This is a genomic window from Pseudomonas sp. FYR_2, from assembly GCF_043106425.1.
Taxonomy (GTDB): Bacteria; Pseudomonadota; Gammaproteobacteria; order Pseudomonadales; family Pseudomonadaceae; genus Aquipseudomonas; species Aquipseudomonas monteilii.
The window spans coordinates 113,582-313,398 of sequence record NZ_JBICMM010000020.1; the positions used below are offsets into that span (position 1 = coordinate 113,582).

Annotated in this window: 179 protein-coding genes, 1 tRNA gene and 2 pseudogenes (1 of these 182 cut by a window edge); 77 read left to right on the top strand and 105 right to left on the bottom strand. The window is 61.4% G+C overall.

From position 1 onward, the window contains the following. From ACF8R4_RS10630 to ACF8R4_RS10655, 6 genes are all read right to left on the bottom strand, one after another. On the bottom strand, window positions 1-890 hold the 5' portion of the coding sequence (locus ACF8R4_RS10630) for an amino acid permease (RefSeq protein WP_164524918.1). Its footprint begins 529 nt before the window's first position; 890 of the gene's 1,419 nt are visible here — the first part of the coding sequence; it begins with the start codon at window positions 888-890; its stop codon lies off the left edge, out of view. A 645-nt stretch (window positions 891-1,535) separates the two neighbouring features. Next, window positions 1,536-2,603: a 23S rRNA pseudouridine(2605) synthase RluB gene (gene rluB / locus ACF8R4_RS10635; RefSeq protein ID WP_104834192.1), complete on the bottom strand. Its 1,068-nt coding sequence runs from the start codon at window positions 2,601-2,603 to the stop codon at window positions 1,536-1,538. Between the two features lie 165 nt (window positions 2,604-2,768). Next, window positions 2,769-3,539, bottom strand: coding sequence for an SMC-Scp complex subunit ScpB (gene scpB, locus ACF8R4_RS10640; protein ID WP_060497455.1), 771 nt, complete (start codon window positions 3,537-3,539; stop codon window positions 2,769-2,771). After that, on the bottom strand, window positions 3,526-4,251 hold the full coding sequence (locus ACF8R4_RS10645) for a ScpA family protein (protein ID WP_164525265.1): 726 nt from the start codon (window positions 4,249-4,251) through the stop codon (window positions 3,526-3,528). The genes scpB and ACF8R4_RS10645 overlap by 14 nt, the downstream gene beginning before the upstream one ends. Window positions 4,252-4,376: 125 nt before the next feature. Next, window positions 4,377-5,006, bottom strand: a complete 630-nt coding sequence (locus ACF8R4_RS10650; RefSeq protein WP_086976460.1) for an L-threonylcarbamoyladenylate synthase — start codon at window positions 5,004-5,006, stop codon at window positions 4,377-4,379. Between the two features lie 13 nt (window positions 5,007-5,019). Then, a complete protein-coding gene (locus tag ACF8R4_RS10655; RefSeq protein WP_019099116.1) occupies window positions 5,020-5,880 on the bottom strand; it encodes a PHP domain-containing protein in 861 nt (286 codons plus the stop codon). A gap of 67 nt (window positions 5,881-5,947) precedes the next feature. Here ACF8R4_RS10655 and ACF8R4_RS10660 point away from each other — a divergent pair, with 67 nt between their 5' ends. From ACF8R4_RS10660 to ACF8R4_RS10680, 5 genes are all read left to right on the top strand, one after another. After that, entirely contained in the window at window positions 5,948-6,541 is a 594-nt protein-coding gene (locus ACF8R4_RS10660) for a septation protein A (protein ID WP_306579700.1), read from the top strand. Window position 6,542: 1 nt separating this feature from the next. Beyond that, window positions 6,543-6,842: a YciI family protein gene (locus tag ACF8R4_RS10665; RefSeq protein WP_392492336.1), complete on the top strand. Its 300-nt coding sequence runs from the start codon at window positions 6,543-6,545 to the stop codon at window positions 6,840-6,842. Between the two features lie 205 nt (window positions 6,843-7,047). Continuing rightward, window positions 7,048-7,725 (top strand): response regulator transcription factor, encoded by a 678-nt coding sequence (locus tag ACF8R4_RS10670; protein ID WP_060497458.1) that lies wholly within the window; start codon window positions 7,048-7,050, stop codon window positions 7,723-7,725. Window positions 7,726-7,913: 188 nt separating this feature from the next. Beyond that, window positions 7,914-8,330: a Spy/CpxP family protein refolding chaperone gene (locus ACF8R4_RS10675; protein ID WP_019099114.1), complete on the top strand. Its 417-nt coding sequence runs from the start codon at window positions 7,914-7,916 to the stop codon at window positions 8,328-8,330. Between the two features lie 58 nt (window positions 8,331-8,388). Continuing rightward, complete coding sequence (locus ACF8R4_RS10680; RefSeq protein WP_060497460.1) at window positions 8,389-9,729, top strand: HAMP domain-containing sensor histidine kinase; 1,341 nt, start codon at window positions 8,389-8,391, stop codon at window positions 9,727-9,729. Between the two features lie 85 nt (window positions 9,730-9,814). Here the strand turns inward: ACF8R4_RS10680 and ACF8R4_RS10685 are convergent, their stop codons facing one another. Further along, the gene (locus ACF8R4_RS10685; protein ID WP_016711869.1) at window positions 9,815-10,372 is read right to left on the bottom strand and encodes an NAD(P)H nitroreductase; all 558 of its coding nucleotides are present in this window, start codon (window positions 10,370-10,372) and stop codon (window positions 9,815-9,817) included. A 181-nt stretch (window positions 10,373-10,553) separates the two neighbouring features. On the opposite strand from ACF8R4_RS10685, the gene ACF8R4_RS10690 reads away from it, so the two are divergent. Next, window positions 10,554-12,008 (top strand): TrkH family potassium uptake protein, encoded by a 1,455-nt coding sequence (locus tag ACF8R4_RS10690; protein WP_060497461.1) that lies wholly within the window; start codon window positions 10,554-10,556, stop codon window positions 12,006-12,008. Here ACF8R4_RS10690 and ACF8R4_RS10695 read toward each other — a convergent pair. Beyond that, window positions 11,965-13,026, bottom strand: coding sequence for an AraC family transcriptional regulator (locus ACF8R4_RS10695; RefSeq protein WP_060497462.1), 1,062 nt, complete (start codon window positions 13,024-13,026; stop codon window positions 11,965-11,967). The genes ACF8R4_RS10690 and ACF8R4_RS10695 overlap by 44 nt on opposite strands. A gap of 154 nt (window positions 13,027-13,180) precedes the next feature. Here ACF8R4_RS10695 and ACF8R4_RS10700 point away from each other — a divergent pair, with 154 nt between their 5' ends. Continuing rightward, a complete protein-coding gene (locus ACF8R4_RS10700; RefSeq protein ID WP_060497463.1) occupies window positions 13,181-13,492 on the top strand; it encodes a DUF962 domain-containing protein in 312 nt (103 codons plus the stop codon). A gap of 24 nt (window positions 13,493-13,516) precedes the next feature. Here ACF8R4_RS10700 and ACF8R4_RS10705 read toward each other — a convergent pair whose 3' ends face one another. Continuing rightward, window positions 13,517-14,329: a UDP-2,3-diacylglucosamine diphosphatase gene (locus ACF8R4_RS10705; protein ID WP_392492339.1), complete on the bottom strand. Its 813-nt coding sequence runs from the start codon at window positions 14,327-14,329 to the stop codon at window positions 13,517-13,519. 405 nt (window positions 14,330-14,734) lie between these two features. On the opposite strand from ACF8R4_RS10705, the gene ACF8R4_RS10710 reads away from it, so the two are divergent. Continuing rightward, complete coding sequence (locus ACF8R4_RS10710; RefSeq protein ID WP_104834188.1) at window positions 14,735-15,622, top strand: DMT family transporter; 888 nt, start codon at window positions 14,735-14,737, stop codon at window positions 15,620-15,622. On the opposite strand, the gene ACF8R4_RS10715 is transcribed toward ACF8R4_RS10710, so the two are convergent. Beyond that, complete coding sequence (locus tag ACF8R4_RS10715) at window positions 15,623-15,904, bottom strand: SelT/SelW/SelH family protein (protein WP_392492341.1); 282 nt, start codon at window positions 15,902-15,904, stop codon at window positions 15,623-15,625. It abuts the gene before it with no gap. Window positions 15,905-15,971: 67 nt separating this feature from the next. Here ACF8R4_RS10715 and ACF8R4_RS10720 point away from each other — a divergent pair, with 67 nt between their 5' ends. Continuing rightward, window positions 15,972-18,155, top strand: coding sequence for a patatin-like phospholipase family protein (locus ACF8R4_RS10720; RefSeq protein WP_060497468.1), 2,184 nt, complete (start codon window positions 15,972-15,974; stop codon window positions 18,153-18,155). Window positions 18,156-18,248: 93 nt separating this feature from the next. On the opposite strand, the gene ACF8R4_RS10725 is transcribed toward ACF8R4_RS10720, so the two are convergent. Together ACF8R4_RS10725 and recQ are read right to left on the bottom strand one after the other, a co-directional pair. After that, the gene (locus ACF8R4_RS10725) at window positions 18,249-18,686 is read right to left on the bottom strand and encodes a MarR family transcriptional regulator (protein WP_016711876.1); all 438 of its coding nucleotides are present in this window, start codon (window positions 18,684-18,686) and stop codon (window positions 18,249-18,251) included. A gap of 150 nt (window positions 18,687-18,836) precedes the next feature. Beyond that, the gene (gene recQ / locus ACF8R4_RS10730) at window positions 18,837-20,984 is read right to left on the bottom strand and encodes a DNA helicase RecQ (protein ID WP_156867590.1); all 2,148 of its coding nucleotides are present in this window, start codon (window positions 20,982-20,984) and stop codon (window positions 18,837-18,839) included. 244 nt (window positions 20,985-21,228) lie between these two features. On the opposite strand from recQ, the gene ACF8R4_RS10735 reads away from it, so the two are divergent. The 3 genes from ACF8R4_RS10735 to ACF8R4_RS10745 all read left to right on the top strand — a co-directional run bounded on the left by ACF8R4_RS10735 (window position 21,229) and on the right by ACF8R4_RS10745 (window position 23,859). Next, on the top strand, window positions 21,229-21,816 hold the full coding sequence (locus ACF8R4_RS10735; RefSeq protein WP_060497470.1) for a YecA family protein: 588 nt from the start codon (window positions 21,229-21,231) through the stop codon (window positions 21,814-21,816). A gap of 7 nt (window positions 21,817-21,823) precedes the next feature. Next, window positions 21,824-22,189, top strand: a complete 366-nt coding sequence (locus ACF8R4_RS10740; RefSeq protein ID WP_060497471.1) for a YbaN family protein — start codon at window positions 21,824-21,826, stop codon at window positions 22,187-22,189. Between the two features lie 311 nt (window positions 22,190-22,500). After that, the gene (locus ACF8R4_RS10745; RefSeq protein WP_060497472.1) at window positions 22,501-23,859 is read left to right on the top strand and encodes a TolC family outer membrane protein; all 1,359 of its coding nucleotides are present in this window, start codon (window positions 22,501-22,503) and stop codon (window positions 23,857-23,859) included. 41 nt (window positions 23,860-23,900) lie between these two features. On the opposite strand, the gene ACF8R4_RS10750 is transcribed toward ACF8R4_RS10745, so the two are convergent. From ACF8R4_RS10750 to ACF8R4_RS10760, 3 genes are all read right to left on the bottom strand, one after another. Further along, on the bottom strand, window positions 23,901-24,500 hold the full coding sequence (locus ACF8R4_RS10750) for a tRNA-uridine aminocarboxypropyltransferase (RefSeq protein ID WP_392492344.1): 600 nt from the start codon (window positions 24,498-24,500) through the stop codon (window positions 23,901-23,903). 64 nt (window positions 24,501-24,564) lie between these two features. Continuing rightward, a complete protein-coding gene (locus ACF8R4_RS10755; protein ID WP_156867921.1) occupies window positions 24,565-26,130 on the bottom strand; it encodes a PAS domain-containing methyl-accepting chemotaxis protein in 1,566 nt (521 codons plus the stop codon). 136 nt (window positions 26,131-26,266) lie between these two features. Then, complete coding sequence (locus ACF8R4_RS10760; RefSeq protein WP_060497475.1) at window positions 26,267-27,160, bottom strand: LysR family transcriptional regulator; 894 nt, start codon at window positions 27,158-27,160, stop codon at window positions 26,267-26,269. A 226-nt stretch (window positions 27,161-27,386) separates the two neighbouring features. Here ACF8R4_RS10760 and speB point away from each other — a divergent pair, with 226 nt between their 5' ends. Then, window positions 27,387-28,337, top strand: coding sequence for an agmatinase (speB, locus tag ACF8R4_RS10765; protein WP_003254586.1), 951 nt, complete (start codon window positions 27,387-27,389; stop codon window positions 28,335-28,337). A 133-nt stretch (window positions 28,338-28,470) separates the two neighbouring features. After that, window positions 28,471-29,850, top strand: coding sequence for a sodium:solute symporter (locus ACF8R4_RS10770; RefSeq protein ID WP_060497476.1), 1,380 nt, complete (start codon window positions 28,471-28,473; stop codon window positions 29,848-29,850). Between the two features lie 65 nt (window positions 29,851-29,915). On the opposite strand, the gene ACF8R4_RS10775 is transcribed toward ACF8R4_RS10770, so the two are convergent. Together ACF8R4_RS10775 and ACF8R4_RS10780 are read right to left on the bottom strand one after the other, a co-directional pair. Next, window positions 29,916-30,044 (bottom strand): PA1414 family protein, encoded by a 129-nt coding sequence (locus tag ACF8R4_RS10775; protein ID WP_009683677.1) that lies wholly within the window; start codon window positions 30,042-30,044, stop codon window positions 29,916-29,918. Between the two features lie 124 nt (window positions 30,045-30,168). Beyond that, entirely contained in the window at window positions 30,169-31,062 is an 894-nt protein-coding gene (locus ACF8R4_RS10780; RefSeq protein ID WP_060497477.1) for a LysR family transcriptional regulator, read from the bottom strand. A 106-nt stretch (window positions 31,063-31,168) separates the two neighbouring features. On the opposite strand from ACF8R4_RS10780, the gene ACF8R4_RS10785 reads away from it, so the two are divergent. Then, a complete protein-coding gene (locus ACF8R4_RS10785) occupies window positions 31,169-32,335 on the top strand; it encodes an MFS transporter (RefSeq protein WP_392492348.1) in 1,167 nt (388 codons plus the stop codon). On the opposite strand, the gene ACF8R4_RS10790 is transcribed toward ACF8R4_RS10785, so the two are convergent. Then, entirely contained in the window at window positions 32,332-33,258 is a 927-nt protein-coding gene (locus ACF8R4_RS10790; protein WP_060497479.1) for a DMT family transporter, read from the bottom strand. The genes ACF8R4_RS10785 and ACF8R4_RS10790 overlap by 4 nt on opposite strands. A gap of 106 nt (window positions 33,259-33,364) precedes the next feature. Further along, window positions 33,365-33,760 (bottom strand): transcriptional regulator, encoded by a 396-nt coding sequence (locus tag ACF8R4_RS10795; RefSeq protein WP_104834183.1) that lies wholly within the window; start codon window positions 33,758-33,760, stop codon window positions 33,365-33,367. A 204-nt stretch (window positions 33,761-33,964) separates the two neighbouring features. Here ACF8R4_RS10795 and ACF8R4_RS10800 point away from each other — a divergent pair, with 204 nt between their 5' ends. Then, window positions 33,965-34,237 (top strand): hypothetical protein, encoded by a 273-nt coding sequence (locus ACF8R4_RS10800; protein ID WP_060497481.1) that lies wholly within the window; start codon window positions 33,965-33,967, stop codon window positions 34,235-34,237. Between the two features lie 63 nt (window positions 34,238-34,300). Here ACF8R4_RS10800 and ACF8R4_RS10805 read toward each other — a convergent pair whose 3' ends face one another. Next, window positions 34,301-35,662 carry a DEAD/DEAH box helicase gene (locus ACF8R4_RS10805; RefSeq protein ID WP_060497482.1) on the bottom strand — a complete coding sequence of 454 codons (1,362 nt, stop codon included), beginning with the start codon at window positions 35,660-35,662 and terminating at the stop codon, window positions 34,301-34,303. Between the two features lie 103 nt (window positions 35,663-35,765). Between ACF8R4_RS10805 and ACF8R4_RS10810 the strand changes: the two genes are divergently transcribed. Further along, window positions 35,766-37,067 (top strand): mechanosensitive ion channel family protein, encoded by a 1,302-nt coding sequence (locus ACF8R4_RS10810; protein ID WP_060497483.1) that lies wholly within the window; start codon window positions 35,766-35,768, stop codon window positions 37,065-37,067. A gap of 69 nt (window positions 37,068-37,136) precedes the next feature. Here the strand turns inward: ACF8R4_RS10810 and ACF8R4_RS10815 are convergent, their stop codons facing one another. The 4 genes from ACF8R4_RS10815 to ACF8R4_RS10830 form a co-directional block, all read right to left on the bottom strand. After that, complete coding sequence (locus ACF8R4_RS10815; protein WP_060497484.1) at window positions 37,137-38,072, bottom strand: AEC family transporter; 936 nt, start codon at window positions 38,070-38,072, stop codon at window positions 37,137-37,139. Window position 38,073: 1 nt separating this feature from the next. Then, the gene (locus tag ACF8R4_RS10820) at window positions 38,074-38,949 is read right to left on the bottom strand and encodes a carboxylate/amino acid/amine transporter (RefSeq protein ID WP_060497485.1); all 876 of its coding nucleotides are present in this window, start codon (window positions 38,947-38,949) and stop codon (window positions 38,074-38,076) included. Window positions 38,950-39,380: 431 nt separating this feature from the next. Next, window positions 39,381-39,980 (bottom strand): FMN-dependent NADH-azoreductase, encoded by a 600-nt coding sequence (locus ACF8R4_RS10825; protein ID WP_060497486.1) that lies wholly within the window; start codon window positions 39,978-39,980, stop codon window positions 39,381-39,383. A gap of 109 nt (window positions 39,981-40,089) precedes the next feature. Beyond that, window positions 40,090-40,404, bottom strand: coding sequence for a hypothetical protein (locus ACF8R4_RS10830; protein ID WP_028697750.1), 315 nt, complete (start codon window positions 40,402-40,404; stop codon window positions 40,090-40,092). Window positions 40,405-40,452: 48 nt separating this feature from the next. Between ACF8R4_RS10830 and ACF8R4_RS10835 the strand changes: the two genes are divergently transcribed. From ACF8R4_RS10835 to ACF8R4_RS10850, 4 genes are all read left to right on the top strand, one after another. After that, on the top strand, window positions 40,453-41,376 hold the full coding sequence (locus ACF8R4_RS10835) for a LysR family transcriptional regulator (RefSeq protein WP_060497487.1): 924 nt from the start codon (window positions 40,453-40,455) through the stop codon (window positions 41,374-41,376). Window positions 41,377-41,389: 13 nt separating this feature from the next. After that, window positions 41,390-42,202, top strand: a complete 813-nt coding sequence (locus ACF8R4_RS10840; protein ID WP_060497488.1) for an alpha/beta fold hydrolase — start codon at window positions 41,390-41,392, stop codon at window positions 42,200-42,202. Then, window positions 42,196-42,753 (top strand): peptidylprolyl isomerase, encoded by a 558-nt coding sequence (locus tag ACF8R4_RS10845; RefSeq protein WP_060497489.1) that lies wholly within the window; start codon window positions 42,196-42,198, stop codon window positions 42,751-42,753. The genes ACF8R4_RS10840 and ACF8R4_RS10845 overlap by 7 nt, the downstream gene beginning before the upstream one ends. A gap of 62 nt (window positions 42,754-42,815) precedes the next feature. Beyond that, entirely contained in the window at window positions 42,816-44,648 is a 1,833-nt protein-coding gene (locus ACF8R4_RS10850) for an ABC transporter ATP-binding protein (RefSeq protein ID WP_060497490.1), read from the top strand. Window positions 44,649-44,762: 114 nt separating this feature from the next. On the opposite strand, the gene ACF8R4_RS10855 is transcribed toward ACF8R4_RS10850, so the two are convergent. After that, window positions 44,763-44,852 (bottom strand) — tRNA-Ser (locus ACF8R4_RS10855). A 198-nt stretch (window positions 44,853-45,050) separates the two neighbouring features. Between ACF8R4_RS10855 and ACF8R4_RS10860 the strand changes: the two genes are divergently transcribed. The 3 genes from ACF8R4_RS10860 to ACF8R4_RS10870 all read left to right on the top strand — a co-directional run bounded on the left by ACF8R4_RS10860 (window position 45,051) and on the right by ACF8R4_RS10870 (window position 47,576). Further along, on the top strand, window positions 45,051-45,740 hold the full coding sequence (locus ACF8R4_RS10860; RefSeq protein ID WP_060497491.1) for a crotonase/enoyl-CoA hydratase family protein: 690 nt from the start codon (window positions 45,051-45,053) through the stop codon (window positions 45,738-45,740). An 81-nt stretch (window positions 45,741-45,821) separates the two neighbouring features. Next, window positions 45,822-46,535: a 1-acyl-sn-glycerol-3-phosphate acyltransferase gene (locus ACF8R4_RS10865; RefSeq protein ID WP_060497492.1), complete on the top strand. Its 714-nt coding sequence runs from the start codon at window positions 45,822-45,824 to the stop codon at window positions 46,533-46,535. 69 nt (window positions 46,536-46,604) lie between these two features. Then, window positions 46,605-47,576, top strand: coding sequence for a magnesium and cobalt transport protein CorA (locus ACF8R4_RS10870; RefSeq protein WP_016715080.1), 972 nt, complete (start codon window positions 46,605-46,607; stop codon window positions 47,574-47,576). Between the two features lie 33 nt (window positions 47,577-47,609). Here the strand turns inward: ACF8R4_RS10870 and ACF8R4_RS10875 are convergent, their stop codons facing one another. After that, complete coding sequence (locus tag ACF8R4_RS10875; RefSeq protein WP_019096934.1) at window positions 47,610-48,341, bottom strand: amidotransferase; 732 nt, start codon at window positions 48,339-48,341, stop codon at window positions 47,610-47,612. A 528-nt stretch (window positions 48,342-48,869) separates the two neighbouring features. Between ACF8R4_RS10875 and ACF8R4_RS10880 the strand changes: the two genes are divergently transcribed. After that, a complete protein-coding gene (locus ACF8R4_RS10880) occupies window positions 48,870-49,670 on the top strand; it encodes a cytochrome c (protein WP_104834174.1) in 801 nt (266 codons plus the stop codon). 54 nt (window positions 49,671-49,724) lie between these two features. On the opposite strand, the gene ACF8R4_RS10885 is transcribed toward ACF8R4_RS10880, so the two are convergent. The 4 genes from ACF8R4_RS10885 to ACF8R4_RS10900 all read right to left on the bottom strand — a co-directional run bounded on the left by ACF8R4_RS10885 (window position 49,725) and on the right by ACF8R4_RS10900 (window position 52,984). Then, window positions 49,725-50,057 carry a ribonuclease E inhibitor RraB gene (locus tag ACF8R4_RS10885; RefSeq protein ID WP_016715077.1) on the bottom strand — a complete coding sequence of 111 codons (333 nt, stop codon included), beginning with the start codon at window positions 50,055-50,057 and terminating at the stop codon, window positions 49,725-49,727. A gap of 179 nt (window positions 50,058-50,236) precedes the next feature. Beyond that, window positions 50,237-50,473 carry a hypothetical protein gene (locus tag ACF8R4_RS10890; RefSeq protein WP_016715076.1) on the bottom strand — a complete coding sequence of 79 codons (237 nt, stop codon included), beginning with the start codon at window positions 50,471-50,473 and terminating at the stop codon, window positions 50,237-50,239. A 120-nt stretch (window positions 50,474-50,593) separates the two neighbouring features. Continuing rightward, complete coding sequence (locus ACF8R4_RS10895; protein WP_392492355.1) at window positions 50,594-52,651, bottom strand: LTA synthase family protein; 2,058 nt, start codon at window positions 52,649-52,651, stop codon at window positions 50,594-50,596. 141 nt (window positions 52,652-52,792) lie between these two features. After that, on the bottom strand, window positions 52,793-52,984 hold the full coding sequence (locus ACF8R4_RS10900; RefSeq protein ID WP_012271091.1) for a PLDc N-terminal domain-containing protein: 192 nt from the start codon (window positions 52,982-52,984) through the stop codon (window positions 52,793-52,795). 126 nt (window positions 52,985-53,110) lie between these two features. Between ACF8R4_RS10900 and ACF8R4_RS10905 the strand changes: the two genes are divergently transcribed. Then, window positions 53,111-54,049 carry a ZIP family metal transporter gene (locus ACF8R4_RS10905; protein WP_060497494.1) on the top strand — a complete coding sequence of 313 codons (939 nt, stop codon included), beginning with the start codon at window positions 53,111-53,113 and terminating at the stop codon, window positions 54,047-54,049. Window positions 54,050-54,088: 39 nt separating this feature from the next. On the opposite strand, the gene ACF8R4_RS10910 is transcribed toward ACF8R4_RS10905, so the two are convergent. Together ACF8R4_RS10910 and ACF8R4_RS10915 are read right to left on the bottom strand one after the other, a co-directional pair. Continuing rightward, a complete protein-coding gene (locus ACF8R4_RS10910; protein WP_016715073.1) occupies window positions 54,089-54,619 on the bottom strand; it encodes a hypothetical protein in 531 nt (176 codons plus the stop codon). Between the two features lie 60 nt (window positions 54,620-54,679). Then, window positions 54,680-55,204, bottom strand: coding sequence for an ankyrin repeat domain-containing protein (locus ACF8R4_RS10915; RefSeq protein ID WP_392492357.1), 525 nt, complete (start codon window positions 55,202-55,204; stop codon window positions 54,680-54,682). A gap of 264 nt (window positions 55,205-55,468) precedes the next feature. Between ACF8R4_RS10915 and ACF8R4_RS10920 the strand changes: the two genes are divergently transcribed. Then, window positions 55,469-55,741: a DUF3509 domain-containing protein gene (locus ACF8R4_RS10920; protein ID WP_016715071.1), complete on the top strand. Its 273-nt coding sequence runs from the start codon at window positions 55,469-55,471 to the stop codon at window positions 55,739-55,741. A 61-nt stretch (window positions 55,742-55,802) separates the two neighbouring features. Here ACF8R4_RS10920 and ACF8R4_RS10925 read toward each other — a convergent pair whose 3' ends face one another. The 3 genes from ACF8R4_RS10925 to aroC form a co-directional block, all read right to left on the bottom strand. After that, window positions 55,803-56,339, bottom strand: coding sequence for an oxidase (locus ACF8R4_RS10925; RefSeq protein WP_060497496.1), 537 nt, complete (start codon window positions 56,337-56,339; stop codon window positions 55,803-55,805). Next, on the bottom strand, window positions 56,339-57,493 hold the full coding sequence (locus ACF8R4_RS10930) for an MFS transporter (RefSeq protein WP_104834171.1): 1,155 nt from the start codon (window positions 57,491-57,493) through the stop codon (window positions 56,339-56,341). Before ACF8R4_RS10930 ends, ACF8R4_RS10925 begins: the two co-directional genes overlap by 1 nt. Before the next feature lie 131 nt (window positions 57,494-57,624). After that, entirely contained in the window at window positions 57,625-58,716 is a 1,092-nt protein-coding gene (aroC, locus tag ACF8R4_RS10935; protein ID WP_016715068.1) for a chorismate synthase, read from the bottom strand. A gap of 176 nt (window positions 58,717-58,892) precedes the next feature. Between aroC and ACF8R4_RS10940 the strand changes: the two genes are divergently transcribed. Then, window positions 58,893-59,855 carry an alpha/beta hydrolase gene (locus ACF8R4_RS10940; RefSeq protein WP_392492359.1) on the top strand — a complete coding sequence of 321 codons (963 nt, stop codon included), beginning with the start codon at window positions 58,893-58,895 and terminating at the stop codon, window positions 59,853-59,855. A gap of 65 nt (window positions 59,856-59,920) precedes the next feature. After that, window positions 59,921-60,703: a hypothetical protein gene (locus ACF8R4_RS10945; protein WP_060497500.1), complete on the top strand. Its 783-nt coding sequence runs from the start codon at window positions 59,921-59,923 to the stop codon at window positions 60,701-60,703. A 296-nt stretch (window positions 60,704-60,999) separates the two neighbouring features. On the opposite strand, the gene prmB is transcribed toward ACF8R4_RS10945, so the two are convergent. Continuing rightward, a complete protein-coding gene (gene prmB / locus ACF8R4_RS10950) occupies window positions 61,000-61,908 on the bottom strand; it encodes a 50S ribosomal protein L3 N(5)-glutamine methyltransferase (protein WP_016715065.1) in 909 nt (302 codons plus the stop codon). A 180-nt stretch (window positions 61,909-62,088) separates the two neighbouring features. Between prmB and ACF8R4_RS10955 the strand changes: the two genes are divergently transcribed. The 5 genes from ACF8R4_RS10955 to ACF8R4_RS10975 all read left to right on the top strand — a co-directional run bounded on the left by ACF8R4_RS10955 (window position 62,089) and on the right by ACF8R4_RS10975 (window position 64,754). Next, a complete protein-coding gene (locus tag ACF8R4_RS10955) occupies window positions 62,089-62,679 on the top strand; it encodes a cysteine hydrolase family protein (RefSeq protein ID WP_016715064.1) in 591 nt (196 codons plus the stop codon). Window positions 62,680-62,765: 86 nt separating this feature from the next. After that, the gene (locus tag ACF8R4_RS10960) at window positions 62,766-63,086 is read left to right on the top strand and encodes a hypothetical protein (protein ID WP_016715063.1); all 321 of its coding nucleotides are present in this window, start codon (window positions 62,766-62,768) and stop codon (window positions 63,084-63,086) included. Window positions 63,087-63,146: 60 nt separating this feature from the next. Beyond that, complete coding sequence (locus ACF8R4_RS10965; RefSeq protein WP_016715062.1) at window positions 63,147-63,707, top strand: Smr/MutS family protein; 561 nt, start codon at window positions 63,147-63,149, stop codon at window positions 63,705-63,707. 70 nt (window positions 63,708-63,777) lie between these two features. Then, window positions 63,778-64,323: a GTP cyclohydrolase I FolE gene (gene folE, locus ACF8R4_RS10970; RefSeq protein ID WP_012271077.1), complete on the top strand. Its 546-nt coding sequence runs from the start codon at window positions 63,778-63,780 to the stop codon at window positions 64,321-64,323. A 59-nt stretch (window positions 64,324-64,382) separates the two neighbouring features. Next, a complete protein-coding gene (locus ACF8R4_RS10975; protein ID WP_060497503.1) occupies window positions 64,383-64,754 on the top strand; it encodes a glutaredoxin domain-containing protein in 372 nt (123 codons plus the stop codon). A gap of 69 nt (window positions 64,755-64,823) precedes the next feature. Here ACF8R4_RS10975 and ACF8R4_RS10980 read toward each other — a convergent pair whose 3' ends face one another. Next, window positions 64,824-65,426 carry a glutathione S-transferase family protein gene (locus ACF8R4_RS10980; protein ID WP_223623312.1) on the bottom strand — a complete coding sequence of 201 codons (603 nt, stop codon included), beginning with the start codon at window positions 65,424-65,426 and terminating at the stop codon, window positions 64,824-64,826. 145 nt (window positions 65,427-65,571) lie between these two features. Between ACF8R4_RS10980 and ACF8R4_RS10985 the strand changes: the two genes are divergently transcribed. Beyond that, complete coding sequence (locus ACF8R4_RS10985; RefSeq protein ID WP_392492361.1) at window positions 65,572-66,762, top strand: benzoate/H(+) symporter BenE family transporter; 1,191 nt, start codon at window positions 65,572-65,574, stop codon at window positions 66,760-66,762. A gap of 276 nt (window positions 66,763-67,038) precedes the next feature. On the opposite strand, the gene ACF8R4_RS10990 is transcribed toward ACF8R4_RS10985, so the two are convergent. The 3 genes and pseudogenes from ACF8R4_RS10990 to ACF8R4_RS11000 form a co-directional block, all read right to left on the bottom strand. Further along, window positions 67,039-67,920: a methyl-accepting chemotaxis protein gene (locus ACF8R4_RS10990; RefSeq protein WP_392492419.1), complete on the bottom strand. Its 882-nt coding sequence runs from the start codon at window positions 67,918-67,920 to the stop codon at window positions 67,039-67,041. A 27-nt stretch (window positions 67,921-67,947) separates the two neighbouring features. Further along, window positions 67,948-68,979, bottom strand: a pseudogene (locus ACF8R4_RS10995) (methyl-accepting chemotaxis protein); the annotation flags it as partial. 253 nt (window positions 68,980-69,232) lie between these two features. Then, the gene (locus ACF8R4_RS11000; RefSeq protein WP_182408463.1) at window positions 69,233-69,994 is read right to left on the bottom strand and encodes an SDR family oxidoreductase; all 762 of its coding nucleotides are present in this window, start codon (window positions 69,992-69,994) and stop codon (window positions 69,233-69,235) included. 176 nt (window positions 69,995-70,170) lie between these two features. On the opposite strand from ACF8R4_RS11000, the gene ACF8R4_RS11005 reads away from it, so the two are divergent. Next, entirely contained in the window at window positions 70,171-71,172 is a 1,002-nt protein-coding gene (locus tag ACF8R4_RS11005; protein WP_060497507.1) for an NADP-dependent oxidoreductase, read from the top strand. Here ACF8R4_RS11005 and ACF8R4_RS11010 read toward each other — a convergent pair whose 3' ends face one another. The 3 genes from ACF8R4_RS11010 to pyrF form a co-directional block, all read right to left on the bottom strand. Further along, window positions 71,173-71,811, bottom strand: coding sequence for an RES family NAD+ phosphorylase (locus ACF8R4_RS11010; protein ID WP_392492363.1), 639 nt, complete (start codon window positions 71,809-71,811; stop codon window positions 71,173-71,175). A gap of 56 nt (window positions 71,812-71,867) precedes the next feature. Further along, the gene (locus ACF8R4_RS11015) at window positions 71,868-72,269 is read right to left on the bottom strand and encodes an antitoxin Xre-like helix-turn-helix domain-containing protein (RefSeq protein WP_060497508.1); all 402 of its coding nucleotides are present in this window, start codon (window positions 72,267-72,269) and stop codon (window positions 71,868-71,870) included. A 224-nt stretch (window positions 72,270-72,493) separates the two neighbouring features. Then, window positions 72,494-73,195, bottom strand: a complete 702-nt coding sequence (gene pyrF, locus ACF8R4_RS11020; protein WP_019096946.1) for an orotidine-5'-phosphate decarboxylase — start codon at window positions 73,193-73,195, stop codon at window positions 72,494-72,496. A 180-nt stretch (window positions 73,196-73,375) separates the two neighbouring features. Here pyrF and ACF8R4_RS11025 point away from each other — a divergent pair, with 180 nt between their 5' ends. Then, window positions 73,376-73,543 carry a DUF2897 family protein gene (locus tag ACF8R4_RS11025; RefSeq protein ID WP_003252762.1) on the top strand — a complete coding sequence of 56 codons (168 nt, stop codon included), beginning with the start codon at window positions 73,376-73,378 and terminating at the stop codon, window positions 73,541-73,543. Window positions 73,544-73,765: 222 nt separating this feature from the next. On the opposite strand, the gene ACF8R4_RS11030 is transcribed toward ACF8R4_RS11025, so the two are convergent. Further along, on the bottom strand, window positions 73,766-74,101 hold the full coding sequence (locus ACF8R4_RS11030) for a ComEA family DNA-binding protein (RefSeq protein WP_016715053.1): 336 nt from the start codon (window positions 74,099-74,101) through the stop codon (window positions 73,766-73,768). A 688-nt stretch (window positions 74,102-74,789) separates the two neighbouring features. On the opposite strand from ACF8R4_RS11030, the gene wecB reads away from it, so the two are divergent. The 9 genes from wecB to ACF8R4_RS11075 all read left to right on the top strand — a co-directional run bounded on the left by wecB (window position 74,790) and on the right by ACF8R4_RS11075 (window position 91,347). After that, complete coding sequence (gene wecB / locus ACF8R4_RS11035; protein ID WP_019096947.1) at window positions 74,790-75,932, top strand: non-hydrolyzing UDP-N-acetylglucosamine 2-epimerase; 1,143 nt, start codon at window positions 74,790-74,792, stop codon at window positions 75,930-75,932. After that, entirely contained in the window at window positions 75,929-77,191 is a 1,263-nt protein-coding gene (gene wecC / locus ACF8R4_RS11040) for a UDP-N-acetyl-D-mannosamine dehydrogenase (RefSeq protein ID WP_392492366.1), read from the top strand. The genes wecB and wecC overlap by 4 nt, the downstream gene beginning before the upstream one ends. A gap of 13 nt (window positions 77,192-77,204) precedes the next feature. Then, entirely contained in the window at window positions 77,205-83,660 is a 6,456-nt protein-coding gene (locus tag ACF8R4_RS11045) for a glycosyltransferase (protein ID WP_392492368.1), read from the top strand. Window positions 83,661-83,816: 156 nt separating this feature from the next. Next, window positions 83,817-86,027 carry a heparinase II/III family protein gene (locus ACF8R4_RS11050; RefSeq protein WP_392492370.1) on the top strand — a complete coding sequence of 737 codons (2,211 nt, stop codon included), beginning with the start codon at window positions 83,817-83,819 and terminating at the stop codon, window positions 86,025-86,027. Window positions 86,028-86,043: 16 nt separating this feature from the next. Further along, entirely contained in the window at window positions 86,044-86,430 is a 387-nt protein-coding gene (locus ACF8R4_RS11055; RefSeq protein ID WP_392492372.1) for a hypothetical protein, read from the top strand. 56 nt (window positions 86,431-86,486) lie between these two features. Continuing rightward, entirely contained in the window at window positions 86,487-88,238 is a 1,752-nt protein-coding gene (locus ACF8R4_RS11060) for a hypothetical protein (RefSeq protein ID WP_392492374.1), read from the top strand. Further along, window positions 88,235-89,458 (top strand): glycosyltransferase family 4 protein, encoded by a 1,224-nt coding sequence (locus tag ACF8R4_RS11065; protein WP_392492376.1) that lies wholly within the window; start codon window positions 88,235-88,237, stop codon window positions 89,456-89,458. Before ACF8R4_RS11060 ends, ACF8R4_RS11065 begins: the two co-directional genes overlap by 4 nt. Beyond that, window positions 89,428-90,681: a glycosyltransferase family 4 protein gene (locus tag ACF8R4_RS11070; RefSeq protein WP_392492378.1), complete on the top strand. Its 1,254-nt coding sequence runs from the start codon at window positions 89,428-89,430 to the stop codon at window positions 90,679-90,681. The genes ACF8R4_RS11065 and ACF8R4_RS11070 overlap by 31 nt, the downstream gene beginning before the upstream one ends. A 207-nt stretch (window positions 90,682-90,888) precedes the next feature. Beyond that, window positions 90,889-91,347, top strand: a complete 459-nt coding sequence (locus tag ACF8R4_RS11075) for a CatB-related O-acetyltransferase (protein ID WP_392492380.1) — start codon at window positions 90,889-90,891, stop codon at window positions 91,345-91,347. A 184-nt stretch (window positions 91,348-91,531) separates the two neighbouring features. Here the strand turns inward: ACF8R4_RS11075 and ACF8R4_RS11080 are convergent, their stop codons facing one another. Continuing rightward, on the bottom strand, window positions 91,532-92,761 hold the full coding sequence (locus ACF8R4_RS11080) for a hypothetical protein (RefSeq protein WP_392492382.1): 1,230 nt from the start codon (window positions 92,759-92,761) through the stop codon (window positions 91,532-91,534). Between the two features lie 585 nt (window positions 92,762-93,346). On the opposite strand from ACF8R4_RS11080, the gene ACF8R4_RS11085 reads away from it, so the two are divergent. Further along, window positions 93,347-94,438: a DUF6270 domain-containing protein gene (locus ACF8R4_RS11085; protein ID WP_392492383.1), complete on the top strand. Its 1,092-nt coding sequence runs from the start codon at window positions 93,347-93,349 to the stop codon at window positions 94,436-94,438. A gap of 200 nt (window positions 94,439-94,638) precedes the next feature. Here ACF8R4_RS11085 and rfbA read toward each other — a convergent pair whose 3' ends face one another. From rfbA to ihfB, 20 genes and pseudogenes are all read right to left on the bottom strand, one after another. Beyond that, on the bottom strand, window positions 94,639-95,520 hold the full coding sequence (gene rfbA, locus ACF8R4_RS11090; protein ID WP_392492420.1) for a glucose-1-phosphate thymidylyltransferase RfbA: 882 nt from the start codon (window positions 95,518-95,520) through the stop codon (window positions 94,639-94,641). Window positions 95,521-95,525: 5 nt separating this feature from the next. Continuing rightward, window positions 95,526-96,422, bottom strand: a complete 897-nt coding sequence (gene rfbD, locus ACF8R4_RS11095; RefSeq protein WP_104834164.1) for a dTDP-4-dehydrorhamnose reductase — start codon at window positions 96,420-96,422, stop codon at window positions 95,526-95,528. Beyond that, window positions 96,419-97,489, bottom strand: coding sequence for a dTDP-glucose 4,6-dehydratase (gene rfbB / locus ACF8R4_RS11100; RefSeq protein WP_392492385.1), 1,071 nt, complete (start codon window positions 97,487-97,489; stop codon window positions 96,419-96,421). The genes rfbD and rfbB overlap by 4 nt, the downstream gene beginning before the upstream one ends. Before the next feature lie 102 nt (window positions 97,490-97,591). Then, window positions 97,592-99,589: a nucleoside-diphosphate sugar epimerase/dehydratase gene (locus tag ACF8R4_RS11105; protein ID WP_164524942.1), complete on the bottom strand. Its 1,998-nt coding sequence runs from the start codon at window positions 99,587-99,589 to the stop codon at window positions 97,592-97,594. A 58-nt stretch (window positions 99,590-99,647) separates the two neighbouring features. Next, entirely contained in the window at window positions 99,648-100,661 is a 1,014-nt protein-coding gene (locus ACF8R4_RS11110) for a glycosyltransferase family 4 protein (RefSeq protein ID WP_104834162.1), read from the bottom strand. After that, window positions 100,658-101,647 (bottom strand): SDR family oxidoreductase, encoded by a 990-nt coding sequence (locus tag ACF8R4_RS11115; protein ID WP_104834161.1) that lies wholly within the window; start codon window positions 101,645-101,647, stop codon window positions 100,658-100,660. Before ACF8R4_RS11115 ends, ACF8R4_RS11110 begins: the two co-directional genes overlap by 4 nt. Next, complete coding sequence (locus ACF8R4_RS11120; RefSeq protein WP_392492388.1) at window positions 101,647-102,756, bottom strand: DUF1972 domain-containing protein; 1,110 nt, start codon at window positions 102,754-102,756, stop codon at window positions 101,647-101,649. The genes ACF8R4_RS11115 and ACF8R4_RS11120 overlap by 1 nt, the downstream gene beginning before the upstream one ends. Next, entirely contained in the window at window positions 102,746-103,864 is a 1,119-nt protein-coding gene (locus ACF8R4_RS11125; RefSeq protein WP_104834159.1) for a glycosyltransferase family 4 protein, read from the bottom strand. Before ACF8R4_RS11125 ends, ACF8R4_RS11120 begins: the two co-directional genes overlap by 11 nt. Next, window positions 103,861-104,730, bottom strand: a complete 870-nt coding sequence (locus ACF8R4_RS11130; protein WP_392492390.1) for a hypothetical protein — start codon at window positions 104,728-104,730, stop codon at window positions 103,861-103,863. The genes ACF8R4_RS11125 and ACF8R4_RS11130 overlap by 4 nt, the downstream gene beginning before the upstream one ends. Further along, a complete protein-coding gene (locus ACF8R4_RS11135; protein WP_186723387.1) occupies window positions 104,669-105,934 on the bottom strand; it encodes a hypothetical protein in 1,266 nt (421 codons plus the stop codon). The genes ACF8R4_RS11130 and ACF8R4_RS11135 overlap by 62 nt, the downstream gene beginning before the upstream one ends. 2 nt (window positions 105,935-105,936) lie before the next feature. Next, window positions 105,937-107,370: a hypothetical protein gene (locus ACF8R4_RS11140; protein WP_392492392.1), complete on the bottom strand. Its 1,434-nt coding sequence runs from the start codon at window positions 107,368-107,370 to the stop codon at window positions 105,937-105,939. A gap of 3 nt (window positions 107,371-107,373) precedes the next feature. Beyond that, complete coding sequence (locus tag ACF8R4_RS11145; RefSeq protein WP_104834156.1) at window positions 107,374-108,645, bottom strand: O-antigen translocase; 1,272 nt, start codon at window positions 108,643-108,645, stop codon at window positions 107,374-107,376. Between the two features lie 9 nt (window positions 108,646-108,654). After that, on the bottom strand, window positions 108,655-109,761 hold the full coding sequence (locus tag ACF8R4_RS11150) for a DegT/DnrJ/EryC1/StrS aminotransferase family protein (protein WP_104834155.1): 1,107 nt from the start codon (window positions 109,759-109,761) through the stop codon (window positions 108,655-108,657). Next, complete coding sequence (locus ACF8R4_RS11155; protein ID WP_104834154.1) at window positions 109,754-110,224, bottom strand: acyltransferase; 471 nt, start codon at window positions 110,222-110,224, stop codon at window positions 109,754-109,756. Before ACF8R4_RS11155 ends, ACF8R4_RS11150 begins: the two co-directional genes overlap by 8 nt. Next, on the bottom strand, window positions 110,217-110,591 hold the full coding sequence (locus ACF8R4_RS11160; RefSeq protein WP_225850706.1) for an FdtA/QdtA family cupin domain-containing protein: 375 nt from the start codon (window positions 110,589-110,591) through the stop codon (window positions 110,217-110,219). The genes ACF8R4_RS11155 and ACF8R4_RS11160 overlap by 8 nt, the downstream gene beginning before the upstream one ends. 57 nt (window positions 110,592-110,648) lie before the next feature. Then, window positions 110,649-111,188, bottom strand: a pseudogene (gene rfbC / locus ACF8R4_RS11165) (dTDP-4-dehydrorhamnose 3,5-epimerase); the annotation flags it as partial. A 129-nt stretch (window positions 111,189-111,317) separates the two neighbouring features. Beyond that, the gene (locus ACF8R4_RS11170; RefSeq protein ID WP_186723386.1) at window positions 111,318-112,436 is read right to left on the bottom strand and encodes a Wzz/FepE/Etk N-terminal domain-containing protein; all 1,119 of its coding nucleotides are present in this window, start codon (window positions 112,434-112,436) and stop codon (window positions 111,318-111,320) included. A gap of 150 nt (window positions 112,437-112,586) precedes the next feature. Beyond that, window positions 112,587-114,017, bottom strand: a complete 1,431-nt coding sequence (locus ACF8R4_RS11175) for an MBL fold metallo-hydrolase (RefSeq protein WP_186723385.1) — start codon at window positions 114,015-114,017, stop codon at window positions 112,587-112,589. A 102-nt stretch (window positions 114,018-114,119) separates the two neighbouring features. Beyond that, on the bottom strand, window positions 114,120-114,383 hold the full coding sequence (locus ACF8R4_RS11180; protein ID WP_016715026.1) for a lipopolysaccharide assembly protein LapA domain-containing protein: 264 nt from the start codon (window positions 114,381-114,383) through the stop codon (window positions 114,120-114,122). A gap of 19 nt (window positions 114,384-114,402) precedes the next feature. Further along, the gene (ihfB, locus tag ACF8R4_RS11185; protein WP_016715025.1) at window positions 114,403-114,705 is read right to left on the bottom strand and encodes an integration host factor subunit beta; all 303 of its coding nucleotides are present in this window, start codon (window positions 114,703-114,705) and stop codon (window positions 114,403-114,405) included. A 519-nt stretch (window positions 114,706-115,224) separates the two neighbouring features. Here ihfB and ACF8R4_RS11190 point away from each other — a divergent pair. Continuing rightward, window positions 115,225-115,680, top strand: coding sequence for a transposase (locus tag ACF8R4_RS11190; RefSeq protein WP_060497545.1), 456 nt, complete (start codon window positions 115,225-115,227; stop codon window positions 115,678-115,680). Between the two features lie 356 nt (window positions 115,681-116,036). Here the strand turns inward: ACF8R4_RS11190 and rpsA are convergent, their stop codons facing one another. The 7 genes from rpsA to mtnA all read right to left on the bottom strand — a co-directional run bounded on the left by rpsA (window position 116,037) and on the right by mtnA (window position 127,394). Continuing rightward, complete coding sequence (gene rpsA / locus ACF8R4_RS11195; protein ID WP_003252673.1) at window positions 116,037-117,713, bottom strand: 30S ribosomal protein S1; 1,677 nt, start codon at window positions 117,711-117,713, stop codon at window positions 116,037-116,039. Window positions 117,714-117,837: 124 nt separating this feature from the next. Further along, window positions 117,838-118,524, bottom strand: coding sequence for a (d)CMP kinase (gene cmk / locus ACF8R4_RS11200; RefSeq protein WP_060497551.1), 687 nt, complete (start codon window positions 118,522-118,524; stop codon window positions 117,838-117,840). Next, window positions 118,521-120,728 (bottom strand): bifunctional prephenate dehydrogenase/3-phosphoshikimate 1-carboxyvinyltransferase, encoded by a 2,208-nt coding sequence (locus tag ACF8R4_RS11205; RefSeq protein ID WP_392492422.1) that lies wholly within the window; start codon window positions 120,726-120,728, stop codon window positions 118,521-118,523. The genes cmk and ACF8R4_RS11205 overlap by 4 nt, the downstream gene beginning before the upstream one ends. 193 nt (window positions 120,729-120,921) lie before the next feature. Further along, a complete protein-coding gene (gene pheA / locus ACF8R4_RS11210) occupies window positions 120,922-122,016 on the bottom strand; it encodes a prephenate dehydratase (protein ID WP_016715021.1) in 1,095 nt (364 codons plus the stop codon). Then, on the bottom strand, window positions 122,016-123,101 hold the full coding sequence (gene serC / locus ACF8R4_RS11215) for a 3-phosphoserine/phosphohydroxythreonine transaminase (RefSeq protein WP_028698676.1): 1,086 nt from the start codon (window positions 123,099-123,101) through the stop codon (window positions 122,016-122,018). Before serC ends, pheA begins: the two co-directional genes overlap by 1 nt. Window positions 123,102-123,305: 204 nt before the next feature. Further along, complete coding sequence (gyrA, locus tag ACF8R4_RS11220; protein WP_392492396.1) at window positions 123,306-126,071, bottom strand: DNA gyrase subunit A; 2,766 nt, start codon at window positions 126,069-126,071, stop codon at window positions 123,306-123,308. A gap of 246 nt (window positions 126,072-126,317) precedes the next feature. Then, window positions 126,318-127,394, bottom strand: coding sequence for an S-methyl-5-thioribose-1-phosphate isomerase (mtnA, locus tag ACF8R4_RS11225; RefSeq protein ID WP_104834148.1), 1,077 nt, complete (start codon window positions 127,392-127,394; stop codon window positions 126,318-126,320). A 110-nt stretch (window positions 127,395-127,504) separates the two neighbouring features. Here mtnA and ubiG point away from each other — a divergent pair, with 110 nt between their 5' ends. The 3 genes from ubiG to ACF8R4_RS11240 are packed head-to-tail and all read left to right on the top strand — an operon-like array spanning window position 127,505 to window position 129,647. Further along, window positions 127,505-128,203, top strand: a complete 699-nt coding sequence (gene ubiG / locus ACF8R4_RS11230) for a bifunctional 2-polyprenyl-6-hydroxyphenol methylase/3-demethylubiquinol 3-O-methyltransferase UbiG (protein ID WP_016715017.1) — start codon at window positions 127,505-127,507, stop codon at window positions 128,201-128,203. Between the two features lie 2 nt (window positions 128,204-128,205). Further along, window positions 128,206-128,877: an N-acetylmuramic acid 6-phosphate phosphatase MupP gene (gene mupP / locus ACF8R4_RS11235; protein ID WP_104834147.1), complete on the top strand. Its 672-nt coding sequence runs from the start codon at window positions 128,206-128,208 to the stop codon at window positions 128,875-128,877. 29 nt (window positions 128,878-128,906) lie between these two features. Beyond that, entirely contained in the window at window positions 128,907-129,647 is a 741-nt protein-coding gene (locus ACF8R4_RS11240; protein WP_020371284.1) for a YciK family oxidoreductase, read from the top strand. 122 nt (window positions 129,648-129,769) lie between these two features. On the opposite strand, the gene ACF8R4_RS11245 is transcribed toward ACF8R4_RS11240, so the two are convergent. The 7 genes from ACF8R4_RS11245 to ACF8R4_RS11275 form a co-directional block, all read right to left on the bottom strand. Beyond that, window positions 129,770-130,555, bottom strand: a complete 786-nt coding sequence (locus ACF8R4_RS11245) for a TenA family transcriptional regulator (protein ID WP_392492398.1) — start codon at window positions 130,553-130,555, stop codon at window positions 129,770-129,772. 30 nt (window positions 130,556-130,585) lie between these two features. Continuing rightward, window positions 130,586-133,042 carry an EAL domain-containing protein gene (locus tag ACF8R4_RS11250; RefSeq protein WP_060497557.1) on the bottom strand — a complete coding sequence of 819 codons (2,457 nt, stop codon included), beginning with the start codon at window positions 133,040-133,042 and terminating at the stop codon, window positions 130,586-130,588. A gap of 124 nt (window positions 133,043-133,166) precedes the next feature. Beyond that, window positions 133,167-134,999 (bottom strand): ABC transporter ATP-binding protein, encoded by a 1,833-nt coding sequence (locus ACF8R4_RS11255; RefSeq protein WP_060497558.1) that lies wholly within the window; start codon window positions 134,997-134,999, stop codon window positions 133,167-133,169. Beyond that, window positions 134,992-135,624 carry a DsbA family protein gene (locus tag ACF8R4_RS11260; RefSeq protein ID WP_104834146.1) on the bottom strand — a complete coding sequence of 211 codons (633 nt, stop codon included), beginning with the start codon at window positions 135,622-135,624 and terminating at the stop codon, window positions 134,992-134,994. Before ACF8R4_RS11260 ends, ACF8R4_RS11255 begins: the two co-directional genes overlap by 8 nt. A 3-nt stretch (window positions 135,625-135,627) precedes the next feature. Continuing rightward, window positions 135,628-136,560, bottom strand: a complete 933-nt coding sequence (locus tag ACF8R4_RS11265) for a rhodanese-related sulfurtransferase (RefSeq protein WP_060497560.1) — start codon at window positions 136,558-136,560, stop codon at window positions 135,628-135,630. A gap of 109 nt (window positions 136,561-136,669) precedes the next feature. Then, window positions 136,670-136,966, bottom strand: coding sequence for a BolA family transcriptional regulator (locus tag ACF8R4_RS11270; protein ID WP_016715010.1), 297 nt, complete (start codon window positions 136,964-136,966; stop codon window positions 136,670-136,672). A 10-nt stretch (window positions 136,967-136,976) separates the two neighbouring features. After that, window positions 136,977-137,501 carry a DUF2059 domain-containing protein gene (locus tag ACF8R4_RS11275; protein ID WP_003252642.1) on the bottom strand — a complete coding sequence of 175 codons (525 nt, stop codon included), beginning with the start codon at window positions 137,499-137,501 and terminating at the stop codon, window positions 136,977-136,979. Window positions 137,502-137,655: 154 nt separating this feature from the next. Between ACF8R4_RS11275 and ACF8R4_RS11280 the strand changes: the two genes are divergently transcribed. Further along, complete coding sequence (locus ACF8R4_RS11280; RefSeq protein ID WP_060497561.1) at window positions 137,656-139,050, top strand: class II fumarate hydratase; 1,395 nt, start codon at window positions 137,656-137,658, stop codon at window positions 139,048-139,050. Between the two features lie 74 nt (window positions 139,051-139,124). Here ACF8R4_RS11280 and pap read toward each other — a convergent pair whose 3' ends face one another. Beyond that, entirely contained in the window at window positions 139,125-140,618 is a 1,494-nt protein-coding gene (gene pap, locus ACF8R4_RS11285; RefSeq protein ID WP_060497562.1) for a polyphosphate:AMP phosphotransferase, read from the bottom strand. 113 nt (window positions 140,619-140,731) lie between these two features. On the opposite strand from pap, the gene mnmC reads away from it, so the two are divergent. The 5 genes from mnmC (at window position 140,732) to ACF8R4_RS11310 (ending at window position 148,270) form a co-directional block, all read left to right on the top strand. Further along, on the top strand, window positions 140,732-142,696 hold the full coding sequence (gene mnmC / locus ACF8R4_RS11290; RefSeq protein ID WP_392492402.1) for a bifunctional tRNA (5-methylaminomethyl-2-thiouridine)(34)-methyltransferase MnmD/FAD-dependent 5-carboxymethylaminomethyl-2-thiouridine(34) oxidoreductase MnmC: 1,965 nt from the start codon (window positions 140,732-140,734) through the stop codon (window positions 142,694-142,696). A 414-nt stretch (window positions 142,697-143,110) separates the two neighbouring features. After that, window positions 143,111-144,898: an N-acetylglutaminylglutamine amidotransferase gene (locus ACF8R4_RS11295; protein ID WP_060497564.1), complete on the top strand. Its 1,788-nt coding sequence runs from the start codon at window positions 143,111-143,113 to the stop codon at window positions 144,896-144,898. A gap of 3 nt (window positions 144,899-144,901) precedes the next feature. After that, entirely contained in the window at window positions 144,902-146,647 is a 1,746-nt protein-coding gene (gene ngg / locus ACF8R4_RS11300) for an N-acetylglutaminylglutamine synthetase (RefSeq protein ID WP_060497565.1), read from the top strand. Window positions 146,648-146,775: 128 nt separating this feature from the next. Then, a complete protein-coding gene (locus tag ACF8R4_RS11305) occupies window positions 146,776-147,960 on the top strand; it encodes an osmoprotectant NAGGN system M42 family peptidase (protein WP_104834143.1) in 1,185 nt (394 codons plus the stop codon). Window positions 147,961-148,042: 82 nt separating this feature from the next. Next, window positions 148,043-148,270: a YheU family protein gene (locus tag ACF8R4_RS11310; protein WP_060497566.1), complete on the top strand. Its 228-nt coding sequence runs from the start codon at window positions 148,043-148,045 to the stop codon at window positions 148,268-148,270. Window positions 148,271-148,302: 32 nt separating this feature from the next. On the opposite strand, the gene csrA is transcribed toward ACF8R4_RS11310, so the two are convergent. Together csrA and ACF8R4_RS11320 are read right to left on the bottom strand one after the other, a co-directional pair. Continuing rightward, window positions 148,303-148,482: a carbon storage regulator CsrA gene (gene csrA / locus ACF8R4_RS11315; RefSeq protein ID WP_060497567.1), complete on the bottom strand. Its 180-nt coding sequence runs from the start codon at window positions 148,480-148,482 to the stop codon at window positions 148,303-148,305. Window positions 148,483-148,602: 120 nt separating this feature from the next. Then, on the bottom strand, window positions 148,603-149,412 hold the full coding sequence (locus ACF8R4_RS11320; RefSeq protein ID WP_104834141.1) for an SDR family oxidoreductase: 810 nt from the start codon (window positions 149,410-149,412) through the stop codon (window positions 148,603-148,605). A 220-nt stretch (window positions 149,413-149,632) separates the two neighbouring features. On the opposite strand from ACF8R4_RS11320, the gene ACF8R4_RS11325 reads away from it, so the two are divergent. After that, window positions 149,633-149,785, top strand: a complete 153-nt coding sequence (locus ACF8R4_RS11325) for a DUF3309 family protein (protein ID WP_012271016.1) — start codon at window positions 149,633-149,635, stop codon at window positions 149,783-149,785. Here ACF8R4_RS11325 and ACF8R4_RS11330 read toward each other — a convergent pair. From ACF8R4_RS11330 to ACF8R4_RS11375, 10 genes are all read right to left on the bottom strand, one after another. Continuing rightward, window positions 149,713-152,964: a response regulator gene (locus ACF8R4_RS11330; RefSeq protein WP_392492404.1), complete on the bottom strand. Its 3,252-nt coding sequence runs from the start codon at window positions 152,962-152,964 to the stop codon at window positions 149,713-149,715. The two genes, ACF8R4_RS11325 and ACF8R4_RS11330, sit on opposite strands and share 73 nt — an antisense overlap. Further along, window positions 152,965-153,591: a response regulator transcription factor gene (locus ACF8R4_RS11335; RefSeq protein WP_060497569.1), complete on the bottom strand. Its 627-nt coding sequence runs from the start codon at window positions 153,589-153,591 to the stop codon at window positions 152,965-152,967. A 26-nt stretch (window positions 153,592-153,617) separates the two neighbouring features. Continuing rightward, window positions 153,618-154,805, bottom strand: coding sequence for a hypothetical protein (locus ACF8R4_RS11340; protein ID WP_177337075.1), 1,188 nt, complete (start codon window positions 154,803-154,805; stop codon window positions 153,618-153,620). Between the two features lie 5 nt (window positions 154,806-154,810). Next, a complete protein-coding gene (locus tag ACF8R4_RS11345; RefSeq protein ID WP_060497594.1) occupies window positions 154,811-155,509 on the bottom strand; it encodes a hypothetical protein in 699 nt (232 codons plus the stop codon). A gap of 170 nt (window positions 155,510-155,679) precedes the next feature. Next, window positions 155,680-156,867, bottom strand: coding sequence for a hypothetical protein (locus ACF8R4_RS11350; protein ID WP_392492406.1), 1,188 nt, complete (start codon window positions 156,865-156,867; stop codon window positions 155,680-155,682). Between the two features lie 26 nt (window positions 156,868-156,893). Beyond that, on the bottom strand, window positions 156,894-159,386 hold the full coding sequence (locus ACF8R4_RS11355; protein WP_104834139.1) for a TcfC E-set like domain-containing protein: 2,493 nt from the start codon (window positions 159,384-159,386) through the stop codon (window positions 156,894-156,896). A 97-nt stretch (window positions 159,387-159,483) separates the two neighbouring features. Then, the gene (locus tag ACF8R4_RS11360) at window positions 159,484-159,960 is read right to left on the bottom strand and encodes a CS1 type fimbrial major subunit (RefSeq protein ID WP_060497572.1); all 477 of its coding nucleotides are present in this window, start codon (window positions 159,958-159,960) and stop codon (window positions 159,484-159,486) included. A 218-nt stretch (window positions 159,961-160,178) separates the two neighbouring features. Further along, a complete protein-coding gene (locus ACF8R4_RS11365; RefSeq protein WP_060497573.1) occupies window positions 160,179-161,843 on the bottom strand; it encodes a cation acetate symporter in 1,665 nt (554 codons plus the stop codon). After that, complete coding sequence (locus tag ACF8R4_RS11370; protein WP_054900493.1) at window positions 161,840-162,151, bottom strand: DUF485 domain-containing protein; 312 nt, start codon at window positions 162,149-162,151, stop codon at window positions 161,840-161,842. Before ACF8R4_RS11370 ends, ACF8R4_RS11365 begins: the two co-directional genes overlap by 4 nt. A 243-nt stretch (window positions 162,152-162,394) precedes the next feature. After that, window positions 162,395-163,255: a glycine betaine ABC transporter substrate-binding protein gene (locus ACF8R4_RS11375; protein WP_060497574.1), complete on the bottom strand. Its 861-nt coding sequence runs from the start codon at window positions 163,253-163,255 to the stop codon at window positions 162,395-162,397. Window positions 163,256-163,452: 197 nt separating this feature from the next. Between ACF8R4_RS11375 and ACF8R4_RS11380 the strand changes: the two genes are divergently transcribed. Further along, the gene (locus ACF8R4_RS11380; RefSeq protein WP_104834138.1) at window positions 163,453-165,018 is read left to right on the top strand and encodes a beta (1-6) glucans synthase; all 1,566 of its coding nucleotides are present in this window, start codon (window positions 163,453-163,455) and stop codon (window positions 165,016-165,018) included. Window positions 165,019-165,308: 290 nt separating this feature from the next. Here the strand turns inward: ACF8R4_RS11380 and ACF8R4_RS11385 are convergent, their stop codons facing one another. Next, the gene (locus ACF8R4_RS11385) at window positions 165,309-165,662 is read right to left on the bottom strand and encodes a hypothetical protein (RefSeq protein WP_060497576.1); all 354 of its coding nucleotides are present in this window, start codon (window positions 165,660-165,662) and stop codon (window positions 165,309-165,311) included. Between the two features lie 190 nt (window positions 165,663-165,852). Here ACF8R4_RS11385 and ACF8R4_RS11390 point away from each other — a divergent pair, with 190 nt between their 5' ends. Both ACF8R4_RS11390 and ACF8R4_RS11395 read left to right on the top strand, forming a co-directional pair. Beyond that, complete coding sequence (locus ACF8R4_RS11390) at window positions 165,853-167,151, top strand: serine/threonine protein kinase (protein WP_060497577.1); 1,299 nt, start codon at window positions 165,853-165,855, stop codon at window positions 167,149-167,151. Continuing rightward, complete coding sequence (locus ACF8R4_RS11395; protein ID WP_082426333.1) at window positions 167,144-167,968, top strand: VacJ family lipoprotein; 825 nt, start codon at window positions 167,144-167,146, stop codon at window positions 167,966-167,968. The genes ACF8R4_RS11390 and ACF8R4_RS11395 overlap by 8 nt, the downstream gene beginning before the upstream one ends. Window positions 167,969-168,021: 53 nt before the next feature. Here ACF8R4_RS11395 and ACF8R4_RS11400 read toward each other — a convergent pair whose 3' ends face one another. Continuing rightward, on the bottom strand, window positions 168,022-169,170 hold the full coding sequence (locus ACF8R4_RS11400) for a patatin-like phospholipase family protein (protein ID WP_392492410.1): 1,149 nt from the start codon (window positions 169,168-169,170) through the stop codon (window positions 168,022-168,024). A 25-nt stretch (window positions 169,171-169,195) separates the two neighbouring features. Further along, on the bottom strand, window positions 169,196-170,131 hold the full coding sequence (locus ACF8R4_RS11405) for a lipid A biosynthesis lauroyl acyltransferase (RefSeq protein ID WP_104834137.1): 936 nt from the start codon (window positions 170,129-170,131) through the stop codon (window positions 169,196-169,198). Between the two features lie 111 nt (window positions 170,132-170,242). On the opposite strand from ACF8R4_RS11405, the gene minC reads away from it, so the two are divergent. The 7 genes from minC (at window position 170,243) to ACF8R4_RS11440 (ending at window position 176,862) form a co-directional block, all read left to right on the top strand. Further along, a complete protein-coding gene (gene minC, locus ACF8R4_RS11410; protein WP_019097103.1) occupies window positions 170,243-171,004 on the top strand; it encodes a septum site-determining protein MinC in 762 nt (253 codons plus the stop codon). Between the two features lie 109 nt (window positions 171,005-171,113). Continuing rightward, window positions 171,114-171,926 (top strand): septum site-determining protein MinD, encoded by an 813-nt coding sequence (minD, locus tag ACF8R4_RS11415; protein ID WP_016715526.1) that lies wholly within the window; start codon window positions 171,114-171,116, stop codon window positions 171,924-171,926. A 3-nt stretch (window positions 171,927-171,929) separates the two neighbouring features. Next, window positions 171,930-172,184, top strand: a complete 255-nt coding sequence (gene minE, locus ACF8R4_RS11420; RefSeq protein ID WP_003252572.1) for a cell division topological specificity factor MinE — start codon at window positions 171,930-171,932, stop codon at window positions 172,182-172,184. A 154-nt stretch (window positions 172,185-172,338) separates the two neighbouring features. Continuing rightward, window positions 172,339-172,974: an RluA family pseudouridine synthase gene (locus tag ACF8R4_RS11425; RefSeq protein WP_060497580.1), complete on the top strand. Its 636-nt coding sequence runs from the start codon at window positions 172,339-172,341 to the stop codon at window positions 172,972-172,974. Window positions 172,975-173,081: 107 nt separating this feature from the next. Beyond that, on the top strand, window positions 173,082-174,371 hold the full coding sequence (locus ACF8R4_RS11430; protein ID WP_016715525.1) for a M18 family aminopeptidase: 1,290 nt from the start codon (window positions 173,082-173,084) through the stop codon (window positions 174,369-174,371). A 125-nt stretch (window positions 174,372-174,496) separates the two neighbouring features. Next, on the top strand, window positions 174,497-174,664 hold the full coding sequence (locus ACF8R4_RS11435) for a hypothetical protein (protein ID WP_016715524.1): 168 nt from the start codon (window positions 174,497-174,499) through the stop codon (window positions 174,662-174,664). A 44-nt stretch (window positions 174,665-174,708) separates the two neighbouring features. Continuing rightward, window positions 174,709-176,862: a mechanosensitive ion channel family protein gene (locus ACF8R4_RS11440; protein WP_104835419.1), complete on the top strand. Its 2,154-nt coding sequence runs from the start codon at window positions 174,709-174,711 to the stop codon at window positions 176,860-176,862. A 3-nt stretch (window positions 176,863-176,865) separates the two neighbouring features. Here ACF8R4_RS11440 and ACF8R4_RS11445 read toward each other — a convergent pair whose 3' ends face one another. Continuing rightward, complete coding sequence (locus ACF8R4_RS11445) at window positions 176,866-177,579, bottom strand: UTRA domain-containing protein (RefSeq protein ID WP_060497581.1); 714 nt, start codon at window positions 177,577-177,579, stop codon at window positions 176,866-176,868. A gap of 328 nt (window positions 177,580-177,907) precedes the next feature. On the opposite strand from ACF8R4_RS11445, the gene ACF8R4_RS11450 reads away from it, so the two are divergent. From ACF8R4_RS11450 to ACF8R4_RS11475, 6 genes are all read left to right on the top strand, one after another. Further along, window positions 177,908-178,966, top strand: coding sequence for an ABC transporter substrate-binding protein (locus tag ACF8R4_RS11450; protein ID WP_016715521.1), 1,059 nt, complete (start codon window positions 177,908-177,910; stop codon window positions 178,964-178,966). A gap of 145 nt (window positions 178,967-179,111) precedes the next feature. Further along, window positions 179,112-179,918 (top strand): alkaline phosphatase family protein, encoded by an 807-nt coding sequence (locus ACF8R4_RS11455; protein ID WP_027609476.1) that lies wholly within the window; start codon window positions 179,112-179,114, stop codon window positions 179,916-179,918. Further along, window positions 179,915-180,745 carry an ABC transporter permease subunit gene (locus tag ACF8R4_RS11460; RefSeq protein WP_060497582.1) on the top strand — a complete coding sequence of 277 codons (831 nt, stop codon included), beginning with the start codon at window positions 179,915-179,917 and terminating at the stop codon, window positions 180,743-180,745. The genes ACF8R4_RS11455 and ACF8R4_RS11460 overlap by 4 nt, the downstream gene beginning before the upstream one ends. Further along, window positions 180,735-181,529: an ABC transporter permease gene (locus ACF8R4_RS11465; RefSeq protein WP_060497583.1), complete on the top strand. Its 795-nt coding sequence runs from the start codon at window positions 180,735-180,737 to the stop codon at window positions 181,527-181,529. The genes ACF8R4_RS11460 and ACF8R4_RS11465 overlap by 11 nt, the downstream gene beginning before the upstream one ends. A gap of 1 nt (window position 181,530) precedes the next feature. After that, complete coding sequence (locus ACF8R4_RS11470) at window positions 181,531-182,520, top strand: ABC transporter ATP-binding protein (RefSeq protein WP_060497584.1); 990 nt, start codon at window positions 181,531-181,533, stop codon at window positions 182,518-182,520. Window positions 182,521-182,534: 14 nt separating this feature from the next. Beyond that, entirely contained in the window at window positions 182,535-183,188 is a 654-nt protein-coding gene (locus ACF8R4_RS11475; protein WP_060497585.1) for an HAD family phosphatase, read from the top strand. 121 nt (window positions 183,189-183,309) lie between these two features. On the opposite strand, the gene ACF8R4_RS11480 is transcribed toward ACF8R4_RS11475, so the two are convergent. Then, the gene (locus ACF8R4_RS11480; protein ID WP_060497586.1) at window positions 183,310-184,272 is read right to left on the bottom strand and encodes an NAD(P)H-quinone oxidoreductase; all 963 of its coding nucleotides are present in this window, start codon (window positions 184,270-184,272) and stop codon (window positions 183,310-183,312) included. Between the two features lie 139 nt (window positions 184,273-184,411). Here ACF8R4_RS11480 and ACF8R4_RS11485 point away from each other — a divergent pair, with 139 nt between their 5' ends. Together ACF8R4_RS11485 and ACF8R4_RS11490 are read left to right on the top strand one after the other, a co-directional pair. Beyond that, window positions 184,412-186,493, top strand: coding sequence for a carboxy terminal-processing peptidase (locus ACF8R4_RS11485; protein ID WP_177337077.1), 2,082 nt, complete (start codon window positions 184,412-184,414; stop codon window positions 186,491-186,493). Window positions 186,494-186,611: 118 nt separating this feature from the next. Then, on the top strand, window positions 186,612-187,571 hold the full coding sequence (locus ACF8R4_RS11490) for an EAL domain-containing protein (protein WP_060497588.1): 960 nt from the start codon (window positions 186,612-186,614) through the stop codon (window positions 187,569-187,571). Between the two features lie 48 nt (window positions 187,572-187,619). Here the strand turns inward: ACF8R4_RS11490 and ACF8R4_RS11495 are convergent, their stop codons facing one another. From ACF8R4_RS11495 to ACF8R4_RS11530, 8 genes are all read right to left on the bottom strand, one after another. Next, a complete protein-coding gene (locus tag ACF8R4_RS11495) occupies window positions 187,620-187,988 on the bottom strand; it encodes a hypothetical protein (protein WP_016501064.1) in 369 nt (122 codons plus the stop codon). Further along, window positions 187,985-188,323, bottom strand: coding sequence for a helix-turn-helix transcriptional regulator (locus ACF8R4_RS11500; RefSeq protein WP_060497589.1), 339 nt, complete (start codon window positions 188,321-188,323; stop codon window positions 187,985-187,987). The genes ACF8R4_RS11495 and ACF8R4_RS11500 overlap by 4 nt, the downstream gene beginning before the upstream one ends. Window positions 188,324-188,434: 111 nt before the next feature. Beyond that, window positions 188,435-188,875 carry a YkvA family protein gene (locus tag ACF8R4_RS11505; protein ID WP_104834133.1) on the bottom strand — a complete coding sequence of 147 codons (441 nt, stop codon included), beginning with the start codon at window positions 188,873-188,875 and terminating at the stop codon, window positions 188,435-188,437. A gap of 288 nt (window positions 188,876-189,163) precedes the next feature. Next, window positions 189,164-189,928 carry an FKBP-type peptidyl-prolyl cis-trans isomerase gene (locus ACF8R4_RS11510; protein WP_016715510.1) on the bottom strand — a complete coding sequence of 255 codons (765 nt, stop codon included), beginning with the start codon at window positions 189,926-189,928 and terminating at the stop codon, window positions 189,164-189,166. Window positions 189,929-190,157: 229 nt separating this feature from the next. Then, window positions 190,158-191,090 carry a pca operon transcription factor PcaQ gene (gene pcaQ / locus ACF8R4_RS11515; protein WP_060497591.1) on the bottom strand — a complete coding sequence of 311 codons (933 nt, stop codon included), beginning with the start codon at window positions 191,088-191,090 and terminating at the stop codon, window positions 190,158-190,160. Window positions 191,091-191,423: 333 nt separating this feature from the next. After that, complete coding sequence (gene nirD / locus ACF8R4_RS11520) at window positions 191,424-191,786, bottom strand: nitrite reductase small subunit NirD (protein WP_164524959.1); 363 nt, start codon at window positions 191,784-191,786, stop codon at window positions 191,424-191,426. Beyond that, a complete protein-coding gene (gene nirB, locus ACF8R4_RS11525) occupies window positions 191,786-194,338 on the bottom strand; it encodes a nitrite reductase large subunit NirB (protein ID WP_060497599.1) in 2,553 nt (850 codons plus the stop codon). Before nirB ends, nirD begins: the two co-directional genes overlap by 1 nt. Before the next feature lie 304 nt (window positions 194,339-194,642). Then, complete coding sequence (locus ACF8R4_RS11530) at window positions 194,643-198,659, bottom strand: molybdopterin-dependent oxidoreductase (RefSeq protein WP_392492416.1); 4,017 nt, start codon at window positions 198,657-198,659, stop codon at window positions 194,643-194,645. Between the two features lie 320 nt (window positions 198,660-198,979). Here ACF8R4_RS11530 and map point away from each other — a divergent pair, with 320 nt between their 5' ends. Beyond that, window positions 198,980-199,771, top strand: coding sequence for a type I methionyl aminopeptidase (gene map / locus ACF8R4_RS11535; protein ID WP_060497601.1), 792 nt, complete (start codon window positions 198,980-198,982; stop codon window positions 199,769-199,771). Window positions 199,772-199,817: the final 46 nt, after the last annotated feature.

The following is a 199,817-nucleotide window of genomic DNA, read 5'->3' on the forward strand; positions in this document are numbered from 1 at the left end:
AGCAAGTGGGCAGCAACGTCACTGCCCAGCAGCGAAAACACTTGCACGAACGGGCTGCTGCCATAGCTGCCACCCGAGGCATCGATGCTGGCGACCAGGTTGTCCCATGGCGTCAACGACAGCAATACCACCAAGGCGCCTACGTAGAAAATCAGGATACGCCAGATGACCTGGTTGATCGCCTTAGGGATCACGGTCTTCGGCTTGTCGGCTTCGGCAGCAGTGAAACCGAGCATTTCCAGGCCACCGAACGAGAACATGATGAACGCCAGGGCCATCACCAGCCCGCTGACACCGTTCGGGAAGAAGCCGCCATGGGACCACAGGTTGGCGATGGTGGCATCCGGCCCGCCGCTGCCGCTGGTGAGCAGGTAGGCACCCAGGCCGATCATGCTGACGATGGCCACGACCTTGATGATGGCAAACCAGAATTCGGCTTCACCGAAGAACTTCACGTTCATCAGGTTGATGGCGTTGATCAACACGAAGAACGCCGCTGCCGTGACCCAGGTCGGGATTTCCGGCCACCAGTAGTGGACATACTTGCCAACTGCAGAAAGCTCCGACATGCCCACCAGGATGTACAGCACCCAGCAGTTCCAGCCCGACAGGAAGCCGGCGAAGCCGCCCCAGTAGGTGTGGGCGAAGTGGCTGAACGAGCCGGCCACCGGCTCTTCGACAATCATCTCGCCAAGCTGGCGCATGATCATGAAGGCGATGAAGCCGCAGATGGCGTAGCCAAGGATCATCGACGGGCCGGCGGATTTCATCACGCCTGCCGAGCCAAGGAACAGGCCGGTACCAATTGCACCCCCCAGGGCGATCAACTGGATATGGCGGTTCTTCAGGCCCCGCTTGAGCTCGCCTGAATGCATGTTTTGTCCACTCATGAACGAAGTCACCTGCATTGTTTTTATCTGTGACGGAATCGGACCCACCGCGCTCGTGGCGCAGCGGAATGGGCAAGGTGGTTACCTTGGGTTTCTTGACATTAGGTGCCGCCGAAGCGGGTCAACCCGGCGTGATCAAGAGTGCGCGGTACGCAAAAGGGTCACAGGTAAAACGCGGCGCACTGTATACCCCTGCAAGCGCGCAGGCGTCAACGCGTTGCGCTCTTCCATCCGGAAAAAACGCAGCGATCCTGTGGTATGGGCCTTCAAAGGCGGAGTGATCGGCGTACATGGCGCCTCCATTTGTTGTTTTGTCAGCCAGGCTCTGTGGACAGGCTCTTGCACACGGCAATGGCGGCTATAACACCGTGGGGACGGGGGTTTGGGCAAGGGAGGGCAAGGTGGAGGTGGCGGGTTTGGCACATCGGTGACGGCAAGGTTTGTTTACACGATTGGGTTAAATCTGGAATCAGGGCTGAAACCGGCCATATTTGTACAGTTTTCTTTACAGGCCGGTTCAAGAACTTGCCAGTCGTCAGAAAAATTCTTTTTGTTCAATATCTTGGGGCCGCTTTGCAGCCCCAATTTCTCACAGGCATAAAAAAACCAGCCCGAAGGCTGGTTTCTCATCACCACGCGGGCCAATCAGCCACGCGGTTTACCGCGACCACGGCCTGCCGGCTTGTCACCTTCAGGCTTGCTCGGGCGCTTGCGCATTTCGCTCGGGCGCTCGGCCACCGTGCTGCCTCGGGTGTTTTTACGCGGGGCCTCTTCACGCGGCTGACGCGCCGGCCGTTCACTGGTCGCGGCACCTTCGTGGGCCGGGCGCAGGTTGCGCACACGCTCGCCACGGCCCAGCGGGCGGGTCGATTTGCGCTGCAGGCGCTCCATCTTGTCCTTGGCCTTGAGCTTCATGGCAGGCAGCGCAACCGGCTGCAGGCCCACTTCCGCGGCCAGGATGTCGATTTCGCCCTGGGTCATTTCACGCCAGCGGCCCATCGGCAGGTCGGAGTTGAGGAACACCGGGCCGAAACGCACGCGCTTCAGGCGGCTGACCACCATGCCCTGGGATTCCCACAGGCGACGTACCTCACGGTTACGGCCTTCCATCACCACACAGTGGTACCAATGGTTGAAGCCTTCGCCACCCGGTGCCTTCTGGATGTCGGTGAACTTGGCCGGGCCGTCTTCCAGCATCACGCCGGCTTTCAGCCGTTCGATCATTTCGTCATCGACTTCACCGCGCACACGTACCGCGTACTCACGGTCCATCTCGTAGGACGGGTGCATCAGGCGGTTGGCCAGTTCACCGTCGGTGGTGAACAGCAACAGGCCAGTGGTGTTGATGTCGAGGCGGCCGATGTTGATCCAGCGGCCTTCTTTTGGCCGTGGCAGGCGGTCGAACACGGTCGGGCGGCCTTCCGGGTCGTCACGGGTGCAGATTTCGCCATCGGGCTTGTTGTACATGATCACCCGGCGAGTGGCCTCAGCGGCCTCCTCACGCTTAATCAGCTTGCCGTCTACGGCAATGGCGTCGTGCAGGTCGACGCGCTGGCCAAGGGTGGCCTCGACGCCGTTGACCTTGATGCGGCCCTGGCTGATCCAGGCTTCGACGTCACGGCGCGAACCCACGCCAATGCGTGCCAGCACTTTTTGCAGCTTTTCGCCGGATGGCGGGGTGATTTCGGTATCTTGCAGGTCTTGCTCACTCATCTGGGCACCTCCCGGTGTAGGAATGAAAACAGGTTTTTTGGCGACGAGCGCGCCAAAAGGCCGCGCATCATACGCGGTTTGGCGGGGGAACGCACTGGAGGGTAGAGGGTTTTGTGGGCTTTGGCTGGGGTTTCTGCCTAATGGTGGTGTATGGGCAACAGCAGATCAGGGCTGTAACTTGCCCTCCTCTTCCACCGAGGCCTCAGGCTCTTCCTCGCGCAAATCATCAAAGTCGGTCTTCAGCCCTTCTTCCATGGCATCCAGCTCCACCAGCAAGCTACGGAAGCTGGTTTCCTCCTTTGGCTCAACACCCTCTTCTTCCTCCCCAAGGCTGGCATCTGCCAACGCCTGCAGGTGCGCCGGCACTGGCGCATCGTCCGGGTCGAGCACCGGCTCCGGCTCCATCTCGCGCAGCTCGGCCAAGGCCGGCAGCTCATCCAGGCTCTTGAGGTTGAAGTGGTCAAGAAACGCCTTGGTGGTGGCAAACATCGCCGGCCGCCCGGGCACTTCGCGGTAGCCGACCACGCGAATCCACTCGCGCTCCATCATGGTCTTGATGATGTTGCTGTTCACCGCCACGCCCCGCACGTCCTCGATCTCGCCGCGGGTGATGGGCTGGCGGTAGGCAATCAGCGCCAGGGTTTCGAGCAGCGCACGTGAATAGCGTTGCGGGCGCTCTTCCCACAGGCGCCCGACCCAGGGCGCATAGTCCTCGCGGATTTGCAGGCGGTAGCCGCTGGCCACTTCCTTGAGCTCGAACGCTCGGCCACTGCACGAATTGCCCAGCACGTCCAGGGCCTGCTTGAACACCTTGGGTTCTGGGCGCTCGGCCTCTTCGAACAGCTCGTACAGGCGTTCCAGGGACTGCGGTTTGCCCGACGCCAGCAAGAAAGCTTCGATCAGCGACGCCAGGTCGCGAGGGTCATTCAGGTTCATCAGGTTCTTCAACAAGCGCCGGGCGGAGCCGCACGTGAATGGCGGCGAAAGGTTCATTCTGCACCAGTTCGATCAGCGATTCCTTCACCAGCTCGAGAATCGCCATGAAGGTGACCACCACGCCCAGCTTGCCCTCTTCGGCGGCAAACAACTCGACAAACGGCACGAAAGCACCGCCCTTGAGGCGCTCCAGCACCTGGCTCATGCGCTCGCGGGTAGACAGCGTTTCACGGGTGATCTGGTGGCTTTCGAACAGGTCGTTGCGGCGCATCACCTCGGCCATGGACACCAGCAACTCTTCCAGGCTGACCTGCGGCAACAGCTTGCGCACCTTGGCCTGCGGCGCCTCAAGGCGTGGCACCACCACATCGCGGCCTAGCCGTGGCAATTCATCGATGCCTTCGGCGGCGGCCTTGAAACGCTCGTACTCCTGCAGGCGGCGGATCAGTTCGGCGCGTGGGTCGCCCTCTTCTTCCTCAACATCGGCCGAACGCGGCAGCAGCATGCGCGACTTGATCTCGGCAAGCATGGCGGCCATCACCAGGTACTCGGCGGCCAGTTCAAGGCGCACGCTCTTCATCAGCTCCACATAGCCCATGTACTGGCGGGTGATTTCCGCCACCGGGATGTCGAGAATGTCGATGTTCTGCTTGCGAATCAGGTACAGCAGCAGGTCCAACGGGCCTTCGAAAGCTTCGAGGATGACTTCCAGCGCGTCCGGCGGGATGTACAGGTCCAGCGGCAGCTGGGTCAGGGCTTCGCCGTAGACCAGGGCCAACTGCAACTGCCGAGGCGCTTCGGCCAGCTCGGCCGGTGCCTCGGGCATTTCCACCGGGCTCACGCGTTGACCAGGAACGGCGTGGGGTCGCCGCAGCCTTCGCGGATCAGCTCAGGCTCATCGCCCGACAGGTCGATGATAGTAGAGGCCTTGAGGTCGCCGAAGCCGCCATCGATCACCAGGTCGACGTGATGCTCCAGGCGCTCACGGATTTCGTAAGGGTCGGTCATCGGCTCGGTGTCGCCCGGCAGGATAAGGCTCACGCTCATCAACGGCTCGCCCAGCTCGGCCAGCAAGGCCAGGGTGATGGCATGGGCCGGCACCCGTAGCCCGATGGTGCGGCGTTTATCGTGCAACAGCAGGCGCGGCACTTCACGCGTGCCGTTGAGGATGAACGTGTAAGGCCCCGGCACATGCGCCTTGAGCAGGCGGAAGGTGCCGGTGTCGACCTTGGCGTACAACCCCAGTTGCGACATGTCGCAGCACATCAGGGTGAAGTTGTGCGTCTTGTCCAGCCCGCGTAGGCGCCGCACCCGTTCGATGGCCGCCTTGTCACCCATCTGGCAACCCAGCGCATAGGCCGAGTCGGTCGGATACACCACCACGCCGCCCTTGCGGATGATCTCGACGGCCTGTTTTATCAGGCGCGCCTGTGGGTTCTCCGGATGTATCTGGAAAAATTGGCTCACGTAGTCGTCCTGTTCATAGCGCCAAAGGCTGTTCATGGCTGAATCGACGCCACAGAGGTGGCAAGTCCTCGGGCAAAGGCCGATAGGCACCGATCTCGCCCCAGGTGCCGGGGCCGTGGAAGTCACTGCCAGCGCTTGCCAGCAGGCCGAACTCACGGGTAAGGATGGACAGGGTGCCCACCTGCTCGGCCGGCATCATTCCGTTGACCACCTCAAGTGCCTGCCCGCCTGCCTGAATATAGTCGGCAATCAGCCGTCTGCGCTTGCTGCGGGTCAGATCGTAATGCATGGGGTGCGCCAGGCTCACCCACGCTTTGGACTGGCGCAGGGTGGCGACAGTTTCGTCGAGGGTCGGCCAGTGCTGCTTGACGTCGCCCAGCTTGCCGGCGCCCAGCCACTTGCGAAACGCTTCGCCACGGTCCTTGACGTGCCCGGCGCGCACCAGATACTCGGCAAAATGCGGGCGCGCCGGGGCGTTGCCGCTGTCGCCCAGCTCGTGCTGCACGGCACGGGCGCCTTCGAGGGTGCCAGGCATGCCCTTGGCGGCCAGCCGTTTGTCGATTTCTTCGGCGCGCAGCCAGCGGCCACGGTGCAGCGCTTCGATTGCCGCCAGCAAAGGCGGCGCGTCGAGCGGGAAGTCATAACCCAGCACATGGATGGTCGCACCACCCCAGGTGCACGACAGCTCGACGCCGCTAACCCAGCGCATGCCCCGCTCGATGCAGGCCTGGCGTGCTTCGGGCAGGCCTTCGATGGTGTCATGGTCGGTCAGTGCCAGCGTTTGCACCCCGTGCTCATGGGCCCGGGCAACCAGTACCGAGGGCGACAGGGCGCCGTCGGAGGCCGTGCTGTGACAGTGCAGATCAACATTCATGGAGGAGCGCTTTCGCTGGAATCGATGTTTGTTATTATGCCGTCACATCCCGATTCTGGCTGCCATTGTGAAACAATTCATCGATTTCATCCCGCTGCTGCTGTTCTTCATCGTCTACAAGCTGGACCCGCGCCCCCTGGAAGTCGCCGGCCACAGCTTCGAATTCGGCGGTATCTACAGCGCCACGGCCATGCTGATCATCAGCTCGCTGGTGGTGTATAGCGCGCTGTTCCTGCGCCAGCGCAAGCTTGAAAAGGGCCAGTGGCTGACCCTGGTGGCCTGCCTGGTGTTCGGCGGCCTGACCCTGACGTTCCACAGTGAAACCTTCCTGAAGTGGAAGGCGCCGGTGGTGAACTGGCTGTTCGCCCTGGGCTTTGCCGGCAGCCACTTCATCGGTGATCGGGTGCTGATCAAGCGCATCATGGGCCACGCGCTGACACTGCCCGATGCCATCTGGGCGCGCCTGAACGTGGCCTGGATCGCCTTCTTCCTGTTCTGCGGCGCGGCCAACCTGTTCGTCGCCTTCACCTTCCAGGACTTCTGGGTGGACTTCAAGGTGTTCGGCAGCCTGGGCATGACCGTGATCTTCCTGGTGGCGCAAGGCGTGTACCTGTCGCGCCACCTGCACGACGACCCTTCTACCTCCAAACCCAAGGATTGACATGCTCTACGCCATTATCGCCAGCGACGTCGCAAACTCCCTGGAAAAGCGCCTGGCTGCCCGCCCGGCGCATATCGAACGCCTGCAGCAGCTCAAGGCCGAAGGCCGCGTGGTACTGGCCGGCCCGCACCCGGCCATCGACAGCAACGACCCGGGCGACGCGGGCTTCAGCGGTAGCCTGATCGTTGCCGAGTTCGAAAACCTGGCGGCGGCGCAGGCTTGGGCCGATGCCGATCCGTACATTACTGCGGGTGTGTACGACAAGGTGGTGGTCAAGCCGTTCAAGCAAGTGCTGCCTTGATCTGAGACCGCGCCGCCTGCTTCGCGGGCAAGCCCGCTCCCACAGGTACGGTGCAAGCTTCGGCATCGGTGCAGTCCCTGTAGGAGCGGGCTTGCCCGCGAAGAAGGCGACGCGGTAGAGGCAGTTACACAGTTGCCATCAGTCTGCGGTATCTTTGCCACTGGCGGACCGAATAGCCGCCGTCATTGGTTGAATTGAGTGAGTCATGAGCGAGCTGTTACTGATTGATGATGACCAAGAGCTGTGCGAGCTGCTCGGCAGCTGGCTGACCCAGGAAGGGTTCACCGTACGTGCCTGCCACGATGGCCAGAGCGCACGCCAGGCCCTGGCCGAACACGCCCCGGCTGCTGTCGTGCTGGACGTGATGCTGCCCGATGGCAGCGGCCTGGAACTGCTCAAGCAGTTGCGCAGCGAACATACCGAACTGCCGGTATTGATGCTCTCCGCCCGTGGCGAGCCGCTGGACCGCATCCTTGGCCTCGAATTGGGTGCCGACGACTACCTGGCCAAACCCTGCGACCCACGTGAGCTCACCGCCCGCCTGCGCGCCGTACTGCGCCGCAGCCACCCCACCGCCACCACCAGCCAGGTGGAGCTGGGCGACCTGGTGTACAGCCCTGCCCGTGGCGTGGCCAGTATCGATGGCCGCGAAATGACCCTGACCCTGTCCGAGAGCCGCATTCTCGAAGCGCTGCTGCGCCAGCCCGGCGAGCCGCTGGACAAACAGGAACTGGCGCAAATCGGCCTGGGCCGCAAGCTGACCCTGTACGACCGCAGCCTGGACATGCATGTCAGCAACCTGCGCAAGAAGATTGGCCCCCACGCCGATGGCCGGCCACGCATCGTGGCGTTGCGCAGCCGTGGCTACTACTACTGCCTGTAAATAGCTACAAGCTACGAGCTGCAAGCTAGAAGAAAGAGCAGGATCGCAATCGGCTTCACCTGCAGCTTGAGGCTTGGAACTTGAAGCTGTTCTTTACCGAGCCTTTACCATCCCCTGACTGTGCTTGACGGTGATCTCCCTAGACTGTGCTCATCCGGTAACCACCGGCCTATGAAAGGAGAGACACCATGCGCAAGACCCTTATCGCCCTGATGTTCGCCGCCGCCCTGCCGACCGTGGCCATGGCCATGCCTGACGGCGGCCCGCGTCACGACGGCCCACATCATCGCGGTGATGCGCCTTTCCATCAGCTGGACCTGAGCCGCGACCAGCGCCAGCAGATCGGCAAGCTGATGGGCGAGCAGATGCAACAGCGCCGCGACATCACCGAGCGCTACCTGTCCAAGCTGCCGGCCGCCGACCAGAAAGCCATGAAGGACGAGCTGAAAGCCAGCCGCGACAAGACCGACAGCGCCGTGCGCAACCTGCTCAAGCCTGAGCAGCAGAAGAAGTTCGACGAACTGCAAAAGGAACGCGCCGCCAAGAAAGCCGAGTGGCAGGAGTTCCAGGCCTGGAAAGCTGAAAAAGGCACCAAGGCTCAGTAAGCTGTCTGCCCAATGCCCGGCCCGCATCACTGCGGGCCGGGCTTTTCCCGTTTAGGAGGTGCACTTGCGTTCACTGTTCTGGCGCATCCTGGCCAGTTTCTGGCTGGCCATTACCCTGGTCGCAGGCCTGTCGATCCTGTTGGGCCACATGCTCAACCAGGACGCCTGGATCCTCAGCCGTCACCCGGGCCTGAATACCTTGGCCAGCAAGTGGGCCAAGCATTACGAGCAGGAAGGCCTGGATTCGGCACAGCACTTCCTGGAACGGCGCAAAGACCGCTACAAGATCGACGTGCAAGTGCTCGACGACAGTGGCGAAGCCGTGGTGCCCGGCACCTTCCCGCGCCGTGCTGCGGCCTTCGAAGCGCGCCAGCACGATGACCAGCGGCGCCTGCCGTGGCGCAGGCTGACCGAGGAATACACCAGCCCCGACACCGGCGAAACCTACCTGCTGATCTACCGCATCCCCCACCCGGCACTGGATGCCTGGCACCGCGAAAGCCTGATGTGGCCGCTCAGTGCATTGGGCATTGCCTTGGTTGTGCTGACGTTGTTCAGCCTACTGGTGACCCTGTCCATTACCCGCCCACTCAGCCGCCTGCGCAGCGCGGTGCATGACCTGGGGCAGACCACCTACCAGCAAAACAGCCTGGCGCGGCTGGCAGCGCGGCGCGACGAGTTCGGTGTGCTGGCCAAGGACTTCAACAAGATGGGCGCGCGCCTGCAAAGCACCATCGGCAGCCAGCGCCAGTTGCTGCGCGATGTGTCCCACGAGTTGCGCTCCCCATTGGCCCGGCTGCGAATTGCCCTGGCGCTGGCCGAGCGCGCCGGGCCCGAGCAGCGGGAAACCCTGTGGCCACGCCTGACCCGCGAGTGCGACCGCCTGGAAGACCTGATCAGCGAAATTCTGGCCCTGGCCCGGGTGGATGCCGAGCAGGCTCATGCCGAACCGGTCGACCTCAACGCCCTGCTGGGCAGCGTGCGCAAGGATGCCTTGCTCAGCGCGCCCGACCAGGATGTGCGCCTTGAAGCGCAGCCTGGCTTGACCTTGCAAGGTTGGCCGACGCTGATCGAGCGGGCCGTGGACAACCTGCTGCGCAACGCCTTGCGCTTCAATCCGGTCGGGCAGCCGGTAGAAGTGAATGCAGTGCGTGAGCAGGACCGCATAGTGATAAGCGTGCGTGACCATGGACCGGGGGCGGCAGCAGAACATCTGGTGCAACTGGGGGAACCGTTCTTCCGTGCACCGGGGCAGGAGGCGCCGGGGCATGGGCTGGGACTGGCGATTGCGCGCAAGGCGGCGGAGCGCCATGGTGGCAGCCTGGTTCTGGACAATCATCCACAAGGTGGGTTTGTGGCCAGGCTGGAGTTGCCTGTGGCGGAGGCTGCTGGCAGTTGAGGTGATGTCAAGGCCACTGGCCCTTTCGCGGGCTTGCCCGCGAAAGGGCCGGATGCCCTGATACAGCAATCAAGCCAAGCCCGCGTTATTCGCCCCAGACGCTGACGAAATCAGCCGTTTCCAGGATCGGCGCGGTACGCGGCTCGGTCAGGGGCGTGCCGACATACAGGTACCCGATCAACTCCTCGTTCTCGGCCAACCCCAACCCCTTGTGCACATGGGCATCAAATGCCATGTCCCCGGTACGCCACACCGCGCCGATACCCTGCGCATGCGCGGCAATCAGGATGCCATGCGCCGCACAGCCCGCCGCCAGGCGCTGTTCAGACTTCGGCACCTTGAAGTGATCCTGCAGCTTGGCCACCACCACAATCAGCAACGGCGCCCGCAACGGCATGGCGCGGGCCTTGTCCAGCGCGGCCTGGCTGGCGTCGCCCTTGCTCTGCACGGCTTCGGCAAACAGCTCGCCCAGCTTCTCGCGGCCCTGGCCTTCAATGGTCAGAAAGCGCCATGGGCGCAGCTGGCCGTGGTCCGGGGCGCGCAACGCGGCCTGGAACAGCGCCTCGCGCTGAGCGGCATTGGGCGCCGGGTCGGTCAGGCGTGGCACGGAAACACGGTTGAGCAATGCGTCGAGAGCCTCCATCGGCTACCCTCCTGGCAGTTGAATGTGCGGCCATTCTCAAGCTGCTAGCCATAAGCTGCAAGCTTCAAGCAGAAGCAGGCCGGCGTACGTTGCTCTTTCTTGCAGCTTGAAGCTCGTAGCTTGCAGCTCACCAACCCATAGGTAGAATGGCGCCCTTCCGAATCGAGTCAGAGCAGATCACATGGCGTTGCCGACCTTAAGGATCATTGGTTTCATCATCGGCATCTTCCTGATTACCCTCGCCGTCAGCATGGCCGTGCCCATGGCGACCCTGGTAATTTTCGAACGCACCGGTGACATGCCGTCGTTCCTCTGGTCGAGCCTGATCACCTTCATCGCCGGGCTGGCCCTGGTGGTGCAGGGGCGCCCCGAACATGTGCACCTGCGCCCACGCGACATGTACCTGCTGACGGTCAGCAGCTGGCTGGTGGTGTGCGTGTTCGCCGCCCTGCCGTTCCTGCTGACCCAGCACATCAGCTACACCGACGCCTTCTTCGAAAGCATGTCGGGCATCACCGCCACCGGCGCCACCGTGCTCAGCGGGCTCGACACCATGTCACCCGGCATTCTCATGTGGCGCTCGATGCTGCACTGGCTTGGCGGTATCGGCTTCATCGCCATGGCGGTGGCGATCCTGCCGCTGCTGCGCATCGGTGGCATGCGCCTGTTCCAGACCGAATCGTCCGACCGCTCGGAAAAGGTCATGCCGCGCTCGCACATGGTCGCCAAGTCGATCGTGGGGGTGTACGTCGGTTTCTCGATCCTTGGCTCGCTGGCCTTCTGGTGGGCAGGCATGAGCCCGTTCGATGCGATCAACCACGCCATGTCGGCGATCTCTACCGGCGGTTTCTCCACCTCTGACCAGTCGCTGGCGAAATGGGACATCCCGGCCGTGCATTGGGTGGCGGTAGTGGTGATGATCATGGGCAGCCTGCCGTTTACCCTTTACGTAGCGACCCTGCGTGGCAACCGCAAGGCACTGATCCGCGACCAGCAGGTGCAGGGTTTACTGGGCATGTTGCTGGTCACCTGGCTGGTGCTGGGTACCTGGTACTGGTACAGCACCAACCTGCACTGGCTCGACGCCCTGCGCCATGTGGCGCTGAACGTGACCTCGGTGGTAACCACCACCGGCTTCGCCCTGGGCGACTACAGCCTGTGGGGCAACTTCTCGCTGATGCTGTTCTTTTACCTGGGTTTCGTGGGCGGCTGCTCCGGCTCGACGGCGGGCGGTATCAAGATTTTCCGTTTCCAGGTGGCCTACATCCTGCTCAAGGCCAGCCTTAACCAACTGATCCACCCGCGCGCGGTGATCAAGCAGAAATACAACGGCCACCGCCTCGATGAAGACATCGTGCGTTCGATCCTGACGTTCTCGTTCTTCTTCGCCATCACCATCTGCGTCATGGCCCTGCTGCTGTCGTTGCTGGGCGTGGACTGGATGACCGCACTGACCGGTGCCGCCGGTACGGTTTCGGGCGTGGGCCCGGGGCTGGGCGAAGTGATCGGCCCGTCGGGCAACTACGCCACGCTGCCGGACGCAGCCAAGTGGATTCTGGCGGCCGGCATGCTGCTCGGCCGACTGGAAATCATTACGGTGCTGGTGCTGTGTATGCCGGCGTTCTGGCGTCACTGACCGCGTCGGCCTCCGCGCCCATACGGGCACGGTACTCACTCGGCGTGGCATCGAACCATCGGCGGAATGCCCGGTAGAAGTTGCTGGGATCGGCAAAACCCAGAAGGTATGCGGCCTCCAGCAGGGTCATGCCCGGTTGGGCCAGGTACTGCTCGGCCAGCTCGCGGCGGGTGTCGTCGAGCAAGGTCTGGAAGCTGGTGCCCTCCTCCTGCAGCCGCCGCTGCAAGGTACGCTGCGACAGGTGCAGGGCCTGCGCCAGGGTCGCGCGCTTGGGCTCGCCCTGCGGCAGGATGCGGCACAGCACCTGACGCACGCGGTGGGTAACCCGGCTTTCGGAAAAACGGGCCAGGTACTCCCCGGCAAAACGGTCATGCAACACCGCCATGGCCTCATTGGCAGTGGGCAGCGGCGCCTCCATGTCGGCCCGTTCGAACACCAGTGCATCGTGCGGCGCACCGAACACCAGCGGCGAATGAAACGCCACCTTGTACGGTTCGATATTCTTCGGCTGAGGCCCCTGCACCAGCACCCGCCTCGGCTGCACCGGGCGGCCGCTGAGCCATTTGCTCAGTGCCAGCGCGCAAGCCAGCGAGGCCTCGGCGCTGTGCCGCGTGGGTGGCAGGTGGTCGCCGTGTACGGTCAGGATCAGGGAATAACCTTCAGGGCCAAGCACGAAGCTCAGGTCCGAGCTTTCGGCGATGATGCGCTGGTAACGCACCAGGCGCTCGAAGCCTTCGGCCAGCGTACGGCTGGACATCAACGCATAGCCCACCACATGGAACGACGCCGGGCGTACCACCCGCGCCATGTTCAAGCCGATGGCCTCATTACCCGACAGCTCCACCGCCAGCTGCCAGAGCCGGGTCATGGAGTCTTGTGGGAAGCGGGCGTCAGGGTCGTCGAGAGCCGCGAAGTCCAGCCCCAGCTGCTTGAACATGGCCTGGCAGTCCAGCCCTTCCAGTTCGAGTGCCTTCACAATCCCTGATGCCCAACTGGCTGACGTGGTTCTTTCGCTCATGACAGGCTTCTTTCTACCGACCGCTCCTGCGGTGAACCCCAAGGATACTCAATTGGCGCCTATTGTCACTGGTAGGCCCCGCCAATCACTCTAGACTCGAATCAGGCTCCACGCCGTGCATCTTGTCCAGAAGTATTAATCCCGGAGCACTGCCATGAACCGCACAGCGCAGTTTCGCAGTTTTGCCGAGTTCTATCCGTACTACCTGGGGGAACACAGCAACCCCACCTGCCGCCGCCTGCACTTTGTCGGCACCAGCGTGGTGATTGCCTTGCTGGCCTATACCATCGGCAGTGGCAAGTGGTTGCTGTTGCTGGCCGTGCCACTGTTCGGCTATGGCTTTGCCTGGGTCGGGCATTTCTTTTTCGAAAAGAACCGGCCGGCAACCTTTACCTATCCGCTTTACAGCCTGATAGGGGATTTCGTGATGTTCAGGGATATCCTGCTGGGAAAGATCAGCCTGTAGGCATCGGGGCTGCACAGCAGCCCTCTATGCCGGTTCTCGCATCGCCGCGGCTACCTGCGCTTCCCGTGCCTGGGCATCCGCCAGGCGGTACAGCTCGATGCTGCCATCCCAATGCTCGATCAGCGCCGTGCATGACTCCACCCAATCACCGCAATTGAGGTACTCCACCTCGCCTACCTTGCGGATTTCAGCGTGATGAATGTGCCCACACACCACACCGTGAAAACCACGACGGGTGCACGCGTGGGCAATGGCATCCTCGAAGTCGCTGATGAAGTTCACCGCGCCTTTCACCTTGTGCTTGAGGTACGCCGACAGTGACCAGTAGCCATAGCCGTACCGCGCACGCCAGTGATTGAGCCAGCGGTTAAGCACCAAGGTGAACTCGTAGGCGCGGTCACCGAGGAACGCCAGCCAGCGGTGATAACGGGTAATCACGTCGAACTGGTCGCCATGAATCACCAGCAGCCGACGACCATCAGCGGTCAGGTGCTCAGCCTCATCCACCAGCTGGATGTTGCCCAGTATCAACGTGGAGTAACGGCGCAGAAATTCATCATGATTGCCGGTGACATAGATCACCTCGGTACCGCGCTTGCTCATGGTCAGTAGCCGGCGGATCACGTTGGTGTGAGCTTGCGGCCAGTAGACGCCGCCGCGCAGCTTCCAGCCATCGATGATGTCGCCGACCAGGTACACCCGGTCGGCCTGGTAGCCCTTGAGGAACTGCGACAGGTGCTCGGCCTGGCAGTCGCGAGTGCCCAGGTGCACGTCGGAGATCCACAAAGTGCGCACACGTTGCTTGCGCGAGGGACGGGACAGTTCGGCATGGGTCATGGGCAGGCTCCGGCGCAGTTTGCTGGAGACTGGCAGGCGCGCGTGACAGCGCCGTGGCAAAACGGTGACGAGTGATGGTGTGCCGGGAATGAGGCACAATGGCTGAATATGGCGAGCGTGATCGCCTCGACATTTCGAGCGCCTGTGAGATCGAGCGCCGCCCGCGCGGCGCATCGCGAGCTGCGCTCGCTCCTACGTTTGTTTCGGGCCAATTTTTCCTGTGGGATTTGCGCGCGTACGCCTTAGCGCATGGCGCAATATTGCGTCGTACAAACCAGGCGGTCGCGCGCGCCTGTCACAGGCGTTACTGGCCCGAAACAAACGTAGGAGCGAGCGCAGCTCGCGATGCGCCGCGCGGGCGGCGCTCGATCTCAAAGCCAATAGAGACCTTGAGCAAGGACCACCATGAACCACCGCACCGCCCTGGGCGCCCTGCACATTGGCGCGCTGTTCTTCGGCCTGACCGGCGTCTTCGGCAAACTGGCTGCCAGCGCCAGCCCGGCAATCATCGTGTTCGGCCGCGCCGCCTTCGCCGTGCTTGCCCTGGCCCTGTTCGCCAGCCTCGCCGGCCCGGGCTGGCAACGCCTGAGCAGTCAGGACATCCGCCGCCTGCTGCTCGGTGGTGTGCTGCTGGCCGGCCATTGGGTCAGCTTCTTCATCGCCGTCAAAGTCGGCGGCGTGGCCATCGCCACCCTCGGCTTCGCCAGCTTCCCGGCCTTTACCGTCATCCTCGAAGGCCTGCTGTTCCGCGAACGCATCCGCCGCAACGAGACCGTGCTGGTACTGCTGGTCAGCATTGGCCTGGTCTTGGTCACACCGGCCTTCGATCTGGCCAGCGAAGCCACGGGCGGCCTGCTCTGGGCACTGCTTTCCGGGTTGCTGTTCTCGCTGCTGTCACTCACCAACCGCGCCGGCTCCGGGCGCTTGCCTGCGGTTCAGGCTGCGCTGTGGCAAAACCTAGTGGTGGGCCTGTGCCTGCTGCCCTTCGCAGCACCCGGCCTGGCAGACGTGGCAACCATGGACTGGCTGTGGATCGCCCTGCTCGGTATCTTCTGCACCGGCGTGGCGCACAGCCTGTTCGTCGCCAGCCTGGCGGTGATCAAGGCGCGCACCGCCGCGGTGGTATTCGGCATGGAGCCGGTCTACGGCATTGCCGTGGCCTGGGTCGTGTTCGCCGAAACCCCTACGCTGCGCATGCTGCTGGGCGGCGCGCTGATCATCTTCGCCATCGTGCTGTCCAGCCGCCTGGCCGCCGAGCAGCCGCCCAAGCAGCCACTGCCCGAAGGTGCGTGATCAGCGGTCGTTATGGCCAAGGTCACGCTGAGGGTCGATCTGGTCGCGTACCCGCTGCTTCAGCACCTTGGCCTCGGGGAACCCGCCGTCGGCCTTGCGCTCCCAGATCTGCACGCCATTGCAGGTGATGCGGAAGATGCCGCCGGTGCCCGGCTCCAGCGCCACCCGGCCAAGGTCGTCGGCAAAGGTGCTGAGCAGTTCCTGGACCAGCCAGGCGGCACGCAGCAGCCATTGGCACTGGGTGCAATAAGTGATGACTATTTCGGGCTTGCTGTCGGCCATGGTGACGCATCTCCAGGTAAGGGGCCGCTTATACTAGCGGTCTTTAGCCCACGGTTTGAGACTCACGATGCGCCGTTTGCTGTTCTGCTTTCTGCTCTCCCTCACCAGCCTCACGGCAATTGCCGCCGAACCGGCCAGACCCAAGGTCGGGCTGGTGTTGTCGGGTGGCGCGGCCCGTGGCCTGGCCCATATCGGCGTGCTCAAGGCCCTGGAAGAACAAGGCGTGCGCATTGACGCCATCGCCGGCACCAGCATGGGGGCTGTGGTCGGCGGGTTGTACGCCTCGGGGTACAGCGTCCAAGAGCTGGAAAAGCTCGCCACCACACTGGACTGGCAACAGGCGCTGTCCGATGCCCCACCGCGCAAGGACGTGCCGTTCCGGCGCAAGCAGGATGACCGCGATTTCCTCGTCAAACAGAAGCTCAGCTTTCGCGACGACGGCAGCCTAGGCCTGCCGCTGGGGGTCATCCAGGGCCAGAACCTCGCGCTGCTGCTGGAAAGCAAGCTGGCGCATACCGCCGACACACGCGACTTCGACAAGCTGCCCATCCCCTTTCGCGCCGTGGCCACCGACATTGCCAGTGGCGAAAAAGTGGTGTTCCGTCGCGGCCACCTGCCCCAGGTAATCCGTGCCAGCATGTCGATCCCCGCCGTGTTCGCCCCGGTCGAACTGGAGGGTCGCCTGCTGGTGGACGGCGGCATGGTCGACAACATCCCGCTGGACGTGGCCCGGGAAATGGGCGTGGACCTGGCCATCGTGGTCGACATCGGCACCCCGCTGCGTGACCGCAAGCAACTGGCCACGGTGGTCGACGTGCTCAACCAGTCGATCACCCTGATGACCCGGCGCAACTCGGAAGAGCAACTGGCCAGCCTGCACCGCGACGATATCCTCATCCAGCCTTCGCTGACTGCGTTTGGCGTAACCGACTTCGGCCGCGCCCGGGACATGATCGACGCTGGCTACCGCGCCACCCGCTTGCTCGACCCGCGCCTTGCCAGCCTGCGCCAGCCCGAAGACAGCAGCCTGGCGGTGGCCCGCTCGCCACGTCAGCGCACACCGGTGATTACCGCGATCCGGATCGAGAACGACTCCAAGGTCAGCGACGATGTCATCCGTTCCTACATTCGCCAGCCGATCGATGCCCCGCTGGAACTGGACCGCCTGCAGACCGACATGGGCACGCTGTATGGCCTGGACTACTTCGACCGGGTGCAGTACCGCGTGGCGCACAAGGGCGACGACAACACGCTGGTGATCAATGCCCGCGGCCGACGCGGCGGTACCGACTACCTGCGCCTGGGCCTGAACCTGTCGGACGACCTGCGTGGCGACAGCGCCTTCAACCTGGGTGCCAGCTACCGGGTCAACGGCATCAACAGCCTGGGTGCCGAATGGCTGACCCGTGGCCAGATCGGTGACCAGCAAGAGCTGTACAGTGAATTCTACCAGCCGCTGGACGTGGGCTCGCGCTACTTCATCGCACCGTACCTGGACTTCGGCTCGCAGAACATCGAGGCCACCCTGGACAACGACCCCATCGCCGAATACCGCCTGGAGCGCTACGGCTTTGGCCTGAACGTTGGCCGGCAGATCGGCACCAATGGCGAAGTGCGCCTGGGCGTGGGCAAGGCGTGGGGCGAGGCCGAGGTGCGCATCGGCGACCAGGACCTGCCCAAAGTCAGCTTCAACGAAGGTTTCTACGAGCTGAAGTACTCGTTCGACACCCTCGACAACGTGTACTTCCCCCACAGCGGCGAAGACATAGGCCTGACCCTGCGCAAGTACGACAAGTCGCTGGACTCGGACCAGGATTATCGGCAGTGGTTGTTCAACCTGGACAAGGCCATCAGCAGCGGGCCGAATACCTTCGTGCTGGGCGGGCGCTACGGGCGCACGCTGGATGACGCCGAAGTGGTGACGTCGAGCTTCGTGATCGGTGGCGCGCGGCAGCTGTCAGGGTTCCGCCAGGATTCGGTGTCGGGGCAGAACGTGAGCCTGATGCGCATGGTCTATTACCGCCGGCTGACGCCACGGGCCTACGTGCCGCTGGACTTCCCGCTGTACATTGGCGGGTCGCTGGAACGTGGGCGGGCGTGGAACAACGACAATGCGTTCGACAGCGGGTACATCAATGCGGCGAGTATCTTCCTGGGGCTGGAGACGCCTCTTGGGCCGCTGAACTTCAGCTATGGCACCAACAGTGCGCATGAGCAGGCGGTGTACCTGAACCTTGGGCATACCTTCTGAGCTATAAGCTGCAAGCTTCAAGTAGAAGCAGATCGAGCCGAAACAAAGATCTGTTTCTACTTGAGGCTTGCAGCTTAGGGCTTGCAGCTGTATTCAAGATTTCTCGAGGTTGGCCAGGATCTTCGCATGCACCCGCATGCACACCTGCAAGTCCGCCTCGTCCACCCCGGTAAACAGCTCCACCCGCAGTTGATTGGCAATGGTCTCGATCTGGTCGATCAGCGGCTTGGCCGGCGGGCACAGTACAATCTTCTTCGCCCGCCGGTCCTCCAGCACCGCCTGCCGACGCACCAACCCTTGTGCCTCAAGGCTGTCGAGCAAACGCGCCAGGGTCGGGCCTTCAACGCCCACGCTCTGGGCCAGCTCACGCTGGGTGGGGGCTTCTTCGAAACGGGCTAGGTGCAGCAACACCAGCCAGCGCGCCTGGGACAGGTTGAGCCCGGCCAGGCGGCGATCCAGTTCGGCACGCCAACCCCGGGACATCTGGGCCAGCTGCATGCCAAAGCGGTGTTGGTTGTCGGTCAGGGGCATAAGCAACTCATTGAATAGATCTAATTATTAGGCAGCTAACCATGGCCGGCGCCACGAGGCAAGGCTCGGGCACGCTGGTGTGTTCGATAATCGTCAAAAAGCATGACAAAGGTCAGCAGATGGCGCTTGTGCCTTCGATCCTGCCGCCGTTTACAGCTCGAACTCCGCCGCCAACGCGGCGCGCACGCAATACAGCACGCCCTCCGGCACCCGGGCGCCGAACAACGGCGCAATGGCCGACACCGCTGGCAGCTCGCCTTCGCCATCCAGGAAGGCGTCCTGCACTTCCATCAGCAGGTCTTCCGGCAGGTCGAGGGCCTGGTCCAGGCTCAGTTCCTGGCGGCCCAGTGCCTCGGCCAGCAGGCTATACACGTTCTTCTCGCTGCAGTTGAGCTGCCCGGCGATCTGCGCTGGCGTCATGCCGGCGCGCGCCAGGCTGACCAACTCGTGGCGCAGGTCGAGCACCACTTTCGGCGCCTCGTCGGTGCCGCCACTGTTGTTCAGCACTTCGAGGAATGCCTGGCCATAGCGCTCCAGCTTGCGCGCACCCACGCCGCTGACCTGGGCCATGTCGCTGAGGCTGACTGGCCGGCTGCGCAGCATTTCCAGCAACGTCGAGTCGGGGAAGATGACGTAGGGGGGCACGCTGTGCTCCTCCGCCAGCTTGCGCCGCAAGGTACGCAGCGCTTCCCACAGCTCGCGCTCTTCGGCACGCACCAGCTGGCTGGCCGGGCTGCCGCCGCTGGACGACGAAGCCTTGGCCGTGGTCTGCGGCTTGAGGTCGCGGCGCAATTGCAGGGTGACCTCGCCACGCAGCAGCGGCCGGCAGCTGTCGGACAAGCGCAGGCCACCATAGCCCTCCAGGTCGATATCAACCAGGCCGCGCGCCACCAGTTGGCGGAACAGCGAACGCCACTCGACCTCGGCCAGGCCCTTGCCGACGCCGAAAACCGACAGCTTCTCGTGGCCGAAATTGCGTACCTTCTCGGTGTCCTTGCCCAGCAACACATCGACCAGGTGGCCGACGCCATAGCGCTGGCCCGTGCGGAACACCGCCGACAGGGCCTGGCGAGCCGGCTCGGTGGCGTCCCAGGTCTGGATCTTGTCGACACAGTTGTCGCAATGCCCGCAGGGCTGTTCGAGGGTTTCGTCGAAATAGGCCAACAGAGACTGGCGGCGGCAGCGGGTTTCCTCGCAGAGCGCCAGCATGGCATCGAGCTTGTGCTGCTCGATGCGTTTGTGGCGATCGTCACCTTCGGAGTTCTGCAGCATCTGCTTGAGCATCACCATGTCCTGCAGGCCGTAGGCCATCCAGGCATCGGAGGGCAGGCCGTCACGGCCGGCACGGCCGGTTTCCTGGTAATAGGCCTCAAGCGACTTGGGCAGGTCGAGGTGGGCAACGAAGCGCACGTTGGGCTTGTCGATGCCCATGCCAAACGCAATGGTGGCGACCATGATCAGCCCTTCCTCGTTGAGGAAGCGGTGCTGGTTGGCCGCGCGCGTCTCGGCAGCCAGGCCAGCGTGGTACGGCAATGCCGGGAAGCCTTGGTCACAGAGGAAGGCGGCGGTTTCGTCGACCTTCTTGCGCGACAGGCAGTAGACGATACCTGCGTTGCCACGGCGCTCGCCCAGAAAGGCCATCAGCTGCTTGCGCGGCGCTTCCTTGGGCACGATGCGGTAGAAAATGTTGGGCCGGTCGAAGCTCGACAGGAAGCGCTCGGCGCCTTGCAGGTGCAGGCGCTGGACGATTTCCTCGCGGGTTCGCATGTCGGCGGTGGCGGTCAGCGCAATACGCGGCACATGCGGGAACAGCTCGGCCAGCTGGCCCAGTTGCAGGTACTCGGGGCGGAAGTCGTGGCCCCATTGCGAGACGCAGTGGGCTTCGTCAATGGCAAACAACGAAATGTCCAGGTCACGCAGGAAGTCGAGCATGCGCGGCTGCACCAGGCGCTCCGGCGCCAGGTACAGCATCTTCACTTCGCCACGGCGCAGGCGCCCGGCCAGGTCACGCTGCTGTTCAGGGGTCAGCGTGGAGTTCAACGCAGCCGCCGGCACGCCCAGCTCGTCAAGGGTGGCAACCTGGTCATCCATCAGCGCGATCAGCGGCGAAACCACCACCGTCAGGCCCGGGCGCAGCAGCCCCGGTACCTGGAAGCACAACGACTTGCCGCCGCCGGTGGGCATCAGCACCAGGGCATCGCCGCCATTGGCCACGCATTCGATGATTGCTGCCTGGCGCCCTCGGAAACTGTCGTAGCCGAAGATGTCCTTGAGAACGCGCTGAGCCTGTTCGAGCATGTGCAACTCCAAATCGCCGTACCATCCTGGAAACAGGCTGGACGAAAAACCCGCCCCGCACACGTCAAAAGCGTAAGCGGTTTTTGCCAGGCGACCGGTAAACCCTGCCCCTGGATGAAAAACCGTGGAGTATACCGCAGCACCGCACCGCGCAGGGCACCACGGTGATAGACGTTCCCTTTGCCCCGCTGCCGCTGCAAGGTGCTAGAATTCGTTATCGTTTATTCCCCAAGGTAGCCCTGTAATGTCCTTCGCCGAGCAACTGACCCGCCTGCAAGCCTTCCTCGACGCCGACGAGCTGCACGAAGAAGCGCTGGACTATGTCGCCGCACACGGCTACCTCACCGCCCTGTCGATCAACGCCGAGGATGTACCGGAACGCGAGTGGATCGACGCCCTGTTCGCCGAAGAGCCGCACTACAGCAGCGATGCCCAGCGCACCGAAATCGAGGCGACGCTGGTTGCCCTCAAGGCGCTCATCGCCCGCCAGCTGGCCAGCGACGACGAATTCGAACTGCCATGCGACCTGGACCTGACCGACGAGCCGGACGATTCCGACCTGCGCGGCTGGTGCATCGGCTTCATGGAAGGCGTGTTCCTGCGTGAAGAAGCCTGGTTCGAGAACGCCGAAGAAGAAGTCAGCGAGATGCTGCTGCCGATCATGGTCGGCTCGGGCCTGTTCGACGAACAGCCAGAGTTCGCCGACATCGCCAGCAACGCCAACCTGCAGGACGACATGATCGTACAGATCCCCGAAGCGCTGACCGCACTGTTCCTGCTGCTGCACGCCCCTGACGAAAAACCGGCGCTGCTCAAGCCACGCCACCACTAATCTGCCTGTGCGCTACCTGCTGCTGGCCATCGGCTGGCTCAGCGTTGCGCTGGGGGTGTTGGGGATTTTCCTGCCGGTACTGCCCACCACCCCCTTCCTGCTATTGGCGGCAGCCTGCTTTGCCCGCAGCTCGCCGCGCTTTCACCACTGGCTGGTCAACCACCCCAAGCTCGGGCCGTGGATTCGCGACTACCTCAGTGGTGAAGGCATTCCCCTCAAAGGCAAGGTCTACGCCATCGGCCTGATGTGGGCCAGCATTGGTCTGTCGTGCTATCTGGTTCCCCTCTTCTGGGCGCGCACATTCATGCTGACCAGCGCCGTGCTGGTCAGCCTGTATATCCTCAGACAGAAAACCCTGCACACGCCAAAGTGACATTTTTTTGTCGCCAAATATCACTTTCGCCTAACGGATATTTCCTTTATCCAGAATAATTCTGGAACCGCACGAAAGCCTTGCAGACACTGGCTTGGAACGCGTTACGCGTATTCGCTTTCAGCACTTATCGGTCTCTTTTTTAGAGAAAAACGATCTTATATTCAAATTTTATATGAATAAATCTTCTTATGTATCGCGTTGAATGTACTTAGCTGTGTTGTTAAAAACCTGCAACACTATACGCGATAACATTATCGTCATTTTTTTGGCGAGCAGCAGGATCAATTCCAGGATCAGGGAGATGTACCATGCGCGTTTTGAACCCCATCACCAGTGCATTACTGTTGGCCCTGGCGAGTGCCAACGTACAGGCGATGTCGATCACCGAGGCCGTCCAGAGCGCCGTGGACTACCACCCACAAGTCAGCTCCAACCGCAACAGCAAGCTGTCGGCCGATGAGGACGTGAAATTTGCGCGTGGTGGCTACTACCCTTCCGTGGATTTGGTCGCTGGCTATGGCCGCCAGCGTTCGGACAACGCCACTACCCGTGCCGAGGGTAACCACAACAAGGAAACCCTCAACTACACCCAGTCCGAGCTGCGCCTGCGGCAGATGATCTTCGACGGCTTCAACACCTCGAATGAAGTGGGCCGTACCAAGGCAGTCTCCACCTCCCGTGCCTACTACACCCAGGCCGTTGCCCAGGATGTCGCCTTGCGTGCCGTGGAGGTCTACCTGGAAGTGCTCAAGCGCCGCGAGCTGGTAACCCTGGCCAAGAACAACCTGCAAGCCCACCTGCGCGTCAACGACCAGATCGGCCTGCGTAACGAGCGCGGCGTTGGCAGCACCGCCGACCTTGACCAGTCCCGCGCACGTCGCGCCCTGGCAGAAAACAACCTGGATACCGCCGAAGTCGACCTGGCCGATGCCGAGGCCAACTTCTTCAGCGTGATCGGCCGTGCCCCGGACGAGCTGGAAAGCCCGCAGACCATCAAGGCCGAGGTGCCAGAAACCCTCGAAGGCGCCCGCGACAGCATGCGTCAGAACAACCCCTACATCAAATCTGCCCAGGCTGACGTCAACGCGGCCGAGCAGCAGTACGAGGTCGGCAAGTCGACTTTCTACCCGCGCTTCGACGCCATTCTGGCAACCGGTGCCAACAACAACACCGGCGGCGAGAAAGGCCACAACAACAACGACTGGCAGGCCGGTGTAGAGATGAACTACAACCTGTTCCGTGGCGGCAGCGACAAGGCCCGCCTGCAGTCTGACGCGCACAAGATCAACCAGGCCTTGGACATCCGCAACAACGCCCTGCGTGAGTTGACCGAAAACCTGAGCCTGGCGTGGAACGCCATGAACAACGCCAGCAAGCAGCTGCCGACTGCGCGTGAATACGCCGAGACCACCAAGCGCGTGCGTGCTGCCTACCAGGACCAGTTCGGCCTGGGCCAGCGTACCCTGCTGGACGTGCTGGACAGTGAAAACGAGCTGTACAACGCCGACCGCCGCTACACCGAAGTGCGTTATACCGAGGAGTTCTCGCGTTATCGCGTACTGGCGACCATGGGTGAGTTGCTGACCAAGCAACATATCTCGCTGCCGCCAGAGGCGCTGGCTACCACTGAGGTACGCACCGAGGCGCGCCTGCCCGAGATGCGTTGATCGGATTTGAGATTCGGGGGCCGCTTTGCGGCCCCCAACCCTCACTCGGCGCCATGGTTACGCTGAAACGTCTCCATCCCCATCGCCTTGATCTGCCCCTCGATCAACGCCTCGAAAGGCGCCAGCAGTGCATCGAAGCAGACAGGCTGCTCCAGCGTATTCAATGCCCCCACCACCGCCTCGATCGTCGACAATGCCCCCACTTCCGGCGCTTTGCGCAGCCGGTAACGTGAAGGCGTAACGGCCCCCAAGGACACTCTCGGCAACCCCTCCAGCAACGGATTCATGTACAACAGCTTGCGCGCCTTGCGCCAGGTGCCGTCGGGCACGATCAGCAGCAAGGGTTGGTCTTCGGCTTCGCTATACGCCGAGAGCACCTGGGCGTCTGCACCCGGGAATAGCAGCGCCGGGCGGTAACCGGGCGTCGCCAACAGTTCACTCAAGTCCTCGAACACCTCTCCAATCCGCAACTCGGCATTGTTCAGGCCAAGGGCAGCAAGGCGTGCGGTATTCAGGGCATGGGCGGTTTCACTGGGGTGCTGCAGCAGGATGACGCGGGTGCGGCTGTCGAGTGCGGGGATCAGTGGGCAAAGGCAATGGTCGAGCGGGCGCTGGCAGCGCTCGCAACGGGGTCTGGGCATGGGGTTCTCCTTGGCGGAGACAGTTTGCCACAGAAACGGGGCCCGCTTTGCGGGCCCAGCAACCTCAGCGGTTGAAGCGCTCCGCCAGGCTATGCAGATACTCCGCCATGCGCTCCAAGTCCTGACTGATCTGCGCCCCCTGCCTGGCCTGCCCGGCACTCTGGTCACACAACTGGGCGATCCTCACGATCTGCTGGTTGATGTCCTCAGCCACATGGCTCTGCTGCTCCGACGCCGTCGCCATCTGCTGGCTCATGCCAGTGATACGGCTGACCGCCTGGGCAATGCCGCTCAACGCCGCCTGCACGGCCTCGACACTGTGCACGCTCTCCCGCGATATCTGCTCGCCCCGGCTGGCCGTGCTCACCGCACGCTCGGCACCTGCACGCAGCGAGGCAATGATGTGGTGGATCTCATCGGTAGACGCACGGGTGCGCTGGGCCAGCGAACGTACTTCATCCGCCACCACGGCAAACCCGCGCCCCTGCTCGCCCGCGCGCGCCGCCTCGATGGCTGCGTTCAGTGCCAACAGGTTGGTCTGCTCGGCAATCGAGGTAATCACATCGACCACACTGCCGATCGACTGGGTTTGCTCGGCCAAAGCGTTGACCGCCTGGCCGATGTCATTGACCGCATCACTCATGCTGCCCATGGCCTTGAGGCTTTGCAGCGCCAACTCACTGCCCTGTTGTGCCAGCTGGTCGGCATCACCCGCCGCGTGTGCGGTGCTTTGCACGTTGTGGGTAACCTCCTGAATGGTCGCCGCCATCTGGGCAATGGCCGTCGCGGATTGGTCGGTCTCGCTGCGCTGGCGGTCGAGCATTTGAGCTTGCGCATCGGACAAATCGGACGACTGCGCCGCCCGCGACTTCACCCCGACGCCTGCATCCACCAAACGGGTCAAAGCCGTTTGCAGTCGTGCTTCCTCGCTGATGATGGCCAGGTCGAGCTGGCCCTGCAGCCCTGGGTTGTCGCTGTAGGTCAGCGCCACCAGCGGGCTGGTAAAGGCCTTGGGGTGCTCGGCCAGCGTGCGGCGGATGGCCTGGTTCTGCCGGTGCTCGACCAGGTACCAGGCCAACAGCAGGCTGGCCATCAGCACGCCAAGTGCTGCATAGGGTGGCAGCCACAGGTAGCCAGCCGCCGACAACAGGCCCGCACCAAACAGCGGCCAGCCGTGCCCCAGCCCATGCCCCAGCCGCGCCGCCCATGGCACGGCAGCCCTGCCGCTGCGCAGGCGGGCATAAAGCGCCTCGGCACGGCGGATCTGCTCGCGCGTGGGCACCGAGCGCACCGACTCGTAGCCACTGATGCGGCCCTGCTCGTAGATCGCCGTGACATAGGCGCTGACCCAGTAATAGTCCCCGTTCTTGGCCCGATTCTTGACCACGCCCATCCACGGTTTGCCCTGCTTGATGGTCTCCCACATATGCCCGAATACCGCCGGCGGCATATCCGGGTGGCGCACCAGGTTGTGGGGTTGGCCGACCAGCTCGTCGTACGTGAAGCCGCTGATCGCCACGAAGGCATCGTTGCAGTAGGTGATGCGGCTGTTCAGGTCCGTGGTGGAAATCAGGCGTTGATCGCTGGAAAAGGTTCTTTCGTGCTCAGTGACGGGCAAATTCATGCGCATCTTGGGCGATCCTTGCAGGATGAAATGAGGGAAAATCATCAGCGCAAATTGATATGTAGCAGAGCGCTATCAGGTTAGCGGCCACCCCATGCAGGAAATTAGAGCCTCCCGACGAAATACATGAACAACGTGCTCATCAACCCACATTGAGCTGGCTTTTCAGCAGGTCGCGGAAGGTCTGGATCAAGGGTTCACGGCTACGCCCGCGGCGGATGATGAGCGAAAACGGGGCCTGGTAACCAAACGTCGACGGCGACAGCACACGCAAGTCGCCCTTGTCGACCCAGGCCTGGGCGTAATGTTCGGGCAAATAGCCGATATAGGCCCCGGACAGAATCAGGATCAGCTGCGCCTCCATACTCTCCACCGTCGCCGCACTGTGCTTGAAACCATGCCGGGCTAACTCAGCCTGGCTCCAGTAGCCACGCCCGACCATGCGTTGCTGCGTCACCACCGGTTCAGGGATACGCCGCTCGGCATACAGCGGGTGACGGCTGCTGCAGTACAACCAGTGCTGCTCACGGTACAACGGCTGGTACAGCAGGCCGCTCATGCGCGAGGAGAACGCGCCAATGGCCAGGTCCAGGCGGTTGTCCTGCACACCCAGTTGCAGCTCGTAGGGGCTGGACACCGACAGGTGCAGGTGCACCGCCGGGTGCTCCTGGCTGTAGGCGCCAATGGCTTCGGCCAGCGGCAAGGCCCGGTCACCAACCGTGGAGTCGATCACCCCAAGGTTGAGGGTGCCGCGCAGTTCTCCCTTGAGGGCAGCGGCATACTGCTCGAAGCCGTCCAGCTCGGCCAACAGGCGCAGGGTTTCCTGGTGGAACAGTTCGCCTTTGCTGGTGAGGCTGAAGCCGCCCCGGCCACGGTGACACAGCACGATACCCAGGGCCCCCTCCAACTGGCTCATGTACGTACTGATGGCCGAGGTTGAAAGGTTCAGCTCGCGCTGAGCGTTGGCAAAGCCCTGGTGGCGCACCACGCTGATAAAGATGCGCAGCAGTTTCAGGTCGGGCAAGGTCGAGGCCATGGTGCAACGGTTCCGCAGGGGTATTTGCGCGCAGTCTAACCGCTCTGCCCGCCTTTAGTTCAGAAATTCCTGAACTAAGTTTTTGTCGGTAGCGATTCTTCCCCGCCACTACCTTCAGCAGACTTGGCCGAAATGTCCCTGCCCGCCGGCAAAACCACACATGAAATGGCGCGCGGCGGCACAGGTTCGAACAAACAGAACAATCGACCGACTGATGAGGCCCACCGTGGACAAGACTCTCCACCAACCACTGGGCGGCAACGAAATGCCGCGTTTCGGCGGCATCGCCACCATGCTCCGTCTCCCCCACCTGCAAAGCGCCGAAGGCCTGGATGCCGCCTTCATTGGCGTGCCGCTGGACATCGGCACCTCGCTGCGCTCCGGCACCCGCTTCGGCCCACGGCAGATTCGCGCCGAGTCGGTGATGATCCGCCCGTACAACATGGCCACCGGTGCCGCACCGTTCGACTCGCTGTCGGTGGCCGACATCGGCGACGTGGCGATCAACACCTTCAACCTGCTGGACGCCGTGCGCATCATCGAAGAAGCGTATGACGAGATCGTCGAGCACAATGTCATCCCGATGACCCTGGGTGGCGACCACACCATCACCCTGCCGATCTTGCGCGCACTGCACAAGAAGCACGGCAAGATCGGCCTGGTGCATATTGATGCCCACGCCGACGTCAACGACCACATGTTTGGCGAGAAGATCGCCCACGGCACCACCTTCCGCCGCGCCGTGGAAGAAGGCCTGCTCGATTGCGACCGCGTGGTGCAGATCGGCCTGCGCGCCCAGGGCTATACCGCCGACGACTTCAACTGGAGCCGCCGCCAGGGCTTCCGTGTGGTGCAGGCTGAAGAGTGCTGGCACAAGTCGCTGGAGCCACTGATGGCCGAAGTGCGGGAAAAAGTCGGCGGCGGCCCGGTTTACCTGTCGTTCGACATCGACGGCATCGACCCGGCCTGGGCGCCTGGCACCGGCACCCCGGAAATTGGCGGCTTGACCACCATCCAGGCGATGGAGATCATTCGCGGCTGCCACGGCCTGGACCTGATCGGCTGTGACCTTGTCGAAGTCTCCCCGCCTTACGACACCACCGGCAACACCTCGCTGCTCGGTGCCAACCTGCTGTTCGAAATGCTCTGCGTGCTACCGGGCGTAGTGCGTCGCTAATACCGCTACACCCCGGCAGGAGCCATGAGGGAGGGCCACTGAGGCCCGCCAACAACACGACAAGACCGCCGGGCGCCGTGCAACCGCCCGCGTGGTCGATCTCGCCATAATAAAGATAATCGGGAGACCCCCAATGGCCTTGGACATCATTGTTGTAATGATCTATACCGCCGGCATGCTCGGGCTTGGCTGGTATGGCATGCGGCGCGCGAAAACCCACGAAGACTACCTGGTAGCCGGGCGCAACCTCGGCCCGGTCCTGTACATGGGCACCATGGCCACGACCGTGCTGGGTGGAGCTTCTACCGTTGGCACCGTACGCCTGGGCTACGTTCACGGCATTTCCGGTTTCTGGCTGTGTGCAGCCTTGGGCCTGGGCATCATCGCCATCAACCTGTTCCTCGCCAAACCGTTGCTGCGCCTGCGCATCTTCACCGTGACTCAGGTGCTGGAGCAGCGCTACAACCCGACCGCTCGCCAGGCCAGCGCCGTGATCATGCTGGCTTACGCGCTGATGATCGGCGTGACCTCTACCCTGGCCATGGCCACCGTACTGCAAGTGCTGCTGGACCTGCCATTCTGGGCCTCGCTGATGCTCGGCGGCGGTGTAGTGGTGCTGTACTCCACCATTGGCGGCATGTGGTCGCTGACCCTGACCGACATCGTGCAGTTCGTGATCAAAACCGTCGGCCTGATGTTCATCCTGCTGCCAGTGTGCCTGTACAAGGCCGGTGGCTGGGATACCCTGGTGGCCAAGCTGCCGGCGGCCAGCTTCCAGCTGACCACCATTGGCTGGGACACCATCATCACCTACTTCCTGATCTACTTCTTCGGCATTCTCATCGGCCAGGACATCTGGCAGCGGGTGTTCACCGCCCGTGACGAGAAAGTCTGCCAGCGTGCCGGTACCACCGCCGGTGTGTACTGCGTGCTGTACGGCCTGGCCTGCGCCGCGATCGGCATGGCTGCACATGTGCTGATGCCCGACCTGGCCAACCCGAACAATGCGTTCGCCGAAATGATCAAGACCACCCTGCCCGATGGCATCCGTGGCCTGCTGATGGCGGCAGCGCTGGCAGCCATGATGTCCACCGCCAGTGCCGGTCTGCTGGCGGCCTCGACGACCGTGACCGAAGACCTGCTGCCCAAGCTGCGTGGCGGCAAGCAGTCGAGCCTTGGTGTCAGCCGCCTGTTCACCCTGCTCACCGGCCTGGTGGTACTGGGTATCGCGCTGATGGTGAACGACGTGATCAACGCACTGACCCTGGCCTACAACCTGCTGGTCGGCGGCATGCTGATCCCGCTGATCGGGGCGATCTTCTGGAAGCGTGCGACCACCGCCGGCGCCATTGCCAGCATGTCGCTGGGCTTTGCCACCGCGCTGCTGTTCATGTTCAAGGACGGGCTGGAGGCCAATACGCCGATCTACTACAGCCTGGCTGTTGGCCTGGTGAGCTTTGTGGTGGTTAGCCTGATGTCGCGTAAGTCGGTGGCAGCGGTGAAGCTGGCCTGATAGACCCTGACAGATACAACAAGGCCGCTGCATCCAACCGGATGCAGCGGCCTTTGCTTTTTTTATCAGCGACGACGCGGCTGGCGCTTGCGCTGCTCTTCATCAGTCGGGATCGGCACCGGCTGCAAGGGTGGTGGAATCAGCCCCAAGGCAACCGCCAGGTCGTGGAGCCAGTTGGACAGTGGTTTATTCATAATGCCCCCTTGACGGGTCAGCCTCACGGCAAATCAATCCTGCGATGTTTCATACAGATCATAGCCCGATGTCCTGTATTACGCATGCCTCTGCTCTTACAGATAAGGGCCATTTTGACGCGGATCAAGCCGTAACGGCGCGTTCCGACGACTGGTTAATCGTTTCGCTTTGTTGCAGGTCGATCCACGCCTGCAAATTGGCACCGCGCATACCCTGGCGCCACATCAGCCAGGTGACCGCCTGATCGAACGGTGCCTGCAGGCGGTGCACCCTTACCCGGTCGCGCCCAGGCAAGCTGTCGAGCATCGACTGGGCCATCATCGCCACGCCAGCGCCGGCAATCACGCAGGCCAACATGCTCTGGTAAGACTCGATCTCCATGACCCGGCCCATCGGGGTATGCGCATGGGCATACCAGGCCTCCAGGCGCATGCGGTACGAGCAGCCCTGGCGGAACGTGAACACTGCCTTCCCAGCCACATCCTTGGCGGTATGCACTGCCGGGTGCTCCGGGCTGGTGATCAGCACCAGATGCTCGTCACACAACGGTACGCCATCCAGCCCCGCCAGGTTCAGCGGCCCATCCACCAGGGCAGCATCCAGGCGGTGGCTGAGCAAGCCTTCTAGCAGCTCGCCGCTAGGGGCAGCGCGCACCTGCAGGTTCACCGCCGGGTAGGCCTGGTGATAGCGCGCCAGCAACGCCGGCAAATGGGTTGCCGCCGTGCTGTACATGGTCCCCAGCACAAAATCCCCGGCCGGTTGGCCGCCCCGCACGGCAGCCAGCGCCTCGTCGCGCAAGGCCGACATGCGGTGTGCGTAGTCCAGCAGCACCTTGCCCGCCGGCGACAGCTGCAGGCGCTGCCGTTCACGTAGGAACAGCTCGACCCCCAATTGCTCTTCCAGTTGGCGCAGGCGCGTCGACAGGTTTGACGGCACCCGATGCAGGCGCTCTGCGGCACGGGTGACCGAGCCTTCCTCGGCCACGGCCTGGAAGATACGCAGTTGGCTGAATTCCACGGCATTCTCCAAAACAGAACAACTTGATCATCATTATTCAATTTTATTGAAAAATAAACCGCCCTAACCTGCCGGCTATCGCTTACATCCGTGCAGGAGACTTGTCATGTCGCCACCTATCCAACTGCTGGCCAGCGCCGTGGCGCTGATGATGGCCATGGGCATCGGCCGTTTCGCCCTCACGCCACAATTGCCGCAACTGATCGCCGAAGGCCAGTTCGACCTGGCGGTTGCCGGGCTGGTCGCGGCAGCCAACTACCTGGGCTATTTCATTGGCGCGGTAGATGCCATGTTCGCCCGCTCACCCGGCCAGGTTCGCCTACGCCTACAGGGTGGGCTGTGGCTGTGCGTGCTGCTGACCCTGGCCTCGTGGGCCGCTGATGGGTTGTGGAGCCACCTGCTGCTGCGCTTTGGTACCGGTGTGGCCAGTGCCTGGGTGCTGGTGATGATCACCAGCCTCAGCCAGCGCGTGGCCAATGCACACAACCGCCAGCGCCAAGGCGCCCTGGTGTTCGCCGGGCCGGGCCTGGGCATTGCCGTGACCGGGCTGCTGGCCTTGGTGGCGCATGTGCTGGGGCTGGGCTCGGCCGCCCTGTGGCTGATCTATGCCGTGGCTGCGCTGATGATGTTGCTGGCCGTGCGGCCATGGCTGCCACGCGCCCTGCAAGTGGCGCCAGCCGCATCGCCAGTGCACCAAGGCCCTACCCGCAGCGTCGGTATTGGCCGCCTGGGGCTGGTGTATGCGCTGTACGGCGTGGGTTACATCTTGCCGGCCACCTTCCTGTCGCAAATGGCCAACCAACAGTTCCAGGGGCAGTGGCAGGCCGACCTGTTCTGGCCGGCGTTTGGCCTGGCGGCGGCCTTGGGCGTGCTGCTAGTAAGCCTGCGCCGTGGCGGCCGCACCTCAACCTGGCTGACCGCCACGCTGTGGCTGCAAGGGGTCGGCGTGCTGGCCTGCCTGTTGGGCGGGGGCATCGGGCTGGCGCTGGGCGTGGTGCTATGTGGCGGGCCGTTCCTGGCCTGCATGCAACTGGTGATGCAACGCTCGCGAGAGCTGGCACCCCATGCCACGCAACGCAATGCCGGGCTATTGACCGCATGCTTTGCCCTGGGGCAACTGAGTGGCCCATTGCTGGCAGCACTCAGCATCCAGTACAGCGGCGGGCTGCAGCCGGCACTGATGGCGGCGGCGGGCGGGTTGGTGGTGGCCGGAGGGTTGGTGCGGTTGGCACGCAGCGAGCGGGCCGGGCGCGCCTGCCCAGCAAACCTTTAACCGACATACCGCCGTAGCTGCTTCTTCACCCAAGGCTCGGCACTTACCAGAATCACCCCCAGCAGCACCATCAACGCGCCAATCACAAAGTTGACGCTCAGCGGCTCATCCAGCAGTAGTACACCAAAGGTCACCCCGAACAGCGGGGTGATGAACGAAAACACAGCGAGGTTTGATGCCAGGTATTTGCGCAGCAACCAGAACCAGGTCAGGTAGCTGACGAACGACACCACAATCCCCTGGAACAGCACACTGCCCATGGCCAATGGCGTCAGCGAGACGGCGCCGATCTGCCCGCTGAGCAAGGCAATCAGCAACAGCCCGGCAAAACCCACCGCCAGCTGATAGAACAAGGTCAAGGTCGCCGGCGCCTCCGACAGTCGTGAGCAGCGCACCACCACCGTGGTCGCGCCCCAGGCCAGGCCGGCGATGACACCGAAGGCATCACCCAGCAGCATGCGGCCATCCATCTCCTCGAACGACATGCCACCGGCAAACGCCATGGCAATGCCACTAAATGCCAGCAGAATCCCCAGCCACTGCAACAACCTCAGGCGCTCGCTGGGTAACCTGAAATGCAGGCCCAGCGCGGTAAACACCGGTGCGGTATAGAGGAACACCGACATGTGGGCCGCCGACGTCAGCTTCAGCCCCTCGGCAATGAACAGGAATTCAAGGCCAAACAACCCACCTGCCACCACTCCGGCGCGCCATGTATTGCCGACTTGCTCCCAACCACCACGCCAGCACAACATCAGGCCTACCAATATGGCTGCGATGCCATTGCGCAGGGCCGCTTGCATCACCGGGGCGATATCCACGGCGGCGGTTTTGATCAGCACCTGCTGGCAACCCCAGATCAGGCACAGCCCCAGCATCACCTGGAAAGCGAACGCGTCAGGGTTCTTGCGGACCGCGCTCATGAGCGGGCCTCTGGGGTGATCGTAGGCATGGGCAAAGGCTCGGCAGTATTCAGAAGTTACCGATTATCGGGTTTCCATGCCCACCGTTGCCAGCCTCAAAACGACCTCAAGCAATCTGCGCCTTCGCTGACACCTGTTCGAAGGTGGCTTCATCCAGCGCATCCGCCTGCTCGTCCAGCACCTGACGCGGGTGCTCGAAGCCGGGGATGCTGCTGTCGATCAGGCTCATCAGACGCAAACCGCGCTCGGTCAGCACGAAGTTTTCGCCATTGCCGCCCTCTTCTTCAGGCCGACTTTCGATGAAGCCACGCTTGAACAGCAGCTTCTCGTACTCACAGGCAAGGGTTTTAAGCAGGTCCAGGTCTCCCACCGGCTCACCCTTGGCAGCCAGCGCTGCAGCGTGCTGCTCGGCATAGGGGCGTGGGGTAAAGCTGTGACCAGCGCCGTTCTGCACCTCGTGCAACAAACGCTCGATCAGGTCCCAGTCGTAGGGGATGCTCATGGTGATGGGCTCCAGCTGTGGACGGAAGGGGTACACAGGTTGGGACCGGAAAGTGGGTGGTGACGTTCCGGAAAATGGAATAGATATGACGGCGCCCCCCCCCCCTCGCCGGCTGACTGACCGTCATTGCCATCGGTCGTAATCGCTGAACTTGCCTGGGCCTATTACCCTCCACCGCGCATAACCACCGCTGGAGGTAAAAGGATGAAACCGCTACTGCCCTTTACTTGCGCCATCGCCCTGTCCTGCGCCCTGCCCGCCTGGGCCTGCACACCGGAAGAAGCCACGCAGAAACGTGAAGAGCTGGCCGGGCTGGTTACCCAGTTGACCGAGCAGAACCCGCAGAAGGCCAAGGAGATCAATGACGAGCTTCAGGGGATGGATCTGGAGACGGCGAGCAATGACTTGCCCGACAAGTGTCAGCTGATCGACCAGCGGATCAAGGAATTGAAAACGGCGGAGCAGAAGGCTGAGTAGTTGTCGCCTGTACTGGCCTCTTCGCGGGCGTGCCCGCGAAAAAGCCAACACAACTACGTGGTGTTACTCAGCAGCCGGCTTGCGCTTTTTCAGCGGCGCCAGGCCATCAGCGCTGGCCAGCGGTGCATTGGTCTTCGGTTTGGCGGTCGGCTTGCGCTTGGCGGCAGTTTTCTTGTCGCCCGACTTCTTCTCGACCTTTTTCTTCTTGCTGCCAGCCGCCTTGCCCGAAGCCTTGACCTTCTTCGGCCCGCTGTAGGTACCCTTCACTTCCTTGATCACCCGGCGCTCGAACTGCTGCTTGAGGTAGCGCTCGATGCTCGACATCAGGTTCCAGTCGTTGTGGGTGATCAGCGAGATCGCCAGGCCTTCGCCACCGGCACGGCCGGTACGGCCCACGCGGTGCACGTACTCGTCACCACTGCGTGGCATGTCGAAGTTGATCACCAGATCCAGGCCGTCGATGTCCAGGCCACGGGCCGCCACGTCGGTAGCCACCAGCACCTTGGAGCTGCCCTGCTTGAAGCGCTCGATGGCCAGCTTGCGGTCCTTCTGGTCCTTTTCGCCGTGCAGCACGAAGGCCTTCACGTCCTTGGCTACCAGGTGGCCGTAGATGCGGTCAGCCAGGGCGCGGGTGTTGGTGAAGATGATCGCCTTGTCGAAGGTTTCGTTGGCCAACAGCCACTGCACGATTGCTTCTTTGTGCTGGTCGTGGTCGGCGGTGATGATTTGCTGGCGGGTGCCTTCGGCCAGCTGAGACACGCTGTTGAGCATCAGGTGCTCAGGGTCTTTCAGCACCTTGCCGATGATGTCGCGCAGGGCCGCGCCACCGGTGGTGGCCGAGAACAGCAGGGTTTGCTCGCGGTTCTCGCACTCCTTGCACAGGCGCTCCATGTCTTCGGCGAAGCCCATGTCGAGCATGCGGTCGGCTTCGTCGAGGATCATCACTTGCACGTGGGACAAATCGAGGTTGCCGGCATTGAGATGCTCGAGCAGGCGGCCCGGGGTGCCGATCAGCACATCCGGCACCTTGCGCAGCATGGCGGCTTGTTCCTTGAAGTCTTCACCGCCAGTGACCAGGCCCGCCTTGATGTAGGTGAACTGCGAGAACAGCTGCACTTGCTTGAGGGTCTGCTGGGCCAGCTCGCGGGTCGGCAGCAGGATCAGCGAGCGGATCTCTACCCGTCCACCTTTCAGGTCGACCAGGCGGTTGAGCAGCGGCAGCACGAAGGCAGCCGTTTTACCGCTACCGGTCTGCGCAGTCACGCGCAGGTCACGCCCTTGCAGGGCCAGGGGGATGGCCGCGGCCTGCACCGGGGTTGGCTCGACAAATTTAAGCTCGGCCACGGCTTTAAGCAGGCGTTCATGCAGGGCGAATTGGGAGAACACGGAGGTAACCTCGGGCAAGTGCGGGAAATTCAGTTGCATAGGGTAACGTTTTCTGCCGGCTTAGCCGAATTTCTTTTGGCAACTTTGCCGCCATCCGCGCTCTAATGGCACTTCGTTTCGTAACAAGACTGTACCCAAGCCCATGGATATCCAACGAATCTGGCGTGACTCCCTCGACCTGTGGGGCACCCTCGACCAACATCCCATGCTGCACGCGGCCATCGGCCTGGCGGTGCTGCTGCTGATTTCCCTGGTGATCGGCCGGCTGGCGCGCTTTCTGGTACTGCACAGCGCCCGCCTGCTCTCTCGCCAACCGGCACTGAAGTGGCTGGACGACCTGCGCCACAACAAGGTCCTTCACCGCCTGGCGCAGACCACGCCGTCGCTGGTCCTGCAGTTTGGCCTGAAACTGGTGCCGGAACTGTCCGACACGGCCCAGCACTTCCTCGGCAATGTCGCCCTGGCCTTCACCCTGCTGTTCATGACCATGGCACTGTCGTGCCTGCTGGATGCCCTGCTCGACATCTACGCCCGCACCGAGCACGCCCGCACCCGCTCGATCAAGGGCTACGTGCAGCTGGCCAAGATGATGCTGTGGATTTTCGCCGCCATCGTCATCATCGCCACCCTGATCGACCGCTCGCCGCTGTTGCTGCTGTCTGGCCTGGGTGCCATGTCGGCGGTGCTGCTGTTGGTGTACAAGGACACCCTGCTGTCGTTTGTCGCCAGCGTGCAGCTGACCAGCAACGACATGCTGCATGTGGGCGACTGGATCGAAATGCCGCAGGTGGGGGCCGACGGCGATGTGGTGGACATCACCCTTCACACCGTCAAGGTACAGAACTTCGACAAGACCATCGTCTCCATCCCCACCTGGCGCCTGATGAGCGAGTCGTTCCGCAACTACCGCGGCATGCAGCAATCCGGCGGCCGGCGGATCAAGCGCAGCCTGTTCATCGATGCGGCTGGGGTACGCTTCCTCACCCGCGAAGAGGAACAGCGCCTGAGCCAGGTGCAACTGCTGGGCGACTACCTGGCGGGCAAGCGCCAGGAGCTGCAAAACTGGAACGAGGCCCTGGGGCCCGTGGCGGAGCTGGCGGCCAATCGTCGCAAACTGACCAACATCGGCACCTTCCGCGCCTTTGCCCTGGCCTACCTGAAGAACCACCCCAACGTGCACCCGAACATGACCTGCATGGTGCGGCAGATGCAGACCACCGCCGAAGGTGTGCCGCTGGAGATCTACTGCTTTACCACCACCACGGTGTGGGCGGACTACGAGCGGATTCAGGGGGATATTTTCGACTACCTGCTGGCGGTGTTGCCGGAGTTCGGGTTGAGCCTTTATCAGCAGCCGAGTGGCAATGACATGCGGGTGGGGTTGAGCGGGCGCGTGACACATGAGCCTGCGCCGCGTCGCCTGGAAGAGATGAGCGAGGCTTGAGATTGCCGGGGCTGCTTTGCAGCCCATCGCAGGCAAGCCATGTGCAGTACTTGTGGAAGAGGCCGGCCGCTACCCCGCGTACCCCAACAGGTACAACAACCCGGTCAAGGTCACCAGCGAAGCCACGGTCGACAGCAAGATCGTCCGCGATATCAGCCCCGCCTCGCGGTTGTAGTACTCCGCCAGCATGAACGGCCCGGTCCCGGTCGGCAGCGCCGCCAGCAACACCGCCGAAGCTGCCCACATGCTCGGCAGGCTGAACACCTTGTACGCCAGCACCCAGGTCAGCGCTGGCTGCCCTACCAGCTTCAACCCCACAAGAGGCCACGGACTGGCCTGCGCCCCGGTGCGTTTTTCCGCCAGGAATGCACCCAGCGAGATCAAGGCGCAGGGGGTGGTGGCCAACGCCAGCATGTCGAGAAAATGCATCACCGGCTCGGCCAGCCCCAAGCCCGTCATGGCCCAGCCTGCCCCGGCCAATGGCGAGATCACCAACGGGTTCTTCGCCAGCGCCTTGCCCACCACCACAATGGCACGACCAACATGCCGCTCTCCCTGCAAACCGATCTCGATCAGCGTCAGTGAAATGGCAAACACCAGGCACACCACGATCAACGACGAGATCAGCGCCGGCTGCAAGCCCGCCTGACCGAACAGCAACAGGCACAACGGGATGCCAATGTAGCCGGTGTTGGCATACCCCGCACTGAGCCCATCGATGCTGGACGCCACCAGGCCATGGCCGCTGTACAGCCGCCACGCCAGCGTGATCACGAACATGGCCAGGGCACCTGCACCAAAAGCCACGATGAACCCAGGGTGCCAGATCTCGCTCCAGGTGGCGGTGGCGGTGACCTTGAACAGCAACGCCGGCAGGCACAGCCAGACCACCATCTTGTTGATTTCGGCAGCGGCCTTGTCGCCCAGCTTGTTGGTCTTGCGGCACAGGTAGCCGACCAGGATCAGCGCGAAGATCGGCGCAACAATGACGAAGATGGTGTGCATATCAGGCCTTGCCGGCCAGCGGTGCCTGGGTCCGCCCCCCCAGACGGCTCAACCACACCGACGCCAGGATGATTCCGCCGCCGATGAACAGCCGCCCCAGCGGCTCGTGCTGGTTCCAGATCAACAGGTTCAGCAGCAGCCCTACCGGTACATGCAGGTTATTCATCACCGCCAACGTACCGCCAGACACCAGGCACGCGCCCTTGTTCCACCAGTACAGGCCCAGCGCCGTCGGGCACAGGCCCAGGAACAGCAGCACCAGCCATTGCACATCGGTGCTCGGCAGGTGCTGGGCGTTGCCAAACAGAAGGAAGGCCGGCAACACCACCAGCAAGGCGCCCAGGTAGAAGTAGCCGAAGCGCGCGTAATGCGGCAGGTCGCTGGGGTGGCGTGCGACCAGGTGACGGTACAGCACCTGGCCAGCGGCATAGGTGAAGTTGGCCAGTTGCAGCAGCAGGAAGCCGATGAAGAACTCACCGCTGATGCTGTCGAAGCGGATCACCGCCGCACCGGCCACGGCAACCAGCGCGGCCAGCAGCGCCCACGGGTTGAAACGCCGGTTCATGGCGTCTTCGATCAACGTCACATGCAGCGGCGTGAGGATAGTGAACAGCAGCACCTCCGGCACGGTGAGCACGCGAAAACTCAGGTACAGGCAGACGTAGGTGATGCCGTATTGCAGCGCACCGATCAGCAGCATTGAGCGCATGAAGCGCGGCTCGACCTGGCGCCAGCGGGTCAAAGGCAGGAACACCAGGCCTGCCAGCAGCACCCGTGCGAGCACGGCGAAGTAGCTGTCGACGTGCCCGGCCAAGTACTCGCCGATCAGGCTGAAGGAAAACGCCTGGATCAGCGCGACGATTATCAGGTAGCCCATGGTTGCCTCTTGTGAATCAAGGCCGCGACCTTAGCGGGTTGCGGTAAATGAGTTCAACCATCCAGGCGCCTGTCGTGGTTTTTTTATTGGGGCGTCAATCGAGCGCCGCCCGCGCGGCGCATCGCGAGCTGCGCTCGCTCCTACGTTTGTTTCGGGCCAATTTTTCCTGTGGGATTTGCGCGCGTACGCCTTGGCGCATGGCGCAATATTGCGTCGTAAAAACCAGGCGGTCGCGCGCGCCTGTCACAGGCGTTACTGGCTTGAAACAAACGTAGGAGCGAGCGCAGCTCGCGATGCGCCGCGCGGGCGGCGCTCGATCTGACAAGCACTACAAGGCTCAAATCAATCATAAAAAAGCCCGGCGCTGATGGCCGGGCAGGTACACCCAAAGGAGCAACAAACAGGTGTCAGGGTTGGGAATTCGTTGAACCTCAGGCCACGGCCGCCAGTTTGGCCTTGGCCTGGTTGACGCCCTTCTCATGGAACTCGCCGCTCATGTTCAGGCCTTCGGCATGGATGAAGTCGACATCGTGAATGCCGATGAAGGCCATCACCTGGCGCAGATACGGTTCCTGGTGGTCGCTGCTGGCGCCGGCATGGATGCCACCACGGGCCGTCAGCACGATGGCGCGCTTGCCGGTCAGCAGGCCTTGCGGGCCAGTCGGGGTGTACTTGAAGGTGATGCCGGCACGCAGTACATGGTCCAGCCAGGCCTTGAGGGTGCTGGGGATGGTGAAGTTGTACATCGGCGCGGCCATTACCAGCACGTCCGCTGCCAGCAATTCATCAGTCAGTTCGTTGGAACGGGCCAGGGCCTCCAGTTCGGCGGCACTGCGCTGCTCTTCGGGCTTCATCCAGCCACCCAGCAGGTTGGCGTCCAGGTGCGGTACCGGGCTCACCGCCAGGTCGCGCACCGTGATCTGATCGGCCGGGTGGGCAGCCTGCCATTGCTGGATGAAATCACGGGTCAGCTGACGGGAAACGGAATCCTGCTGGCGGGCGCTGCTTTCGATGATCAGTACGCGGGACATGGGGTGCCTCCATCGGCAAAAAGGGGTGCGATTCGATGGAGGTGAGATTAAGGCTTGACCTATCGATAAAAAAGCGTAAAAAATGGGTTCAATCTATCGATTAATCAGTTTATTCGGCACTGCAGTTCAAGGCAATCCGCAGCTTGATGATCTGCCGGTTGAATTTGGCGGTGACATCGACGCTTTTACCCGCCGGTACGTTCACCCGGCGTACCCTGGGTGCTTCCGGGCCATTGCGGAAGGTCACCTTGCAGGCCGCCGGTACCTGCCCATAGTTGTTGAGGGTAATGGCACCAATGTCGTAGGCCGTGTCATAGGCGGTGTAGTCCAGCTTTACCCCGGTCAGTTCCTTCTCCACATCGATGGGGTAGGCCATGGCCCCGAGGGGCAGGCACATCAGTATTGCCGCACAATATTTCTTCATGGGCCGCTCTCCTTGAAAGAGCGCAGCTTAGGACAACAGGAGCGAAAGATGAAAGCGCCGCGCGTAACCCTTGACCAGTGGCGAACCCTGCAGGCAGTGGTCGATCACGGCGGGTTTGCCCAGGCCGCCGAGGCACTGCATCGCTCGCAGTCCTCGGTCAGCTACACCGTGGCCCGCATGCAAGAGCAACTGGGCGTGCCACTGCTGCGTATCGACGGCCGCAAGGCGGTGCTGACCGACGCCGGCAACGTGCTACTGCGCCGCTCGCGCCACCTGGTGAAGCAGGCCAGCCAGCTGGAGGACCTCGCCCACCACATGGAACAAGGCTGGGAAGCCGAGGTACGTCTGGTGGTCGATGCCGCCTACCCCAGCGCCCGCCTGGTACGTGCCCTGGCCGCGTTCATGCCGCAAAGCCGTGGCTGCCGGGTGCGCCTGCGTGAAGAAGTGCTGTCTGGCGTGGAAGAAGTCATGCATGAAGGCATCGCCGACCTGGCCATCAGCAGCTACAGCATCGGCGGCTACCTGGGCGCCGAACTGAGTGCAGTGGAGTTCGTCGCCGTCGCCCACCCTGAGCACAGCCTGCACCGCCTGGGCCGTGAACTCACCTTCCAGGACCTGGAAAGCCAGTTGCAGGTGGTGATCCGCGACTCCGGCCGCGCGCAGCCACGCGACGTCGGCTGGCTGGGTGCTGAGCAGCGCTGGACCGTCGGCAGCCTGGGCACCGCCGCCACCTTCGTCAGCAGCGGCCTGGGTTTTGCCTGGCTGCCCCGGCACATGATCGAGCGCGAGCTGCGTGAAGGCGTGCTCAAACCGCTGCAGCTGGACCAGGGTGGCAGCCGCCACCCACTGTTCTACCTTTATTCGAGCAAAGAGAAGACCCTGGGCCCGGCCACGCAGATTCTCATCGACCTGCTGCGCAATTTCGACACCGCGCCACTGGACGTGCCCTTCGCAGCCCCCCCACAAGCTTGAAAGGACCGCGCCCATGGCCTATTTCGAACACGAAGGATGCGCACTGCATTACGAGGAATATGGCCAGGGCGAACCACTGGTACTGCTGCACGGCCTGGGCTCCAGTTGCCAGGACTGGGAACTGCAGGTGCCGGCACTCAGCCACCACTACCGGGTGATCCTCATGGACATTCGCGGCCACGGCCGCTCCGACAAACCCCGCGACGGCTACCAGATCGCCACCTTCAGTGCCGACCTGCTTGCCCTGCTCGAACACCTGCACACAGGCCCCGTACACTTCGTCGGCCTGTCCATGGGCGGCATGGTCGGCTTCCAGTTTGCCGTCGATCACCCGCAATGGTTGCGCAGCCTGTGCATTGTCAACAGCGCCCCCGAGGTCAAGCGCCGCACCCGCAGTGACTGGATATGGTGGCTAAAGCGCTGGGGCCTGGCGCGGCTGCTCAGTGTCGAAACCGTCGGCAAGGGCCTGGCTGAACGCCTGTTCCCCAAACCCCATCAAGCCGAACTGCGACAGAAGATGGCCCAACGCTGGGCCCGTAACGACAAACGCGCCTACCTCAAGAGCTTCGACGCCATCGTCGACTGGGGCGTGCAGGAACGCATCGGGCAGATCCACTGTCCTACCCTGATCATTGCCGCCGACCACGATTACACCCCGATACAACTGAAACAACGCTACGTCGCGCTGATGCCCAACGCCAGGCTGGTCGTCGTCGACGATTCCCGGCACGCTACGCCCCTCGATCAACCCGAGGTCTTCAACCAGACCCTGCTGCAGTTCCTTGCAGCCGCTTCCACCTCTCAAGGATCTTTGAGCCCATGCTGAAAAAACTCCTGCTCACCGCCTGCTCGGTCGCCTTCGCCACCAGCGTCATAGCCTCCGAAAAGACCCCGCACGTTCTGCTGGACACCAGCTTCGGCCAGGTCGAAATCGAGCTGAACGCCGAGAAGGCGCCGGTCAGTACCAAGAACTTCCTGCAGTACGTTGACAGCGGCTTCTACAACAACACCATTTTCCATCGTGTGATCCCAGGTTTCATGGTCCAGGGCGGTGGCTTCACTGACCAGATGGTGCAAAAAAACACCAACGACCCAATCAAGAACGAAGCCAGCAACGGCCTGCTGAACACCCGCGGCACCCTGTCGATGGCGCGCACCTCGGACCCGAACTCGGCCACCAGTCAGTTCTTCATCAACGTGGCCGACAACGACTTCCTCAACCCCGGGCGTGACCGTGGCTATGCCGTGTTCGGCAAGGTGACCAAGGGCATGGAGGTGGTCGACCAGATCGTCAACTCGCCGACCACCATCAAGAAAGGCATGCGTGATGTACCGGCCGACCCGGTCTACATCAAGTCGGCCAAACGCATCGACTGACCGCAGGCTTCACAGGGACGTGAACCGCCTGAGGGCAGGATGGAACAGGAGTGTCGTTACCCATGCTGTACCGCCGTTTCGAACAACTGATCGATATTTTCCGCGAAGCACCCAGTGAATCGCCGCCGACCACCGTGGGGCCGTTCTACCTGTATTACCTGCGCCAGGTATGGCCCAGTTTTCTTGCCCTGCTGGTGGTCGGCCTGTTCGCCTCGCTGATCGAGGTGGCCATGTTCAGCTACCTCAGCCGCATCATCGACCTGGCTCAGGGCACGCCCAATGCCAACTTCTTCAGTGAGCACCGTGGCGAGCTGATCTGGATGCTGGTGGTGATCCTGCTGCTGCGCCCGGTGTTCTTCGGCCTGCACGACCTGCTGGTGCACCAGACCATCAACCCCGGCATGACCAGCCTGATCCGCTGGCAAAACCACACCTACGTGCTCAAGCAGAGCCTGAACTTCTTCCAGAGCGACTTTGCCGGGCGAATCGCCCAGCGCATCATGCAGACCGGCAACTCGCTGCGCGACTCTGCCGTGCAAGCGGTGGACGCGTTATGGCATGTGCTGATCTACGCCATTACCTCGCTGGTGCTGTTCGCCGAGGCCGACTGGCGCCTGATGCTGCCGCTGCTGCTGTGGATCGTCGGCTACATCGCCGCGCTCTTCTACTTCGTGCCAAGGGTGAAGGAGCGTTCGGTGATCTCTTCCGACGCCCGCTCCAAGCTGATGGGGCGGATCGTCGACGGCTACACCAACATCGCCACGCTGAAGCTGTTCGCCCACACCGACTACGAGCAGCAATACGCGCGCGAAGCGATCAGCGAACAGACCGAGAAAACCCAACTGGCGGCGCGCGTGGTCACCAGCATGGACGTGGTTATCACCAGCCTCAACGGCCTGCTGGTGGTCACCACCACGGGCCTGGCGCTGTGGCTGTGGAGCCAGTCGCTGATTACCGTCGGCGCCATCGCCCTGGCCACCGGCCTGGTGATCCGCATCGTCAACATGTCGGGCTGGATCATGTGGGTGGTGAACGGCATCTTCGAGAACATCGGCATGGTCCAGGACGGCCTGCAGACCATCGCCCAGCCCGTCACCGTCATCGACCAGCCCAATGCGCCAGCGCTGAAGGTGAGCCGTGGCGCGGTGCGGTTCGATGACGTGGACTTCCACTACGGCAAGGCTGCCAACGTGATCGAAGGGCTCGACCTGAACATCCGCCCGGGCGAAAAAATCGGTTTGATAGGCCCGTCCGGCGCGGGCAAGTCAACCCTGGTCAACCTGCTGCTGCGCCTGTACGACGTGCAGGGTGGGCGTATTCTTATCGATGGCCAGGACATTGCCGAGGTGAGCCAGGCCAGCCTGCGCGCACAAATCGGCATGATCACCCAGGACACCTCGCTGCTGCACCGCTCGATCCGCGACAACCTGCTGTATGGCCGCCCCGGCGCCAGCGAGGCGGAGTTGCTCGAAGCCGTGCGCCGCGCCCGCGCCGACGAGTTTATCCCGCAGCTGTCGGACGCCCAGGGGCGCACCGGCTTCGATGCCCACGTGGGTGAGCGCGGGGTGAAACTGTCGGGTGGCCAGCGCCAGCGCATCGCCATTGCCCGGGTACTGCTGAAGAACGCGCCAATCCTGATCATGGACGAAGCCACTTCGGCGCTGGACTCGGAGGTGGAGGCCGCCATCCAGGAGAGCCTGGAGACGCTGATGCAGGGCAAGACGGTGATCGCCATTGCCCACCGGCTGTCGACCATTGCGCGGATGGACCGGCTGGTGGTGCTGGACAAAGGACGGATTGTCGAGAGTGGCAGCCACAGTGAGCTGCTGGAGCAACAGGGGTTGTATGCCCGGCTGTGGCATCACCAGACCGGGGGATTTGTCGGGGTGGACTGATCCAGGCTACGGCGAGCTTCTGCGCTGTGTCGCGATGGGCTGCACTGCAGCCCTCGAAGGCCCGAAATGCAAAAAGCCCCCGGCTTTATCAGCGCGGGGGCTCTTCGCAGAATGTGGCGGTGAAGAAGGGATTTGAACCCTTGATACGATTTCTCGTATACACACTTTCCAGGCGTGCTCCTTCGACCACTCGGACACTTCACCGTTTCTCTTCAAGCCTTGCGGCCCGTCGAGGTGCGCTAATTTAGTGAAAGCGCTTTCCTTTGGCAAGCATTTTTTTCAGTTTTTTCATGTATTTGCATTTGAGCCCCGGTGAACGCTGACCAACCAGTCAGCCTTGCTGCTTTACCTGGCCTCTGGCGCTGGGTAACGTCGTCGCCACGCCAACAAAAGGACTCTGCCATGAGCGAGCTGATTACCTACCACGCCGAAGACGGCATCGCCACCCTGACCCTGAACAACGGCAAGGTCAACGCCATCTCGCCGGATGTCATCACCGCCTTCAATGCCGCGCTCGACCGCGCTACTGAAGAGCGTGCCGTGGTGATCATTACCGGGCAGCCAGGCATTCTGTCGGGCGGTTACGACCTCAAGGTGATGACCAGCGGCCCTCAAGCGGCCATCAGCCTGGTCACTGCTGGCTCCACCCTCGCCCGCCGCCTGCTGTCGCACCCGTTCCCGGTAGTGGTTGCCTGCCCGGGCAATGCCGTGGCCAAGGGCGCCTTCCTGCTGCTGTCGGCCGACTACCGCATTGGCGTCGAAGGGCCATACAAAGTGTGCCTGAACGAAGTGCAGATCGGCATGACCATGCACCATGCCGGCATCGAACTGGCCCGTGATCGCCTGCGTCGCTCGGCTTTCCATCGTTCGGTGATCAACGCCGAGGTGTTCGACCCGCACGCGGCGGTGGATGCAGGGTTCCTCGACAAGGTGGTGCCGGCCGAGCAACTGCAGGAAACAGCACTGGCGGCGGCGCGGGAGCTGAAGAAGCTGAACATGCTGGCACACAAGAACACCAAGCTGAAGGTGCGCAAAGGGCTGCTGGAGGCATTGGACAAGGCGATCGAGCTGGACCAGCACCACATGGGTTGACCCGACAGGCTCACACCAGGGTTTGCCGCAACCAGTGCACACCCGTACACTGCCCGGCGACTGTCTGGTGTGAGTCGTACCATGCTTTATTCGTTGCGCATGCTCCTGCTGGCGCTGCATTTTCTTGCCGTTGGCGCCGTGGGCTTGGTCATTGGCCTGTGCCGCCCCTTCAACCCCGATAACAGCCGGGTGTTTGCCCACCTGTATAGCCGGCCAGCCACCTGGCTGATGCGCATCAAGGTCAAGGCCGAGGTGGGGCCACTGTGGGACCACCCTCCCGGGTGCGTGATTGTCGCCAACCACCAGTCCAACTTCGACCTGTTCGTATTGGGCCAGGTGGTACCACAACGCACCGTGGCCATCGGCAAGAAAAGCCTGGGCTGGATCCCGCTGTTCGGCCAGCTGTTCTGGCTGGGCGGCAACGTGCTGATCGACCGCAAGAACGCCTACCAGGCGCGCAAGGCGCTGCAAAAGACCACGCGCGTGCTGCAGGACGACACCTCCATCTGGATTTTCCCTGAAGGCACGCGTAACCCCGGCGAGCAGCTGATGGCCTTCAAGAAAGGCGCGTTTCACATGGCCATCGAAGCCGGTGTGCCGATCGTGCCGGTATGCGTCAGCCGCTATGCCAGGCGCATGAGCCTGAACAGCTGGCGCCAGCGCACGGTGATCGTGCGCTCGTTGCCCCCCATCGTCACGACGGGCATGACCCAACAGGACATCCCGGCGCTGATCGAGCAGTGCCGGGGGCAGATGCAGCAGTGCATCGACCGCATGGAACACGAGCTGGCCTGAAGCGGGTTGCTCTTGGGCCGGGTACGGCCCAAGCTGTAACCCGTGTTCAACCGGAATAAGCGGGCAACCATGGGTCGTGTCGTGGCATCGGCGGTGTACAGCGCCGGCAGAAAGGTCACCAACATCAGCATCGACGAAGGCAGCGAGTGGGCGCGCAAGCCGGGGCACTTCGTGTGGATCGGCCTGGAAGAGCCCAATGCCGAGGAACTGGCCAACCTGCAGTGCCAGTTCAACCTGCACGAACTGGCCATTGAAGATGCCCTGGAGAAGCACAGCCGGCCCAAGCTGGAAACCTTCGGTGACGCGCTGTTCATCGTCACCTATTCGCCGGTGCGCCACGAAGGCAAGCTGGAGTTCATCGAAACCCATATCTTCGCTGGCAACGGCTACATCATCACCTGCCGCAACGGCCACTCCAAGTCCTACGCCATGGTGCGCCAGCGCTGCGAGGCACGGCCATTGCTGCTGGAGCACGGCGAAGACTTCGTACTGTACGCCCTGCTCGACTTCGTGACCGAAAACTACCAGCCGGTCAGCGAAGCCATCCATGGCGAGATCGAAGAGCTGGAACAAAGCGTGCTGGGGGGCTCGCTGCAGGAGGACGACATCCGCCGCCTGCACAGCCTGCGCCGCGACATCCTGCGCCTGCGCCGTTATGTGGCGCCGATGGTGGAAGTGAGCGAAGAGCTACAGCGCCTGAGCTTCCCGTTCATCGACAAGAACATGCGCCCCTACTTCCGGGATGTGCAGATTCATGTGACGCGGCAGATGGAAGACCTGGCCGGCATCCGCGACATCGCCAGCCAAACCATCGAGATCGGCATGCTGCTGGAGTCGTCACGGCAAAGCATCGTTCAGCGCAAGTTCGCGGCCTGGGCAGCGATTTTGGCGTTCCCCACGGCCATTGCCGGGGTTTACGGGATGAACTTCCAGAACATGCCGGAACTGGCTTGGCACTATGGGTATTTCGGGGTGCTGGGTGTAATCGGGCTGGGGTGTGCGGGGTTGTATGCCAGCTTCAAGAAGTCGGGCTGGCTTTGAGGTTGTGGGGGCCGGTTTGCGGCCCCCAGCTTCTTACGCCGCGTCGTGCTTGCTCACCGGCTGCTGGATAAAGCGCAACATCCACTCCCCCACCAGGTCGCCCTGGTGCTCGGTGGCCAGGCTGGCCACGGCCTTGTGGTACACCTCATCCCCCAGGAACTCCTGACGCGCATCCAGCAGTGCGCGGGAGTAGTCGTGCACGAACTCCGGGTGGCCCTGGAAGCACAGCACCTGGTCACGAATGTGGTACGCCGCATTCGGGCAGAAGTCGCTGGAAGCAATCACCGTGGCACCTTCCGGCAATTCGGTCACCTGGTCCTGGTGGCTGATCAGCAAGGTCAGCTCCGACACCTCCGGGTCCATCCACGGCGCATGGGCCGCCAGCGAGTAGCGATGGATGCCCACGCCCCAGCCCTTGTCGGCCCGCTCGGCCTTGCCACCCAGGGTCAATGCCAGTAACTGGTGGCCAAAACACACCCCCAGCAGCTTCTCGCCACGCTCGTACAATTTCAGCAGGTAAGCCTTGAGGGTCTGGATCCACGGGTCGGAACCAAACGAGTCAGCCTTGCTACCCGTCACCAGGTAGGCATCGAACACTTCACTGTCGGCGGGGTAATCGCCGTTCATCACGTTGTACACACGGAATTCGGCGGCGATCGGCTGACGCGAGAAGAGCTGCTCGAACATCCTGCCGTAGCCCTGGTACTGCGCGGTCAACTCCGGTCGCAGGACATCGGTTTCAAGGATGCAAACGCGTAACGACATAGGGGTAGTCCTGAACGACATGGGTGGGAATCTGCTGTAGAGACTGACGCGAAAGACACGTACAAGCAAGTAGGCTGCACTGACGAACGGTCACATTTCGTCGGCGTCCGCCTGGTACTTGCGCCACTGTCTAGCCAGAGCATGTCAGCCGACTGGCACATGGCTTCATAGCAAAAAGAAATCATCGACCAACACTATTAGAAGAAAGGGTTCTCAAACATGCATGCCACACACCCTACTGTTGGTTGTATATCCACGTTCAAGAGGCAGGCAGTTCAGGCGCCACGCTGCGTCGCTGCGATCGACCCGAGGTGCGACAAGGAAGCCAACGGGTATTCAGGAATAACAACAAGAAGGCGGTCCGCCATGTTTAGACAATCGAAAATTCGCCAAGCTGGGCTTATTCTCTTCGCCACCACTTTACTGCTGATTTTGCCGAACCTGACACGCTTGTTCGGCTGACAGTGGCGATGGCGCCAACGGGCAGTACACAGGTAACCTGCTGGCCTTGATGGTCGGAGATTGCCCATGCGCCACTGCCTTGCCTTGTTAGCGTTGCTCCTGAGCCTGCCGCTGTCGGCGGCGCAGCTGCACCTTGAGCTGGGCGCCAATACGCGCCAGTGGAGCAGTGCCGAACTGCTTGGCCATCCGCAGGCTCGGGATATCAGCATCGAACAAGACGTTTCCTACAAGCGCCCCATGCACTATCGGGCGGTGCCGTTGGCCACGCTGCTAAAAGGCGTCAGCGCCAGTGATCACCTGCAGGCCGTGGCGCTGGATGGCTTTGCCGCTGAAATGCCCGCTGCGCCACTGCTGCAGCAAGGGCCGGCACAGGCCTGGCTGGCGGTGGAAGACCCGGGCCAGCCGTGGCCGGCACTGGGCCAGGGCAAGCCGAGCGCGGGGCCGTTCTACCTGGTGTGGACTGCGCCGCAGGCCAGCGGCATCCGCCCGGAGCAGTGGCCGTTCCAGATTTCCACCATTCGCCAGCTCGCGCCGGTGGCGCAGCGTTTTCCCGCGCTGCTGCCCGACCCCAAGCTGCCCACCGACAGCCCGGTGCTGCAGGGTTTTGCATTGTTCCAGCAGAATTGCCTGGCGTGCCATCGGCTGAACGGTGCAGGGGATGCGCAGGTGGGGCCGGATTTGAATGTGCCGCACAACCCTACCGAGTATTTTCGGCCAGAATACCTGCGCAAGCTGATTCGAGACCCGCAAAGCCTTCGGCAATGGCCGCAAGCGAAGATGCCGGGGTTTGACGAACGTGTGTTGAGTGAACAGGAGCTGGATGCGTTGCTGGCCTATCTGGGGCATATGGCCAAGCGCAGGCCTTGACGCCCGCGTGTGCTTCTTCGCGGGCGAGCCCGCGAAAAAGGCAACACAATACACTCAGGCAATCGGCCGCTCATGCTTGACGCCCCACCCTTCCACCTCCCCCCCATAAGGTGTCACCAACTGTTCGAAGGCCTCTTCAAAGTCGCCAATCCCGCCATAGGTGGCATACATGACCTTGCTCAGTTCCAGGTGCCAGGCACCGTCGCCCAGCTCCTTCACCTGGGCATTGAGCGATTCGCCACGAAACTGCCCGGCCGCGCGGCGGGCCCCTGCTTCGTCGGGGAATACGGCATAGAACTCGATGGGGTGGATCTGGGTGAAGTCGAACCCGCCAGCTTTCATCTGGCGCAGGACGTTACTGCTGATATCGTCGTTCTGGCTGCTCATGAATCGTCCTCCTGAATAATGCTATGGATAGACTTTCCGTGCACTACGCACCTGCCGGCAGTCATTGGCCGGGCAGTTCGAGCTGATGCAAGACGCGAATTGAAGCGGTGCCAACCTGCAGAATAGGCGGCACCTTCCAGTAGCGTAGTGCCTGCAAAGGCGCCACGCAAACGTGTGGGTCAGGGTGCTTCGTGAATGCTGGTGATGGTCACGCCGCTATGCTCTTTCAGCCAGCGGGCGGTAGGGGAAATGGTGCGGTCCTGGAAGTCGTTGAGGTCCAGCTCGTCCATGACCGGGAACAGGTGCGAACGGATGGCCCGCGCGGCGTCCTCTTCGCTGGGACAGTGCTCGGCCCGCAGTGTCATGGTGGACGGTTCGCCTTTCTGATCGGCAAAAATGACTTCCCACGCTTTCATTGAACGAGCCCTCTCAATTCAAGAACATCAGTTGGTGTGATGCCTGAATAACTGACCCTGGGGCTGGGAATTTGTTCAGTCTGCCCGCAAAAGGGCCGCAATGCGGCCCTTGTTGCAGCGTTACTTCGGTGTGCCGTGCACCACGCCAGCGGTGTTATCCAGCAGGCTCTTGGTCGCGGTCTGAATGTACGCTTCGAGCTTCTTGAGCATTTCCGGCTGGTCCGGGCTTTCGATCAGCTCAGCCTTGAACTCGCTGCCCAGCTGGTAGCGGTACATACGCGGGCTCATGTCCTTGGACTCGATCAGGATGCGGTCGCCCTGTACCAGGCCAACAATCTGCTCGCTGCCCGACGGCTTGATCATGCCCACACCCTGGTCGCCTTCAGGCAGGTTGAGCAGGTCGCGGCCCCAGCACTGGTGACGGGTCTGGCCACCCAGGCGGCCCATGATGGTCGGCACGATATCGACCTGGGTACCCACGGTGTGATTCACCGCACCGAACTTCTCCTGAATGCCCGGGGCAATCAGCAGCAGCGGTACGTTGAAACGGCCCAGGTCCAGCTCGGTGACCTGCTGGTGGTTGCCAAAGCCATGGTCGCCGACGATGACGAACAGGGTTTCCTTGAAGTAAGGCTCTTTACGCGCCTTCTCGAAGAACTGGCCCAGCGCCCAGTCCGAATAGCGCATGGCGGTCAGGTGCTCATCCAGGCGGCCCTGGCCGGTGACCTTCTCGACTAGCAGGTCTCTCGGCAGCGCGTATGGCGTGTGGTTGGACAGCGTCTGCAGCAGCGCGTAGATCGGCTTTTTGCCGTCGTGCTTGGCCAGTTCCTCGTTACCGCGGTCGAACATGTCCTGGTCAGACACGCCCCAGGTCGGGTCGGAGAACACCGGGTTGACGAAGTCGTTACGGCCGATGAAGGTGGTCATGCCCTGGTTGCCGAAGAACCCGGACTGGTTGTCCCAGGCAAAGTCGCCGTTGTAGACGTACACATCGTCGTAGTCGCGAGCGCTGAGCAGGGCCGGCAGGCCAGACAGCTTGTGGCCGCCTTCCGGGGTTTGCATCAGGTACTCGAAGCCCGGCAGGTTGGGGAAGCAGGCCATGGTGGCAAACATGCCCTGATGGGTATGAGTGCCGTTGGAGAAGAAGCGGTCGAACAGCAGGCCTTCTTTGGCCAGCTTGTCGAAGTATGGGGTGATGTTGTTGGGGCTGCCCAGCGCGCCCACCGAATGGCCGGCGAAGCTCTCCATAAGGATCACCACCACGTTCTTGATCGGCAGGGTGCGGTCAGCCGGCGGCACGAAGTCGCGGCGGATGGCAGCCTCGTCGGCATCGACCAGGGTGTCGTTGGCGGTCAGCAGCTGTTCGCGCACGCTTTGCGTGGCCACATTCTGCTCCAGCACCGGCTTCCAGATGTTGGCGCGGTCTTCGCCGAAGCGGCTCTTGGCGGCGTCGATCAGGGTCAGGGTGCCGTTCAGGCCCAGCTGGTTGACGAAGTTGGAGTCGGTGGTGAAAGCATCACCCCAGCGCATCGGTGGCCCTTGGCGCAGGGTGCCACGGGCAGCGACCACGGCCACCAGCAAAATCACCATGAACACCGCCAGGCGGTTGTACCACGGTGCAACGCGCTGCACGCCCTCACCCCGGGTGGCACGGTCGATACCCTTGAACAGCAGGCTCAACAGCCAGGTGCCGAAGGCCCAGGCCAGCAGGTAGCGCACCACCGGGAAGCCGTACCAGAGCATGCTCATGACGGTTTTCGGGTCCTCCTTGATGTACTGGAACACCAGGCCGTTGAGGCGCTGGTGGAACTCGCGGTAGAAGTCCATCTCCATCAGGCCGAGGAACATCACCACGCTGGAGGTGAGGGTCAGCCAGAAGCGGAACACGCCACGCCGGGCCATGGCCCAGGGGCTGAGGATCGCCAGCAGCAGCGGGATGCTGAGGTACACCACCACCCGCAGGTCGAAGCGCAAGCCGTTGAGGAAGCCTTCGGCTACCGTGGAATACGGCGTATCGCCGACCATGTCGCTGTTGTAGACCAGCAGCGCCAGGCGCACCAGGCTGAGCATCAGCATGATCACCAGGCCACTGAGCAGCGTGTAGGCCAGGTGGGATTTCAGGGTCGGCGAAAACGACGTTCGCGCGCCCTGTTGCTTCAAGGCGTCCGTGTTAGCCATGAATGGGAAGGTCCTAGGATTGCGGTTTGCGAAGGGGCGCTGGCGCTAGACCAACGCAGCATTATGCGGGTGCGGATTCTGTTTAAACCAATGTGAAAATTTTGTCACCGGGGTGTTGCGGGTTTTGTCTGTGCCGGCCTTTCAGATGCGCACATTTCCCCGCGGCCCCGCGATGGCCCAAATCACCAGGCCCACCACCGGCAGCAAAGCAATCAGCAAGATCCACAACACTTTGATGCCCACCTCGCTGCCACTCTTGATCACATTGAGGATGGCCCAGATATCCAGCGCCAGGATGATCAGCCCCACCAGGCTGTTGAATGTCGACCCCATGCTAAAACTCCTGTTAAAAGGCTTTGCTGCACAGCATAGTCAGCTATCGCGCCAATAGAAGCGAATCCTTGGCGATGGGCGCAGGTCTCTGAGTAGACTGCCGGTATTCATTGATTCGAGGTTCGTATGCCCCCCACCCACACGCAAAGCGCCGCCCCACCCTCACTGCTGAACGCTTGGCGCCAGCAGGCCGTGAACACCCCCTGGCTCAGCGCCGGTCTCGGCCTTAGCCTGCTGGCGGTGATCGTGCTGCTGGGCGCCAGCGTGTGGAACGCGGTGAACGGCGACCACGCCGATAACCTGCACCTTGCAGTACTGGGCGGGTTGTCCGGCTTTGGCGCTACCGCCCTGGGTGCTGTGCTGGCGGTGGTGCTGCGCGATGTCAGCGCCCGCACCCAGGACGTGATGCTGGGCTTTGCCGCCGGCATGATGCTCGCCGCCAGCTCGTTTTCGCTCATTCTGCCGGGCCTGGATGCGGCCCGCGAGATTACCGGCAACGGCCCGGCTGCGGCCTTTACCGTGGTGCTGGGCATGGGGTTGGGCGTGCTGTTGATGCTGGGCCTGGACCGCTTCACCCCGCACGAGCATGAAAGCACAGGCCCCTGTGGCCCCGAAGCCGAGCGCATCAGCCGGGTGTGGCTGTTCGTGCTGGCGATCACCCTGCACAACCTGCCTGAAGGCATGGCCATCGGCGTGAGCTTCGCCAATGGCGACATGAACATCGGCCTGCCGCTGACCAGCGCTATCGCCATTCAGGACATCCCTGAAGGGCTGGCCGTGGCCCTGGCACTGCGTGCCACTGGGCTGGCGAGCCTCAAGGCTGCGCTGGTGGCGATCGGTTCGGGTTTGATGGAGCCATTGGGGGCGGTGATCGGGCTGGGGATTTCCACAGGCTTCGCCCTGGCCTACCCGATCAGCATGGGGCTGGCGGCAGGGGCGATGATCTTTGTGGTCAGCCACGAGGTGATCCCGGAAACCCACCGCAACGGGCACCAGACGGCGGCGACCCTGGGGTTGATGGGTGGGTTTGCGGTGATGATGTTTCTGGATACCGCGTTGGGCTGAGGCTACCCTGCACAGACCTGTGCAGGAGCGCGCCAGGCTTTAGATGTGGACGGCGACCTTCAGGGCTTCCAGGGCCGGCTCCACCTTGATGCCCACCTCTGCCCCCAACTCCAGCACCCGCGCCAGGTCATTCTGCCCCACCATCACCATCTGCAGCTCGTCATCCAGCAACTGGCTGAAGTTCAGCAGCACATAACCCCCCGCCTCTTTGTTCAATGCACCCATCTGCACCTGAATGCGGTTGAGCGCGGTCAGTGGCTCGGTACGGGCCAGCTGCTTGGGCTTGAGGGTGAACGGCACGCTGTTGTCGAACGAGTCGCTGATCTGCTGGAACAGGTCCTGGTAGCTGTCGGCCTGGAACACCACGGTGTCCGGCAGGCTGCCCAGCACCACCCATTCACCCAGCGGAATCGGGAACGTGTCGTCGTAGTTGATATCGGGGTTGGCGGCCAGGAAAGCAGCCGGGTCGGCATAGGCCTGGGCGGCCTCGTCGGCGATGCGCTCGATGTCGGCCTCGCGCATGCAGCCAGCGCCAATGAGGCTGATGAATTCGAGCAACTGAGTTTTCATGAAAGGGGGCCTGCGACGGGTGAAAAGTCGCCAAGGATAGCCGCAAATGCCCCCAGATGGTTAGCCGGCCAGCGCTTGCAGGCGGGCGGCGGCGTCTTCAGCCCCCATGGTTTGCGCCGCCATCAGCGCAGTGGCGCCGCGGGCATCCTGGCGCGTCGGGTCGGCGCCTTGGGCCAGCAGGTAGTCGAGTATCTCGCTGCGATTGAACATGGCCGCCAGCATCAACGCCGTGCGCCCGTCCTGCGCAGCGGCGTCCACAGGGACGCCGTGCTCAAGCAACAACCGGATCATCGCCAGGTCCCCCTTGAAGGCGGCCCCGGCGATAGGCAGCTGGCCGTTGTCGTTGGCAATCAACGGGTCGGCACCGTGGGCCAGCAGCACGCGCACTGCTTCGTGGTGGCCGTGGTAGCTGGCCAGCATCAGCAGGGTATCGCCCTTATGGTTGCGCAGGTCGGCCGGCAGGCCGCTGGCAAGCAGGCGCTCGAGCATTTCGGCATCACCCTGGCGGGCACGTTCAAATACCTGTTCGGCGAATGCGACGGTTTCGTCATCGGTCATGGTGGCGGGGGCGGTCTGGCGGGTCATCGGAACCTCCTGGCATAAATGATTGCCCAAGTGTTTGTCAGGCACGCCAGTGGGGTCAAAGGTTCAGTTTCTATGGGACCGATAGGCAATGCCTGACTCGTGCAAAATGCACTGTGCAAAATGCATGACCATGCAACCTGCACGGTGGCGCCTTCGTAGAGTCTCCGTAAAGCCTTGTATTTACTGGATTTTTTTGGAATCAACATCTGGCACGGTCGCTGCAATTATCTACTCCTGTCTGCCACACAACAGCCAGGAGTTGATATGGACCTCATCCAGCAAAAGTTCGTCTCGGTATTTTCTGCTTACCAGGTCAATACCCAGGCCCGCCCCGATGGCGGCGTGCTGCTGACCCTGCGCGCAGCCGACGGCAAGGTTACCCGCCGGGTGCTCACCTATGCGCAACTGCACAGTGCCGAGCAGCTGTCATGGGCGATCAGCGCCATTCGCCGTGACCTGGCTGAACAGGCTAGCGAATTGCCGGTGATTTCGATGCTGCAAAGTCAGCAGCGGTTTGCCCTGCCGACCTATCGCTGAGTTTGGTGTTGCTTCACCTGGCCTCTTCGCGGGCAAGCGCGCGAAGAGGCCAGAAAGGCCACTACAACTCATCAATTCCCAGAAACGCCCGCGCCGTCCCATCCCCGGTAAACCGCGCCTGCACACCGTGCTCGCTGCCATACAACCGCAGCGCCAGGCAAAACGGCGTATCTCCCAGCTCCACCCAACGCCGCGTCCCCGCCGGCACCACCAACCGGTCACCCTTCTCGCACAGCACCGAATACACCCGGTCGCCCAAACGCAGGCCAACCTGCGCACGGCCGCTGACTACGGCAAACACCTCTTCGGCATCATGCACATGTTCATCGCGCACATCGACCTGCGCCGGGTCTTCACCGTCGCGGTTCAACAGCACGAATGCCTTGCAGCCATGCGCCGTCATCAACTGGTCCAAATGCTCACGGCATGCGTCCAGCACCTCGCCTTCGGCCGTACCAGGGCGTACCCGCAAGCCATGCCCGGCATGCACAAAACGCACGCCCTGCTCGGCCAGGGTGGCGACGATATCGTCGTGGTGCGTCAGCACCTTGTTCGGCAGTTCCGGGCTGGAGGGGTGGAAAACGCTGAGAATGCTCATCAGGGGCGGGTCCTGGTCGGTTGCGAACAAAGGGCAATGATAACGGCTGCGGCCAAGGCTGCGGCACTGGCCATACCAAAGGTGAAGGTAGGGCCCAGCAGTTTCCAGCTGTAGCCCGAATACAACGCCCCCAATGCGCCCCCGGTACCCGACAGTGCCGCATACAGCGCCTGGCCCTGGCCTTGTTGGCGGGCGCCAAAGCTGGCCTGCACGAAGGCGATGCTGGCGGCATGGAAGCAGCCAAAGGTGGCCGCGTGCAGCAACTGGGCAAAGATCAGCACGGCCGGCTCACCTGCCAGGTTGCCCAGCAACAGCCAGCGTACGGCCGCCAGCAGGAAACTGGCCAACAACACCCGCTGCACGCTGAAGCGGGCAAACAGGCGGCTCATGACCATGAACATCAGCACTTCGGCCACCACCCCCAGCGCCCACAGCAAACCGATGGCTCCACGGCTATAGCCCAGGTGCTCCAGGTGAAGGGTCAGAAAGGTGTAGTAAGGCCCATGGCTGAGCTGCATCAGCGCCACGCAAGCGTAGAACGCGATCACCCCGGAGGCGCGTAACTGCTGCAAAAAGCCCCCGGCGCTGCTGCGCTCACCTTGCTCCACCGGCTGGGCATTGGGTACCCACAGGCTGGCGGCGACAATGCCGGCCATGATGGTGACCAGCGCCACCGGGTAGATGTCCAGGCTCAACCATTCGAACAGGCGGCCCAGGCCGACCACGGTCAGGATGAAGCCGATCGAGCCCCACAGGCGCACCTGGCTGTAGCGCGACGTTTGCCCGTGCAGGTGGGCCAGGGTAATGACCTCGAACTGGGGCAGTACCGCGTGCCAGAAGAACGCGTGCAGGGCCATTACCAGCGCCAGCCACGCGTAACTTTTGCCGAAGAAGATCAGGGCGAAGGTGGCCAGGGTGCACAACGCCCCCAGGCGCACGATCAGCAGGCGCTGGCCGGTGCGGTCGCCCAGCCAGCCCCACAGGTTGGGGGCAACGCAGCGCATCAGCATGGGGATGGCCACCAGCTCGCCGATGCGTGCTGGGGAGAAGCCCAGGTGGTCGAAGTACAGCGCCAGGAAAGGGGCAGTGGAGCCTAGCAGCGCGAAGTAGAAGAGATAGAAGCTGGACAGGCGCCAGTAGGGGATCGGGGGCATGGGATGGCCTTGTGTAGACCTGTTCCGGCCCTATCGCCGGCAAGCCAGCTCCCACAGGATTACCACAGGCCTGGGCATTGCGGGGTACCTGTGGGAGCTGGCTTGCCGGCGATAGGGCCGGTGCAGGCGAATCAGAGCTGGCCCAGCACCGGGGTATTCACCTTCACATCAGCATTCTGCGCACGGTGACGCAGCAGGTGGTCCATCAGCGCGATGGCCATCATCGCCTCGGCGATCGGCGTAGCGCGGATGCCCACGCACGGGTCGTGGCGACCTTTGGTGATGACGTCCACCGGGTTGCCGTCGATGTCGATCGAACGGCCCGGGGTGGTGATGCTGGAAGTCGGCTTCAATGCCAGGTGAGCAACGATCGGCTGGCCCGACGAAATGCCACCCAGGATGCCGCCGGCGTTGTTGCTGAGGAAGCCTTCCGGGGTCAGCTCGTCACGGTGTTCGGTACCACGCTGGGCAACGCTGGCGAAGCCGGCGCCGATTTCCACGCCCTTGACCGCGTTGATGCTCATCAGCGCGTGGGCCAGCTCTGCGTCCAGACGGTCGAAGATCGGTTCGCCCAAACCCGGCATCACGCCTTCGGCCACCACGGTGATTTTGGCTCCCACCGAATCCTGGTCCCGGCGCAGCTGGTCCATGTAAGCCTCGAGCTCCGGTACCTTGTCCGGGTCGGGGCTGAAGAAAGCGTTCTGCTCCACCGATTCCCAGGTCTTGAACGGGATTTCGATCGGGCCCAGCTGGCTCATGTAGCCACGCACGGTAATGCCCTGGGTGGCCAGGTACTTCTTGGCAATGGCACCGGCAGCCACGCGCATGGCGGTTTCGCGGGCCGAACTGCGGCCACCACCGCGGTAGTCGCGGATGCCGTACTTGTGATGGTAGGTGTAGTCGGCGTGGGCCGGGCGGAACAGGTCCTTGATGGCCGAGTAGTCCTTGGACTTCTGGTCAGTGTTGCGAATCAGCAGGCCGATCGAGCAGCCCGTGGTACGGCCTTCGAACACGCCAGAGAGGATTTCCACCTCGTCGGCTTCCTGACGCTGCGTGGTGTGCCGGCTGGTGCCGGGCTTGCGCCGGTCGAGGTCGTGCTGCAGGTCGGCCAGGGAAATCTCCAGGCCCGGTGGGCATCCATCGACAATGGCGACCAACGCCGGGCCATGGCTTTCGCCAGCGGTGGTGACAGTGAACAGCTTGCCGTAGGTATTGCCGGACATGGACGCTCCGCGAGTTCTGCCTGAGGTGAACGAAAGCAGGCAGTATACAGATGGATTGCCCGCCTGTGCTGGCCTCTTCGCGGGCTTGCCCGCGAAGCGGACGAACCTGCCGTGCACTGCCAGAGAACCTTCCCGAAAACATTGGGTCAAACCACCATCTCCCCATGTAGTACCGCATGATGTCGCGCCTCGTCGCCCTGCTCTTCCTGCTGTGCACCAGCCTGGCCCAGGCCGCCGCCCCCACCGTGCTGCAACGCCCCATCGACCTGGACACCGGCCAGGGCGTGCTGCACGGCAGCCTGCTGTTGCCGCAACAGGCCACGCCGCCGCCGGTGGTGCTGATCATCGCCGGCTCCGGCCCCACCGACCGCGATGGCAACAACCCGGCGTCAGGCCGGCTCGACAATCTCAAGCGCCTGGCCCTGCTGCTGGCCAACGAGCACATCGCCAGCGTGCGCTACGACAAGCGCGGGGTGGCCGCCAGCCAGCCGGCCACGCCTGACGAGCGTGACCTCAGCGTGGAGCGCTATGTCGCGGATGTGGTCGCCTGGAGCCACAAGCTGAAAGCCGACCCCCGCTTCGGCCAGCTGATCCTCGTTGGCCACAGCGAAGGCGCGCTGATCGCCAGCCTGGCCGCCGAGCAGGCAGGTGCCAGTGCGGTGATCACCCTGGCCGGCAGCGGGCGGCCGCTGGCCGAAGTCCTGCGCGAACAGCTGGCCCGTCGCCTGCCGCCAGCGCAACTGGCCGGTGGCAACGCCCTGCTCGACCGCCTGCAAGCCGGGCAGACCAGCCTGGAAGTGCCCGCGCCGCTGCGCCAGGTGTTCCGTCCCAGCGTGCAGCCGTACCTGATTTCGCTGTTTCAGCAAAACCCGGCAGCCGCCTTTGCCCGCCTGCCCATGCCCGCCTTGATCGTGCAAGGGCGCAACGATGTGCAGGTGGATGTGGCCGATGCCGAACGGCTGAAGGCAGCCAAGCCGGATGCACAACTGGTGCTGATCGACGGCATGAACCACATGCTGCGCATCAGCCCCAAAAGCATGAGCCAGCAGCGCGACAGCTACCTCAACCCAGAACTACCGCTGGCACACGAGCTGGGTGAGCGAATTGTGACGTTCATCCAGCATTTGCCTTCCGCGTAAAGTAATCGGGCTCAGGTCCTTGGCAAGCCTGCCGATACAGCAGGCATAGCCGAGGACTTGCCCTGATGACAATAGCCCCTGCCGCCGTAGAGCCGGCCGAAGAGCCCCAGCCAAGCGCCGCCCTGCCCTGGGCCGACCTTGGTGCCGAACATTTCCAGTTGCTGCGCCTGGCAGCCCTGCCCACCGACCGCAGCACCGGCGCGCGGCCGCTGCGCTTTGTGCAGTTCGGCTATGCCGAGCGCCACGACAAGGCACACAGCCTGTTGCGCATGGAGATCCAGCTGCCCGGACAGAAAGTGCACAAAGAGCAGAACCGCCTGGACATCCGCGTCGACCATGCCGAGCGCCTGGTACGTATCGGCAATGAACAGGGCCTGCAACTGGAACCGGTGAACCGTGGTATCGGCCGCTTCATGCTGGCCCAGGCCGTGCAGTGGCTGCAGCGCAAGTGGTCGCACTATCGGGTGGAGGGCATGGCGCTTCCAAGCAAGGATGCGCTGAACGAAGACTCGCGCCTACGCCGTGACCACTGCTTGCGCGGGGTGGGTATCGAGGTGGAATACGAGGACAGCCAGCATTTGAAGGGCCGTACCGTGGACATCACCGTGGGCCAGCTCAAGGCCGCCTGGAGCAGCGAGCGCCTGCAGCGGGTGGAGATTCTGGATGCCGCCAACCTGCTGCAGCAGGCCGACCAGCAGTTGCAGGAAAAGGAAGGGCAACTGCGCGAGCGTGATGAGCGGGTGGCCAAGTACCAGCGCGAGGACGGCGGGTTGCGCTTTACCATTACCTGCCTGGTGGCGTTTGCGGTGTTTCAGGCGGGGTTGTTGATCTGGATTGCCACGCGCTGAGGCATCTCTGATGTGCTCGCCGTGACATTTTCTGCGCTTGGGAGATCGAGCGCCGCCCGCGCGGCGCATCGCGAGCTGCGCTCGCTCCTACGTTTGTTTCTGGCCAGTAACGCCTGTTACAGGCGCGCACGACCGTCTTGTTGGTACGGCGCGATATAGCGTCATGCGCCAAGGCGTACGCGCGCAAATCCCACAGGAATAATTGGCCCGAAACAAACGTAGGAGCGAGCGCAGCTCGCGATGCGCCGCGCGGGCGGCGCTCGATCTCCCAGACTACGCAAATATCAAGGCGGCCCCTAGACCCGGGCTTTGAACAGCTCCTGATGCTGACGGCACTGCTCAGCGGTCAGCATGAATACCCCATGCCCGCCCCGCTCGAACTCCAGCCAGGCAAAGTCCACCTCAGGGTACAGCGCCTCGACATGCACCTGGCTGTTGCCCACCTCGACAATCAGCAAGCCCTTGTCGGTCAGATGGTCTGCCGCTTCGGCCAGCATGCGCCGCACCAGGTCCAGGCCGTCGTTGCCGCAGGCCAGGCCCAGCTCGGGCTCATGGTGGTACTCGGCCGGCATGTCGTCGAAGTCTTCGGCGTCGACATACGGCGGGTTGGACAGGATCAGGTCGAAACGCTGCCCCGGCAGGCCGCCAAAACCGTCACCCTGCACGGTGTACACACGGCCGTCGAGGCCGTGGCGTTCGATGTTCTGGTTGGCCACCTCAAGCGCCTGGAACGACAGGTCGGCCAGCACCACCTCGGCCTCGGGGAACACGTCGGCAGCTACGATGCCGATGCAGCCCGAGCCGGTGCACAGGTCGAGAATGCGCGCCGGCTCGCTGGCCAGCCACGGCTCGAAGCGTTTTTCGATCAGTTCGCCAATGGGTGAACGCGGTACCAGTACCCGTTCGTCGACGATGAACGACATGCCGCAGAACCAGGCCTCGCCCAGCAGGTAGGCGGCAGGCACGCGTTCTTCAATGCGGCGTTTGAGCAGGTGCTGCAGGCGTACCCGCTCGTCGTCCTCGAGCATGCAGTCCAGGTAGCTGTCGGCCACCTCCCATGGCAGGTGCACCGCACCCAGCACCAGCAGGCGGGCCTCGTCCCAGGCGTTGTCGGCACCGTGGCCGAAGAACAGGTCGTGCTCGTGGAAGCGGCTGACCGCCCAGCGGATGTAGTCGCGCAGCGTGCGCAGACGGGATGTGATCACGGGGTACTCCTATTTCAGACCGGACAAAAGTCTAACAGCCCCACCCGCACATTTGTTCCTTTGCCTTACCCAAAGGCTAGCCACAGGCCAGTAACCATGCCGCTTGCGTTGTCAACCATTCCCATTGGCGCCAAGGCAGGGGACAATAGGTATACAAAAGCCCTATCCAAGGAGCCCTTGATGTCCGTTCCAACCACGATGTTCCGCCTCACTGGCCGCGACTACCCGCCGGCCAAGCTGAGCCACGCCAGCCTGATCATCATCGATGCGCAAAAGGAGTACCTCAGTGGTCCCCTGCAGCTGTCGGGCATGGACGAGGCCGTGGCCAACATCGCCAGGTTGCTCGACGCCGCGCGCAAAAGCGGCCGTCCGATCATCCATGTACGCCACCTGGGCACTGTCGGTGGCCGCTTCGACCCACAGGGCCCGGCCGGCCAGTTCATTCCGGGGCTGGAGCCCCAGGAAGGCGAAATCGTCATCGAAAAGCGCATGCCTAACGCGTTCAAAAACACCAAACTGCACGAAACCCTGCAGGAGCTCGGCCACCTGGACCTGATCGTCTGCGGTTTCATGAGCCACTCCAGCGTCAGCACCACCGTGCGCCGCGCCAAGGACTATGGTTACCGGTGCACCTTGGTGGAAGACGCCTCGGCAACCCGCGACCTGGCCTTCAAGGACGGGGTAATCCCGGCCGCACAGATCCACCAGTGCGAAATGGCCGTGATGGCCGACAACTTCGCTTGCGTGGCCCCCACCGCCAGCCTGATCTAAGGGGCTGGGCACGACCGCCCGGCAGCCGGGCGGAACCCGATGGGCGGCAGCAGGTCGAATTCCGGATATCCACAGAGGAGAGCGGAATGAAGCTTAAAGGCAGTTTCGACGCCAAGCGCCTGCGCCCGCGCCAACCGCGTAACTGGGGCGCCCGCCTGGCGGCCGGCCTGTCGGCCCTGCTGGCGACCTTGGGCGTGCTGCTGGCCATGGCCGGTGTTGCCGGCCTGCTGGGTAACTACCCAGCCCTGCAAGAACTCAATGCCAACAAGCCGCTGTCCAGCATCCTCACCGGGGCTGGCTTGTTACTGCTTTGGCTGGGTGTGCGGTTTTGGCGGCGCAGCCGTATTCGCTTGCGTCGTGGGCGGGAGTTGAACCTGTCGCCGCACCTGATGAAGAAGCATGATTGATGGCTTGGTATCACCTACGCCCCACAGTCGCGTAAACTACGCCACCCACGTGGAGGCATCATGCAAGACGACGATTTTTCCCTGTTCAAGGCCGAAGTGCGCGGCGTAAAGCAAATCCGCCACGACCGTGCCGAAGTCGGCAAGCCCAAGGCCGACCGCCAGCAGCTGGCCGGCCTGCGCCAGGCAGCGACAGTGCGCAGTGACAAGGCCCTGGTCATCGACGGCATGTCCGATCAGTTCGTTATCGACGTTGGCGCCGAAGACGAACTGATGTGGCGCCGCGACGGCGTGCAGGAAGGCCAGTTGCGCAAGCTGAAACTGGGGCAAATTCCGTTCGAAGGCAGCCTCGACCTGCACGGCATGACCGTGGAAAAGGCCCGCGAAACCCTGTGGGACTTCATCGCCGAAGCCACCAAGCTGGAAGTGCGCTGCGTGCGGGTGACCCACGGCAAGGCCGCGCGCCTGGACGGCAAGCGCCCGATGATCAAGAGCCACGTCAACACTTGGCTGCGCCAGCACCCGCAGGTGCTCGGTTTTGCCTCGTGCAGTGCCCGCCACGGCGGCACCGGCGCGGTGTATGTGATGCTCAAGCGAACCATGCTCGAAGGCCGCGACGAGTAACGCCGCGCTTGCAGCGCCGCCCGCACCGCCGTACCCTTCGTTTTTGCGATTTTTTCCCACAGGTAGATCCATGTCCCTGGAACAGAACTACACCGAGATCCTCAGCCAGATTGGCGAGGACGTCTCCCGTGAGGGCCTGCTCGACACGCCCAAGCGGGCTGCAAAGGCGATGAAGTACCTTTGCCGCGGTTATGAGCAAACACTGGAAGAAGTCACCAACAACGCTTTGTTCAGCTCTGACAACAGCGAAATGGTGCTGGTCCGGGACATCGAGCTGTATTCGATGTGCGAACACCACATGCTGCCGTTCATCGGCAAGGCACACGTTGCCTACCTGCCCAAGGGCAAGGTACTGGGCCTGTCCAAGGTTGCGCGTATCGTCGACATGTACGCCCGCCGCCTGCAGATCCAGGAAAACCTCAGCCGCCAGATCGCCGAGGCCGTGCAGCAGGTAACCGGTGCCGCCGGCGTGGCCGTGGTGGTCGAAGCCAAGCACATGTGCATGATGATGCGCGGTGTAGAGAAGCAGAACTCGACCATGATCACTTCGGTGATGCTGGGTGAGTTCCGCGAGAACGCCGCCACCCGCAGCGAGTTCCTCAGCCTGATCAAGTGATTGGCTGCTGACCCCAAGCCGACCCCGCCGGGTCGGCTTTTTCATTTCAGGAGTTGCCCATGATCGTCAAAGCCCTGCGGGTTGGCCTCGGCCAGCTCATCGTGTTCGGCGACTGGATCAGCCGCCCGGCCAAGCGCAAACGCGAAGCCGCCGCCCAGGCCCGCGTCGAGCAAGCGGCCAAGGGCCTGGCGCTGTACCAGTTCCACGCCTGCCCGTTCTGCGTCAAGACCCGCCGCACCCTGCACCGGCTGAACGTGCCGGTGGCACTGCGCGATGCCAAGAACGACCCGGTGCATCGTCAGGCCCTGCAAGAGGGTGGCGGCCGGGTGAAAGTGCCGTGCCTGCGGATCGAGGAAGGTGGCAAAGTGACCTGGATGTATGAGTCCAAAGCCATCATTGCCTACCTGGATGAGCGGTTTGCTTCGGCCTGATAATTTGTAGTTTTCCTGTACTGGCCTCTTCGCGGGTTAACCCGCGATGAGGCCAGTACAGGCTAAAGATCAACCCACCATCGGCACATGCCGCGGGTGGCTGCTGACCCGCTCCAGCCAGGCCCTTACCGCCGGATAATCGGCCAGATCGAACCCGCCCTGCTGCGCCACATGGGTATAGGCATACAGCGCCACATCGGCAATCGAATACTGCTCACCTACCAGGTACGACGTCATCTGCAACTGCCGCTCCATCACCTTCAGTGCCTTGTAACCCCCCTTGTGCAGCTTGCGGTACTCCTCCAGGCGCTCGTCCGGCAGCCCCAGGTAGAACTGGATAAACCGGGCCACGGCAATGTACGGCTCATGGCTGTACTGCTCGAAGAACTGCCACTGCAGCACCTGGGTACGCAAACGCGGTTCGCTGGGCAGGAACTCGCTGCCATCGGCCAGGAAGTTGAGAATGGCATTGGACTCCCACAGGTAACTGCCATCTTCCAGCTCCAGCACCGGCACCTTGCCGTTAGGGTTCATCGCCAGAAACTCGGGCGTTTCGGTCTCGCCCTTGAGGATATCCACCGGGTGCCATTCATACGGCCGGCCCAGCAGGCTCAACATCAGCTTGACCTTGTAGCAGTTGCCCGACTGGTAGTCGCCATAGACCTTGTACATTGCCCCTCCCCTTCCAAGCAGTTTTGCATTTGCGCCCAATAGTTGGCGACTGTACGGCTAAAAGCAATGGCCGCTGTATGGCAAGGATCAACCTTGCGCGCTGTAGTCTGAAAAAACTGCTTACACCTTTACAAGGACTTTGTTCATGACCGATGCCACCTCCGCACGCCTGCGGCCCCTGGCAGACAGCTCCCCGTCGGCGGTCGTCGCCGGCTTTATCGCCATGCTCACCGGCTATACCAGTTCGCTGGTGCTGATGTTCCAGGCCGGCCAGGCAGCCGGGCTTACCACTGCACAGATTTCGTCCTGGATCTGGGCGCTTTCAATCGGCATGGCGGTGTGCAGCATCGGCCTGTCACTGCGCTACCGCACACCGATCACCATCGCCTGGTCCACCCCCGGTGCCGCCTTGCTGATCACCAGCCTGGGCGGCGTGAGCTATGGCGAAGCCATTGGCGCCTACATCACCTGCGCCGTGCTTGTGCTCATCTGCGGCCTGACCGGCAGCTTCGAGCGCCTGGTCAAACGCATCCCGGCTTCGCTGGCCTCGGCGCTGCTGGCGGGCATTCTGTTCAAGATCGGCAGCGAAATCTTCGTTGCCGCACAGCACCGCACGTTGCTGGTGCTGGGCATGTTCTTCAGCTACCTGCTGGTCAAGCGCCTGTCGCCGCGCTACTGCGTGCTGGCCGCGCTGCTGGTGGGCACTGCGTTATCCGGGGCCTTGGGCCTGCTGGACTTCAGCGGCTTCCACCTGGAAGTGGCCAAACCGGTATGGACCACGCCGAGCTTCTCGCTGGCGGCCACCATCAGCATCGGCATACCGTTGTTCGTGGTGGCCATGACCTCGCAGAACATGCCCGGCGTGGCTGTGCTGCGTGCCGACGGCTACCAGGTGCCGGCCTCGCCGCTGATTTCGGCCACCGGCTTTGCCTCGCTGCTGCTGGCACCTTTCGGTTCGCACGGGGTAAACCTGGCGGCGATCAGCGCGGCGATCTGCACCGGGCCGCACGCCCATGAAGACCCGAGCAAACGCTACACCGCCGCGGTGTGGTGCGGGATTTTCTACGGCATTGCCGGCGTGTTCGGGGCGGCCTTGGCGGCGCTGTTTGCGGCGTTGCCGAAAGAGCTGGTGCTGTCGATAGCGGCGCTGGCGCTGTTCGGCTCGATCATGAACGGGCTGACCGTGGCCATGAGCGAGGCGCGTGAGCGTGAAGCGGCAGTGATTACCTTCATGGTGACGGCTTCGGGGCTTACGTTGTTCTCGATTGGCTCGGCGTTCTGGGGGATTGTGGCGGGGGTACTGGCCTTGTTGATCCTCAACCCGCGTAGGGTATGACGGTAGATTGGCGTTGGGGTTGAGATCGAGCGCCGCCCGCGCGGCGCATCGCGAGCTGCGCTCGCTCCTACGTTTGTTTCGGGCCAATTATTCCTGTGAGATTTGCGCGCGGACGCCTTGGCGCATGGCGCGATATCGCGTCGTACAAATAGGGCGGTCGCGCGCGCCTGCCACAGGCATTACTGGCCCGAAACAAACGTAGGAGCGAGCGCAGCTCGCGATGCGCCGCGCGGGCGGCGCTCGATTTCAAAACCAACAGAAATCCCAAGGCCAACACTACAACCTGAAATGCCCCACCATCCCCTTCAGGTCGGTGCCCAACTGCGCCAGTTGCACACTCGACCGGGCATTGTCCTGCATTGCCAACGCCGCCTGGTCCGCACTGCCGCGAATCTGCGTGACACTGCGGCTGATCTCTTCCGCCACCGAGCTCTGCTGCTCGGCCGCTGCGGCGATCTGCTGGTTCATCTGCTGAATCAATGAAACCGCCGCAGCAATGCTGCCCAGCGCGCTTTCGGTCTGCAGCGCATCAGCCACTGCCAGGCGAACCAGTTCGGTGCTGCCACGGATCTGCGCCACCGACTGCTGGGCGTTGCCACGCAGGCTGGCAACCAGCACCTCGATCTGCTCGGTAGACTGCCGGGTACGCCGCGCCAACGCGCGCACCTCGTCGGCCACCACGGCAAAACCACGCCCCTGCTCGCCAGCGCGGGCCGCCTCGATGGCGGCGTTCAGCGCCAGCAGGTTGGTCTGCTCGGCCACGCTTTTGATCACTTCGAGCACGTCGCCAATGGTATGGATTTCGGCACTCAGGCTGTCGATGCCGGCGCTGGCTGTTTCCGCTGCCGCCGCCAATTGCTCGATGCGCTGCATGCTCTGGCGTACCACCTGCTGCCCCGACTCGACCTTGTCGTCCGCCGCTTGGGCCGCCTGCGCGGCTTCCTCGGCATTGCGCGCCACATCGTGCACGGTGGCAGTCATCTGCTGCATGGCGGTGGCCACCTGCTCGGTTTCCTCCTTCTGGCTGCCCACCTCACGGTTGGTCTGCTCGGTTACCGCCGACAATGCCTGGGCGTTGCCCGCCAGTTGCTCGATGCCCTGCTGCAAGCCACTGACAATGCCCGAAAGCCCCACTGCCATCTGTTGCATGGCCTGCATCAGCTGCCCCACTTCATCACGGCGCGGCGCCTGGGCGTCAAAGCCCAGTTCGCCAGCGGCAATGCGCTGGGCACGGGCGATCACATGCTTGAGCGGGCCGACCACCGCGCGGGTGATCAGCCAGGCGGCCAACACACCCACCAGCAGCGCCAAGCCGGTGGCCAGGGCAATGGCCACGGCATTACGCTGCAGCTCGCCCTGCAGGGCCTGCTCCTGCCCGAGGTAGGCTTGGTCGACCTTCCCGGTGACTTGCTCGGCACTGGCCTGCAGCTGGGCTTTGAGCCCCTGCTCGCGGGCCAGCTGGTCGGTGTATTCGTTGAGCTTTTCCGAGAAGCTGCCAATGTGCCCGGCCACCTCACCCAGTACACTCTGATAACCGGCATCACTGACCGCGCCCTGCAACTGGCCCACCAGGCTGGCGGCCTCCACCGTCTGGGCAATACGTTCCTGGCTTACGCCCTCTTCACCCTTGCGGCTTTTTTCCAGGCGTACCCGCGCTTCGTCCATGGCCTGCAACATCAGCCGTGACACCTGCGCCACCTGCGCAGCCTGCTCCAGAAACTCGCCGCCCTGCTGGCCCTGGGACTGTTTGAGGGTGTACACACCGTCATCGGCCAGGCCGGCCTGCAGCACATCGAGGTTATTGGCCACGCTGGACACCGACCAGCTGGCCATGTCCAGCGCCAGCTCCTTGGCCTGCACAGCCTCCACAAAGGCCTCGAATGCCTGGCCGTAGGTGGTCAGGTCGCTTTGCGCCGCCGCCAGCGAAGGCAGACCACGGGCGCGCTCGGCAAGGCCCTGCAGGCCGTTGCGCAAGGCCTCGGCCTGCTGGATGTCGGAGCGCAAGGCAAACGCCTGCTCGTGCTGGCGTAAGCGCAGCAGGTCGGTATTGAACTGGGCCAACTGGCGCAAACTGTCAAAACGCTGGGCAACGCTGTGCAAGGCAGCAATGCCGATGGCCGCCACTGCCAGGGTAAGCACCAGCACCAGAGCAAAGCCCAAGCCGAGTTTGCGGGCCATGCCCAGGTTGGCCAGCACACCGTGCTTGCTCGCGCCCATCGCCGACTCCCCTTCTGCGTGTAAGGTTATCCCGAGGGCCAAGGGTGGCAACGTTGCCAACCGATGAACAAGGGCCTGGCGTCAGAATAGTGTCAAATAGCTATGTGCGTGTCGTTTTCAGCTTGGCAGAGGTCGCCCTGCATGCCGGAGGAAAGCCTGAACACGGGAATCCTGCCCGTAAGCGACATTGATACGCAGCCAGGCTGCTGGCCTCGCCGTGGCAATCAACGGCGCTGCCAGGCACAGTATCGGCTCAGATCGCCGTCGCCCCACCGTCCACTGTCAGGCAATGCCCAGTGGTAAACGCCGCGCCGTCGCTGCACAGGTACAACACGGCGCTGGCAATTTCCTCGACCTTGCCGATCCGCCCCACCGGGTGCATGGCGGCGGCGAACTCGGCTTTGCGCGGGTCCGCCTCGTAGGCACGGCGGAACATGTCGGTGTCGATCACTGCCGGGCAAACGGCGTTCACACGGATGCCCTTCTTCGCGTACTCGATGGCCGCCGACTTGGTCAGGCCAATCACCGCATGTTTGCTGGCACTGTAAATGCTCATCTTCGGTGCCGCCCCCAATCCCGCCACCGAAGCGGTATTGACGATTACCCCACCGCCCTGGGCCAGCAACAAGGGCAGCTGGTATTTCATGCACAACCACACACCCTTCACGTTCACACCCATGATGGCATCGAACTCGGCCTCGCTACCCTCGGCCAGGCGGTTTTGCTCTATCTCGATGCCGGCGTTGTTGTAGGCGTAGTCCAGCCGACCGTATGCGGTAATCAGCCGCTCATGCAACTGACGCACCTCGGCGTCGCGGGTAACGTCGCAGGCAATGAACAGCGCGTGGCCGCCCGCCGCGTGGATCAGCGCCACGGTGGCTTCGCCGCCAACCGGATCGAGGTCGGCTACCACCACTTTCAGGCCCTCACGGGCAAACGCCAGGGCAGTTGCCCGGCCGATACCGGCGGCGGCGCCGGTAACCAGGGCTACCTGGCCAGAAAAGGTCATGCTCATCGCGTGCTCCTGTGAGGGTTGGCTGGGGTTCAGAGCATAGTCAGCCACCGCAGGGCCGGGCAGCATCATCACACCAGCGGTTGGGCTACCATGCTTGTCAGTGATGTTACGGACCTGGCTACATCAACAAGGTAGATTGAACGCCTGACTCTCTCCACTGCCCACAAGGACCCGCCATGACCCAGACCAACCGCCGCTTCCTGCTCGCCAAACGCCCGGTCGGCGCCGTGCGCCGTGATGACTTCAACTTTGAGACCGTACCCACCGAACAACCCGGCGAAGGCCAGGTACTGGTGCGCAACCTGTACCTGTCACTGGACCCGGCCATGCGTGGCTGGATGAACGAAGGCAAGTCCTACATCCCGCCTGTGGCCCTGGGCCAGGTGATGCGTGCACTGGGCGTGGGCGAAGTGGTCGCCTCCAACCACCCCGCCTTCAAGCCGGGCGACCATGTAAGCGGCGCCCTTGGCGTGCAGGACTACTTCACGGGCGAGCCCCAGGGCCTGCACAAGATCGACCCCAATCTGGCGCCCCTGCCCCGCTACCTGTCGGCACTGGGCATGACCGGCATGACCGCCTATTTCGCCCTGCTGGACGTCGGCCAGCCAAAGGCCGGCGACACCGTGGTCATTTCCGGCGCGGCCGGTGCGGTGGGCAGCATTGTCGGGCAGATCGCCAAGGTCAAAGGCTGCCGCGTGGTCGGTATTGCCGGCGGCGCCGAGAAGTGCCAGTACCTGAAGGACGAACTGGGCTTTGACGGGGTGATCGACTACAAAGCCGAAGACGTGCTGGCCGGCCTCAAGCGTGAATGTCCCAAAGGCGTGGACGTGTACTTCGACAACGTGGGCGGCGACATCCTCGATGCCGTGCTGACCCGCATCAACTACAAGGCCCGTATCGTGATTTGCGGCGCCATCAGCCAGTACAACAACAAAGAGGCCGTCAAAGGCCCGGCCAACTACCTGTCGCTGCTGGTGAACCGTGCGCGCATGGAAGGCTTTGTTGTGATGGATTACAGCAAGGACTACGGCAAGGCCGCACTGGAGATTGCCGGGTGGCTGGCCAGTGGGCAGGTGAAGAGCAAGGAGGATGTGGTGGAGGGACTGGAGACGTTCCCGGAGACCTTGCTCAAGCTGTTCAGCGGGGAGAATTTTGGCAAGCTGGTGTTGAAGGTCTGACTAGGTTGGGCTCGCAACCAGTTTGCTGACGCTGGTGATCTGCTTGTTCCAAACCATTTCGTAATGGCAGGACTGCACGAGTGACGCCACCGGACGTGGCGTCATCAGTGCCCAGCAGGTATTGCCCGGCGAGCGAACGGAGTGGTATCGAAGCCCTGGCGCCATGAGCTTTTTCACCGATGCACCCATAGACCGGGAAACGGTGTAATCGTCTGGCGCATAAATAGCGTGCGATACCGGCAACACCGTGGCATCCAGCACGCCGGTTTCATCGAAATGGCACACCAGGCCACGGAACACGAACCGCTCATAATTCAGCCCCGGCACATTGCGCCAGTAGGCCTGCTGATGGTGCCGAACCTCCGCCACCGCCGTTTCCATGCTGTCGGCGAGGTAAAGCACGCCAAAGGCGCCATCCGCGAACCTGGAACCCTCCGGGTTCACGTGCGTGAACGGCGCTGTTGCATACGCACACCCCGTAATTCCAAAAGGTATTTCGCTACGGGGTATCAAATTCAGATTACCCAACTCATTCTGCAGACGCGGATTGGTGAGGGCCTGGAGAGCGTAGAGGATGTCGAATTCCTCTTCACTGGCCACGTCATCGAACAAAGCGATGGGCGGAAACTTCGAGTTCACCAGGCGATATGACTTGATGATCCCGCTACCCGGCACAGGACACAGGCTGACAGGCTCTACCACTGCGCACCCCGCATTGCATCAATGCGGCGGAAGGTTTCATAGAGCTGGATGAACGAACCTAGCGCCATCACCTCCAACGGCGAACGCCCGTCGAAGAACGGGTTGTGATTGTTCATGGATGGGAAGCCATACACATTATCCGGGTTGTCGAAAATGGTGCGCAGGGTTGCGTGAATGTTAAGCACCACGCTGATCCGAGCCAGTTGATCGTCGTCCAGGCTCATCGCCCGCTCAGGGCTTTTGACCCGGGTATGGGTGCTGCGCGAAATGCGTAGCACGCGCTCGATCTGCCTGGCCGTGGCGCCCCACTTTTCCATGATGTTGACCGCTGCGCGCAACCCGATGACACCCATTTCCTTTGTCGAAGCGGATTGCTTGTTGACCGCCCGGTTCATGAGCGTGGCTCCTTGTGCATGATCTACAGATACAAAATTATACTTATAAGATCTCCAGATCAACCCACGGAGCTGCGAAGCCCGCCCTGCAGCGGCTTGAACTGCCACTACCGCATCAGGGTTTCCTGGCCATCACGACCAGCGGGTTGCACTTGGCCGCCAGGCCTGAACACACAAAAAAAAGGCCAGCACCTGCGTGCTGGCCTTTTTTGAACGCGGGCTACTTACCCACGAATCTCCGCCACCACCGCCGCCAGCGCCTGCGCAGGGTCCGCAGCCTGGCTGATCGGCCGGCCAATCACCAGGTAATCCGAACCTGCATCCAGCGCCTGGCGCGGGGTGAGAATACGGCGCTGGTCATCCTGCGCACTGCCCGCCGGGCGAATGCCTGGGGTCACAAGCTGCAGCGACGGGTGCGCCGCCTTCAGCGCCGGGGCCTCCAGCGCCGAACACACCAAACCGTCCATGCCCGCCTTCTGCGCCAGCGCAGCCAGGCGCAGCACCTGCTCTTGCGGGTCGATATCCAGGCCGATACCGGCCAGGTCTTCACGCTCCATGCTGGTCAGCACGGTCACGCCAATCAGCAACGGCTGCGGACCGCTGCGCTTGGCCAGTTCTTCACGGCAGGCGGCCATCATGCGCAGGCCACCGGAGCAATGCACGTTCACCATCCACACCCCCATCTCGGCGGCTGCCTTGACCGCCATGGCGGTGGTGTTGGGAATGTCGTGGAACTTGAGGTCAAGGAACACTTCGAAGCCTTTGTCGCACAGGGTTTCGACAATGCCCGAAGCGCTGCTGGTGAACAGCTCCTTGCCAACCTTCACCCGGCACAGCGCAGGGTCAAGCTGGTCAGCCAGCTTCAGGGCGGCCTCACGGGTAGGGAAATCCAGGGCGACGATCAGGGGCGTCTGGCAGGCGGACATGGGCAGGGTCTCTTGGCAAGTCGAAAACGGCGCGCATTGTAAACGAAGTGACGCGGGCTTTGGGACCCACGGGTCACGGAATTGGCCCGACGGCGGCTGGCTCCTATAATTGAACCAACGGAACGGGCTACTGCTCAAATTTCGTACAAGCAATGCTCCCCCCGTTTAAGGAGAACGACAATGCCCTGGTATGCCTGGCTGATCCTCATCATAGCCCTCGGCTCCATCGTCGGTGGGCTGATGATGCTGCGCGACACGGCAAAAAAACTGCCCCTGACCGAAGAACAATTGCGCAAGGTACATGAGCGCAATGCCGAAGCGGATGCAAAGGATGCGCAGGACCGTTAAAAGGTTAAAGCAACGGGTTAAAAACCAAGATGACAGGCAATTTTTTGACGCCCACAAAACCAATGGCTAAGCCATTGTTTTATTGAATTTTTATAACTATTGACCCTGCCCCTCAACCTATAAAGCCGCCCCCACATAAATCACCCATTCAACAATGAACGTGGTGACTGCAGAAGCGGCCTTGAGCCGCGATGGGCTGCAAAGCAGCCCTTGTCGTCCCCGTTACTCCACCATCACCTTATCCCGGTTGCGCTCCAGCAACGCATTCCCGATCCCCTTTATCTCCAGCAGCTCATCCACCGAAGCGAACGGCCCATTGGCCTCACGGTAGGCCACGATGGCCTCGGCCTTGGCCTTCCCGATGCCGTTCAGCTCCTTCTGCAAGGTCAGTGCATCAGCCTTGTTCAGGTCCAGCCGTGGCGCCTCCTGCGCCTGCATCTGGGCCACAACCGGCACCGGCTCCGGCACCGCCGTGGCACTGGCAGGTGCCGCGCTAAGGGAGAACGACAGGCTGGCGAACAGCGGCAGCAGCAGGTACGACAGAACGTTGTTACGCATGAGTGAACACTCCTTGGGTTGGTCATTTTCCAGCAGCCGTTTTCCTTCGACTGCGCAATCAACCCTAGCGGTTCTGCCATTTTGCAAACAGGCACTTGGCCTGGTTAATCGTTACCGAATCAAACATTAAAAAAACCAACTTCGACCACCCAAAAATGATGGCGTTCAGCCATATTTCGAGTTAACTTCATGAAAAAAAAGCGATGGCAAATCGCCGCTAGGTAAATTCCCGTTTAACCTGGCTTTCATTCAGACCAAAAGCTGTTGTTTTTCCTACAAGCCTTGCCGGACAAGGCCCCCACCCGTTCGTCGCATACGATAGTTATATTGACTTCGTTGGCATGATGTCTGTATGGCATCAAACAATCGTTTTATCCGATATATATAACCAGCATCGGATCCAATCTCTAGATACTTATGGGAAAATTCCCTCGCTCAAGGGAAAAAAACGTGCCAGACGGGATGCCATAGTGATGACAAAATGATAAATTCGCGGCCATAGGACAACCGCTTCGCTTGAAGGATCCGAGCAGAATGAATTTTTTTTCACCTCTCCCCCACTGGCCCTGCCCGATTTCTGTCGTGCCGCGCCAGCCAGGCCACCCTCGGCCGACCTTAGCAACACCCGGATCCTCGCGTTTAGCAGTCGTTCCAACCGCCTTCACTCAATACACAGAAGACCGTCGCCGTGTCCCTCAAGACCCTCATCGTATTTGGCACCCGCCCAGAAGCCATCAAAATGGCACCACTGGCCCTCAACCTTGCCCAGGACGACCGTTTCGAGTCGCGCGTCTGCGTAACCGGCCAGCATCGTCAGATGCTTGACCAAGTACTGGAGCTGTTCGAGATCACGCCCGACTACGACTTGAACATCATGAAGCCAGGCCAGGACCTGACCGACGTGACCACTGCCATCCTGCAGGGCCTGAAGCCTGTACTGGCCGAGTTCAAGCCCGACGTGGTGCTTGTGCACGGCGACACCGCGACAACGCTGGCCACCAGCCTGGCCGCCTACTACCAGCAGATTCCGATCGCCCACGTGGAAGCAGGCCTGCGCACCGGCAACCTGTACTCGCCATGGCCGGAAGAAGGCAACCGCCGCCTGACCGGCGCCCTGGCCGCCCTGCACTTCGCGCCAACCTCCACCTCGCAGGACAACCTGCTGCGTGAAGGCACTGACGCCGCGACCATCTACACCACCGGCAACACGGTGATCGACGCGCTGCTGGAAGTCGTCCGCAAGCTGGAAAGCCCGGCCCTGAAAAACCAGTTCGAAGCCCAGTTCAGCTTCCTGAACCCTGAACGCCGCATGGTGCTGGTCACGGGCCACCGCCGCGAAAACTTTGGTGGCGGCTTCGAGCGCATCTGCCAGGCGCTGGTAGACACCGCGCGTCAATTCCCTGACGTGGATATCGTCTACCCGGTGCACCTCAACCCGAACGTGCGCGAACCGGTGAACCGCCTGCTGGCCGACGTCAACAACATCCACCTGATCGAACCGCTGGACTACCTGCCGTTCGTGTACCTGATGACCCGCTCGTACCTGATCCTCACCGACTCCGGCGGCATCCAGGAAGAAGCCCCTGCCCTGGGCAAGCCGGTACTGGTCATGCGTGACACCACCGAGCGCCCGGAAGCCGTGGCTGCCGGCACCGTCAAGCTGGTGGGTACCGATGTGGAATCGATCACCGAGAACCTGGCAAAACTGCTCACCGACGATGCGACCTACCGCGAGATGAGCTTCGCCCACAACCCCTACGGCGATGGAAAAGCGTGCGCGCGAATCCTCGACGCACTTTCCGCATTCTCTAACTCCAAGGACGCAGCATGAGCTTCAACAAAATTTCCGTCGTAGGCCTGGGCTACATCGGCCTGCCAACCGCCGCCGTTTTCGCCGCCCGCAAGAAGCAGGTGATCGGTATCGATGTGAACCAACACGCGGTCGACACCATCAACCGTGGCGAAATCCACATCGTCGAGCCTGAGCTGGACATGGTGGTTCACGCTGCCGTAACCGAAGGCTACCTGCGCGCCTCCACCGTGCCAGAAGCTGCCGACGCCTTCCTGATCGCCGTGCCGACCCCGTTCATGGATGACCACCAGCCGGACCTGAGCTACATCGAGTCCGCCAGCAAGGCCATCGCGCCCGTGCTGAAAAAAGGCGACCTGGTCATCCTGGAGTCTACCTCCCCGGTCGGCGCCACCGAGCAGATGGCCTTCTGGCTGGCACAAGCCCGCCCGGACCTGAGCTTCCCGCAAACCCACGGTGAAGACTCCGACATCCGCATTGCCCACTGCCCTGAGCGCGTACTGCCAGGCCACGTGCTGCGCGAGCTGGTAGAAAACGACCGCATCATCGGCGGCATGACCAAGAAGTGCTCGGAAGCGGCTGTACGCCTGTACCGTACCTTCGTTGAAGGCGAGTGCATCGTCACCAATGCCCGCACTGCCGAAATGTGCAAGCTGACCGAAAACAGCTTCCGTGACGTGAACATTGCCTTCGCCAACGAGCTGTCGATCATCTGCGACAAGCTGGACATCGACGTGTGGGAGCTGATTCGCCTGGCCAACCACCACCCACGCGTCAACATTCTGCAGCCTGGCCCGGGTGTTGGCGGCCACTGCATCGCGGTAGACCCATGGTTCATCGTCAGCCAGACCCCAGAGCAGGCTCGCCTGATCCGCACTGCCCGTGTGGTCAACGACAGCAAACCTGAGTGGGTGATCGACAAGGTCAAGATGGCCCTGGCCAACTTCCTGATCAAAAACCCGGGCAAGTCGGCCCAGCAAGTGAAAATCGCTTGCTACGGCTTGGCCTTCAAGGCCGACATCGACGACCTGCGCGAAAGCCCGGCCCTGAGCATCGCAGAACGCCTGGGCAACGAGCTGGAAGCCACCCTGCAACTGGTCGAGCCGAACATCGAAGCCCTGCCGCAGCGCCTGGCGCGCCACGAGCATGTGGAATTCGACTTTGCCCAGGACAGTGCCGACATCCACGTGCTGCTGGTGAAGCACCGCGAATTCCGCGGCACCTTCAACGTACGCGACGCGGCCTTTGTGATCGACGCCGCTGGCGTTACCCAGGCCTGATGGACCCAACCGCATGAACAACTCCACGCTTGAGAAACCTACCGTGAACACTGAGCTGCCTTCACCTTTGGCCGATATTCATGACCGCGTGATGGAAGCCTATTACGGCAAGCTGGGGGATCAGTTCATGCGCGAGACGCAGTCCCGCATCCACTGGATCTGCGCCCAGGTCAAAGGGCGCCGGATCCTGGATGTAGGCTGCTCGCAGGGCATCGTGCCCCTGCTGCTGGCACGTGAGGGTTGCCAGGTAACCGGTGTGGACACCAGCCCGCAAGCCATCGAAGAGGCCAAGGGTTACCTGTCTGCGGAACCTGCCCACATCCAGCAAAACGTCACGTATATCAATTCAGACTTCCTCGCGCTGGATACGCTCGAGGTTGAACCGGACACCGTTGTCATCAGCGAAGTGCTCGAACACCTGGTACGTCCGGAGCTGTTCGTCGAAAAGGCCTACGACCTGCTCAAGCAGGGTGGCCGGGTGGTGATCACCGTACCGTTCGGGGTCAATGACTTCATTGACCACAAGCACACGTTCTACCTGATGGAACCGTTCCGGCTGCTGGCCGAGCATTTGCAGATCATCGAAGTGAAGATGCTGGGCAAGTGGCTGGGGATTGTGGCCGTCAAGAACGAAGCGCATAAGCCGGGGACCATCGACTCGCTTACTGTTGATCGAGTACGCGAGCTCGAAAAGGCATTTGAGTCTATTGAGCGCACACTGCGCGGAAACCTCGGCGACATCGGCAAGCGTCTGGAAGAGGCAAACAAGAAGTACCGCAGCGCCACTGAGCAGATTGCTCAACTGAGGCCTGAAGCGCAGAAAGCTGAAGCGCTCGCCAAGCAACTGCAAACGCGTGACACGGATATTGCGACGTTGCAGCAGGCCAACCGCGAAATTCTCGATGCCAAGGCAAAGCGGGTGCAAGAACTTGAGGAGATCAAGGAGCGCCTGGACGACGCCAACAGAAAGTATCGTCTGGCCACTGAACAGCTCTCCCTGCTGAAGCCTGAAGCTCAGAAGGTCGAGGCTCTGACTCGCCAGCTTCAAGATCGCGACGCGCATATCGTCTCTCTAGAGCAAACGAACCAGGAAGCTCTCGAAGCCAGCGCCCGTAGCATCCAGGAACTGAACGCAGAGCTGGATTCGCTCAAGTTCCAACTGGGTGAGGCCAATGAAAAATGCCTCGCGACTGCAGAACAGTATGCCCAGCTGCAACAACAGATCGCAGTGCTTGAAGAAGCTCAGGGACAACGGGATCAAGAACTGGACTCGCTGCAGCAGTCACTGCTTTCTCTGGAAGAGCAATTGTTGGCCACAGACCAGCAACGGGCGGCCGCAGAAGCGCTGGCAGCCAACGAGTCGACAAAGATTGAAGCATTGCAGGCTCAACACGACGCACTGGAAAGCCAGCTTCTGCAGGTGACCGAGCTTCAAGCCAAAGGCCAGGCTGACAATGCGGCACTGAACGAAACCGTATCGAGCCTTCAAAAGCAGCGTAACGAGCTGGAAAGCCAGCTTGAAGTGCTATCTGAACAGCTTGTCCAGGCTCAGCAGCTCAACGATGGTCACATAGAAACCATTACGATGCTCCGAGCGCAGCAGGCTGCCTTGCAAGCCAAACTGGAAAATCAGCGACAAGCTGCAGATGAACTGCAGTCGCAGGCCGAACAGACCAATGCAGGCCATGTAGACACCATCACTGCTCTGCGCGCGCAGCAGGCCGCGCTGCAGGCTGCCCTCGAAAACCAGCAGCAGGCTTTAGCCAGTACCCAGGCCAAAGCAGATGAGTCGAATGCAGCACATGAGAGCACTATTGCAGCCCTGCAGGCACAACAAGTAGAGCTGCAAGCCGAATTAGAACGTCGAGCTGAACTGCAGACTCACGCTGAACAGACGAACACCGGCCATATAGAAACAATCACTGCCCTGCGCGCGCACCAAGCAGCTTTGGAAGCTGAACTGGAAGGCCAGGCACAGGCAATGACTGAACTGCGCGAACAAGCCGGGCTAGCCGATACAGCCCGCCTGGAAACCATTTCGTCACTGCAATCCCGTGTCGAAGAACTGGATGCGTTGATAGGCACCGCTGTCGAGTCAAGAGACAAGACGCTCGAAGCCAACACGGATCACATCAATACCATTGCAAGCTTACGCGAACTCCAAACGGCGATGGAGACCGCGCTAGAGAATCAGAAACAGGCATTGAGCATCCTGCAAACCGAGAGCAGCCAGGATATTGCCGAGAAAGACGAATGCATCGCCACGCTACGCAAGCGCCAAGCGGAACTGGAAGCCGAACTTGAAAGCGAGTTGGAGTATATGAACGAATTGCAGGCCCAAACCCAGCGGGCCGACGCTGCGCAGGCCGAAACTATTGCCCTGTTGAAAGCACGTCAAGCTGAACTGGAAGCCGATCTGGGTAATCAGCGCCAAGCGATGAAGCAGGCTTATGCGGCCCAGGCGGAAACAGTAACTGCTCTGCAAAACCGCCAGACTGAACTGGAAAGTCAGTTGCTGGAAATGAGCGAAACACAAGCACGTAGCGAGCGCGAGCATGCTGCCCAGGCGAATACCATCAATACACTGGTGGAACTGCGCAATGGCTTTGAAGAGCAAGTGCATGCACTGACCCAGGCCAACGCGCAGGCCCAGGAAGCGCAGGCTGAACAAGCTGAAACGATCGCCTCGCTGACTCAGGCCAAGGACGCACTGGTCGAACAGTTGATGCTCGAAACCGCCAGCCGTCAGGCAGCTGAAGCGAGCTTGGCAGCCACCAATGAGCAGTGGCAAGGCCTGCGCATGCAACTGGAGAACGAGCTCAACTCCTCGAAAGCAGGCCTGGGCGCGGCCAACTTGAAGTACCGCACTGTCAGCACAGAGCAGATTCCTCAACTGAAAGCCAATCTCAACCAGTTGTTGGAGCGTAGCGCCGCGCAGCAGCGCAAGATCGACGAGCTCAATGCCAATCTGGAGCGAGCCAATACGCAGCGCCATCTTGCAGAGCAACGCCTGATCAAAACCCGCACCAGCATGACCTACCAGTTGGGCTATCAGATCAAGAACAGCGCCAACTCACTGGGCGGGCTGGTCAGACTGCCTGTGCGGCTGCTGCGCCTGTACCGCAAGGCCAACCAGCAACGCCAGCAGAATGAACAGAAACGCATCGCGAACGAGCCAATGAAGGCCCTTCTGCCCCCTGCGCCGGTCATTCAGGATGAGAACTACCTGAAATTGCCTGAAGCCCTGCCGACCAGCGAGCAGAGCCGCTCTATCCTGCTGCGCCAAGCCGACCAACCCGCAAGCCGCCTGAAAGTGGCATGTGTAATGGATGAGTTCACCTTCGGCTCCTACCGCTACGAATGTGATCTGATGCAGCTCACACCTGCCAACTGGAAAGCGGAGTTGGAAGGTTTCCGCCCTGAGCTGCTGTTCATCGAGTCAGCCTGGCGTGGCAAGGATGAGCTGTGGGGGAGCAAAGTTGGCCACAACAGCCAGGAGCTGCAGGACATCCTGAACTGGTGCCGCCAGAACAAAGTGCCAACCGTATTCTGGAACAAGGAAGACCCGGTTCACTTCGAAACCTTCCTGACCACCGCCAAGCAGTTCGACCACGTGTTCACCACTGACATCGACTGCATTCACCGCTATAAAGGTGCGCTCGGTCACGACCGTGTTTACCTGCTGCCGTTCGCTTGCCAGCCAGCGCTGCACAACCCGATCGAGCTGTACGAACGCAAAGACGCATTCTGCTTCGCCGGCGCCTACTACGCCCGCTACCCAGAGCGTACCCGCGACCTGGGCAACTTCGTAAGCGAGCTGCCGAAGTTCCGCCCGCTGGAAATTTTCGACCGCAACTTCGGCAAAAACGACGCTAACTACCAGTTCCCCGAGGAATACCAGCCGTACATCGTCGGCACCCTGCCCTTCGAAAAAATTGACACGGCTTACAAAGGCTATCGCTACGCGATCAACCTGAACTCGATCAAGCAGTCGCAATCGATGTTCGCACGTCGAGTGTTCGAGCTGCTGGGCTGCAATACCATCACCGTCAGCAACTTCTCGCGCGGCGTGCGCCTGCTGTTCGGTGACTTGGTAGTCACCACCGATAACGGCGAAGAAATGCTGCGCCGCCTGCAGCTGCTGGCCGAAGACCCACTCAACAGTGACAAGTTGAAGCTCGCCGCCCTGCGTAAAGTGATGCAAGAGCACACCTACACCCAGCGCCTGGAATACGTGCTCAGCAAAGTCACTGGCACCGTGAAGGCTCAGCGCCTGCCGGAAATCGTGGTCGTTGGCGAAGCACAAGATCGTCAGCAGTTCGACATGCTGCGTGCCCACCTGAACCGTCAGACCTACAGCCAAGTGCGCATGGTCATCATCACCGATGCTTACCAGAGCAGCATCGTGAGCGACGACCCACGCATTCTGGTGCTCAAGCCTGCCCAGCTGAAGAAAACCAGCCTTGGCGAGCTGGTCGGCAATACACCTTGGGTTGCCGGCTTTGTACCGGGAGACTACTACGGCCCTAATTACCTGCTGGACCTTGCGCTGGCTACCCGCTACAGCCAGGCGCAGGTCGTTGGTAAAGCAGCCCACTTCACCTGCAATGGGCAAAATGCGCAGCTGCAATCGAATGGGATGGCGTACCGCCCAGCTCAATCGTTGAGCGCACGTCGCTCGCTTGTGGCCACCGAGATCGTTGCCAACCAGCCACTGCGCAGCTGGTTGAAGAGCTTACCTTCGCTGCAATACACCCACGAGCAAGGCTTGGCGATCGACCCGTTCAACTACTGCGAAAACGGGGCAGCACAGCAGGAGGCTATCAGCGCCAAGGTGGACGACCTGGAGCTGAACCTTGGCATGACCATTGACCAGCTCCAAGCTCGCGCACAGGCCATCGCCCCCTTGGAAGACAAGCATGACTCTCCGGAGATCAGCGGTCGCGAGCTGGCTGAGATGTTCGGTGCCAAGCACAGCAAGTTCCTCAACCTGTCGGTCGACGTAGATAACTGGCGTGTCAGCTCTACGCTGGCAGACGGCAAGCATGAATATGTGTATGCCCTCAAAGAGGTCAGCCTGGACCAACTGAATCTCGATGACCGCCAGCTCAAGCTGTACCTCGACTGCACGCCCGGCCTGAATCTGCAATTGGTGGTGCTGTTCCTCGATGCTGAAAAGCAGCGGATCAGCCATGTGATGCAGCATGCCAACCGCAACCAAACCTCCGAGGTACCACCGGAGGCCGCCTTCGTGCGCTTTGGTCTGCGGGCCTACGCGGCTGGCAGTAGCGAGATCAAGGCACTGGTGCTTGGCCACCGCGACCTGCAACCTTCGGAGATGCTGGGCCGCTCGAAACACCTGGTCGTTACCAACCACTACCCGGCTTATGCTGACCTGTATCGCAACGGCTTTGTACACAGCCGAGTGATGGCTTATCAGGAACAGAACCTGAACGTAGACATCTTCCGCCTGCGCAAGAACGAGGCTGTCAGCTATCACGAGTTCCAGAACGTAGACGTGGTAACCGGTTGCCAGTCCACCCTGACCAAGATGCTCGAAAGTGGTCAGTACAAGAGCGTACTGGTTCACTTCCTGGACCCGGAAATGTGGGAAGTGCTGAAGCGCTTCACGCACATGGTCAAAGTAGTGGTTTGGGTACACGGTGCAGAAGTACAGCCTTGGTGGCGTCGCGAGTACAACTACTCGGATGAGAGCCAGTTGGCGGTGGCGAAAGTCGAAAGCGAAAAACGCATGGCGTTCTGGCGCGAGACGCTGAGCAACATGCCAGCCAATCTGAAGCTCGTCTTCGTATCCCGGTACTTCGCCGAAGAAGTGATGGAGGACGTGGGCTTCCGCATTCCGGAAGACCGCTACGAGATCATCCATAACCCGATTGATACGGAAACCTTCTCGTACCAGCAAAAGCCGGAACAACAGCGCATGAAGCTGCTGTCCATCCGGCCCTATGCATCGGCCAAATACGCTAACGACCTGAGTGTTCGGGCGATTGAGTTGCTGGCGGAGAAACCGTACTTCAAGGACCTTGAGTTCCGCATGATCGGTGATGGCGTGCTGTTCGAAGACACCCTCGCCCCACTGCGCAAATACAGCAACGTGACAATTGAGCGTGGCTTCCTCAAGCATCAAGAGATTGCTGCACTGCACAAACAGTACGGCCTGTTCCTCTGCCCTACACGCATGGACGCCCAAGGCGTATCTCGTGACGAGGCGATGGCTTCCGGCCTGATCGCTGTGACAAACGCTGTTACAGCGATCCCGGAGTTTGTAGATGACGAGTGTGGGATTCTTGCCGCCGGCGATGACGCCCAAGGAATGGCTGACGGAATCGCGCGAGTGATCGAGTCACCGGAACTGTTCAGCAAGATGTCCGCTGCTGCGCGTGTACGTGTTGAAAAACAGACCGCCAAGCATTCAATCATTACCCGTGAAATCGAGCTGATTCGATAAGGATGACCCTGCAGCCAAATGAACGGCTGGCACCTCTGACCGCGCGGCAGCACGCCTGCCGCTGCGGATCATTGATCATCTTTCGGCAGCTTTTTTGAGCGCTTTCAGCGCCGTTGGGGCTGAGCTTTTTTCACTTTTTAGAATATTTACGAAGACATGCTCAAGATAATCCGCGATCGCTTCTTCAACGAAGACGAAATCGAGGCCACGCCGGTACCCATGGTTGACAAGCCGGCGTTGGACTTTCTCTCAGACCGGGACATTCTCGACTACAGGTCGTTCTGCAACCACGGCAGCGAAGCCGATGAGCCACTGACCCTTCAGGGCTTCAGTGGCAACGCGCGTGCTGCAATGGAAAATGACAACCCGGTATTTACCTTCAGCGGTAATGCCAGCGTCTACCAGGTTCGCTTCAAGCTGCCACGTTCTTTCCATGGCAACGGACTGCACCTGCGCTTCCGCCTTTCGGACTGGGAAAAACTGAACTACATCGGGGTTGGTTACACGGTCGAAGGTAGCTATCGCCACGTAAAGATCGTCAATGCGGCACGTGGGCAGTGGGTTGACTTCACCATCGGCCACAATGACCTGGCATTCGGTATTCAGAATAACTGGGAAACTCCAGCGGCCTGCGAGCTGGAAGAAATCAAGCTGTACTTCAAAGGGCAACCCAAGGCAGAAGGGTCCACGCTGGAGATCGAACGGCTGACCTGCTGGCATGAAAACGAAGCACCCACTGGTTGGCTGACAGAAGACTTTGCCAAAGAGCCGCTCTCCGAAGCGCTCTGCGACTCCCTGTATGCCTACATGGAGAAGTGCTTCAAGGATGTGCCGACCCAGGCCAATGACTATCTGCAAAAAGGTGTCTGCCCGCTCTACGGGAACATCGGCCTGGCGTGGGACTGGCAACAGACGCTGCCCGATGAGCTGGACGCTGTTGGCACCTATCGCTTCTCGTGGCACTCGCTGCATCCCGCGATCATTCTGATGCTGCACGCACGGCAGGAAGGCAGCGTAGCGCCGCTGTTCCCGGCGCGGGAGTTCATCAGTAACTGGCTGGAACGCAGCTACTTCAATGCCGACGAAGACCGCAAGTTCGCCTGGTATGACCACGGTACCGCCGAGCGTCTGCTGGCGTTCCTGATGATCTGGGATATCGGTGTGCGGCAGCAGTTCGAACAGCGCTTCATGGTGCGCCTGCGTTCGGCCATCTTCAAGCACGCCCAGTTGCTGGCATCGGAGATGTTCTACGCCTCCCACCAAGCCTCACGTTACCACAACCATGCATGGTTCCAGGATATGGCTTTGCTGGCGACCAGCCTGGCCATGCCAGACTTCCCGTGCTCCGAGCGTTGGCAAGCGCTGGCATTGTCACGGCTGACCGACCAGCTTGATACCTTGATTGTTCGCGACAACGGCTATGCCGTGTTCGTTGAAAACTCCATTGGCTATCATCAGGGTGTACAGCGCCTGATCGCTTTCGCCGGTGAACTGGCCCAGCAGAGTTCGCACATCACGACCATTCCGACGGTTGCTGAAGAACTGCTAAAGTTCTCGGACTTCCTGCGCTACCCGGACAACCGCTCTCCAGCCCAAGGCGACACCTTCCGCCGCGCCAACCCAGACCTGGATACGGTACGCAACAACAAGAACTACCCGACACCGTCGGCAACGATCCTGCCGACGGCCGGCTACGCCATCATCAAGGGTAATCACGCGCAAACTGCGTACATGCTGACCATGTTTGCAACGTCGCTGTGCAAAACCCACAAGCACCAGGACAACTTGTCCTTCACGTTGTTCATGGACGGTATCGAGTGGCTCATCGACCCGAGCTTCTACTCGCACGAGTATCTCAAACCTGTCCAGAACTTCCTGAGGGGGGCCTACTCGCACAACAACCCGGTTATCGCCGATGTGCCTTACAGCATCGAACCTGGCCACGCCCAGTTGTCCGGGGAAGTCATTGAAAATGGCTTTAGCCTGAACGGCTCGCACGACGCGTTTGAAGACACACTCATCAAACGCGGCATCACCGGTTACCTCGACCGTCTGCAACTCGAGATCAGCGATGAGATCCATGCAACGCTGAAAGACAAGCCTATGTTCAGCCTGTTCCACTGCGGCGACGGCACCCAGGTAACCAAGACCGAAGAGGGCGTAGAAATTCGTCACCCTGCGTCCCGCTATCGAATCACCATCGCTTCGAACTTCCCCTGCACGATCGTCACAGGCTGGAACGATGATCAACTTGTGAAAGGCATCAGCGGCGTTGGATTCATGCAACAAATTGACACGTCGATGGTTGCATTTGAAATGAAGAACGCTACAAAAGCGCAATTCATCATTACTGCTCACCACAACTGAAAATTACGGATTAAATATGAAAAAGATTGCCCTGTACTCGATTCTTGCCCTCTTCCTGACTGCTTGCGATAAGCCTAATGTAGCTAAAGTAGACCTCAAAGAAGGTAAACAAGTCACCTTCAACAACATCACAACCACTAAAAGCTATACCGCCACCAAGAATGATCAAGACCGTCAGCTGTACTTTTTCGAAACTTCGACAGATCTGAACACTACTTACCAGGATTTCAACAAGACCTTCGAAACAAATGGCTACCAGCCAAATGTCAGAACTCAAAATGAATCCTTGATTCAAGTTTATTACAAGAAGCCAAACGCAGCACTGATCGTCGCCAACTTCAAGAAAATTCAACCCAAAGAAGGCACTGCCAGCCAGGCAGTAATCTCCTGGCAGTTGAATTAAGTACGAAAGCCCCGAAGATTAACTCAGGCCTTAAGCCTGAAGCAAGGCAAGTTATTATGAGCGAAATGAAAATGGTAGATTTCAACGCCGGCCGCTGGATGTACTCGGTTGCCAACAAAATAACTCGCATAATCCCGGGGCTCACTCTCACCATCATACTCTTGACACTGGCTGCGCAAATCAGCCTATTAGCGGCCTCATTTCTACCGCTGAAAGCGATCATTCTGATCGGATCGCCAAATATTCCTTCATATTTCCCAGATTACCTGAAAGAGTTCGACCGAAAAGATCTTTTTCTTTTACTGTGCAGTACTGCAGCACTTTTTTACGTACTTTATCTGCTATCCGAAGCCCTCATTAAAAAGCTGACCAAACTCGGTAGTGAACGGCTCATCCTGAACAGCCGAAAACTAATACTTTTTGACGGCCAGAATGAAGTCGCCAGCAAAGCATATTTAAGGTTTACGCGCAGCCTAGCCGCCATTGTATTCCTCAGCCTTACTATCGCGGCACTTGGGTATATCTACCTCGAACTGACCATCGCCACACTAGCTTTCTGGCTGGGCTGGGCCGCCCTTACAAAACTGAAAGTAGAAATTAAAAAAAAGAACAACACACAAAGCAACGAAGTCAATTACGAACTGCTCAATCCGCTCGGTTCAATTGGTTTCTTCGCTGCATTTTCTTACCTCGCTTACGACTTGCTTTCTGATACCCCTCCAAAATTACTGCCCGCAATTATCGGTATCCTTCTTACACGCCAGATCATGCAACGAGCAACACTGCTTATACAAGATTTGAGCTCCCTCAAAGAACAGCACCTTCAGATTTCAGCGCTGCTTTTCAAAGACCATAAATTGCCCAGCGAAGCTCGCGGCAAACCAGAGAAATTCTGGAGCCTGTTCACTGCCGATAGTGCAAAACTGTGGGTTGACGTCTTGCTAAAAGAGGCATCTGGAGCGCAATACCTGAATCATGACATCAAATGGCATCAAACAGGCATTCATGACATTTTTGCTGTTGAAGTAAGAAGCAAAACAAGCTTGGGAGATGAAGACACCTACCTTATCAAGGTCTTTAACACCAATAGAACAACACTGGCAATCAACGAAGCAACTCTTCTTATGGAGCCAAACCTGGAAGCTATTCCTTCGGCTCGCCTGATCCAGGCCACGCTCCTGGATGGCTTCCATTGCCATATTTTCTCAGTTCAATCGCTCAATAAAATTCCGCCTGTAGAAACGGGCATTCACCAAGCAGCCTCTGCAAAGATCCTGATGCGCCACGTTCCGCCGCAGAGTTTGGTACAGAAATACTCTCGTTCGCGCCCGCTGCTTTGGGACCGCCTGAGTGATACAGTTCTCAATGCACTTGGAACTGCGCTGGATGGTGGCGAGCATGCGCAAGAATTCAGAAAGTTCATAAAGCTGAAATTTGAGCTTTGTGAGACACTTCGCAGCATCCCTCTTTACATTAGCAACAGCCAGATTGGCAAAGACCAGATACTCATTTCTGAAAATGGGAAATTGAGCATAAGCTATTGGGGCAATTGGAGCTTAGAACCGATTGGTGCATCGCTGCAAGTCAAAAATCTATCAGCCATCCTGCCTCAATTGATGGCAGACCTGCAGCTTTATCGTAAAGACATCCAGCAGATCAGTGAAGAGCACCTGATGTTAGCTGCCCTTTGCTTTAACCTGGATCAGCTTTTAACTAGGCAGCACTACTTGTCTGCAGCCGAGCTACTTCCCGACATTTCGGCTCTATTAATGTCGATTGAGCACGAAAGTCTTGCGGTGACCAAATGAAACGTATAGCCATGGTTGTGTGGAACGAATTCCTTAATGACGCACGCGTACTTAAAGAAGCAGAAACACTTCAGCGTTCAGGTTATCAAGTTTGCGTTTTTGCCCTGCATACTCCGGGGGTAACAAAAGTTAAAGAGCGATTAGCTGACGGAATAGAAGTAATTCGTGTAGCGCGAAGCCCACTCTGGAAATGGCGGAAGCCAAAAACCCATAAAGCCTCTAAAAATGCGCCAAGCATCGCTAAAGGCGAAATCAGCCTAAAGCACCAGCTTCTTAGAATCATTACAAGAACTTGGACTCATCTATGCCTGATGGTTCAGATGATTCGCTATAAGGCTGATGTCGTGCATGCTCATGATGTAAATACATTACCTACTGCATGGCTAACTGCAAAACTGGGAAAATCACACCTGGTTTATGATGCACATGAAATCAGCACCAGCCGTGAGGGCTACAATAGCTTTCGCCGCCTGGTAGCTTTTGTCGAAAAAAAACTCATGCCAAAAGCCGACGGTACGATAACTACCACCGACGCCAGGGCTAAGTTTTTTTCTCGCGCATACCAAGTTAAGCGCCCAACTGTTTTACAAAACCGGCCGCGCTTTACACCGTCTTGTGCAACAGATCGCATCCGAAAAGAACTCGGCCTTACTGAACAATGGCCAATAATTTTATACCAAGGGGGATTGCAGCAAGGTCGCGGGTTGGAAAAACTTGTCCAAACCGCTGCCCTCGTTCCCAATGCATATTTTGTGCTGATCGGTGGTGGACGCCTTACACAGCCCTTGCATCAGCTGAGCAGCGCTTACGGCGTGCAGGACCGTGTCCATTTTATACCTACAGTCAGTCTTTCAGAGCTGCCAAGTTATACAGCATCAGCAGACATTGGTGTTCAGCCGATCGAAAACACCTGCTTGAATCATTACACCACTGACTCAAACAAGCTATTCGAATACTTGACGGCTGGCCTACCCGTTGTCGCAACAAATTTCCCTGAAATTCGAAAAATCGTACAGCGCAATGAAGTAGGTATTCTTGTCCCGCACAATGACCCACTGGCATTAGCCGCCGGTCTTAACGAACTGGTGTCCAATACCACTCTAAGGAACCAGCTTGCCATGAACGCCAGAGCAACCGCTTCTCGCTTAAATTGGGAAGAGCAGGAATCACGCCTGGTAGAACTTTATGATTGCGTTCTGAACGCGCAGACCAAGCAATGATCTCAAAAATTCTCTTACTGAGCTTCTACTATCCGCCGGATCTATCGGCAGGCTCTTTTAGAGCAGGGGCCTTGGTGAAAGCCTTGCGCGAAGAGCTCGGTCCTAATGTAGAAATCGAGATCATCACTACGCAACCTAATCGGTATCATTCTTTTGCTGCAAATGCGGTTAGCGTAGAACGCTCGGGAAATTTGACAATCCGCCGGATTCAAATTCCGGCTCACCGTAGCGGCATAAGAGACCAAACCTGGGCTTTCGCGTGCTTCGCACTCAACACTTTGAAACTTACTTCCGGTAACCGTTACGACTTAGTATTTTCAACTTCCTCTCGTTTAATGACTGCTTCATTGGGAGCACTGATCTCCAAACGAAGTCGCTGTGCTTTATATTTAGATATCCGAGACATCTTTGTAGACACTGTCAGTGACTTACTACCTTCTCGTTGGGGACGATTGGCAGCCTCGCTTTTTTCTCCACTAGAGCGCTGGACTATCAACAAGGCCGTGCGAGTAAACCTCATTTCCCCCGGATTCTTGCCTTATTTCGCAACTCGTTATCCAGGGAAGTCGTTCGCATTTTACACAAACGGTGTTGACGATCTATTCATAAAAAATCCTCCTGCTCAGCTAGTACCAGCGTTTCAGTCAACACAGAGCCGACTAAAGATCGTCTATGCTGGAAACATTGGCGCAGGTCAGGGACTTCATAGAATAATTCCAGAGCTAGCTCAGCGACTCGGCGATAGCGTTGAATTTCACCTTATAGGTGCAGGCAGCGCACTTTCAGCCTTAATGCGCACATTGGAAGATGGTGGCGTTAGCAACGTAAGAATATCTACCCCAATGAAAAGGGATCAGTTGTTACGTATCTACCAAGAAGCTGACGTTCTTTTCTTGCACCTGAACAACCAAAAAGCTTTTCGCCGAGTACTGCCCTCGAAACTATTCGAATATGCGGCAACCAACAAACCTATATGGGGCGGCCTCTCTGGCTACGCACATCGCTTTGCAAAAAAACGCATAAAGAACGTCGCTTTATTTTCCCCTTGCGACGCAGACGAGGCAATCACTGCGCTGAAAAAACTAAAGCTACAAAATACATCCCGCTTAGATTTTGTAGAAGAATTCTCACGCACCACAATTAAAAAACAGATGGCACAAGACATAATCAAAGCTTCAAAAAAGAAAAAAACTGCAACAGTCATAGCGCGACTAAAGACATAAGGCTTCCATATCAACATACGATCTACATATAGAAATAAATCCATAGAGCGAATTCCAGAGAACAAGTACGCAGCAATCCCTACAATTACTCCACTTGCCCAGCACAAGATTGGGGTTTGGCGTAAGCCTGCTACTGCCACACCAACAGCAGTTCCAAGCAAAAAAATTGTCGCTCCCTTTAAGTTTGCGATTGAACCCTATTGCCGCTTGGCCGTTTACGATAATTTATATTTCGTCGGTAGCTTTACCTATTGCATGTCCTCGATGCCAGCATCTGTGTCAATTGGGCGACATTGTTCTATTGCACCATGTTTTCGGATATTAGGACCTCATCATCCTCATGAAAGAATCTCATCATCGCCATTCACTTATAATAGAAAGTTTTTTGAGATTCATTCTGAGCTTGATGAAGAAGAAAGCTTCTCCCCTACCCCCTATAAGGGGACAGGTAAGTACGGAATAACCATTGGCAATGATGTATGGATTGGTGAAGGCGTTACGATTGCAGGCAGCGTCAATATTGGAGATGGCGCAGTTGTCGCAGGGAACTCGCACATCGAGAAAGATATTGAGCCTTATACAATTATCGGCGGAAATCCAGCGAAATTTATAAAGATGCATTTTGAATCACAAACCCTGATGGATAAGCTTCAAAAGGCCCAATAGTGGAAGTATAAAATTTTGGACTTTGGGGGCTTCGACCTAGAGCCCCCCAAAACCTTCATATCTCAACTCAAAAAAAAAATCGTAGCCGGCGCCATTAAAGAATTCAGTCCTACGAAAATAAAAGCACAAGACTTTTTGTAACCCATGCATGGCAGACCATCAAGTGATAGCCTGCCATAGATGTTCAAACTTGGCTTTTAACGCCAGCCTTTAAGTCCATGGGGACATTAAATAACTGGGAGCCTGCCACTTCTGAGAACGAAGCAAAATTCAGCTGTGACTTGGTACGGCTATACTCAAGGACTGAAGAAAGTAGATTCTGATCCACCCCCCAATTGAACCAATGCGGGTTATAGCAAGAAGCGAAGCCGAGTTCCATTAACCTGAAAAACTCTCTAGCTGCGTCGGTATTATTAACCCATACGCTGCCAGCCATACTTCTCAACCAAGGAAATGCCCATTGAGCACTCGTTTTGTTGTGCTGAAGAAAACTCACATCAATAAAGCTCAATTTATTGATAGCACCAGATGGATTCTGGTTTAACTGGAAATCCAGATCGGTAATCAATAATGGCAGACGATAGTTCTCGATCAGACGCCTTGCAACAAGGAATCTAGACTGAGCAAAATATGATTTCTTGTCCAGAACCTCGTCGATTTCTTCATAAGTCACATTCAATTCAGGGCAAAACCCTCTCGACTTAGTAAGAGCAGTGTCAATAAAGTCGAGGGCCTCAGACCGTTCCTTCACCCAGTGAACATGGATACCACCAAATACCCCAGATCCTTTTTCGGCAATCGACCTGGCATAATTCTCCAAAAACCGATTAATGTACAGAGCATTCCCTGCTACTACTGCAACTACTCCCCCAACGAAAGTGCGAGCCTCACTCAAAAATTTTAGCGAAGCCTCGCCATCATTAAAAAACGGCTGTTCAAAAGCAGCAAGGGCTGGCAAAGCCCGAGACAAACCCATGAATGCAGTTATGCAATTATTACGACCTACGATACTATTTGCCTTATTAAAATAGTAAACCCCTAGATCATAACGCCCCTCTGCGATATGAGATGCACCCAGCATCGCGTAAGCAGATGGAGTGTTAATTCCATTCCTTACATCCAATTCCAGCTCAGCAATAAGCTCGTCGACATCCGCCCCGGAACTGAGCCTGCTATCAAGCCTTGCAATTTTCGCTAGTTCATAAAGACGCTGTCGGCTGTGGGGCTTATCCGAAAAGTGCTGGTGCTTGGCCAGTTCTTCAACCTTCTGAATTTCAGTATCTGTTAATTTTTTTCCTCGGACTACACGCCACTGTTCAGCTGTAAGCTGATCGCAGAATGGCTTCCCTGCAGGTGACAAATCCGCTTCGCCTTTGGCAATAAGTTCTTCAGCAGCACTCAGAACGGTTTCCATTTACGGCCCTCGGCACAAAAGGAAACATGATATATCATTTGACCACAGAATTTCCATTACTATCACCTATCACCTGAACGATGAAGAAAGTCGTTTAAGCAAACAGCCACTGCGACTTGCTACCATTAGATAGGGCGCCTGTGCACCACTCATGCTTAAAGTTAACATGCATCGAACCACCGTATTCCAATCACCCCATTGAGTACTCACTACTAACATTGCGAATACCCACTCATGCCATCAATCCTTTTCGACCCTACATAAGATCACAAGGAAAAAAATGTGACCAAGCGCACCTAGCGTCGAAAAAAACTTGATCTCCCCAGAAAAAAATGATAATTAATCTTGTTAGCATGGAAATCTGATAGCTTTGATGCGCTCCTGCAATGCACTTGATTGATCTTACTTTAGACGTTATCAGCAACTTGCAGAGAAACAGGTGCTTAATCTATCGCAAGGAGCAGGAGTCAAGTGAACCATACGACAAAGCAGCTGTCTGCTGAATGTATTGACTTAACGTGATTTGTGAGCTGACGATGCCTGAAAATACGGTATTGAAGCTTACTTAAAAAGGCTTAAAAAATAGTGATCAAAAATTTACTAATATATGGTAGCTGCGTATCCCGAGACATTTTCAACTTGGAAGAAAGCCGGGATTTCAAGCTAGTTGATTACTATGCCCGCTCGTCAATGGCATCGCTGTGCAGTGACGCTTATGACAATGATGAGGCGTTGAGCCGCATTCCTTCAGCATTTCGCCGCCGGATGGTTTCATGTGACTTTTCAAAGGAGATCCTATCAGCCAAAGATAAGTTTTCAAATGCGGATGTCATTCTAATTGATTTGATTGACGAGCGATTTGACCTTATCTCCCTACCAACTGGGCAGCTACTAACGAACTCCAATGAGTTAGCTGAAAGTGGCCTCTTAGACGATGATGCTGCATTAGGCCATACCGTTATCAAACAAGGCTCTAATGAACGCCGTAAACTTTGGCTTCAGGGAATGCAAAAGTTTTTTGAATTCCTAACCGAATTAGGAAAGCTCGACCAAGTCATCATCAATAAAGTTTTCTGGTCATCTAGATTTGACAAAGTAACTGACAAGCCTTTTCCAGTAGCTCACGCAATAATTGAGAGTGCCAACCAAGAACTTAGCTGGATGTACGAGTCGCTAGGTGGCTTGTTGCGGAAGGATCAGTTCCTCGATTTCAGCCCGTCGCTATTGACCGCTGATGAGCAGCACCGCTGGGGCCCGTCACCTTTTCACTACTGCAACAGCTATTACAGAGAAGCGCTTGCGCAAATCATCACCAAAACAATAGCCCCTACCGAAGCGACAGATCATCTTCTATCAGCACCGCACTCCCCACTCGTTTCTTCAGGAGTCAAACTCAATGTTGCCGCCTATAAAACGAATAACGGGGTATTTGCGCATTGCTCTCTTGTCAAAGACGGGTCGATTCACGAATCCGGATGTTTCGCCTTTTATTTAGTTGTGAACGGTTCCCGTCATGAAGTACGCTGGTACGATACTTCCCCTAGTGCAAGGTTTGAGCTTCCGGAGAACACCTCCAACTTGGAAATCGTTGCATTCTATAAAGACATCCTGGAGGATCAGCTGTCTGCCAAATGTAGCGTCAAGCCTCTAGAAAGAGTGGAAGTTCTCAGTCGCTGAAAGCTTATAGGTATTAATAGTATAATCGTGACACATCTAAAAAGTGTCACGCCCCCCTAAAACAGCATATTAGCAACAGCCGAAACCTAACTCACCACACGAAATGCATCAAGATAAAAGGCATGTTGACCAGGCACGTACCTAAGTCCGTGCCAAGCCTTACTAAATTTGGTGGCGACAATCTGGCCTCGCCTATCGACTCAATAAACCCTATCCCCCACCAACCGCTTCAAATACTGCCCATACCCATTCTTGGCCAACGGCTCAGCCAGCTTCAACAGCTGTTCCGCCCCAATCCACTCCTGCCTGTACGCCACCTCTTCCGGGCAAGCCACCTTCAACCCCTGCCGCCGCTCAATCGTGGCGATGTACCCGCTAGCCTCCAGCAACGAGTCGTGCGTCCCGGTATCCAGCCAGGCATACCCGCGCCCCATGATCTCCACCGACAGCCGGTTCTGCTCCAGGTACACCCGGTTCAGGTCGGTAATCTCCAGCTCGCCACGAGGGGACGGTTTGATGCCTTTGGCAATCTCGACCACGTCCTTGTCGTAGAAATACAACCCGGTCACGGCATAGCTGGACTTCGGCTGGGCGGGCTTTTCTTCCAGGCTGATTGCCTTGCCCTTGTCATCGAACTCAACCACGCCATAACGCTCGGGGTCATGCACATGGTAGGCAAATACGCTGGCGCCTTCGTCGCGGCCCATGGCATTGCGCAGCAACTGCTGGAAGTCGTGGCCGTAATAGATGTTGTCGCCCAGCACCAGCGCCGACAGGTCGTTGCCGATGAACTCTTCACCAATCAGGAAGGCTTGTGCCAAACCGTCTGGCGAGGCCTGCACGGCGTAGGTGATGTTGATGCCCCACTGATGGCCGTCGCCCAGCAGTTGCTCGAAGCGGGGAGTGTCTTGCGGGGTGGAGATGATCAGGATGTCCTGGATGCCCGCCAGCATCAATGTGGTCAGCGGGTAGTAGATCATCGGTTTGTCGTACACCGGCAACAGCTGCTTGGAAATTGCCAGGGTCGCTGGGTGCAGGCGGGTACCCGACCCGCCCGCCAGAATGATGCCTTTACGCTTCATAGTGGTCATTTCTCGTGAATTTCCTTGAGCATGCGGGCCACTCCCTGGCGCCAGTCTGGCAGAGTCAGGGCAAAAGCCTTCTGCAGTTTGTTGGTATCGAGACGCGAGTTAGCCGGTCGCTTGGCCGGGGTCGGATAGGCATCCGTGGTCAACGGGTTGACCTGTTCGGCCTGGACCTTCAGCGCCACACCTTGTGCCGCAGCCTGCTCCAGTACGTAGCGGGCATAGCCGCACCAAGTGGTTTCGCCACCGGCCGCCAAGTGGTACAGGCCGGCCATGGCCGGGTTGCGACGGGTAGCGGTGATCGCGTGGGCAGTAATGTCGGCGATCAGTTCGGCGCCGGTCGGGGCGCCAAACTGGTCGTCGATCACGCCCAGACTGTCGCGCTCGGCGGCCAGGCGTAGCATGGTCTTGGCAAAGTTGTTGCCGCGGGCGGCATACACCCAGCAGGTACGGAAGATCAGGTGCTGGCAGGCGGCAGCTTGGATGGCTTGCTCACCCGCCAGCTTGCTTGCGCCGTAGGTATTCAGCGGGCCGACAGTGTCGTCTTCGCGCCAGGCCTGGGCGCCCTGCCCCGGGAATACGTAGTCGGTGGAGTAATGCACCAGCAGTGCGCCGCAGTCGGCTGCAGCACGGGCGAGCACCCCCACGGCCTCGGCGTTTACCTTGAAGGCCAGTTCGCGCTCGCTTTCTGCCTTGTCGACGGCGGTGTAGGCAGCGGCGTTAACGATGACATCGGGGGCATAGGCACGCACGGTTTCGGCCAGGCCTGGCAGGTTGGCCAGGTCGCCGCAGTGCGACTGGCTGCGGCTGTTCAGCGCCAGCACCTGGCCCAGCGGGGCCAGGCTGCGTTGCAGCTCCCAACCTACCTGGCCGTCCTTGCCCAGTAGCAGAATTTTCATGCCGAACGCCCTGCGTAGTTCTTTTCAACCCACTCGCGGTAGCTGCCAGACTGTACGTTCTGCACCCACTCCTGGTTGTCGAGGTACCAGGCAACGGTTTTGCGAATGCCGGTTTCGAAGGTTTCGGCGGGTTTCCAGCCCAGCTCGCGTTCCAGCTTGCGGGCATCGATGGCATAGCGGCGGTCATGCCCGGGGCGGTCGGTCACGTAAGTGATCTGCTCGGCGTAAGGCTTGCCGTCGGCGCGCGGGCGCAGTTCGTCCAGCAACGCGCACACGCGGTTGACGATTTCCAGGTTGGGCTTTTCGTTCCAGCCGCCCACGTTGTACACCTCACCGGTGGTGCCGGCTTCCAGCACACGGCGGATGGCGCTGCAGTGGTCCTTGACGTACAGCCAGTCGCGAATTTGCTGGCCGTCACCGTACACCGGCAGTGGCTTGCCGGCCAGGGCGTTGACGATCATCAGCGGGATGAGCTTTTCCGGGAAGTGATACGGGCCGTAGTTGTTCGAGCAGTTGGTGGTCAGCACCGGCAGGCCGTAGGTGTGGTGGTAGGAACGCACCAGGTGGTCACTGGCAGCTTTGCTGGCCGAGTACGGGCTGTTGGGCTGGTACTGGTGGGTTTCGGTGAAGGCCGGTTCGTCGGCGGCCAGCGAGCCGTATACCTCGTCGGTGGACACATGCAGGAAGCGGAACACGGGGCGCGCCTGTGCGTCCAGGCCTCCCCAGTAAGCGCGCACGGCTTCCAGCAGGCGGAAGGTGCCGACGATGTTGGTTTCGATGAAGTCTTCGGGCCCATGGATCGAGCGGTCGACGTGGGACTCGGCGGCGAAGTTGACGATCGCGCGCGGTTGGTGCTCTTGCAGCAGGCGGGCTACCAGGTAGGAGTCGCCGATATCGCCATGCACGAAGATGTGGCGCTTGTCGCCCTGCAGGCTGCTGAGGGTTTGCAGGTTGCCTGCATAGGTGAGCTTGTCGAGGTTGACCACGGGCTCATCGCTACCGGCCAGCCAGTCCAAGACGAAGTTTGCGCCAATGAAGCCCGCACCACCCGTTACCAAAATAGTCATTGTTCAGTTCTTCCCAATTCCTGCTTTCAAACTTCACAGCGTTTGAAGTTCATGTGGGCGCTCCTGTGCCGGCAACGCCTGTTTTATTTGTCAGTACCGCGTTCAGGGCTCTAGCCGCCGGCGCTGGTACAGCCAGTCCACAATTTCCCCGCCGGGCACGTAGCCGCTCACGGTGTCGCGCAGCAACTGGCGCACGGTGGCAAAGTCATCTGCCGAAGTTGCGGCCCTCAATGCATCCAGGCGTTGTTTCAGCACATCCCAGGGCAGGTAGTCTTCGTTGGCGCTCATGATCATGGGGTGGCGTGTGGCAATCACGTTGTCGCCAATCAACAATTCTTCGTACAGTTTTTCGCCTGGGCGCAGGCCGGTAAAGTTGATGGCGATATCGCCCAGCGGGTTTCGCTCGGAGCGGATACTGAAGCCAGACAGGTGAATCATTTTTTCGGCCAGTTCCACAATTTTTACGGGCTCGCCCATGTCCAGCACGAACACGTCGCCGCCCTGCCCCATGGAGCCGGCCTGGATCACCAACTGCGCGGCCTCGGGGATTGTCATGAAGTAGCGGGTGATTTTCGGGTGGGTCACGGTCAGTGGCCCACCGTTTTTGATCTGTTTGTGGAACAACGGGATGACCGAGCCCGACGAACCCAGCACATTGCCGAAGCGCACCATGGTGAAACGGGTTTTGTTCACCTGCGACACATTCCCGGTCTCGCCCATCAGCACCGGCGCCAGCTCGTTGCTGAGGGCCTGCAGCACCATTTCGGCCAGGCGCTTGGTGCTGCCCATGACGTTGGTGGGGCGCACGGCCTTGTCGGTGGAAATCAGCACGAAGTTGGACACGCCAGCCTGCAGCGCCGCCTGGGCGGTATACAGGGTTCCGAACACGTTGTTCGACAGGCCCTCGGCAATGTTGTGCTCGACGATGGGCACGTGCTTGTAGGCGGCGGCGTGGTACACGGTATCGACCTGCCACGCACGCATCACGTCCAGCATCTTGGCCTGGTCGCGGACCGAGCCCAGTATCGGAATCAGTTGCACGGCCAGGCCTTCGCGCAGGATACGTTGCTCCAGTTCGCCAGCGATGGTGTACAGGTTGAATTCACTATGCTCGAACAGCAGCAGCGTACGCGGAGTTTGCCCCAGGATCTGGCGACACAGCTCGGAACCGATCGAGCCGCCAGCCCCCGTCACCATCACGGTCTGGTCGATGATGCAGTGCTGCAGCAGGTCACCTTGTGCCGGTACCGCGTCACGGCCCAGCAGGTCGGCGATGTCCACTTCCTGGATATCGTCCACTTTCACCCGGCCGCTGGCCAGGTCCATGAAGCCGGGCACACTGCGCACGTGCAGCGGGTAGCCTTCAAGCAGGTTGAGAATTTCGCGGCGGCGACTGCGGCTGACCGAGGGCAGCGCCAGCAGGATTTCTTCGGCCCCGGTGTCATCGATCATGCGTTGCAGCTGTTCTGGCTGGTACACCTGCAGGCCGGCGATCACCCGGTCGGTGATGCTGGCATCGTCGTCGATGAACGCCACCGGGCGCATGGCCTTGCCCATGCGCAGGGCCGCCACCAGCTGGTTGCCGGCAGAACCGGCCCCATAGACGGCAACCCGTGGCAGGCCGTCGTCGCGGTTGGCAAAAGGCACATGTTGCACGGCGGTGGCGAACCAGTCACCGAGGAAGTACTGGCGCATGGCCAGGCGCAGGCCGCCGACCATGATCAGGCTCAGCCACCAGTAGTTGAAGGTGATAGAGCGTGGCACCACGTTCTGGTGGTTGCTGGCCCAGTAAATGATGAAGCCCAGAATCAGCGCCGACAGGGTCACGGCCTTGATGATGGCGATCAGTGCATCATTGCCGAAATAGCGCATCACCGCCCGGTACAAGCCGAAGCGGATGAATAACGGGATGGAGATGATCGGTGCCGTGATGAACAGCCAGGTGTGGTCACGAACAGGATTGGCCAGGTCGTCGATACCCAGGCGCACGACAAACGCCAGCCACAGCGCGAACCAGACCAGAATCACATCAGTCGCTACCTGAATCAGCCGTTTGTGGCGCCGAGGTAGTCCAAGCAGTCTTGAGCGCAGCTTATCCATAGAACCTCTGAGGGCTTTCCAACGTGACATGTCTACAGTCTTCGTCCTATCACTTTAGCTAGTGTTCGAGCTCACCGGCGCGCCAGCGCACGGCCAGATACGCCAATGGCAGGTAGGCGATGATCACGCCCCACACGCCGTCCAGGCCCAGCAACAGCACACACAGGGCCACGGGCAGCAGCCAGAACAGGTTGAGCGCGGCCACCGCCAAGGTCACTGGCAGGTGCTTGCCAAAATGACGAGAGGCAAACTGGTAGGCGTGGCTGCGGTGCGCTTCGTACACCTTGTCACCGCGCAGCAAGCGGCGGATCAGGGTAAAGGTGGCATCTACCACGAACACGCCCAGCAGAATCAGCCAGCACCAGAACAATTGCGGTGAGGCCCAGGCAGCCTGCAGCGACAAGCCCGCCAGCACGATGCCAAGGAAGCCGCTGCCGGCGTCGCCCATGAAGATCTTGGCAGGCGGGAAGTTCCAGAACAGAAAGCCCAGCGTGGCCGCCGCCAGCAGCAGTGGCAGCACCATCAACTGCGGCACACCGGCCAGGGCCGATAGCAGCACCATGCTCAGGCAGGCGGTGACCGCTTCGATGCTGGCAATGCCATCGATGCCGTCCATGAAATTATAGAGATTGAGCATCCATACGGTGTAGAACGCCGCCAGTACGTAGCCGAACCACTGCAGGTCGAGGGTAAAGCCAAACACCTGCAGCGGCGCCAGACCACCCAGCCAGTACAGCATCCACACGGCTGCGGCGAAGTGGCCGAGCAGGCGCCAGCGAGCGGCGATGTGGCCGTGGTCGTCCATGAAACCGATGACCGCAATCAGCGCCCCCGCACCACCAATGGCCACCAGCGCCGCCAACGGCACGGCATCGGCCATGCCCAACACCGGCAGGCTGGCCAGAAAGCTCAGCACAATGGCCACACCGCCACCCCGTGGGGTAGGCACAGTGTGCGAACTACGCGCATTGGGCACGTCGATGATCTGCTTGTTCAGTGCGTAACGCCGCAGCGCTGCGGTCAGAAGCAGAGATGCCCCTGCGACCAGGGGAATAAGCCACCATGCCATCATTTGTCTTGCTCTTTCAAAAAGTTGAGTGCCGTGGCCCGCAGTGCCTGGTCCACATCCAGCGGGGGCTGCCAGCCCAGCAGCGTACGGGCTTTGCCACTGTCTACCTGCAGCGACCCGCACAGCCGCTGAGCCACGCCACCCTTGCCGGCTAGCGTTGCCGCCCCCTTCAACCAGGCGGCGGGCACCGGCAGCAACCTGGCGGGTTTGCCCAGTGCCTTGCCCAACCGTTGCAGCAACTCGGTGGTAGACAGGTCGTGGCCGTCGCTGGCCAGGAAGGTCTGGTTGGCGGCCGCTGGATGGTCGATGCAGGTCACCAGCAGGTCCACCAGGTTGTCCAGCGCCACCAGGCTACGCTTGTTGTGTATGGCGCCAAACGGCAGCGGCACACCTTTGCTCAGCCAGTTCATCATGCTGCGGAAGTTGGCTTTCACACCTGGGCCGTACACCAGCACCGGGCGCACGATCACCACTTCCAGGCCGGTTTGGGCCGCCAGTTGGCGCAGACCGTCTTCGGCTTCACGTTTGGAAATGCCGTAGGGGTCCGATGGCGCAGGTGCTTCGTCAGCAGTGAACGGCTGGCGGCCGTCGGTGGTTTCGCCATTCACCTTCACCGAGCTGACAAAAATGAAGCGTCGAACACCGGCCTGGGCCGCAGCACGGGCCAGGCTAAGGGTGCCCTCCACGTTTACCCGGCGGAACTCGGCCAAGGGGTCGGCGGCGGTTTCGTGCATGACATGCACGCGGGACGCCAGGTGGATTACGGTATCCACCTGCTCGAAGTGCCCCGATGCCGCGTCCACCGTCGTCAGTTCGCTAAACGACCGGTAGTCGACACCTGCCAGCTGCTGGGCGGGCAATTGCCGCACCAGCGCGCGCGGTGCCCAGCGCGCACCTTCAGCGAGCCGCTGCAGCAACACCTTGCCAACAAAACCGCTACCGCCGGTGGTCAGGACGCCTGGGCGTTGGGCGTTGTCTTGCCCGGCCATCAAACTCTCCCCACTTGGCCCAGCAGGCGGGTGAACACACTGCGGTACTGGTCTGCCACCACCGACCAGCGGTAACGGCGGTTGGCAATTTCATGCAGGCTCGCCGACAGTTGCGCACGCGCGGGTTCATCACCCAGCAGTGCCTGCACGTGCTTGCGTAGCGAGGCGCTGTCGGCAAAGTACAACGCCTGGTCCTCGGTGGTGGCGCGGTTGAACGACACGTCGAAAGCCACCACCGGCAGGCCCAGCCACATGGCTTCGACCAGCGACGGGTTGGTGCCGCCAGCGCTGTGGCCATGCAGGTACACCGTGGCATTGCTGCGCAGCGGGCTTAACTGCTCCACATCGTAGATCGGGTCCAGCAGGTGAATGTTGCTCACCCCTTCATATTGCTTGCGCAGTTGTACGCCGTACTCGCTGTGGTTCCAGTTGCCGACGATCGCCAACGGCATGCCAGACCCGGCAAAGGCCTTGAGAATGACGTGGATGTTGTTCTCCGGTTCGATACGACACACCGTGAAAGCGTATGGCGCCCCCAGGAACGGGTACGCCTGGCGCGCTTGCCCGGTTGGCTCACCCGCACGAGCCTGGTCACCACCATAGGCAATCAGTTCACTGGGCTTGTTGTATTCGGCGGTCACGTACTCCTGCAGCACCTTGTTGTCGGTGATGACCGCATGGGCAAAGCGCACGGCCACGGCTTCAGAGAGCTTCAGGAACCAGCGAGCGAAGTTGGACCATTTGGCGCGTTTCCACTCATAGCCGTCGATGTTCACCACGATCGGCTTACGCGTCAGCAGGCGCATGAATGGCAAGGCGATACAGCCGGAAACACCCAGAATCAGCATCAGGTCGTGCTTGCGGTAGGCGTGCAGCATGCTCAGCACGTCGTACGGAATGCTTTGCACGCCATTGGCCTTGAGGTTCAGGTAAACCAGGCGGGCACGCTCGAAAAACTGCGGGCGCTCGGGGTAATGCGGTGCGCTGCAATAGACGGTGAGCTCGCAGTCACCTGGCAGGTTGCGCACCAATTGTTCGGTCAACGTTTCCCAACCACCGTATTGGGCGGGCAAACCTACCGTACCAATTACTGCAATCTTATAGGTCATCAAACACCATCACGATATTTTTCTGGAAGTTGGCGGTGGAAAACTCACTCGCTTTCATGCGTGCGCGCTCGGACAGTGCCTGGCACAGCTGTGGGTCCTGCGACAGGTGCGCAACCGTACGCACCAGTTGTTGATGGTTTTTCGAGTCGATCTGATAGCCCTCAACCCCATCACTGACCAGCTCCACCGGGCCGCCTACCGGGGGCACGATAGTCGGGATGCCAAAAGCCATCGCCTCAAGTATGGTCAGGCCAAAGGTTTCGACACAGACGTCAACAAGGGACAGGTTAAGTACTAGACTGGCGCGCGCGTAGAACTGGATAACATCCGAAGTAGCGGAATTCAAAGTCAGATTTTCCGGTAATATCAGAGATCGAAAATAGTCGTCTACCTCTTCCTGGCTAGCGCTCAGTACCAATGTGAACTTGACCTGAGGGTGGTCAGCCATAGCCGATGCCAACGCCACGAACTCGTTAACGCCCTTATAAGCTTTCAGTGACGTTAGCATTAAAACGTGAAACAGCCCATCATGCAGGTGCTGATAGACGGTTGAAGTAGCTTGTCGCTGAAAGGATTCGGCCAGCCCATTGTAGATCGTAATCGCCGGGACGCCCTTTATCGCATCATGCTGTTGTAAATACTTCGACACATACACTACTTTGCTGGCACAGCGGCCGATAACCCATCGAAGGAATTTCTTTAGCACAGGCGGTTTTATCGACGTCTCGTGCAGATGATAGACCACAGTCGCCCCCCGAATCTTACCTGCTAGAGCAGCGCCAAAAGGCATCATCGTATTGACCAGAACTACCGCGCCTGGCCGCAATCTTCGGGAGAGGACAGTAAAGAGAGCAACCTGGGAACAGAAGTATGCCAGTAACGTAAGCCACCGGTTGCCAAACCGTCTGTAACCGTATTTATAAACGGGCACATTCAGTTCGTCCAGCACGCCTCGCCCATTGCTTCCAACATACAGAGTGCATGTATTACCCTGCCCAGCAAGGGCAATAATAGTCTGCGCAAGCATACGTGGGCTGCCACTGAAATCGTTCAGGAGGTGGGCACAAATTATCGGCTGCTCCGCATCGCGCTTTTGTCCGCTGTTCATTTCGTCATCTCCCTATCGAAAAACAATGCCTTCAAGAATGAGGGGCGACGGTAAGCCAGGGTCTTACGTACAGCGGCATATAAAAGATATGTATTCAACAACGTTTGTACGGCTAGCGAGTGCGATTCAAAACTGATACGCAGACCTCGGACCATTTCCTCGAACCTGAACAAAGCACGCGCTGGGGTATCGGCACTGTGCTCTGACAAGTCATGTGCAATTGTCACGTCCAACAGATACGCTTTGGGAAAAACTTTCTCATAACGAATAAAAAAATTACTGTCGGTGGCATAAAACCGAAGACGCTCGTCATAGAACGGTAACATTTTCTCAAAGCAAGCTTTGGTAAAGATCAAACCACTATTGATTCCCAACAGATTTTTTGAGGGTACCACACCAGGCCTGACGGAAGGCGTCAAGCGCCCCTTGAACAACCAACGAGATCCAGGACTGACCAACTGATTATTACTCATCATTCTTGGAAGGTACACACCAATCTGATTGCCATCCGCCGAGTTACGTACTTGCTTGATCTGCTCCAGACAGTGCAACAAACTCACATTAGAGTAGTTAGTGTCGTCGTCCGAAATCATGAACAATTCGACCCCGTTGGCAAATGCATCAGCTGCGACATGATTGTAAATCGTGGACAGGCTCTGGTTATCCGCCTCATACCAACGCGCACCCGGAGTAGGCTGCGCTAGGCCGGGCGAGTTATTCCAGACGTGTAGCTGCAGGTCGATACCCTCACCATCCAGCAGTACCTTCTGCGCGAGCAATGACTGTAGCGCAACAGAGTCTTGGCTAGCTTTCCGGTATAGAACGATCAGGACTGCCAGGATCAGCTTTTGTTTTTCTTTTTTCACCAATGATCACCATCACCACGATCGCGAATATGTAAAGGACCACACTGTTCGTATAAGACTGGAAAAAGAACGAACTCAGGAAAAATGGGTAACTGGCAATGACGAAGTTGCCCAATCCGTTTTTCCACGAACTGGCATATGGCCTATCCCGGACGATAATCGCCACCAGCTTGTGATACCACAGAATCAGACCGGCCATGATCAGCGCCCCCACCCAGCCGCAGGTAGCCAGCAAATTTAGCCAAAATGAATCGAACCAATGTGGCTGTCCCGGCCCTACTGCACCAAAACCATAACCCAGTGGGTGTACGCTTAACACCTCAAACATGTGCAGCCACTGGCGCTCGCGGTCCAGCGCGGATAGGTCCTGGGTATAACCCATCGATAGATACGCAAAAATTGCCACGGTGACTGCAACAAACTGCAAATAACCGAGCAGCGAGATCAACCAAGTCGTCCGAATTACCCGAGCTACCACCAGCATCGAGCAGACACAGATCAGGCCGATCATTGCCGTGCGCACTGAGCCAATCGCGATCAGTCCACATAGCAACAAGAACGCACCGCTCAAGAGCAGGCGCCGAGCCAGCGACCAATTGCGTCCACTAAGCAACACCGCCAGCGTCATGGCGGCGGTATTAAGGATTACTGCTGAAAATTCCAGTGTTCCCGTGAAGAAGCCGGATACACGCGGAATACCCTCACGCATGGAATTGTAGGGCTGCAACTCATACCCTTTGGCGGTCAGCAATGGCCAGTACCAAAACTGCTCAGGTGCGGCAACGGTCAGGTACTGGTATAGCGCATATACACCGGTCAACACGCTCATGGCCAATACCGACCAGTACACGTGGCGCAGCTTTTTCTCGGTCGACACCGCCTGTGCCCAAATGGCCACAGCCATGCCGACAAACACCGGCACAGCCAGCGCTCGGAACATGCGCACCGATCCCGCACTCAGGTCGCCAAACAACAGGTACAGGAAAGCGAAGAACAGCACAATCAGCAATGATCGCCCGACTTCGAGGTTAACCATGCCACGCGTAGTGATGCTGGCCAAGGCCCGCAACACCAGCCACATGACCAGCAACAGGCTGATCATTTCGCGCCAGCCGGCAAAAACGCTGCCCAGCCCCAATGTCAGCACGATGTAATCGCTCATGAAGAGCAGACAGAACAGCACGCCGATAAAGATCTTGATCACACTCACCCTCGCGCTCTGGCAAACCTGGCCAGCCGCAACAGCGTGACCTTGATCAGGATCTTGATGCGCGGCACCCAAGCGTAGGAAAGCAGCGCTCGCAACGCCAGGTTTGTGTCCGTACGGCACAGGGCGTCGAAGACATCCGCAGGGACCATGCTAGTGACCTTACCTGTCGGTTTCATGAAATCGAGGTTGCCCGACCACGGCAGCATGGCCGCCAGCTGGTTTTCGCTGTATTCACCCCGTTCGATGCAAGCCAGGTACCGCGCCTTCACCGCTTCTACCGAGTTCACCTGGTGCACGGCATCGACCACCGATGCACTGGGCTGCGGCTGCTCGATGCTGGCCAGCAACTGCTCGACGCTGGCCACCTTCAGGCTGTCGGCGGGGGAATAGCCCTGGATCGGCGCAACCAGCCCGACACAACGTCGGCCCTTGAGCAATTGCTCGGCGAACGCCGTGCCGCCGGGTATAGGGTAGCTGTCCAGGTAGAAGTCAGCTTTCTCGGCGAAGGCCAGGTAATCCTTGTAAGGCAAGTGCCGGCGGATGAAAAAGCGCGTGGGGTAACGCAGTTTCACTGTCCACCACCAGGTGTTGGTCAGCGGGTTGGCACCAATGATCCAGCATTCGGCGTTCGGAAACCTGTCGAGAATAGCCGTGATCGACGGGCGCATGTCCAGGCCGCCATGGGGTTTGTACTTGGCAGCAGAGGCTGCGCTGAACACCTTGATTCGCTCATGCGTGGGCACAGCATCCGGTACTTTTGCACCGCTGGTCTCGATCGGGATCGCCAGAAAGCTCTTCTGGCAGGTGAGGTGCTTTTTCTTGTCCAGATGATGCCCGTAGGCGCTGATCTCGAAATACACATCGGCCACCGAAGCGCCGAAGCTGAAGACGTGGTCTGCGTGGTTGACGAAGTACACCGTCACCCCAGCGCTACGCTGCAGTTTCAGCAGGCCACACGCTACAGTGGTGATGATGTCGTCCGGGTGGATGTGCAGCACCACCTTGTCGTATTGGGCCAGGGTGTCGACGATGGATTGCAGACGGGCACACGGGTCATCGCCACGCGCCTGTTCAATATGGGCAAAAAAGCCGGCCAGCCGTTCGAGCACCTGGGGTTTGGCGCTGCGTGTAACCAACAGGTCCACAGGCCCCTCGTGCATGTGCGCCAGGCGCTCCATCAGCCGGGTGTGCCCGCCTTGCAGGTAGGGCTCGCTGACCACGTGCAGGCAGCCCCGCGATAGGCCATTGGTGGCCGGCACCGTGACCAGGCTGGCGCACTGCGCGGTCAGGTGGCGCTCCAGTGACGCTGCCTCGTAGATGTTCAAGTCCACGGCCCAGAGCAGCGCACCATAAACTTGCGCCTGAGCCAATGCCGGCCCGGGTGCGGCGTTCAGTATGCGTGCCTGCAGCTGCTCCACCACTTGTTTCATTGCTCAGCTCCGTGCCGAATCAGCGACAATCGACGGCAACCGGCGAAAGACCGCGAAATACATGACGATCGCGTACAACAGGTAGTTGACGGCGTAGGCAAGTGTGACCTTGTCATAACCCCAGAGTTGCGTGAGGTACACCGTCAAGGCGTAAAGCGAGAGCGTAGCGAGGATTTCCGTCACAAGGTACAGCCGCGTCAATGCCTTGCCCAGCATCAGGTAGGCCATCAGCCAACTGGCAATCTTCAGGCTGTCGCCCACCATCTGCCAGGCGAACAGTTCGCGCATTGGCAGAAACGAATCGGAAAACAGCACCTGGATGATGAAGTCGCGCAGCAAATAGATAACCAACCCAGCCAGGATGGTCATGGGCAGGATCAGTTTGTAGCCCTGCAAAATTTCCTTGCGCAGCTCGCCGGCATCCTTGATTTCGGACAACCGTGGCAGGTAATAAACCGCCAGGGTGGTGGTAATCAGCATCAGGTATGCCGAGCTCAGTCGCCACATGGCTTCCCAATAGCCCGCTTGCGCCCAGCCGAAGGTGTTACCCAGGTAGTCGCGCAGGAACACATGGCACACCGGCAGGGAGCAGGCCGTGACCACGGCCATCAACGCAAATCTCGACAACCGCGCCAACGCCTGGCGATCCAGCCGTCCAAAGAAATCGGCAAGCTGGAACCAGGGCGTACGCATGCAGATCAGCAAGGTAGCCACGAAACTCAGCGACTGGTACACCGCCAAGGCCACCAGCGCACCGTACAACCCAAGCTGAATGGTCAGTACACAGGTGACTACCAGCGAAATCAGGCTACCGAAGATATTGGCCAGCACATAACGCGGCACATCCTTCTTGCCGTTGAGCACGCCAAGCAACAACGAGTTGAAGGCAAAAAACACCAGCGTGGCGGCAAACCACAGCAGCACGGTCGCCAGCGATTCATCGTTGAAGAACCAACCGGCCAGGGGCTTGCGCAGCACGATGATCAGCACCGCAAGCAGCAGCGAAACCAGTACCGACAGTGTACCGGCGGTTCTCCAAACCTTGCGTTGCTCTTCGGGCTGTTCGGCGAACTCCGCCGTGTATTTGGTTACGCCAGTGCTGACGGCACCGCTGGCCAAGGTGGTGAACATGGTCACCGCATTCTGCAGTTGGCCAATGGCCGCGTAACCGGCTGGCCCTACGTACAGGGCCAGCACTTTGTTCAGGCCAAGCAGGGTGGCCATCTTCACCGCAACCGCTATCGCATTGAGCAGGCTAGTTCTGATAAGGGTCATACCCAGCACTCAAGGACGCGAAAAGCTGTTGCAAGCGTCAATGACATGCTGGATAGAGTCCACAGTCAGGGTAGGGTCCATGGGCAGGCTCAGTACCTGCTCATGCAACCGTTCGGTCAGCGGTAGCGAAAGGTCGGCCAACTGCGGGTAGGCCTGTTGCCGATGCGGCGGTATCGGGTAATGCACCAGGGTTTGCACTCCCTGTTGTGCCAGGTGCTGCTGCAACTGCTCACGGCACTCGCTGCGCACCACGAACAGGTGCCAGGCGTGCTGGCCGGCGACGCCCGGGTCAGGCAACTGGATGGCCGGGTTGTCGATGCCGGCCAGGTACTGCTGTGCAACCTGCTGGCGCAGGCGGGTCTCGCTGTCCAGGTACGCAAGCTTCACGCTCAACAGCGCCGCCTGTAGCTCGTCCAGACGGCTGTTCACGCCCTGATAAATGTTCATGTATTTCACATGCGAACCGTAGTTACGCAGCGACTTCAGGGTCTCTGCCAGCGCATCGTCGTTGGTGGTGACTGCGCCGGCGTCCCCAAGTGCCCCGAGGTTCTTGCCCGGGTAGAAGCTGAAGCCCGAGGCATCCCCCCAGGCACCCGCCCGCCGCCCGTCCAGCTCGGCACCGTGCGATTGAGCAGAATCTTCCAGCACCAGCAGGTCATGTTGCTTCGCGAACGCGTTGATCGCCGGCATGTCGGCAAGCCGGCCATACAGATGCACCGGCATGATCACGCGGGTGCGTGGAGTCAGTGCTTGTGCAAGGTTGTGCGCCCCCAGGTTGAAGCTGCCTTCATCAGGCTCAACCAGCACGGGCACCAGCTTGTTCTCGGTGATAGCCAGAATGGTGGCAATGTAAGTATTGGCGGGTACCAGCACCTCGTCGCCTTCGGCGATACGCCCCAACTGCTTCCAGGCACGCAAGGTCAGAATCAGCGCGTCCAGGCCGTTGGCTACACCAATGCAGTGTTTTACCCCACAGTAGCTGGCGAACTGGGCTTCGAACTGCTTGAGCTTCTCACCCATGATGTACCAACCCGAGTCGATGACCTCGGTGCAGGCATCGATCAATGCCTGACGGTATTGTGCGTTCACACCTTGCAGATCGAGAAACTTAACCATTGCGGTCTATCACCCTGATAATTTTTGCTGGATTCCCTACGACAACGGCATAAGGCGGGACGTCTTTGGTCACCACTGCCCCTGCCCCCACCATGGCGTACTCGCCAACGACGATGCCTGGCAACAACGTGGCATTGGCGCCAATACTGGCCCCACGTTCCAGGGTAATGCCATTGAACTGCTCCGGGTAAACCTTGGAGCGCGGCATCACGTCGTTGGTAAACGTGGCATTGGGGCCGATGAACACGTCATCGGCAATGCGGGTACCGTCCCACAGGTAAACGCCGGACTTGACCGTCACGTTATCCCCAAGCACCACATCACCTTCAATCAGGGTATGGGCGCAGATGTTGCAATTACGCCCGATTTTCGCACCGTTCATGATCACCACGAATTGCCAGACCCGGGTGCCTTCGCCGATAGCATCGCTTTTCACATCGGCCAGTTGATGAATGCTAGGCATTGCGCTTCAGCTCCGTGAACGTGGTGTAGTCACGAATGTAGTCGCCCTCGTCGTAATGTGCGTCGGCCAACACCAACAGCACGCAGTCGGGGCTGAAATCATGCATTTCGTGCCAGACCATGGGCGGAATCAAAATGCCCTTGTTGAAAGCGTCCAGCCAGTGATCTGTGCGGGTGGTACCGTCATCCATGAGCATCCGGCAACGCCCGGACACGCAGATGGCCAGCTGGTTGAGTGCCTTGTGCGCGTGAAAGCCACGGGAAACCCCTGGCAGCGTCTCGGTAAGGTAGTACACGCGCTGTATGGCGAATGGCACATTGTCCAGGGCTTGAAGGGCCACCAACTGGCCACGGTGATCACCCAGCACCTTGAACAGTTCGATCTGGGCCAGCGCCCCTTCTTCGGCGGAGTTCAGGTGGTGCCGGAACGACGGGGCCTGGTTGTCTTTCTCACTGACGATGAGGCCGTCGCGCATTGGCCAGTCAATGGCCAGGTCTGGGTCATCCCAGTGAATACTGCCTTCGGCGTCCTTGTTGTACACATCCGTGGTTTTGTACAGAAAGTGCGTTTCGTCCTCCAGAGCGATAAAACCGTGCGCGAAGCCTTCGGGAATCCACAGCATACGGTTGTTGCGCTCGGTCAACTCGACCCCTACCCACTGCCCGAATGTTGCCGAGCCTGGGCGGATATCGACAGCAACGTCATAGGCCGCACCGCGCACTACCCTGACCAGCTTGCCCTGCGCATGCGGTGCGCGCTGAAAATGCAGCCCGCGCAACACGCCACGATGGGACATCGAGTGGTTGTCCTGGACGAACGCACGGGGCTTGCTCAAGCCCAGCTCCAGCAGTGCGCCATGAAAGCGGGTTTCATTGAAGGTTTCCGTGAACCACCCGCGATCATCCTCGTACACGGCGGGTTCCACTATGACAACATCAGGAATGTTCGTTTGAACAAGCTTCATCGGTAAACCTTTGGCATGATTTTTTTGTGAGGGCCCGTCGCGCCGCCCCCTTTATTCCTGCAGTTTCACCGTTTACACGGCAAAAGTCTCTCGCTAAATGCGACCTGCGCGTTGCTATTCATTTTTGGGTCAGGCCCGGCGCCTTTGCAAATTCTGCATGGCATATTTCAGGGTTGCAATCAGGCAACCGAGGGCCAACCCAACAATTACACCCAGGGCAATGATCAAGTTCCGCTTGGGTTTAATCGGTACATCAGGCTGCTCTATGGTGCCGTCAAGCTGATAAACACTCACATGGCGCTCCGCCCCTACCATCCCTTGATAAAACTGCTGTTTGGTTTGCACTTCCCTGAGCTCGGGAATGAACGCATCTTCACTTTTACGCTGCTGCAAACTGGCAATTTCAGCGGCCAGCGCCTTGCTACCGCGCATGTAAGTCAGCTCGCCGTCCATTTTGCCAGACAGCGCCCTGGAAACTTCACCGCTTATCAGCGGCGGGTTTTGCAGGCCAATGGCCGTTGCAATCTGCAGCGCCTCTTGTAAGCGGGTGATCTTGTCCTCACGTTGCTGCTGGCCGCTTTCACGCAGGTTGTCGAGTTCCAGTTGCAGTGCATTGGCACGGACCTGAGCCTCCCGGGTGGCATCGTGCAGGACTTCGGCCTTGGCGGCGGCGCCGGCCTTCTCGACATAAGCGGTTGCCCACTGGGACGCCACGGCAGGGTCACGCCCACGGAAGGCGACATAGGCGCGCGGAGGCTCACCCGCCAGTTGTACGACATCAAAAGAGCCATTGAACGCAGCATACAATGCCCCTTGCGCCCCTTGCCCCGCCACTACGGAGGGCATGTAAACTTCTTTAAAGAACTGACGTCGCAGTGTTTCACCGTTCAGATGTTCAACGAAGATGTCAAAAACCTTACGCGACGTGAATGGCTCCAACCCAGTCTGCTGGGTGCGGCCATAGTTGAGATCTGCTATATCACTTGTCGCCGGTGCCGCCAAAAATATTTTGGCCTCATAAACGGGTTTGGCCAACAGCGCATAAGCCAGTGCAACTGCCGTGACGACTACCGTGACCAGAAAGATGAGTAGCTTTTGCCGCCACACCCCTTCCAGAAACTCCAACAGGTCAACTTCTTCACTATTGCAACTGCGGCGCTCAAGGTCATTGCGCATTTCTTGTGTTTTTCCTTGGGTCTGACTGCGTACACGGTTTCTGGCATACCAAAACATCACGAGCGACTGCATCGAACTCGGCAAGGCGCACGCCCTCATGAGGGTAGCGGCATTATGCCAACATCTTACACATCCAGCGCCAGGGTTAGTCGCAGTAGATAAACGCTGCCGGGATTAGTTCCCACCTTGCGTCGGCCAGCTCACCGTTGTCAGACCAAGGGTTCAGGGGACGAAGACCTCCAGACTTTCACCCGCCCGCTCTGCATGCTGCATCAAGGCCTTGTGCAAAGCAGCCTTTGCGCCCCTCTCACCATGCACCAACAGCACCCTGCCAGGCTGCACCTGACCACCCAGCGCAAACTGCACCAAACCTGCCTGATCAGCATGTGCGGAATACCCCGATAGCGTCATGACTTTCGCCCGCCGGTCGTACATTCTTCCGTCCAGATCAATCTGCACGAACCCTTCCGCCCCCTCGCTAGCCTGAATCACCGCCCCCGGCGTGCCCTTGGCCTGATAGCCCACAAACATCACCTCGTGCCGAGGGTCCCCCAGCATGGCCTTGAGATAATTGACGATACGCCCACCCGAGCACATGCCATTACCGGCAATCACGATCGCCGGGCGCCCGGTGCTCTTGAGGTAGTTGACCACCTGCTGGTGGCGGGCATGGGTGTCTACATTGATCAGCTGGCTGAAACCCAGCGGGTCGCGCCCCTCGGCCAGGCGCGCCCTGGCTTCGGCATTCCAGTAGTCGTGTAAGTTTCGATACACGCTGGTGATGCGCTGAGCCAAAGGCGAGTCGAGGATAATGGGCAGTTGCGACCAGTCAATCGGGTCGCCATCGGGGCCCGGGCCGGCGCTACCCAGCAATGCCTTGCGATGAAGTATGCCTTCCAGCTCGTACAGCAGCTCCTGGGTGCGACCCAGGCTGAACGCCGGAATGAGGAGGGTGCCCTTGTCGGCCAAGGCACGATCGATGGCCTCTTCCAGCCGCTGCCTGCGGTCGCCGACATGCGGATGCAGGCGGTCACCATAGGTACTTTCCAGCACCAGCACGTCGGCGCGCTCTGGCGGCTGTAGCGGGCGCAACAAGGGATTGCCACACGCCCCCAGGTCACCAGAAAACACATAGCGGCTACTGGATTGCCCATACTGCATGTCGCACTCGACATACGCCGAGCCCAGCAGATGGCCCGCGCGCTGCAAGCGAATGCGACAGCCAAGGCCTGGGCGCTCGACCAGCGTGTGCCACTGCTCGAACGGCAGGGGCACGATAAGGTCGCAGACGAATTCGAGGTACCGCGCCACCTGCGCGGGATCACTGCTGACGCTCAGCTTGTAGGCGTCTTCCAGCACCAGTGGTAGCAGCTGTGCGGAAGGCTCACTGCAGAGGATGGGGCCGCGGTAACCGGCGGCCAGCAGCGCAGGGATACGACCAACGTGGTCCAGATGCACATGCGTGATGATCAGGGCCTCGATGCCCTGCACGTCAAAGCCGAGCGGCGCAGCGCCTGCGCCTTGCGCTGCCTCGGCGCCCTGCTCCAGGCCGCAGTCGACCAGCAGGCTGGTAAATGGAGCGAGATGGAGTTGGTGACAAGAGCCAGTAACGCTGCGGGTACCACCGTGATGGGAAAGGCTGGGATAGTCCATGCTGCGCACACTCACCTGGGCCAAAAATGAAGTGCGCTATTACTCCACGACGACCAGAGCATGCATAGGTGACGCTTTCCCAAGTGAGCGTAGGAAATTTCCCTAGTTACCGCTCAGTGCCGCCTGCCGGGCAGACGCCCTGATCTTGCGCTTGCTGCGCTGCACGCCGTAGGCACCCAACAATGGCCCGACTGCCAGGCCAATCACCAGCGCGGCCAGCACCAGCACAGCAACCGGCATTGCCGGGGCAGCCCAGCCGAACAGGACCAACGACACGGTTTGCTGGTTTTCCAGCACGAAGAACAGCACCACGGCCGCCAACAGCAGCACGAATACCGCCGCCAGGGCGCGCTTGAGGTTACGCATCAGATTGCTCCTTGAGGGATCAGGTGTGAACCTCATCATGCTCGTCTTCATTGACCCGGTCGCGCAACTCTTTGCCGGGCTTGAAGTGCGGCACGAACTTGCCTTCGAGGCTGACCGACTGACCGGTCTTCGGGTTACGGCCCACGCGTGGGGCACGATAGTGCAGCGAGAAGCTGCCAAAACCGCGGATCTCGATGCGATCGCCGGTAGCAAGGCATTGTGACATCTGCTCAAGCATGGTCTTGATGGCCAGCTCCACGTCCTTGGACGAGAGCAGCCCTTGATGGGTGACAATACGTTCGATCAGCTCCGACTTCGTCATATTTTTCCCTTCGTTATCAAGCAGCTAGATCATTGCTTAACCAGTTTGTAGCACGCCGGGAAGGTTTTGAACAGGGCGGTTCTTGACTTAATAAAAAAATTCAAGATTGAAGTTTTACAAGAATGGTCTAGCCAGCGAGAGCTTTTAGGTGTCCGACGATAGATTTGCATTGGAGCGGCAATCGAGCGCCGCCCGCGCGGCGCATCGCGAGCTGCGCTCGCTCCTACGTTTGTTTCGGGCCAGTAACGCCTGTGACAGGCGCGCGCGACTGCCTTGTTTGTACGACGCGATATCTGGCCATGCGCCAAGGCGTACGCGCGCCAATCCCCCCAGGAATAATTGGCCCGAAACAAACGTAGGAGCGAGCGCAGCTCGCGATGCGCCGCGCGGGCGGCGCTTGATCTGCGCAGCACCGCAAATCCCACGCCATCCATTCACATGCTGAAACTCTGATTAACGCCAGCCCCCAGCCACCGCGACTACGCTGCCCCGGCACACACATACTCAAGGATGAACACGATGACCAAACCCCACGGCTGCAGGCTTCGCCATGCCCGATGCTCGGTGCCAGGCAGGCTGTACATGCTGACGACTGTCACACACCTGCGTCAGCCGCTGTTCCACAACCTTCACCATGCCCGCTTAGCTATTCACAATCTACGCCATGCAGATCAGCAGCAACACTGTCGCTCGCTAGCTTGGGTATTGATGCCAGACCACTTGCACTGGTTGATAGAATTGAAAGACGCGACGCTTAGCAAACTGATGCAACGCTTCAAGTGCCAATCCAGCAATGCATTGCGCAAAGCCGGCGTAAAGATGTCACCGATATGGCAAGCAGGTTATTACGACCGCGCTTTGCGCCGAGACGAAGATATTCTCAAGGCGGCAAGGTATATCGTGGCCAACCCGGTCAGGGCGGGATTGGTTACCAAGGTCGGTGATTACCCGCATTGGGATGCGGTTTGGCTTTGAGGGTATGCCGCAGAGAGTGGCTGCGCCTGGGAGATTGAGCACCGCCCGCGCGGCGCATCGCGAGCTGCGCTCGCTCCTACGCTTGTTTCGGGCCAGTAAGGCCTGTGGCAGGCGTGCGCGACCGCCTTGTTTATAAAACGCAATATCGCGCCATACGCCAAGGCGTCCGCGCGTAAATCCCCCAGAAATAATTGGCCCGAAACAAACGTAGGAGCGAGCGCAGCTCGCGATGCGCCGCGCGGGCGGCGCTCGATCTGCACAACACCGCAAAACCATTGGCGAACACCACAAAACAAAACCAAATCCAAAAAAAAGGGCGACCCGAGGGTCGCCCTTTTTTACCGATCAAACAGAACTCAGTTCTGCTTGGCCATTGCTTCGCGCAGCAGCGCAGCCATGGTGGTGTCGGCAGCCGCTTCCGGAGCGTTTTTCAGGCTCTGGATGGCTTCGCGCTCTTCAGCGTCGTCTTTCGATTTGATCGACAGGCTGATAACGCGGGACTTGCGGTCAACGCTGATGATCTTGGCTTCGATCTCTTCGCCTTCCTTCAGAACGTTACGCGCGTCTTCAACGCGGTCACGGCTGATTTCGGAAGCTTTCAGAGTGGCTTCGATGTCGTCGGCCAGGGTGACGATGGCGCCTTTGGCGTCAACTTCTTTCACGATGCCCTTGACGATGGCGCCCTTGTCATTCACAGCAACGAAGTTGGAGAACGGATCGTCTTCCAGCTGCTTGATGCCCAGGGAGATGCGCTCGCGCTCTGGGTCGACCGACAGGATGACGGTTTCCAGCTCGTCGCCCTTCTTGAAACGACGTACGGCTTCTTCGCCGGTTTCGTTCCAGGAGATGTCGGACAGGTGAACCAGGCCGTCGATGCCGCCGTCCAGACCGATGAAGATACCGAAGTCGGTGATCGACTTGATGGTACCGGTGATCTTGTCACCCTTGTTGAACTGGCCGGAGAAGTCTTCCCATGGGTTGGACTTGCACTGCTTGATGCCCAGGGAGATACGACGACGCTCTTCGTCGATGTCCAGAACCATGACTTCCACTTCGTCGCCAACCTGAACGACTTTCGACGGGTGGATGTTCTTGTTGGTCCAGTCCATTTCGGAAACGTGTACCAGGCCTTCAACGCCTTCTTCCAGCTCAGCGAAGCAGCCGTAGTCGGTCAGGTTGGTAACGCGAGCTTGTACACGAGTACCTTCTGGGTAACGGGCAGTGATAGCTACCCACGGATCTTCGCCCATTTGCTTCAGACCCAGCGAAACGCGGTTGCGCTCGCGGTCGAACTTCAGAACGCGTACGTCGACCTCGTCGCCAACGTTAACGATTTCCGATGGGTGCTTGATGCGCTTCCAGGCCATGTCGGTGATGTGCAGCAGGCCGTCGATACCGCCCAGGTCCACGAATGCGCCGTAGTCGGTGAGGTTCTTGACGATACCTTTGACTTGCTGGCCTTCCTGCAGGGTTTCCAGCAGGGCTTCGCGCTCGGCGGAGTTCTCGGCCTCCAGCACGCTGCGACGGGAAACGACAACGTTGTTGCGCTTCTGGTCCAGCTTGATGACCTTGAATTCCAGCTCTTTGCCTTCCAGGTGGGTGGTGTCGCGCACTGGGCGGACATCAACCAGGGAGCCCGGCAGGAACGCACGGATGCCGTTAACGTCGACAGTGAAGCCGCCCTTAACCTTACCGTTGATAACGCCCTTGACCACTTCTTCGGCGGCGAAAGCTGCTTCCAGAACAATCCAGCACTCGGCGCGCTTGGCTTTTTCACGGGACAGTTTGGTTTCGCCAAAGCCGTCTTCGACCGCGTCCAGCGCAACGTGCACTTCGTCACCGACCTTGATGGTCAGCTCGCCAGCTTCGTTGTAGAACTGCTCGAGCGGGATGACGCCCTCGGACTTCAGGCCAGCGTGTACGGTAACCCAGTCGCCGTCGATGTCGACAACGATACCGGTGATGATCGCACCCGGCTGAAGATTGAGGGTTTTCAGGCTTTCTTCAAAGAGTTCTGCAAAGCTTTCGCTCATTTTAATTCCTGTAAATTCGGGCGAAACAAACGCCCCTCGCCACATTCCAGACAATGTGGGTCTGTTTTAAGTAAAGGAAAGCCGGCAGGACGTTGACTGGTGCCCCTGCCTGCTCTCCTGGCTATCAGAGGAGGTCGCGCTGGGCGATCTCGCTCCTGATACGTTGCAACACCTGCTCGATGGACAACTCGGTAGAGTCCAACTGAATGGCATCGACCGCTGGTTTCAGCGGGGCCACTGCACGTTGGGTGTCGCGCTCATCACGCGCACGAATCTCATCCAGCAGACTCGACAGACTAACATCTTCACCCTTGCCCTTCAACTGCAGGTAGCGACGACGTGCACGCTCCTCCGCGCTGGCGGTAAGGAAGACCTTCAACGGCGCGTCGGGGAACACCACGGTACCCATGTCGCGACCGTCGGCGATCAGCCCCGGCGCCTCGCGGAACTCACGCTGACGCACCAGCAATGCATCACGCACCGCCGGCAGCGAAGCCACCATCGACGCACCCGCACCTACCGTTTCGGTACGGATGACGTTGCTGACGTCCTCACCCTCAAGGATGATCTGCTGCAGCTTACCGGGCTCGGCAGCGATGAACTGCACATCCAGATGGGCGGCAAGCTTGGTCAGCAACTCTTCGTTGGTGAGATCGACGCCGTGATTGCTGGCATTGAACGCCAGCAAGCGGTACAACGCGCCCGAGTCCAGCAGCTTCCAGCCCAGATCGCGGGCCAGCAGGCCGGCGACCGTGCCCTTGCCCGAGCCGCTAGGCCCGTCGATGGTGATGACCGGTGCCAGCGAATTCACGACTTGCCCTCTTCCGCCACGCGGATACCCACTTCGGCACACAGCGCCAGGAAGTTGGGGAACGAGGTGGCGACGTTGGCGCAGTCATGGATGCGGATGGGCGCGCTGGCGCGCAGCGAGGCCACGCTGAAAGCCATGGCAATGCGGTGATCACCGTGACCATGCACTTCGCCCCCACCCAACTGGCCACCGTCGATGATGATGCCGTCCGGAGTCGGTTCACACTGGATGCCCAAGGTGATCAGGCCGTCAGCCATCACCTGGATACGGTCGGATTCCTTCACCCGCAGCTCTTCGGCGCCACGCAGCACGGTACGTCCTTCGGCGCAGGCGGCGGCCACGAACAGCACCGGGAACTCGTCGATGGCCAGCGGTACCAGTTCTTCCGGGATATCAATACCCTTGAGTTTGGCGCCACGCACACGCAGATCAGCCACCGGCTCGCCGCCAACTTCACGCTGGTTTTCCAGGGTAATGTCGCCGCCCATCAGGCGCAGGATGTCGATCACGCCGGTACGGGTCGGGTTGATGCCCACGTGCTCCAGCACCAGCTCGGAGCCTTCAGCGATCGAAGCTGCCACCAGGAAGAACGCTGCCGAGGAAATGTCGGCCGGCACTTCGATGCGGGTAGCGGTGAGTTTGCCACCGGACTGCAGCGAGGCAACCGGGCCGTTCGACTCGACCGCATAGCCAAAGCCGCGCAGCATCCGCTCGGTGTGGTCACGGGTTGGCGCAGGTTCGGTGACGGTGGTCTTGCCTTCGGCGTACAGGCCGGCCAGCAACAGGCACGATTTGACCTGGGCGCTGGCCATCGGCAGCGTGTAGGTCAATGCCTTGAGCTTGCTGCCGCCGCGAATGGTCAGCGGTGGGCGGCCTTCCGGACCTGTCTCGACCACCGCACCCATTTCGCGCAGCGGGTTGGCCACACGGTTCATCGGGCGCTTGGACAGCGAAGCGTCGCCTGTCATGGTGACGTCGAACGGCTGACCGGCCAGCAGGCCCGACAGCAGGCGCATCGAAGTGCCGGAGTTGCCTACATACAGTGGCCCGGGTGGTGGCTTGAGGCCGTGCAGGCCAACGCCGTGAATGGTCACGCGACCGTGGTTGGGGCCCTCGATGACCACACCCATGTCACGGAATGCCTGCAGGGTCGCCAGCGCGTCTTCACCTTCGAGGAAGCCTTCGACTTCGGTGGTGCCTTCGGCCAGCGAGCCGAGCATGATCGAGCGATGGGAAATCGACTTGTCGCCCGGTACGCGAATACGCCCGTTCAGGCGGCCACCCGGTTGGGCCAGGAAAATCAGATCGTTGGCGTTCATAGCGTCCACATAGGCCCGGCGGGCCAGGATTTTACTGAAATGCTCGCGGGCAACCCGTGCGCGGGTGAATACACCCAGCAGCTGGTGCCCGTCCCCTTCAGCGATCGCGTCGCGCAAGGCGTCGAGATCGCTGCGATATGTATCTAGCGTGCGCAGGACAGCGTCGCGGTTGGCGAGAAAGATGTCGTGCCACATGGTCGGGTCGCTGCCAGCGATTCTTGTGAAATCGCGGAAACCTCCCGCAGCGTACCGGAAGATCTCGAGGTTTTCATTGCGTTTGGCCAACGAGTCGACCAGGCCAAAGGCCAGCAGGTGCGGCAAGTGACTGGTGGCTGCCAGCACTTCATCATGGCGCTCGACCGACATGTGCTCCACATCGGCATCCAGCGCACGCCACAGGCGATCCACCAGGGCCAGTGCGGCCGGGTCGGTTTCAGCCAACGGCGTGAGGATGACCTTGTGGCGGCGGAACAGGGCAGCGTTGGAGGCCTCTACCCCGCTCTGCTCGGAACCGGCGATGGGGTGGCCGGGGACGAAGCGCGGCAGACGCTCACCGAAAACGGCACGCGCTTCACGGACGACGTTGCCCTTGGCGCTACCGACATCGGTGATGATCGCGTCACCCAGGTCGAGCTGGGCCAGGCGGGCCAGGACTTTCTCCATGGCCAGGATCGGTACGGCCAGCATGATGACATCGGCACCGACACAGGCGACTGCAAGGTCCTCTTCGCAGCGGTCGACAACACCCAAGGCAACGGCTTGCTTGCGTGAGGGGGCGTCCAGGTCGACACCGACCACTTCGCGGCACAGGCCGCTTTCACGCAGGCCCTTGGCGAAAGAGCCGCCGATCAGGCCGAGACCGATCACGACCAGGCGGTTGATGATGGGTGCGGGTTTGGTTTTTGCTGCATTTACCACTGGTGCGAACCCTGTTCAAAAATCTAGACAGCCTTTAAGACCGTAGGGGGCTGCTTTGCAGCCCAATCGCAACCTTTGGTCGCTCCTACCAGCCTACGCGCCCCCTGTAGGAGCGACCGAAGGTCGCGATGGGGCGCAAAGCGCCCCCAACAACCTCAAATCAAAGCACCGCCTTCGGATAAGACCCCAGCACCTTCAGCGCCACAGCCTCCTGGCTGATCTGCTCCAGCACCGCCTTGATCAGCGGGTCGCGGTGGTGGCCAACGAAGTCGATGAAGAACACGTAGGTCCACTTGCCGCTGCGCGACGGGCGGGTCTCGATGCGGGTCAGGTCGATGCCGTTCTGGTGGAACGGCACCAGCAGCTCGTGCAAGGCACCGGGCTTGTTGCTCATCGAAACGATGATCGAAGTCTTGTCGTCGCCGGTCGGCGGCACTTCCTGATTACCGATCATCAGGAAGCGCGTGGAGTTGTCCGGGCGGTCTTCGATCTTCTCGGCCAGGCGAGTCAGACCATACAGGTTGGCCGCCATATCACCGGCGATCGCCGCCGAATTCCACTCACCCTTGACGCGTTTGGCGGCCTCGGCATTGCTCGAAACAGCGACGCGCTCCACGTTCGGGTAGTGCGCGTCCAGCCACTTGCGGCACTGGGCCAACGACTGAGCATGGGAGTAGATACGGGTGATGCTGTCGGTCTTGGTATTTTCGCCCACCAGCAGGTGGTGGTGAATACGCAGCTCGACCTCGCCGCAAATCACCATGTCGTGCTCGAGGAAGCTGTCCAGGGTATGGCTGACAGCGCCTTCGGTGGAGTTTTCCACCGGCACCACGCCAAAGTTGACAGCACCGGCCGCCACTTCACGGAACACTTCGTCGATGGCCGCCATCGGGCGGCTGATCACCGCGTGGCCAAAGTGCTTCATGGCCGCCGCCTGGGTGAAAGTACCCTCAGGGCCGAGGTAAGCGATTTTCAGCGGTTCTTCCAGGGCCAGGCACGACGACATGATTTCGCGGAACAGCCGCGCCATCTCTTCGTTGCCCAGCGGGCCTTTGTTGCGCTCCATCACGCGTTTGAGCACCGCCGCCTCACGCTCTGGGCGGTAGAACACCGGCTTCTCGCCTTCTTTCAGCGAGGCAGTCTTGACCCGGGCCACTTCTTCGGCGCAACGGGCGCGGTCGCTGATCAGCTCGAGGATTTTCTCGTCGAGGCTGTCGATGCGTACGCGCAGCGCCTTGAGCTCCTGTTCGGACATCAGCCGTGCTCCTTCTCGAATTCAGCCATGTAGCCCACCAGTGCTTCCACTGCTTCCAGGCCCAGGGCGTTGTAGATGGAAGCGCGCATGCCGCCCACCGAACGGTGGCCCTTGAGGTTGAGCAGGCCACGGGCATCGGCACCGGCGAGGAAGGCCTTGTCCAGACGCTCGTCAGCCAGGCGGAACGGCACGTTCATCCACGAACGGGCGTTGTGGCTGATCGGGTTGGTGTAGAAGTCGCTGTTGTCGATGAAGCCGTACAGACGCTCTTTCTTGGCGCGGTTGCGCTGTTCCATGGCGTCAACGCCACCCTGCTCTTTCAGCCACTCGAAGACCAGGCCCGAGAGGTACCAGGAGTAGGTGGCCGGGGTGTTGTACATCGAACCGTTGTCGGCCGAGACCTTGTAGTCGAGCATGGTCGGGCAGCTGCTGCGGGCGTGGCCCAGCAGGTCTTCGCGCACGATGACCACTACCAGGCCGCTTGGGCCGATGTTTTTCTGCGCACCGGCGTAGATCAGGCCGTACTGCGACACGTCGATGGGGCGCGAGAGGATGTCGGAGGACATGTCGACCACCAGCGGCACATCACCGGTTTCTGGCACCCAGTCAAACTGCAGGCCACCGATGGTCTCGTTGGATGCATAGTGCACGTAGGCGGCGTTTTTGGTCAGGCTCCACTCGTTCTGGCCCGGGATCGCCAGGTAGTCGTAAGGCTTGGCGCTGGCGGCGACGTTTACATTGCCGAAGCGACGCGCTTCTTCGATGGCTTTTTTCGACCAGATGCCGGTTTCGATGTAGTCGGCAGTGCCGTTTTCCGGCAACAGGTTCAGCGGGATTTCAGCGAACTGCTGGCTGGCACCGCCCTGCAGGAACAGCACCTTGTAGTTGGAGGGGACGGACAGCAGGTCACGCAGGTCCTGCTCGGCCTTTTCGGCGATGGCCACGTAGTCGTCGCTGCGATGGCTCATTTCCATCACCGACAAGCCCTTGCCGTTCCAGTCCAGCATTTCGGCCTGGGCGCGCTGCAGGACAGCGTCAGGAAGCGCGGCAGGGCCTGCGCAGAAGTTAAAGGCTCGTTTGCTCACATCCACTCTCGCTCTAATAGATCTAAACAGCTAGTTCTGCGGGAACCCTATGGGAGCGGGCTTGCCCGCGAACACCGGCGAGGCCGGTGCCATACACCGCGGCGCCTCGTTCGCGGCCAAGCCCGCTCCCACAGGGCCAGGCAATGCCCGGCCTATTCAGTCAAACGGGGCGACCTTGGTCGCCCCGTTCGGGTTTACGCTTGCTTACTCCTGCGGGGCCTCTTCGGCGCCAGCAGCTTCTTCGTTGTCTGGCGCCTCGACCTCGACGCCCTCTTCGTCCGTCTCGATCACATCGTCGAGTTCGTCCTCGGAAGGCTCCTGGATACGCTCCAGGCCCACCAGCGTCTCGTCGGCAGCCAGCTTGATCAAGGTCACGCCCTGGGTGTTACGACCCAGGCTGGACACTTCACCCACCCGTGTACGCACCAGCGTACCCTGGTCGGAGATCAGCATGATCTCTTCGCCTTCCTGCACCTGGATGGCGCCGATCAGCAGACCGTTGCGCCCTTTGGTACCCATGGCGATCACACCTTGGCCACCGCGGCCGCGACGCGGGAACTTGGACAGCGGGGTGCGTTTGCCGAAGCCACGCTCGGAGGCAGTCAGGATCTGTGCACCCGATTCCGGGATCAGCATGGAAATGATCCGCTGCCCCTTGCCCAGCTTCATGCCACGTACGCCACGGGCGTTACGGCCCATTTCGCGCACCACGCTTTCAGCGAAGCGGATCACCTTGCCGGCATCGGAGAACATCATGACTTCCTTGGCGCCGTCAGTAATGGCTGCAGCGATCAGGGTGTCACCTTCTTTCAGCTTGAGGGCAATCAGGCCGTTGGAGCGCGGACGGGCGAACTGCACCAGCGGCGTCTTCTTCACGGTACCCGAAGCGGTGGCCATGAAGATGTAGGCGCCAGTCGGCTCGGCCACCCACTCAGGGGTGTCGCCGTCTTCTTCGTCGACTTCCTCGGCCTCGACCACTTCGCCTTCGAGCACGGCGTCTTCCGCCTCGTCCAGCTCTTCTTCGGCGCCAGCACTCTGCTGCAGGGCCTCGAGGTCGATCTGCAGCATGGCGGTGATGCGCTCACCCTCCTCCAGCGGCAGCAGGTTGACCAGCGGGCGACCACGGGCAGCGCGGGACGCTTCAGGGATGTCGTAGGTTTTCAGCCAGTACACCTTGCCCTTGCTGGAGAACAGCAACAAGGTAGCGTGGCTGTTGGCGACCAGCAGGTGCTCGATGTAGTCCTCGTCCTTCACCCCGGTGGCCGACTTGCCTTTGCCGCCACGGCGCTGGGCCTGGTAGGCGGACAGCGGCTGGGTCTTGGCGTAGCCACCGTGGGAGATGGTGACCACACGCTCTTCTTCCGGGATCATGTCGCCGTAGTTGAGGTCGTGGCGCGCATCGAGAATTTCGGTACGTCGGGCATCACCGTACTCGGCACGGATGGCTTCCAGCTCTTCGCGGATCACTTCCATCAGGCGCTCGGCGCTGCTGAGGATGCGGATCAGCTCGCCGATCTGCTCGAGGATTTCCTGGTACTCGGCCAGCAGCTTCTCGTGCTCCAGGCCGGTCAGGCGGTGCAGGCGCAGGTCGAGAATGGCCTGGGCCTGCTCCGGCGACAGGAAGTACTTGCCGTCATGCAGGCCGTATTGCTCTGGCAGGTCTTCAGGGCGGCAGGAATCGGCGCCGGCGCGCTCGACCATGACCTGCACGGCACTGGATTCCCACGGCGTCGAAACCAGGGCTTCCTTGGCTTCGGACGGCGTCGGCGAGGCCTTGATCAGGGCGATGACCGGGTCGATGTTGGACAGCGCAACCGCCTGGCCTTCAAGGATGTGGCCGCGTTCGCGGGCCTTGCGCAGCTCGAACACGGTGCGGCGGGTCACCACTTCACGGCGGTGACGGACGAACGCTTCGAGCAGGTCCTTGAGGTTGAGCAGGCGCGGACGGCCGTCGACCAAGGCCACCACGTTGATACCGAACACACTCTGCAGCTGGGTTTGCTGATAGAGGTTGTTCAGCACCACCTCCGGCACCTCGCCGCGACGCAGCTCGATGACGATGCGCATGCCGTCCTTGTCGGACTCGTCGCGCAGTTCAGTGATGCCTTCGATCTTCTTCTCTTTTACCAGCTCGGCGATCTTTTCGATCAGGCGCGCCTTGTTCAGCTGGTACGGCAACTCGGTCACGACGATCTGCTGGCGGCCGCCGACCTTGTCGATGTCTTCGATTTCGGAACGGGCACGCATGTAGATGCGGCCACGGCCGGTACGATAGGCCTCGATAATGCCCTGGCGACCATTGATGATGCCGGCAGTCGGAAAGTCCGGGCCCGGGATGTGCTGCATCAGCTCATCGATGGTGACTTCCGGGTTGTCGATCAGCGCCAGGCAGCCGTCGATGACTTCACCGAGGTTGTGCGGCGGGATGTTGGTCGCCATGCCCACGGCGATACCGCTGGAACCGTTGACCAGCAGGTTGGGAATACGGGTCGGCATGACCGCCGGGATCTGCTCGGTGCCGTCGTAGTTGGGCACCCAGTCGACGGTTTCCTTGTGCAGGTCGGCCAGCAGCTCGTGGGCCAGCTTGGTCATGCGCACTTCGGTGTATCGCATGGCTGCGGCGTTGTCGCCGTCCACCGAACCGAAGTTGCCCTGGCCGTCGACCAGCAGGTAGCGCAGCGAGAACGGCTGGGCCATACGCACGATGGTGTCGTAGACCGCAGTGTCGCCGTGCGGGTGGTACTTACCGATCACGTCACCGACCACACGGGCGGATTTCTTGTACGGCTTGTTCCAGTCGTTGCCCAGTTCGCTCATCGCATAGAGAACGCGACGATGCACGGGCTTCAAGCCGTCACGCGCATCGGGCAGCGCTCGCCCGACAATCACGCTCATCGCGTAGTCGAGGTAAGACTGTCTCAGTTCGTCTTCGATATTGACCGGGAGGATTTCTTTGGCCAGTTCGCCCATGAGAAGCCTGATTCCTTTTTCTGGTGAAACTTCGCAGCTCCATCAAGGGCCGAACGAAGCTCGCCGCCGCAGCGCATAAGGGTGCGACGACTTACGACAAATCAATGAGTTGTGCCATGGATCTGCGCAATGAAGGCCGCCGTGATGGGCGGTCTTGGAAACTGCCGGATGTTATCACAAAGGCGGGGGCGGTGGGGAGATGTGGCACGGGTGTGCTTGCCGTGAATCTTGTGCCGCCCTACGCCCTCAGTGCAACCGCTTGCGGCACATCAACTGCGCCAGTTTGGCGGTATCCGGGCGTTCGACAATGCCTCGCTCGGTTACGATCACGTCGATCAGGTCGGCCGGGGTCACGTCGAACACCGGGTTGAACACCTCCACATCCGGCGCCACCCGGGTACCGGCAATGTCCAGCAGTTCGTCGGCCGCGCGCTCTTCCAGCGGAATATCCTCGCCAGTGGCCAGGTTCAGGTCGATGCTGGTACTCGGCGCCACCACCATGAAGCGCACACCGTGGTGCATGGCGCTGACCGCCAGCTGGTAGGTGCCAATCTTGCCGGCCACGTCGCCATTGGCAGCGATGCAGTCCGCACCCACCACCACCCAGGTGATGCCTTTGGTCTTCATCAGGTGGGCGAGCGCCGAGTCGGCGCACAGGGTGACCGGGATGCCTTCGTTGGCCAGCTCCCAGGCGGTCAGGCGTGAGCCTTGCAGCCAGGGGCGGGTTTCGCCGGCATACACCCGCTCGACCATGCCTTCGAGGTAGCCGGCGCGGATCACCCCCAACGCGGTACCAAAGCCGCCGCTGGCCAGCGCACCCGCATTGCCGTAGGTGAGCAGGGTCTGGGCATTGCCCTGGTGACGACGGATCAGTTCGATGCCTTGCTGAGCCATGGTCAGGTTGGCTTCACGGTCGCTTTCATGGATGGCCACGGCTTCGGCCTCCAGCGCTGCCAGCACGTCTTCATCCGGGCGCAGGCGCTGCAGGCGCTCGCGCATGCGGTTCAGCGCCCAGAACAGGTTGGCTGCGGTGGGACGCGCCTCGGCGAGGCAGAGGAAGTCCTCTTCAAGGTCCATTTCCCAATCGCCACCTTCGGCCAGCCGCTCTTCAAGGGCCAGCACCAGGCCGTAAGCGGCGGCAATGCCGATGGCCGAAGCGCCGCGTACTGCCATGTCACGGATCGCCGCCGCCACCTGCGCGACATTGTCGCAGGCCAGCCAGCGTTCATCCGAGGGCAGCAGGCGCTGGTCGAGCAGGTGCAGGACGCCGCCCTGCCAGCGGATCCCGGTCACCTTCTCCGCCGCCAAAAGTCGCTCGCGCATCGCCTCTCCCCGTCGTTCGGATATCAAAAGCCGGCGATTATAGCGACCCTCGGGGCCGAGCGCTCGGGTATACTCCGGCGCAATTTTGCGAAGTTTCAGAGGACTGTTCAATGAGCAACGTCGACCGCGCCGAAATCGCCAAGTTCGAAGCGCTGGCCCACCGCTGGTGGGACCGCGAAAGCGAGTTCAAGCCGCTGCACGAAATCAACCCGCTGCGCGTCAACTGGATCGACGAACGCGCCAGCCTGGCCGGCAAGAAGGTGCTGGACGTCGGCTGCGGCGGCGGCATCCTCAGCGAAGCCATGGCCCTGCGCGGCGCCACGGTGACCGGTATCGACATGGGCGAAGCTCCCTTGGCCGTGGCCCAACTGCACCAGCTGGAGTCCGGCGTGCAGGTGGAATACCGGCAGATCACCGCCGAAGCCCTGGCCGAAGAGATGCCTGAACAGTTCGACGTGGTCACCTGCCTGGAAATGCTCGAGCACGTGCCCGACCCGTCTTCGGTGATTCGCGCCTGCTACCGCATGGTCAAGCCGGGCGGCCAGGTGTTCTTCTCCACCATCAACCGCAACCCCAAGGCCTACCTGCTGGCCATCGTCGGCGCCGAGTACATCCTGAAAATGCTGCCGCGCGGCACCCACGACTTCAAGAAGTTCATCCGCCCATCCGAACTGGGCGCCTGGAGCCGCGCTGCCGGCCTCGAAGTCAAAGACATCATCGGCCTGACCTACAACCCGCTGACCAAGCACTACAAGCTCAACAGCGACGTCGACGTCAACTACATGATCCAGACCCTGCGCGAGGAATGAGCATGCGTTTGCGAGCAGTACTCTTCGACATGGACGGCACCTTGCTGGACACGGCGCCAGACTTCATCGCCATCTGCCAGGCCATGCTCGCCGAGCGCGGCCTGCCGGCCGTTGACGACAACCTGATCCGCGGCGTGATCTCGGGCGGTGCCCGCGCCATGGTAGCCGCCACGTTTGCCATGGCCCCGGAGGCCGAAGGCTTCGAGGCGCTGCGCCTGGAGTTCCTGGAGCGCTACCAGCGCGACTGCGCGGTGCACAGCAAGCTGTTCGACGGCATGGCCGAGTTGCTGGCCGACATCGAGAAAGGCAACCTGGTGTGGGGCGTGGTCACCAACAAGCCGGTGCGTTTCGCCGAGCCGATCATGCAGCAGCTGGGCCTGGCCGAGCGTTCGGCATTGCTGATCTGCCCGGACCATGTGAAAAACAGCAAGCCCGACCCCGAGCCGCTGATCCTGGCCTGCAAAACCCTGGACCTGGACCCGGCCAGCGTGCTGTTCGTCGGCGACGACCTGCGCGACATCGAGTCTGGCCGCGACGCCGGCACCCGCACGGCGGCGGTGCGTTACGGCTATATTCATCCAGAGGACAACCCAAACAACTGGGGTGCCGACGTGGTGGTGGACCACCCGCTGGAACTGCGCAAAGTGATCGACAGCGCGCTGTGCGGCTGCTGACCCCCGCCAACGAACACGAAGGACCTACCATGTTCGACTACACCGCCCGCCCCGACCTGCTGCAAGGCCGGGTCATTCTGGTTACCGGTGCCGGCCGCGGCATCGGTGCCGCTGCCGCCAAGGCCTACGCCGCGTTAGGCGCCACCGTGCTGCTGCTGGGCAAGACCGAGGCCAACCTGAACGAGGTCTACGACCAGATCGAAGCCGCCGGGCATCCGCAACCGGTGGTCATCCCGTTCAACCTGGAAACCGCCCTGCCCCACCAGTACGACGAACTGGCGGTAATGATCGAGGATCAGTTCGGCCGCCTGGACGGGCTGCTGAACAATGCCTCGATCATTGGCCCGCGCACGCCGCTGGAGCAGCTATCGGGCGACAACTTCATGCGCGTGATGCACATCAACGTCGATGCCACCTTCATGCTCACCAGCACCCTGCTGCCGCTATTGAAACTGTCGCAAGACGCGTCGGTGGTGTTCACCAGCAGCAGTGTCGGGCGTAAAGGCCGTGCCTACTGGGGCGCCTATGGCGTTTCGAAATTCGCCACCGAGGGCCTGATGCAGACCCTGGCCGACGAGCTGGAAGGCGTGGCGCCGGTGCGCTCCAACAGCATCAACCCGGGCGCCACGCGCACGGCGATGCGCGCCCAGGCCTACCCCAGCGAGAACCCGCAGAACAACCCGCTGCCCGAAGAGATCATGCCGGTGTACCTGTACCTGATGGGGCCGGACAGCACCGGGGTGAATGGGCAGGCGTTCAACGCTCAGTAAGGCTTGAGATTGCCGGGGCTGCTGTGCAGCCAATCGCGACGCAAGGCCGCTCCTACAAGGGTACGCGATCCCCTGTAGGAGCGGCCTTGTGTCGCGATGGGTCGCAAAGCGACCCCAGGGCCTTAGCCCGCTGCCAACGCCGGGCGCAGGCGGCCTTGCTGGCGCCCTTCCATCTGCATGCACCGTTCCAGGAACAGGAACATGCAGTCGTAACTCTTGCAAATCGCCCTGCGCAGCTCGGTGCGCAGCCCCAGCGTCGGGTTCTCGCCCGCCAGGGTACAGATGATCTCCAGCGCCTCCCACGGGTGCGCATCGTCATACTGGGCATGCATCTTCAGCCACTTCATCGCCCGCTTGCGCTGGTCCTCCGGGAAGCCCTGTGCGTAGGTGTCGGTCGAGCACACCACCGCCGACCACTCCCCGGTAGCCCCCTCGATGGCGTAGTTGGTCGCCGCCATGGAAATGGCCAGGTTCTCAGTAGCACACACACGCCAGCACCAGTCGTTCAGGCCGTTCAGCTCGGGCGGCACTTCCTGGGCCTGCAACTCATGCAGGTGTACGCCATGCGCCTGACACCAGTTCACCCAGTAGTCGGCGTGGTTCAGCTCAACCCGGATATTGCGCATCAACCAGCGCCGCGCCATGTCTTCGCCCTGGTGCCGCCCATAACGGGTCTTGGTCAGGTTGTGGGCCATGTACAGCGAAAACTGCTCCACCACCGGCCAGCCACCGATCAGGTACTGGCGAATGGTCGACTGCTTGAGCTGGCCATCGCGCAGGCGCGCATAGAACTCATGCTCGACCACCCGGCGCTTGCTTTCGCGACAGTCTTCAATCAGTTGCTGGGCCCACTGGGGGTAGCTGGCGGGGTCCATCAAAGGCCCGATACGAACGAATGCATCAATCACTTTCAGCTCCTTGATCCTTGTGATTTCTAGCTAGCGAAACGTGCCAGGTGCGCGCTGCAACAGAGGCCGGGCGGCGATCCGTTGGCGCTGCAGACTGTCACAGGTGAACACCTGCGGGCGTTCGATCAGGTAACCCTGGGCGTAATCCACGCCTATTTCCTGTAGGGCCTGCTCGATCAAGGGTGTTTCGACGAACTCGGCGATGGTGCGTTTCCCCATGACATGGCCGATATGGTTGATGACCTCGACCATGGCCCGGTTGACCGGGTCGTCGAGCATGTCCCTGACGAAACTGCCGTCAATTTTCAGGAAATCCACGGGCAAATGCTTGAGGTAGGCGAACGACGACATGCCAGCGCAAAAATCATCGAGCGAGAAGCGGCAGCCCAGCCCCTTCAACTCGTTGATGAAGCGGATGGCGCTACCCAGGTTGGCAATGGCGCTGGTTTCGGTGATTTCGAAACAGATCATCCGCGGCGGGATGGCGTATTCGACAAACAGCCGCTGCAGGTACTCGAGAAACTTGTCATCGCCGATGCTCGACCCTGACAGGTTGATCGCGCAGATCGACAGCGGCCCTTCACGCCCTTCGTCCAGGCATTGGCGGATGACCTGGAACACATTGCGCACCACCCAGCGGTCCAGCGCGGTCATCAGGCCATAGCGCTCGGCTGCCGGAATGAAGCTGCTGGGCAGAATGGTACGGCCACTTTCGTCGTGCAGGCGCAGCAGGATTTCGATATGGCCCGGCCCTTCGAACGTTTTCAGCGGGGCAATTTCCTGGGCGTACAGGCAGAAGCGGTTTTCTTCCAGGGCCACATGCAAACGCTGGATCCAGGCCATTTCACCAAAGCGCATGGACAGCTCGCTGTCATCGGCGTGGTACACCTGCACGCGGTTGCGCCCCTTTTCCTTGGCCATGTAGCAGGCCATGTCGGCGGCGCGCAGCGAGGTTTCGAGGGTACCGGGGGGCTGGGCCATGTGCACCAGGCCAACACTGACCGTGGTGACGAACGGCCGCCCCTTCCACACGAAATGCAGGCTCTGCACCATCTGGCGTAACTGTTCGGCAATGCGCTCGGCCTGGTCGGATGGGCAGTTTTCCAGCAGCACGCCAAATTCGTCACCCCCCAGCCGCGCCAGGGTATCGCCTTCACGCAGGCCGGATTGCAGCACGGCGCAGATGTGCCGCAGCAGCTCGTCACCGGCGGCGTGGCCGCAGGTGTCGTTCACCAGCTTGAACTGGTCGAGGTCAAGGAACATCAGCGAATGCCGCCCAGCCTGGCGCGCCAGGCCATTGAGCGCCTGCTCCAGGCGATACTCGAACTCGCGCCGGTTGGCCAGGCCGGTCAGGGCATCGTGAGTGGCCTGCCAGGACAGGTTAGCGATGTACTGGCGTTCCTGGGTCATGTCATGCAGTACCAGTACGATGCCGCTGACCTGGCCATCGCTGACGATGGGCGAACCTACCAGGTTGATCGACACGGTACTGCCATCCAGGCGCTGAATCAGCCGGGCATGCTCCGCGCCGCCCTTGAGGCTACCGCTAAGCACCTGCTCGACCAGGCTGCTGCTATCCTCTTCAGCTTGCTCATCCACCAGGCTAAACAGCGCTGACAGCGGCAGGCCCTGGGCTTGACCAGACTGCCAGTGGGTCAGTTGCTCGGCGGCCGGGTTCATGTAGCCGATGTTGCCCTCCACGTCGGTGGTTATCACCGCATCACCAATGGCCTGCAGGGTGATCTGTGCCCGCTCCTTTTCCTCCTGCAGGGCACTGGCGAAGGCTTGCCGTTGGGCCAGCAGCTTGCTGGAGCGGCGCCAGGCGATGGTAATCAGGAACATGGCCGTCAGCAGGTTGGTGATCAGCAACACCCGCAACAGCATCCGCGAGCCTTCACCCAGCGCATCACTGAACGCCTTGGCGGCGGGTGTGACACCCTCGTTGATGGTGACGATACGGGCCTTCCAGGCACTCACTGCCTGGGTGTCTGCCGGGCCAGTGGCAAAGCTCTGGCGCATCTCGCCAGCCAGCACATCGAGCTTGGCCAGGTAGTCGTCGCCGATGTCCCAGTAGTCGATGGCTGTCTGCATATAGCTGATGTTGCGGAAATTGCGGTAGAACCAGATGATCCGCTCGACATCGTCGGGGTGGTTGCCACCCTGCAGCACCGCCCGGCGAGCGGCATCCAGATCAGGGTTGGGCTGGTCGAGCACCTCGCGCAACTGGTGGTCACCCTGCGGCACGGTAATGGCTTGGCGATAGCGCTGATAGGTGCTGTCGTCGCGGGTTTCGGCGTACAGGTTAAGGTAGTAGATGGCGTCTTTCTGCGCCTTGGACCACAGGCTTTCGCCCGCGACATAGGCGCGCACGGCCGACAGCGTATAAAGGCTGAGGCTGCCCAGCGCCACCTGGAAGACCACAACGGCGATGAAGGGCCAGGTGATGCCGAGCAACTTAGGCGCTTCTAGAGTGCGATGTCCCTTCATGGATTCCCTGTCACAGAGCAGATAAGGCGCAAATCAACCCAGACAAGCACAGCGTAGGCCATTTGCCATCGTTGTGGAGGGGATTTTTATGACAGGGAATCGGGGGATTTGTACAGTTTGAACGTCAGCTCTGCTGCAGGTGCCCATAAAGCTTGGCGTATAACCCACCCTCGGCGATCAGCTGCTGGTGGTCGCCATCTTCGGCGACATGCCCACCATCAAATACCAGCACCCGGTCGGCCTGTTTCACCGCCGACAGGCGGTGGGCGATGATCAGCGTGGTACGGCCGCTGAGGAAGCGCGCCAATGCCTGATGCAGGTTGTACTCGGTGGCAGCATCCAGCGCCGAGGTGGCCTCGTCGAGAATCACCACCTTGGGCTCGGCCAACACCATGCGGGCGATGGCCAGGCGCTGACGCTGGCCGCCGGACAAGCGCACGCCAGAGCGACCCACCACACTGTCCAGGCCCTGCGGCAAGGCCGCAATGGTGGCATCCAGCTGAGCGATGCGCAGCGCTTGCCAGCAGGCGTCGTCGCTGCAGTCTCGGCCCATGGTCAGGTTGGCGCGCACGGTGTCGTTGAACAGTGACGGGTGCTGCAACACCACCGCCACGTTTTCACGCAGGGTTTCCAGGCCGATTTCCTGCAGGCTGGCACCGCCAAAGCGGATGGTACCGGCCTGGGCGCTATAAAGGCCCAGCAACAGCTGCACCAAGGTGCTTTTGCCGCCGCCACTGGCACCGACAATTGCCACCTTTTCACCCGGGGCGATGGACAGGTCCAGGTTATCCAGCACTGGCTCGTCGGCATAGGCAAAACGCAAGTCGCGCACCTCGATGCCCACCGTGTCGCGCCCGGCGAACGGGTCGCAGGCGGCCGGGTATTGCGGCTCGTCAGCACGCGCCAGCAGTTCGTTGAGGCGGCTCAGCGCACCGCCCGCGGCGTAGTAGGCGTATTGCAGGTTGAGCAGCTGTTCCACCGGGCCGATCATGAACCACAGGTAGCTGAACACCGCCAGCATCTGGCCGATCGACAGGTCGGAGAACAGCACGGTGAGCATGGCTGCTGCACGGAAAATATCGATGCCGAACTGGAACAGCAGGCCACTGGCACGGCCACTGGCATCGCTTTTCCACTGCGAATCCACGGCGTAGTCGCGCACTTCGCGGGCACGCAGGCCAAGGCGGCCCAGGAAGTAGCCCTGGCGGTTGCCGGCACGGATTTCCTGGATGGCATCGAGCGTTTCCGCCAGCGCCTGGGTAAAACGCGCGGTGCTGTCGTTTTCGAGCTTTTTCAGGTGTTTGACGCGCTTGCCCAGCTGCACGGTGAAATAGATCACCAGCGGGTTGAACAGCAAAATCAGCAACGCCAGCTGCCAGTGCATCCAGATCAGGATCGCCGCCGTGCCGGTCAACGTCAGCATGGCCACCAGGAAACGGCTGAGGGTTTCGCCCACGAACTTGTCGAGGGTGTCCAGGTCGGTGACCAAGTGGGTGGTTACCGTGCCGCTGCCCAGGCTTTCGTACTCCTTCAGCGAGATGCGCTTGAGCCGCTCTATAAGGCGAATTCGCAGGCGGTAGACGATGTCCTTGGCCAAGCCGGCAAACAGCTTGGCCTGGATCACGTTGAACGCCAGCGCCGCCAGGCGCAGGCACAGGGTGAGCGCCAGCATCAGGCCAATGTAGCCGGCTGCCACCTGCCAGCTGGACGGCAGCAGGTGGTTCATCCACTTGAGCGCGGCATCGCCGTGGCCCAACAGCACTTCATCCACCAGCAACGGCAGCAGCAGCGGAATGGGCACGCTGCAACACGCCGCCAGCACAGCGATGAGGTTGGCGGACCAGAGGTTTTGCTTGTGGTGCAGGGCCAGGCGGCGGATTTCCGCCCAGCTCAGCCGATCGGCCGCAGTGTATGGCTTGCCCGGTACCGGGTCGGGTGACCCAGGCACATCAAGCACAGGCGGCCTGCTGCAGCCAACGGCCGAGCAAGGGTTGCAGGCGCTCCAGCGGCTGGTAGCCGTTGGTCAGCAGGGCCAGTTGGCCGTTGCGCTCGGCCAGCAAGGTCGGGAAACCGGCAATACCCAGGTCCTGTGCCCAGCTGAAGTCGGCCGCAGTGGCCGCACGGGTGTCGGCACGGGCGAAGGTTTCGGCGAACACGGCACGGTCGAAGCCTGCCTGTTCGGCCAGTTCGACCAGCTGCGGCGCAGTGGTCACATCCACGCCCTGCTCGTAGAACGAACGCTGAATCAGCGCCAGCAGCGGCCAGACGCGCTCGGCGTCCAGCTCGCGGGCTGTGACCAGGGCACGGCAGGCCGGTTCGGTGTCGTAGACGAAGCCGTCGGGCATGGCCCCCTCGAAGCGGAACGGCTGGCCGGTGGCATCGGCCACCGCCTGCCAGTGTTCGAGGATGTACTTGCGGGTAGAGCTGTCCAGCGCACTGCCACCGGTGCGCAGCCCACCCACCACCAGACGGGTTGCGATACCGGCCTCACGCGCCTGGGCGATCAGGGCCCCCGCCACTGGCGCGAAACCCCAGCACCAGGAGCACATCGGGTCCATCACATAGATCAGGCGTGCAGACATGCATCAAGCCTCGGCTTTGTAGTTGTAACCGATCGGGTGCGGCAGGTTGCGGGCCTTGGCCAGCTCGATCTGCTTCTGCCGGTCGATGGCACTGCGCCGGGTCTTTTCGCTCAGGGTGTCCCAGCAATGCGGGCAGCTGACCCCTGGCGAATAGTGCTCGGACGCGCGTTCCTCTGCATTGATCGGGTGGCGGCAGGCGTGGCACTGGTCGTACTCGCCTTTGCTCAGGTCATGGCGCACCGTGACGCGGTTGTCGAAGACGAAGCAGTCGCCGTCCCACAGGCTTTCTTCCTGAGGCACTTCCTCGAAGTATTTCAGGATGCCGCCCTTAAGATGATAGACCGCCTCGAAGCCTTCACCGAGCATGTAGCTGGAGGCTTTTTCGCAACGGATGCCGCCGGTGCAGAACATGGCGACCTTCTTGTGCTTGCTCGGGTCGAAGTTGGCCTTGATGTACTCCGGAAACTCGCGGAAGGTCTCGGTCTTGGGGTCGATGGCACCTTTGAAGGTACCAATGGCCACTTCGTAGTCGTTGCGGGTGTCGATCAGCAGCACTTCCGGGTCGCTGATCAGGGCGTTCCAGTCCTTGGGCTCGACATAGGTGCCGACCGCCTGGTTGGGGTCTACGCCTGGCACGCCGAGGGTGACGATTTCTTTCTTGAGCTTCACCTTGGTGCGGTAGAACGGCTGTTCGTCGCAGTACGACTCTTTGTGGTCGACATCGACCAGACGCGGGTCGTTGCGCAGCCAGGCCAGCAGGCCATCGATGCCTTCGCGGGTGGCCGACACGGTGCCGTTGATGCCCTCGTGGGCCAGCAGCAGGGTGCCTTTGACGTTGTTGTCGAGCATGGCCTTGAGCAGCGGCTCACGCAGCTCGACGTAGTCTTCCAGGGTGACGAATTTGTACAGCGCCGCGACGACGATGGCTTGGGACATGAAGCAGGTTCTCCAGGTGGTTGCCCTCGTAAAGGGCGGACCGGATTGACAAATAAAAACGCGCCGACAAGCGGCGCGTTGCGAATTCTACCAGAACGACAGAAAGGTTTCAGTGCCCGCCGCCCGCGCACACCGGCGAGGCCGGTGCAACGCCGACCTTGGCCCACTCTTCGGCGGTGTAGGTGTGGATGGCCAGGGCGTGAATTTCGCCCATCAGCTCACCCATGGTGGCGTACACCTTCTGGTGGCGCTTGACGCTGTTCAACCCGGCAAACTGCTCGCTGACGATCACTGCCTTGTAGTGGGTCTCCTGACCACGACTGTGCATGTGGCTTTCGTTGAGCACTTGCAGGTGTTCCGGCGCCAGGGCCGCCAGTTGCTGTTCAATGCGCTGCTGCATGGTCATTGCGGCGTACTCACTTCTTCGCCGGAGCGGCGGCCTTGCCAGCGTTCGGGTCCAGCTCTTTGGTCATGTCTTCCAGCAGCTTGTTCACCACGGGTACTGCTGGCTCCAGGCTCTGCTGGGTCAGCTGGGCCGACTGCTGGGTGACCTTGGGCATTTCACGCAGCACCTTCTTGCCCAGCGGCGATTCGTAGAACTTGACCAGGTCTTTGAGTTCCTGCTCGGTGAACGTCTGGGTGTACAGGTCGACCATCTTCGGCTTCAGTTTGTTCCAGCCGATGGCGTTGTCCAGTGCGGCGTTGGCCTTGGCCTGGTAGCTTTCCAGCACCGGCTGCTTGGCGGCCGGGGCCTTGGTCTGGGCGAAGCGCTGGGCGAACATCTGCTGCACTTGCATGTACACCGGGGTGCCCAGCTTGTCGGCGTTGGCCAGGGTCAGGAACTTCTCGGCAGCAGCGTTATGGCTGGCGGTGGCAGCGAGCACCTGGCCGCTGGCGCAAACCAGGGCAACGGCGGCACAAAGGACACGGAGACGGGTCATTGCATTTCCTTCAAGGAGAGGGAGGCGGGTACCTCAGAGTAGAGCATTCTGCGCCGTGGTGGCGATGTGCTCAAGTGGCACGACGAGCGACGGAACCGCTCGGTCGATTCAGGGCCTAAACTGCGAATTCGAACTACACAGGAGTGAGTACAGAATGAGCCGTATCGAGACAGACAGCCTGGGCCCGGTCGAAGTTCCGGAGGACGCTTATTGGGGTGCGCAAACCCAGCGTTCGCTGATCAACTTCGCCATTGGCAAGGAACGCATGCCCCTCGCGGTGCTGCACGCCCTGGCGCTGATCAAGAAGGCCGCTGCACGCGTTAACGACCGCAATGGCGACCTGCCGGCCGACATCGCCCGGCTGATCGAACAGGCCGCCGACGAAGTGCTGGATGGCCAGCATGACGACCAGTTTCCGTTGGTCGTCTGGCAGACCGGCAGCGGCACCCAGAGCAACATGAACGTCAACGAAGTGATTGCCGGGCGCGCCAACGAACTGGCCGGCAAGGGCCGTGGCGGCAAGGCGCCGGTACACCCCAACGACCACGTCAACCGCTCGCAAAGCTCCAACGACTGCTTCCCCACCGCCATGCACATTGCTGCAGCCCAAGCGGTGCACGACAAGCTGCTGCCGGCCATCGCCGAACTGTCGTCGGGACTGGCAGAGTTGTCAGCGCGCCACCAAAAGCTGGTGAAGACTGGCCGCACGCACATGATGGATGCCACGCCAATCACCTTCGGCCAGGAGGTCTCGGCTTTCGTTGCCCAGCTCGATTACGCCCAACGAGCCATCCGCGCTACCCTGCCGGCGGTCTGTGAGCTGGCCCAGGGCGGCACCGCCGTGGGTACCGGCCTTAATGCCCCGCATGGCTTTGCCGAGGCCATCGCTGCCGAGCTGGCGGCGGAATCCGGCCTGCCGTTCGTCACAGCACCGAACAAGTTCGCCGCCCTCGCCGGCCACGAACCGCTGACCAGCCTGGCGGGCGCGTTGAAGACCCTGGCCGTGGCCCTGATGAAAATTGCCAACGACCTGCGCCTGCTCGGCTCCGGCCCGCGCGCCGGGCTGGCCGAAGTGCGCCTGCCAGCCAACGAACCCGGCAGCTCGATCATGCCGGGCAAGGTCAACCCTACCCAGTGCGAGGCGCTGTCGATGCTGGCCTGCCAGGTACTGGGCAACGACGCGGCCATCGGCTTTGCCGCCAGCCAGGGGCATTTGCAGCTCAATGTGTTCAAGCCGGTGATCATCCATAACCTGTTGCAGTCGATCGAACTGCTGGCCGATGGCTGCAGCAACTTCCAGCTGCACTGCGTGGCGGGCATCGAGCCGGATGCCGGGCAGATGGCTGCGCACCTGGAACGCGGGTTGATGCTGGTGACGGCACTTAACCCGCATATTGGCTATGACAAGGCGGCGGAGATTGCCAAGAAGGCTTATAACGAGGGCAAGACCTTGCGCGAGGCTGCGCTGGAATTGAAGTACCTGACCAATGAGCAGTTTGACCAGTGGGTAAGGCCGGAGAACATGCTGGCACCGGGTGGCAAGGGCTGAGTCATCTATAGCCTGTGCCGGCCTCTTCGCGGGTAAACCCGCGAAAGGGCCAGGACAGGCAACAACACTTTCAGCTATTTCTTGTCCTTGGCAAACGCCGCCTCAAGGGCCTGGTTGATGGTGCGCAACACCTTCACCCGCGCCCAGCGCTTGTCGTTGGCCTCTACCAACGTCCACGGCGCGATCTCGCTGCTGGTGCGGTCGACCATGTCGCCTACGGCCTGGACGTAGTCGTCCCACTTGTCCCGGTTGCGCCAGTCGTCCTCGGTAATCTTGTAACGCTTGAACGGGATCTGCTCACGCTCTTCGAAGCGCTCCAGCTGGGTCTGCTGATCAATCGCCAGCCAGAACTTGACCACCACCACGCCGGCATTCACCAACTGCTCTTCAAAGTCGTTGATCTCGCTATAGGCGCGCATCCAGTCGGCCGGGCTGCAGAAGCCCTCCACCCGCTCGACCAGCACCCGGCCATACCAGGACCGGTCGAAAATGGTGAATTTGCCGCGTGCCGGAATATGCCGCCAGAACCGCCACAGGTAAGGCTGCGCGCGTTCTTCTTCGGTGGGTGCGGCAATCGGCACGATACGGTACTGGCGGGGGTCCAGCGCCGCTGCCACTCGGCGGATCGCGCCGCCCTTGCCGGCGGCGTCGTTGCCTTCGAACACCGCCACCAACGCGTGCCTGCGCATGTGCTTGTCGCGCAGCAGGCCGGCCAGGCGGGCCTGTTCGGTGACCAGCTGTTCCTGGTAGTCGGATTTATCCAGCCGCACGGTCATGTCCAGGGCACCGAGCAGGCTGCGCTGGTCGATGCTGCGGCCCAGCGGGGCGACGTTGCCCTGGTGCTTGCCCTTGGGGTTGTTGGCCAGTGCGGCTTGCAGGCTTTCCAGCAGGATGCGCCCCACTGCCAGGCTGCGGTAGTTCGGGTCGACGCCTTCGATGATGTGCCACGGCGCGTAGTCGCGGCTGGTGCGGCGCAGTACGCGTTCGCCAAAACGCACGAAGCGGTCGTAGGTTTCGGACTGCTGCCAGTCCAGCGGACTGATCTTCCAGCTGTGCAGCGGGTCGTCCTTGAGCGATTTCAGACGAGCCTTCATCTGCTTCTTGGACAGGTGGAACCAGAACTTGATGATCAGTGCACCTTCATCGCACAGCATCTGCTCCAGCCGCTCGGCGCCCATGATGGCCTGGTCGAGCACGGCATCCTTGAATACCCCGTGCACCCGCCCCTGCAGCATCTGGCTGTACCAGTTGCCGAAGAACACACCCATCCGCCCCTTGGGGGGCAAGGCCCGCCAATAGCGCCAGGCCGGCGGGCGAGCCAGCTCTTCGTCGGTCTGCTGATCGAAGGTGAGCACATCGATCATGCGCGGGTCCATCCACTCGTTGAGCAGTTTTACCGTCTCACCCTTGCCGGCACCTTCGATGCCGTTGATCAGCACGATCACCGGGAAGCGCGCCTGCTGCTTGAGTTCGTACTGGGCTTCGAGCAGGGCCTCGCGTAAAGCGGGTACCTCGGCGTCGTAAGCCTCCTTGTCGATGCTGTGGCCGATTTCGGCGGATTCGAACATGCACTGGCTCCTTCAATGGATAAGCAAGACTAGCGGATTTGTGGGCCGCCTGTGCCTGCGCAAAATCATCAGATGGCATAAAATCCCGACCATCTGCTGCAACCGAGCCAACCATGTCCACCCTCCTCCAGCATGCCCAGATCGACTGGGACGACCAGGGCCGCCCCCACTCGCGGCAATACGACGACGTTTATTTCGCGGTCAACGAAGGCATCGAAGAAACCAAACATGTGTTCCTCGGCCAGACCCGCCTGGCCGAGCGTTTTGCCAGCCTGGCCCCGCACGCCTGCCTGGTGATCGGCGAAACCGGCTTTGGCACTGGCATGAACTTTTTCTGCGCCTGGCAGCTGTTTGAAGAGCATGCCCACAGCAACGCGCGCCTGCACTTCGTCAGCGTCGAAAAATACCCACTCAGCCTGGCTGACATGGCCCGCGCAGTACACCTGTGGCCTGAGCTTGCCGCCTACACCGAACCGCTGCTGGAGCAGTACGTGGCGGTGCACCAGGGCTTCCAGCAATTCACCTTCGCCGAGGGCAGGGTCACCCTGACGCTGCTGGTCGGTGATGTACTGGAACAGCTGCCGCAGCTCGATGCGCAGATCGATGTGTGGTTCCTCGATGGTTTCGCCCCGGCGAAGAACCCCGACATGTGGACCCCGGAGCTGTTTGCGCAACTGGCGCGGCTGTCGCACGCCGGCACCGTGCTGGGCACCTTCACCACCACGGGTTGGGTGCGCCGCAGCCTGGTCGAAGCCGGCTTCGCCATGAAGAAAGTGCCGGGCATCGGCAAGAAGTGGGAAGTGATGAGCGGCGCTTACGTCGGCCCCCGGCCCGGCCCCAAAGCGCCTTGGTATGCGCGCCCGCCCGCCATTCCAGGGCCGCGTGAAGCGCTCGTAATCGGCGCCGGGCTCGCTGGCAGCACAAGCGCGGCCAGCCTGGCCCGGCGTGGCTGGCAGGTGACCGTGCTGGAACGCCACGATGCACCGGCCCGGGAAGCCTCGGGCAACCCGCAGGGGGTGCTGTACCTCAAGCTGTCTGCGCATGGCACAGCGCTGTCGCAAATGATCCTGTCCGGTTTCGGCTACACCCGTCGCCAGCTCGAGCGCTTGCAGCGTGGCCGTGACTGGGATGCCTGCGGGGTGCTGCAACTGGCCTTCGACAGCAAAGAGGCCGAACGCCAGGGCAAGCTGGCTGCCGCTTTCGACCACGCCTTGCTGCACACCCTGGCGCGCACCGAGGCCGAAGCCATTGCCGGTGTGGCCCTGCCGGCCGGCGGCCTGTTCTACCCCGAAGGCGGTTGGGTGCACCCGCCGGCCCTGTGTCAGCAGCAGTTGCAGCACCCGGGGATTCAACGGGTGACACACCAGGAAGTGCTTGAGCTGCGCAAGGTGGATGGCCAGTGGCAAGCCTGGGCGGGTGAGCGCCTGCTGGCCAGTGCACCGGTGGTGATCCTGGCCGGTGCCGCCGACGTTCGGCGTTTCGAGCCTTGTGCACAGTTGCCGCTCAAGCGCATTCGCGGGCAGATTACCCGGCTGCCGGCCACTGCCAGCAGCCGCATGCTCAGCACCGTGGTATGCGCAGAGGGTTATGTAGCGCCACCCCGCGAGGATGAGCATACCTTGGGCGCAAGCTTCGACTTCCAGAGCGAAGACCTGGCGCCGACGGTTGCCGAACATCAGGGCAACCTGGCAATGCTGGACGAGATTTCCGTCGATCTGGCGCAGCGCTTGGGTGTGGCCGAGCTGGACGCCGAGCAGTTGCAGGGGCGTGCGGCGTTCCGTTGCACAAGCCCGGATTATCTGCCGATCGTAGGGCCGGTAGCGGATGTGCAGGCGTTTGCCGAGGCCTATGCGGTGCTGAGCCGGGATGCGCGGCAGGTGCCGGATGTGGCCTGCCCTTGGCTGGATGGGTTGTATGTGAACAGTGGTCACGGGTCGCGCGGGTTGATCACGGCGCCGCTGAGTGGCGAGCTGGTGGCGGCCTGGATATGCGGGGAGCCGCTGCCGTTGCCCCGGGCGGTGGCAGAGGCTTGTCATCCGAGCCGGTTTGCTTTGCGGCGGTTGATTCGGGGGAAGTGATTGCATCGGGGGGCTTGCCGATGGATTTGCTGCGCCTGTGAGATCGAGCGCCGCCCGCGCGGCGCATCGCGAGCTGCGCTCGCTCCTACGTTTGTTTCGGGCCAGTTATTCCTGGGGGATTTGCGCGCGTACGCCTTGGCGGCTGACATGATATCGCGTCGTACCAACAAGGCGGTCGCGCGCGCCTTCCACAGGCGTTACTGGCCGAAACAAACGTAGGAGCGAGCGCAGCTCGCGATGCGCCGCGCGGGCGGCGCTCGATTTACGCAACACCACAAAACCCAAGACGAACACCCACCAACCCAACCACATATAACAAATCGTTCTAAAACTCTCAAAAAGCACACCGGTCAGTTCCTTAAGGTGCCCGAATCCTGGGCCCCCCCTCCCCAACGGAAAAACCGGTAAGGACTTATGTGCGGATTAGCAGGAGAGTTGCGTTTCACCCCCATGGACCAAGCCCCTCGCCCAGCCGACCTGGCTGCGGTAGAGCGCATTACCCATCACCTGGCGCCTCGCGGCCCGGATGCGTGGGGCTTCCATAGCCAAGGCCCGATCGCCCTCGGGCACCGGCGCCTGAAAATCATGGACTTGTCCGACGGCTCGGCGCAGCCAATGGTCGACAACACCTTGGGCCTGTCACTGGCGTTCAACGGTGCCATCTACAACTTCCCCGAGTTGCGCCACGAGCTACAGGACCTGGGCTACAGCTTTTGGTCCGATGGCGACACCGAGGTGCTGCTCAAGGGTTACCACGCCTGGGGCGCGGCGTTGCTGCCCAAGCTCAACGGCATGTTCGCCCTGGCCATCTGGGAGCGCGACAACCAGCGCCTGTTCCTGGCCCGCGACCGCCTGGGCGTAAAGCCGCTGTACCTGTCACGCGACGGCGAGCGCCTGCGCTTCGCCTCGACCCTCCCGGCCCTGCTCAAGGGTGGCGACATCGACCCGGTGCTCGACCCGGTGGCGCTCAACCATTACCTGAACTTCCACGCCGTGGTACCGGCACCGCGCACCTTGCTGGCCAACGTGCAAAAGCTGGAGCCCGGCACCTGGATGCGCGTCGATCGCCATGGCGAAGTCGAACGCCAGACTTGGTGGCAGCTGAAATACGGTGCCAACCCTGATGAGCGTGAGCTGGACCTGGAAGGCTGGACCACCCGCGTGCTCGACGCCACCCGCGAGGCCGTGGCCATCCGCCAACGTGCTGCCGTCGACGTCGGCGTGCTGCTGTCCGGGGGTGTCGACTCCAGCCTGCTGGTCGGCCTGTTGCGCGAAGCGGGCGTGGACGACCTGTCCACGTTCTCCATCGGTTTCGAAGACGCCGGTGGCGAGCGTGGCGACGAGTTCCAGTATTCGGACCTGATCGCCAAGCACTACGGCACCCGCCACCACCAGTTGCGCATCGCCGAACACGAGATCATCGAGCAGTTGCCATCAGCGTTTCGCGCCATGAGCGAGCCAATGGTCAGCCACGACTGTATCGCCTTCTACCTGCTGTCGCGGGAAGTGGCCAAGCATTGCAAGGGCGTGCAAAGCGGCCAGGGTGCGGACGAGCTGTTCGCCGGCTACCACTGGTACCCGCAGGTGGACGGCGCCGAGGATGCCTTCTCGGCTTACCGCGACGCGTTCTTCGACCGCAGCCACGCCGAGTACCGCGACACCGTGCAGGCGCCCTGGTTGCTGGAAACCGACGCGGCCGGCGACTTCGTGCGCGAGCACTTCGCCCGCCCCGGCGCCCGCGACGCCGTGGACAAGGCCCTGCGCCTGGACAGCACGGTGATGCTGGTGGATGACCCGGTCAAACGCGTGGACAATATGACCATGGCCTGGGGCCTGGAAGCGCGCACACCGTTCCTCGACTACCGCCTGGTGGAGCTTTCAGCGCGTATCCCGGCGCGCTTCAAGCTGCCCGACGGCGGCAAACAGGTGCTCAAGCAGGCGGCACGACGGGTGATCCCGCATGAGGTGATCGACCGTAAGAAGGGCTACTTCCCGGTACCGGGCCTGAAGCACCTGGAAGGCGCCACCCTGGGTTGGGTGCGCGAGCTGCTGACCGACCCCAGCCAGGACCGTGGCCTGTTCAACCCGGCCATGGTCGACCGCCTGCTGAGTAACCCGCATGGCCAGCTCACCCCGCTGCGCGGCTCCAAGCTGTGGCAGCTGGCGGCGCTGAACCTGTGGTTGAGCGAACAAGGAATCTGACCGATGAAAGCCCATGAAATCGCTTACGGTCAGCGCCTGCTGCGCGGCCAGGCGCCGTCCTACGAGCGCCTGCAGGCGCGCCTGGCCGGCGACGGCAGCCAGCCCCACAACCAGCCGCGTGCCGTGCACTGCGGCTGGGGTCGGCTGCTGATCGGCCATACCTACCCCAACCCGACCAGCCTGGCCGAGGCGCTGCTGGACGAAAGCCCCGGCGAGCGCGACATAGCCCTGTACGTGGCCGCGCCCCAGCAGGTGCTGGCCCAGGCCCCGCAACAACTGTTCCTCGACCCGTCCGACACCCTGCGCCTTTGGTTTACCGACTACCGGCCAGCGCAACGGGTATTCCGCGGTTTTCGCGTACGCCGGGCGCAAAACGCGACCGACTGGCAGGCCATCAATACCCTGTATCAGGCACGCAGCATGCTACCGGTCGACCCTTGCCTGCTCACCCCCAGGCACCTGGGCGGCCCTGTGTACTGGTTGGCCGAAGACGAAGACAGCGGTGCGGTGATCGGCAGCGTCATGGGCCTGAACCACGCCAAGGCTTTCGACGACCCGGAACACGGCAGCAGCCTGTGGTGCCTGGCGGTGGACCCGCAGTGCACCCGCCCCGGCGTGGGTGAGGTGCTGGTGCGCCACCTGATTGAACACTTCATGAGCCGTGGCCTGGCCTACCTGGACTTGTCGGTGCTGCACGACAACCGCCAGGCCAAGCGTCTGTACCAGAAGCTGGGTTTTCGCAACTTGCCCACCTTTGCGGTCAAGCGCAAGAACGGCATCAACCAGCAACTGTTCTTGGGCCCGGGCCCTGAGGCCGAGCTGAACCCCTACGCGCGCATCATCGTCGATGAGGCCATGCGCCGGGGCATCGACGTGCAGGTGGATGACGCCGTTGGCGGCCTGTTCACCCTGAGCCTGGGCGGGCGGCGCATCCGCTGCCGTGAATCGCTCAGCGACCTGACCAGTGCCGTGACCATGACCCTGTGCCAGGACAAACGCCTCACCCAGCATGCGTTGCATAACGCCGGGCTACAGGTGCCGGCACAGCAGCTGGCGGGAAATGCAGACGACAACCTGGCGTTTCTCGACGAGCATGGCGCGGTGGTGGTGAAACCGGTCGATGGCGAGCAAGGCCAGGGCGTGGCGGTGAACCTGACCTGCATCGACGACATCACCCGCGCCGTGGCGCACGCCCGCCAGTTCGACAGCCGTGTGCTGCTGGAGAGCTTCCATGCCGGGTTCGACCTGCGCATCGTGGTGATCGGCTACGAGGTGGTGGCTGCCGCCGTGCGCCACCCGGCCCAGGTGCTGGGCGACGGCAACCACAGCATCCGCCAGTTGATCGAAGCCCAAAGCCGTCGACGCCAGGCCGCCACCGGTGGCGAAAGCCGCATTCCGCTGGACGACGAAACCGAGCGCACAGTGCGCGCGGCGGGCTTTGGCTATGACGACGTGCTGCCTGCTGGCCAGCGCCTGACGGTACGGCGCACTGCCAACCTGCACACCGGTGGCACCCTGGAAGACGTCACCGAACGCCTGCACCCGGTGCTGGCCGACGCGGCCGTGCGCGCTGCACGGGCGCTGGAAATCCCTGTGGTCGGGCTGGACTTCATGGTGCGCGATGCCGGGCAACCGGAGTACGTGATCATCGAGGCCAACGAGCGTGCCGGGTTGGCCAACCATGAACCGCAGCCCACGGCCGAGCGCTTTATCGATTTGCTGTTTCCGCATAGCCGGCCTTTGGCGTAACTGCTGACGGCCTCTTCGCAGGCAAGCCCGCTCCCACAGGTAAAGCGCTGCCCTCAGGGATTGTGAGGTCCCTGTGGGAGCGGGCTTGCCCGCGAAGAGGCCAGTACAGGAGTAAAGGAGTTCCAAACATGTCCAATCAGTATCCTGAACCCGATCTCGATTACCTCAAACGCGTGCTGCTGGAGATGCTCGCCATCCCCAGCCCCACCGGCTTCACCGACACCATCGTGCGCTACGTGGCCGAACGCTTGGACGAGCTGGGCATCCCCTTCGAGCTGACCCGGCGCGGCACCATTCGCGCCACGCTCAAGGGCCGGCAAACTTCCCCCGACCGTGCCGTATCCGCGCACCTGGACACCATCGGTGCCAGCGTGCGCCAGTTGCAGGACAACGGCCGCCTGGCCCTGGCACCAGTGGGCTGCTGGTCCAGCCGCTTCGCCGAAGGCAGCCGCGTCAGCGTATTCACCGATACTGGCGTATACCGTGGCAGCGTGCTGCCGCTGATGGCCAGCGGGCATGCCTTCAACACCGCCATCGACCAGATGCCGGTGAGCTGGGAGCATGTGGAAGTGCGCCTGGATGCCTATTGCGCCACCCGTGCCGATTGCGAGGCGCTGGGCGTGAGCATTGGTGACTTCGTGGCCTTCGACCCCTTGCCCGAGTTCACCGAAAGCGGTCACATCAGCGCCCGCCACCTGGACGACAAGGCCGGCGTAGCTGCGCTGCTGGCGGCACTGAAAGCCGTGGTTGAAAGCGGCCAGCAACCACTGATCGACTGCCACCCGCTGTTCACCATCACCGAAGAAACCGGCTCGGGCGCGGCGGGCGCCCTGCCCTGGGATGTCAGCGAGTTCGTCGGCATCGACATTGCCCCGGTAGCGCCCGGCCAGGCCTCCAGCGAGCATGCGGTGAGCGTGGCCATGCAGGATTCGTCGGGGCCTTACGACTACCACCTGTCCCGGCACCTGCTGAAACTGGCCGGCGACCACGACCTGCCGGTGCGACGCGACCTGTTCCGCTACTACTTCAGCGACGCTCATTCGGCGGTGACCGCAGGGCACGATATTCGCACCGCGCTGGTGGCATTCGGTTGTGATGCCACCCATGGCTATGAGCGCACCCATATCGACAGCCTGGCTGCACTCAGCCGGTTGTTGTCGGCTTACCTGCTTAGCCCACCGGTGTTCGCCAGCGATTCGCAGCCGGCCAATGCTTCGCTTGAAAGGTTCAGCCACCAGCTGGAGCACGATGCGCAAATGGAGAGCGACACACGGGTGCCGGCGGTGGACAGCCTGATTGGCAATAAAGGCTGAGGACGTTTGGGGCCGCTTTGCGGCCCCAAAATATCAACTGTTTCGCGTAGCATGCCCACACCTACTTCAGACATCGCCTACCATGCTGATCCCCTACGACCAACTGCAAGCCGAAACCCTGACCCGCCTGATCGAAGACTTCGTCACCCGCGACGGCACCGACAATGGCGACGATACCCCACTGGAAACCCGTGTGCTGCGGGTGCGCCAGGCATTGGCCAAGGGGCAGGCGTTCATCCTGTTCGACCCCGAAAGCCAACAATGCCAGTTGTTGGCCAGGCATGATGTGCCCCGCGAACTGCTCGGCTAGCAGGCCCGCGACGCGCCCCGGTACAGGCAACATCAGGCCTCGTTTTGCTTGGCCTCCTTGATGCGCTTGTACACCTCGGCCCGATGCACCGGCACCTCTCGCGGGGCCTCCACACCAAAGCGCACAATCCCTTCCCGGACATCCGCCACCATGATCCTGATGTCATCACCGATCACGATGATTTCGCCTACTTCGCGCCCTATTACCAGCATGTTCCGATCCTCCTGCCAACGGGAAAACCAGAGCCTGCCTCGTAGGGATTCGGCTACTCAATAGCTCCATCACTATTCGGAAGAGCCCTACACAGCCAGGTAACTTCTCCTACAGGTTATTCATCGCGACTGGGCTTTTGCGCGCATTTTCACCGCCATTTCGGCCATCTCGTCATACAGCCGCTCAGGGGCCTGGCATTTCAGCTGCCAGGCTTGCCGCCCTGCCTCGTGCGGCAGGATAAGGAACTCGCCAGCGACGACCTGTTGATGGATGTAGTCGGCAATGTCCGCCGCGCTGATCGGCGAGCCCTCCAGCAACTTGCCAACCTGCGCCTTCATCGCCGGGTTCGGCCCTCGGAACGAGTCGAGCAGGTTGGTCTGGAAGAACGACGGGCACACCACATGCACCGCCACCTCCAGCTGGCGCAGTTCCACCAGCAGGCTTTCCGACAGGGCCAACACACCCGCCTTGGCCACGTTGTAGTTGCTCATCCCAGGCCCCTGCATCAGCGCGGCCATGGAGGCAACGTTGATGATGCGGCCCTTGCTGCGCTCCAGCAGCGGCAAAAAGACCTTGCAGCCCTTGACCACACCCATCAGGTTGACCGCGATCTGCCAGTCCCAGTCTTCCAGCGACAGTTCGGCGAAGAACCCGCCCGAGGCAACACCGGCATTGTTGACGATCACGTCGATACCGCCGAACAGCTCGGTGCAGGCCTGGGCCAGGGCTGTCAGCTGGCTATAGTCACGCACGTCACAGTGCTGAACGAAGCCATCGCCGCCCGCTTCGCGGGCCAGCGCCAGGGTTTCGCGCAGGCCGGTTTCATTAACATCAGCCAGCGCCAGGCGCCAGCCCTCACGCGCCCAGCGCAGGGCGATCTCGCGGCCGAGACCGGACCCGGCGCCGGTGATCATGATGCGGTTTTGCATGGTGGCTGGCCTTGTTCAAAGTGGTTGTGCAGCGAGTCTAATCAAGACCAGGCGGACAGGCAGGGTTCATCAGGGTAATGAATGGGTGGGCATGACTGCATGGTCGGTTCCGCCCGCCTGGCCGCACACAAATGGAATCTTTCCCGCGTGACGCCGGTCCTTACTTACAAGAGGCCAGCAGTCAGAGGCCCTTGACCCTCAACCATGCAAGGATTCCGTCATGACCACGATTCTCATCATCATCCTGATCCTTCTGCTGATTGGTGGCTTACCGGTCTTCCCACACTCGCGCAGCTGGGGCTATGGCCCGTCCGGCATCGTCGGCGTGGTGCTGGTGATCTTGTTGGTGCTGTTACTGCTTGGCATGATATGAGCCACCCCGGCCTGGCGTTCCAGATGGCGCTCCAGGCGGCGCATGCCGTCGCCCAGGGCGCGGACCGCCAGGCTGAGCGCCGGGCGCTGCAACGGCTGAGCGTTGCAACAACGCTCGACCTGCTCGCACAAGGTAACCAGGGCGTCGGCGCGGGCGATACGTGCGCCGCCCTTGACCCGGTGCGCCAGGCTGGCGATAGCCTCGGGCGCATCACCGAGGTTTTCCAACCGTTGCAGGTCCTCACGGTTGCTGGCACGCAGGTCGCCCAACAACGCCTTTAGCGCCGCTTCATCGTTACCCACCAGATGCCTCAAGTGCTGCAGGTCTAGCAGGCTGCCTTGGTCATTCGGTTCCTGCGCAGGCCGTGCACTGATCAGTGCCTGGGCGAGGCTACCCAAGTCCAGCGGCTTGAACAGACAGTCATCCATGCCCGCTTCGCAACTGCGCCTGCGCTCGGCCTCCTGGGCGCTGGCGGTCAGGCCAATCACCCTGCTACGCGGGCGAGCGCTGCGCCGCTCGTGTTCGCGTATGGCACGGGCCAGCCCGTGACCGTCCAGGCGCGGCATGTTGCAGTCGGTAATCACCACGTCGAAATGCTCCTTCAGCCACAAGCGCAAGGCTTGTGCGCCGTCTTCCGCAACCCGCGCCTGATGCCCGAGAAAATCCAGTTGCTGTGCCAACAGCAGCCGGTTTGCCGGGTAGTCGTCCACCACCAGCACCCGCAGCCGTGCGCCAGGCTCTGCAGCAAGCAAGGGTGAAACATCAGGCGCTGGCGCCGCACTCGACAACAGCGGCAGCTTGAGCCGCACCTGCACTTCGGTGCCCTCCCCCAAGGTGCTGCGCAGCTGCAATTGCCCCCCCATCAACTGGCACAGGTTACGGCTGATGCTCAAGCCCAGGCCGGTGCTGGCACGTGGCGACTGGCGGTGGTTGCTGGCCTGACGAAACGGCTGCCCTAATGCAGCCAGCTCGCTGGCGGCGATGCCCACGCCGCTGTCCTTTACCAGCAGCACGATATCGAGCAGCCCGTCAGCCGGCGCTGCCTGCAGGCTGACCAAGATGCGCCCGCGCCGGGTGAACTTGATTGCGTTGCTCAGCAGATTGGCCAGCACCTGCTTGAAGCGCAGCGGGTCGAGCATGACCTCGGCACCCACTGCCCCTCCCAGTTGCATCTGTAACTCAAGGCCTTTGCCACGGGCCAATTGTTCGAACAGTTGCACCACCCGCCCGACCAGCTCGCCCACCCGTACCCGCTGCGGCGAAAGTTGCAAGTGGCCGGTTTCGATGCGGGTAATGTCGAGTATGTCGCCAATCAGCTCTTTCAGCCCCCGTGTCGCTTCGGTGGCCACCTCGATGGCCAGGCGGTCCAGTACACCTTGGGCGGCCTTGCGCTGTGCCAGTTCGAGCATACCCAGCACCGCATGCAGCGGGGTGCGGATCTCATGGCTAATGGTGGCAAGGAACTCGGTCTTGGCCTGGTTGGCGGCATCCGCCGCACGCTTGGCCCGCCGCAACCGTACCTGCAACCGGCGCAGGTAGCGGATCCACAACAGAGCAATGAACAGCAGGCAGAACGCGATGCCGAAGCCGAACAGCACCTTGACACGATGGCGGGGCCAGACGCCGTCGGGGACGATCATCGGGTTGCGCCAGCGACGCACCAGCGCAGTGGTCTCTTGCGGCGTCAGGCTGAGCAACGCGCTGTCGATGATACCCAGCAGTTCACTGGCGCCGCGGGTACTGGCCAAGGCGAAATGCGCGGGCGGCAGGGCCAGGCCGGCACTGACCTGCAACTGCCCGGGGTACCACCGGGCGACCAGCGGACGGGCGTCATCCAGAGTCAGGAAGGCGGCGTCCACCCGGCCATCGGCGACCGCGTGCAGGGCATCCAGAGGGCCGCTCAATACGCGTTGGCGCACTTGCGGATAACGTTGTTGCAACAGCTCGACCATGGCACTGCCCGACACCACCGCCACGCGCCGTCCAGCCAGTTGCTCCAGGCTGGACGGCGCCTGTTCGCCAGTGCGGCTGACCAGCACCCGCGAAGCACTGAGGTAGGCGCGACTGAAGCCCAGGCGCTGCGCCAGGTTGTCGCTGTAGGGTAGCCCGGCAATCAGGTGCGCCTTGCCTTGAATGACTTGGCCGATCATCTGCTCGGCGCCCGCCCCTGCCTGCACGTCAAATTCAAGACCGGTGCGCCGGGTGATCATCTGCAGCACATCGAGGGTCAGGCCGCGCAGCTGGCCCTTACTGTCGCGGTAGCTCAGTGGCAGCACCTGATCGTCCACCAGCACGCGCACCTTGGGGTTGTCAGTCAGCCAGCGCTGCTGGGCCTCGCTCAAGTGCACCGACTGGGCCGAGCGTGGGCCGCTCGCCAGCGGGTTCCAGCGCGCCTGGATGCGCGCACGCTGGGCTGGGCTGATGCCCTCCAGCACCGTATCCACCAGGCGTGGCAACGGCGTACCGTTGTCAAGCATGGCAAAGCCAATACTTTGGCGCGGCAGGGCCGCATGGCCAATTTCTTCCACCCCGCTAAAGGGGCTGCGGCCCTTCACGTAGCGTGCAATCAAGGCGTTGCCCAGGTACAGGTCAGCCTGGCCTAGGGCAAGCGCGGCCAGGGCGCTGAACGCAGTGGGGTGCACCTGCAGGTCGGCTTGTGGGTAGTACTGGCTGACCTGCTCCGGTGTGCGGTAACCGTCCACCATCACCATGCGCAACGCTTCATCGCCCGGGGAAACCGCCTTGTGCTCCTGGGCCAGCAACAGGGGATAGTCTTCGGCGTAGGGCGTCGACAGGCGCAAGCCGGCCTGCAGCGCCTGCTGCGCAGTGACCGAGCCAAGCAGGTCGACAGTGCCTTCGCGCAACGCCGCGACCGCCGCCTGGAACGACTCGAACACCTGCACCTGCATGTCCAGTTGCAGGTGTTCGGCCAGTAGCCCCGAGTAATCGGCCGTGATGCCTTCGTAGGCACGCCCGGTGCCGAGGATATCCAGCGGCGGCTGGTCGTCGCCAAGCACCCCCAGGCGCAGCACACGATGGTGCCACAGCCAGCGCAGGTCACTGCTGACCGGTTCGGCACGCGGCCCTTCGAATACCGCACGCCCATGGAACACCGGTGCAGCCACGCCCGACAGGGGAAACAGGCAGCACAACAACAGCAGCCAGATTGCACGCACCATTCAAATAAGCTGGTTGCGACGAGCGAAATCCGCCAGGTCGATAAGCGAGTTAAGACGCAGCTTTTCCAGCAGCCGCCCCTTGTAGGTGCTGACCGTCTTGTTGCTGAGCAGCATCACGTCACCGATAGCCTTGTTGCTCAGGCCACGGGCCAGGTGCTGGAGGATCATCAGTTCACGGTCACTGAGGCAGGCAATACGCTGCGCATCGGTGGCGTACAGGTCTTGGCTGTGCACCGAGCTCAGCGCCACCTCGGGGAAGTAGGTGAAACCCGACAGCACTGCGCGCACCGCCTTGTTCAGCTCTCCCAGGTCGTTGCTTTTGCACACAAATCCCGCCGCCCCGGCTTGCATGCACCGCAGGGAGTAGGCTTCGGCCTGGTGCGAGGTCAGCACCAGAGTCTTGGCCGGTCGTTCGTGGCGCTTGACCCGGGCGATCACCTCCATGCCATCGAGCCTGGGCAGGCTGATGTCGAGGATGATGATATCGGGCGCCTGCTCACGGGCCATGCGCACGGCGTCGATGCCATTGTCGGTCTGGCCGACGATCTCCAGGCGCTCCTGGCGCAGCAGCATGCACACCGTGGAACGTATGAAAGGGTGGTCGTCGACCACCAGTGCTTTATTCATCAGGCGTTCTCGCTTGGCAGGCTGGCTTAGAATTCGGCATCGAACACCACGGTGGCCATGCCGTTGTAGGTACTGCCGGCATGGTCGAGCATTTCGCCCACCGCAGCGCTCGCAACCTCGAAATGCAATTGCCCGGGCCGGTTGAGCGCCGGCGTAGCCGCTTCGAACTGCAACGCAGCGCCCCTGCCGGTTGGCAGCGGTACACGTTCAACGGCCTGACCGCGATGCTGAATGCCGGCAGGCAGGCTGAGGGATATCCCCACCGGTACCTGGTGCTGATCTGCATTGCGGATGGCACAGGTGCCGGCCATGTTGTACTGGCACAGCTTGTAGGCCTTGAACGGCCCGGTGGACCACACCCGAAACGGCAGGTCTCGATACAGCCTCTGCGGCGGCCGCCCTCCCGACAGCCGGGATTTCCAGCCGCCTCGAGGTTCGAGCACCGCGCGGTCGGAGCCGGGAGGAAATTCGAAGATGAACGCGTGCTGGACATCGAGCACGAAATCGACCGTCAGGGTGTTGGTGCTCAGGCCACTGACCTGGTTGCCGAAGTCGAAATCCCCTCCCGGGCCTACGCTATACACCACGCTGCCGCGGTAGATGCCGGCAGGAAGGCGATAGGGCGGCGGCAGATTCAACTGGTAGGCGACGCTGGTGTCGGTCACATCGACAGTGTCCCTCTGACCACTGCCCCCCTGAAGCACGGAGACCGAACAGGGCTGAGGTGCTGCCGGGCTTGTCATATCCCACAAGTACCTGACTATCGGGGGCCGGTATTGGGACACGGTGGTGACCATCCGGCATCCACCACGCACGTCTCTATTGCCTGGTGCAATACGTGTCACATCGCTGCCGTGGACTTCTTGACTGATTGCCGACCAGTCGAAAGTAATCTGCCGTGGCTCACCGGTTTGCTCATGATAGACATCGATCTGCTTGCGACCGGGCAGCTGCACATAGAATTGATCACGCACATCCGCCGCATCCTTTGTGGTTTGCTTGGTATACGTGATAGGCAACGCGACTGTCTGGCGGGTTCTACAGGTATAGGGCATGTACTGGCACATACCGCCGGGTGGCGTTGTATTGTCGAAACGGCCCGAGCCACCGCCACGATACTGGGCAGAGATCGTCACTTGTGCTGCCTCTACAAACGACATCGGCAAGGCAAGGGCGGTCAGCAACCAGACCAAAACCCTGCGGGTACGCGCCATGGTTTTCATCCCTCCAGTAACATCGGCTTGCGCTCAGCGCCTTCGTGCAACTCGAACTGATGCACCTTGGCCGCCTGCCCTTCGAACTGGCGGGTACGCCCTGGCAGCAGATGATGCTTGGTGGCCGGCTCGCACACCTGGTCCTGCGCCTGGCACTGGCGGAAGTGGTCGAGCACCACGGTGGCGTTGCCCTGGTTGGTTACGGTCAGCGCACCGCCCTGGCGGCGGATCGGGGTGTGGTAGCGGGTCTGGTCGGGGCGCACGAACAACAGCGTGCCGTAGCCGGCCAGGAGGTTGACGCCGGCCTTGAGGCTGTCGCGGTACTGCTCAGCTTCGGCTTCGCTGACGGCAAAGCCGTCGCCCAGTTCCGGCAGCACCGGGATGAAGCGCAGGCGGTAGTAGCGCTCCTTGTCGCGCTCGCCGCGGTACAGCAGGCGCACGGCCTGCATGCCCCGCGACGGCACGATCAGCCGCGCCGGGCTGACCACCAGGCCGCGCTGCTCCAGTGCCAGGCCTTCGAGGGCGACTTCACGGGGCGGGCCACTGCCGTCATACACCAGCTCAACCACGCTGACCTTGACGAAGGCCGTAGAATCACCGCCGTTGCGTACGCGCTTGAGCAAGGTGCTCTTGCCTTCTTCCAGGTAGTCGTATAGCCCGCCCACATTCAGTTCGGGCCCCGCCTGGGCCAGGCAAGGCAGCATGGCCCAGGCCAGGCAGAAATAGCGAAATGATTTCACGCAAAATTCCTCATAGCAAAAAGCCTCTGATAGCCAATCAGCATCACTGAAGTGATTGTGGTCTTGTGCTCACACACAAAATGCAGGAAATTTCCTAATCGTTTGAGGAGATTTCCTAAAGACAGCTTCCGCCCTTATAGCTGGGCGTCGAAAACCACCGTCACCTCTCCCTCGTAGCGGCTGCCGGGATGCTCGATCATGGCTTTCACATCTTCGCCACCAACCTCGAAATGCAACTGCCCCGACTGGTTGAGCACCGGCATCACCGACTCGAAAGAGAGCGCAGCATCGCGACCGGTAGGCAGCTCGAGCTTACTCACCAGACCGCCTTGGTGCCGAATGCCGCCGGGCAAGGTCAATGCAACGGCAACAGGTACCTCATGGTTTGCGTCATTGCGGATACCGCAACCGGTACCCGAATAATGCCGGCATAACTTGTAAACTTTAAAAGGCCCGGTGGACCACAGCCGAAACGGCAAATCCCTGAGCAACCGCTGGGGCGCCCCCCTCCCCCCGAGCCACGCCCCCCATCCCCCTGGGGGCTCCAGCACGGCACGGTCCGATCCAGGTGGAAACTCGAAGACGAAGGCATGCTGTACGTCAAGTTCGAAGTTCAACGTCAAGCTGCTGCCATTCAGAGCGCTGACACCATTGCCAAAATCGAAGTCGCCGCCCGGTCCGATACTGTAAGTCAGGCTGCCGGTATAAAAACCGGGCTTCATGCGATTGGGCTCAGGCATGGTCAGCCGATAGGCGATACCCATGTTGCTAACCGAAGTTTCAACGGTATAACCGTTCGGCATCGCCCCATGAATGGAATGGCACCCGGAGGGTGAGCTTGGATTGCGTACCAGCCACAGGTAATGCGTCGCAAAAGGGCTGCCGGCATAACCGAATGTCTGCCGATAAGAGCAACCACCCCTGATTTCCCGTGTCCAGACCGGGTTGACGCGCAACTCCGGGGTACCCTGAACCTGCTGACTGACGCCAAGAAACTCAAAGTTCAGACGATGGGACTCCCCCGTGCTTGTGTGAAACACATCCACAGCCCTGGCCGAGGGCAGTTGAACGTAAAAATTGTCACGGACATCACCACTGTTCTTCACCGTCGTCCTGGCATAGGTAATGGGAAGCTGCATGGCGCGCATTTCGCGGCAGTCTGCAGACCAGCGTTGGCAATACGCAGCCAGCGGGGTGGTATTTTCGAAGTCACCCGAAGCATCCCCCAGGTATTGAGCACTGACAAGCGCCTCCAGGGCGACAGCATCCCGTCCGGGTGTTGCCAGGCCAAGGAGCAACCATACCCCCAAAGGCAGGCGCAAAGCCGTTCTGATAATCCGGTACCCACTCACCCCTTGTCCCCCGTATGCAATGACCCGGCCTGAGCAACTTTGCCCGGCTCACAGGCTAGATCGCCAGCCAGCAATACATCTCCCTCACGCTCGATCTGCGCCACTTTCAGCTCAAGCAGGCACAGCGCCTGCCCTCCCTTGCGCACCTCCAGCGTCGGCGTCGACTCACTCATCTCCACAGCAAAATGCCCCCCAGCTTCGCTCACGCTACGGCTGGCGTGATTGACCACCTGCGCCCCTTGCATCGGTTGCCCATGTCGATCGAGCAGCCGCCCCAGCACGGTCACCGTGCGCATCACCCGCAACTTGCGATAGCCCACCCCGCCCCGGTTGAGGTGGTAGTCGAAACTGGTCGGCTGGATCACCGCCGCCGCTTCGTTGTCGCCATCCAGGTCGAACTGCACATAGCCGGACTTGTAGGCGCCAACCGGGATCACGTTACGACCGGGGTGCAGCGTGGCGCTCAGCCCATACTGGTCGTCGGCGCGCAGGGCCAAGCCTTCTATGTCGCTCTCGACATCGACGATCAGCCCGGCATCGTGGGGCAGGTACTGGCCGCTCATGGCCAGCTTGCCTTCCCCCACCGCGACGATGCTCTGCAGGTTGAGCCCGGCGCTGACTTCGCCGTTGTAGGACGAACTCTGCGCGTAGGCGTCGCCGTACAGCGCCTGGTTCTGGAACTGAGCCGTGCCGCCGAAACCGGCGCCGTAGCGGTCCGCCGTGACGCTGCCGCCGAGGCTGCGCACCACGCCTAGGTCGACGTCGCGCTGGTAGGACAGCGAAGCATTCTGATCGCGCCCACCGTCATGGGCGGTGCGGCTACCGATGCTGGCGGCAATGCGCTCGCCGGGGCCACCCAGGCTCATGCTCACGGCCAGGTTGACGCCACGGCTGCGCTCGTCACCGCTGCTGCGGGTGCCAGGGCGGTCGAACAGGCTCAGGCGCCAGTTGGCGTCAGAGCCCAACAGCTTGCCGTAGTACGACCAGCCCAGGTCGATGCCGAGGCCATCGGCGGCCCCCGAACTGTGGGCCAGGCGAATGGTGGCGGTGCTGCGGTTGCTCAGGCGGTGGGTCAGCAACAGGGAGGTCTGGCTCTGTTCCTGGTAGCGCACGAACTGGCTGTGGGTCGGGCGACTGACCGTTTCCAGCCAGGAGCGGCTGTGGCTGAACACCAGCGAGCCCAGGTCGTGGTTGTGGATCACTTGCAGGTCATAACCATCGCCCTGGTTCTCGGTACGGTAGAGGTTGCCGTAGAGCTTGAGCCGATCGAGTGCGTCCCAGTCCAGCGAGGTACCGTATTGCATGGCTTCTTCCACCTGCTGCACGGACACGCCAAGTACCGCCCGCGGGTGCAGCAGGTAGTTGGCCATGACACCGGCGCTGAGGCTGTCGTCGTGATCCTCGTCCCAGTTGCTGAGCAGGCTGGCCTGCTGGCCCAGGTACAGGTTGTAGCGCCAGCGGCTGTCGGGGTTGCGCCAGCTGTTGGGCTTGTAGACGAACTCCTCGGTGCGTGCAGTTTCCTGGCCGTCTTCCAGCAGGCGCACCTCGACCTGGTAGATGCCACCTGGCAACACCCGGGTATCCAGTGCTTGCAAGCCAGGCTGCACCGTCTGGCTGTTGATCAGCGAGCCATTGCGGTAGATCTCCACCACGCCGGGGCGATTGGGGGTGACGTAGATGGGAGTCGAGCTGGGCTGGCCGTTGTCGATCAACAGGCTGTCGCTGCTGCCGAACATCAGGCCAAGCGTGGTATCGGGACTCTGCCCCAGCAGCCGCGGCTGGCGGGTGAGTCCTTGGTTGCCGGGGGTAAAATAGCCCAGGCGAAAGAAGTGGTCATCGTGCAAACGCTCGGCGTACAGCTGGCTGACCCGGTGCCGGGTTTGCTGACTGCCGACGCTGCCACGGTCAAGCTGGGCATCGGCCAGGGTGGTCCAGTTACCGACACTGCCCTGGCCTGCCAGAGAAAACAGGCCACTGGTGTCGCGGCCATCGCTGGCCAGGTTGAGTTGGTTGCGCAGCAGCAGCCCGCCGCCCTGTTCGGGCAAGGCGTGGTAGCGCGGTGCGTCGCCGGCCAGCTCGGCGGCGTGGGTCAGCAAGGACAGCTGCGAGTTGACCAAGCTGTAGTGGATAGCGCGCAAACCGTCCGGGCAGTCGCGCTTGCAGTCGCCCAACGGGCGACCAGAAGTTAGCCGCTCCTGCCAGCGGCGGCGCAGGGTTTCTGGCTCGCGGCTGTCGAAGTGGTCGGTGAACTCCAGCAGCTGCACACGCTCATCGCGGCTGAGCACCACCATGGCATCACCCAGGTAGCGGCCATCCAGGTCCACACGCACGGCCAGCGGCACGTCAAAAAAGTGCTCCTCGAATTCCCGTGGCAAGCCTTGGGCCTGGCTAACCACGCCCATTGCACGGTCAGACGCCTGGGCGGCAACCGGCAGCACAGCAAGACATGCCGTCAGCAGCAAAGTCTTTATAGTTAAGGAAAAGGCCATGACCCTGTCTGCAAGCAAGACGCTGCCCTCACCCCCGGCGCGACGCAAGGGGTGAAGGTGAGCAACAACGGATGAAAGAAGGGGAACAGTGCGGGGATCAGGGCGCAGCGGTTTCGAACATCATGCTGACCAGGCCTTGGTAGTTGCCTGGCTTGTAGCCACCGGCCGGGGTTTGCGCTGCCACTTCGAAGTCGACGATGGCTCCGGGTAAAGCCTGGGTCTCGGTGAGAATTTCGGTCGCATTGGTGGTGAGCAGCGTGTCGCCGATCTTCACATCCAGGCCGATGGAGTCCAGACCGCTGCTGACCACGGCTGGCGACAGCAGGTGGGCAGTGATCGGGCCGATGGTGCTCTTGGCTTGCAGTTGCTTGCGGACCGGGGTCAGGGTGCCTTGAAACGAGTTCCAGGCCATTTCCTGCGGGTCATTCATCCAGTTGCCGCCGACGGGCTCGACGTAGAAGTTGGCGGTAGGCACGGTAGCTGTAATCAGCACCTGTTTCTCGATCGGGTCTTCGGCCATGGCTGGGCCTGCAACGAGAGCAGCAAATGGAAGTGCCAGCATGAGTGCTTTCACGAATAGATCTCCTGGAAATCTGTAGACATAAGCTTTGATTGAAGGTCAATCAGGCTAAGCGCCGTTGACAGGCAGGAGTATCCGCAGTTACCCACAACGTAAATACGGGAACTATCCGAGCGAGTTGTTGACATTTCCTAACGACAATTCAGAGGGGGAGCACTTCCGCAGGAGAATACCAAGCACATTGGGGCCGCTTTGCGGCCCCAATTACCTGATTAGTGAGACACCGCCCCACTGGCACCCAGGCCAGTCTGCGAACGCACGAACTGCGGGAAGAACAGCGCGCGTTCGTCTTCAGCCGCCTTGGACTTGTCGGTGACCGAGAAGAACCAGATGCTGACGAAGGCAATGGCCATCGAGAACAGCGCCGGGTACTCGTACGGGTAGATCGGTTTCTCGTGGCCGAGGATCTGTACCCAGATGGTCGGGCCGAGGATCATCAGCGTCACCGCACTTACCAGCCCCAGCCAGCCACCAATCATCGCGCCGCGGGTGGTCAGCTTTTTCCAGTACATCGAAAGCAGCAGTACCGGGAAGTTGCAGCTGGCCGCGATGGAGAACGCCAGGCCAACCATGAAGGCGATGTTCTGCTTCTCGAACAGGATACCCAGGCCGATCGCCAGCACGCCCAGGGCGACGGTAGTGATTTTCGATACGCGGATCTCGTCCTTGTCGTTGGCCTTGCCCTTGCGCCATACGCTGGCGTACAGGTCGTGGGACACCGCCGAGGCACCGGCCAGGGTCAGGCCGGCAACCACCGCCAGAATGGTGGCGAAGGCGACCGCCGAGATGAAGCCCAGGAACACGCTGCCACCCACCGCATTGGCCAGGTGCACGGCTGCCATGTTGTTGCCACCCAGCAAGGCGCCGGCGGCGTCCTTGAAGTCCGGGTTGGTGCTGACCAGCAGAATCGCGCCGAAGCCGATGATGAAGGTCAGGATGTAGAAATAGCCGATGAAGCCGGTGGCGTACAGCACGCTCTTGCGCGCTTCCTTCGCGTCACTGACGGTGAAGAAGCGCATCAGGATGTGCGGCAGGCCAGCGGTACCGAACATCAGTGCCAGGCCCAGCGAGAAGGCCGAGATCGGGTCCTTGACCAGGCCGCCCGGGCTCATGATCGCCTCGCCCTTGCTGTGCACCTTGATCGCTTCCGAGAACAGGGTATTGAAGTCGAAGCCTACGTGCTTCATCACCATCAGCGCCATGAAGCTGGCACCGGACAGCAGCAGCACTGCCTTGATGATCTGCACCCAGGTGGTGGCCAGCATGCCGCCAAACAGCACGTACAGGCACATCAGGATACCCACCAGGATCACCGCGACGTGGTAGTCCAGGCCGAACAGCAGCTCGATCAGCTTGCCGGCACCGACCATCTGGGCGATCAGGTAGAACGCCACCACCACCAGCGAACCGGAGGCCGACAGGGTGCGGATTTCCTTCTGCCCGAGGCGGTACGAGGCCACGTCGGCAAAGGTGTATTTGCCCAGGTTGCGCAGGCGTTCGGCAATCAGGAAGAGGATGATCGGCCAGCCGACCAGGAAGCCGATGGAGTAGATCAGGCCATCGTAGCCAGAGGTGAACACCAGCGCGGAAATACCCAGGAACGAGGCGGCCGACATGTAGTCGCCGGCGATTGCCAGGCCGTTCTGGAAACCAGTGATCTTGCCGCCGGCAGCGTAGTAGTCCGACGCCGACTTGTTGCGTTTGGAGGCCCAGTAGGTGATGCCGAGGGTGAAGGCGACGAAGGCCACGAACATGGCGATGGCGGAAACGTTCAGCGGTTGCTTCTGCACCTCGCCGGTCAGGGCATCGGCAGCCCACACGGCGGGTGCGAAGGCTCCGCAGGCCAGTACGGCCAGGGTTTTGGCGTGGCGAATCATTGTTGCGCCTCCTTCAGGATGGCCTTGTTCAGCTCATCGAATTCGCCGTTGGCGCGGCGCACGTAGATGGCGGTCAGGACAAATGCCGAAACGATCAGGCCGACGCCCAGGGGAATGCCCCAGGTAATCGACGACTCAGGGCTGAGCTTGGCGCCCAGTATCTGAGGACCGTAGGCGATCAGGAGGATGAAGGCGCAGTACAGGCCGAGCATGATCGCTGAGAGTATCCAGGCGAACCGTTCGCGTTTGGTGACCAGCTCCTTGAAGCGGGGGCTGTTTTGTATCGAGAGGTAAATGCTGTCGTTCATTGTTTTTGTCCTAGCAGCACAGGTAGGGGATGAAACCCACGCCCTTACTTTATGCGGCTGTTGGACGGCAGCCAGACGACCTTAGTCTTAGATGCAACGGTGTTTTACCGATTGCGTAACAAAGTGAAGGCCCTTTCGCGGGCATGCCCGCCCCCACAGGGGGCATCACAAGGCCTGAAGGCAGTGATAGACCTGTGGGAGCGGGCAAGCCCGCGAAGCAGAAAAACCGGACGTTGAAGTAGATTACTTACCTGTCCACTCCTTCACGCGATCAGGGTGCTTGGCCACCCAGTCCTTGGCCGCTGCTTCAGGCTTGGCGCCTTCCTGAATCGCCAGCATCACCTCGCCAATCTCGTCCTTCGACTGCCAGCTGAACTTCTTCAGGAACTCCGCCACCTCCGGCGCCTTGGTCGCCAGTTCCTTGCTGCCAATGCTGTTCACGGTTTCCGCCGCGCCATACACGCCTTTCGGGTCTTCGAGGAACTTCAGCTTCCATTTGGCGAACATCCAGTGCGGTACCCAGCCAGTGACCGCAATCGACTGCTGCTTGGCATAGGCACGGCCCAGCTCCGCGGTCATGGCCGCACCGGAGCTTGCCTGCAGCTTGTAGCCTGTCAGGTCGTAGTCCTTGATCGCCTGGTCGGTCTTGAGCATTACGCCGGAGCCGGCGTCGATGCCGACAATCTTCTGCTTGAAGCTGCTGTCGGTCTTGAGGTCGGCAATGCTCACCGCCTTGACGTACTCGGGCACGATCAGGCCGATCTTGGCGTCCTTGAAGTTGGGGCCGTAGTCGACCACGTTGTCCTTGTTCTTGGCCCAATACTCGCCATGGGTGACGGGCAACCAGGCCGACAACATCGCATCGAGCTTGCCGGTTGCCACACCCTGCCACATGATGCCCGTGGCCACGGCCTGCAACTTCACGTCGTAGCCGAGCTTCTGCTTGATCACTTCTGCAGCCACGTTGGTGGTGGCCACGCTGTCGGCCCAACCATCCACGTAACCGATGCTTACTTCTTTGGCCATTGCCTGTGCAGCGCTCATGGCCATTACCAGGGCGGTGCCCACACCCAGTAAACGTCGCATTCTTTTTATCGCAGCCATCAAAGCATCCCCTCGTCAGGTCTAGGAGATTCCATCATCTGCCTGCAACACCGGGCGACCTGATCCAGCTGCGACCTGTACCCGCCCCATATGCGACAGCACTGTGCCATTAGCGCCATCGGCTCACGCCGGCCTGCGCGATCCTTGCATGCCAAAGCGTTGGCGCCGGGCTACTATCTACCCTTTTGCGCCTGACGATGGACCGCCCGATGCCCAGCTCTGCCCGCCTGCTGTTGCCGTTGTACCTGCTTGCCTGCCTGTTGGCCCTGCTGGGGCTTGCAGGGCTCTGGTACGGGCTTGGCAAGCCGGTGCACCTGCCGGATGCGGCCAGCCCGACGCACAAGTTGCAGTGCGCGTCCTACACGCCGTTCGACAAGGACCAGTCGCCCTACGACCAGCCGTTTCGCCTGCGCCCGGCACGCATGGACGCCGACCTTGCGTTGCTGGCTGAGCGATTCCAGTGCATCCGCACCTATTCCATGACCGGTCTTGAGGCAATCCCCGCGCTGGCGCGCAAGCATGGCCTGAAAGTGATGCTGGGTGCCTGGGTCAACGCCCACCCGGCCGATACCGACAGGGAAATCGACCTGCTGATTGCCGCCGCCAACGCCAACCCGGATGTGGTCAGCGCGGTGATCGTCGGCAACGAAACCTTGCTGCGCAAAGAGGTGACCGGCGCACACCTGGCCACGCTGATCGCCCGTGTGAAGCGCCAGGTGAAGGTGCCGGTGACCTACGCGGATGTATGGGAGTTCTGGCTGCAGCACCCGCAGGTAGCGCCGCAGGTGGACTTCTTGACTATCCACCTCTTGCCCTACTGGGAAGACGACCCACGCGGTATCGACGAAGCCTTGGCCCATGTGGCCGATGTGCGCAGGGTGTTCGGCACACGCTTCGCCCCCAAAGACATCCTGATCGGCGAAACCGGCTGGCCCAGCGAAGGGCGCCAGCGGGAGACCGCAGTGCCCAGCCGGGTCAACGAGGCGCGTTTCATTCGCGGCTTTGTGGCCATGGCTGAGAGCAACGGCTGGCGCTACAACCTGATCGAAGCATTCGACCAACCCTGGAAACGTGCCAACGAGGGGGCCGTCGGCGGTTACTGGGGGCTTTACGATGCCGACCGGCAGGACAAGGGCGTGCTGGAGGGGCCGGTGAGCAACCTGCATTACTGGCCGCAGTGGTTGCTGGCCTGCGCATTGTTGATGCTGGCCATGCTGTTACTTGCCGGGCGCCCCGCAACGGTTCAGGCAGCCTTGCTGCTGCCATTGCTGGCGGCGTTTGGCGCCGGATGCCTGGGGTTGTGGGGTGAGCTGATGCGCACCCATGCGCGCTTTGCCGGGGAGTGGGTATGGGCGGTGGCGCTGGCCGGGTTGAACCTGCTGGTGCTGGCCCACGTGTTGCTGGCCCTGGCGCAGCGGGCCGGCTGGCGCGAGCGGTTGTTCGCCTGGCTACAGGCACGGGCAGGCTGGCTGTTGCTGGCGGCGGGCTTTGCCGCAGCGGTGAGCATGTTGGCGATGGTGTTCGACCCACGCTATCGCAGCTTCCCCAGTGCGGCGCTGGCGTTGCCGGCGCTGGTCTATGTGCTGTGGCCGGTACGGGCACGGCGTGCCGAGGTGGCGCTGCTGGCGTTCATTGTTGGGGCCGGGGTGGCGCCGCAGTTGTTCGTGGAAGGGCTGGAAAACCAGCAGGCTTGGGGCTGGGCGGTGGTGAGTGTGCTAATGACAGCGGCTTTGTGGCGGAGCTTGCGGCTGCGTTCGGCTTGATTGCTATGGTGGGGCGGAAATCGAGCGCCGCCCACGCGGCGCATCGCGAGCTGCGCTCGCTCCTACGTTTATTTCGGGCCAATTATTCCTGTGGGATTTGAGCGCGTACGCCTTGGCGCAAGGCGCAATATCGCGTCGTACAAACCAGGCAGTCGCGCGCGCCTGTCACAGGCATCACTGGCCCGAAATAAACGTAGGAGCGAGCGCAGCTCGCGATGCGCCGCGTGGGGGGCGCTCGATTTCCGCCCCACCGCAGTACCCAAGGCATGCACCTTTGAGCCCCACTGCAATTACCGAACCAACCGCAACCCCGCCAGCACCAGCGCAAACACCGCAATGCTGGCGGTATACAGCACAAGCGCTGGTACCGCGAAGAGCAGGGCCAACACCGCCAGCCACCAGCCGGTGCGGCGGGTCACCACCTGCGCCAACAACGCAAGGCCCAGCCCGGACCAGGCCATCACCTGATGGTGAATGCCCAATCCCAGCAACGACCGCACCTCACACTGCCAGTACGCCGCAGGTGTCGTACACAACCCCACCCACTGCCCGTCCTCCATCAAGCCGTAACGCACGCCATAACTGGCCGCAAGCCACAACCCCAGAAACAGCACAAGCAGCGCAGCCGGCAGCGTACGAGACATCCCGTTCTCCAATAGCGGTAATCGAAAGCATCCATGATCGCTTATGCCCCGATGTAAGGCAAAATCACAACCCTGCAGCTATGTTGCAGATAACCGGCACACCAAAGGCCACCGCGCCAGGCAACTTTGCCTGCGTTGATGTGGTCCTAGCCTGCACACCGCTCGACCTTGCGTTCTTTTGGGGGACTACATGCTTCGATCTTTGCGCCTCGCTGCCCTGCTCGGCAGCCTGCTCATGGCTGTGGCCGCTTCGGCGCGGGACATCGACGCCGCGAGTTATGGCTACCCCTTGACCAACCCGTTCGAGGCCACCATCGCCACCACGCCGCCGGACCAGCGCCCGACCCTGCCCAGCGACGACGAAATCACACAGTCCGACTACAGCCTCAACCTGCGCCCGGAGCGTGAGTTCACCCTGCCCGACAACTTCTGGGCAGTGAAAAAACTCAAGTACCGCCTGGCCCGCCAGGACCGCGAGGCGCCGCTGATCTTCATCATTGCGGGTACCGGCGCACCGTACTCCAGCAGCATCAACGAATACCTGAAAAAGCTGTTCTATCAGGCCGGTTTCCACGTAGTGCAATTGTCGTCGCCCACCAGCTACGACTTCATGAGCGCCGCTTCGCGCTTTGCCACCCCCGGTGTCAGCAAGGATGACGCCGAAGACATGTACCGGGTGATGCAGGCCGTGCGCGCCCAGCACCCGCGCCTGCCAGTCAGTGACTTCTACCTCACCGGCTACAGCCTGGGTGCGCTGGATGCGGCCTTCGTCAGCCACCTGGACGAAACCCGCCGCAGCTTCAACTTCAAGCGCGTGCTGCTGCTGAACCCGCCAGTCAACCTGTACACCTCGATCAACAACCTGGACAAGCTGGTGCAAACCCAGGTCAAGGGCATCGACCGCAGCACCACCTTCTACGAGCTGATGTTGCAAAAGCTCACGCGCTACTTCCAGGACAAGGGCTACATCGACCTCAATGACGCCCTGCTGTACGACTTCCAGCAGTCGCGCCAGCACTTGTCCAACGAACAGATGGCCATGCTGATCGGCACCTCGTTCCGCTTCTCGGCGGCCGACATTGCCTTTACCTCCGACCTGATCAACCGCCGTGGCCTGATCATTCCGCCGAAGTTTCCGATCACCGAGGGCAGTAGCCTCACGCCGTTCTTCAAACGTGCCCTGCAGTGCGACTTCGACTGCTACATGACCGAGCAGGTGATCCCCATGTGGCGCGCCCGCACCGACGGCAACAGCATCCTGCAACTGGTCAACCAGGTAAGCCTGTATGCCCTGGAAGACTACCTGCGCAGCAGCGACAAGATTGCCGTGATGCACAACGCTGACGACGTCATCCTTGGCCCCGGCGATATCGGCTTCCTGCGCAAGGTGTTTGGTGACCGGCTGACCCTTTACCCCCATGGCGGCCATTGCGGCAACCTCAACTACCGCGTCAACAGTGACGCCATGCTGGAGTTCTTCCGTGGTTAACAAACTCCTCTTTGCCACTGCCCTGCTGGCTGCCGGCCACGCGCTGGCCGCCGAAACCGCCCCACGGGCCAGCGTGGTCGAAGCCGACCCTCAGGTGACTGCCGCACCACTGGCGCCCGAAGCAGACGGCTTTCTCGACCCGCTGCGCGAGTTGAAATTCAACCCCGGGCTGGACCAGCGCGAGTTCGAGCGCTCTACCCTGGAGGCGCTGAACGTGTACGACCCGCTGGAGTCGATCAACCGGCGCATCTACCACTTTAACTACCGGCTGGACCAATGGGTGCTGCTGCCGCTGGTGAGTGGCTACCAGTACGTCACCCCGCGCTTCGTGCGTACCGGGGTAAGCAATTTCTTCAACAACATCGGCGATGTGCCGAACCTGTTCAACAGCGTGCTGCAGCTGAAAGCCAAGCGCTCGGCGGAGATCACGGCGCGGCTGATGTTCAACACCATCATTGGTGTGGGTGGGCTATGGGACCCGGCCACCAGCATGGGCCTGCCGCGTCAGAGCGAAGACTTTGGCCAGACCCTGGGCTTCTACGGCGTGCCTGACGGGCCGTACCTGATGCTGCCGGTGCTGGGGCCATCGAACCTGCGCGATACCACCGGGGTGGTGGTGGACTATGCGGGCGAGCAGGCCATCAACTACCTGAATGTGGCCGAAGCTAGCACCGACCATCCGGAAATCTTTGCCTTGCAGGTGGTGGACAAGCGCTACACCACCAAATTCCGCTATGGGCAGCTGAACTCGCCGTTCGAGTACGAGAAGGTGCGGTACGTGTATACCCAAGCGCGCAAGTTGCAGATAGCCGAGTAAGCAGGCCCGGCCTGTTCGCGGGCAAGCCCGCGAAAGGCCCGGTGCAAGCAATATCAAATCCCCAGGAACTGACAAAGTTCCCGCTTCTTGGCCAGGGCATCCCTTCGCCCCAGCTCGATCAGTTCACTGCAATAGCTCGCCTCGAACAGCAAATAGCTCAACACCCCGGCCCCGCTGGTCCGCGTCGCCCCCGGCCCACGCAGGAACAAGCGCAACGCCGCCGGCAGCTCACGCCGGTGCCGTGCGGCAATCTCGTCCAGCGGCTGGCTGGGCGCCACCACCAGTACGTCGATCGGCGCCAGCCCCAGGCGACGGGCATCCAGATGTGCCGGTAGCAACCGGCTCAAATGATTGAGCCGCTGCAGCAATTCGATATCGTCTTCCAGGCTGTCAATGAACGTGCTGTTGAGCATGTGCCCACCAATCTGTGCCAGGCTCGGCTGCTGCCCGCTGAACACCCGCTGGGTCGGCAACGGCGGCGCTGGCCGCTGCGGGTTGCCACTGACCCCGACCACCAGCACCCGGCTGGCGCCCAGGTGCAAGGCCGGGCTGATGGGCGCCGACTGGCGGACTGCACCGTCGCCGTAATACTCGTCGCCCAGTTGCACCGGGGCAAACAGCAGCGGAATGGCCGCACTGGCCAGCAGGTGGTCGATGGTCAGCGGCGTGGGTACGCCAATGCGGCGGTGACGCAGCCAGGCCTCGATGCTGCCACGGCCCTGGTAGAAGGTGACCGCCTGACCAGACTCGTAGCCAAAGGCCGTGATTGCCACGGCGCGCAACTGCTCGGCGGCCAGGGAATGGCCGATGCCGTCCAGGTTCAGGTGTGCCTCCAGCAAGCCTCGCAAGGGACTGCTGTCCAGCAGCGCCACGGGTGCCGGGCCACCAATGCCTAACAGGTTGTGGCCAACGAAGCGACTGGCCTGGCGCACCACCCCGGGCCAGTCGCTGCGGATGACCAGGTGGCTGCGAAAGTTCCGCCAGAAGGTGGTAAGCCGTTGCACGGCGTCGTTGAAATGAGTGGCACCGCTGGCCAGGGTCACGGCATTGATGGCACCGGCAGAGGTGCCGACGATGACCGGAAAGGGGTTGTGCGCGCCGGCCGGCAGCAGCTCGGCGATGCCGGCCAGTACGCCGACCTGATAGGCCGCGCGGGCGCCGCCGCCAGAAAGGATAAGACCGGTTACCGGAGGTGGGGCCATGGCATCCTTCCTGGTTCAGCTGCTTTCAGCGCTTTTTCTTGTCATAGAGCCGCGGCGCACCCTCAGGCCGCGACTTGAACCGGCGGTGCGCCCACAAGTATTGCTCAGGGCACTCGCGCAGCACACTTTCAACCCACTGGTTGATGCGCAGGCAATCAGCCTCTTCACTCTCCCCCGGGAAGTCTTGCAGCGGCGGGTGGATCACCAGACGATAGCCGCTGCCATCCTCCAGGCGCTTCTGGGTGAACGGAATCACCTGCGCCTTGCCCAGCCGGGCAAACTTGGTAGTGGCAGTTACCGTCGCAGCCGGGATACCGAACAGCGGCACGAAAATGCTCTGCTTGGCGCCGTAGTCCTGGTCCGGTGCGTACCAGATCGCACGGCCCGAACGCAGCAGCTTGAGCATGCCGCGCACGTCCTCACGCTCCACCGCCAGCGAGTCGAGGTTATGCCGCTCACGCCCACTGCGCTGGATGAAGTCGAACAACGCATTGCCATGCTCGCGGTACATACCGTCGATGGTGTGCTGCTGGCCCAGCAGCGCCGCGCCGATTTCCAGCGTGGTGAAATGCACCGCCATCAGGATGGCGCCCTGCCCCGCCTGCTGGGCGGCCTGCAGATGCTCCAGCCCTTCGACATGGGCCAGGCGCGCCAGCCTGGCCTTGGGCCACCACCAGCTCATGGCCATTTCGAAGAAGGCGATACCGGTGGACGCAAAATTGGCCTTGAGCAAACGCTGCCGTTCGTCGACCGACAGCTCCGGGAAACACAGCTCCAGGTTGCGTGCGGCAATGCGCCGACGCTCACCGGCAAAGTGATACATCACGGCACCCAACCCGGCACCGATTTTCAACAGCACCCGGTACGGCAACTGGACCACCAGCCACAGCAGGCCCAGGCCCAGCCACAGGCCCCAGAACTTGGGATGAAGGTAATAGGGACGAAAACGCGGGCGTTCCATTGAAGCATCCGGAAAGACAAAGGCCGCGCATTCTACAACGGATCAGTGCATGTTGCGGGCAACCGGTGTTCTCGTTATAAGTCAGGGCACTTTTCTCGCAACAAGCCGTCTATGCAGACCATGAGCCCAAACCACACACCCGACACTGCCTCCGTGTTCCAGCTCAAGGGCAGCATGCTCGCCATTACCGTACTGGAACTGGCGCGCAATGACCTTGAAGCCCTCGACCGCCAGCTGGCGGCCAAAGTCGCCCAGGCACCGAACTTCTTCAGCAACACGCCGCTGGTGCTGGCGCTGGACAAACTGCCAGCCGACGAAGGGGCAATCGACCTGCCCGGCTTGATGCGGATCTGCCGCCACCACGGCCTGCGTACCCTGGCCATCCGCGCCAACCGCATCGAGGACATCGCTGCCGCCATCGCCATCGACCTGCCGGTACTGCCGCCTTCCGGCGCCCGCGAGCGGCCACTGGAGCCCGAGCCCGAGGTGGTCAGAAAGCCCGAGCCGGCCCCGGCCCCACCACCGGCACCGGAACCCGAAGTGCGCCCGACCCGCATCATCACCTCGCCGGTACGCGGCGGCCAGCAGATCTACGCCCAAGGTGGCGACCTGATCGTTACCGCTTCGGTCAGCCCGGGTGCGGAACTTCTGGCCGATGGCAACATCCATGTGTACGGCGCCATGCGCGGCCGCGCCTTGGCCGGCATCAAAGGTAACACCAAGGCGCGTATTTTCTGCCAGCAGATGACCGCCGAAATGGTCTCGATCGCCGGCCAGTACAAGGTCTGCGAAGACCTGCGCCGCGACCCGCTGTGGGGCACCGGCGTGCAAGTCAGCCTGTCTGGTGACGTGTTGAACATCACCCGTCTTTAACGGATACTTGCCAGCATTTTTAGAGCAACTTTTTTACCGTTGCCGTTATTTAAGCTATTTCAGTTATTTGCAGGGACCCGTGTCCCGACTATTTTAGGGGTGAAACACCTTGGCCAAGATTCTCGTGGTTACTTCCGGCAAGGGGGGTGTGGGCAAGACCACCACCAGCGCCGCCATTGGTACCGGCCTCGCACTGCGTGGCCACAAGACCGTCATCGTCGACTTCGACGTGGGCCTGCGTAACCTCGACCTGATCATGGGCTGCGAACGCCGCGTGGTGTACGACTTCGTCAACGTGGTCAACGGCGAAGCCAACCTGCAACAGGCCCTGATCAAGGACAAGCGCCTCGAGAACCTGTACGTGCTGGCCGCCAGCCAGACCCGTGACAAGGACGCGCTGACCCAGGAAGGCGTTGAAAAGGTGCTGATGGAACTGAAGAAAGACTTCGACTTCGTCATCTGCGACTCGCCAGCCGGTATCGAGAAAGGCGCGCACCTGGCCATGTACTTCGCCGACGAAGCCATCGTGGTCACCAACCCGGAAGTGTCCTCGGTACGTGACTCCGACCGCATGCTGGGCATCCTGTCGAGCAAGTCGCGCCGCTCCGAAAACGGCGAAGAGCCAATCAAGGAACACCTGCTGATCACCCGCTACCACCCCGAGCGCGTGGAAAAGGGCGAAATGCTGAGCATCGCCGACGTCGAAGAAATCCTGGCGATCAAGCTCAAGGGCGTGATTCCCGAGTCCCAGGCCGTGCTGAAGGCTTCCAACCAGGGTATCCCGGTCATCCTCGACGACCAGAGTGATGCCGGCCAGGCCTACAGCGACACCGTCGACCGTCTGCTGGGCAAAGAGAAGCCCCTGCGGTTCATCGAAGTGCCGAAGCAAGGATTCTTCGCGCGCCTGTTTGGAGGCAAGTAAACCATGAACCTTTTTGACTTCTTTCGTGGCAGACAGAAACAGACCAGCGCGTCGGTAGCGAAAGAGCGTCTACAGATCATCGTGGCGCACGAGCGCGGCCAACGCAGCGAACCGGACTACCTGCCGGCGCTGCAGAAAGAACTGCTGGAAGTCATCCGCAAGTATGTGAACATCGGCAACGATGATGTGCATATCGAGCTGGAAAACCAGGGCAGCTGCTCGATTCTGGAGCTGAACATTACCCTGCCGGATCGCTGATCCGCGCTACCGGGAATTTGGGGCTGCTGTGCAGCCCATCGCGACACAAGGCCGCTCCTACAAGGGAATGCACTCCCCTGTAGGAGCGGCCTTGTGTCGCGATGGGACGCAAAGCGGCCCCAATAGCTTTCCCCGATTTAACAGAGACCACGCAATGCCGCTGTCGAACATCCAGATCCTGCACGAAGACGCCGCCATCCTCGTGATCAACAAGCCGACCCTGCTGCTGTCGGTGCCCGGCCGCGCCGAAGACAACAAGGACTGCCTGATCACCCGCCTGCAGCAAAACGGCTACCCTGATGCGCTGATCGTGCACCGCCTGGACTGGGAAACCTCCGGCATCATCCTGCTGGCCCGCGATGCCGACAGCCACCGCGAGCTGTCTCGCCAGTTTCACGACCGCGAAACCGAAAAGGCCTACACCGCGTTGTGCTGGGGCCAACCGGCGCTGGACAGTGGCAGCATCGACCTGCCACTGCGCTACGACCCGCCAACCAAGCCACGGCATGTGGTGGACCACGAACAGGGCAAGCACGCACTGACCTTCTGGCGCATCGTCGAGCGCTGTGGCGATTACTGCCGGGTGGAACTGACGCCGATTACCGGGCGTTCTCACCAGTTGCGTGTGCACATGCTGTCGATCGGGCATCCGCTGCTGGGTGACCGGCTGTATGCCAACCCTGAGGCGCTGGCTGCGCATGAGCGGCTGTGCCTGCATGCATCCATGCTGAGCTTTACCCACCCGGTGTCGGGGGAGCGGTTGAAGTTCGAGTGCCCAGCGCCCTTCTGAATGTGTACTGCCTTTACAGGCCTCTTCGCGGCTTTAGCCGCGAAGAGGCAGACACAATTTGTCGACTTAATACGCTAAACTCGCGCCACTGCTGTCTGGAGTGAGCTATGCGCGACGCACTGAATTCTGGCCTTATCGACTTCCTCAAGGCCTCCCCCACGCCCTTCCACGCCACCGCCAGCCTGGCCCAGCGCCTGGAAGCGGCCGGCTACCAGCGCCTGGACGAGCGCGACAGCTGGGCCACCGTGCCCGGCGGCCGCTATTACGTCACCCGTAACGACTCCTCAATCATCGCCATCAAGCTGGGCAAGCAAGCCCCCCTGCTGAACGGCATCCGCATGGTCGGCGCCCACACCGACAGCCCGTGCCTGCGGGTGAAACCGCAGCCCGAGCTGCAGCGCCAGGGCTTTCTGCAACTGGGTGTCGAGGTGTATGGCGGTGCCCTGCTGGCGCCGTGGTTCGACCGCGACCTGTCGCTGGCCGGGCGCGTTACCTACCGCCGTGACGGCAAGGTTGAAAGCCAGCTGATCGACTTCAAGCTGCCGATCGCGATCATCCCCAACCTGGCCATTCACCTGAACCGCACCGCCAATGAAGGCTGGGCGATCAACCCGCAGAACGAGCTACCGCCCATCCTCGCCCAGGTGGCCGGAGACGAGCGCATCGACTTCCGCGCCCTGCTCACCGAGCAACTGGCCCGCGAGCACGAGCTGATCGCCGACGTGGTGCTGGATTACGAGCTGAGCTTTTACGACACCCAGGATGCCGCACTGGTCGGCCTGAACGGCGACTTCATCGCCGGCGCCCGCCTGGACAACCTGCTGTCGTGCTACGCCGGCCTGCAAGCCTTACTGGCCGCCGACAGTGATGAAACCTGCGTGCTGGTGTGCAACGACCACGAAGAAGTCGGCAGCTGCTCAGCCTGCGGCGCCGATGGCCCGATGCTGGAGCAGACCCTGCAGCGCCTGCTGCCGGATGGCGACGCCTACGTGCGCACCATTCAGCGCTCGCTGATGGTGTCGGCGGACAACGCCCACGGCGTGCACCCCAACTACGCCGACAAGCACGACGGCAACCACGGGCCCAAGCTGAACGCCGGGCCGGTGATCAAGGTGAACAACAACCAGCGCTACGCCACCAACAGCGAAACCGCCGGGTTCTTCCGCCACCTGTGCATGGCCGAAGAAGTGCCGGTGCAGAGCTTTGTGGTGCGCAGCGACATGGGCTGTGGTTCGACCATCGGGCCGATTACCGCCAGCCACCTGGGGGTGCGCACGGTGGACATCGGGCTGCCGACCTTTGCCATGCATTCGATTCGTGAACTGTGCGGCAGCCATGACCTGGCGCACCTGGTGAAGGTGTTGACCGCCTTCTACCGTAGCCGCGAGTTGCCTTGATGTAGGCAGGTCCGGCCCTATCGCGGTTTTATCCGCAAAGGGCCGGACCTGCTCAAGGTCAATCCCGCCTCGCTTGCCACCCGCTATGCTTGATACATGGCCCCACTGCAAAAGGATTGCTGTCCATGTCCCCGTTCCTGTCCCTGTTCGTGCCGGTGTTCCTGTTCCTGATGCTGCTGACAATCGGCTTCAGCATGCGCGAACGCAATATCGGGGTACTGATGATGTGGATCGGCACCTTGGGTATCTTCGGCCTCACCTGCTGGAAGATCCTTGAGAAACTGCCGTCATAAACCTCTACACTCGGTCAATCGTTTGACCTGAGGTAGATTTGCCAGTGCTTGCCCTCCTGCGTTACCTGTTCCTGCTGCTGTTGCTGTTCATCACCCCGGTAAAGGCGGCGGGCCTGCCTGGCCTGCTGGGTGGCAGTGCGCCTGCGCAACCGGAGGCCACCGAGCCGCTGGGCAAGTCGCTGGACGAGGTGATCAAGAACCTCGAAAACGACCAACAGCGGGCCAAGCTGCTGGCCGACCTGAAAAAGCTGCGCGACGCGACCAAGCAGTCGCAACCCAGCGTCGAACAGGGCGTGCTCGGGCTGATCGGCGGTGCCCTGCATGACTTCGAAAAACAGTTCAGCGGCGACGCCAGCCCGTTCCATCGCTGGGCGGCGGAAATCGAACAGGCCCAGGCGGAACTGACCGAACTGATGGTGCCGGTGCACCAGTGGCCAGCCATCCTGTTCGGCTTTGCCGCTGTCATTGCCGTGTGGAGTGTGCTGGCCTACGCCTTCAACTGGGTCGGGCACCGGATACGCCTGCGCTTTGGCCTGAGCGAAGAACTACCGCAACACCCGCGCACCTGGGACCTGGTGCGCTTTGCCTTGCGCAAGCTCGGCCCATGGCTGGTGGCGCTGGTATTCACCGTTTACCTGAGTTTCGTGCTGCCGCCGTCGCTGGGCAAATCGCTGGCCATGGTGCTGGCCTACGCGCTGGTCGTGGGCACTTGCTTCTCGGCCATCTGCGTCATCGCCTTCTCGCTGCTGGACGGCCCGCACCGCCACCGCGCCCTGCACATCCTGCGGCGCCAGGCGTTCCGCCCGTTGTGGCTGATCGGCAGCTTCGCTGCGTTTGGCGAGGCCATGAGCGACCCGCGCATGCTGGTTGCACTGGGTACCCACCTGGCCCATGCCCTGGCCACCCTGGCCAACGTCATCGCCGCACTGTGCACCGGGCTGTTCATCCTGCGCTTTCGCCGCCCCATCGCCCACCTGATCCGCAACCAGCCGCTGTCGCGGCGCCTGACCCGGCGCACCCTGAGCGACACCATCGAGATTCTCGGCAGCTTCTGGTTCATTCCGGCACTGATTCTGGTGGCCATTTCGCTGTTCGCCACCTTCATCTCGGCGGGCGACACCAGCACCGCCCTGCGCCAGTCACTGATGTGCACGGTGCTGGTGGTGGTGTGCATGGTGCTGAACGGCCTGGTACGCCGCCATGCGGCCAACCCCAAACGCGCCAACAAGCGCCAGGCCGTGTATGCCGAGCGCCTGCGCAACTTTGGCTACCTGCTGGTGCACCTGTTCATCTGGCTGGTATTCATCGAGCTGGGCCTGCGTGTGTGGGGCCTGTCGATGATCAGCTTCGCAGAGGGCGACGGCCACGACATCAGCCTGCGCCTGCTGGGCCTTGCCGGCACACTGATCGTCGCCTGGCTGGTGTGGATCCTTGCCGACACCGCCGTGCACCATGCCTTGGTGCGCTCGCGTCGGGGCCTGGCCAACGCCCGTGCGCAAACCATGATGCCGTTGATCCGCAACGTGATGTTCGTGGTCATCTTCATCATCGCGGTGATCGTTGCCCTGGCCAACATGGGCATGAACGTCACCCCGCTGCTGGCCGGTGCCGGTGTGATCGGCCTGGCCATCGGCTTTGGCGCACAGTCACTGGTGGCGGACCTGATCACCGGGCTGTTCATCATCATCGAGGACTCGCTGGCCATCGACGACTACGTGGACGTGGGCGGCCACCTGGGCACGGTGGAGGGGCTGACCATTCGTACCGTGCGCCTGCGGGACATTGACGGCATCGTGCATACCATCCCCTTCAGCGAGATCAAGAGCATCAAGAACTACTCGCGGGAGTTTGGCTATGCGATTTTCCGCGTGGCGATTCCGCACAACATGAACATCGACCAGGCGATCACGCTGATTCGCGAAGTGGGGCAAAAGCTGCGCAATGACCCGCTGATGCGCCGCAACATCTGGTCGCCACTGGAACTGCAAGGGGTGGAGAGTTTCGAGTCGGGGTCGGCAATTTTGCGGGCGCGGTTCAAGACGGCGCCGATCAAGCAGTGGGAAGTGTCGCGGGCCTTCAACCTGGCGCTGAAGCGGCAGCTGGATGAGGCAGGGCTGGACTTGGCGACACCACGGTTGTCGGTGCAGGTGGTGACTGCGGGTGGTGGTGGAATGGCGCAATCCGGCGCCTCCAGCTAGGCCCTAACCCGCCACGGCACGAATACGAATGGCATCATGCCGCCAATACTCCAGGTCACAGTCGATCAGGTGCCCATGCTGATCACTGTTGACCCGCGTGATGTGCAGCCCCGGGCTGCCCGTCGACACCTTCAGCGCCCCCGCCGCCTCTACCGGCAACGCCGTCGGCAGGATCTCGAAGCACACCTGCCCGTACCGGATGCCATACACCCGCCCATATATCTCGGTAAGCGATTGCGCCAGCTCCTGTTCGAGAATCCCCGGAAAGTACCGGGGGTTCAGGTAATGCTCGGCATACAGCACCGCCCGCCCATCAATCCGCCGTAACCGGCAGATACGCACCACACTGGACAAGGCCGGCAGCTGCAAGCGTGCGCAGATGGCCGCCGAGGCTGGCTGCAAGCGCGCCGACAGCAGCTCGGTACTGGCCACCCGCCCTTGGTCGCGCACCATGGCATGGAAGTGACTGCGCTCGATCAGGTCGTAGGTCAGCCGCTCGGGTGCAACGAACCAGCCGCGGCGTTCTTCACGGTAGATCAGGCCTTGGGCCTCCAGCTGCGCCAGCGCCTCACGCAGGGTGATGCGCGTCGTGTCGAACACCTCACTGAGTTTGCGCTCGGCCGGCAGCTTGCCCCCCGGGGCCAGCAGGCCGTGCTCGATCTGCTCCTGCAGGGCATGGCAGATGGCTGTTACCGCACGCGGTGGCATCGACTGCATCAAAGGTTACCTATCTGGACTAGTCCAGCCCCAGAACAGGGCACTTGGAGAATAGTGCAAGCCTAGGCAGGGCTGATGAACATCCCGTGACAACGCTGCAACCATACTGTTGCCAGAATCGGGCCAGCCCAGAAAAACCGGGGCTGTGGCATGGTCTACGCTGTACTGCCAAGGGCTCGACGCTACCTGTACAGGCCCTCCCCTACATCAAACTGTCACGCAAGCGGCCTACCTTGGCTCAAGGTTTGCTGACCTAGACCAAAGGTTCCAGGCAACGGCTTCACTCATAACAACGATCGTAAAAAGGCACCCACCCAAGGAGCTACGGATGAAAAAGTTGTTCATGGCGTCACTGCTCGGTTCGGCCATCGCGTTCTGCACCTCGGCCATGGCCGCGGACCTAAAGGCCCTGGAAGACGCCGCCCGCAAGGAAGGCACCGTCAACAGCGTGGGCATGCCCGATGCCTGGGCCAACTGGAAAGGCACCTGGGAAGACCTGGCCAGCAAGTACGGCCTCAAGCACAGTGACACCGACATGAGCTCGGCGCAGGAAATCGCCAAGTTCGAAGCCGAGAAGGACAACGCCAGCGCCGACATCGGCGACGTGGGCGCCGCCTTCGGCCCCATCGCCGTGACCAAGGGCGTCAGCCAGCCGTACAAGCCCAGCACCTGGGACCAGGTACCGGAGTGGGCCAAGGACAAGGACGGGCACTGGGCGCTGGCCTATACCGGCACCATTGCGTTCATCATCAACAAGGACCTGGTGAAGGAAGGCGAACGCCCGACCTCCTGGCATGACCTGGAAAAAGGCAAGTACAAGGTCGCCATCGGTGACGTCGGCACCGCCGCACAAGCCGCCAACGGTGTACTGGCGGCGGCCATTGCCTACAAGGGCGACGAAACCAACGTGGCGCCGGGCCTGCAGCTGTTCACCAAACTGGCCCAGCAGAAGCGCCTGTCGCTGGCCAACCCGACCATCCAGACCATCGAGAAAGGCGAGGTCGAGGTCGGCGTGGTGTGGGACTTCAACGGCCTGAGCTACCGCGAGCAGATCGACCCCAAGCGTTTCGAAGTGCTGATCCCGTCGGACGGCACGGTGATCTCCGGCTATACCACCATCATCAACAAATACGCCAAGCACCCCAATGCGGCCAAGCTGACGCGTGAATACATCTTCAGCGATGCCGGGCAGATAAACCTGGCCAAGGGGCATGCCCGGCCGATCCGTGCCGAGCACCTGACGCTGCCGGCGGATGTGCAGGCCAAGTTGCTGCCAAACGAGCAGTACAAGGCCGCGCAACCGATCAAGAATGCCGAAGCCTGGGAAGCCACCTCGAAGAAACTGCCGCAGATGTGGCAAGAGCAAGTGATCATCGAGATGGAGTGAGGGCTCATTTCTGTAGTGTCTGATCCGGCCCTTTCGCTGGCATGCCCGCTCCCACAGGTACAGCACAGGTCCTGAGCCTAGTGCAGTACTTGTGGGAGCGGGTTTACCCGCGAAGAAGCCAACGCGGTTTACGACTGGAGCAATCATGCAACACAACGTCATCCTGGTCCTGCTGGACGGTCTCAACTACCAGGTCGCCCACCACGCCATGGGCCACCTGCACGCCTACGTCGAGGCCGACCGCGCCGCGCTGTACCGCGTGGAATGCGAACTGCCGTCGCTGTCGCGGCCGCTGTACGAGTGCATCCTCACCGGCGTGCCCCCCATCGACAGCGGCATCGTGCACAACAACGTCAACCGCCTGTCCAACCAGCGCAGTGTGTTCCACTACGCCCGCGAGGCCAACCTGGGCACCGCAGCAGCGGCCTATCACTGGATGAGCGAGCTGTATAACCGCTCACCCTTCGACCCGCAGCGCGACCGCCACACCCACGCGCCGAAGCTGCCGATCCAGCATGGGTTGTTCTACTGGGACGACCGCTACCCCGATTCGCACCTGCTGGCCGACGGTGAGTACCTGCGCCGCCGCCACGCACCCAACTTCCTGTTGGTGCACCCGATGAGCATCGACGACGTCGGCCACCGCCACGGCCTGGACAGCAGCCAGTACCGCAACGCCGCACGCAGCGCCGACATCCTGCTGGCCGACTACCTGCCAGGCTGGCTGGAAGAGGGTTACCAGGTGCTGGTCACCGCCGATCACGGTATGAACAACGACCGCTCGCACAACGGGCTGCTGACCGAGGAGCGCGAAGTGCCGCTGTTCGTCTTCGGCGACGCCTTCAGCCTGGACCCGGCGGCCAAGCCGCTGCAGACCGAGCTGTGCGGGACCATCTGTGAACTGCTGGGTGCCGCGCACGACAAGACGGTGTGCCGGGAGTTGCTCAAGTGAACCGTGGCCGCTATCTGGCCCTGCTCTGCCTGCTGCCGTTCGCCGTGTTCTTCGTCATCTTCCAGGTCGCCCCGCTGGCCTGGGTGGCGATCAACAGCCTGCAATCGGAAGCCGGCTGGGGCGTCGAAAACTTCAGCAAGGTCTTCAGCTCGAAGTTCTACCTGCAAGCGCTGCAACGCAGCCTGGAAATCAGCTTCTGGTCGAGCCTGTTCGGCATCGTCATCGCCACCCTCGGCGCCTACTCGCTGCGCCAGGTGGACTCGAAACTGCGCGATTTCGTCAGCGCCTTCGCCAACATGACCAGTAACTTTGCCGGGGTGCCGCTGGCGTTCGCCTTCATCATCCTGCTCGGTTTCAACGGCGCACTGACCCTGCTGCTGAAGCAGATCGGCCTGCTGGAAGACTTCAGTATCTACTCCAAAAGCGGGCTGATCCTGGTGTACACCTACTTCCAGATCCCGCTGGGTGTGTTGCTGCTGTACCCCGCCTTCGACGCCCTGCGTGAAGACTGGCGCGAGTCGGCCGCGCTGCTGGGCGCCAGCCACTGGCAGTTCTGGCGGCACATTGGTCTACCCGTACTCACTCCGGCACTGCTGGGCACCTTCGTCATCTTGCTGGCCAACGCGCTCGGTGCCTATGCCACCGTGTACGCGCTGACCACCGGCAATTTCAACGTACTGCCGATTCGCATCGCCGGCCTGGTGGCTGGCGACATCAGCCTCGACCCGAACCTGGCCAGCGCCCTTGCGATGGTGCTGGTGGGGCTGATGACGCTGGTCACGGTGGTGCACCAATGGCTGTTGAAGAGGAGCTACCATGCGCGCTGACGCCCGTTCCAGCGGCTGGTACCACCGCGCCGTGGTCTACCTGCTGTTCCTGATTCTGCTGCTGCCACTGGCCGGCACCCTGCTCTACTCGCTGGCCACCAGCTGGTCGGCCAGCCTGCTGCCCAGCGGCCTGACCCTGAAATGGTATGCGGCGCTGTGGAGCGAGCCACGCTTCCTGGCCGCTTTCGGCCAGTCGTTGCTGGTGTGCGTGGGCGCACTGCTGCTGTCGATAGTGCTGATTCTGCCGCTGCTGTTCGTGGTGCACTACCACTTCCCCAGGCTGGACGCGCTGATGAACATTCTCATCCTGCTGCCCTTCGCGGTGCCGCCGGTGGTGTCGTCGGTGGGGCTGTTGCAGCTGTACGGCAGCGGGCCGATGGCCATGGTCGGCACGCCGTGGATCCTGATCGGCTGCTACTTCACCATCGCCCTGCCGTTCATGTACCGGGCCATCACCAACAACCTGCAAGCCATCAACCTGCGCGACCTGATGGACGCTGCCCAATTGCTGGGCGCCAGCACCTGGCAGGCCGCGCTGCTGGTGGTGCTGCCGAACCTGCGCAAGGGCCTGATGGTGGCGTTGCTGCTGTCGTTTTCGTTCCTGTTTGGCGAGTTTGTGTTCGCCAACCTGCTGGTCGGCACCCGTTACGAAACCCTGCAGGTGTACCTGAACAACATGCGTAACAGCAGCGGCCACTTCAACAGTGCGCTGGTGATCTCCTACTTCGCCTTCGTGCTGGTACTGACCTGGATCGCCAACCGCCTGAACAAGGACAAGACCTGACATGAGCTTCGTCAGCGTACAGAAACTGCAAAAAAGCTACGCCGGCAGCCCGGTGTTCGAGAACATCGACTGCCACATCGAACGCGGCGAGTTCGTTACCCTGCTGGGCCCGTCCGGTTGCGGCAAGTCCACCCTGCTACGCTGCATCGCCGGGCTGACCCCGGTGGACAGCGGGCAGATCCTGCTGGACGGCCACGACATCGTGCCCGTGAGCCCGCAAAAGCGCGGCATCGGCATGGTGTTCCAGAGCTATGCGCTGTTCCCCAACATGACCGTGGAGCAGAACGTGGCCTTTGGCCTGCGCATGCAGAAGGTGAAGGCCGACGAAAGCCAGGTACGGGTGCGCGAGGCGCTGGACCTGGTGGAGCTGGGCAGCTTTGCCGGGCGTTACCCGCACCAGTTGTCTGGCGGCCAGTGCCAGCGCGTGGCCCTGGCCCGTTCGCTGGTCACCCGCCCTCGCCTGCTGCTGCTCGACGAGCCGCTGTCGGCACTGGATGCACGTATTCGCAAGCACCTGCGTGAGCAGATCCGGGCCATCCAGCGTGAGCTAGGGCTGACCACCATTTTCGTCACCCACGATCAGGAAGAAGCGCTGACGATGTCCGACCGCATCTTCCTGATGAACCAGGGGCGCATCGTCCAGAGCGGCGATGCCGAAACCCTCTATACCGCACCGGTGGACCTGTTTGCCGCCGGCTTCATCGGCAACTACAACCTGCTCGATGCCGACAGCGCCAGCCGCCTGCTGCAACGCCCAGTGGCCAGCCGCCTGGCGATCCGCCCGGAGTCGATCACACTGGGCATACACGGCGAACTGGACGCCCAGGTAAGCAGCCACAGCTTGCTGGGCAACGTGATCCGCTACCGCGTGCAAGTGCGCGACGTGGAGCTGGTGGTCGACGTGCTCAACCGCTCGCCGGCCGACCTGCACGCGGACGGAAAACGGGTAAGCTTGTCGATCGACCCCACGGCGCTGCGGGAAGTGGCCTAAGGAGATTCAGCACAATGGCACTGGCAATTTTCGATCTGGACGAAACCTTGATCCACGGCGACTGCGCTTCGCTGTGGAGCGAACAGATGGCCCGGCTGGGCTGGGTCGACGGCAAGGAATTTCTGCGCCGCGACCATGAGCTGATGGAGGCCTACGGCAAGGGCCACCTGCAGATGGAGGACTACATGGCCTTCAGTCTGGAGCCGATGGCCGGGCGAACCCTGGAAGAAGTCGAGCACCTGGTTGAGCCGTGGGTTGAAGAGGTGATCGAGCCGATCATCTACGGCGACGCCTGCCGCTGCATTGCCGAACACCGCAAGCGCGGGGACCGCATCCTGATCATTTCCGCTTCGGGTACGCACCTGGTTGGGCCGATTGCGGCTCGCCTGGGGGTGGACGAATACCTGGCGATCGAGCTGGAGGCGGTGAACGGAGTGTATACCGGCAAGACCCACGGGGTGCTGACGTATCGTGAAGGCAAGATTACGCGGCTGCTGGAGTGGCTGGATCAGGAACAAGAAAATCTGGAGGGGGCGAGTTTCTATTCCGACTCACGGAATGATTTGCCGTTGTTGTTGAAGGTGGACCATCCGCATGTGGTGAACCCGGATGCGGTATTGCGGGAGCATGCCCAGATCAATCGCTGGCCGATTTTGAGCTGGACCTGAGAGTAATTTATTGCCTGAACCGGCCTATTCGCGGGTAAACCGCTCCCACAGGGATCACACAAATTTCGAATCTGCGGTGATCCTGTAGGAGCGGGTTTACCCGCGAAAGGGCCAGGCCTGCTTACACCAGGCTAGGGTCAATCACCATCACCAGCTTGCCAGAGACCTGATTAGTCTCAAGCTCGGCATACGCCGCCTGGGCAAACTCCACCGGGTAGGTGTCAACCAGCTGCGGCGACAACCGCCCTTCGGCAAACAGCGGCCACACCTGCTGTTGCAACTCACGCAGCAGCTCCGCCTTGAAGCCGTCATCGCGGTTGCGCAGCGTGGAGCCGGTAATCTCCAGGCGCTTGCCCAGCACCTGCGCCAGGTCCAGCTCGAACTTGCGCCCACCCATCAAGCCGATGATCACCCAGCGCCCGTCGCGGGCCAGCAGCTTGAGGTTTAGCTCACCGTAGCTGGCACCCACCGGGTCGAGAATCACGTCGAACGGGCCAAAGCCTTCCAGCGCGTCCAGGTTTTCGTTACGTACCACGCCCCCTGTCGCGCCCAGCGCTTCGCAATAAGCCAGGCGGTCCTGCGAACCGACACTGACCCACACCGGGCTGCCAAACGCCTTGCACAACTGGATAGCGGCCGAGCCCACGCCACTGGCGCCAGCATGCACCAGCACTTTCTCGCCAGCCTTCACAGCACCGAGCTGGAAGATGTTCAACCAGGCAGTGGCATACACCTCCGGCAACGCCGCGGCTTCATGCAGGCTCAGGCCCTCGGGCACAGGCAGCACGTGACGCGCATCGACCACCACTTCCTCGGCCATGGCGCCACTGGCCAACAGCGCGCACACACGGTCGCCCACGCGCCAGTCGGCACCGGCGCCCACTTCCTCAACCACCCCGGCACACTCCAGGCCCATGTACGGGCTGGCGCCCGGCGGTGGCGGGTACAAACCTTTCATCTGCAGCAGATCGGCGCGGTTCAGGCCCGCAGCAGCCACGCGAATGCGCACTTGGCCCGCGTCACAGGCCGGGCGTTCGGCCTCGACCCACTCCACATGTCCGTCAACGCCTTGCAATGCCTTCACAGTGCCTCCATAGTTGAATCATGACTGGGCCTGGGGTTGCTTACCTCAGGCTTTTTGCAGTATTTGCCCGGCTCCATGGAACCGGCAACGGAAAAGACGGCCTACTATGCGTGATCAATTGCCTCCACGTCGAATCAGCATGAAGCATTTCCTCCCAAGCACCGCCCTCGCCGTCATGATCGGCCTTGGCAGCCTCACGCTCGGCGGCAATGCGACGGCCGCCAACAAATGGGACAGCCTGCAGCCAGACCGCGACGAGATCGTCGCCAGCCTCAACGTGGTGGAATTGCTCAAGCGCCACCACTACAGCAAGCCGCCGCTGGACGATGCCCGTTCGGTCATCATCTATGACAGCTACATCAAGCTGCTGGACCCGGCACGCAGCTACTTTACCGCTGCCGACATTGCCGAGTTCGACAAGTGGAAAACGCAATTCGACGATTTCCTCAAAAGCGGTAACCTGGACCCGGGCTTCACCATCTACAAACGCTACCTCGACCGCGTCAAGCAACGTCTGGACTTCGCCCTGGCCGAGTTGAACAAGGGCGTGGACAAGATCGACTTCACCACCAAGGAAACCTTGCTGATCGACCGCAAGGACGCACCGTGGATGAAAGACCAGGCCGAGCTCGACGACCTTTGGCGCAAACGCGTCAAGGATGAGGTGCTGCGCCAGAAGATCGCCGGCAAGGAACCCAAGCAGATCCAGGAAACCCTGACCAAACGCTACAAGAACCAGCTGGCGCGCCTGGACCAGACCCGTGCCGAGGATATCTTCCAGGCCTACATCAACACCTTCGCCCAGTCCTACGACCCGCACACCAACTACCTGTCGCCGGACAACGCCGAAAACTTCGACATCAACATGAGCCTGTCGCTCGAAGGCATCGGTGCGGTGCTGCAAAGCGACAACGACCAGGTCAAGATCGTGCGCCTGGTACCGGCAGGCCCGGCAGCCAAGACCAAGCAGGTGGCCCCGGCCGACAAGATCATCGGCGTGGCCCAGGGCAACAAGGAAATGATCGACGTGGTCGGCTGGCGCCTGGACGAAGTGGTCAAGCTGATCCGTGGCCCGAAAGGCTCGGTGGTGCGCCTGGAGATCATCCCGGCCAGCAATGCACCTAGCGACCAGACCAGCAAGATCGTGTCGATTACCCGCGAAGCCGTGAAGCTTGAAGAGCAGGCGGCCAAGAAGTCGGTGCTCAAGCTGAAGCAGGACGGGCGAGACTACAAGCTGGGCATCATCGAGATCCCGGCCTTCTACCTGGACTTCAAGGCCTACCGCGCCGGTGACCCTGAGTACAAGAGCACCACGCGTGACGTGAAGAAGCTGCTCACCGAACTGCAGAAAGAGAAAGTCGACGGCGTGGTCATCGACCTGCGCAACAACGGTGGCGGCTCGCTGCAGGAAGCCACCGAGCTGACCAGCCTGTTCATCGAAAAAGGCCCGACCGTGCTGGTGCGCAACAGCGACGGCCGCGTCGACGTGCTGGAAGATGAAAACCCGGGCGCCTTCTACAAAGGCCCGCTGGCGTTGCTGGTGAACCGCCTGTCGGCCTCGGCTTCGGAGATTTTCGCCGGTGCCATGCAGGACTACCACCGCGCGCTGATCATCGGCGGCCAGACCTTCGGCAAAGGCACCGTGCAAACCATCCAGCCGCTCAACCATGGCGAGCTGAAGCTGACCCTGGCCAAGTTCTACCGGGTTTCCGGGCAGAGCACCCAGCATCAGGGCGTGCTGCCGGACATCGACTACCCGTCGATCATCGACACCAAGGAAATCGGCGAGAGCGCCCTGCCCGAGGCCATGCCATGGGACACCATCCGCCCGGTGGTCAAGCCTGCGGCCGACCCGTTCAAGCCGTTCCTGGCCCAGCTCAAGGCGCAGCATGAAGCGCGCAGCGACAAGGATGCCGAGTTCACCTACATCCGCGACCGCCTGGCCCTGACCCAGAAGCTCATGAACGAGAAAACCGTCAGCCTCAACGAGCAGGAGCGCCGTGCGCGCCACGATGACATCGAGGCCAAGCAGCTGGCACTGGAAAACATCCGCCGCAAGGCCAAGGGTGAAGAGCCGCTGAAAGAGCTGAAGAAAGAAGACGAGGACGCGCTGCCGACCGAGGATGAAAACACCAAGCCGGAAGACGACGCCTACCTGTCGGAAACCGGTCGCATCCTGATCGACTACCTCAGTGCCAGCACCAAGGTGGCCAAGAAGTAAGGCGCTGCAACGATGATGGCAGAATAATGCGACCTGTCATCAAACAGTCATCGCGCTGTCGTGAAATACGAGGGCCGGGCATGCAGATGCCCGGCCCTTTCATTTTCAGGAATACGTCATGACCGTTGCCGAACAGCTCAGTGCCTTGAGTGCCATCCTGGCTCAACGCAGTATTCACAGTCTGTTCCAGCCGATCATGTGCCTGAGCGAACAGCGGGTGTTCGGCCATGAAGCGCTGAGCCGCGGCCCGTCCAACAGCCCGCTGCACGCGCCGTTGAACCTGTTTACCATCGCCCGCCAGGCTGGCCGCCTGACCGAACTGGAAGCCGTCTGCCGGGAAAGCGCCTGCCGTCGCTTCAGCGAGCAGCAATTGCAGGGCAAGCTGTTTCTCAACATCTCGCCAGAATCGCTGCTGGAGCCACACTACCCGTCCGGCCTGACCCTGAAACTGCTGGAGCAGGTCGGCCTGCCGCCCAGCCGGGTAGTGATTGAACTGACCGAGCACACCCCCACCGACGACTTCCAGCTCTTGTCCAATGCCCTGCACCATTACCGCGACATGGGCTTTTCGATTGCCATCGACGACCTGGGGGCGGGCTATTCCAGCCTGCGGCTGTGGTCGGAGCTGCGCCCTGAATACGTGAAGATCGACCGGCACTTCATCGACGGTATCCACCGCGACCCGCTCAAGCGCGAGTTCGTTGGCTCGATCCTGCAGATTGCCCGGGCCTCGAAGGCGCAGGTGATCGCCGAAGGGATCGAGCTTGCGGAGGAACTGGCGGTGCTGAGGGAGATGGGGGTGGACCTGGTGCAGGGGTACCTGCTTGGGCGACCGCAGGAGCTGGGGGTGCGTGCGTTACCGGCGCTGATGAGTATGCCGCCGGCCGAGCATCCATCTGTGCGGTTGAATGCCACCATTGGGCAGTTGCTGGAGCTGTTTGGGCGGCATCAGCATCTGGATGCGTTGGAGGTAGTGGATGCTGAAGGCAGGGCCTGTGGATTCATTCACAGGGATAGGTTGACTGTTCCGGCCTCTTCGCGGGCAAGACCGCTCCCACAGGATCTCCACCACACTTAAGAAAGGTGGTGTACCTGTGGGAGCGGGCTTGCCCGCGAAGAGGCCCAATCAGGCTGTTTCGGGGTAGCTGTACTCAAACACCCGAACCACCTCGGAAGCATGCCAGGAAGCGGCCTCCATGCCATCCACCGGCCCGGCAAACCGCCCTAACCGTTCGACACATTCAAAAAAGCCGGTACGCGGCAAACGGCTGGCGCCCTGGCTGATCACCAGCGAGCTGCGAAGCGGCTGCTCGGCACGGGCATCCAGCACTGCCAGGTATTCCAGCGCGGCGGTCAGCGTCTGCATGGCCGGGCTGGGCAGTTGCAAGCGCTCGATCAGTGCTCGGTAGGTCAGCAAGTGACGTTGACGGCGGGCCAGGTCAAGCTCGCCCAGCAGGTTGTCCCAGTGCTGACGGCTGATCCTGACCTGGCTCATGATGGCTCGCTCCAGCCAGCCACCCCCAAGTGCCAGGCCAAGGCGCGGCGGATGGCTGCATCCGGCTGGCGCTCGCCCGATTCGATCATGGCCAGGTAGGCCGGGCTTACCCCGACGTTGCGCGCCAGCTGCTCAGGGGCGATGCCCTTGGCCTGGCGAATCTGTGCCACTTCGCTGAATGCTGGCAATTGCGCCGCAGCGGCTGCCATGGCCGGTTCGCCGACAACGGCCTCGGCAGGTGCCTGCCCTGCAGCCTTGAGCAGCGCCTGGTACTGCTCCCAGGGAACGACTGCGTACTCGGGTTGACCGTCCCGGCTGATGACCTGAATACCCATTACAAACCCCTTTAAAAAGGATTACAGCATGTAATCCGTAGGCATAACCCTTATGCCAATTATATTACCAACTCCGGGGTCTGTCCGGTTGAGGTGCAGTTCAGGCGTTTTTCACTGCGTATTGCGCTCCAGGCGCAGCGCTTCGGGGCTTGCGGGCAGGCGCTCGACCACACGCAGCCGCTCGGGTGCCTGGCTGTCGCGCCAGGCCCGGAAGCGCGCCAGCTCATCGGCCACGGTCTTCAGTACCCAGCCCAGCACTGCAATGTCATCAAGGAAGCCCACGCCCAGCAGCCAGTCGGGGATGGCATCGATAGGGCTGACGAAATACAGCAGGCCGGCCACGATGGTGACCAGGGCCTTGGGGCTGATGGCACGGTATTCGCCGCGCCACCATGCCAGGCATAGCGACTGAAGCAGTTTCACGTCCTCGCGCAACTGGCCGATGCGCGGGCCTTTGCGGGCCACGGCGAACAGCAGGGCCGGCAACCGGCCACGGCTGAGCAGGCGCTCGGCCAAGGGCAGGAAACGGGCGAAATTCCAAGGTGCGCTCATGGAGCCTCCACGCGGAACAGGTTATCCACATTTATTGTGGATAACCTTGTGAACAGGGCCACGTTTCTGACCTCGGGTGCCTGCCAGGCAAGGGCCCCGGTCAGATCGGGCGTTTTTTACACAGCCGTTTCAATACGTGGGTAGCTGGCCGCAAACGATTTGCGCCAGAAACATCCTACAGCAACAAGCTGCATTTCCTCGGACAGTATCAGCAGTTACAGGTTCGTCCAATCGTCGTAAACGAAAACGCCCCGTCAGGACGGGGCGTTTTGCAAGAACCTGCCAGTATTACTTGGCGGGTGCTTCTGCAGGGGCTTCGGCCGGGGCCTCGGCTTCCGGCTCGGCGCCTTGCAGCTGGGCCGGGTCCTTGATGGCGATCAGTTCCAGATCGAACACCAGTACCGAGTTGGCCGGGATCAGCGGGCTTGGGCTTTGTGCACCGTAGGCCAGTTCAGCCGGGATGAACAGCTTGTACTTCTCGCCAACGTGCATCAGTTGCAGGCCTTCGACCCAACCCGGGATCACGCCGCTGACGGGCAGGTCAATCGGGCTGCCGCGCTCGACGGAGCTGTCGAACACCTTGCCATCGATCAGCTTGCCTTCATAGTGGACGGTAACCACGTCAGTAGGCTTGGGCTGAGGGCCGTCGGCCTTCTTGACCACTTCGTACTGCAGGCCCGAGGCGGTAGTGACCACGCCTGGTTTCTTGGCGTTTTCTTCGAGGAATTTCTTGCCGGCAGAGGCCGCTTCTTCGCTGGCCTTGGCCAGGCGCTCTTCGGCGCGCTTCTGCAGCGCGGTGAAGGCTTCTACCAGTTCTTCATCCTTGATGCGCTGTTCTTTCTTGCCAACGGCGTCTTCGATACCGAGTGCCACTGCTTTCGAATCAAGGTCTTCCATGCCTTCCTGAGCCAGGCTCTTGCCCATGTTCAGGCCGATACCGTAGGAGGCTTTCTCTGCCGGAGTCTTCAGCTCGGGGCTGCTAGCTTGTTGGTCGCAGCCAGCCAGTACCAAGCCTACCAGGGCAACCGCAGCCGCCAAACGATGCTGTTTCATGCTATTTCCTTGTTCATGCGCCATAAGGGCAATCAGGGTAAAGCCGCGAGCTTAGCAGGCGGCCATCACCAATGGCTACCGGCATAGGAGCGGGTTTTGGTAAGGAAGTTCAGTAGTTAAACGCTTATTCATCAATGCGTTTGCAGCCACTGGCCAGTATTGCCCGGTTGTGTCGATTTTGCCCGGTTCGGCAGGGGATTTATTTCGTTGAATGCCCGGAGGCCTGCACTCAAGGGTAGTGACCTTCGCGGTACTGCCCCGCCACCTCACGCAGCACCTCGCACACCCACTGCCCCGGCAGGCTCTGCGGCAAGGCGGCATTGCGACAAATACCCACCGAGCCACCCGGCTCCCGCACGCCCAGGTCTAGCTCGACCAGCTCGCCACGGCGCAGGTCGAGCAGCACCGCATCGCGTGGCGCCACCCACAGCCCATCGCTGCCCAGCAGGTAGCGCCGGCTCAGGGCCAGCGACAGGGTTTCCAGGCGCTGCGCCGGCATCTGGATGCCGCATTGCACGAACAGGCTGTCGGCATGCTGGCGGATGGTGGTGCCTGCTGGCGGCAACACCAGCGGATAACGCCCCACCTGGGCCCGCTCGACGGGTGTGCCGGCCAGCAGCGGGTGGCCCGGGCGTACCACCAGGCTCATCGACTCGCTGTACAGGTGCTCGAACGACAGGCCCTGGATCTGCGGGCTGTCGGTCATGCGCCCGACCACCAGCTCCAGCTCGCCCAGCCGCAGTTGGCCCAGCAGCTGCGCACTGACCCCGGTGACCACACTGATCACCAGCGCTTCATGGCGCTGGTGCAGGCGGCAGAGCACTTCGGGCATAAGCAGGCCCTCGACCGTCGACAGCACGCCGATGCGCACCTGCGACGGCGCCCGCGCCTCACCACGCAGGCTGCTGACGCCATCGCGCAGGGCCTGCACACTGGGCCCGGCATAACGCATGAAGCGCGTACCGGCCGGGGTCAGTTCGACACCCTGTCGGCTGCGCGCAAACAGGCGCGTTTCCAGCAGGTCTTCAAGTTCCTTGAGGGTTTTGGAAATGGCCGGCTGGCTGATGGCGAGCACGTCGGCAGCCCTGGCCAGGCTGCCCTGTCGGGCAATCTCCAGAAAGCACAGCAGGTGGCGGTATTTGATGCGGGTGTCGAGGTTCATGGGCTGAAGCTTACCGTATTGCCCATGTGGTGGCTGTCTTGGGATTTGTGGTGGGGCGTAGATCGAGCGCCGCCCGCGCGGCGCATCGCGAGCTGCGCTCGCTCCTACGTTTGTTTCGGGCCAATTAATCCTGTGGGATTTGCGCGCGTACGCCTTGGCGGCTGACATGATATCGCGTCGTACCAACAAGGCGGTCGCGCGCGCCTTCCACAGGCGTTACTGGCCCGAAACAAACGTAGGAGCGAGCGCAGCTCGCGATGCGCCGCGCGGGCGGCGCTCGATCTCCCAGGCGCTGCAAACCCGACGGCGAACACCCCCTGAGCATAAAAACTTTCAGACCACGGCCAACTCCACCGCCTCACCATTCAAGCGCACCGGCCACACCCGCAGTTGCTGCCCCGCATCCTCCAGGCACACCCCGCTCTTCAGGCTGAAATGCTGCTTGTACAGCGGCGCCGCCACCACCAGCTCGCCCTGCACACTGCCCACCAGCCCACGGCCAATGATATTGGCGCCGGAGCGCGGGTCGCGGTTGTCCACCGCGTACAGCGGCTGGGCCTGCCCCGGCAGGTAAAACAGCGCCACCTGGGCCCCGTCGAGCCACACCACCACCCCGGAGTCAGCTACCAGGTCGTGCGCGTGGCACACCGCTTGCCAGTTCTCCCGGGTTTGCACAACAGCATTGGACAGGTTCATCAGACAGCCTCCTCGACAGTGGGAATCAGGTGCAGCGGCGCAGCGGGCCGGCGTTGTTCGCGTTCACGCACGAAATGCACGTCCGGATCGGCGCGCCGGTCGTTGACGAAGGTGCGGAAGCGCTTGAGCTTTTCCGGGTCGTTGAGGGCGTTGGCCCATTCGCATTCGTACTGGTCCACCACATGCTGCATCTGCGCTTCAAGCTCGCCGGCCAGGCCCAGGCTGTCATCGATGATCACCTGTTTCAGGTAATCCAGCCCGCCCTCCAGGTTCTCGCGCCACACCGAAGTGCGCTGCAGCTTGTCGGCCGTGCGGATGTAGAACATCAGCACGCGGTCGATCAGGCGTACGAGGGTTTCGTCGTCCAGGTCGGTGGCGAACAGCTCGGCATGCCGTGGGCGCATGCCGCCGTTGCCGCACACGTACAGGTTCCAGCCTTTGTCGGTGGCGATCACGCCGATGTCCTTGCTTTGCGCCTCGGCGCATTCGCGGGTGCAGCCCGATACCGCGAACTTGAGCTTGTGCGGGCTGCGCAACCCCTTGTAGCGGTCTTCCAGGCGCAGGGCCATGCCGACACTGTCCTGCACACCGTAGCGGCACCAGGTGCTGCCGACGCACGACTTCACCGTGCGGGTCGACTTGCCATAGGCGTGGCCGGTTTCGAAGCCGGCCTCGATCAACTCCCCCCAGATCAGCGGCAGTTCGTGCAGCTGGGCGCCGAACAGGTCGATGCGCTGGCCGCCGGTGATCTTGGTGTACAGGTCGTACTTCTTGGCCACCTGGCCGATGACGATGAGCTTGTCAGGGGTGATTTCACCGCCGGGGATGCGCGGCACTACCGAGTAGGTGCCGTTCTTCTGCATGTTGGCCATGAAGGTGTCGTTGGTGTCCTGCAGTGGCACCAGCGCCGGGTCCATGATCGGCTGGTTCCAGCACGAAGCGAGGATGTTGCCCACTGCCGGCTTGCAGATGTCGCACCCCACATGGCCCTTGCCATGGCGTTCGAGCAGTTCGCTGAAGGTGCGGATGCCCTCCACCCGCACCAGCCCGTACAGCTCCTGCCGGGTGTAGGCGAAGTGCTCGCACAGGCTCTTGTCCACCGCGACGCCCCGGGCCGTCAGCTCATGCTCGAACACCTGCTTGAGCAAGGCGGCACAACCCCCGCAGCCCGTGGCAGCCTTGGTGCACCCCTTGACGGCGGCAAGGTCGCTGCAGCCGTTGTCGATGGCGGCGCACACCGCCCCCTTGCTGACGTTGTGGCAGGAGCAAATGGTCGCGCTGTCCGGCAGTGCATCGGCGCCCAAGGCCGGCGCGCCACCGCCTTGCGGCAGAATCAGCGCGGCCGGGTCGGCCGGCAGGGCGATGCCGTTCTGGGCATACTGCAGCAAGGTATCGTAGTAGCTGTTGTCGCCCACCAGCACCGCACCCAGTACATGCTTGCCGCTGGCATCCACCACCAGCCGGCGGTAGGCGCTGTTGGCTTCGTCGATGAAGCGGTAGCTGCGCGCACCTGGTGTGGCGCCGTGGGCATCACCGATTGAGCCGACATCCACGCCCAGCAGCTTGAGCTTGGTCGACATGTCGGCACCGGTGAACGCGACCGCTGCTTCCCCCATCAGCAACGCTGCCAGGTTGCGTGCCATGCTGTAGCCCGGGGCGACCAGGCCGAACACACTGCCGTTCCACGAGGCGCACTCACCAATGGCAAAGATGCGCGGATCGCTGCTGCGGCAGTGGTTGTCGATCACCACCCCGCCACGCGCGGCGATGTCCAGGCCACTGGTGCGGCCCAGGGCATCCTGCGGACGAATACCGGCAGAGAACACGATCAGGTCGGTTTCCAGGTGCTCGCCACCCTCGAAGTTCATACGGTAGCGATAGGCTTCACCATCGCTGATCGACTGGGTGGCGCGGGACAGGTGCACGCCCACGCCCAGCGCTTCGATCTGTGCCTTGAGCGCGGCACCGCCCTCGCCGTCCAGCTGCACCGGCATCAAGCGTGGCGCAAACTCAACCACGTGGGCTTCCAGGCCCAACGATTTGAGCGCGTTGGCGGCTTCCAGGCCGAGCAGGCCACCACCAACCACCACGCCACGGCGGGCACTGGCAGCGGCGGCCCGGATGCCATCAAGGTCGTCGAGGGTGCGGTAGACCAGGCGGGCGTTGCCGCTGGAGCCTTCGATCGGCGGTACGAAGGGGTACGAACCGGTGGCCAGCACCAGTTGGTCGTAGCCGTACCGGCCTTCGGCGGTAACCACTTCGCAGCGTTCGCGGTCGATTTCCAGCACGCATTCGCCAAGGTGCAGGTGCACGCCGTTGGCGGTATAGAAATCGTGCTCGCACAGGGCCAGGGTTTCGGCACAGCTGCCTCCGAAGTATTCGGACAGGTGTACGCGGTCGTAGGCGCGTTGGCGCTCTTCGCCGAACACATGCAGTTCGAAACGCTCGTGGGCGCCGCGGCTGACCAGTTGCTCGACGCAATGGTGGCCGACCATGCCGTTGCCGACGATGACCAGTCGCTCTCGTTGCCCGCTGCTCGCTGTTGCCTTCATAAGCCGATCCTCGATCAAAAAAAAGGCGCCTGGAGCCGAAGCTCCAGGCGCCTTTGCCTGTATTCATCACGGTAGGTGGCCCGGGTTGATCGCCGTTGATCAGTGGGCTTTGTTGTAGCTTGGGTAAAGCAGGGAGTGTGCCAATTGCGTTACCTGTACCGGCCTCTTCGCGGGCAAGCCCGCTCCCACAGGGATCTCCCCAGGTCTGCAGACTTGCACCTTACCTGTGGGGCGGGGTTACCCGCGAAGAGGCCGGCACAGGCAATGCACATTCAAGGTGCAACGCTCCCCATCCTGGAGCACTTCAGTAAACATCCCGCCGATACCGCTTGGCCTTGCTCAAGGCCTCCATATAGGCATCCGCATCCACACCGCCATGCGCGGCAATGACTTCACGCAACGCCGCATCCACATCCTTGGCCATGCGCTGGGCATCACCACACACGTAGAAGTACGCCCCTGCCTCCAGCCATTGCCACAGCTGCGCGCCCTGTTCGAGCATGCGCTGCTGCACATAGATCTTCTCGGCCTGGTCACGGGAAAACGCGGTATCCAGCCGCAGATGACCGCTTGCCTGCCAAGCCTGCAACTGGTCCTGGTAGTAGAAATCGGTCGCCGCGTACTGCTCGCCAAAGAACAGCCAGTTGCCCCCTTTCGCGCCCCGTGCTTCCCGCTCTTCCAGAAACGCACGAAACGGTGCAATGCCAGTCCCAGGGCCCACCATGATCATCGGCACGCTGTCGTCCTCGGGCAGCCGGAAGTGCTTCGACACCTGCGGGAAGATGGCCACCTTCAGCGCCTGGGCACGGTCGGCAAGGAAGCTTGAACACACACCTTTGCGCTCGCCATAACGCACGGTGGATACGGTCAGGTGCACCTGATCCGGATGCGCCAATGGGCTGGAGCTGATCGAGTAAAGCCGTGGCTGCAACGGCTTGAGAAGGTCGAGCCAGCTGGCCAGCGGCAGTTTTTGAGGGAAAGCACGCAGCACATCTACCAGCTGCCGGCCCCACAGCCAGTCCTGCAGCTCGGCTTTGCACTCGGGCTGTAACAGGCGCTGCAGGTCCGGGGCACTGCCGGCAAAGGCCTGCAGTTGTTGCGGGGTCACCTTGGCAATCTCCAGATGCGCTTGCAGGGCTTCGGCCAGTGGCATGGCAGGCTGGCCTTTCAACTCGACCATGGCCTGGCCATCGAGCTGCGTCAGCGCCAGCAGTTCATCGACCAGCGTCGGGCAATTGCGCGGCCATACGCCCAGAGCATCGCCAGCTGCATAGCTGAAGCCACTGCCGCTCAGGTCGAACACCAGTTGCCGGGTTTCCTTGCTTGCACCGGGCCCATTAAGCAGGCGGTTTTCCACCAGGGCGGCGGCCCAGGGTTGCTGCTTGCCATAGATCGTGACCGGCGCAGGCTCATTGACCGGTTGTGGGGCAGCAGCAGTGCCCAGCGCAGGCAACAGCGCTTCGAGCCAGCCGGCGAACGCTGCGTCAAAATCGGGTTCGCAGTCCACCCGCTGCAACAAGCGCCGCCCACCCAGCTCGGCCAGGCGCTGGTCGAGTTTGCGGCCAAAACCGCAGAACTGGTCGTAACTTGAGTCACCCAAGGCCAGCACGGCATAGGGGAGCTCGGCGCAGAGGGTGCCCTCCTCGCCCTGCAAGGCCTGCCAGAATGCCCCGGCGCTGTCGGGCGCGTCGCCATCGCCAAAGGTGCTGGCGATCAGCAGCACGCTGGCGGCGCCTTGTAGCTGGCGCGGGCTGACGGCCTCCATGCAACTGAGCTGCACCTCCAGGCCGGCACCGCGCAAGCGCTCAGCACAGCGCTCGGCCAACAGTTCGCCGTTACCGGTCTGCGAGGCCCACAGCACTTGATGCAGTGGCGCCGGCAACGCCGCAGCGGGCAACGCCGCAGGCTGGGCAAACAGACCGGCCAGCAAGCCGTCGACGAACAACCGACGGCTGGCGGCCAGCGGTGCACTGGCCGGCAGGCTGGGTACGCCTTCGGCACGGCTTTGGTCCAGGCCCAGCAGGAAACCTTGCAGGTAATGGCGTTCTTCTTCGGCCAGCACCGGGGCCGGCAAGGTGTCCAGGCCAAGCAGACGAGACAGGGTGGCAGTTGGCATACGGGCTGGCTCCGCAATGGCAGTGTTCAGCTCAAGGGTATCGATGCGTTCGCCTGCGACCCGCTCCAGGGCCACGGCGCAGTGTTTGAACGCAGGTTGCAGCGACAGCGGGTCAACCGCATCGCAGGTGACGGCATTGATTGCCAGTTGCTCGCCGACCACATCGTTCCAGTGGAAGGGTGCGAAGCAGTTGCCTGGCATGACCCGGTCGCTGATGCGTGCGGGTAGCACGGCCTGGCCACGGCGCGACCGAATGGCCACCTGGTCTTTCTCGGCAACGCCCAGCCTGGCGGCGTCTTCGGGGTGAATTTCGACGAAAGGGCCGGGCTCCAGCTTGTTCAATGCCGGCACCTTGCCGGTCTTGGTCAGGGTGTGCCACTGGTGCTGCACACGGCCGGTATTCAGCACCATGGGGTAGTCGTCATTCGGCAACTCCGGTGCCGGCAACCAAGGCCGGGCGAAGAAACGGGCTTTGCCACTGGCGGTGGGGAAGGCCAACGCCGGGCGCTGGCCCTGGGCATCGTGCAGCAGCACCTGGCTGCTGCCGTCATTCAGGTAGCGCAACGGGCTGCGGTCGCTGTCACGGCCAGGCGCGCAAGGCCACTGGCGCGGTTGCTCACGCAGTTCGGCATAACCGATGCCGCGCAGGTCGTACCCGGTGGCAGGGTTATGGAAGCGACGGATTTCCTCGTACACCGCTTCGGCATCGGCGTAATCGAAGGCGTCGGCATAACCCATGGCGCACGCCACGCGGGCAATGATCTGCCAGTCCGGCAGGCTCTGCCCTGGCGGCTCGACGGCGCGCGGCATCAGGGTAAGGTTGCGCTCGCTGCTGATCATCACGCCCTCGCCTTCGGCCCACAGCGCGGCCGGTAGCAGAATGTCGGCATAGCGATTGGTTTCGGTGTCGAGGAAAGCGTCCTGAGTAATCACCAGCTCGGCCTTATGCAGGCCATCGATCACTTGCTGGCGGTTGGCGACACTGGCCACCGGGTTGCTGCAGATGATCCAGCAAGCCTTCACTTCGCCGGCTTTCATCTGTTCGAACAGCGCCACCGTGCCCTCGCCGCCTTCGCTGCGCAGGCTGCCAGGTGCCAGTTGCCATTGCTGTTCGACAAAGGCGCGGTCGTTTTCCGCCAGTGCCGAGCGCTGGCCTGGCAAGCCGGGCCCCATGTAGCCCATCTCACGGCCGCCCATGGCGTTGGGCTGACCGGTCAACGAGAACGGCCCGCTGCCGGGGCGGCAGATGGCGCCGGTGGCCAGGTGCAGGTTGCAGATCGCATTGGTGTGCCAGGTGCCATGGATGCTCTGGTTCAGGCCCATGGTCCAGCAGCTCATCCAGTTGCGGGCGCTGCCGATCCATTCGGCGGCCTTGATGATGTCGGCCTCGGCCAGCCCGGTGATGGCAGCCACGCGCTCGGGGCGGTAGTCGTCGAGAAAGGCTGGCAGTTCATCCCAGCCTTCGGTGTGGCAGGCAATGAAGTCAGGGTTGGTATGGCCGTTGCGGTGTAGCAGGTGCAGCAAGCCGTTGAGCAAGGCCATGTCGCTGCCGGGGCGTACCTGCAGGAACAGGTCGGCCTTGTCGGCGGTGGCGCTGCGCCGAGGGTCGACCACAATCAGCTTCGCACCGGCCTTGATCCGGTCGAGCAAACGCAGGAACAGGATCGGGTGGCAGTCGGCCATGTTGGCGCCAATCACCAGGAACACGTCGGCGTGTTCGAAATCCTGGTAGCTGCCGGGTGGGCCGTCAGCCCCGAGCGACAGCTTGTAGCCACTGCCGGCACTGGCCATGCACAGGCGCGAGTTGGACTCGATGTGGCGGGTTCGGATAAAGCCCTTGGCCAGTTTGTTGGCCAGGTACTGGGCCTCCAGCGACATCTGCCCGGACACGTACAGCGCCACGGCATCGGGACCGTGCTGGTCGATGATGCCGCGCAGGCGTGTGGCTGTTTCGGCGATGGCCTGATCGATGCTAGTGCGTACCGGCTGCTGGTTACGCTGCTGGCGTGCATAGGCGTCTTCCATGCGCCCGGCGGCGGTCAGCGGCAGGTGCGCAGTGAGGCCTTTGGTGCACAGGCGGCCGAAATTGCTGGGATGCTGCTTGTCGCCGCTGACCTTGCTGACCTTGCCGTCGGCAACGCTCATGACGATGCCACAGCCGACGCCGCAATAGGGGCAGACGCTGCGTACTTCGCTGTTGGCCATGGGCAGGCTCCTGGGGGGAACGCAAAAAGGCGCCGGCTGCCCCGGCTTGCTGATGCAAGCGAGGGGCAACACGGCGCCTTTGTCGTGAGGTTTTGCGGGCTATCGACGTTGATAGCCCGGGATGGTGATGAGTCAGCAATTAATGGGCCAGCTGTGCCGGCCCTTTCGCGGGCAAGCCCGCTCCCACAGATACGGCACCGCCCTCAGGCCTTGTGATATCCCTGTGGGAACGGGCTTGCCCGCGAAAGGGCCGGCACAGGCTACGCACCATCCAGTGGCAACCTAGTACCCCCTGGCGCTATGCTGGGGCACATTCCAGCATGAGCAACTGCCCTCCCCCCATGTCCCAGGTGATCCTCAAGACCCCCGCCCAACTCGACCTGATGCGCCGCGCCGGCCAGCTGCTGGCCCAGGTGTTCGCCGACCTCGACAGCTTCATCCGCCCAGGCATCACCACGATGCAAATCAACGACCGCGCCGATGCATTCATCGTCGACACACTCAAGGCGCGGCCAGCAAGCAAGGGCCAATACGGTTTCACCTACTCACTCAATACCTCGGTGGACCACGTGGTGTGCCACGGCATACCCAAAGCCGATGAAGTATTGAAGGAAGGCTCGATCGTCAACGTCGACATCACCCTGGAGCAAGGCGGCTACATCGCCGACTCGTCGAAGATGTACTGCATCGGGAAAATCAGCGACGAAGCCCGGCGCCTGGTCGACACCACCTATGACGCGCTGTGGAAAGGCATCGAGCAGGTACGCCCAGGGGCCACGCTGGGCGATATCGGTCATGCCGTGCAAACCCATGCCGAGGCCGCGGGCTACAGCGTGGTGCGTGAGTATTGCGGGCATGGCATCGGCCAACAGATGCATGAAGGGCCAGAGGTGCTGCACATCGGCCAGCGCGGCATGGGCATGAAGCTCAAGCCGGGGATGGTGTTTACCATCGAACCGATGATCAACCAGGGTGGGCGTGGCACGCGCACGTTGAAGGATGGCTGGACGGTGATTACCCGCGACCACTGCCTGTCGGCGCAGTGGGAGCATACGGTGGCGGTGACCGAGGACGGGTTTGAAGTGCTGACGTTGCGGGAGGAAGAGCGCTGAAGCTGGAATCTCAGGCACAAAAAAAGCGACCCTAAGGTCGCTTTCT

What these genes read in the sequence shown, in the direction of transcription:
- rluB (WP_104834192.1), bottom strand. Translation starts at nt 2,603, where the DNA reads ATGAGTGAGCAAGACCTGCAAGATACCGAAATCACCCCGCCATCCGGC.
- scpB (WP_060497455.1), bottom strand. Translation starts at nt 3,539, where the DNA reads ATGAACCTGAATGACCCTCGCGACCTGGCGTCGCTGATCGAAGCTTTC.
- ACF8R4_RS10655 (WP_019099116.1), bottom strand. Translation starts at nt 5,880, where the DNA reads ATGAATGTTGATCTGCACTGTCACAGCACGGCCTCCGACGGCGCCCTG.
- ACF8R4_RS10665 (WP_392492336.1), top strand. Translation starts at nt 6,543, where the DNA reads ATGCTCTACGCCATTATCGCCAGCGACGTCGCAAACTCCCTGGAAAAG.
- ACF8R4_RS10670 (WP_060497458.1), top strand. Translation starts at nt 7,048, where the DNA reads ATGAGCGAGCTGTTACTGATTGATGATGACCAAGAGCTGTGCGAGCTG.
- ACF8R4_RS10675 (WP_019099114.1), top strand. Translation starts at nt 7,914, where the DNA reads ATGCGCAAGACCCTTATCGCCCTGATGTTCGCCGCCGCCCTGCCGACC.
- ACF8R4_RS10685 (WP_016711869.1), bottom strand. Translation starts at nt 10,372, where the DNA reads ATGGAGGCTCTCGACGCATTGCTCAACCGTGTTTCCGTGCCACGCCTG.
- ACF8R4_RS10690 (WP_060497461.1), top strand. Translation starts at nt 10,554, where the DNA reads ATGGCGTTGCCGACCTTAAGGATCATTGGTTTCATCATCGGCATCTTC.
- ACF8R4_RS10695 (WP_060497462.1), bottom strand. Translation starts at nt 13,026, where the DNA reads ATGAGCGAAAGAACCACGTCAGCCAGTTGGGCATCAGGGATTGTGAAG.
- ACF8R4_RS10700 (WP_060497463.1), top strand. Translation starts at nt 13,181, where the DNA reads ATGAACCGCACAGCGCAGTTTCGCAGTTTTGCCGAGTTCTATCCGTAC.
- ACF8R4_RS10705 (WP_392492339.1), bottom strand. Translation starts at nt 14,329, where the DNA reads ATGACCCATGCCGAACTGTCCCGTCCCTCGCGCAAGCAACGTGTGCGC.
- ACF8R4_RS10710 (WP_104834188.1), top strand. Translation starts at nt 14,735, where the DNA reads ATGAACCACCGCACCGCCCTGGGCGCCCTGCACATTGGCGCGCTGTTC.
- ACF8R4_RS10715 (WP_392492341.1), bottom strand. Translation starts at nt 15,904, where the DNA reads ATGGCCGACAGCAAGCCCGAAATAGTCATCACTTATTGCACCCAGTGC.
- ACF8R4_RS10720 (WP_060497468.1), top strand. Translation starts at nt 15,972, where the DNA reads ATGCGCCGTTTGCTGTTCTGCTTTCTGCTCTCCCTCACCAGCCTCACG.
- ACF8R4_RS10725 (WP_016711876.1), bottom strand. Translation starts at nt 18,686, where the DNA reads ATGCCCCTGACCGACAACCAACACCGCTTTGGCATGCAGCTGGCCCAG.
- recQ (WP_156867590.1), bottom strand. Translation starts at nt 20,984, where the DNA reads ATGCTCGAACAGGCTCAGCGCGTTCTCAAGGACATCTTCGGCTACGAC.
- ACF8R4_RS10735 (WP_060497470.1), top strand. Translation starts at nt 21,229, where the DNA reads ATGTCCTTCGCCGAGCAACTGACCCGCCTGCAAGCCTTCCTCGACGCC.
- ACF8R4_RS10745 (WP_060497472.1), top strand. Translation starts at nt 22,501, where the DNA reads ATGCGCGTTTTGAACCCCATCACCAGTGCATTACTGTTGGCCCTGGCG.
- ACF8R4_RS10750 (WP_392492344.1), bottom strand. Translation starts at nt 24,500, where the DNA reads ATGCCCAGACCCCGTTGCGAGCGCTGCCAGCGCCCGCTCGACCATTGC.
- ACF8R4_RS10755 (WP_156867921.1), bottom strand. Translation starts at nt 26,130, where the DNA reads ATGCGCATGAATTTGCCCGTCACTGAGCACGAAAGAACCTTTTCCAGC.
- ACF8R4_RS10760 (WP_060497475.1), bottom strand. Translation starts at nt 27,160, where the DNA reads ATGGCCTCGACCTTGCCCGACCTGAAACTGCTGCGCATCTTTATCAGC.
- ACF8R4_RS10770 (WP_060497476.1), top strand. Translation starts at nt 28,471, where the DNA reads ATGGCCTTGGACATCATTGTTGTAATGATCTATACCGCCGGCATGCTC.
- ACF8R4_RS10775 (WP_009683677.1), bottom strand. Translation starts at nt 30,044, where the DNA reads ATGAATAAACCACTGTCCAACTGGCTCCACGACCTGGCGGTTGCCTTG.
- ACF8R4_RS10785 (WP_392492348.1), top strand. Translation starts at nt 31,169, where the DNA reads ATGTCGCCACCTATCCAACTGCTGGCCAGCGCCGTGGCGCTGATGATG.
- ACF8R4_RS10790 (WP_060497479.1), bottom strand. Translation starts at nt 33,258, where the DNA reads ATGAGCGCGGTCCGCAAGAACCCTGACGCGTTCGCTTTCCAGGTGATG.
- ACF8R4_RS10795 (WP_104834183.1), bottom strand. Translation starts at nt 33,760, where the DNA reads ATGAGCATCCCCTACGACTGGGACCTGATCGAGCGTTTGTTGCACGAG.
- ACF8R4_RS10800 (WP_060497481.1), top strand. Translation starts at nt 33,965, where the DNA reads ATGAAACCGCTACTGCCCTTTACTTGCGCCATCGCCCTGTCCTGCGCC.
- ACF8R4_RS10805 (WP_060497482.1), bottom strand. Translation starts at nt 35,662, where the DNA reads ATGCAACTGAATTTCCCGCACTTGCCCGAGGTTACCTCCGTGTTCTCC.
- ACF8R4_RS10810 (WP_060497483.1), top strand. Translation starts at nt 35,766, where the DNA reads ATGGATATCCAACGAATCTGGCGTGACTCCCTCGACCTGTGGGGCACC.
- ACF8R4_RS10815 (WP_060497484.1), bottom strand. Translation starts at nt 38,072, where the DNA reads ATGCACACCATCTTCGTCATTGTTGCGCCGATCTTCGCGCTGATCCTG.
- ACF8R4_RS10820 (WP_060497485.1), bottom strand. Translation starts at nt 38,949, where the DNA reads ATGGGCTACCTGATAATCGTCGCGCTGATCCAGGCGTTTTCCTTCAGC.
- ACF8R4_RS10825 (WP_060497486.1), bottom strand. Translation starts at nt 39,980, where the DNA reads ATGTCCCGCGTACTGATCATCGAAAGCAGCGCCCGCCAGCAGGATTCC.
- ACF8R4_RS10830 (WP_028697750.1), bottom strand. Translation starts at nt 40,404, where the DNA reads ATGAAGAAATATTGTGCGGCAATACTGATGTGCCTGCCCCTCGGGGCC.
- ACF8R4_RS10835 (WP_060497487.1), top strand. Translation starts at nt 40,453, where the DNA reads ATGAAAGCGCCGCGCGTAACCCTTGACCAGTGGCGAACCCTGCAGGCA.
- ACF8R4_RS10840 (WP_060497488.1), top strand. Translation starts at nt 41,390, where the DNA reads ATGGCCTATTTCGAACACGAAGGATGCGCACTGCATTACGAGGAATAT.
- ACF8R4_RS10845 (WP_060497489.1), top strand. Translation starts at nt 42,196, where the DNA reads ATGCTGAAAAAACTCCTGCTCACCGCCTGCTCGGTCGCCTTCGCCACC.
- ACF8R4_RS10850 (WP_060497490.1), top strand. Translation starts at nt 42,816, where the DNA reads ATGCTGTACCGCCGTTTCGAACAACTGATCGATATTTTCCGCGAAGCA.
- ACF8R4_RS10860 (WP_060497491.1), top strand. Translation starts at nt 45,051, where the DNA reads ATGAGCGAGCTGATTACCTACCACGCCGAAGACGGCATCGCCACCCTG.
- ACF8R4_RS10865 (WP_060497492.1), top strand. Translation starts at nt 45,822, where the DNA reads ATGCTTTATTCGTTGCGCATGCTCCTGCTGGCGCTGCATTTTCTTGCC.
- ACF8R4_RS10870 (WP_016715080.1), top strand. Translation starts at nt 46,605, where the DNA reads ATGGGTCGTGTCGTGGCATCGGCGGTGTACAGCGCCGGCAGAAAGGTC.
- ACF8R4_RS10875 (WP_019096934.1), bottom strand. Translation starts at nt 48,341, where the DNA reads ATGTCGTTACGCGTTTGCATCCTTGAAACCGATGTCCTGCGACCGGAG.
- ACF8R4_RS10880 (WP_104834174.1), top strand. Translation starts at nt 48,870, where the DNA reads ATGCGCCACTGCCTTGCCTTGTTAGCGTTGCTCCTGAGCCTGCCGCTG.
- ACF8R4_RS10885 (WP_016715077.1), bottom strand. Translation starts at nt 50,057, where the DNA reads ATGAGCAGCCAGAACGACGATATCAGCAGTAACGTCCTGCGCCAGATG.
- ACF8R4_RS10890 (WP_016715076.1), bottom strand. Translation starts at nt 50,473, where the DNA reads ATGAAAGCGTGGGAAGTCATTTTTGCCGATCAGAAAGGCGAACCGTCC.
- ACF8R4_RS10895 (WP_392492355.1), bottom strand. Translation starts at nt 52,651, where the DNA reads ATGGCTAACACGGACGCCTTGAAGCAACAGGGCGCGCGAACGTCGTTT.
- ACF8R4_RS10900 (WP_012271091.1), bottom strand. Translation starts at nt 52,984, where the DNA reads ATGGGGTCGACATTCAACAGCCTGGTGGGGCTGATCATCCTGGCGCTG.
- ACF8R4_RS10905 (WP_060497494.1), top strand. Translation starts at nt 53,111, where the DNA reads ATGCCCCCCACCCACACGCAAAGCGCCGCCCCACCCTCACTGCTGAAC.
- ACF8R4_RS10910 (WP_016715073.1), bottom strand. Translation starts at nt 54,619, where the DNA reads ATGAAAACTCAGTTGCTCGAATTCATCAGCCTCATTGGCGCTGGCTGC.
- ACF8R4_RS10915 (WP_392492357.1), bottom strand. Translation starts at nt 55,204, where the DNA reads ATGACCCGCCAGACCGCCCCCGCCACCATGACCGATGACGAAACCGTC.
- ACF8R4_RS10920 (WP_016715071.1), top strand. Translation starts at nt 55,469, where the DNA reads ATGGACCTCATCCAGCAAAAGTTCGTCTCGGTATTTTCTGCTTACCAG.
- ACF8R4_RS10925 (WP_060497496.1), bottom strand. Translation starts at nt 56,339, where the DNA reads ATGAGCATTCTCAGCGTTTTCCACCCCTCCAGCCCGGAACTGCCGAAC.
- ACF8R4_RS10930 (WP_104834171.1), bottom strand. Translation starts at nt 57,493, where the DNA reads ATGCCCCCGATCCCCTACTGGCGCCTGTCCAGCTTCTATCTCTTCTAC.
- aroC (WP_016715068.1), bottom strand. Translation starts at nt 58,716, where the DNA reads ATGTCCGGCAATACCTACGGCAAGCTGTTCACTGTCACCACCGCTGGC.
- ACF8R4_RS10940 (WP_392492359.1), top strand. Translation starts at nt 58,893, where the DNA reads ATGATGTCGCGCCTCGTCGCCCTGCTCTTCCTGCTGTGCACCAGCCTG.
- ACF8R4_RS10945 (WP_060497500.1), top strand. Translation starts at nt 59,921, where the DNA reads ATGACAATAGCCCCTGCCGCCGTAGAGCCGGCCGAAGAGCCCCAGCCA.
- ACF8R4_RS10955 (WP_016715064.1), top strand. Translation starts at nt 62,089, where the DNA reads ATGTCCGTTCCAACCACGATGTTCCGCCTCACTGGCCGCGACTACCCG.
- ACF8R4_RS10960 (WP_016715063.1), top strand. Translation starts at nt 62,766, where the DNA reads ATGAAGCTTAAAGGCAGTTTCGACGCCAAGCGCCTGCGCCCGCGCCAA.
- ACF8R4_RS10965 (WP_016715062.1), top strand. Translation starts at nt 63,147, where the DNA reads ATGCAAGACGACGATTTTTCCCTGTTCAAGGCCGAAGTGCGCGGCGTA.
- folE (WP_012271077.1), top strand. Translation starts at nt 63,778, where the DNA reads ATGTCCCTGGAACAGAACTACACCGAGATCCTCAGCCAGATTGGCGAG.
- ACF8R4_RS10975 (WP_060497503.1), top strand. Translation starts at nt 64,383, where the DNA reads ATGATCGTCAAAGCCCTGCGGGTTGGCCTCGGCCAGCTCATCGTGTTC.
- ACF8R4_RS10980 (WP_223623312.1), bottom strand. Translation starts at nt 65,426, where the DNA reads ATGTACAAGGTCTATGGCGACTACCAGTCGGGCAACTGCTACAAGGTC.
- ACF8R4_RS10985 (WP_392492361.1), top strand. Translation starts at nt 65,572, where the DNA reads ATGACCGATGCCACCTCCGCACGCCTGCGGCCCCTGGCAGACAGCTCC.
- ACF8R4_RS10990 (WP_392492419.1), bottom strand. Translation starts at nt 67,920, where the DNA reads ATGCAGGCCATGCAACAGATGGCAGTGGGGCTTTCGGGCATTGTCAGT.
- ACF8R4_RS11000 (WP_182408463.1), bottom strand. Translation starts at nt 69,994, where the DNA reads ATGAGCATGACCTTTTCTGGCCAGGTAGCCCTGGTTACCGGCGCCGCC.
- ACF8R4_RS11005 (WP_060497507.1), top strand. Translation starts at nt 70,171, where the DNA reads ATGACCCAGACCAACCGCCGCTTCCTGCTCGCCAAACGCCCGGTCGGC.
- ACF8R4_RS11015 (WP_060497508.1), bottom strand. Translation starts at nt 72,269, where the DNA reads ATGAACCGGGCGGTCAACAAGCAATCCGCTTCGACAAAGGAAATGGGT.
- pyrF (WP_019096946.1), bottom strand. Translation starts at nt 73,195, where the DNA reads ATGTCCGCCTGCCAGACGCCCCTGATCGTCGCCCTGGATTTCCCTACC.
- ACF8R4_RS11025 (WP_003252762.1), top strand. Translation starts at nt 73,376, where the DNA reads ATGCCCTGGTATGCCTGGCTGATCCTCATCATAGCCCTCGGCTCCATC.
- ACF8R4_RS11030 (WP_016715053.1), bottom strand. Translation starts at nt 74,101, where the DNA reads ATGCGTAACAACGTTCTGTCGTACCTGCTGCTGCCGCTGTTCGCCAGC.
- wecC (WP_392492366.1), top strand. Translation starts at nt 75,929, where the DNA reads ATGAGCTTCAACAAAATTTCCGTCGTAGGCCTGGGCTACATCGGCCTG.
- ACF8R4_RS11045 (WP_392492368.1), top strand. Translation starts at nt 77,205, where the DNA reads ATGAACAACTCCACGCTTGAGAAACCTACCGTGAACACTGAGCTGCCT.
- ACF8R4_RS11050 (WP_392492370.1), top strand. Translation starts at nt 83,817, where the DNA reads ATGCTCAAGATAATCCGCGATCGCTTCTTCAACGAAGACGAAATCGAG.
- ACF8R4_RS11055 (WP_392492372.1), top strand. Translation starts at nt 86,044, where the DNA reads ATGAAAAAGATTGCCCTGTACTCGATTCTTGCCCTCTTCCTGACTGCT.
- ACF8R4_RS11060 (WP_392492374.1), top strand. Translation starts at nt 86,487, where the DNA reads ATGAGCGAAATGAAAATGGTAGATTTCAACGCCGGCCGCTGGATGTAC.
- ACF8R4_RS11065 (WP_392492376.1), top strand. Translation starts at nt 88,235, where the DNA reads ATGAAACGTATAGCCATGGTTGTGTGGAACGAATTCCTTAATGACGCA.
- ACF8R4_RS11080 (WP_392492382.1), bottom strand. Translation starts at nt 92,761, where the DNA reads ATGGAAACCGTTCTGAGTGCTGCTGAAGAACTTATTGCCAAAGGCGAA.
- rfbA (WP_392492420.1), bottom strand. Translation starts at nt 95,520, where the DNA reads ATGAAGCGTAAAGGCATCATTCTGGCGGGCGGGTCGGGTACCCGCCTG.
- rfbD (WP_104834164.1), bottom strand. Translation starts at nt 96,422, where the DNA reads ATGAAAATTCTGCTACTGGGCAAGGACGGCCAGGTAGGTTGGGAGCTG.
- rfbB (WP_392492385.1), bottom strand. Translation starts at nt 97,489, where the DNA reads ATGACTATTTTGGTAACGGGTGGTGCGGGCTTCATTGGCGCAAACTTC.
- ACF8R4_RS11105 (WP_164524942.1), bottom strand. Translation starts at nt 99,589, where the DNA reads ATGGATAAGCTGCGCTCAAGACTGCTTGGACTACCTCGGCGCCACAAA.
- ACF8R4_RS11110 (WP_104834162.1), bottom strand. Translation starts at nt 100,661, where the DNA reads ATGATGGCATGGTGGCTTATTCCCCTGGTCGCAGGGGCATCTCTGCTT.
- ACF8R4_RS11115 (WP_104834161.1), bottom strand. Translation starts at nt 101,647, where the DNA reads ATGGCCGGGCAAGACAACGCCCAACGCCCAGGCGTCCTGACCACCGGC.
- ACF8R4_RS11120 (WP_392492388.1), bottom strand. Translation starts at nt 102,756, where the DNA reads ATGACCTATAAGATTGCAGTAATTGGTACGGTAGGTTTGCCCGCCCAA.
- ACF8R4_RS11125 (WP_104834159.1), bottom strand. Translation starts at nt 103,864, where the DNA reads ATGAACAGCGGACAAAAGCGCGATGCGGAGCAGCCGATAATTTGTGCC.
- ACF8R4_RS11140 (WP_392492392.1), bottom strand. Translation starts at nt 107,370, where the DNA reads ATGAAACAAGTGGTGGAGCAGCTGCAGGCACGCATACTGAACGCCGCA.
- ACF8R4_RS11145 (WP_104834156.1), bottom strand. Translation starts at nt 108,645, where the DNA reads ATGACCCTTATCAGAACTAGCCTGCTCAATGCGATAGCGGTTGCGGTG.
- ACF8R4_RS11150 (WP_104834155.1), bottom strand. Translation starts at nt 109,761, where the DNA reads ATGGTTAAGTTTCTCGATCTGCAAGGTGTGAACGCACAATACCGTCAG.
- ACF8R4_RS11155 (WP_104834154.1), bottom strand. Translation starts at nt 110,224, where the DNA reads ATGCCTAGCATTCATCAACTGGCCGATGTGAAAAGCGATGCTATCGGC.
- ACF8R4_RS11170 (WP_186723386.1), bottom strand. Translation starts at nt 112,436, where the DNA reads ATGCAGTCGCTCGTGATGTTTTGGTATGCCAGAAACCGTGTACGCAGT.
- ACF8R4_RS11175 (WP_186723385.1), bottom strand. Translation starts at nt 114,017, where the DNA reads ATGGACTATCCCAGCCTTTCCCATCACGGTGGTACCCGCAGCGTTACT.
- ACF8R4_RS11180 (WP_016715026.1), bottom strand. Translation starts at nt 114,383, where the DNA reads ATGCGTAACCTCAAGCGCGCCCTGGCGGCGGTATTCGTGCTGCTGTTG.
- ihfB (WP_016715025.1), bottom strand. Translation starts at nt 114,705, where the DNA reads ATGACGAAGTCGGAGCTGATCGAACGTATTGTCACCCATCAAGGGCTG.
- ACF8R4_RS11190 (WP_060497545.1), top strand. Translation starts at nt 115,225, where the DNA reads ATGACCAAACCCCACGGCTGCAGGCTTCGCCATGCCCGATGCTCGGTG.
- rpsA (WP_003252673.1), bottom strand. Translation starts at nt 117,713, where the DNA reads ATGAGCGAAAGCTTTGCAGAACTCTTTGAAGAAAGCCTGAAAACCCTC.
- pheA (WP_016715021.1), bottom strand. Translation starts at nt 122,016, where the DNA reads ATGTCCGAACAGGAGCTCAAGGCGCTGCGCGTACGCATCGACAGCCTC.
- gyrA (WP_392492396.1), bottom strand. Translation starts at nt 126,071, where the DNA reads ATGGGCGAACTGGCCAAAGAAATCCTCCCGGTCAATATCGAAGACGAA.
- mtnA (WP_104834148.1), bottom strand. Translation starts at nt 127,394, where the DNA reads ATGCGCGAGCGACTTTTGGCGGCGGAGAAGGTGACCGGGATCCGCTGG.
- ubiG (WP_016715017.1), top strand. Translation starts at nt 127,505, where the DNA reads ATGAGCAACGTCGACCGCGCCGAAATCGCCAAGTTCGAAGCGCTGGCC.
- mupP (WP_104834147.1), top strand. Translation starts at nt 128,206, where the DNA reads ATGCGTTTGCGAGCAGTACTCTTCGACATGGACGGCACCTTGCTGGAC.
- ACF8R4_RS11240 (WP_020371284.1), top strand. Translation starts at nt 128,907, where the DNA reads ATGTTCGACTACACCGCCCGCCCCGACCTGCTGCAAGGCCGGGTCATT.
- ACF8R4_RS11250 (WP_060497557.1), bottom strand. Translation starts at nt 133,042, where the DNA reads ATGAAGGGACATCGCACTCTAGAAGCGCCTAAGTTGCTCGGCATCACC.
- ACF8R4_RS11260 (WP_104834146.1), bottom strand. Translation starts at nt 135,624, where the DNA reads ATGTCTGCACGCCTGATCTATGTGATGGACCCGATGTGCTCCTGGTGC.
- ACF8R4_RS11265 (WP_060497560.1), bottom strand. Translation starts at nt 136,560, where the DNA reads ATGTCCCAAGCCATCGTCGTCGCGGCGCTGTACAAATTCGTCACCCTG.
- ACF8R4_RS11270 (WP_016715010.1), bottom strand. Translation starts at nt 136,966, where the DNA reads ATGACCATGCAGCAGCGCATTGAACAGCAACTGGCGGCCCTGGCGCCG.
- ACF8R4_RS11275 (WP_003252642.1), bottom strand. Translation starts at nt 137,501, where the DNA reads ATGACCCGTCTCCGTGTCCTTTGTGCCGCCGTTGCCCTGGTTTGCGCC.
- ACF8R4_RS11280 (WP_060497561.1), top strand. Translation starts at nt 137,656, where the DNA reads ATGAGCCGTATCGAGACAGACAGCCTGGGCCCGGTCGAAGTTCCGGAG.
- pap (WP_060497562.1), bottom strand. Translation starts at nt 140,618, where the DNA reads ATGTTCGAATCCGCCGAAATCGGCCACAGCATCGACAAGGAGGCTTAC.
- mnmC (WP_392492402.1), top strand. Translation starts at nt 140,732, where the DNA reads ATGTCCACCCTCCTCCAGCATGCCCAGATCGACTGGGACGACCAGGGC.
- ACF8R4_RS11295 (WP_060497564.1), top strand. Translation starts at nt 143,111, where the DNA reads ATGTGCGGATTAGCAGGAGAGTTGCGTTTCACCCCCATGGACCAAGCC.
- ngg (WP_060497565.1), top strand. Translation starts at nt 144,902, where the DNA reads ATGAAAGCCCATGAAATCGCTTACGGTCAGCGCCTGCTGCGCGGCCAG.
- ACF8R4_RS11305 (WP_104834143.1), top strand. Translation starts at nt 146,776, where the DNA reads ATGTCCAATCAGTATCCTGAACCCGATCTCGATTACCTCAAACGCGTG.
- ACF8R4_RS11310 (WP_060497566.1), top strand. Translation starts at nt 148,043, where the DNA reads ATGCTGATCCCCTACGACCAACTGCAAGCCGAAACCCTGACCCGCCTG.
- csrA (WP_060497567.1), bottom strand. Translation starts at nt 148,482, where the DNA reads ATGCTGGTAATAGGGCGCGAAGTAGGCGAAATCATCGTGATCGGTGAT.
- ACF8R4_RS11320 (WP_104834141.1), bottom strand. Translation starts at nt 149,412, where the DNA reads ATGCAAAACCGCATCATGATCACCGGCGCCGGGTCCGGTCTCGGCCGC.
- ACF8R4_RS11325 (WP_012271016.1), top strand. Translation starts at nt 149,633, where the DNA reads ATGACCACGATTCTCATCATCATCCTGATCCTTCTGCTGATTGGTGGC.
- ACF8R4_RS11330 (WP_392492404.1), bottom strand. Translation starts at nt 152,964, where the DNA reads ATGGTGCGTGCAATCTGGCTGCTGTTGTTGTGCTGCCTGTTTCCCCTG.
- ACF8R4_RS11335 (WP_060497569.1), bottom strand. Translation starts at nt 153,591, where the DNA reads ATGAATAAAGCACTGGTGGTCGACGACCACCCTTTCATACGTTCCACG.
- ACF8R4_RS11340 (WP_177337075.1), bottom strand. Translation starts at nt 154,805, where the DNA reads ATGGCGCGTACCCGCAGGGTTTTGGTCTGGTTGCTGACCGCCCTTGCC.
- ACF8R4_RS11345 (WP_060497594.1), bottom strand. Translation starts at nt 155,509, where the DNA reads ATGCTGCCTTGCCTGGCCCAGGCGGGGCCCGAACTGAATGTGGGCGGG.
- ACF8R4_RS11355 (WP_104834139.1), bottom strand. Translation starts at nt 159,386, where the DNA reads ATGGCCTTTTCCTTAACTATAAAGACTTTGCTGCTGACGGCATGTCTT.
- ACF8R4_RS11365 (WP_060497573.1), bottom strand. Translation starts at nt 161,843, where the DNA reads ATGATTCGCCACGCCAAAACCCTGGCCGTACTGGCCTGCGGAGCCTTC.
- ACF8R4_RS11370 (WP_054900493.1), bottom strand. Translation starts at nt 162,151, where the DNA reads ATGAACGACAGCATTTACCTCTCGATACAAAACAGCCCCCGCTTCAAG.
- ACF8R4_RS11375 (WP_060497574.1), bottom strand. Translation starts at nt 163,255, where the DNA reads ATGGCTGCGATAAAAAGAATGCGACGTTTACTGGGTGTGGGCACCGCC.
- ACF8R4_RS11380 (WP_104834138.1), top strand. Translation starts at nt 163,453, where the DNA reads ATGGACCGCCCGATGCCCAGCTCTGCCCGCCTGCTGTTGCCGTTGTAC.
- ACF8R4_RS11385 (WP_060497576.1), bottom strand. Translation starts at nt 165,662, where the DNA reads ATGTCTCGTACGCTGCCGGCTGCGCTGCTTGTGCTGTTTCTGGGGTTG.
- ACF8R4_RS11390 (WP_060497577.1), top strand. Translation starts at nt 165,853, where the DNA reads ATGCTTCGATCTTTGCGCCTCGCTGCCCTGCTCGGCAGCCTGCTCATG.
- ACF8R4_RS11400 (WP_392492410.1), bottom strand. Translation starts at nt 169,170, where the DNA reads ATGGCCCCACCTCCGGTAACCGGTCTTATCCTTTCTGGCGGCGGCGCC.
- ACF8R4_RS11405 (WP_104834137.1), bottom strand. Translation starts at nt 170,131, where the DNA reads ATGGAACGCCCGCGTTTTCGTCCCTATTACCTTCATCCCAAGTTCTGG.
- minC (WP_019097103.1), top strand. Translation starts at nt 170,243, where the DNA reads ATGCAGACCATGAGCCCAAACCACACACCCGACACTGCCTCCGTGTTC.
- minE (WP_003252572.1), top strand. Translation starts at nt 171,930, where the DNA reads ATGAACCTTTTTGACTTCTTTCGTGGCAGACAGAAACAGACCAGCGCG.
- ACF8R4_RS11425 (WP_060497580.1), top strand. Translation starts at nt 172,339, where the DNA reads ATGCCGCTGTCGAACATCCAGATCCTGCACGAAGACGCCGCCATCCTC.
- ACF8R4_RS11430 (WP_016715525.1), top strand. Translation starts at nt 173,082, where the DNA reads ATGCGCGACGCACTGAATTCTGGCCTTATCGACTTCCTCAAGGCCTCC.
- ACF8R4_RS11435 (WP_016715524.1), top strand. Translation starts at nt 174,497, where the DNA reads ATGTCCCCGTTCCTGTCCCTGTTCGTGCCGGTGTTCCTGTTCCTGATG.
- ACF8R4_RS11445 (WP_060497581.1), bottom strand. Translation starts at nt 177,579, where the DNA reads ATGCAGTCGATGCCACCGCGTGCGGTAACAGCCATCTGCCATGCCCTG.
- ACF8R4_RS11450 (WP_016715521.1), top strand. Translation starts at nt 177,908, where the DNA reads ATGAAAAAGTTGTTCATGGCGTCACTGCTCGGTTCGGCCATCGCGTTC.
- ACF8R4_RS11455 (WP_027609476.1), top strand. Translation starts at nt 179,112, where the DNA reads ATGCAACACAACGTCATCCTGGTCCTGCTGGACGGTCTCAACTACCAG.
- ACF8R4_RS11465 (WP_060497583.1), top strand. Translation starts at nt 180,735, where the DNA reads ATGCGCGCTGACGCCCGTTCCAGCGGCTGGTACCACCGCGCCGTGGTC.
- ACF8R4_RS11470 (WP_060497584.1), top strand. Translation starts at nt 181,531, where the DNA reads ATGAGCTTCGTCAGCGTACAGAAACTGCAAAAAAGCTACGCCGGCAGC.
- ACF8R4_RS11475 (WP_060497585.1), top strand. Translation starts at nt 182,535, where the DNA reads ATGGCACTGGCAATTTTCGATCTGGACGAAACCTTGATCCACGGCGAC.
- ACF8R4_RS11485 (WP_177337077.1), top strand. Translation starts at nt 184,412, where the DNA reads ATGAAGCATTTCCTCCCAAGCACCGCCCTCGCCGTCATGATCGGCCTT.
- ACF8R4_RS11490 (WP_060497588.1), top strand. Translation starts at nt 186,612, where the DNA reads ATGACCGTTGCCGAACAGCTCAGTGCCTTGAGTGCCATCCTGGCTCAA.
- ACF8R4_RS11495 (WP_016501064.1), bottom strand. Translation starts at nt 187,988, where the DNA reads ATGAGCCAGGTCAGGATCAGCCGTCAGCACTGGGACAACCTGCTGGGC.
- ACF8R4_RS11500 (WP_060497589.1), bottom strand. Translation starts at nt 188,323, where the DNA reads ATGGGTATTCAGGTCATCAGCCGGGACGGTCAACCCGAGTACGCAGTC.
- ACF8R4_RS11505 (WP_104834133.1), bottom strand. Translation starts at nt 188,875, where the DNA reads ATGAGCGCACCTTGGAATTTCGCCCGTTTCCTGCCCTTGGCCGAGCGC.
- ACF8R4_RS11510 (WP_016715510.1), bottom strand. Translation starts at nt 189,928, where the DNA reads ATGAAACAGCATCGTTTGGCGGCTGCGGTTGCCCTGGTAGGCTTGGTA.
- pcaQ (WP_060497591.1), bottom strand. Translation starts at nt 191,090, where the DNA reads ATGAACCTCGACACCCGCATCAAATACCGCCACCTGCTGTGCTTTCTG.
- nirD (WP_164524959.1), bottom strand. Translation starts at nt 191,786, where the DNA reads ATGAACCTGTCCAATGCTGTTGTGCAAACCCGGGAGAACTGGCAAGCG.
- nirB (WP_060497599.1), bottom strand. Translation starts at nt 194,338, where the DNA reads ATGAAGGCAACAGCGAGCAGCGGGCAACGAGAGCGACTGGTCATCGTC.
- ACF8R4_RS11530 (WP_392492416.1), bottom strand. Translation starts at nt 198,659, where the DNA reads ATGGCCAACAGCGAAGTACGCAGCGTCTGCCCCTATTGCGGCGTCGGC.
- map (WP_060497601.1), top strand. Translation starts at nt 198,980, where the DNA reads ATGAGCAACTGCCCTCCCCCCATGTCCCAGGTGATCCTCAAGACCCCC.